The organism is Paucibacter sp. JuS9 (assembly GCF_044043925.2).
GTDB lineage: Bacteria > Pseudomonadota > Gammaproteobacteria > Burkholderiales > Burkholderiaceae_C > JAUASW01.
Window position 1 is genome coordinate 2,036,480 of sequence record NZ_CP194172.1, and the last position, 224,041, is coordinate 2,260,520.

General features: G+C 66.0%; 201 protein-coding genes, 2 tRNA genes, 1 other RNA gene and 1 pseudogene (2 of these 205 cut by a window edge). 103 read left to right on the plus strand and 102 right to left on the minus strand.

Annotation, left to right across the window (positions count from 1 at the left end):
* Positions 1 to 2,182, plus strand: partial view of a hypothetical protein gene (locus ABT392_RS09055; RefSeq protein ID WP_395385974.1) — the 3' portion only. 335 nt of this gene lie to the left of the window's left edge; only the last 2,182 of its 2,517 coding nucleotides appear in the window; its start codon lies off the left edge, out of view; its stop codon occupies positions 2,180 to 2,182.
* A gap of 461 nt (positions 2,183 to 2,643) precedes the next feature.
* Here ABT392_RS09055 and ABT392_RS09060 read toward each other — a convergent pair whose 3' ends face one another.
* Genes ABT392_RS09060 through ABT392_RS09070 form a run of 3 tightly spaced genes read right to left on the minus strand, consistent with a single transcriptional unit; the run spans position 2,644 to position 5,865 of the window.
* On the minus strand, positions 2,644 to 4,476 hold the full coding sequence (locus ABT392_RS09060) for a hypothetical protein (RefSeq protein ID WP_395385973.1): 1,833 nt from the start codon (positions 4,474 to 4,476) through the stop codon (positions 2,644 to 2,646).
* On the minus strand, positions 4,469 to 5,428 hold the full coding sequence (locus ABT392_RS09065; RefSeq protein ID WP_395385972.1) for an ABC transporter ATP-binding protein: 960 nt from the start codon (positions 5,426 to 5,428) through the stop codon (positions 4,469 to 4,471). Before ABT392_RS09065 ends, ABT392_RS09060 begins: the two co-directional genes overlap by 8 nt.
* Positions 5,429 to 5,451: 23 nt before the next feature.
* Positions 5,452 to 5,865, minus strand: a complete 414-nt coding sequence (locus ABT392_RS09070) for a GntR family transcriptional regulator (protein WP_334275533.1) — start codon at positions 5,863 to 5,865, stop codon at positions 5,452 to 5,454.
* A 140-nt stretch (positions 5,866 to 6,005) separates the two neighbouring features.
* On the opposite strand from ABT392_RS09070, the gene ABT392_RS09075 reads away from it, so the two are divergent.
* On the plus strand, positions 6,006 to 6,515 hold the full coding sequence (locus tag ABT392_RS09075; protein WP_395385971.1) for a DUF1993 domain-containing protein: 510 nt from the start codon (positions 6,006 to 6,008) through the stop codon (positions 6,513 to 6,515).
* A gap of 164 nt (positions 6,516 to 6,679) precedes the next feature.
* On the plus strand, positions 6,680 to 9,757 hold the full coding sequence (locus tag ABT392_RS09080) for an NHL repeat-containing protein (RefSeq protein ID WP_395385970.1): 3,078 nt from the start codon (positions 6,680 to 6,682) through the stop codon (positions 9,755 to 9,757).
* 4 nt (positions 9,758 to 9,761) lie between these two features.
* Here ABT392_RS09080 and parC read toward each other — a convergent pair whose 3' ends face one another.
* The 5 genes from parC to ABT392_RS09105 are packed head-to-tail and all read right to left on the minus strand — an operon-like array spanning position 9,762 to position 16,363.
* Positions 9,762 to 12,167 carry a DNA topoisomerase IV subunit A gene (gene parC, locus ABT392_RS09085; protein ID WP_395385969.1) on the minus strand — a complete coding sequence of 802 codons (2,406 nt, stop codon included), beginning with the start codon at positions 12,165 to 12,167 and terminating at the stop codon, positions 9,762 to 9,764.
* A complete protein-coding gene (locus tag ABT392_RS09090; RefSeq protein ID WP_395385968.1) occupies positions 12,164 to 12,811 on the minus strand; it encodes a lytic transglycosylase domain-containing protein in 648 nt (215 codons plus the stop codon). Before ABT392_RS09090 ends, parC begins: the two co-directional genes overlap by 4 nt.
* On the minus strand, positions 12,808 to 13,326 hold the full coding sequence (locus ABT392_RS09095) for a GNAT family N-acetyltransferase (protein ID WP_334275538.1): 519 nt from the start codon (positions 13,324 to 13,326) through the stop codon (positions 12,808 to 12,810). Before ABT392_RS09095 ends, ABT392_RS09090 begins: the two co-directional genes overlap by 4 nt.
* Positions 13,323 to 14,363, minus strand: coding sequence for a histone deacetylase family protein (locus ABT392_RS09100; protein ID WP_334275539.1), 1,041 nt, complete (start codon positions 14,361 to 14,363; stop codon positions 13,323 to 13,325). The genes ABT392_RS09095 and ABT392_RS09100 overlap by 4 nt, the downstream gene beginning before the upstream one ends.
* 2 nt (positions 14,364 to 14,365) lie before the next feature.
* Positions 14,366 to 16,363 (minus strand): DNA topoisomerase IV subunit B, encoded by a 1,998-nt coding sequence (locus ABT392_RS09105; RefSeq protein WP_395385966.1) that lies wholly within the window; start codon positions 16,361 to 16,363, stop codon positions 14,366 to 14,368.
* Positions 16,364 to 16,444: 81 nt separating this feature from the next.
* Here ABT392_RS09105 and ABT392_RS09110 point away from each other — a divergent pair, with 81 nt between their 5' ends.
* The 8 genes from ABT392_RS09110 to ABT392_RS09145 all read left to right on the plus strand — a co-directional run bounded on the left by ABT392_RS09110 (position 16,445) and on the right by ABT392_RS09145 (position 25,476).
* Positions 16,445 to 17,854 (plus strand): amidohydrolase family protein, encoded by a 1,410-nt coding sequence (locus tag ABT392_RS09110; RefSeq protein ID WP_395385965.1) that lies wholly within the window; start codon positions 16,445 to 16,447, stop codon positions 17,852 to 17,854.
* An 18-nt stretch (positions 17,855 to 17,872) separates the two neighbouring features.
* A complete protein-coding gene (locus ABT392_RS09115) occupies positions 17,873 to 19,096 on the plus strand; it encodes an MFS transporter (RefSeq protein WP_334275542.1) in 1,224 nt (407 codons plus the stop codon).
* A complete protein-coding gene (locus ABT392_RS09120; RefSeq protein ID WP_395385964.1) occupies positions 19,093 to 19,215 on the plus strand; it encodes a hypothetical protein in 123 nt (40 codons plus the stop codon). The genes ABT392_RS09115 and ABT392_RS09120 overlap by 4 nt, the downstream gene beginning before the upstream one ends.
* A 24-nt stretch (positions 19,216 to 19,239) precedes the next feature.
* On the plus strand, positions 19,240 to 19,794 hold the full coding sequence (locus tag ABT392_RS09125) for a class I SAM-dependent methyltransferase (protein ID WP_395385963.1): 555 nt from the start codon (positions 19,240 to 19,242) through the stop codon (positions 19,792 to 19,794).
* 34 nt (positions 19,795 to 19,828) lie between these two features.
* Entirely contained in the window at positions 19,829 to 20,710 is an 882-nt protein-coding gene (gene dapA / locus ABT392_RS09130) for a 4-hydroxy-tetrahydrodipicolinate synthase (RefSeq protein WP_334275545.1), read from the plus strand.
* Positions 20,711 to 20,784: 74 nt separating this feature from the next.
* On the plus strand, positions 20,785 to 21,963 hold the full coding sequence (gene bamC, locus ABT392_RS09135; RefSeq protein ID WP_334275546.1) for an outer membrane protein assembly factor BamC: 1,179 nt from the start codon (positions 20,785 to 20,787) through the stop codon (positions 21,961 to 21,963).
* Positions 21,964 to 22,087: 124 nt separating this feature from the next.
* Positions 22,088 to 24,679, plus strand: a complete 2,592-nt coding sequence (locus ABT392_RS09140; protein WP_395385962.1) for a zinc-dependent metalloprotease — start codon at positions 22,088 to 22,090, stop codon at positions 24,677 to 24,679.
* A gap of 23 nt (positions 24,680 to 24,702) precedes the next feature.
* Positions 24,703 to 25,476, plus strand: a complete 774-nt coding sequence (locus tag ABT392_RS09145) for an MBL fold metallo-hydrolase (protein ID WP_334275548.1) — start codon at positions 24,703 to 24,705, stop codon at positions 25,474 to 25,476.
* 82 nt (positions 25,477 to 25,558) lie between these two features.
* Here ABT392_RS09145 and ABT392_RS09150 read toward each other — a convergent pair whose 3' ends face one another.
* The 3 genes from ABT392_RS09150 to ABT392_RS09160 form a co-directional block, all read right to left on the minus strand.
* Positions 25,559 to 25,753, minus strand: coding sequence for a hypothetical protein (locus tag ABT392_RS09150; protein WP_334275549.1), 195 nt, complete (start codon positions 25,751 to 25,753; stop codon positions 25,559 to 25,561).
* A 156-nt stretch (positions 25,754 to 25,909) separates the two neighbouring features.
* Complete coding sequence (locus ABT392_RS09155; protein WP_464970957.1) at positions 25,910 to 26,407, minus strand: hypothetical protein; 498 nt, start codon at positions 26,405 to 26,407, stop codon at positions 25,910 to 25,912.
* 29 nt (positions 26,408 to 26,436) lie between these two features.
* Positions 26,437 to 27,552 (minus strand): JmjC domain-containing protein, encoded by a 1,116-nt coding sequence (locus ABT392_RS09160; RefSeq protein WP_395385960.1) that lies wholly within the window; start codon positions 27,550 to 27,552, stop codon positions 26,437 to 26,439.
* 57 nt (positions 27,553 to 27,609) lie between these two features.
* Here ABT392_RS09160 and ABT392_RS09165 point away from each other — a divergent pair, with 57 nt between their 5' ends.
* Positions 27,610 to 28,134, plus strand: a complete 525-nt coding sequence (locus tag ABT392_RS09165; RefSeq protein ID WP_334275552.1) for an FKBP-type peptidyl-prolyl cis-trans isomerase — start codon at positions 27,610 to 27,612, stop codon at positions 28,132 to 28,134.
* A gap of 6 nt (positions 28,135 to 28,140) precedes the next feature.
* Here ABT392_RS09165 and dut read toward each other — a convergent pair whose 3' ends face one another.
* Genes dut through ABT392_RS09220 form a run of 11 tightly spaced genes read right to left on the minus strand, consistent with a single transcriptional unit; the run spans position 28,141 to position 38,709 of the window.
* A complete protein-coding gene (gene dut, locus ABT392_RS09170; protein ID WP_395385959.1) occupies positions 28,141 to 28,599 on the minus strand; it encodes a dUTP diphosphatase in 459 nt (152 codons plus the stop codon).
* Positions 28,596 to 29,825: a bifunctional phosphopantothenoylcysteine decarboxylase/phosphopantothenate--cysteine ligase CoaBC gene (gene coaBC, locus ABT392_RS09175; protein WP_395385958.1), complete on the minus strand. Its 1,230-nt coding sequence runs from the start codon at positions 29,823 to 29,825 to the stop codon at positions 28,596 to 28,598. The genes dut and coaBC overlap by 4 nt, the downstream gene beginning before the upstream one ends.
* Before the next feature lie 33 nt (positions 29,826 to 29,858).
* The gene (trmB, locus tag ABT392_RS09180; protein ID WP_395385957.1) at positions 29,859 to 30,599 is read right to left on the minus strand and encodes a tRNA (guanosine(46)-N7)-methyltransferase TrmB; all 741 of its coding nucleotides are present in this window, start codon (positions 30,597 to 30,599) and stop codon (positions 29,859 to 29,861) included.
* Between the two features lie 32 nt (positions 30,600 to 30,631).
* Positions 30,632 to 31,942: a thymidine phosphorylase gene (gene deoA / locus ABT392_RS09185; protein WP_395385956.1), complete on the minus strand. Its 1,311-nt coding sequence runs from the start codon at positions 31,940 to 31,942 to the stop codon at positions 30,632 to 30,634.
* 22 nt (positions 31,943 to 31,964) lie between these two features.
* Complete coding sequence (gene deoC / locus ABT392_RS09190; RefSeq protein WP_395385955.1) at positions 31,965 to 32,726, minus strand: deoxyribose-phosphate aldolase; 762 nt, start codon at positions 32,724 to 32,726, stop codon at positions 31,965 to 31,967.
* Between the two features lie 2 nt (positions 32,727 to 32,728).
* Positions 32,729 to 33,574 carry a purine-nucleoside phosphorylase gene (locus ABT392_RS09195; RefSeq protein ID WP_334275558.1) on the minus strand — a complete coding sequence of 282 codons (846 nt, stop codon included), beginning with the start codon at positions 33,572 to 33,574 and terminating at the stop codon, positions 32,729 to 32,731.
* A gap of 25 nt (positions 33,575 to 33,599) precedes the next feature.
* Positions 33,600 to 34,016 (minus strand): cytidine deaminase, encoded by a 417-nt coding sequence (gene cdd / locus ABT392_RS09200; protein ID WP_395385954.1) that lies wholly within the window; start codon positions 34,014 to 34,016, stop codon positions 33,600 to 33,602.
* Positions 34,017 to 34,026: 10 nt separating this feature from the next.
* A complete protein-coding gene (locus ABT392_RS09205) occupies positions 34,027 to 35,016 on the minus strand; it encodes an ABC transporter permease (RefSeq protein WP_334275561.1) in 990 nt (329 codons plus the stop codon).
* Positions 35,009 to 36,133: an ABC transporter permease gene (locus tag ABT392_RS09210; protein WP_395385953.1), complete on the minus strand. Its 1,125-nt coding sequence runs from the start codon at positions 36,131 to 36,133 to the stop codon at positions 35,009 to 35,011. Before ABT392_RS09210 ends, ABT392_RS09205 begins: the two co-directional genes overlap by 8 nt.
* Positions 36,130 to 37,710 (minus strand): ABC transporter ATP-binding protein, encoded by a 1,581-nt coding sequence (locus tag ABT392_RS09215; protein ID WP_395385952.1) that lies wholly within the window; start codon positions 37,708 to 37,710, stop codon positions 36,130 to 36,132. The genes ABT392_RS09210 and ABT392_RS09215 overlap by 4 nt, the downstream gene beginning before the upstream one ends.
* Before the next feature lie 12 nt (positions 37,711 to 37,722).
* Positions 37,723 to 38,709 (minus strand): BMP family lipoprotein, encoded by a 987-nt coding sequence (locus ABT392_RS09220; RefSeq protein ID WP_334275564.1) that lies wholly within the window; start codon positions 38,707 to 38,709, stop codon positions 37,723 to 37,725.
* Between the two features lie 327 nt (positions 38,710 to 39,036).
* On the opposite strand from ABT392_RS09220, the gene ABT392_RS09225 reads away from it, so the two are divergent.
* From ABT392_RS09225 to ABT392_RS09235, 3 genes are read left to right on the plus strand one after another with little or no spacing between them, the layout of a single operon-like run.
* A complete protein-coding gene (locus ABT392_RS09225) occupies positions 39,037 to 39,303 on the plus strand; it encodes a FeoA family protein (protein WP_334275565.1) in 267 nt (88 codons plus the stop codon).
* Positions 39,304 to 39,309: 6 nt separating this feature from the next.
* Entirely contained in the window at positions 39,310 to 41,196 is a 1,887-nt protein-coding gene (gene feoB / locus ABT392_RS09230; protein WP_395385951.1) for a ferrous iron transporter B, read from the plus strand.
* 41 nt (positions 41,197 to 41,237) lie between these two features.
* Positions 41,238 to 43,043: a DUF885 domain-containing protein gene (locus tag ABT392_RS09235; RefSeq protein WP_395385950.1), complete on the plus strand. Its 1,806-nt coding sequence runs from the start codon at positions 41,238 to 41,240 to the stop codon at positions 43,041 to 43,043.
* A 221-nt stretch (positions 43,044 to 43,264) separates the two neighbouring features.
* Here the strand turns inward: ABT392_RS09235 and ABT392_RS09240 are convergent, their stop codons facing one another.
* On the minus strand, positions 43,265 to 44,221 hold the full coding sequence (locus ABT392_RS09240) for a hypothetical protein (RefSeq protein ID WP_395385949.1): 957 nt from the start codon (positions 44,219 to 44,221) through the stop codon (positions 43,265 to 43,267).
* Positions 44,222 to 44,369: 148 nt separating this feature from the next.
* On the opposite strand from ABT392_RS09240, the gene ABT392_RS09245 reads away from it, so the two are divergent.
* The 4 genes from ABT392_RS09245 (at position 44,370) to ABT392_RS09260 (ending at position 47,004) form a co-directional block, all read left to right on the plus strand.
* Positions 44,370 to 44,735 carry a hypothetical protein gene (locus ABT392_RS09245; RefSeq protein WP_395385948.1) on the plus strand — a complete coding sequence of 122 codons (366 nt, stop codon included), beginning with the start codon at positions 44,370 to 44,372 and terminating at the stop codon, positions 44,733 to 44,735.
* 240 nt (positions 44,736 to 44,975) lie between these two features.
* Positions 44,976 to 45,632 carry a rolling circle replication-associated protein gene (locus ABT392_RS09250; RefSeq protein WP_395385947.1) on the plus strand — a complete coding sequence of 219 codons (657 nt, stop codon included), beginning with the start codon at positions 44,976 to 44,978 and terminating at the stop codon, positions 45,630 to 45,632.
* Positions 45,629 to 45,856 (plus strand): excisionase, encoded by a 228-nt coding sequence (locus ABT392_RS09255; protein ID WP_395385946.1) that lies wholly within the window; start codon positions 45,629 to 45,631, stop codon positions 45,854 to 45,856. Before ABT392_RS09250 ends, ABT392_RS09255 begins: the two co-directional genes overlap by 4 nt.
* Positions 45,853 to 47,004, plus strand: coding sequence for an Arm DNA-binding domain-containing protein (locus tag ABT392_RS09260; RefSeq protein ID WP_395385945.1), 1,152 nt, complete (start codon positions 45,853 to 45,855; stop codon positions 47,002 to 47,004). The genes ABT392_RS09255 and ABT392_RS09260 overlap by 4 nt, the downstream gene beginning before the upstream one ends.
* A gap of 122 nt (positions 47,005 to 47,126) precedes the next feature.
* Here ABT392_RS09260 and ssrA read toward each other — a convergent pair.
* The 4 genes from ssrA to ompA all read right to left on the minus strand — a co-directional run bounded on the left by ssrA (position 47,127) and on the right by ompA (position 49,769).
* Positions 47,127 to 47,499: a transfer-messenger RNA gene (gene ssrA / locus ABT392_RS09265) on the minus strand.
* A 96-nt stretch (positions 47,500 to 47,595) separates the two neighbouring features.
* Positions 47,596 to 48,282, minus strand: a complete 687-nt coding sequence (gene gph, locus ABT392_RS09270; RefSeq protein WP_464970958.1) for a phosphoglycolate phosphatase — start codon at positions 48,280 to 48,282, stop codon at positions 47,596 to 47,598.
* Positions 48,283 to 48,290: 8 nt separating this feature from the next.
* Positions 48,291 to 48,995: a bifunctional 2-polyprenyl-6-hydroxyphenol methylase/3-demethylubiquinol 3-O-methyltransferase UbiG gene (gene ubiG, locus ABT392_RS09275; protein ID WP_395385944.1), complete on the minus strand. Its 705-nt coding sequence runs from the start codon at positions 48,993 to 48,995 to the stop codon at positions 48,291 to 48,293.
* 99 nt (positions 48,996 to 49,094) lie between these two features.
* A complete protein-coding gene (gene ompA / locus ABT392_RS09280; RefSeq protein WP_334275579.1) occupies positions 49,095 to 49,769 on the minus strand; it encodes an outer membrane protein OmpA in 675 nt (224 codons plus the stop codon).
* A gap of 270 nt (positions 49,770 to 50,039) precedes the next feature.
* On the opposite strand from ompA, the gene gyrA reads away from it, so the two are divergent.
* From gyrA to ABT392_RS09345, 13 genes are all read left to right on the plus strand, one after another.
* Positions 50,040 to 52,688, plus strand: coding sequence for a DNA gyrase subunit A (gene gyrA, locus ABT392_RS09285; protein ID WP_395385943.1), 2,649 nt, complete (start codon positions 50,040 to 50,042; stop codon positions 52,686 to 52,688).
* On the plus strand, positions 52,685 to 53,293 hold the full coding sequence (locus ABT392_RS09290; RefSeq protein WP_334275581.1) for a DUF2059 domain-containing protein: 609 nt from the start codon (positions 52,685 to 52,687) through the stop codon (positions 53,291 to 53,293). The genes gyrA and ABT392_RS09290 overlap by 4 nt, the downstream gene beginning before the upstream one ends.
* 11 nt (positions 53,294 to 53,304) lie before the next feature.
* Positions 53,305 to 54,417, plus strand: coding sequence for a 3-phosphoserine/phosphohydroxythreonine transaminase (gene serC / locus ABT392_RS09295; RefSeq protein ID WP_334275582.1), 1,113 nt, complete (start codon positions 53,305 to 53,307; stop codon positions 54,415 to 54,417).
* On the plus strand, positions 54,410 to 55,519 hold the full coding sequence (pheA, locus tag ABT392_RS09300; protein WP_395385941.1) for a prephenate dehydratase: 1,110 nt from the start codon (positions 54,410 to 54,412) through the stop codon (positions 55,517 to 55,519). The genes serC and pheA overlap by 8 nt, the downstream gene beginning before the upstream one ends.
* Before the next feature lie 21 nt (positions 55,520 to 55,540).
* A complete protein-coding gene (locus ABT392_RS09305) occupies positions 55,541 to 56,431 on the plus strand; it encodes a prephenate dehydrogenase (protein WP_334275584.1) in 891 nt (296 codons plus the stop codon).
* Between the two features lie 24 nt (positions 56,432 to 56,455).
* Positions 56,456 to 58,480 (plus strand): bifunctional 3-phosphoshikimate 1-carboxyvinyltransferase/cytidylate kinase, encoded by a 2,025-nt coding sequence (locus tag ABT392_RS09310; RefSeq protein WP_395385940.1) that lies wholly within the window; start codon positions 56,456 to 56,458, stop codon positions 58,478 to 58,480.
* Between the two features lie 148 nt (positions 58,481 to 58,628).
* A complete protein-coding gene (gene rpsA / locus ABT392_RS09315) occupies positions 58,629 to 60,344 on the plus strand; it encodes a 30S ribosomal protein S1 (protein ID WP_334275586.1) in 1,716 nt (571 codons plus the stop codon).
* A gap of 111 nt (positions 60,345 to 60,455) precedes the next feature.
* Positions 60,456 to 60,764, plus strand: coding sequence for an integration host factor subunit beta (locus tag ABT392_RS09320; RefSeq protein WP_395385939.1), 309 nt, complete (start codon positions 60,456 to 60,458; stop codon positions 60,762 to 60,764).
* Between the two features lie 31 nt (positions 60,765 to 60,795).
* Positions 60,796 to 61,092 (plus strand): LapA family protein, encoded by a 297-nt coding sequence (locus ABT392_RS09325; protein ID WP_334275588.1) that lies wholly within the window; start codon positions 60,796 to 60,798, stop codon positions 61,090 to 61,092.
* Positions 61,082 to 62,236, plus strand: a complete 1,155-nt coding sequence (lapB, locus tag ABT392_RS09330; protein ID WP_395385938.1) for a lipopolysaccharide assembly protein LapB — start codon at positions 61,082 to 61,084, stop codon at positions 62,234 to 62,236. The genes ABT392_RS09325 and lapB overlap by 11 nt, the downstream gene beginning before the upstream one ends.
* The gene (locus tag ABT392_RS09335) at positions 62,236 to 63,015 is read left to right on the plus strand and encodes a glycosyltransferase (RefSeq protein ID WP_334275590.1); all 780 of its coding nucleotides are present in this window, start codon (positions 62,236 to 62,238) and stop codon (positions 63,013 to 63,015) included. Before lapB ends, ABT392_RS09335 begins: the two co-directional genes overlap by 1 nt.
* 22 nt (positions 63,016 to 63,037) lie before the next feature.
* On the plus strand, positions 63,038 to 63,766 hold the full coding sequence (locus tag ABT392_RS09340; protein WP_334275591.1) for a glycosyltransferase family 25 protein: 729 nt from the start codon (positions 63,038 to 63,040) through the stop codon (positions 63,764 to 63,766).
* On the plus strand, positions 63,763 to 64,593 hold the full coding sequence (locus ABT392_RS09345; protein ID WP_395385937.1) for a hypothetical protein: 831 nt from the start codon (positions 63,763 to 63,765) through the stop codon (positions 64,591 to 64,593). Before ABT392_RS09340 ends, ABT392_RS09345 begins: the two co-directional genes overlap by 4 nt.
* 82 nt (positions 64,594 to 64,675) lie before the next feature.
* Here the strand turns inward: ABT392_RS09345 and ABT392_RS09350 are convergent, their stop codons facing one another.
* Entirely contained in the window at positions 64,676 to 65,788 is a 1,113-nt protein-coding gene (locus ABT392_RS09350; RefSeq protein ID WP_395385936.1) for a glycosyltransferase, read from the minus strand.
* A 132-nt stretch (positions 65,789 to 65,920) separates the two neighbouring features.
* Between ABT392_RS09350 and ABT392_RS09355 the strand changes: the two genes are divergently transcribed.
* Both ABT392_RS09355 and ABT392_RS09360 read left to right on the plus strand, forming a co-directional pair.
* Positions 65,921 to 67,663, plus strand: coding sequence for an ABC transporter transmembrane domain-containing protein (locus ABT392_RS09355; protein WP_395385935.1), 1,743 nt, complete (start codon positions 65,921 to 65,923; stop codon positions 67,661 to 67,663).
* 9 nt (positions 67,664 to 67,672) lie between these two features.
* Positions 67,673 to 67,954, plus strand: a complete 282-nt coding sequence (locus ABT392_RS09360) for a ComEA family DNA-binding protein (protein WP_334275595.1) — start codon at positions 67,673 to 67,675, stop codon at positions 67,952 to 67,954.
* Positions 67,955 to 67,958: 4 nt separating this feature from the next.
* Here the strand turns inward: ABT392_RS09360 and ABT392_RS09365 are convergent, their stop codons facing one another.
* Positions 67,959 to 69,245: a patatin-like phospholipase family protein gene (locus ABT392_RS09365; protein WP_395385934.1), complete on the minus strand. Its 1,287-nt coding sequence runs from the start codon at positions 69,243 to 69,245 to the stop codon at positions 67,959 to 67,961.
* A 94-nt stretch (positions 69,246 to 69,339) separates the two neighbouring features.
* Positions 69,340 to 72,834: a DNA polymerase III subunit alpha gene (gene dnaE / locus ABT392_RS09370; RefSeq protein ID WP_395385933.1), complete on the minus strand. Its 3,495-nt coding sequence runs from the start codon at positions 72,832 to 72,834 to the stop codon at positions 69,340 to 69,342.
* A 161-nt stretch (positions 72,835 to 72,995) separates the two neighbouring features.
* On the opposite strand from dnaE, the gene ABT392_RS09375 reads away from it, so the two are divergent.
* From ABT392_RS09375 to ABT392_RS09390, 4 genes are all read left to right on the plus strand, one after another.
* Positions 72,996 to 73,979: a peptidylprolyl isomerase gene (locus tag ABT392_RS09375; RefSeq protein ID WP_334275598.1), complete on the plus strand. Its 984-nt coding sequence runs from the start codon at positions 72,996 to 72,998 to the stop codon at positions 73,977 to 73,979.
* Positions 73,980 to 74,040: 61 nt separating this feature from the next.
* On the plus strand, positions 74,041 to 76,011 hold the full coding sequence (locus tag ABT392_RS09380; RefSeq protein ID WP_395385932.1) for a DUF1631 family protein: 1,971 nt from the start codon (positions 74,041 to 74,043) through the stop codon (positions 76,009 to 76,011).
* Positions 76,012 to 76,085: 74 nt separating this feature from the next.
* Positions 76,086 to 76,871, plus strand: coding sequence for a sulfurtransferase (locus ABT392_RS09385; protein WP_395385931.1), 786 nt, complete (start codon positions 76,086 to 76,088; stop codon positions 76,869 to 76,871).
* Between the two features lie 7 nt (positions 76,872 to 76,878).
* The gene (locus ABT392_RS09390; RefSeq protein WP_395385930.1) at positions 76,879 to 77,847 is read left to right on the plus strand and encodes an alpha/beta fold hydrolase; all 969 of its coding nucleotides are present in this window, start codon (positions 76,879 to 76,881) and stop codon (positions 77,845 to 77,847) included.
* Positions 77,848 to 77,877: 30 nt separating this feature from the next.
* On the opposite strand, the gene ABT392_RS09395 is transcribed toward ABT392_RS09390, so the two are convergent.
* On the minus strand, positions 77,878 to 78,411 hold the full coding sequence (locus tag ABT392_RS09395; RefSeq protein WP_334275602.1) for an SLOG cluster 4 domain-containing protein: 534 nt from the start codon (positions 78,409 to 78,411) through the stop codon (positions 77,878 to 77,880).
* A gap of 109 nt (positions 78,412 to 78,520) precedes the next feature.
* On the opposite strand from ABT392_RS09395, the gene ABT392_RS09400 reads away from it, so the two are divergent.
* From ABT392_RS09400 to ABT392_RS09415, 4 genes are all read left to right on the plus strand, one after another.
* Positions 78,521 to 79,714: an efflux RND transporter periplasmic adaptor subunit gene (locus ABT392_RS09400; RefSeq protein ID WP_334275603.1), complete on the plus strand. Its 1,194-nt coding sequence runs from the start codon at positions 78,521 to 78,523 to the stop codon at positions 79,712 to 79,714.
* A 9-nt stretch (positions 79,715 to 79,723) separates the two neighbouring features.
* The gene (locus tag ABT392_RS09405) at positions 79,724 to 81,739 is read left to right on the plus strand and encodes an ATP-binding cassette domain-containing protein (protein ID WP_395385929.1); all 2,016 of its coding nucleotides are present in this window, start codon (positions 79,724 to 79,726) and stop codon (positions 81,737 to 81,739) included.
* 5 nt (positions 81,740 to 81,744) lie between these two features.
* Positions 81,745 to 83,130, plus strand: a complete 1,386-nt coding sequence (locus ABT392_RS09410) for a TolC family protein (protein WP_395385928.1) — start codon at positions 81,745 to 81,747, stop codon at positions 83,128 to 83,130.
* Between the two features lie 69 nt (positions 83,131 to 83,199).
* Positions 83,200 to 84,126, plus strand: coding sequence for a TIGR01777 family oxidoreductase (locus ABT392_RS09415; protein ID WP_395385927.1), 927 nt, complete (start codon positions 83,200 to 83,202; stop codon positions 84,124 to 84,126).
* Here ABT392_RS09415 and ABT392_RS09420 read toward each other — a convergent pair.
* Together ABT392_RS09420 and ABT392_RS09425 are read right to left on the minus strand one after the other, a co-directional pair.
* Entirely contained in the window at positions 84,123 to 84,845 is a 723-nt protein-coding gene (locus tag ABT392_RS09420; RefSeq protein WP_395385926.1) for a DUF599 domain-containing protein, read from the minus strand. The genes ABT392_RS09415 and ABT392_RS09420 overlap by 4 nt on opposite strands.
* A gap of 10 nt (positions 84,846 to 84,855) precedes the next feature.
* On the minus strand, positions 84,856 to 85,578 hold the full coding sequence (locus ABT392_RS09425) for a pirin family protein (RefSeq protein ID WP_395385925.1): 723 nt from the start codon (positions 85,576 to 85,578) through the stop codon (positions 84,856 to 84,858).
* Between the two features lie 179 nt (positions 85,579 to 85,757).
* Between ABT392_RS09425 and ABT392_RS09430 the strand changes: the two genes are divergently transcribed.
* From ABT392_RS09430 to ABT392_RS09450, 5 genes and pseudogenes are all read left to right on the plus strand, one after another.
* On the plus strand, positions 85,758 to 86,729 hold the full coding sequence (locus ABT392_RS09430; RefSeq protein ID WP_395385924.1) for a LysR family transcriptional regulator: 972 nt from the start codon (positions 85,758 to 85,760) through the stop codon (positions 86,727 to 86,729).
* On the plus strand, positions 86,729 to 87,619 hold the full coding sequence (gene gluQRS / locus ABT392_RS09435; protein ID WP_395385923.1) for a tRNA glutamyl-Q(34) synthetase GluQRS: 891 nt from the start codon (positions 86,729 to 86,731) through the stop codon (positions 87,617 to 87,619). Before ABT392_RS09430 ends, gluQRS begins: the two co-directional genes overlap by 1 nt.
* A 25-nt stretch (positions 87,620 to 87,644) precedes the next feature.
* Positions 87,645 to 87,989, plus strand: a pseudogene (locus ABT392_RS09440) (FKBP-type peptidyl-prolyl cis-trans isomerase); the annotation flags it as partial.
* Between the two features lie 30 nt (positions 87,990 to 88,019).
* Positions 88,020 to 88,367 carry an FKBP-type peptidyl-prolyl cis-trans isomerase gene (locus ABT392_RS09445; RefSeq protein WP_395386837.1) on the plus strand — a complete coding sequence of 116 codons (348 nt, stop codon included), beginning with the start codon at positions 88,020 to 88,022 and terminating at the stop codon, positions 88,365 to 88,367.
* Positions 88,368 to 88,446: 79 nt separating this feature from the next.
* Positions 88,447 to 89,205, plus strand: a complete 759-nt coding sequence (locus tag ABT392_RS09450; RefSeq protein WP_395385922.1) for an MgtC/SapB family protein — start codon at positions 88,447 to 88,449, stop codon at positions 89,203 to 89,205.
* 719 nt (positions 89,206 to 89,924) lie between these two features.
* On the opposite strand, the gene ABT392_RS09455 is transcribed toward ABT392_RS09450, so the two are convergent.
* The 4 genes from ABT392_RS09455 to ABT392_RS09470 all read right to left on the minus strand — a co-directional run bounded on the left by ABT392_RS09455 (position 89,925) and on the right by ABT392_RS09470 (position 97,730).
* On the minus strand, positions 89,925 to 92,534 hold the full coding sequence (locus ABT392_RS09455; protein ID WP_395385921.1) for a zinc-dependent metalloprotease: 2,610 nt from the start codon (positions 92,532 to 92,534) through the stop codon (positions 89,925 to 89,927).
* A gap of 200 nt (positions 92,535 to 92,734) precedes the next feature.
* Positions 92,735 to 95,578, minus strand: coding sequence for an ATP-binding protein (locus ABT392_RS09460; RefSeq protein ID WP_395385920.1), 2,844 nt, complete (start codon positions 95,576 to 95,578; stop codon positions 92,735 to 92,737).
* Entirely contained in the window at positions 95,578 to 96,369 is a 792-nt protein-coding gene (locus tag ABT392_RS09465) for a DUF4194 domain-containing protein (RefSeq protein ID WP_334275614.1), read from the minus strand. The genes ABT392_RS09460 and ABT392_RS09465 overlap by 1 nt, the downstream gene beginning before the upstream one ends.
* Positions 96,366 to 97,730, minus strand: coding sequence for a hypothetical protein (locus tag ABT392_RS09470; RefSeq protein ID WP_334275615.1), 1,365 nt, complete (start codon positions 97,728 to 97,730; stop codon positions 96,366 to 96,368). The genes ABT392_RS09465 and ABT392_RS09470 overlap by 4 nt, the downstream gene beginning before the upstream one ends.
* Positions 97,731 to 97,787: 57 nt before the next feature.
* Here ABT392_RS09470 and ABT392_RS09475 point away from each other — a divergent pair, with 57 nt between their 5' ends.
* The 4 genes from ABT392_RS09475 to ABT392_RS09490 all read left to right on the plus strand — a co-directional run bounded on the left by ABT392_RS09475 (position 97,788) and on the right by ABT392_RS09490 (position 101,413).
* A complete protein-coding gene (locus tag ABT392_RS09475; RefSeq protein ID WP_395385919.1) occupies positions 97,788 to 98,468 on the plus strand; it encodes a DUF938 domain-containing protein in 681 nt (226 codons plus the stop codon).
* 103 nt (positions 98,469 to 98,571) lie between these two features.
* On the plus strand, positions 98,572 to 98,772 hold the full coding sequence (locus ABT392_RS09480) for a hypothetical protein (RefSeq protein ID WP_395385918.1): 201 nt from the start codon (positions 98,572 to 98,574) through the stop codon (positions 98,770 to 98,772).
* A gap of 38 nt (positions 98,773 to 98,810) precedes the next feature.
* Positions 98,811 to 99,146 carry a hypothetical protein gene (locus ABT392_RS09485; protein ID WP_334275618.1) on the plus strand — a complete coding sequence of 112 codons (336 nt, stop codon included), beginning with the start codon at positions 98,811 to 98,813 and terminating at the stop codon, positions 99,144 to 99,146.
* A gap of 278 nt (positions 99,147 to 99,424) precedes the next feature.
* Positions 99,425 to 101,413: a TonB C-terminal domain-containing protein gene (locus ABT392_RS09490; RefSeq protein WP_395385917.1), complete on the plus strand. Its 1,989-nt coding sequence runs from the start codon at positions 99,425 to 99,427 to the stop codon at positions 101,411 to 101,413.
* 206 nt (positions 101,414 to 101,619) lie between these two features.
* On the opposite strand, the gene ABT392_RS09495 is transcribed toward ABT392_RS09490, so the two are convergent.
* Entirely contained in the window at positions 101,620 to 102,864 is a 1,245-nt protein-coding gene (locus ABT392_RS09495; protein ID WP_334275620.1) for an HD-GYP domain-containing protein, read from the minus strand.
* A 373-nt stretch (positions 102,865 to 103,237) separates the two neighbouring features.
* On the opposite strand from ABT392_RS09495, the gene ABT392_RS09500 reads away from it, so the two are divergent.
* The 4 genes from ABT392_RS09500 to ABT392_RS09515 all read left to right on the plus strand — a co-directional run bounded on the left by ABT392_RS09500 (position 103,238) and on the right by ABT392_RS09515 (position 108,279).
* Positions 103,238 to 103,777: a hypothetical protein gene (locus ABT392_RS09500; RefSeq protein ID WP_395385916.1), complete on the plus strand. Its 540-nt coding sequence runs from the start codon at positions 103,238 to 103,240 to the stop codon at positions 103,775 to 103,777.
* A gap of 20 nt (positions 103,778 to 103,797) precedes the next feature.
* Positions 103,798 to 105,345 (plus strand): InlB B-repeat-containing protein, encoded by a 1,548-nt coding sequence (locus tag ABT392_RS09505; RefSeq protein WP_395385915.1) that lies wholly within the window; start codon positions 103,798 to 103,800, stop codon positions 105,343 to 105,345.
* Positions 105,346 to 105,412: 67 nt separating this feature from the next.
* Entirely contained in the window at positions 105,413 to 106,837 is a 1,425-nt protein-coding gene (locus ABT392_RS09510; protein WP_395385914.1) for a sensor histidine kinase, read from the plus strand.
* Positions 106,834 to 108,279 carry a sigma-54-dependent transcriptional regulator gene (locus ABT392_RS09515; protein WP_334275624.1) on the plus strand — a complete coding sequence of 482 codons (1,446 nt, stop codon included), beginning with the start codon at positions 106,834 to 106,836 and terminating at the stop codon, positions 108,277 to 108,279. The genes ABT392_RS09510 and ABT392_RS09515 overlap by 4 nt, the downstream gene beginning before the upstream one ends.
* Positions 108,280 to 108,371: 92 nt before the next feature.
* Here the strand turns inward: ABT392_RS09515 and ABT392_RS09520 are convergent, their stop codons facing one another.
* Together ABT392_RS09520 and ABT392_RS09525 are read right to left on the minus strand one after the other, a co-directional pair.
* Positions 108,372 to 108,989: a general secretion pathway protein GspB gene (locus ABT392_RS09520; protein ID WP_395385913.1), complete on the minus strand. Its 618-nt coding sequence runs from the start codon at positions 108,987 to 108,989 to the stop codon at positions 108,372 to 108,374.
* A 20-nt stretch (positions 108,990 to 109,009) separates the two neighbouring features.
* Positions 109,010 to 110,647, minus strand: a complete 1,638-nt coding sequence (locus ABT392_RS09525) for an AAA family ATPase (protein ID WP_395385912.1) — start codon at positions 110,645 to 110,647, stop codon at positions 109,010 to 109,012.
* 234 nt (positions 110,648 to 110,881) lie between these two features.
* Here ABT392_RS09525 and ABT392_RS09530 point away from each other — a divergent pair, with 234 nt between their 5' ends.
* Complete coding sequence (locus ABT392_RS09530; protein WP_395385911.1) at positions 110,882 to 111,937, plus strand: M14 family zinc carboxypeptidase; 1,056 nt, start codon at positions 110,882 to 110,884, stop codon at positions 111,935 to 111,937.
* A 9-nt stretch (positions 111,938 to 111,946) separates the two neighbouring features.
* Here the strand turns inward: ABT392_RS09530 and ABT392_RS09535 are convergent, their stop codons facing one another.
* The gene (locus ABT392_RS09535) at positions 111,947 to 112,783 is read right to left on the minus strand and encodes a UDP-2,3-diacylglucosamine diphosphatase (RefSeq protein WP_395385910.1); all 837 of its coding nucleotides are present in this window, start codon (positions 112,781 to 112,783) and stop codon (positions 111,947 to 111,949) included.
* A 246-nt stretch (positions 112,784 to 113,029) separates the two neighbouring features.
* Between ABT392_RS09535 and ABT392_RS09540 the strand changes: the two genes are divergently transcribed.
* Positions 113,030 to 113,452: a PilZ domain-containing protein gene (locus tag ABT392_RS09540; protein WP_334275628.1), complete on the plus strand. Its 423-nt coding sequence runs from the start codon at positions 113,030 to 113,032 to the stop codon at positions 113,450 to 113,452.
* A gap of 10 nt (positions 113,453 to 113,462) precedes the next feature.
* On the opposite strand, the gene ABT392_RS09545 is transcribed toward ABT392_RS09540, so the two are convergent.
* Positions 113,463 to 113,711: a DUF3297 family protein gene (locus ABT392_RS09545; protein ID WP_334275629.1), complete on the minus strand. Its 249-nt coding sequence runs from the start codon at positions 113,709 to 113,711 to the stop codon at positions 113,463 to 113,465.
* Between the two features lie 82 nt (positions 113,712 to 113,793).
* Positions 113,794 to 115,956, minus strand: a complete 2,163-nt coding sequence (locus ABT392_RS09550; RefSeq protein ID WP_464970959.1) for a TonB-dependent receptor plug domain-containing protein — start codon at positions 115,954 to 115,956, stop codon at positions 113,794 to 113,796.
* Between the two features lie 148 nt (positions 115,957 to 116,104).
* Between ABT392_RS09550 and ABT392_RS09555 the strand changes: the two genes are divergently transcribed.
* The 3 genes from ABT392_RS09555 to ABT392_RS09565 are packed head-to-tail and all read left to right on the plus strand — an operon-like array spanning position 116,105 to position 119,403.
* Entirely contained in the window at positions 116,105 to 117,892 is a 1,788-nt protein-coding gene (locus tag ABT392_RS09555) for a mechanosensitive ion channel family protein (protein ID WP_464970982.1), read from the plus strand.
* Entirely contained in the window at positions 117,889 to 118,623 is a 735-nt protein-coding gene (locus ABT392_RS09560; RefSeq protein WP_334275632.1) for a hypothetical protein, read from the plus strand. The genes ABT392_RS09555 and ABT392_RS09560 overlap by 4 nt, the downstream gene beginning before the upstream one ends.
* Before the next feature lie 6 nt (positions 118,624 to 118,629).
* Entirely contained in the window at positions 118,630 to 119,403 is a 774-nt protein-coding gene (locus tag ABT392_RS09565; RefSeq protein ID WP_334275633.1) for a fumarylacetoacetate hydrolase family protein, read from the plus strand.
* An 8-nt stretch (positions 119,404 to 119,411) separates the two neighbouring features.
* Here the strand turns inward: ABT392_RS09565 and ABT392_RS09570 are convergent, their stop codons facing one another.
* From ABT392_RS09570 to orn, 6 genes are all read right to left on the minus strand, one after another.
* Positions 119,412 to 119,924, minus strand: coding sequence for a GNAT family N-acetyltransferase (locus ABT392_RS09570; RefSeq protein WP_334275634.1), 513 nt, complete (start codon positions 119,922 to 119,924; stop codon positions 119,412 to 119,414).
* Positions 119,921 to 120,565, minus strand: a complete 645-nt coding sequence (locus ABT392_RS09575; protein WP_334275635.1) for a cold shock and DUF1294 domain-containing protein — start codon at positions 120,563 to 120,565, stop codon at positions 119,921 to 119,923. Before ABT392_RS09575 ends, ABT392_RS09570 begins: the two co-directional genes overlap by 4 nt.
* 68 nt (positions 120,566 to 120,633) lie before the next feature.
* The gene (locus ABT392_RS09580) at positions 120,634 to 122,340 is read right to left on the minus strand and encodes a DEAD/DEAH box helicase (RefSeq protein ID WP_395385907.1); all 1,707 of its coding nucleotides are present in this window, start codon (positions 122,338 to 122,340) and stop codon (positions 120,634 to 120,636) included.
* A 374-nt stretch (positions 122,341 to 122,714) separates the two neighbouring features.
* Positions 122,715 to 124,553 (minus strand): helicase-related protein, encoded by a 1,839-nt coding sequence (locus ABT392_RS09585; RefSeq protein ID WP_395385906.1) that lies wholly within the window; start codon positions 124,551 to 124,553, stop codon positions 122,715 to 122,717.
* A gap of 21 nt (positions 124,554 to 124,574) precedes the next feature.
* Positions 124,575 to 126,410 carry a chorismate-binding protein gene (locus tag ABT392_RS09590; protein ID WP_334275638.1) on the minus strand — a complete coding sequence of 612 codons (1,836 nt, stop codon included), beginning with the start codon at positions 126,408 to 126,410 and terminating at the stop codon, positions 124,575 to 124,577.
* A 22-nt stretch (positions 126,411 to 126,432) separates the two neighbouring features.
* Positions 126,433 to 127,017 (minus strand): oligoribonuclease, encoded by a 585-nt coding sequence (gene orn, locus ABT392_RS09595; protein ID WP_334275639.1) that lies wholly within the window; start codon positions 127,015 to 127,017, stop codon positions 126,433 to 126,435.
* A gap of 55 nt (positions 127,018 to 127,072) precedes the next feature.
* Between orn and ABT392_RS09600 the strand changes: the two genes are divergently transcribed.
* The 3 genes from ABT392_RS09600 (at position 127,073) to rsgA (ending at position 129,673) form a co-directional block, all read left to right on the plus strand.
* A complete protein-coding gene (locus ABT392_RS09600) occupies positions 127,073 to 128,368 on the plus strand; it encodes a M48 family metallopeptidase (RefSeq protein WP_395385905.1) in 1,296 nt (431 codons plus the stop codon).
* Positions 128,365 to 128,694: a 4a-hydroxytetrahydrobiopterin dehydratase gene (locus ABT392_RS09605; RefSeq protein WP_334275640.1), complete on the plus strand. Its 330-nt coding sequence runs from the start codon at positions 128,365 to 128,367 to the stop codon at positions 128,692 to 128,694. The genes ABT392_RS09600 and ABT392_RS09605 overlap by 4 nt, the downstream gene beginning before the upstream one ends.
* Before the next feature lie 73 nt (positions 128,695 to 128,767).
* On the plus strand, positions 128,768 to 129,673 hold the full coding sequence (gene rsgA / locus ABT392_RS09610; protein ID WP_395385904.1) for a ribosome small subunit-dependent GTPase A: 906 nt from the start codon (positions 128,768 to 128,770) through the stop codon (positions 129,671 to 129,673).
* Positions 129,674 to 129,685: 12 nt separating this feature from the next.
* Here rsgA and ABT392_RS09615 read toward each other — a convergent pair whose 3' ends face one another.
* The 4 genes from ABT392_RS09615 to ABT392_RS09630 form a co-directional block, all read right to left on the minus strand.
* Positions 129,686 to 129,958 carry a hypothetical protein gene (locus ABT392_RS09615; protein ID WP_334275642.1) on the minus strand — a complete coding sequence of 91 codons (273 nt, stop codon included), beginning with the start codon at positions 129,956 to 129,958 and terminating at the stop codon, positions 129,686 to 129,688.
* 25 nt (positions 129,959 to 129,983) lie between these two features.
* The gene (locus tag ABT392_RS09620) at positions 129,984 to 130,751 is read right to left on the minus strand and encodes an SDR family oxidoreductase (protein ID WP_334275643.1); all 768 of its coding nucleotides are present in this window, start codon (positions 130,749 to 130,751) and stop codon (positions 129,984 to 129,986) included.
* 38 nt (positions 130,752 to 130,789) lie between these two features.
* Positions 130,790 to 131,083, minus strand: a complete 294-nt coding sequence (locus ABT392_RS09625) for a hypothetical protein (protein ID WP_334275644.1) — start codon at positions 131,081 to 131,083, stop codon at positions 130,790 to 130,792.
* 280 nt (positions 131,084 to 131,363) lie between these two features.
* Positions 131,364 to 132,086, minus strand: coding sequence for a hypothetical protein (locus ABT392_RS09630; protein WP_395385902.1), 723 nt, complete (start codon positions 132,084 to 132,086; stop codon positions 131,364 to 131,366).
* Positions 132,087 to 132,209: 123 nt separating this feature from the next.
* On the opposite strand from ABT392_RS09630, the gene ABT392_RS09635 reads away from it, so the two are divergent.
* The gene (locus tag ABT392_RS09635; protein ID WP_334275646.1) at positions 132,210 to 132,773 is read left to right on the plus strand and encodes a YaeQ family protein; all 564 of its coding nucleotides are present in this window, start codon (positions 132,210 to 132,212) and stop codon (positions 132,771 to 132,773) included.
* A 12-nt stretch (positions 132,774 to 132,785) separates the two neighbouring features.
* Here the strand turns inward: ABT392_RS09635 and ABT392_RS09640 are convergent, their stop codons facing one another.
* On the minus strand, positions 132,786 to 132,917 hold the full coding sequence (locus ABT392_RS09640) for a hypothetical protein (RefSeq protein WP_334275647.1): 132 nt from the start codon (positions 132,915 to 132,917) through the stop codon (positions 132,786 to 132,788).
* Between the two features lie 192 nt (positions 132,918 to 133,109).
* Between ABT392_RS09640 and ABT392_RS09645 the strand changes: the two genes are divergently transcribed.
* Both ABT392_RS09645 and ABT392_RS09650 read left to right on the plus strand, forming a co-directional pair.
* Positions 133,110 to 135,173 (plus strand): prolyl oligopeptidase family serine peptidase, encoded by a 2,064-nt coding sequence (locus ABT392_RS09645; protein WP_395385901.1) that lies wholly within the window; start codon positions 133,110 to 133,112, stop codon positions 135,171 to 135,173.
* A 3-nt stretch (positions 135,174 to 135,176) separates the two neighbouring features.
* The gene (locus tag ABT392_RS09650) at positions 135,177 to 136,028 is read left to right on the plus strand and encodes a DUF924 family protein (protein WP_464970960.1); all 852 of its coding nucleotides are present in this window, start codon (positions 135,177 to 135,179) and stop codon (positions 136,026 to 136,028) included.
* 9 nt (positions 136,029 to 136,037) lie between these two features.
* Here ABT392_RS09650 and ABT392_RS09655 read toward each other — a convergent pair whose 3' ends face one another.
* Positions 136,038 to 137,744 (minus strand): long-chain fatty acid--CoA ligase, encoded by a 1,707-nt coding sequence (locus ABT392_RS09655; RefSeq protein WP_464970961.1) that lies wholly within the window; start codon positions 137,742 to 137,744, stop codon positions 136,038 to 136,040.
* A gap of 152 nt (positions 137,745 to 137,896) precedes the next feature.
* Between ABT392_RS09655 and argG the strand changes: the two genes are divergently transcribed.
* Both argG and ABT392_RS09665 read left to right on the plus strand, forming a co-directional pair.
* Entirely contained in the window at positions 137,897 to 139,231 is a 1,335-nt protein-coding gene (argG, locus tag ABT392_RS09660; RefSeq protein WP_334275651.1) for an argininosuccinate synthase, read from the plus strand.
* A 68-nt stretch (positions 139,232 to 139,299) separates the two neighbouring features.
* Complete coding sequence (locus tag ABT392_RS09665; RefSeq protein WP_395385897.1) at positions 139,300 to 140,853, plus strand: S10 family peptidase; 1,554 nt, start codon at positions 139,300 to 139,302, stop codon at positions 140,851 to 140,853.
* Between the two features lie 4 nt (positions 140,854 to 140,857).
* Here the strand turns inward: ABT392_RS09665 and murB are convergent, their stop codons facing one another.
* Positions 140,858 to 141,886: a UDP-N-acetylmuramate dehydrogenase gene (gene murB, locus ABT392_RS09670; protein ID WP_395385896.1), complete on the minus strand. Its 1,029-nt coding sequence runs from the start codon at positions 141,884 to 141,886 to the stop codon at positions 140,858 to 140,860.
* A gap of 86 nt (positions 141,887 to 141,972) precedes the next feature.
* Here murB and ABT392_RS09675 point away from each other — a divergent pair, with 86 nt between their 5' ends.
* The 4 genes from ABT392_RS09675 (at position 141,973) to ABT392_RS09690 (ending at position 147,067) form a co-directional block, all read left to right on the plus strand.
* Complete coding sequence (locus ABT392_RS09675) at positions 141,973 to 142,467, plus strand: YajQ family cyclic di-GMP-binding protein (RefSeq protein WP_334275654.1); 495 nt, start codon at positions 141,973 to 141,975, stop codon at positions 142,465 to 142,467.
* Positions 142,468 to 142,487: 20 nt separating this feature from the next.
* Entirely contained in the window at positions 142,488 to 143,144 is a 657-nt protein-coding gene (locus tag ABT392_RS09680; RefSeq protein WP_334275655.1) for a retropepsin-like aspartic protease family protein, read from the plus strand.
* Between the two features lie 70 nt (positions 143,145 to 143,214).
* Complete coding sequence (prsT, locus tag ABT392_RS09685) at positions 143,215 to 146,025, plus strand: XrtA/PEP-CTERM system TPR-repeat protein PrsT (protein WP_395385895.1); 2,811 nt, start codon at positions 143,215 to 143,217, stop codon at positions 146,023 to 146,025.
* A gap of 163 nt (positions 146,026 to 146,188) precedes the next feature.
* Positions 146,189 to 147,067, plus strand: a complete 879-nt coding sequence (locus ABT392_RS09690) for a PEP-CTERM sorting domain-containing protein (protein WP_334275657.1) — start codon at positions 146,189 to 146,191, stop codon at positions 147,065 to 147,067.
* 92 nt (positions 147,068 to 147,159) lie between these two features.
* Here the strand turns inward: ABT392_RS09690 and ABT392_RS09695 are convergent, their stop codons facing one another.
* Complete coding sequence (locus tag ABT392_RS09695) at positions 147,160 to 148,140, minus strand: isoaspartyl peptidase/L-asparaginase family protein (RefSeq protein ID WP_395385894.1); 981 nt, start codon at positions 148,138 to 148,140, stop codon at positions 147,160 to 147,162.
* A 143-nt stretch (positions 148,141 to 148,283) separates the two neighbouring features.
* On the opposite strand from ABT392_RS09695, the gene ABT392_RS09700 reads away from it, so the two are divergent.
* From ABT392_RS09700 to ileS, 8 genes are all read left to right on the plus strand, one after another.
* The gene (locus tag ABT392_RS09700) at positions 148,284 to 149,462 is read left to right on the plus strand and encodes an acyl-CoA dehydrogenase family protein (protein ID WP_334275659.1); all 1,179 of its coding nucleotides are present in this window, start codon (positions 148,284 to 148,286) and stop codon (positions 149,460 to 149,462) included.
* Positions 149,463 to 149,482: 20 nt separating this feature from the next.
* The gene (locus ABT392_RS09705; RefSeq protein WP_395385893.1) at positions 149,483 to 150,592 is read left to right on the plus strand and encodes an acyl-CoA dehydrogenase family protein; all 1,110 of its coding nucleotides are present in this window, start codon (positions 149,483 to 149,485) and stop codon (positions 150,590 to 150,592) included.
* 47 nt (positions 150,593 to 150,639) lie between these two features.
* A complete protein-coding gene (locus ABT392_RS09710) occupies positions 150,640 to 151,179 on the plus strand; it encodes a DUF3617 domain-containing protein (protein WP_395385892.1) in 540 nt (179 codons plus the stop codon).
* The gene (locus tag ABT392_RS09715) at positions 151,179 to 152,147 is read left to right on the plus strand and encodes a P1 family peptidase (protein ID WP_395385891.1); all 969 of its coding nucleotides are present in this window, start codon (positions 151,179 to 151,181) and stop codon (positions 152,145 to 152,147) included. Before ABT392_RS09710 ends, ABT392_RS09715 begins: the two co-directional genes overlap by 1 nt.
* Positions 152,148 to 152,154: 7 nt before the next feature.
* Entirely contained in the window at positions 152,155 to 152,871 is a 717-nt protein-coding gene (locus ABT392_RS09720) for a pseudouridine synthase (protein ID WP_395385890.1), read from the plus strand.
* A gap of 178 nt (positions 152,872 to 153,049) precedes the next feature.
* Positions 153,050 to 154,867 (plus strand): ATP-binding protein, encoded by a 1,818-nt coding sequence (locus tag ABT392_RS09725; protein ID WP_395385889.1) that lies wholly within the window; start codon positions 153,050 to 153,052, stop codon positions 154,865 to 154,867.
* Positions 154,868 to 154,898: 31 nt separating this feature from the next.
* Positions 154,899 to 155,933, plus strand: coding sequence for a bifunctional riboflavin kinase/FAD synthetase (locus ABT392_RS09730; protein ID WP_395385888.1), 1,035 nt, complete (start codon positions 154,899 to 154,901; stop codon positions 155,931 to 155,933).
* A 104-nt stretch (positions 155,934 to 156,037) separates the two neighbouring features.
* Entirely contained in the window at positions 156,038 to 158,884 is a 2,847-nt protein-coding gene (ileS, locus tag ABT392_RS09735) for an isoleucine--tRNA ligase (protein ID WP_395385887.1), read from the plus strand.
* A gap of 62 nt (positions 158,885 to 158,946) precedes the next feature.
* Here the strand turns inward: ileS and ABT392_RS09740 are convergent, their stop codons facing one another.
* Complete coding sequence (locus tag ABT392_RS09740; RefSeq protein WP_334275668.1) at positions 158,947 to 159,459, minus strand: DUF1269 domain-containing protein; 513 nt, start codon at positions 159,457 to 159,459, stop codon at positions 158,947 to 158,949.
* A gap of 166 nt (positions 159,460 to 159,625) precedes the next feature.
* Between ABT392_RS09740 and lspA the strand changes: the two genes are divergently transcribed.
* From lspA to ABT392_RS09755, 3 genes are all read left to right on the plus strand, one after another.
* Complete coding sequence (lspA, locus tag ABT392_RS09745) at positions 159,626 to 160,117, plus strand: signal peptidase II (protein WP_334275669.1); 492 nt, start codon at positions 159,626 to 159,628, stop codon at positions 160,115 to 160,117.
* A gap of 103 nt (positions 160,118 to 160,220) precedes the next feature.
* A complete protein-coding gene (locus ABT392_RS09750) occupies positions 160,221 to 161,018 on the plus strand; it encodes a DUF2189 domain-containing protein (RefSeq protein WP_334275670.1) in 798 nt (265 codons plus the stop codon).
* Positions 161,019 to 161,094: 76 nt separating this feature from the next.
* Positions 161,095 to 162,594: an ATP-binding protein gene (locus ABT392_RS09755; RefSeq protein ID WP_395385886.1), complete on the plus strand. Its 1,500-nt coding sequence runs from the start codon at positions 161,095 to 161,097 to the stop codon at positions 162,592 to 162,594.
* On the opposite strand, the gene ABT392_RS09760 is transcribed toward ABT392_RS09755, so the two are convergent.
* On the minus strand, positions 162,574 to 163,563 hold the full coding sequence (locus tag ABT392_RS09760; RefSeq protein ID WP_395385885.1) for a quinone oxidoreductase family protein: 990 nt from the start codon (positions 163,561 to 163,563) through the stop codon (positions 162,574 to 162,576). The genes ABT392_RS09755 and ABT392_RS09760 overlap by 21 nt on opposite strands.
* A 71-nt stretch (positions 163,564 to 163,634) precedes the next feature.
* Here ABT392_RS09760 and ABT392_RS09765 point away from each other — a divergent pair, with 71 nt between their 5' ends.
* Positions 163,635 to 164,567, plus strand: coding sequence for a DMT family transporter (locus tag ABT392_RS09765; protein WP_334275674.1), 933 nt, complete (start codon positions 163,635 to 163,637; stop codon positions 164,565 to 164,567).
* Here ABT392_RS09765 and ABT392_RS09770 read toward each other — a convergent pair.
* The 6 genes from ABT392_RS09770 to ABT392_RS09795 form a co-directional block, all read right to left on the minus strand.
* A complete protein-coding gene (locus ABT392_RS09770; protein ID WP_395385884.1) occupies positions 164,564 to 165,514 on the minus strand; it encodes a CsgG/HfaB family protein in 951 nt (316 codons plus the stop codon). The genes ABT392_RS09765 and ABT392_RS09770 overlap by 4 nt on opposite strands.
* A gap of 80 nt (positions 165,515 to 165,594) precedes the next feature.
* Positions 165,595 to 167,970 carry a penicillin acylase family protein gene (locus tag ABT392_RS09775; RefSeq protein ID WP_464970962.1) on the minus strand — a complete coding sequence of 792 codons (2,376 nt, stop codon included), beginning with the start codon at positions 167,968 to 167,970 and terminating at the stop codon, positions 165,595 to 165,597.
* A gap of 52 nt (positions 167,971 to 168,022) precedes the next feature.
* Positions 168,023 to 168,928 carry a DMT family transporter gene (locus ABT392_RS09780; protein ID WP_395385882.1) on the minus strand — a complete coding sequence of 302 codons (906 nt, stop codon included), beginning with the start codon at positions 168,926 to 168,928 and terminating at the stop codon, positions 168,023 to 168,025.
* Between the two features lie 49 nt (positions 168,929 to 168,977).
* Entirely contained in the window at positions 168,978 to 170,090 is a 1,113-nt protein-coding gene (locus ABT392_RS09785; protein ID WP_334275678.1) for an ABC transporter substrate-binding protein, read from the minus strand.
* Between the two features lie 623 nt (positions 170,091 to 170,713).
* Positions 170,714 to 172,282, minus strand: a complete 1,569-nt coding sequence (locus ABT392_RS09790; protein ID WP_395385881.1) for a peptide MFS transporter — start codon at positions 172,280 to 172,282, stop codon at positions 170,714 to 170,716.
* Between the two features lie 147 nt (positions 172,283 to 172,429).
* Positions 172,430 to 172,831, minus strand: a complete 402-nt coding sequence (locus ABT392_RS09795; protein WP_334275680.1) for a VOC family protein — start codon at positions 172,829 to 172,831, stop codon at positions 172,430 to 172,432.
* A 218-nt stretch (positions 172,832 to 173,049) separates the two neighbouring features.
* On the opposite strand from ABT392_RS09795, the gene ABT392_RS09800 reads away from it, so the two are divergent.
* The 4 genes from ABT392_RS09800 (at position 173,050) to ABT392_RS09815 (ending at position 177,807) form a co-directional block, all read left to right on the plus strand.
* Entirely contained in the window at positions 173,050 to 174,075 is a 1,026-nt protein-coding gene (locus ABT392_RS09800) for a GGDEF domain-containing protein (protein WP_334275681.1), read from the plus strand.
* 95 nt (positions 174,076 to 174,170) lie between these two features.
* The gene (locus ABT392_RS09805; RefSeq protein WP_334275682.1) at positions 174,171 to 175,739 is read left to right on the plus strand and encodes a sensor histidine kinase; all 1,569 of its coding nucleotides are present in this window, start codon (positions 174,171 to 174,173) and stop codon (positions 175,737 to 175,739) included.
* A 5-nt stretch (positions 175,740 to 175,744) separates the two neighbouring features.
* A complete protein-coding gene (locus ABT392_RS09810) occupies positions 175,745 to 177,070 on the plus strand; it encodes a DUF3422 family protein (RefSeq protein WP_395385880.1) in 1,326 nt (441 codons plus the stop codon).
* Positions 177,067 to 177,807 carry a Crp/Fnr family transcriptional regulator gene (locus ABT392_RS09815; protein WP_334275684.1) on the plus strand — a complete coding sequence of 247 codons (741 nt, stop codon included), beginning with the start codon at positions 177,067 to 177,069 and terminating at the stop codon, positions 177,805 to 177,807. Before ABT392_RS09810 ends, ABT392_RS09815 begins: the two co-directional genes overlap by 4 nt.
* Before the next feature lie 19 nt (positions 177,808 to 177,826).
* Here ABT392_RS09815 and ABT392_RS09820 read toward each other — a convergent pair whose 3' ends face one another.
* The 6 genes from ABT392_RS09820 to ABT392_RS09845 all read right to left on the minus strand — a co-directional run bounded on the left by ABT392_RS09820 (position 177,827) and on the right by ABT392_RS09845 (position 181,622).
* Complete coding sequence (locus ABT392_RS09820; protein ID WP_395385879.1) at positions 177,827 to 178,198, minus strand: ArsR/SmtB family transcription factor; 372 nt, start codon at positions 178,196 to 178,198, stop codon at positions 177,827 to 177,829.
* 64 nt (positions 178,199 to 178,262) lie between these two features.
* Positions 178,263 to 178,592: a hypothetical protein gene (locus ABT392_RS09825; protein WP_395385878.1), complete on the minus strand. Its 330-nt coding sequence runs from the start codon at positions 178,590 to 178,592 to the stop codon at positions 178,263 to 178,265.
* A gap of 75 nt (positions 178,593 to 178,667) precedes the next feature.
* Positions 178,668 to 178,979, minus strand: a complete 312-nt coding sequence (locus tag ABT392_RS09830; protein WP_395385877.1) for a c-type cytochrome — start codon at positions 178,977 to 178,979, stop codon at positions 178,668 to 178,670.
* 195 nt (positions 178,980 to 179,174) lie between these two features.
* A complete protein-coding gene (locus tag ABT392_RS09835) occupies positions 179,175 to 179,690 on the minus strand; it encodes a hypothetical protein (RefSeq protein WP_395385876.1) in 516 nt (171 codons plus the stop codon).
* A gap of 70 nt (positions 179,691 to 179,760) precedes the next feature.
* Positions 179,761 to 179,907: a DUF3149 domain-containing protein gene (locus ABT392_RS09840; protein ID WP_395385875.1), complete on the minus strand. Its 147-nt coding sequence runs from the start codon at positions 179,905 to 179,907 to the stop codon at positions 179,761 to 179,763.
* A gap of 146 nt (positions 179,908 to 180,053) precedes the next feature.
* A complete protein-coding gene (locus tag ABT392_RS09845; RefSeq protein WP_334275690.1) occupies positions 180,054 to 181,622 on the minus strand; it encodes a methyl-accepting chemotaxis protein in 1,569 nt (522 codons plus the stop codon).
* A 96-nt stretch (positions 181,623 to 181,718) separates the two neighbouring features.
* Here ABT392_RS09845 and ABT392_RS09850 point away from each other — a divergent pair, with 96 nt between their 5' ends.
* Positions 181,719 to 182,084, plus strand: coding sequence for a carboxymuconolactone decarboxylase family protein (locus ABT392_RS09850; RefSeq protein ID WP_395385874.1), 366 nt, complete (start codon positions 181,719 to 181,721; stop codon positions 182,082 to 182,084).
* On the opposite strand, the gene ABT392_RS09855 is transcribed toward ABT392_RS09850, so the two are convergent.
* On the minus strand, positions 182,068 to 182,541 hold the full coding sequence (locus tag ABT392_RS09855) for a TlpA disulfide reductase family protein (RefSeq protein ID WP_395385873.1): 474 nt from the start codon (positions 182,539 to 182,541) through the stop codon (positions 182,068 to 182,070). The two genes, ABT392_RS09850 and ABT392_RS09855, sit on opposite strands and share 17 nt — an antisense overlap.
* Positions 182,538 to 183,473 (minus strand): MBL fold metallo-hydrolase, encoded by a 936-nt coding sequence (locus ABT392_RS09860; RefSeq protein WP_464970963.1) that lies wholly within the window; start codon positions 183,471 to 183,473, stop codon positions 182,538 to 182,540. Before ABT392_RS09860 ends, ABT392_RS09855 begins: the two co-directional genes overlap by 4 nt.
* A gap of 163 nt (positions 183,474 to 183,636) precedes the next feature.
* On the opposite strand from ABT392_RS09860, the gene ABT392_RS09865 reads away from it, so the two are divergent.
* Both ABT392_RS09865 and ABT392_RS09870 read left to right on the plus strand, forming a co-directional pair.
* Complete coding sequence (locus tag ABT392_RS09865; protein ID WP_395385871.1) at positions 183,637 to 183,966, plus strand: c-type cytochrome; 330 nt, start codon at positions 183,637 to 183,639, stop codon at positions 183,964 to 183,966.
* A 10-nt stretch (positions 183,967 to 183,976) separates the two neighbouring features.
* Positions 183,977 to 185,266 (plus strand): FCSD flavin-binding domain-containing protein, encoded by a 1,290-nt coding sequence (locus ABT392_RS09870; protein WP_395385870.1) that lies wholly within the window; start codon positions 183,977 to 183,979, stop codon positions 185,264 to 185,266.
* A gap of 67 nt (positions 185,267 to 185,333) precedes the next feature.
* On the opposite strand, the gene ABT392_RS09875 is transcribed toward ABT392_RS09870, so the two are convergent.
* Positions 185,334 to 186,179 carry an energy transducer TonB family protein gene (locus tag ABT392_RS09875; protein WP_395385869.1) on the minus strand — a complete coding sequence of 282 codons (846 nt, stop codon included), beginning with the start codon at positions 186,177 to 186,179 and terminating at the stop codon, positions 185,334 to 185,336.
* A 74-nt stretch (positions 186,180 to 186,253) separates the two neighbouring features.
* On the opposite strand from ABT392_RS09875, the gene ABT392_RS09880 reads away from it, so the two are divergent.
* Together ABT392_RS09880 and ABT392_RS09885 are read left to right on the plus strand one after the other, a co-directional pair.
* On the plus strand, positions 186,254 to 186,913 hold the full coding sequence (locus ABT392_RS09880) for an ArsR/SmtB family transcription factor (RefSeq protein ID WP_395385868.1): 660 nt from the start codon (positions 186,254 to 186,256) through the stop codon (positions 186,911 to 186,913).
* A gap of 24 nt (positions 186,914 to 186,937) precedes the next feature.
* On the plus strand, positions 186,938 to 188,233 hold the full coding sequence (locus tag ABT392_RS09885) for an MFS transporter (RefSeq protein WP_395385867.1): 1,296 nt from the start codon (positions 186,938 to 186,940) through the stop codon (positions 188,231 to 188,233).
* Positions 188,234 to 188,260: 27 nt separating this feature from the next.
* Here ABT392_RS09885 and ABT392_RS09890 read toward each other — a convergent pair whose 3' ends face one another.
* Genes ABT392_RS09890 through ABT392_RS09920 form a run of 7 tightly spaced genes read right to left on the minus strand, consistent with a single transcriptional unit; the run spans position 188,261 to position 193,182 of the window.
* Complete coding sequence (locus ABT392_RS09890) at positions 188,261 to 188,884, minus strand: c-type cytochrome (RefSeq protein WP_334275700.1); 624 nt, start codon at positions 188,882 to 188,884, stop codon at positions 188,261 to 188,263.
* A gap of 6 nt (positions 188,885 to 188,890) precedes the next feature.
* Positions 188,891 to 189,919, minus strand: coding sequence for a sulfurtransferase (locus tag ABT392_RS09895; RefSeq protein ID WP_395385866.1), 1,029 nt, complete (start codon positions 189,917 to 189,919; stop codon positions 188,891 to 188,893).
* 1 nt (position 189,920) lies between these two features.
* A complete protein-coding gene (locus ABT392_RS09900) occupies positions 189,921 to 190,553 on the minus strand; it encodes a DUF6969 family protein (RefSeq protein ID WP_395385865.1) in 633 nt (210 codons plus the stop codon).
* A gap of 26 nt (positions 190,554 to 190,579) precedes the next feature.
* The gene (locus ABT392_RS09905; RefSeq protein ID WP_395385864.1) at positions 190,580 to 190,861 is read right to left on the minus strand and encodes a hypothetical protein; all 282 of its coding nucleotides are present in this window, start codon (positions 190,859 to 190,861) and stop codon (positions 190,580 to 190,582) included.
* Between the two features lie 34 nt (positions 190,862 to 190,895).
* Positions 190,896 to 191,510, minus strand: coding sequence for a DUF6691 family protein (locus ABT392_RS09910; protein WP_395385863.1), 615 nt, complete (start codon positions 191,508 to 191,510; stop codon positions 190,896 to 190,898).
* A complete protein-coding gene (locus ABT392_RS09915; RefSeq protein ID WP_395385862.1) occupies positions 191,511 to 192,050 on the minus strand; it encodes a YeeE/YedE thiosulfate transporter family protein in 540 nt (179 codons plus the stop codon). It abuts the gene before it with no gap.
* A gap of 4 nt (positions 192,051 to 192,054) precedes the next feature.
* Positions 192,055 to 193,182 carry a YeeE/YedE family protein gene (locus ABT392_RS09920; protein ID WP_395385861.1) on the minus strand — a complete coding sequence of 376 codons (1,128 nt, stop codon included), beginning with the start codon at positions 193,180 to 193,182 and terminating at the stop codon, positions 192,055 to 192,057.
* Between the two features lie 102 nt (positions 193,183 to 193,284).
* On the opposite strand from ABT392_RS09920, the gene ABT392_RS09925 reads away from it, so the two are divergent.
* Complete coding sequence (locus ABT392_RS09925) at positions 193,285 to 193,728, plus strand: DsrE family protein (protein WP_334275707.1); 444 nt, start codon at positions 193,285 to 193,287, stop codon at positions 193,726 to 193,728.
* Between the two features lie 39 nt (positions 193,729 to 193,767).
* Here the strand turns inward: ABT392_RS09925 and ABT392_RS09930 are convergent, their stop codons facing one another.
* From ABT392_RS09930 to ABT392_RS10005, 16 genes are all read right to left on the minus strand, one after another.
* Positions 193,768 to 194,346: a DUF302 domain-containing protein gene (locus tag ABT392_RS09930; RefSeq protein WP_334275708.1), complete on the minus strand. Its 579-nt coding sequence runs from the start codon at positions 194,344 to 194,346 to the stop codon at positions 193,768 to 193,770.
* A gap of 28 nt (positions 194,347 to 194,374) precedes the next feature.
* On the minus strand, positions 194,375 to 195,688 hold the full coding sequence (locus ABT392_RS09935) for an OmpP1/FadL family transporter (RefSeq protein ID WP_395385860.1): 1,314 nt from the start codon (positions 195,686 to 195,688) through the stop codon (positions 194,375 to 194,377).
* Between the two features lie 102 nt (positions 195,689 to 195,790).
* On the minus strand, positions 195,791 to 197,524 hold the full coding sequence (gene soxB, locus ABT392_RS09940; RefSeq protein ID WP_395385859.1) for a thiosulfohydrolase SoxB: 1,734 nt from the start codon (positions 197,522 to 197,524) through the stop codon (positions 195,791 to 195,793).
* Positions 197,525 to 197,593: 69 nt separating this feature from the next.
* The gene (soxX, locus tag ABT392_RS09945; RefSeq protein ID WP_334275711.1) at positions 197,594 to 198,235 is read right to left on the minus strand and encodes a sulfur oxidation c-type cytochrome SoxX; all 642 of its coding nucleotides are present in this window, start codon (positions 198,233 to 198,235) and stop codon (positions 197,594 to 197,596) included.
* 12 nt (positions 198,236 to 198,247) lie between these two features.
* Complete coding sequence (soxA, locus tag ABT392_RS09950; protein ID WP_334275712.1) at positions 198,248 to 199,048, minus strand: sulfur oxidation c-type cytochrome SoxA; 801 nt, start codon at positions 199,046 to 199,048, stop codon at positions 198,248 to 198,250.
* Between the two features lie 110 nt (positions 199,049 to 199,158).
* Positions 199,159 to 199,470, minus strand: coding sequence for a thiosulfate oxidation carrier complex protein SoxZ (soxZ, locus tag ABT392_RS09955; RefSeq protein WP_334275713.1), 312 nt, complete (start codon positions 199,468 to 199,470; stop codon positions 199,159 to 199,161).
* A gap of 53 nt (positions 199,471 to 199,523) precedes the next feature.
* Complete coding sequence (gene soxY / locus ABT392_RS09960; protein WP_395385858.1) at positions 199,524 to 199,994, minus strand: thiosulfate oxidation carrier protein SoxY; 471 nt, start codon at positions 199,992 to 199,994, stop codon at positions 199,524 to 199,526.
* 79 nt (positions 199,995 to 200,073) lie between these two features.
* On the minus strand, positions 200,074 to 201,159 hold the full coding sequence (locus ABT392_RS09965) for a c-type cytochrome (protein ID WP_464970964.1): 1,086 nt from the start codon (positions 201,157 to 201,159) through the stop codon (positions 200,074 to 200,076).
* Positions 201,143 to 202,522 (minus strand): sulfite dehydrogenase, encoded by a 1,380-nt coding sequence (soxC, locus tag ABT392_RS09970; RefSeq protein WP_395385856.1) that lies wholly within the window; start codon positions 202,520 to 202,522, stop codon positions 201,143 to 201,145. The genes ABT392_RS09965 and soxC overlap by 17 nt, the downstream gene beginning before the upstream one ends.
* Positions 202,519 to 202,884 (minus strand): ArsR/SmtB family transcription factor, encoded by a 366-nt coding sequence (locus ABT392_RS09975; RefSeq protein WP_395385855.1) that lies wholly within the window; start codon positions 202,882 to 202,884, stop codon positions 202,519 to 202,521. The genes soxC and ABT392_RS09975 overlap by 4 nt, the downstream gene beginning before the upstream one ends.
* Before the next feature lie 137 nt (positions 202,885 to 203,021).
* Positions 203,022 to 203,096: transfer RNA gene (locus ABT392_RS09980), tRNA-Val, on the minus strand.
* A 74-nt stretch (positions 203,097 to 203,170) separates the two neighbouring features.
* Positions 203,171 to 203,245: transfer RNA gene (locus ABT392_RS09985), tRNA-Val, on the minus strand.
* Between the two features lie 73 nt (positions 203,246 to 203,318).
* Positions 203,319 to 204,032, minus strand: a complete 714-nt coding sequence (gene dnaQ, locus ABT392_RS09990) for a DNA polymerase III subunit epsilon (protein WP_334275718.1) — start codon at positions 204,030 to 204,032, stop codon at positions 203,319 to 203,321.
* Between the two features lie 3 nt (positions 204,033 to 204,035).
* Positions 204,036 to 204,845, minus strand: coding sequence for a prolipoprotein diacylglyceryl transferase (lgt, locus tag ABT392_RS09995; RefSeq protein ID WP_334275719.1), 810 nt, complete (start codon positions 204,843 to 204,845; stop codon positions 204,036 to 204,038).
* A gap of 99 nt (positions 204,846 to 204,944) precedes the next feature.
* The gene (locus tag ABT392_RS10000) at positions 204,945 to 205,946 is read right to left on the minus strand and encodes a tetratricopeptide repeat protein (protein WP_395385854.1); all 1,002 of its coding nucleotides are present in this window, start codon (positions 205,944 to 205,946) and stop codon (positions 204,945 to 204,947) included.
* A 70-nt stretch (positions 205,947 to 206,016) separates the two neighbouring features.
* Positions 206,017 to 206,946 (minus strand): LysR family transcriptional regulator, encoded by a 930-nt coding sequence (locus tag ABT392_RS10005; protein ID WP_395385853.1) that lies wholly within the window; start codon positions 206,944 to 206,946, stop codon positions 206,017 to 206,019.
* 101 nt (positions 206,947 to 207,047) lie between these two features.
* On the opposite strand from ABT392_RS10005, the gene ilvD reads away from it, so the two are divergent.
* On the plus strand, positions 207,048 to 208,727 hold the full coding sequence (ilvD, locus tag ABT392_RS10010; RefSeq protein ID WP_395385852.1) for a dihydroxy-acid dehydratase: 1,680 nt from the start codon (positions 207,048 to 207,050) through the stop codon (positions 208,725 to 208,727).
* 30 nt (positions 208,728 to 208,757) lie between these two features.
* Here the strand turns inward: ilvD and ABT392_RS10015 are convergent, their stop codons facing one another.
* Positions 208,758 to 209,003, minus strand: coding sequence for a TIGR04438 family Trp-rich protein (locus ABT392_RS10015; RefSeq protein WP_334275723.1), 246 nt, complete (start codon positions 209,001 to 209,003; stop codon positions 208,758 to 208,760).
* Positions 209,004 to 209,121: 118 nt separating this feature from the next.
* Here ABT392_RS10015 and ABT392_RS10020 point away from each other — a divergent pair, with 118 nt between their 5' ends.
* Positions 209,122 to 209,445 carry a c-type cytochrome gene (locus tag ABT392_RS10020; protein ID WP_395385851.1) on the plus strand — a complete coding sequence of 108 codons (324 nt, stop codon included), beginning with the start codon at positions 209,122 to 209,124 and terminating at the stop codon, positions 209,443 to 209,445.
* A 169-nt stretch (positions 209,446 to 209,614) separates the two neighbouring features.
* Here the strand turns inward: ABT392_RS10020 and acs are convergent, their stop codons facing one another.
* Positions 209,615 to 211,576, minus strand: coding sequence for an acetate--CoA ligase (gene acs / locus ABT392_RS10025; RefSeq protein WP_395385850.1), 1,962 nt, complete (start codon positions 211,574 to 211,576; stop codon positions 209,615 to 209,617).
* Between the two features lie 150 nt (positions 211,577 to 211,726).
* On the opposite strand from acs, the gene ABT392_RS10030 reads away from it, so the two are divergent.
* From ABT392_RS10030 to ahr, 3 genes are all read left to right on the plus strand, one after another.
* Complete coding sequence (locus tag ABT392_RS10030) at positions 211,727 to 212,353, plus strand: TIGR00645 family protein (RefSeq protein WP_334275728.1); 627 nt, start codon at positions 211,727 to 211,729, stop codon at positions 212,351 to 212,353.
* Between the two features lie 61 nt (positions 212,354 to 212,414).
* Positions 212,415 to 213,959 (plus strand): fumarate hydratase, encoded by a 1,545-nt coding sequence (locus ABT392_RS10035; RefSeq protein ID WP_395385849.1) that lies wholly within the window; start codon positions 212,415 to 212,417, stop codon positions 213,957 to 213,959.
* A gap of 90 nt (positions 213,960 to 214,049) precedes the next feature.
* The gene (gene ahr / locus ABT392_RS10040) at positions 214,050 to 215,069 is read left to right on the plus strand and encodes an NADPH-dependent aldehyde reductase Ahr (protein ID WP_464970965.1); all 1,020 of its coding nucleotides are present in this window, start codon (positions 214,050 to 214,052) and stop codon (positions 215,067 to 215,069) included.
* A gap of 23 nt (positions 215,070 to 215,092) precedes the next feature.
* On the opposite strand, the gene ABT392_RS10045 is transcribed toward ahr, so the two are convergent.
* Both ABT392_RS10045 and ABT392_RS10050 read right to left on the minus strand, forming a co-directional pair.
* On the minus strand, positions 215,093 to 216,373 hold the full coding sequence (locus ABT392_RS10045; RefSeq protein WP_334275731.1) for a mechanosensitive ion channel family protein: 1,281 nt from the start codon (positions 216,371 to 216,373) through the stop codon (positions 215,093 to 215,095).
* A 39-nt stretch (positions 216,374 to 216,412) separates the two neighbouring features.
* Positions 216,413 to 217,348, minus strand: coding sequence for a histone deacetylase family protein (locus ABT392_RS10050; protein WP_334275732.1), 936 nt, complete (start codon positions 217,346 to 217,348; stop codon positions 216,413 to 216,415).
* 29 nt (positions 217,349 to 217,377) lie between these two features.
* Between ABT392_RS10050 and ABT392_RS10055 the strand changes: the two genes are divergently transcribed.
* Genes ABT392_RS10055 through mltB form a run of 4 tightly spaced genes read left to right on the plus strand, consistent with a single transcriptional unit; the run spans position 217,378 to position 222,493 of the window.
* Positions 217,378 to 218,322 (plus strand): AAA family ATPase, encoded by a 945-nt coding sequence (locus ABT392_RS10055; protein WP_395385847.1) that lies wholly within the window; start codon positions 217,378 to 217,380, stop codon positions 218,320 to 218,322.
* On the plus strand, positions 218,322 to 219,302 hold the full coding sequence (locus ABT392_RS10060) for a DUF58 domain-containing protein (RefSeq protein ID WP_334275734.1): 981 nt from the start codon (positions 218,322 to 218,324) through the stop codon (positions 219,300 to 219,302). The genes ABT392_RS10055 and ABT392_RS10060 overlap by 1 nt, the downstream gene beginning before the upstream one ends.
* Positions 219,299 to 221,332 carry a transglutaminase TgpA family protein gene (locus tag ABT392_RS10065; protein ID WP_334275735.1) on the plus strand — a complete coding sequence of 678 codons (2,034 nt, stop codon included), beginning with the start codon at positions 219,299 to 219,301 and terminating at the stop codon, positions 221,330 to 221,332. Before ABT392_RS10060 ends, ABT392_RS10065 begins: the two co-directional genes overlap by 4 nt.
* A 21-nt stretch (positions 221,333 to 221,353) precedes the next feature.
* A complete protein-coding gene (gene mltB, locus ABT392_RS10070; RefSeq protein ID WP_334275736.1) occupies positions 221,354 to 222,493 on the plus strand; it encodes a lytic murein transglycosylase B in 1,140 nt (379 codons plus the stop codon).
* On the opposite strand, the gene ABT392_RS10075 is transcribed toward mltB, so the two are convergent.
* Positions 222,439 to 224,041 carry the 3' portion of a DNA internalization-related competence protein ComEC/Rec2 gene (locus tag ABT392_RS10075; protein ID WP_464970966.1) on the minus strand. 206 nt of this gene lie beyond the right edge of the window, so the window shows 1,603 of its 1,809 coding nt (coding positions 207-1,809); its start codon lies beyond the right edge, outside the window; it ends in the stop codon at positions 222,439 to 222,441. The genes mltB and ABT392_RS10075 overlap by 55 nt on opposite strands.

The following is a 224,041-nucleotide window of genomic DNA, read 5'->3' on the forward strand; positions in this document are numbered from 1 at the left end:
CAATGTCGACAAGGTCTACGGCCAGTACAACGGTGGCGGCATGCACGTCATCTACGACACCGACGGCTCCATCCTCGAAAACTACTTCGGCCTGCCCAAGGACGCGGTGCTGGGCATCGCATTCCCCGAGATCGCCGAAGACAGCGATGGCGACGGCTACGAGGACACCATTGTCGAAGCCACGGCCCTGATGAACGGTTACGCGGTCAATATCAATGACCCGACGGGCCGCCAATTCACCGGCATCATGACGCACGAGTTCGGCCACGCGCTGAACCTCTCGCATGCGCAGGTGAACGGCCAGCTGGCCTTCTTCAGCATCCCGGGCTATTTCGACCTCTATCCCGGCGTGCCGGGTTGCGTGGCGCCGCTGCACCATCCGGGCTATGGCGGTACCGACATGCCGATCAAGCATGTCGAGACCATGTTCCCCTTCATCGATCCGGGCGCGGAGATCGGCTACGAGATGAGCACGGTCGACATGCCGGACGACATCGCCGCCGTCTCCAACCTGTACCCGACGGCCACCTACCGCTCCAGCACCGGCAGCATCGCCGGCACCCTGAAGCTGAAGGACGGCCGCACGCCTTACAGTGGCGTCAACATCATTGCCCGCAACGTCAACAACCCCTTGGGTGATGCGGTGTCGGCGATGACCGGTGACCAGACGCAAGGCAAGGTCGGGCCTGACGGCCGCTTCCAGATCAACAACCTGAAGCCCGGCCAGCAGTACGTGGTCTACATGGAAGAGATCGTGGCCGGTGGCTACCCGACAACGCCGCGCGCCCTGGTCTCGGAAGCCGAGTACTGGAACAGCGGCGAAAGCAGCAGCCCCTCCACCGACCGAGCCTGTACATCGACACCGATCATGGCTGGCGCCGGCACGACGGCCAAGGCAGACCTCGTCTTCAACGGCTACGACAACGGCGTTGACTACTACCCGGTCGTCGATGCCAACCTGATCAAGCTGTCCAAGAATGGCAGCAAAGCATCGGGCGTCTTCTTCGCCACCGCCTTCAGCTGGGACATCAAGAAGGGCATCGAAGTCTTCCCGCCCGAGATCATTGCCACCAACGGTGGCATGGACAAGAGTGGCGACGTCTTCCTCATCAACACCGACGTTGACGGCAACGGCATCTCGTCGGCCGCACTTTGGGAGAAGGGCAAGATCACCAACCTCGGCAGCCTGAACAAGGACAAGTGCGGTGGCTCCAGCTTCGCCGGCCCGATGTCCAGCTATGGCTTCGCGCTCTCCGACGATGGCAAGACGGCGGTGGGCCTGGGCTATGTGGATTCGGACGGCGACGGCTCCTGCGAAAGCGGCTTCCTGCCCGAGGTCCTGCCGGTCATCTGGACCGAGCGAGGCGGGCTGCGCAAGCTCGACGCCAGTGGCCACGATTTCGCCAACGAAGGCTGGCTGCGCGCCCAGGCCCTGTCCGGCGACGGCTCGGTCGTGCTCGGCGAAACCAACTACGGCAAGGCGGTCGCCTGGGTGGAAGAAGGCAAGCGCGTCGACCTGTGGGCGATGTATGGCGGCACCAGCGCCTATTCGGCAAACCGTGATGGCAGCAAGGTGCCGATGGACTCGGTCAAGAAGATCAAGCGCGTCATCGACGGCCAGGTCTATGACGACTGGATCTCCAACGGCGCCATCGTCTGGAACGGCAAGGCTGGAGCCAAGTCGGCGATCACCAAGCTGCCGGTGATGCGCTGGTGCGTGGACATGCCGATCCCGGCCTTCATCGACTGGTCCGGCAACCTGAACGACCCCTGCGCCAGCGGCGCCGATGCCGTGCGCGCCGAATACGGTGTGATCCCGATGCAGCTCAACGACCTCAGCGACGACGGCAAGGTCATCGTCGGCCGCGCCGGTTCCTGGCTCTATGGCAGCTTCGAGGGCGTGATGTACCTGGACGGTCTGGGCTGGATCAAGCTGAGCGACTTCTTCCGCAAGCAAGGCGTTGCCGAGGCCTATCGCTACGGCCTGCAGAACCCGATCTCGGTCAATGCGGCCGGTGACGAGATGATCGGCGGCCTGATGGGCGTGAACCAGACCTGGTACGTGGACATGAAGAACGTCTTCGTCTGCGACAACCGCCGCGACGAAAAGGTCAGCTTCCCCGAGACCTTCGTGAAGAAGGTCAAGGGCGGTGCCCGGATGGGCCGCTGCGCGCACCAGTAATTGCGGTACTGCGTGTGAGCTTCAAGCCCGGTCCAGTGACCGGGCTTTTTTGTGCTTCATCGCCGAACGGCGGGACGACGCCAAGCGGCACTTTGCAGCCGTTCGCGTTGAAGCTCGTTCGCGCTGCCGAGGCCATCGGGTGAGGGCTTGTGCTCCTGTCCCCCGGACCGGGCTTCGCCCGATCCTCCTCCTTTACCTCGCCCAAACCCTCACCCGACGCCCTCGGCCGAACCTGCGCATGCCATCAGGCGAAGGCCACAGTGGTGCGGATCAGGTCGGCAGTGGGTTTCCCGAAGCGAGGTAAAGGAGGAGGACCTGGCGCAGCCAGGGCCGGGGGACACGAGCGCAGGGGAACCCGCTGGCGGCCTGATCTTCGACCAACAGAGGAACAAGAAAACGAATGGCAGCAATGTGCCGTCAAGAGACATCCCTGAAATTCGGCGATGAACCATTTGCTTCGTTCATGCCGCCATGCGATGCGCGGCCTGCAAGCCCTGCCGCTGCGCGGCCGGCAACTGACCGGCACGCATCAGGCAGGCTGCCACCAGCAGCGCCGGCAAGCCGATCAGGCTGCAGACAAGGGTCCAGGCAAGACCTGCCCCCAAACCGAGCTGGCGCCGACGTGCCAGCCAGGCACCGGCAAGCGCGGACAGGAGCAGCAGCGAGTAGCCGATGCGTTGGATCTCAAGCGGCGGTATGAGCGGCAGTCCCGCCATCTCGACGCCGTTCTGACTGCGGTGCAAGGCCTCGTCGAGCGCCACAAGCAGCCCATGCTGCAAAGGTGACACCATCCAGTAGATCCAGCTGTAGGCGTCCGCAAAGCTGGGTTTCAACTCGCGCGACAGCAGCTGGCTGACCTGTCCTGCCGTATCGACACGCAGGAGCGTCTGCCAAGGCCGGCTCGGCTCCAACGGTCGACCTTCGAAGATGGAGACAAGCCAGGTGTCGCCCTGCTGGATCACTTCGACATTGCGCAGGTCGCGCACTCCATGTGCAAGTGCCAGCCGCCACCGCGGCGCACCGCCCTTGTCCACGAGCAGCAGCTCCCGGTTGCTGAGCAGCAGGCTCTCCTGCGCCGCGCCCAGCGCTTCAGGCAGGGCGACAAAGCGGTCCTGCGCATCAGGAAGCAGCAGCACGCGCTGCAGCCGCTGGCCACCAGGCTCCGGCCGCAAAAGCTCCGCGCCGTCAGCCAGCCAGCGGCCCATGGGCAAGAGCGGCTGCTCGAAGCGCTGTGCCTCGGGCACCGGTCCGACCGGCTCAAGCAAGCCCTGGCGGCCCAGGCGCGCCACCTGCCGGCCGTTGTTGTCGAAGGCCAGGTAGACCTGCTCGGCGTGGCTGTACTCCATGCGCCAGCCACGCTCGGCCCAGCCCCAGCTCAGCGATTTGCGCCGCCCGGGCTGGAAGCGCACCGGCATGCGGTCGAATTCCGGGCCCAGGCTGGCTGCAGGCCAGGCCTTCCATTGCGCCGCGTCGACAGTGCGCCCCTCGGCCTGGCCCAGTGCCTCGGCCAGCCGGGCACGCGGATTCAGGCGTTGCAAGGCCTCATAGCTACCGGCCGGCGGCTGCCGCTCGAACTGCGGATGCACGCCGGTCGCCGCCATCGCCGCCTGCGTGGCCAGCGAACTGCCGATCTGCATCAACACCGTCACGGCCAGCACCATCGGCAGGCCCAGCAGCACGGGCGTAGACCAGCCTCGGGGCATGCTGGCCAGGTCGGGCTTGAACACCCGCTGCAGCGCGGCGAGCAGCCACAGCACCAGGCCCGCCATTGGCAGCAGCAGCCAGGGCAAGGCCAGGAAGTCGGCAATCAGGAGAAAGGGGCTCATCAGCATCAGCAAGGCCCAGCGGCCAGGCGCCAGCAAGGCGATAGCCGCCGCCAGATAGCCCGCCATCGCCAGCAGCCAGGCCTGCACCGCCAAGCCGAGCTGCCATGTCTCGACCAGGCCGCCCGAGAGGCTGGCGACCGGCAATGCCAGCGCCACGGGCAGCAGCACCACGGCGACCAGCAGGAGCGCCGCAGCGCCCACCAGGCTCAGCATCAGTCGCTGCGGCGGCACCGGACGGTGCAGCAGATTCATCCAGGCGTTGGGACGGCTATGGCCCCACATCTGCCAGGCGCCCAGCAACTGCCCCACGACGACAAAGACACCACCGATCACCACCAGCAAGCCGATATTGGGCTGGGCCATGTCGGTCATGCGGCACAGATAGGACAGGCCGGCCAGGTTCAGGAACGCAAGGCCCAGCGCCCAGCCGCGGTAGCGGCGCATTTCAGCGAGCATCAACTCAGGCATGGACCGCCTCCTTGGATTCATTCGTCTTCTGGCGGCGCGGCGCCGCATGGTTCTTGGCCAGGAAGGCATTGACAGCCCGATCCAGGCCCACGTCAGCACTGACGGCGCGACGGGCGCCGAGTTCCTTGAGTGCCGCAGCCACCGTCGCCTCGTCCTGATCGAGCAGGAGCAGATGTGTGATGCCGTCGAGGACCTGGCTCTGAAGATAGCCGGGCAGGCCTCGCAGGTCTGGCGCATTGAACGGGAACTCGATCTGCCAGAGACGCACGCGCTGGCAGAAATCGTCCGGGCTGGACTGGTGGCGCAGTTCACCGCGCTCCAGCACCACGAGCTGGTCGGCGATGCGCTCGACCTCTTCCATCTGGTGCGAGCAATAGACGATGGTTGCCCCGCCCTGCTGACCGCTGAACAGCAATGCCTCCAGGAAGGCGCGCTTGGACACCACGTCCAGGCCCAGGGTCGGCTCATCCAGGATCAGCAGTTCGGGCTGCTGCGCCAGGGCCAGGGCCAGGCTCAGGCCGGCGCGCTCGCCGCGCGAGAGTTCGCTGACCCGCTGATGCAGCTCCACATTGAAATGCCCCAGCACCTCCTCAAGCATCGCCTCCTGCCAGCGCGCAATGCCCGGCGCGGCATAGAGGCGCCGCTGCATGCGGATCAATTGCTCCACGCCCATCCAGCCAGGCAGGCTGTGCTCCTCGTTCACGAAGCCGATGCGTGCGCGCTCGGCCGGGCCCAGCGCCTGGCTGTCCACACCCAGGACGCGGGCGCTGCCGCTGCTCGGTGCCATGAAGCCCAGCAGGATGCGGAACAGCGTGGACTTGCCAGCGCCATTGGCGCCGACGATGGCATGCACACCGCCGCGCGGCAGCCGCAGATTCAATTCATTCAAGGCCTTCTTGCCCTTGCCGAAGCTGCGGCACAGCGCCTCGGTTTCGATCAGCCAGTCACTCATCTGAACTCCTCTCGGCACCGCTGTCAGGCACGCTTGCGCGGCTGGCTGAGCAAGGCCAGCTCGTCGGCGAGCTGGCCCAGCATCTGCTCGGGCGTGAAGTCCAGGCCCACCACGTCGCCGACAAAGCGGTCGCAGGCCGCATCGAGCCGGCGCTGCTGCTCCTGGGAAGACAGCCGTTGCCGAGGCTCGGCCACAAACAGGCCGAGGCCGGGGCGCGCATCCAGCCAGCCTTCGGCAGTCAGCTCCTGATAGGCCTTGGCGACCGTGTTCGGATTGATCAGGAGCTGCTGGGCCAGGCCGCGCACGCTGGGCAGCATGTCGCCCACCACCAGTTCGCCGGCCGCGACCTGGCGCCGGATCGCGTCGACGATCTGCCGCGTGATCGGGCGCGAGTCGCCGGGCGCGATGTCGAGTATCAAAGGGGTCTGGCGTGGCATGGCCGTCCTTGCTGTACTAGTTCAATGAGTACAGTTTAGACAAACTTGGGCGCCTACCGTGGTGCTGGAAGTCATACGCTGCGGTGAAAGCCCTGCTGAGAGAATGTTGGCCTCTCTCCTTCTCTACAGAAACCCACGCCATGCAGCCCCAAATCCACGCCGCCTCAGTTCCCGTTTTCAAGCAGATGCTGGGCGCCCTGAGCGAAGTGCTGGCCAAGGCCGAGGCCCATGCCACGGCGCGCAACATCGAGCCGGCCGCTCTTCTGCAGGCGCGCCTCTTCCCCGACATGTTTGCCCTGGTGCGCCAGGTCCAGGTGGCCTGCGACTTTGCGGCCGGTGTCAGCGCCCGCCTGGCTGGCGCCGAGGTGCCGAGCTATGAGGCGACCGAGCAGAGCTTTGCCGACCTGCAGACCCGCATCGCCAAGACCCTGGCCTTCATCGAAGGCCTGGATGCGGCGCAGTTTGCCGAAGCCGCCACGCGCGAGATCGTGATCCGCCCCGGCACCCCGAAGGAGCGCAGCTTCGCCGGCCAGGCCTATCTACTGCACTACGGCCTGCCGCAGTTCTTCTTCCACGTGGCCACCGCCTACGGCCTGATGCGCCACAACGGCGTTGAAGTGGGCAAGAAGGACTACATGGGCACCTACTGAACCTGGCGCGATCCAGCCCGTCCGAATGGCCTGCACCTTGCAGGCCATTTTTCTTCTGAAGGACTGATTGCTCAGTACTTGTCCCCGGGGACGTGGGGAGGGAACAGCACAAAGTCACGGCAAAATGCGGCCGGCAAAAAACATAGTTTTCCAGGGAGGACTGGATGCCTGACCACGACCGGCCGTGCGCGTCGCTGCGCCGCTTTCTTTTCCTTGCGCTGCTCGCCCTCGGCCTGGCGGCATGCGGCGGGGGCGGCAGCTCCGGCTCCGGCACTACCAGCCCACCACCGGCGCTGCTCGTGGCGCCAAGCATCGCCACCGCGCCTCAGGACGCCAGCGTCGCCGATGGTGCGACAGCGAGCTTCCGTGTGGTCGCCATTGGGACCGGCCCATTTACCTACCAGTGGCAGCTGAACGGAAGCAACCTTGCCGGCGCCACGCAGGCCAGCTACACGACCGCTGCGCTCACGGCAGCGGACGTTGGCAACAAATATCAGGTGATCGTCGCCGGTCCGGGCGGCAGCATCACGAGCGCCGCCGCCAGCGTGAACATCAAGTTCGTTCCGATCACGATCGCCCAGCAGCCCGCGTCCAGCACGCTGCTCGAGGGTCGGACAGCCAGCTTCACCGTCCAGGCCACCGGCAGCGGACCTATCCGCTATCAGTGGCTGCGCAACGGCAGCAACCTGCCAGGCGCCACCGGCGCCAGCTACACGACCGCGGCCTTGACCGTTGATGAAACCGGCGCGAAGTACCAGGTGGAATTGAGCAACCCGGCCGGCGTGGTGCGCAGCGAAATCGCTGCCCTGACGGTCACGCCCGCCATCCCGGTTTTCGCGATCCAGCCGACCAACCAGACCGTCGCCGAACGCGATGGCGTCACGCTGACTGCCGCAGCGACAAGCAGTGTGCTGGTCAGCTATCAATGGAAGCGCAACGGTCAGAACATCGACGGCGCCACTTCCGCCACCTTCAGCTTCACCGCGACGATGGCGGAGAACGGGCAGCGCTTCACCCTTGTCGCAAGCAATGTCGCCGGCAGCATCGAGAGCCAGGCGGCGCTCATCTCGGTCAATCCATTGGCAGCGAGCTTCAAGCTGCAGCCACAGAACGCCAGTCTTTCGACGGGCGGCAGCGCAACCTTCACAGCGAGAGCGGAGGCCAGCGTGCCGCTGAGCTACCAGTGGCAAAGAAGCGTGGATTTCGACAGGAGCTGGCAGGCCATCGCGGGCGCCAACGAGACGACCTATCGCCTCAGCAACGTCACCCTGGCGGACAAATCTTCCTTCGTCCGGCTGGCCGCCAGCAACGGGCAGTCAACGACCTACAGCGAGCCGGCGCTCGTGGCTGTGCAGGCCAACGTTCAGGTGATCACCGGCCGGCTGGGCGGGGCGGGCAATGCGGACGGCAGCTCTTCTCAGGTCCGCTTTGCCGGCATCTCGGCACTGGCTCTGGATCCCTGGGGCAATGTCCATGTGAGCGACGGCAACACCATCAGGTTGTATTCGCAGGACGGACAGGTGTCGGTCTATGCCGGCAAGCCAGGGATTTCCAGCCGCCGCGACGGCCGGCTCGCAGACGCCACCTTCCAGGGCATCACCGCGCTGGCCTGCGCGAGCGACGGCTCGATCTACGTGGCCGAGCAGCAAACCGTTCGCAAGATTTCAGCCGACGGCTTGGTGACGACACTGGCCGGTTCCGATGTGATCGGCAGCACAGACGGCAAGGGCGCCGAAGCCAGCTTCACGCTCCTGGTCGGCATGACGCTGGATGCCGTCGGCGTTCTCTACGTGACCGACGGGCACACCGTGCGCAAGATCAGCGCCGACGGCCTTGTCACGACCATCGCAGGCAGGCCCAAGGAAGTCGTCGTGAGGGACGGTCGCGGCACCGCAGCGTCCTTTGGCAGCCCCGGCGCCATCGTCAAGGGGGCGACGGGCGAGCTGTTCGTCACTGACGGAACGGCCATCCGCCGCATCGACAGCTCTGGCAATGTCAGCCGCTACGCAGGCGAGTACGACGTGCTAAATGCAGCCGTCGACGGCGAGCGCCTGAACGCCCGTTTCGACAGGCCGAACGGCCTGGCCATTGACGCGAGCGGCAGGCTTTGGGTGCTTGAGCGTTCGCGGGTTGTGCGCATTGATCAATACGGCTACGCGCAAACCATCGCCGGCATCGGTTCTCCCTACCTCTATGGTGACACTCCCCTGGACGGAAAGGGGGACCAGGCGCGCTTTCGCAATGCCAACAAGATCATTCGTGTCGGCAGCGACAGCTTCGTGATTGCGGACAACGGCCAGGCGCTGCGCGGTCTCACCGCGGATGGCACTGTCAACACACTGGCTGGACAGGCGGTACAAGCAGGCAAGGCCGACGGCAGTCTTGCGGCGGCCACCTTCAACAACCCGCGCGGCTTGCTTCCCATGCCCGATGGGTCGGTCCTGGTGGCCGACACCGACAACAGCCGCATCCGTCGCCTTGGCAACGACGGCCTGGTGAGCACCTTTGCCGGCAGCGACAGCGGCAACAAGGATGGCACGGGCACACAGGCGCGCTTCAAGCAACCAATCGCGCTCACGCGCGACGCAAGCGGCAACGTCTATGTCGCAGACGCGCAGGCCGCCATTCGCAAGATCACGCCATCGGGTGTGGTGAGCACCCTGCCCGGCACTGACAAGGACTTCCCAGGCGCCAAGGGCATTGCCGTTGATTCAAGTGGCGCGGTCTATGCGCTCGTCGGCTGTCGGGTCATCAAGCTCACAAGCGGGGGGCAGCTCAGCACCCTGGCCGGCAGCAGCACGGCCTGCGGAAACGCTGATGGTGAAGGTGCGCAGGCCAGGTTCGGTGCGCTTGAAGGCCTGGTGCTGGACGGCCAGGGCCGCCTGTTCGTGACCGACGGCAGCAACGCCATTCGCCGCATCGAACCCGACGGCCGTGTCAGCACGGTGGCCGGCGTCAGCGACTCGCCCGGCTACATAGACAATGAAGTTCCCAAGGCCCGGTTCAACGGCCTGGGCTCTTTGGCCATCGATGCCCATGGCAACCTCTATGTCGCAGACAAGGGCAACAGTGCAATCCGGCGCATCACGCCGGCTGGCTTTGTCCACACAGTGGTGGGGCGCTACGGGGTGCAGGCCCTGCAGCCGGGCCTAGATGGCGCGATCAATATTCCCTATGGCCTGGCCGTCCGCCCCAATGGCCGCCTGATCTTCATTTCAGAACAGGCCATCGCCAGCGACTGACCGGTCAAGCCGCCAACACGCGCAAGACCTTCTTGAAGCCTTCGACCGCCTTGCCCTTGCGCGCCCGCTTGCTGGCATAGCCGGCCAGCGTCGCGCCCTTCAGCAGCTCGTCCTTGAGCTTGTCGCCCCGGCCCAGGCCCAGCACCTGCAAGGCCGTGGTGAAGGCGGCCACGCTGATGAGCGCATCCTTGGGTTCCAGGTCGATCAAGGTCAGGCCACGGCCGCCCTTGGGCTGGTGCTTGAGCTCATCCAGCGCGTAGGTCAGCAAACGGCCGTTGAGTGACAGGCAGGCAAGCTGCTGCCCCAACATATCGCCCTGCGGCACGGCGGCGGGCGGCAAGGGCTTCTCTTCGCCTTCCAGCGACAGGAAGGTCTTGCCGGCCTTCTGGCGGCCGACGAGATCACCCACTTGCGCGATCAGGCCGAAGCCGCCGGTGCCGGCCAGCACCAGTCGCTGCGTGGCACCCGCAGCGTAGTAATGCGCGATCTGCGTGCCGCTTTCCAGCTCGATCATGGTGGTGATGGGCGTGCCGTCCCCGCGGCCGCCAGGCAGCAAGGACACAGGCACTGAATAGACGCGGCCGTTCGTGCCGAACACGATCAACGGGTCCACGCTGCGGCAGGGGAAAGTGCCGTAGAGCTGGTCGCCTGACTTGAAGCTCAGGGCCGCCGAGTCCACCTCGTGGCCCTTCAAGGCCCTCACCCAGCCCTTCATCGAGACGACCACGGTCACCGGCTCGTCGACGATCTTTACTTCGGCGCTGGCACGCTTCTCTTCCTGGATCAGGGTGCGGCGGTCGTCGCCGAATTGCTTCGCATCGGCCTCGATTTCCTTGACCACGGTGCGCTTGAGCACACCCGGGTTGCCGAGAATGTCCTGCAGCTTGGCCTGCTCCTCGCGCAGCTTGGCCAGCTCCTGTTCGATCTTGATGGCTTCCAGGCGCGCCAGCTGGCGCAGGCGGATTTCGAGAATGTCCTCGGCCTGGCGGTCACTCAAGCGGAAGTGCTCGATCAGCGCCGGCTTGGGCTCATCGCTCTCGCGAATGATGCGAATGACCTCGTCGATGTTCAGCAGCACCTGCTGCCGCCCTTCGAGGATGTGGATGCGGTCGTTGACCTTCTGCAGCCGGTGCTCGGTGCGGCGCTGCACCGTGGCCAGGCGGTAGCCCAGCCATTCCGTGATGATCTGGCGCAGGTTCTTCTGCGTCGGCCGGCCGTCGCCACCGATCATGGTCAGGTTGACCGAGGCCGAGCTCTCCAGGCTGGTCTGCGCCAGCAGGGTATTGATCAGGTCCTGCTGCTCGACGGTGCGGCTCTTGGGCTCGAACACCAGGCGCACCGGCGCGTCCTTGCTGGACTCGTCGCGCACGCAGTCCAGCACCGCCAGCAACGAGGCCTTGAGCTGCATCTGCTCCTGAGTGAGCGCCTTCTTGCCGGCCTTGACCTTGGGATTGGTGAGTTCCTCGATCTCTTCCAGCACCTTCTGCGAGCTGGTGCCATGCGGCAGCTCGTTCACCACCAGTTGCCATTGGCCGCGGGCCAGGTCTTCGATCTTCCAGCGCGCACGCAGCTTGAAGCTGCCACGGCCGCTGGCATAGGCCGAGCGGATGTCGTCAGCGCTGCTGATCAGCTGCCCGCCGCCGGGGAAGTCGGGGCCGGGCAACAAGGTGTAGAGCTCGTCGTCCGACAGCTTCTCGTTCTTGAGCAAAGCCACAGCCGCAGCAGCCACTTCGCGCAGGTTGTGGCTGGGCACCTCGGTGGCCAGGCCCACGGCAATGCCGGAGGCGCCGTTGAGCAGCACGAAAGGCAAGCGCGCCGGCAACTGGCGCGGCTCTTCGGTCGAGCCGTCGTAGTTGGGCACCAGGTCCACCGTGCCTTCGTCGATCTCGTCCATCAGCAGCCGGGCGATGGGCGCCAGGCGTGCTTCGGTGTATCGCATCGCGGCGGCACCGTCGCCATCGCGGCTGCCGAAGTTGCCGTGGCCGTCGATCAGCGGATAGCGCTGGCTGAAGTCCTGCGCCATGCGCACCAGGGCGTCGTAGACCGACTGGTCGCCATGCGGATGGAAGCGGCCCAGCACATCACCCACCACGCGCGCGCCCTTCACCGGCTTGGCGCCGGTGTTGCCCGAAAAGGAGAGGCCCATGCGCTCCATCGAGTACAGGATGCGGCGCTGCACCGGCTTCTGGCCGTCGCACACGTCCGGCAGGGCGCGGCCCTTGACCACAGAGAGTGCGTATTCCAGATAGGCCTGGCGCGCGTAGTCGGCCAGGGTCAGGCTGGTGCCGTCGTCCTCAGCGGGCGGCTCGGGCGGCAGTGGCGGCGGTGGCGGGGAAGGAGGCGACGGTGGCGCCGGAGGCTGGTCCGCGTCGAAATCGAAGGAAAGGTTCTGCTCGTTGTGCTCGGTCATCGGGGACTGCCGTGAATTTTCAGGCGCTGGGCGGTGGCGGGCAGGCTGCGTTGCAGCAGCGCCCAGTACAGCTCCAGCACCAGATGGACATGGGCCTGGGTCTCGGCGATGTCGGGCATGCGGCCGCCATTGCGGCGCACCGTGCCTTCGCCGGCGTTCCAGGCCGCCAGGGCCGCGTCGATGCGGCCGAATTTCTTGATCAGGCCGGCGAGCATCTGCGCGCCGGTGTGGATGTTGTGACGCGGCTCGAGGAGCCGCTGCTGCTGGTCGGCCGGCGCCATGATCTGCATGAGTCCAACCGCACCGCGCGGCGACACCGCATCGCGCTTGAAGCCCGACTCGACGGCGATCACCGCCTTCAGGAGCTCCAAGTCGACGCCATGCTTGCCGGCCGCCTCGCGCAGCCAGGGCTGCACCGCCTTGACCTCGGGCGCGAATTCCAGCCAGGTGAGGAGTTCATGGCTGCCGTCCAGCTTGCCCGGCACGCGGCCGACTTCGCCGCGCCCCATCACCAGGCTGTAGCGGCCATCGAGCTGCTGTTGCGCGAGGTGGGCCACGCCGTTCGCGTCGACATAGCCCCACAACTGCGCCTGCGCTGATGCGGCAAACAGGCTCAGCGCCAGGGCGACGAGCGGGCGACTCAAGCGCCCTCCTCGCCCAGTGCCACGCGGGCCTGGTATTCGCGGTCCAGCATCGACATCACGATCAGGCTGTCGTAGCCGTCAGCGCCCAGCACCTTGACGCTTTCCCGCAAGCGGCCTTCCTCAACAAAGCCCTCATCGCGGTAGAGCTCTTGCGCCCGCACATTGAGGCCCTTGACGTCGAGCCAGAAGCGGTGCGCCTGCAGCTGCGTGAAGGCCAGCTTCTTCAATTGCCGCACGCACGCCCGGCCGATTCCCTGGCCCTTCGGGCCCAGCACGATGCGCTTGAGCTCCACCGAACGGTTCGGATTGCGGCAGCCCTGCAGGATCACGAAGCCGGCGCGCTCACTTCCCTCTCCCACTTCAACGATGAAGTGGCGGGAGTCAGGAAAGCGGATCGCCCCCTCATGCTGCGTGCGCTCCCAGGGCGTGATGAAGGGCAGGTTCGAGCCGTCCTGCTCAACCGAGACGACATAGTCCAGGTCCGACAGCATCGTGGGCCGCAGATGCACTCTCACGGCCGGCGCTCCTCGAAACCGCGCAGCACGGCCACCACGTTGTGCCCGATGGCTTCGGTGGCGTATCCGCCTTCCTGGAGGAACAGCGTCCTGGGCGCACCAAACGCTGCAATGCGCTGGCCGAGCTGGCCGAACTCGAGCCGGTCGAGCTTGAAATGCGAGATCGGGTCGTGCGCATAGGTGTCCACACCCAGCGACACGATCAGCAGGTCGGGCGCATAGCGGGCCAGTGGTGCCAGGGCCTCTTCGAGCGCGGCAAACCAGGCTTCGTTGCTGCTGCCGGAGGGCAACGGAACGTTCGCATTGAAGCCCAGCCCCGCGCCGGCGCCGCGCTCATCGGCATGGCCGAGGAAGAACGGGTATTCGGTGCGCGGATCGCCATGCACGCTGGCATAGAACACGTCGCTGCGCTCGTAGAAGATGGCCTGCGTGCCGTTGCCGTGGTGGTAGTCCACGTCGAGGATGGCCACGCGGGAGAGGCCCCGGTCGAGCGCCGCCTGCGCGGCCACCGCCGCGTTGTTGATGAAGCAGTAACCGCCGAAGAAATCGGCGCCCGCGTGGTGGCCGGGCGGGCGCGTCAGCACATAGGCTCTGCCTTCATCCCCCAGCGCCAGGTCGAGGCCAGTCAGCGCGGCTTGCGCGCCCCAGTACGAAGCCTCCCAGCTGCCGGCGGTCAACGGCGTGCCGCTGTCCATCGAGTACAGGCCCATGCGGGCCGCAAAGCTGGCCGGCTCCACGTCTGAGCGCAGGCTGCGCACCGGCCAGACGGCCGGGAAGGCGTCGCCCTCGCCGCCCAGCGCCAGCCACTCGGCATGCGCGCCCTGGATGAAGCGCAGATAGGCCGGCGCGTGCACCCGTTCCAGTGGCGCAAGCCCATGGTCAACGGGATTCAGGATCTCCCCGAACTGCGCGGCCTGCACCGCCTGCAGCACATAGTCCGCCCGGGCCGGCACCTCGAAGGCAGGCACCAGCCGGCCGCGGAAGAACTCGTGCGTGGCGGCATGCGCAGCGTGCCGCTGGTTGTAGACAGTCCGCATGCCTAAATATCGACTTCAACCGAGTCGCCGTGGATTTCCATCAGCTCGCGGCGCGAGGCGGCTTCGCCCTTGCCCATCAGCTTGTTCATCGCGTCCTCGGTCTGCGGCACGTCGAACAGGCCGAAGCGGATCACGGCCAGGCGGCGGGTCTCGGGGTTCAGCGTCGTGTCCCAGAGCTGCTCGGCGCTCATCTCGCCCAGGCCCTTGAAGCGGCTGATGCTCCAGGAGTTGTCGCGGGCACCCTCCTTGCGCAGCTTGTCGAGCGTGGCGGTGAGTTCGCCCTCGTCCAGAGCATAGAGCTTCGCGGCCGGCTTCTTGCCGCGCGCCGGCGCATCGACGCGGTACAGCGGCGGCCGCGCCACATACACATGGCCCAGCTCCACGAGCTTGGGGAAATGGCGGAAGAACAGCGTCAGCAAGAGCACCTGGATGTGCGAGCCGTCCACGTCGGCGTCCGAGAGGATGCAGATCTTGCCGTAGCGCAGGCCGCTCAAGTCGGGCGAATCATTCTTGCCGTGCGGGTCCACGCCGATGGCGACCGAGATGTCGTGGATCTCGTTGTTCTTGAACAAGAGGTCCCGCTCGACCTCCCAGGAATTCAAGACCTTGCCGCGCAGCGGCAGGATGGCCTGCGTTTCCTTGTCCCGGCCCATCTTGGCGCTGCCGCCGGCCGAGTCGCCTTCGACCAGGAACAGCTCGTTCAGGTTCAGGTCACGGCTCTCGCAGTCGGTCAGCTTGCCCGGCAGCACGGCCACGCCGGAGCCCTTGCGCTTCTCGACCTTCTGGCTGGCGCGCTGGCGCGTCTGCGCCTGCTTGATCACCAGCTCGGCGAGCTTCTTGCCATGCTCGACATGCTGGTTGAGCCAGAGCTCCAGCTGCGGCTTCACGAAGGCCGAGACCAGGCGCAGGGCATCGCGCGAGTTCAGGCGCTCCTTGGTCTGGCCCTGGAACTGCGGGTCCAGCACCTTGGCAGAGAGCACGAAGCTGGCGCGCGAAAACACGTCGTCGGGCATCAGCTTGACGCCCTTCGGTGTCAGGCTGTGCATCTCGATGAAGCCCTTGACCGCACCAAAGAGGCCATCCTTCAGGCCCGACTCATGCGTGCCGCCAGCCACCGTCGGAATCAAGTTCACATAGCTTTCGCGCACCGGCGCACCTTCCTCGGTGAAGGCCACGCACCAGGAGGCGCCCTCGCCCTCGGTGAAGTTCTCGCTCTCGGCCGAGGTGGCGAACTGCTCGCCCTCGAACAGCGGAATCAGCGGGTCGGCGTTGAGCGTCTGCATCAGGTAGTCGCGCAGGCCGCCCTTGTAAGCCCAAGTCTGCACTTCGCCCGACTTCTCATTCTTCAGCGTCACGGTGACGCCCGGCATCAGCACGGCCTTGCTGCGCAGCAGGTGCACCAGCTCGTTCTTGGGCAGCTCGGCGCTCTCGAAATACTTGGCCTCGGGCCAGACGCGCACGGTCGTGCCCTGCTTGCGGTCGCCCGATTTTGCAGAGGTATCGGCCGGGCGGCTCGTCACCGGCTCGACCACATCGCCATGCTCGAAGGCCAGCTGCGCCACCTGCTTCTCGCGCCAGACCTGCACCTCCAGCCGCTTGGCCAGCGCATTGGTCACCGACACGCCCACGCCGTGCAGGCCGCCCGAGAAGCTGTAGGCGCCGCCCGAGCCCTTGTCGAACTTGCCGCCGGCATGCAGCCGGGTGAACACGATCTCGACGACCGGCACGCCTTCTTCCGGGTGCAGGCCGAAGGGAATGCCGCGGCCGTCGTCGGCCACCGAGACCGAGCCGTCGGCATGCTGCGTCACGTCGATGCGCTTGCCGAAACCGGCCAGCGCCTCGTCGGCCGCGTTGTCTATCACTTCCTGGATCACATGCAGCGGGTTGTCGGTCCGGGTGTACATGCCGGGACGCTGCTTGACCGGCTCGAGGCCCTTGAGGACGCGGATCGAGCCTTCGCCGTATTCGGCGCTGGGGGTACTGCCTTTGGATGTCGCCATGGGCGGCGATTGTAGGGAGGGCGCAAGGCCGGCCCCGCCGGCCGCAGGGCTTAGGATGCGCGCTCTGATTTCTGCCCCAGCATGCGAAGCCTTCTCACCCTGATCTGCCTGGTCCTCCTGACCTTCCCGGCCAGCCCAGCCTTGGCCCAGACGGCGTCGCCCGAGCCCTTCAAGGCCAGCAGCCCCCTGACGCTGGAGCTCAAGAGCGCCCGCTGGTTCGACGGCCAGGCCTTCCAGAAGGCCACACTCTATGTGGTGGACGGCAAGTTCACGCGCAAGAAGCCCAGGAAGGTCCACCGCAGCATGGACCTGCACAGCCAATTCCTGGTGCCGCCCCTGGCCGAGGCGCACAACCACAATCTGCAGAACGCCTGGGGCCTGGAGCACTATGGCCAGCGCTACCTGCAGGACGGCGTGTTCTACAGCGCCCAGCTCTGCGCCGATCCGGCCGGCGCCGAAGCCGCCCGCAGCCAGCTGAACCGCGAAGACAGCGTCGATACGCTGTTCGCCAGCGCCTGCATCACGTCCTCGGACGGCCATCCCCTGGCCCAGTTGCCCCCGGCCGCCCGCAAGGACGACAGCGCCGTCCTGGTGATGGACAGCCCGAGCGAAGCCGAGCGCAAGTGGCCGAAGGTGGCCGAGCGCCGGCCAGACCTGATCAAGATCATCCTCAGCAACCATGAGCGACCCGAGCTGCGTGCCCGGCCCGAACTGAATGGCCGCCTGGGGCTGAACCTGGAAACCGCCACCACGGTCGTGCGGCTGGCGCACCGCGATGGCTTGCGGGTCGTCGCCCATGTCGACAGCCCGGCGGACTTCGACGCGGCCGTCAAGATCGGCGTGGACCTGATCGCCGACCTGCCCGGCTTCTTCAATTCGCTGGGCGAAGACCCCGAACGCCTGGCCCTCAGCCCGGAAGCAGCCGCGCGGGCCGCGCAGGCCAAGGTGGGCGTGATCACGGCCACGGCCGCCACGGCCCTGTTCCCGACTACGCCTGCGCAACTGGAAAAGCTGCGCAGCGTGCAGCGCCGCAACCTGGAGCGGCTCAAGGCTGCGGGTGTGCCCTTGCTGGTCGGCTCCGACGTGTTCACCGGCACGGCCCAGGCCGAGATCAGGCAACTGGCCGAATTCGGCGTCTTCAGCCCCGCCGAGCTGCTGAAGATGGCCACCATGGACACTGCCCAAGCCCTCTATCCCAGGCGCCGCCTTGGCTGCTTCGAGGAAGGCTGCGAAGCCAGCTTCATTCTGCTGGGCAGCGACCCCTTGCAGGATCCGAAGTCCATTGCCACGCCTTTGCTGCGAGTCAAGCAGGGCCGCATCCTGAGCCAGGTCGAAGGCCTGGCGGATGGCAACGACCAGCCCGGCATCAGTACTGACGCACCGGCCGCAAGGAAGAAACCTGCCGCCAAGCCTGCGCCCAAGGAGGCGACGCCCGCCAAAGCCAAGCCTGCCGCCAAGGTCGTCGCACCGGCGTCAGCAAGAAAGTCCTGATCTGGCTACATTGACCCGATGCAAGCCGCCGCAACCACCCCAGCCGCCAAACTCTCCATGACCCAGGTGCTGCTCTGCGGCGCCATGATCGTGACGCTCTCGATGGGCATACGCCACGGCTTCGGCCTGTGGCTGCAGCCGATCACGATGGAGAGGGGCTGGACGCGCGAGACCTTCGCCTTCGCGCTGGCCATCCAGAACATCGCCTGGGGTCTGGCAGGCCCCTTCGCCGGCATGCTGGCCGACCGCTTTGGCGCCTTCAAGGTACTGATCGTCGGCGGCCTGCTCTATTCGCTGGGCCTGGTGCTGATGGCGCTCTCGACCTCGGGCCTGGCCTTCACCGGCAGCGCGGGCTTGCTTGTAGGCATGGCGCAGTCGGGCACCACCTACGCGGTGATCTACGGCGTGATCGGCCGCAACGTGCCGGCCGAGAAGCGCAGCTGGGCCATGGGCGTGGCGGCAGCGGCCGGCTCCTTCGGCCAGTTCCTGATGGTGCCGGTGGAGAACTGGCTGATCTCGGGCACCGGCTGGCAGAACGCCCTTTTCTACCTGGCGCTGGCCGCTCTCCTGATCCTGCCCTTTGCCTTCGGCCTGCGCGAGCCCAAGGCGGCCGGCCCGGTCGGCCACCAGCAATCGATCATGCAGGCCCTGCGCGAAGCCTTCGGCTACCGCAGCTTCCAGCTCCTGATGGCCGGCTATTTTGTCTGCGGCTTCCAGGTCGTCTTCATCGGCGTGCACATGCCCAGCTACCTGAAGGACCACGGCCTCTCGCCGCAAGTGGCCACCTATGCGCTGGCCTTGATCGGCCTCTTCAACGTATTCGGCACCTATGCCGCCGGCTCGCTGGGCCAGCGCATTCCCAAGCGCTACCTGCTCAGCGGCATTTACGCCCTGCGCTCGGTGGCCATCGTGACCTTCCTGATGGCACCGCTGACACCGACGAGCGTCTACATCTTCTCGGCCGTGATGGGCGTGCTTTGGCTCTCCACTGTCCCGCCGACGAACGCGGTGGTGGCACAGATTTTCGGCGTCCAGCACATGTCGATGCTGGGTGGCTTCGTGTTCTTCAGCCACCAGATCGGCAGCTTCCTGGGCGTCTGGCTGGGCGGCAAGCTCTACGACATGTCGGGCAGCTATGACATCGTCTGGTGGCTGGCTGTGGCCTTCGGTGTGATGGCTGCGCTGATCAACCTGCCCGTGCGCGAAACTGCCATCGTCAGGCCCCAGGTGGCCGCTGCATGATGTTCAAGCGCGCGCTGCTCTGGATCGCTGGTGCCGCGGCGCTGGGCCTGGTTTTCATGGCCTATGCCCAGCCTTCGCTGATGCAGCAGATGGCTGACCAGCTGTGGGCCTGCTTTTGAACCTGCGCTTGAACCCGGGTCCGCATGTCTGAAATTTCTTCCTGGCTGCGGCGCTGGCCACAGGCGCAGCAAGCCGGCGCCACGGCCCTGGACCTGGCCTGCGGCTCCGGCCGCCATGTACGCCATCTGGCAGCCCTGGGCATGAAGGTCACCGGCGTGGACCGCGATGCCGCCGCCATCGCGCCACTCAGGAGCCTGGCCGAGATCATCGAGTCAGACATCGAATCCCGCCCCTGGCCGCTGGAAAACCGCTGCTTCGACCTGGTGCTGGTGACCAACTACCTCTGGCGCCCGCTCCTGCCGCGCATCATGGCTGCCGTTGCTCCTGGTGGCTGGCTGATCTACGAGACCTTTGCGGCCGGCCAGCAAACCGTGGGCCGACCATCGCGCCCCGAATTTCTCCTGCAGCCGGGAGAGCTTTTGCAGGCTTGTGAAGGGCTCAGGATCGTCGCCTATGAAAACGGCTGGGAAGAAGATGGGGGGGCCGTCAACGGCCGCTTTGTCCAGCGCGTTGCCGCCATTCGGCCCGCACCCGGCGGACCAGACCATTTGCGGTACCAGTTGCCTTGCCCGCGCTGAGTAGAATCCGCCCAAATTGACAGGAATTTCTCCCATGGAACCGATTGTTGGCAGCATCGTCGCGCTGATCACGCCGATGCGCGAGGACGGCAGCATTGACGTGCCCGCGCTGCGTGGCCTCATTGACTGGCATATCACCGAAGGCACGAACTGCATCTGCGTCGTCGGCACCACCGGCGAGTCGCCCACGGTGAGCATGGAGGAGAACCGCGAGGTGATCCGCATCGCCGTCGAGCATGCCAAGGGCCGAGTGCCCATCCTGGCCGGCACCGGCGCGAACAACACGGCCGAGGCCATCGAGCTCTCGCACTACGCCAAGCAGGTGGGCGCCGACGCCACGCTGTCGGTCGTGCCCTACTACAACAAGCCTTCGCAGGAAGGCATCTACCAGCACTACAAGGCCATCGCCGAGGCCGTCGACATCCCGATGATGTTGTACAACGTGCCTGGCCGCACCGTGGCCGATATGGCGCCCGAGACCACGCTGCGCTGCGCCGCACTGCCCGGCGTGTTCGGTGTCAAGGAAGCCACCGGCAACATCGAGCGCGCCGCCTGGCTGATCAAGAACGCACCGCAAGGCTTCTCGGTCTATTCCGGCGACGATGGCACGGCGATTGCCCTGATGCTGCTGGGCGGTCATGGCAATGTCAGCGTCACCGCCAACGTCGCGCCGCGGGCGATGAGCGAACTCTGCAAGGCGGCCCTCGCCGGCAATGTGCGCGAAGCCACCCGCATCCACTTCCAGCTGCTGTCGCTGCACAAGCAATTGTTCTGCGAACCGAGCCCCGCACCCACGAAATGGGCGCTGTCGCGCCTGGGCCGTTGCGGCCAGTCGCTGCGCCTGCCTATCACCGAGCTCACGCCGGCCGGACAGGCCAGCGTCGAGCAGGCGATGCAAGAGGCCGGCCTGCTCTGAAAAGAACGGGCTTGTTTCTCTGCTCTAATCGCACCCTCATCCTGACCCGGCACTAGGCCGCGGAGATTCCAAGCGTGATTCGTTACCACCAAGTTTCCAAGCAGGCGCTGCGTCTTTCGACGCTGGCGCTGGCCGTTGCAGCTCTGAGCGCCTGCAGTGCTTTCTCCGGCCTGGTCTCCAATGACAAGGTCGACTACCGCACCGGCGCCCGCCAGACCACCGGTCTGGACGTGCCACCGGACCTGACCCAGCTGGCCCGCGATGCGCGCAGCCAGATGGGCCCGGGCGGCACCATCAGCGCCTCGGCCATGCAACAGCGCCAGCAAAACGCCGCCGTCGCAGCCCCGAGCGCAGACAAGGTGGCCTTGAGCAGCATTGGCGAGCTCAAGGTCGAGCGAAACGGCAGCGACCGCTGGCTGTTCAGCCCGCAAACGCCCGAGCAGCTGTGGCCCCTGGTGCGCGGCTTCTGGCTGGACCAGGGCTTCGAGATCTCGGTCGAGCAGCCTGACACCGGCGTGATGGAAACCAGCTGGAACGAGAACCGTGCCAAGCTGCCGCAGGACTTCATCCGCAAGAGCCTGGGCTGGCTGATCGATGGCATGTACTCCACCGGTGAGCGCGACAAGTACCGCATCCGCCTGGAGCGCGCTGCCAAGGGCGGCACCGAGGTGCGCGTGACGCATCGCGGCATGCAGGAGGTCTACAACTCCAGCTCCGAGGACAAGAGCACTGCCTGGCAGGCACGTCCGAGCGACCCGTCGCTGGAAGCCGAAATGATTTCGCGCCTGATGCTGCGCCTGGGTGGCAAGCAGGAGCAGGCGAAGGTTGCCGCGGCAACAGTGACCGCAGCGGCATCTGCAGTGGCCACGCCGGCTGACGCACTGCTGCCGGGCGCCGCTCGCCGGCCGCTGAGCGAAGTGCCGAACCAGTTGCAGGTTGCCGAAGGTTTTGATCGCGCCTGGCGCCGTGTCGGCCAGTCGCTGGACCGCCATGGCTTCACGATCGAAGACCGCGACCGCAGCCAAGGCTTGTTCTTCCTGCGCTATGCCGACCCCAATATGGTCGGCAAGGAAGAAGCCGGCTTCTTCGCCCGCCTGTTCGGCGCCAAGGATTCGACCGCCTCGCGCTATCGCGTCTCGGTCAAGTCCGAAGGCGAGAAGAGCACGGTGATGGTGCTGGACGACAAGGGCCAGCAGCAGACCAACGAAAACGCCAAGCGCATCCTCGGCCTGCTGATGGACGATCTGCGCTGAGTATCGGACAGCGTCCTCGGTGAATGACGGCGGCCCGGTGATTGCACCGCGCCGCCGTTTTCCATTCAGGACCAGCGCTGGTCATCGCGCTGCTTCCATTTCGCTCAGGGGGAACAAAATCATCATGATGAAGCACCATCTCAAGAATGCCGCCGCCTGCCTGGGGCTGGCCAGTTCGATGGTCGCCGCGCAGGTTCTGCCGCCGACCCCGCCCGCCTCGGCGCCCACACCGACAGCGCCAGCCGGCCAGACCAACCCGGCTGTGGCCAACCTCGCAGCCATGGCAGCGATGGCCGCAGCCATGGGTGGCGCGCCGGGCGACCCACGCCCCTACGAGCGCGTGATCACGGCGGACGCCAGCACGCAGCGCGGCCTGCTGACCGTCCACATGGTCAAGGGCAAGCTGTACTTTGAAATTCCCAAGCCGCTGCTGGGCCAGCCGCTCCTGCTGGTGGCCACGGCCACCGCTGTGCCCGCCGGCGTGGAACATGTGGGCCGCACGCTGAACCAGCAGTTGCTGAGCTTCCAGCTGAAGAACAACAAGGTCTCGCTCCAGGGTGTCTCGCATGCCTTCGTGAGCCCGGCCGGCCAGGGCCTGGCCGGTGCGGTGCAGGATTCGCAGCGCGAAACAATCCTCCTGACGCTGCCCGTCGAGGCCTATGCCAAGTCGGGCGCGCCGGTGATCGACGTGAGCCGGCTCTTCATCAGCGAATGGGGCGAATTCGCCACCCGCAGCGCCCTGCGCGCTGGCGGTCTGGACAGCGGCCGCAGCCAGATCGAGCAGTTCAAGGCCTTTGCCGAGAGCGTCCGGGTCGACGCGATCCACACCTACAGCTTTGGCGCCACGCCAGCCATGCCCGGCCTGCCGATGCAGCCCACTGCAGCGCCGGCTCGCAGCGGCACTGTGAACGTCGCCTACAACCTGGTGCGCCTGCCCAAGGAGCCGATGCGACCTCGACTGGCGGACGACCGCATCGGCTTCGATGACGTGCGCCGCGTCGACTTCGTCGGCAGCGCTCATGCCGTCAAGCCGCAGCGCCTGATCACACGCTGGCGCCTCGAAAAGAAAGACCCGGCCGCCGAGCTCAGCGAACCGGTCAAGCCCCTGGTCTGGTACCTGGACAAGGCCACGCCCGAATGGCTGCTGCCGCACATCAAGCGTGGCGTTGAGGCCTGGAACATCGCCTTCGAAGCGGCAGGCTTCAAGAACGCCATCGAGGCCCGACCCTTCCCGACCAAGGAACAGGACCCGGAGTTTGATGCCGAGGACGTGCGCTACAACATCGTCCGCTGGGTGCCGTCGGCCGCGTCCAACGCCTACAGCCAGACCATCTCCGACCCCCGCAGCGGCGAAATCCTCAACGGCAATGTCGTGCTGTTCCACAACATCATGCAGCTGCAGCGCAATTGGTACGTGGTGCAGGCAGGTGCGGTCGATGCACGGGCGCACAAGCTGCCCCTGCCGGACGATCTCATGGGCGATCTGATGGCCTATGTCGTCAGCCATGAAGTGGGCCATGCACTAGGCTTTCCGCACAACATGAAGTCGAGCTCGCTGTACCCCGTGGACAAGCTGCGCGACCCGGCCTGGCTGAAGCAGATGGGCCATGTCGCCTCGATCATGGATTACAGCCGCTTCAACTACCTGGCCCAGCCGGAAGACAAGATCGAGCCCGCGCTGCTGATCCCCAAGGTCGGCCCTTATGACCTCTTCGCCGCGCGCTGGGGCTACACCCCGCTGCCCCAGGCGGCCACGCCGGAAGACGAGCGCGTCACACTGAACGCCTGGCTGCGCGAGCAGGACAGCAAGCCCTGGCTGCGCTTCACCTCACCGAACCGCAGCGGCGATGCCGGCGAAAACCTGGAGGCCGTGGGCGATGCCGATGCGGTGACCGCTTCCGGCCTTGGCATGAAGAACCTGCAACGCATCGTCAAGCGCCTGCCAGGCATGGCGTTGCAAGCAGGCGAAGACGACCAGACGCTGTCCAATCTTTACGAAGCGCTCTGGAACCAATGGACGCTGGAGCTGGTCCACGTGGTGAATATCGTCGGCGGCTATGAAACCCAGAACAAGCACGGCGAGCAGGCCGGCAGCACCTTCCAGGCCCTGGATCGCAAGCGCCAGTCGAGCGCACTGCGCTTCCTGGCCGAACAGCTGTTCACCACGCCGCAATGGCTGTTCGAGCCCGGCATCATCGAGCGCCTGCCGCCGCAGGAGCCGACTGCAAGGCTGATCGCCAACCAGCGGGGCGCTCTGCGGACCCTGCTGGACCGCACACGGCTGGCACGCTTGCAGGACCAGGAGCTGATGCTCGGTGACAAGGCCTACCGCCTGCCCTTGCTGCTGGCTGATCTGCGCCAGACCATCCTCAGCGAGCTTGCACCCACCCAGGCCGCACCGACGCCATTGCGCCGCCGCCTGCACCGGATCTATGTGGAGCAGCTGGGCAACCTGCTGAACATCGACGAAGGCCGGACCGAGGCCCGTGCCGAACTCCGCGCGCTGGAGCGCCAGTTCGCGGCCGCCGCCCAGCGAAGCGCCAAGGATCCGATGACACAAGCCCACTGGGAGCAGTTGCAGGACCTGGCGCGCAAATCACTCGAACCGCAGGTCACGGCGCCGGCAGCGGCAGGCCTTGTGCCTGTCAACGTGGTGCTTCCCGGCCGCGGTCTGACGGTTGAAGAAGCGGCGCCAGGCTGGCTCCTGCCCAACTGATGGCTGTCAGGACTGGGTGAAGCATGCGTTTTCGAAGTCTGGGCAGCGGCAGCGGTGGCAACGCCACGCTGATCGAAGCCAGCCAGGGCATCACCAGCACGCAGATCCTGGTCGATTGCGGCTTCAGCCAGCGCGAGCTGAACCGGCGCCTGGAGCGCGCCGGCAGCACGGCATCGGAGCTCACCGCCATCTTCATCACACACGAGCATGGCGACCACATCGGTTGCGCGCTGGGCTATGCGCAGCGCTGGCGCATTCCGCTGTGGATGAGCCGCGGTACCTGGCGCGCCGTGGGTCGGGAGGATTTCGACACCAGCCTGCTTCACCTCACCAAGGACGGCGAGACGCTGGCCCTGGGCGATATCGAACTGCAGCCATTCACCGTGCCGCACGATGCCGAGGAGCCGCTGCAATTGCGCTGCAGCGACGGACAGCGCCACCTGGGCGTGCTGACCGATGTGGGCTCGGCCGCACCGCAGTTGCTGTCAGCGCTGCAACGCTGCGATGCCCTGCTGCTGGAGTGCAACCATGATGAGGCGCTGCTGCGCGCCTCCAGCTATCCGGCCTCGCTGAAGCGGCGCATCCTGGGCAGCCACGGCCACCTGAGCAATGAGACGGCGGCCGAGATCTTGCGGCTCTGCCAGCATGCCGGCCTCGGTCAGGTGGTTGCAGCGCATTTGAGCGCTCAAAACAACCGCCCCGAACTGGCGCGGGCCGCGCTTCAGCCGGTGATTGGCGGCGCGCGGCTGGCAGTGGCGGATCAGGCCGAGGGCACCGAGTGGTTCGAGGTCGGTTGAGCCGGATCTGAATCAGCGGCCCCAGAATGACAAAAGCCGCCTGGCTTGCGCCAAGCGGCTTTCGCAGTGATCGGAGGACCGATTACTTGCTGGCGGCAGCCGAAGCGGCGTCAGCAGCAGGAGCCGAAGCTTCCATGGCCGGAGCCGAAGCGACTTCCGAAGCAGCAGGAGCCGGTGCAGCGGCAGGAGCCGGTGCAGGAGCGGCTTCTTCCTTCTTGCCGCAAGCGGTCAGGGCAACAGCAGCCAGCAGGGAGGCCAACAGGATCGACTTTTTCATCACTTTTCCTCAGATCTGATTGACGAAGAACTAATTACCGGTAATTTTCGAAATGCCGGCGACTCGCGCAACCGGCACTTCCAAGAGCAAGGCATGGAAACCGCGAGCGCTTCCAACACCTAGCCGGCGATTGTAGCGGTTGTTTTTGGCACGACCTTAAAGTCCCAAGGTGCTGGCGGCAAAGGAGTCGCTTGAACGTTGCTCAATTGCATCAAACCACTGCCGACTGAGCAGCTCATCGCTGCGAACTCCAGCCATCGGTGCGCTGATCGCACCGCGCCAATTCTCGGCATCGAACAGGCGCACACAAGCAGCACCAGGCGCCAGCATCAGGCCTACCAGCTCGGCCCCGCTAAGCAGCTCGGCTTCGAAAGAACCGGCTGTGATCACATGACTCCAGGTGCGGCGCCATAGGACAAAACGAGGATGGCGCTGCTGAAGGGATTCAAACTGCGGTGCGAGGATGCGCAGGCGGCGATGCGGCCTGGCCCAGGCCGTCAGCAGGTCCAGCACGGCCGGCTCGGACAGGGGCCAGTTAAGGAAGTCCGCGTCCAGCCAGCAGAGCTCGCGCGCGCCCTGTTGCTCGGCACGGGCCAGGCCCTCCCGCAGTGCGGCTACAAAGCTCTCACGGCCGGTGAAGATGCCCATTTCCATCGTCTTGTGCCCTTGCAAGTCATCCAGCTTCAGAGCGCTTGCACCCAGCCGTCGTCGCACCATTGCGCCAGCAGGTCGAGTGCGCCTTCGGACAGGCCCGCCACCTCGCGCGCGGCGAGTTCGCGGCTGTCGGCCAATTGACGCATCAACCGGAAGTCCTTGCCACTGGCGCGGTAGGACTCGCCGTTGATGAACACATGATCGGCGTCGTAGAGCATGCGGCTGCGGCGGTCCAGATGCACGCCCATGCCCTCGGACAGCGGCTCGCCAGGCTCGAAGAACACACGCGGCTTGGGCTCGGTCAAGGCCTCGCCCAGCGCGCGTTCCAGCGCCCGTGGTTCGCTCAGCGCTCGCTCGGCCGCGTCGCGTGCAAAGTTTTGCAAAGCCGTCGGGATCAGACCCGGATTGACAGTCGCCTCCTGCTTCGGATCGGCATACATGCGGTTGGCACGCGGCTCGTCCTCGTCATCCATCAGGCGCTGCAGCAGGTCCTGAGCCAGTTCGGCACGCCAGGGCGCGCGGAAGCCGACCGAGCAGGTCATGCAGTCGCCTCCCACGGCCACACCGTCATGGGCCCAGCCCGGCGGCAGGTAGAGCATGTCGCCGGCCTCCAGCACGAACTCCTGCTCGTGCTTGAAATTGGCGATGATCTTCAGCGGCACGTCCTCGCGCATCACCGCATCCTTCTGCGCGCCGATGCGCCAGCGGCGACGGCCGGCCACCTGGATCAGGAAGACGTCGTAGGAATCGAAATGCGGGCCGACGCCGCCGCCATCGCTGGCGTAGGAAATCATCAGGTCGTCCAGCCGCGCCTCGGGGCCGAAGCGGAACTGGTCCAGCAGCTGGCGCGCCGCGCCAGAGTGCTGCTCCAGGCCTTGCACCAGCAACGTCCAGCCCGGCTTGCTGAAAGGTGGAAGCTTGGGCGTGGGGCCCTGCTTCAGCACCCAGCGCCCATCGAAGGCGGTGACCAGGCGCGACTCGACGTCTTCGTCGGCGGCCAGCGCGACCAATTGCCTGCGGTCAACCGGCGGAACGACGCCGGGCAGGGCCTGTCGCACCAGCAGTGGTTGTTTTTGCCAGTGGTGACGCATGAACTGCTCGGGAGAGAGGCCGCCCAGCAGCGCGGTGTTTGCGGTGATGTCCATGTTGGCATTCTGCCGTGCAGGCAGCGGGCCGGGCGGCGTCAATGAGACAATCCGGCGATGCAAATTTCCGCCCCCTGCGTGGTCTCCCTGAGCTGGAGACTGGAAGACGCCCAAGGTCAGCTGATCGACGAGCTGGCCGAGCCGCTTGAGTTTTTCTATGGTGGCCAGGACCTGTTCACCAAGGTCGAAGAAGCCATTGATGGCCAGGAAGCCGGCTTTGAAGCCAGCGTGGCCCTGGAACCCGAAGACGCCTTTGGCGACTACGACTCGGGCCTCGTGTGCTTCGAATCACGCACGCTGATGCCCGAGAACGTGGCCATCGGCATGCAGTTCGAAGGCATGCCCGAAGGCGCCGCCACCGAGAACATGCCCCAGGAAGCCATCTACACCGTCACCGAGGTCTACCCCGAGCATGTGGTGCTGGACGGCAACCATCCGCTCGCCGGCATCGGTCTGCGCATGTACCTGAAGGTGCGCGACGTGCGGGAAGCCACCGAGGAAGAACTCGAAGCCGGCTCGATCGGCGAGCCGGTGTTCAGCCTGGTGACGAACGGCGCGCCTCCCGACGAGCCGTTGCACTAAGGATTTTCAGGCTTTGCCTGTGGAGCCGAAGCCGCCTTCACCACGTTCTGACGCGTCGAAATCATCGACGCGGCGGAACGTGGCCTGCACCACAGGCACCAGCACGAGCTGCGCAATCCGCTCCATCGGGTTGATCACGAAGGGGGTCTGGCCCCGGTTCCAGCAACTGACCATCAGTTGCCCCTGGTAGTCGCTGTCGATCAACCCCACGAGGTTACCGAGCACGATGCCATGCTTGTGGCCCAGGCCCGAGCGCGGCAGGATGAGGGCGGCCAGGCCCGGGTCGCCGATGTGAATCGCGAGGCCCGTCGGGATCAGCGTGGTCTGCCCTGACTCCAGGGTAATCGCCTCGTCCAGGCAGGCGCGCAGGTCCAGGCCGGCGCTGCCGGGGGTTGCGTAGGCGGGCAAATTGGAAATCGGCTCGGCCATGCGGGCGTCGAGCACTTTCAGGTCGATGGTCGTCATTGGGTTGAAACTTGCGTGGAGAGTCGAGCGGCGATCTCGCGAACCAGTTCGCGGGCCAGGCTCAGCTTGTCATTGTGGGGAATTTCGCGGGCACCGCTGGCATCGATCAGCAGCAAGGCGTTGTCGTCGCGGCCGAAGGTGGCCGGGCCGAGATTGCCGACGATCAGCGGTATGTTCTTGCGCAGCCGCTTGTCGCTGGCGTGCTTGAGAAGATCCTGACTCTCGGCCGCAAAGCCGACGCAATAGGGGCGATCTTTCAAGGCCGCCACCGAGGCCAGGATGTCGGCGTTCTCGGTCATCGCAATGCTGGGCGCTGCGCCGGAGCCATCCTTCTTGATCTTGTGTTCGGCGCTCATCGCCGGCCGCCAGTCGGCAACGGCGGCAGTCGCAACAAACACGTCATGACGCGGTGCGCTGGGCAGCACCGCATCAAACATCTGTTGCGCTGATTGCACATCGATGCGGCGCACGCCACGCGGCGTCGGCAAGGGCACCGGGCCCGCCACCAGCGTGACTTCGGCGCCGGCTTCGCGCGCCGCTCGCGCGATGGCAAAGCCCATCTTTCCGCTGGAGAGATTCGTGATGCCGCGCACCGGATCGATGGCCTCGAAGGTCGGACCCGCCGTGATCAAGAGCTTTTTGCCGATCAGCAGCTTGGGCTGGAAAAAGGCAATCACCTCGTCCAGCAGCTCCGTCGCTTCCAGCATGCGGCCGTCGCCGATTTCGCCGCAGGCCTGGTCGCCATTGCCTGGGCCGAGGATGGTGGCACCATCGGCAACGATCTGCGCCAGATTGCGCTGCGTGGCCGGGTGCGACCACATCTCGCGGTTCATCGCAGGAGCCACCAGCAAGGGGCAGCGTTCAATCGGCCGCGCCAGCGCGGTCAGGCTCAGCAGCTCGTCCGCCCTGCCCTGCGCCAGCTTGGCGATGAAGTCGGCACTTGCCGGCGCGATCAACATCACGTCCGCTTCGCGGCTGGCATTGATGTGCGCCATGTTGTTGGGCTCGCGCGCATCCCACTGGCTGGTCAGCACCGGGCGGTTGGAGAGCGCCTGCAGCGTCACCGCAGTGATGAACTGCTCGGCCGCCTCGGTCATCACAACCTGCACGCTGGCGCCGGCCTTGGTGAGGAGTCGGACAAGCTCGGCCGACTTGTAGCAGGCAATGCCGCCGGAGAGGCCCAGCAGGACATGCCTGCCGGCGAGTGGGAGCGTGGGTTCAGCCATGAGGCCGGACTCTATCAGCGGCAACGGCCTGATTCAGCGGCGCTTGAACACCAGGTCCCAGACCCCGTGGCCCAGCTTGATGCCGCGGTTCTCGAACTTGGTCAGCGGGCGGTAGGCCGGCTTTTCGGCGAAGCCTGCACTTCCAGCCTCGGCTGTATTCTGCAAGGCCGGTTCGGCGCTCAATACGTCGAGCATCTGCTGGGCATAGGGCTCCCAGTCGGTGGCGCAATGCAGGTAGCCGCCGGGCGCCAGGTAGTTGACCAGCTTGGCCACAAAAGGCGCCTGGATCAGCCGGCGCTTGTTGTGACGCTTCTTGTGCCACGGGTCGGGGAAGAAGATGTGCATGCCGGCCAGCGAGCCGGGCTGGATCATGCGCTCCAGCACCTCGACGGCGTCGTGCTGGAAGATTCGGATGTTCTCGAGCTTCTGCTCGCCAATCAGCTTCAGGAGCGCGCCCACGCCGGGCTCGTGCACCTCGCAGCCGATGAAATCGACATCGGGCAAGGTCGTGGCGATCTGCGCCGTGGCGGCGCCCATGCCGAAGCCGATCTCGAACACCACCGGCGCGCTGCGGCCGAACAGTTCGGCCGGCTTCACCAGCTCCTGCTTGAAGGGCAAGACGAAGCGCGGGCCCAGCTCGGCCAGCGCACGCGTCTGGCCCGTGCCCATGCGGCCAGGGCGCACGACAAAGCTCTTGATCGGACGATGCTTGGACTTGTCGGTCTCCTCAGGCGGGACGGTAGGGACGGGCTGATCGGACGGGTCGGCAGGCATGGGAACTCGAAAACGGAAACAGGGCCGGCAGTTTAGCCAACCACACCCATGACGATGGGCGTGGCAGCCACGGCCTCGTCAGACAGCAGGCAGGCCTTCTGCACCACAGCCACGGCGCGCTCGGCCGCGGCCTGGTCTGCCGCATGCACCATGGCAATGGGCTCGCCGGCAGCCAGCTGGTCACCGAGATGACGGAAGTTGCTGAAGCCGACACTCATGTCGATGCTGTCGCTGGCCTGGCGACGGCCACCGCCAAGCTCGACGACCGCCAGGCCGATGTCGCGGGTGCTGACCGACTGCAGGAAACCGGCACGCGATGCGGGCACCGGCAGGATCACCGAGGCCTTGGCCAGATAGTTGTCCGGCTTGTCCATCAGATCAACCGGGCCGCCAAGTGCGGCCACCATCTTCGCGAACTTCTCGGCCGCCGCACCGCTGTCCAATGCAGCCTGCAGCTTGATGCGCGCGGCAGCCGTGTCGGTGGCCAGGCCGCCGAGCACCAGCATCTCGGCGCACAGCGCCAGCGTCACCTCATGCAGGCGCGGCTCGCGCGCCTCGCCGCGCAGATAGGCGATCGTCTCGCGGATCTCGATCGCGTTGCCGGCGTCGAAGCCGAGCACCTCGTTCATGTCGGTGATCAGGGCGCGGACCTTCAGGCCAGCGCCGCTGCCGACGGCAACGATGCTCTCCGCCAGCTCCTGCGCCATCTCGCGGGTGTCGCAGAAGGCGCCGTTGCCGCACTTGATGTCCATGGCCAGCCCCTCGAGGCCGGCGGCCAGCTTCTTGGAGAGGATGCTGGCGGTGATCAGCGGCACGCTCTCAACCGTGGCGGTCACGTCGCGCGTGGCGTAAAAGCGCTTGTCAGCCGGGGCCAGGTCGCCCGTCTGGCCAATGATGGCGCAGCCCAGCGTGCGGACGATGCGGTCGAAATCTTCTGGCGGCGGCGTGACACGATAGCCGGGTATGGCTTCGAGCTTGTCCACCGTGCCGCCGGTGTGGCCAAGGCCGCGGCCGGCAATCATCGGCACATAGCCACCGCAGGCTGCAACCATGGGCGCCAGCATCAGGCTGACCTTGTCGCCGACGCCGCCGCTGGAATGTTTGTCCAGCACCGGGCCGGGCATGTCGGGCCAGCGCATCACGCGGCCGGAATTCATCATCGCGCGGGTCAAGACGACCGCTTCATCGCGACCCATGCCACGCAGGAACACGGCCATGCCCAGTGCCGCCACCTGGCCTTCGCTCCAACTGCCATCGACCAGGCCGCGCACGAAGTTCTGGATCTGCGCCTCGTTCAGCGCATGACCGTCGCGCTTGGCGCGGATGATTTCTTGGGCCAGCATGGGCAACCTGCTTTTCTCTTCTTCAATAACTGCCAGTGGACGCAGCAGCGGACTGACCCGACAACTGCGCCTCGATGTCGTTCAGCAGGCCGCTGGCGCCGAAGCGGAAACGCCCCGGCTGCACGGCGTCTGCACCCAGCTTGGCGGCGGCGAGCTCGATATAGGCCGCTGCATCGGCCACCGTCCGGATGCCGCCACTGGCCTTGAAGCCGGCGTTGGCGAGGCCACTGGCCTGGATCTCGTGCAGCATCACGGCCGCCGCTTCAAGCGTGGCCGAGACCGGTGTCTTGCCGGTGCTGGTCTTCACAAAATCGGCACCGGCCATCAGTGCCAGGCGCGTGGCCTCGGCGATCAGCTCGGGCGTCTTCAGCTCGCCGCTTTCGATGATCACCTTCAAGGTGAGCGGGCGGCTGGCGTGGCGAACCTCGGAGAGGAACTCAGCCACTTCGCTGCCCTCGCCAGCGATCAAGGCCTTGTAGGGCAGCACCACGTCGACCTCATCGCCACCGGCTTGCGCGATGGCTTCGATATCGGCCAACGCGCGGGCGACGTTCAACTCGCCATCGGGGAAGTCGGCCACGGCCGCGACCTTGATGGTCTGGGGCAGCAGCGAGCGGGCCTGCGCCACGAAGCGCGGCCAGACGCAGACGGCTGCCACCGAGCCATGCGCCGTTTGCGCGCGGCGGCACAAGGCCTCGATATCGGATCTGGTGTCGCCGTCGTTCAGGCTGGTCAGGTCCAGGCATTGCAGCGCCAGGCGCGCTGCTTGCTCAAGCGTTGTCACGATCAGGCCTTCAGCGATTCCAGCTTGGCGAGGCTGCTGATCACAGCGGCCAGGAAGGACGAGGCGCGCTCGCCCGAGGCTTGCGCCTGCTGCAGCGTCAGCGCATGCGTCAACGCCTCGGCAGACAGGCCGGCGGCCATATTGGTCATCAGGGCGAGGCCCATCACGCGCAGGCCGGCATGGCGGGCCAGAATGGTTTCAGGCACGGTGCTCATGCCCACGGCGTCGGCACCCCAGGCGGCAAACATGCGGATCTCGGCCGGCGTCTCGAACTGCGGGCCGACAGCCCAGCAATACGTGCCCTCGCCCAGCATCAGGTTCTGCGCTTGCGCGATCTTCTTGGCGTGCTGGCGCAGCTCGAGGTCGTAGGCCGTGCTCATGTCCACGAAACGCTCGCTGCCGGCTTCGCCGATCAGGGGCGAGCGCTGCGGTGCATTGATGTGATCGGCAATCAGCATCAGGCTGCCCGGCGGCGTGTGCGCGCGCAGCGAGCCCGAGGCATTGGTCTGGATCACGACCTGCACGCCCCAGCGCTTCAGGCTGCGCAAGGCGCCGGCCATGCCGGTGCAGTCGCCGCTCTCATACGTGTGGGCGCGGCCGCGCAGCATCACCACGGCCTGCTCGCCAATCTTGCCGACGACGATCTCGTTCACATGGCCTTCGACCTTGGGCTGCGGGAAAGCCGACAGCTCGGTGTACGCCAGATGCTTGGCTTCCTGCACATGGCTGACGGCCCCGGCCCAGCCGGAGCCCAGCACCACGGCGACGGCCGGTGCAGCACCGAACAGCGAGTTCAGCTTGGCCACGGTCTCGGCGATCTTGGGTTCGAGGGTCTTGTTGTCGATCATTCTTGTTCTCCTGATGAAGGTGGGCTCAGAGCTTCAGATGCTCGGGGCCGAAACTGAAGGGCAGCAGGTCGTCCAGCGTCCATTGCTGCTGGATGCCGCGCGGGTCGCCGGCGATGATGAGCAGGTCCGGCCCGCCGAACTCGCGCAGCTTTTGCCGGCAACCGCCGCAGGGCGTGATGATGTCGGGGCCCGGGCCGGTGACCAGCACCGCCTTGACGCTGCGACCGCCCGCCATCAGCATCGCGCCCAGGGCCGTGGTCTCGGCGCACCAACCTTGAGGATAGGCGGCGTTTTCAATATTGGCACCCACGTGGATGCGACCCTGCTCGTCCAGCACGGCAGCGCCGACGGCGTACTTCGAGTACGGCGAATGCGAATGCTGGCGTGCGCCCAGCGAGGCGGCCAGCAGTTGCTGCCGCAGCGCGTCAGAGATTTCGAACATCAGCTTTCTTTCAGCGCTCTTTGACGTAGGGGCGGCCCAGCGCCTTGGGCGCGAGTGCCTGCCCGATGAAGCCGGCGAGCAGAATCACCGTCAGCAGATAGGGCAGCGCCTGGATTAGTTGCACCGGCACTTCGCCTCCACCCAATCCAGCGGGCAGCGATACGCCTTGCAAGCGGATGGCCACGGCATCCAGGAAGCCGAACAGCAGGCAGGCAAACATCGTCGGCAGCGGCTTCCACTTGCCGAAGATCATGGCGGCTAGGGCGATGAAGCCGCGACCGGCGGTCATGTTCGGCGAGAACGAAGCGTTCTGCGCCAGCACCAGATAGCTGCCGGCCAGGCCGCACAGCAGGCCATTGATCATCAGCGCCGCATAGCGCAACTTGGGCACCGAGACGCCGGCGGCATCGACCATGGCCGGGTTCTCGCCCACCGCGCGCAGGCGCAGGCCCGGCTTGGTGCGCTGCAGGAAGAACCAGACGCCCGCCACGCCTGCAAAAGCCAGGTAGACGAGGATGTTGTGGCTCAGAAGACCATGGCCGATGATGGCGCCGAGCCAGGGGCCCAGTGCATCTGCGGCACCTGCAGGCTCGCTCCAGGCTGGGATCAGACCGGTGAGGCGCACCGAGCTGTCGACCGGCGGCGTTTGCCCGCCCTGCTGGAACCAGGCGATGCCCAGCACCACGGTCAGGCCGGCGGCCACCATGTTCAGTGCCACGCCCGACACCACCTGATCACCGCGATGGGTGACGCAGGCGAAACCGTGGATCAGCGAGAAGACGCAGGCCACGGCAATCGCGGCCATCAGGCCGAAGCCGGTGGAATGGGTGACGCTACCGACGGCCGCTGCTGCAAAGGCCGCCGCAAGCATCTTGCCTTCCAGGCCGATATCGATCACGCCGGAGCGCTCCGACACCAGGCCGGCCAAGGCGCACAAGAGCAGCGGCGTGGTCACGCGCAGCGTGGAACCCAGCACCGAGCCGATCAGGATTTCATCCATGGGCGGCTCCGTTCTTCCTGTTCTTGAACGCCGTGTAGAGCTTGGCAAACATGGGCGCGCTCACCGCGGCCATCGCGCCGGCGAACAGCACGATCAGGCCTTGCGCCGTCACCACCATTTCGCGGCTGAAGCCGGGCATCTCGAAAGCGACTTCAACACCGCCTTGGTACAGCACGCCGAACAGCAGCGAGGCCAGGATGATGCCGACCGGATGGTTGCGGCCCATCAATGCCACGGCGATGCCGGTGAAGCCGGCGCCGGCAACAAAGTCCAGCGTCAGCTTGCCCTGCACGCCCGAGATCTCGTTCACGCCGACCATGCCCGCCAAGGCGCCCGACAGGCCCATCGCCAGCAGCACCTGCATGCGCGGCTTGATGCCGGCGTAATGGGCGGCGCGCGGCGCGCTGCCGACGGCACGCAAGGCATAGCCGGCACGGCTGCGCCACAGGAACCAGTAGACAAAGGCACTGGCCAGGAGCGCGAGGATCAGGCTCAGGTTCAAGGGCGATGAAGGCAGCTCCACACCGAAGTTCGCAGCCAGCTCGTGCAGGGCCGGCATGCGCGCGGCATCGACGAATTCGGCGCTCTCCACCGCCATGCTGCCGCTCGGCCGCATGTGGTTGACCAGCAGATAGACGTTCAGGCTGCTGGCCAGGAAATTGAACATGATGGTCGTGATGACGATGTGGCTGCCGCGCCAGGCCTGCAGATAGGCCGGAATCGCCGCCCACACCATGCCGAACACCGCAGCGCCCAGCACCAGCAGCGGTAGAAGCAGCGGCGCCGGCAAGAGCGGGCCCAGGGCCAGCGCCATCAGCGCAACGCCGAGGCCGCCAAAGGTGGCCTGGCCTTCACCACCGATATTGAACAAGCCGCCATGAAAAGCAACCGACACCGCGAGGCCGGTGAAGATGAAGGTGGTGGCGTAGTACAGCGTGTAGCCGATACCGCGCACGCTGCCGAGCGAACCTTGCAGGAGCATGCTCAGCGCCTGCAGCGGGCTCTGGCCGATCAGGACCACGACAGCCCCGGTGACGAGCAGCGCCACGAACAGGTTCCACATCGGCAGGAGGCCGATGTCGATCCAGCGCGGCAAGGAGATGGCTTGATGGCTCATGCAGCGGCCTCCGCGGCTTCGCTCGCCTGGGCCGCCATCAAGAGGCCCAGCGATTTTTCGTCACACTGATCGATGCCCAGCTCGCCGGTGATGCGGCCGCCGTTCATCACGATCACGCGGTCGGCCAGGGCCAGGATTTCGTCCAGCTCCGAGCTGACCAGCAGCACAGCGCAGCCGGCATCGCGCAAGGCGCGCAACTGGTTGTGGATGAACTCGATGGCGCCGATGTCCACGCCGCGCGTGGGTTGGCCCACCAGCAGGACGATGGGCGCCTGGCCGATCTCGCGGGCCAGGATCAGCTTCTGCTGGTTGCCGCCAGAGAACTTGCTGGAGCCCAGGTTCTCGTCGCGCGGGCGCACGTCGAAGCGCTCCTGCATCTCGCGGGTCAGCGAACGCATGCGTTGCTGGTCCATGCCCCAGGCCAGCGGCTTGGACGCGTACTGTTGCTGGTAGCCCAGCGCCGCCGTCTCCCAGGCGGGGAAGCTCATCACCATGCCGCAGAGGTGGCGGTCTTCCGGCACATGCGCGACTTTCAGCTCACGGGCGCGGCTGGGGTTGAGCCAGTTCGCGGCTGTGAACTTCTGGCCGGCCAGTTGCAGCTCGCCGGCGTCCGGCGCATGCATGCCCGACAACACTTCCAGCAGCTCGCTCTGGCCATTGCCCGAGACGCCAGCCACGCCGACGATCTCGCCTGCCTGAAGTCGCAGCTTGATATCGGAGAGCACGGCCACGCCCTGCTCGTTGCGCAGCGAAATTCCATCGGCCGACAAGCGCAGATCAGCGCCCGGCTTGGCCGCGCCGGCGGTGCGGCCAAGATTGACCTTGCGGCCCACCATGGCTTCGGCAAGGTCTTCGGGGTTCGTGGAGGCTATGGCGCAGGTCTTGATGACCTGACCCGCGCGCATCACCGTCACTGCATCGCACAAGGCCATCACTTCCTTGAGCTTGTGCGTGATGATGATGATGGTCGTACCCAGGCTGCGCAGCTTGCGCAGCGTGTCGAACAGCTGCAGCGTTTCCTGCGGCGTCAGCACGGCCGTGGGTTCATCCAGGATCAGGATCCTGGCGCCGCGGTACAAGGCCTTCAGGATTTCCAGGCGCTGCAGCTCGCCCACCGGCAGCTCGCCCACCAGCGCATCGAGCCGCACTTGCAGGCCGGTATCAATCATCAGCTTCTGCAGGCCGGCACGCACTGTCTTGGCGCCAGGTTTCAGCCAGAAGCTGGGCTCGGCGCCGAGCATCACGTTGTCGAGGCAGGAGAGCGTATCGACCAGCATGAAATGCTGATGGACCATGCCGATGCCCAGCGCAATGGCCTGGTGCGAATTGCTGATGGACACGCGATCGCCACGCACCTCGATATGCCCGCCATCCGCCTGGTAGTAGCCATAGAGGATGGCCATCAACGTGCTCTTGCCGGCGCCGTTCTCGCCCACGATGCCATGCACCGTACCCTCGGCCACTGCCAGGCTCACGCCGCGGTTGGCCTGCACGGCGCCAAAGCGCTTGTCGATCTCGCAGAGACGGACCGCAGGATGCAAGGATGGCGCCGAAGCGCCACGAAGGGGTTCAGACATGCCGCGAACGGATCAGTACTTGCAGGCGTTGTCGGCCATGTAGTCGGCCACCTTGATCTTGCCGGCAATGATGTCGGCCTTGTAGGCATCGACCTTGGCCTTGACCGCCGCACTCACCAGCTTGGCGTTGTGCTGGTCCATCGCGTAGTCCACGCCGCCTTCTTTCAAGCCCAGGTTCTGAACGCCGGGCTGGAAGCCCTTCAGGACGTTGTAGACCGCGACGTCCACGCGCTTGACCATGGAGGTCAGCATCGTGCCGGGTTGAATGTGGTTCTGGTTGCTGTCAACGCCGATGGCCAGCTTGCCCGCATCCTTGGCGGCTTGATAGACGCCCGAGCCCGTGCCGCCAGCGGCAGCGAAGACGATGTCCGAGCCCTTGGCGAACTGCGCCTTGGCCAGCTCGCCGCCGCGCGTCGGGTCGTTCCATGCGGTGGACGTGGTACCGGTCATGTTGGAGAAGACCTCGGCCTTGGGATTGGCCGTCTTGACGCCTTGCTCGTAGCCGCACTGGAACTTGCGGATCAGCGGAATGTCCATACCGCCAACGAAGCCGACCTTGCCGGTCTTGCTGCTCAGCACGGCCATGGCGCCGACCAGGAAGCTGCCTTCATGCTCCTTGAACAGTACCGACTGCACATTGGGCGCGACGACAGCTGCATCGATGATGGCGAACTGCGTCTTCGGGAATGCCTTGGCCACCTGCTGCAAGGCCGAAGCCTGTGCGAAGCCAATGGAGATGATGGGGTTGGCGCCACGCTCGGCCATGCGGCGGATCGCCTGCACGCGCTGGGTGTCATTGCTGATCTCGAACTCGAGGTAGTTCTTGCCGGTTTCCTGCTTCCAGCGTTCGACACCGCGGTAGGCCGATTCGTTGAAAGACTTGTCGAACTTGCCACCCATGTCGAAGATCACCGCCGGATCGGCCACCGCGGGCACGCTGGCAATTGCAGACAGGGCCGCCGCGACAACGCCGAGGCTGAACGAGGAAACAAGCTTCATGGGAGTACCGATCAGGCTGTTGTGAAGGTGGGCGCCATTCCCGGCACCCTGCCGCTTTATATCGCGCCCCTGGCCCTTGCCCGAGACTGCTTTGCCGGCATTTTAAGGAGCCGCAGTGTACAAGCAGCCTGCGGGAACTACTAAACGTTTGCGCCCCAGCATTGGCGGGTTTGCGCAAATTTTCTGGGCGCTCATTCCGGGGCGCATTTCGGGGCTCAATGCAAGCACTGTTTCGGGGCACCACCGAAAGCCGGTCCGGGCTTGATTTACATCAGTCAATGAGAATCAGTCTCGTTTAAGATGCCAGAACCGCTGCGGCACAGAACAATGACTCCGACACCCACCCCCACCACCCTCGCTGAAGCACCCGTTGGCGCCGACATGCAGATCGACGCGGTGCAGGCGCCGGCGGAAGCCCCGGAATGGGGGCCCTGGCTGGAGCAGATCGGCTTCGTGCCCGGCGAGCCAGTCCGCCTGATGACGCGTGCCGCCCTGGGTGGCGACCCGCTGGTGGTGCGCATCGGGCATTCGACCTTTGCCCTGCGCAAGGCGGAGGCGGCCTGCATCAGGGTCTCGGCAACTGCCGCCACCTGAAGCGGCATGCAGCAGCACAGCGCCACCATCCATGTCCATCCTGCCGGCCTGCTGCTGGCGCTCGTGGGCAATCCAAACTGCGGCAAGACAGCACTCTTCAATCGCCTGACCGGCAGCCGCCAGAAGGTGGCCAACTACGCCGGCGTGACCGTCGAGCGCAAGGAAGGCCGGATCAAAACCGCCAGCGGCAAGACGCTGCGCCTGCTCGACCTGCCCGGCACCTACAGCCTGTACCCGCGCTCGCCCGACGAGCGCGTGACCTGCGACGTGCTGGCCGGCCGTGCCAAGGGCGAGCGCAAACCCGACCTCGTGGTCTGCGTGCTCGATGCCACCAACCTGCGGCGCAATCTGCGCCTTCTGATGGGCATCCAGCGCCTGGGCCTGCCCTGCGTGGTCGCCCTGAACATGGCTGACCTGGCGGCTCGGCGCGGCATCCATATCGACGCCGAGGCGCTTTCGCGCAGCCTCGGTGTGCCGGTGATCAAGACCGTCGCCACCCACGGCGATGGCATTGCCGAGCTTACCGGCGTGCTGGAGCAGCGCGATCACTGGCGCCCTCTGCAGATCTCGGGGCTCAGCGCCCAGGGCCATGCCGATCAGTCGGACCAGGCCCGCGTCAACAGCATCCTCGGTGAACTGGGCCTGGCCGCACAGAGCAGCGAGCTGCCGAGTGACCGCGTGGACCGCTGGGTTTTGCATCCGGTTTTCGGCCCGGCCCTGCTGGCCGTGCTGCTGTTCCTGCTGTTCCAGGCCGTGTTCAGCTGGGCCGAGCCGCCCAAGGACCTGATCGAGGCAGGCGTTTCCTGGCTGGGCCAGCAAGCCATCACCTTGATGCCCGACAACTGGCTGCGCAGCCTGCTGGTGGACGGCGTCATTGCCGGCGCCGGCGGCGTGCTGGCCTTCCTGCCGCAGATCCTGATCCTGTTCTTCTTCATCCTGGTGCTGGAGGAGTCGGGCTACCTGCCGCGCGCGGCCTACCTGCTGGACCGCATGATGGGCTCGGTGGGCCTGTCGGGCCGCAGCTTCATTCCGCTGCTCTCAAGCTTTGCCTGCGCCATTCCCGGCGTCATGGCCACGCGCTCGATTGCCAACCCGCGCGACCGCCTGGTCACCATCATGATCGCGCCGATGATGACCTGCTCGGCGCGGCTGCCTGTGTATGCCTTGCTCATAGGCGCCTTCGTCCCGCAGCGCGAGCTGCGGGGCGGCATCGAACTGCAAGGCCTGGTGCTGTTCGCGCTCTATTTCGCCGGCATCGTCGGTGCGATGGCAGTGGCCTGGATACTCAAGCGCTTCACCAACGGGTCGCAGACCCGGCCGCTGATGATGGAACTGCCGGCCTACCATTGGCCACTGCCACGCAATATTGCCATCGGCCTGTGGCAGCGGGCCGAGATCTTCCTGCGCCGCGTGGGCGGCATCATCCTGGTGCTGACCGTAGCGCTTTGGGCCTTGTCGAGCTTCCCCGGCGCGCCCGAAGGTGCCACCGGGGCGCCGATCCAGTACAGCATTGCCGGCTGGCTGGGCCGCGGCCTGACGGTGATCTTCGAGCCCATCGGATTCAACTGGCAGATCAGCCTCGCGCTGGTGCCCGGTCTTGCTGCCCGGGAAGTGGCGATCAGTGCACTCGGGACGGTCTATGCACTCTCGGCTGCCTCCGGCGATGCAGCGCAGGCCCTTGGCCCCTTGATCGCGCAGAGCTGGAGCCTGCCCACCGCTTTCTCGCTGCTGGCCTGGTACGTGTTTGCACCGCAATGCCTGGCCACGCTGGCCGCGGTGAAGCGCGAGACCGGCGGCTACCGCATGCCGCTGATCATGGCGGCCTATCTGTTCGGCCTGGCCTACCTGGGGTCCTTCATCACCTACCGTGTGAGCACCTGGCTCCTGGGCTGAAGCGGCTATGCTGCCCGCCTTCGAGGAGACGAGAGGCCATCATGCCCAAGAAAAATTTCACCCGCACAGCCCTGACCGGCGCCGCCCTGCTGGCCGCGCTGACACTGGGCGCCACACCTGCCATTCAGGCAGCCACGCCTGTCAACACAGCCGCCAACAAGGCATCAGCCCAGGGCAAGGCCTTCAATCAGCTGAGCCATCAGTTCATCGAAGCGCTGTGGCTGCTTGACCCGGATGCCGCGCTGTATGCCGGCCGCTACGAGCAGGTCGCCAAGCTGCCCCTGCCAGACGCAGCGACGCGAGCACGGCAACTGGCCTTCGCAGAAGACTGGCTCCAGCGATTTGCCAACGTTGACGAAGCGAAGTTGACCGTCAACCAGCGCACCGACCTGGCCCAGCTGCGCAACAAGCTCGAGTCCGACCGCTTCTACCTCGGCAGCTTCCGCGAATTCGAATGGAACCCGGCCGCCTACGGCGTGGCCAGCGCCCTGGACCTGATGCTCAGCACCGACTACGCGCACCTGCCCACGCGGCTGCGCGCGCTGTCCGAGCGCATCGCCGCAATTCCAGCCTACTACCGCGCCGCCCAGGCCAGCATCAAGAATCCGACCCTGGAGCACACGCAACTGGCCATCCGCCAGGCCCCCGGCAATGTGAGCGTGCTGGACGACGTGGCCAAGGCCGGGCAGTCCGCCAAGGCTTTGAAGCCGGCCGAAAAGGCCCTGCTGGCCGAGCGCATCGCGGCCGCCAAGGGAGCCATCCAGGGCCAGATCGACTTCCTCAAGGGCCTGGAGAAGGAGCTCCTCGCCAACCCGGCCAGCGCCCGCTCCTTCCGCATCGGGGCGGCCTTGTACGAACCCAAGTTCAAGCTCGACATCCAGTCCGGCCGCTCGGCAGAACAGACCTACGAAAAGGCCCTGGCCGCGCGCGAGCAACTGCTGGCGCAGATGGACCAGCTCGCCGACCAGCTCTGGGCCAAGACCCTCGGTGATGCGCCCAAGCCCGCCGACCGCACCGCGAAAATCGGCCAGGTCATCGCCAAGCTCAGCGAGCGCCACGTGGCCCGCGCCGACTTCTTCAAGGAAATCCGCCGCCAGATCCCGGTGCTGCAGGACTGGGTGGTCAAGCACGACCTGCTGACCATGGATGCGAAGAAGCCGCTGGTGGTGCGCGAAACGCCGGTCTACGCACGCGGCGTGGCCGGTGCCGGCATCGAGGCGCCCGGCCCCTACCGCCCGCAGGACCGCACCTACTACAGCGTCACGCCAATGGACGACATCAGCGACGCTGAGGCCGAGAGCAATCTGCGCGAGTACAACCACTGGATGCTTCAGATCCTCAACATCCACGAAGCCATCCCGGGTCACTACACGCAGCTCGTCTACGCCAACAAGTCACCCTCCCTCGTGAAGGCCTTGTTCGGCAACGGCGCCATGGTGGAAGGCTGGGCCGTCTTCAGTGAACGCCTGATGCTGGAGAGCGGGTACGGCGGCAACGAGCCCGAGATGTGGATGATGTGGTGCAAGTGGAACCTGCGCAGCGTCACCAACACCATCCTCGACTACAGCGTGCACGTGAAGGGCATCAGCGAGGCCGAGGCCCTGGACATGCTGATCCGCCAGGCCTTCCAGACCGAACAGGAAGCCCGCGAAAAGTGGCGCCGCGTGCAACTCAGCTCCGTGCAACTGACCAGCTACTTCTCAGGCTACAGCGAGATCATGGCGCTGCGCGAAGCCCGCAAGGCCCAGCTCGGCGACAAGTTCAAGGTCAAGGCCTTCAACGAGCAGTTCCTGAGCTATGGGAGTGCGCCGGTGCACGTGATTCGCGAACTGATGATGCAGCGCTGATTGCACTGATCGCAAACAGGCAGGAAAAAGGCCTCGATGAATGAATCATCGAGGCCTTTGAATTTGGTGGAGCCGGGGGAATTGAACCCCCATTGCAACATTTAGCCATGCCACTCAGATCGATTCGCGTGCGAATCACGTGCGAACTGTTCGGCTATCGATAGCCGCTCGACTGCCAATATTCGTGCCAAGCACCGACTCCGACACCTTTCACCAGCACCTTACCTTAGCGCCAGCCCCAAACTTTCCAGCGCTGCGATGAGCACTTCCTTACCCGCCGCAGTAAGCGTAAATCCTGCCCTGTCATCTCGCATCAATTGCCCTTCAACGAGTTCCAGACGCTGCAGCGAATTGAACGCTGTGTCAATCAAGTACGGAAAGCTTTCTAGTTGCTTACTCAAGGATTCGCCCGTTCGAGGCCCTTGACGCAACCCGTAGAGAAGAGCCACCTCCAAACCCTGCAAGCCATTCGTGGCCAGCGACTTACGAGTCGCGGGACCAGCGAGCCGAAGTCGATCCGTGCTGATCGTCACCGGCGGAAAATCAACCAGTGATTTCAGCGCCTCGTGCTCAGTCAATTCACGCCACTGCGCTCTGGCTACTGCAACTGCAGAACTGCTTTCAGCAGCAGGTGGCAAGCTGGTACCCGGCGCTTCGTCGCCGTCTGCTGGACCATCCTGAGGCTCGTGCGTGGCTTTTAGTTGACTGCTTGCGGCCCTAAGTGCCGCCTCGAGATCACCGTTCTCGGCTTGCAACCGCGTGATAGTCGCTTGCAAGTCCTCTTCTCTGGCCTTGTAGCGTTGAACCAATCGGTCCCGTTGCTCCTGCGTGAGCACAGCAGTCTGATCAATTGCCGTCAACTGATTGAGCGTCAATGTTTGTTGCGCCCGATGGAACGTCATGATTCTCCGGTTGACGTATGGATAGACGAACACGAATGCCACAGCACTAACCAGCGGAAGCAGCACTCCGTAGGCGGCCTTTGCGAACGCAAAGGAATAGAGCACCTGATCGATGTACTTGATCTTGTCGGCGACAGTTCCATCGCCCAAAGCAACCATGACCAACCTTGAATTCCAGGCCAACCAAGCTAGCGCGAATGCGCCGAGCAGCGGGTTGGAGAGTCGCTCGCGAATCTGATCGGTAATCGCGCTAGCAAAATCCTTCAGAAAATCCATCTTTCCTCCCGCTAGATTTGTTGTCCGTTCATGCAGGCATGCCGCCATTCCATTCGCAGCAAACCAAGCGCCCGACTGAGCTACACCGAATGCACACAAAACAGACATGCGAGGGTAACCCAAACTCCCTTGCTGGTATCCTGTTGCCATGAAGCGCAAGCGCAACACGCAATTGGTTCCGCCCGACAAGGCCAAGGAGCGCCACGATTTTCTAGACTCGGCGATCTTCCGTTTTGAAGGGCAACTTGACGAGTTGGAGGCAGCGATCGGCATGTACATGATCGGGCGCCATTTCGGCTGGAAGGTGCTTCACCTGATCCATACGAAGAAGACCATCCGGAAGTACGAACAGATCCTCGGGATAGAAGTTCGCGAGGAATTTGACGAGGTCGGGGCTGACGCTGATCGGTCTAACGCCTGGAAACTTGCTCAGGGCATTGCGAACTTCTGGAAGGTCGTTTCTGGCGATGAAAAGCTTCCTCTTGAACGAGAGGAACGCCGCACCGTGACGTAAGGGATCCCCAAACTCCTTTACAAGGCTTTCAAAATCCCTTCCAATGAAGGGACTATGGAAAGCCCTTCAAACAGCATCCAACCCCAAGCCGCCCCGTTTCGCGCGGCAGCGCCGCCAGGCGCGCCCCGCGAAACGGGAGCGGAAGCTGGGCTTGTCACTTCTAAAACAAGTGGAACGCCAGCAGACCTCATAGAGATAGATCCTTTTCTAACTCGTCTTCGGCGCATGAGCCGGTCCGTGATGACCGCAGCCCGAATGCACGAGTTCGAGTTGCGCCACAGGCGCTTCAAGCCCGCCATGCTGACCCTGACCTATCGAGAGGTCGGCGCATGGAACAAGCGGCACATCAGCGACCTTCTCCAACGCATCCGCCAATGGCTCAAACGACGCGGCCACACGCTGCGCTACGTCTGGGTCGCTGAACTCCAACAGCGCGGCGCCCTGCACTATCACGTGGTCCTCTGGCTACCGCGTGGCTTGACCCTTCCCAAGCCGGACAAGCAAGGATGGTGGACCCATGGTTCAACTCGAATTGAATGGGCTAGAAAGCCAGCCGGCTACCTCGCCAAGTACGCAACCAAGCTCGACTCCAAAGTCGGAATTGGCTTCCCTCCAGGAGCGCGCTTGCACGGGAAGGGAGGGCTCGAAGACTTTGGACGTTCGGTGGCGCAATGGTTCAGCCTGCCCCAGTGGGCCCGAGAGATCTGCGACTTGGCTGGTCGCGCAGTGCGTGCCAAGGGTATCGGACTGGTTGACCGGGAAAGTGGGGTTTGCCTGCCGTCGCCCTGGCGGGTGTCCTGCGGTCCGGCAGGTACTTTCTTTGCTCAGCGCACATTCAGCTATCTCGATTCAGTCCGAGGAGTAGCCGGCCCGTTCTCATGGATTCCAGCCCAATGAGCGCCTACCTTTTGCCCTTGCAGTGGGTTCGCCTTGCGAAGTACTGCGAATTGAGCGGCGACACCTCAGACGCAGTGCATGCGCGTCGTCGCAAGCGCCAATGGACCGATGGCGTGCATTGCCGGATCGGCCCTGACGGCAATGTCTGGATCAACCTATCAGAGGTGAACAAATGGGTGGAAAGCCGACAACAAAACGCGAGTTGGCCTGCCCTCGGGGCGTGAGCATCCGCGAGTTCAAGACCGAGCGGCGCATACAGGTCGCCTTCAGCTTCAGAGGCACTGAATGCCGCGAGTTGCTACCGCCAGCGCCAATCACGCAGAGCGCCCTCACTTACGCCGGTGGCCTGCGCGCCGAGATCCTGCGAAAGATCGCAGACGACACCTTCCACTATCCGGACTACTTCCCCAAGAGCAGCCGCGCCAAGCAACTCGACAGCGGTCGCCGCACCTCCATGCGAACGCTGCTAGACCGTCAGCTAGATCTGTACGAGCGCCAGCACGAGAACGGTGCCCTCAGCCCCAGCACCCTCGACGGCTACCGCAAGGCCATCAACAGCGAGCGGATGAAGTTCTGGGATGAGATGGCTCTGGGCGAAGTCACTCCGAGCAAACTGCGCGACTGGATCGGCGCACTCGGTGTCACGCCCAAGCGGGCGCGCAATCTCCTCACGCCCTTGCGCAGCGTCTTTGAGGATGCGCTCAATGACGAGCTGATCGACTACAACCCGTTCGACCGCATCGCGCTTGGCAAGCTGCTACGGCAGACCACTAAGGCCAGTGACTACGAGGTCGACCCATTCACCGCAGCAGAACGAGCAACCTTGCTCGATCACGCACGCGCCGATGAACGGCCCATGCTTCAGTTCTGGATGAACACCGGCCTGCGGCCAGGCGAGTTGATGGCCCTGCGCTGGGGCAAGGTCGATTGGGTGGCCAACAAAGCCCGCATTGACCGCAACCTGGTCGCGAAGACTGAGAAAGGCCCGAAGACCGCGGCAGGCATTCGCGACGTTGACCTCAACGCCGATGCCATTGCCGGCCTGACAGCTCAGAAAGGCGCGAGCTTCCTGGCCGGAGAACACATTTGGCTGAATCCCAGAAACGGTATGGCCTGGGAAACGGACGCGCAGATCCGGAGAACGCTCTGGGAGCCGCTATGCAAGCGCTCGGGCGTTCGCTACCGGAACCCCTACCAAGTGCGCCACAGCTACGCCAGCGCCCTTCTGACGGCCGGCGCGAACCCTTGGTACGTCGCTCAGCAACTCGGCCACGTCGACGTGCAGATGGTTTTCCGTGTCTACGGCAAATTCATCAGCCAGGACTACCAGCGACCGCAAGCAACGGCGCAGCCGCTCGCCAGCGAGGCTTAGACGCCTTCACGTGCGAATTCGCGTGCGAATCAGGTGCGAATTGGCGGCCAATCAGCGCCAATTTAAGGAGACTTGATAACCCCTTCACCTAGGAGCTTTCATAGGTGAAGGGGCATCGGATTTGGTGGAGCCGGGGGGAATTGAACCCCCGTCCGTCAGCCATCACCGGGCAGATCTACATGCTTAGCCTTCTGATTTGAATCTCGCGGTCAACTCGCGCATGGGCACGCTAGCTTTCCCGCCAGTCACTAAATCTCGTCCCTCGCCGAGTGACCCGGCAAGGAACCAGCCAATGTGAGTGACTTCTCAGCTTTCCGTCTTGCGACTTGAGCCCGGCCCATTGGCCAACCGTTGAGAAGCTCAACTGCAATTAAGCAGCGAGTGCGAACGTAGAGTCGTTTGCAGTTACTTTGTTTCCAGATGGATTTACGAGGTGACTGGTCCTCGGCATGCCCCACTCCGGATCCGCACCCACGTCGAAACCTGGTCGGCCCCAGAAGACTTAGATTATGCCAGCCAGGCGAAGTTCAAGACCCGGCGCAAGAAATTGATCATCTCGAGGGGAATAACACCCTGGAAGCGCACCTCATCTCACTGCGCCTGCAGCCATGCCAGCAGCTGCGCCGGCGTATCGACGATCAGGTCTGCACCCCAGTCTTCAATGGCTTCACCCTGCCCCAGGTAGCCCCAGGACACGGCGACCGTGAACATGCCGGCGGCGCGGCCGGCCAGGATGTCCCGATGGTCATCGCCGACGTAGACGCAATGCTCAGGCGCCACGCCGGCGCGGCGAGCCGCCTCCAGCAGCGGCGCAGGATGCGGCTTGGTGTGCGGCGTGCTATCGCCGCCGACGACGGCCGCTGCTCGCACAGCCAGCCCAAGGCCCGCTGTCAGCGGCAGCGCGAAGCGCTCGGATTTGTTGGTCACGATGCCCCAGGCGAGTCCGGCATGGCTCAGCGCGTCCAGCAATTCAGGGACACCAGCAAAAACCTGGGTCTCCTGTAACAAACGCAATTCGTAGCGATCAAAGAACTCCGCCCTGAGTGCCCCGAAGCGGGGATCCTGAGGCGCGACCTGGAAGGCCAGGCCCATCATGCCGCGCGCGCCAGCCCCCACCATGGGCCGCAGAAACTCGAGCGGCAAGGCCGGCAAGCCGCGAGCGACCAGCATTTCGTTGGTGGCACCGGCAAGATCGGGGGCACTGTCGACCAGCGTTCCGTCGAGGTCGAACAGCACAGTGCGAATCTCGGCGGCCTGGGCGGGCCGAGAGCTCTCCATCACCGCGCTCATGCCGGCTTGCGCAGGGCGATCAGGTAGTTGACGTCCGTATCCGTGCCCAGCGCGTAGTGCTGGGTCAGCGGATTGAAGGTCAGCCCCTTGCTGCTGTGCAGGTCCAGCCCGGCATCGCGGCAGTACTGTGCCAACTCCGAGGGCTTGATGAAGCGGGCGTATTCATGCGTGCCTGCAGGCAGCATCTTCAAGACGTATTCCGCGCCGACGATGGCCAGCATGAAGGACTTCAGGTTGCGGTTCAGCGTGGACATGAACACCCAACCGCCCGGCTTGACCAAAGTGGCGCAGGCCTGCACCACCGAGGCCGGGTCGGGCACATGCTCCAGCATCTCCATGCAGGTGACCACATCGAAACTGGCGGGTTGCTCGGCGGCGAGTGCCTCAATCGCCACTTCGCGGTAGTCCACGCCTTCAGTGCCGGCTTCCATGGCATGCAGCTGGGCCACCTTCAGCGGCTTCGTCGAGAGGTCAATGCCCAGCACCTGGGCGCCCTTGCGCGCCATGGAGTCGGCCAGGATGCCGCCGCCGCAGCCCACGTCCAGCGCGCGCAGGCCGGCGAGCGGGCACAGGCCGTCTATCCAGGCAAGGCGCAAGGGGTTGATCTGATGGAGCGGCTTGAACTCGCTCTCGGTATCCCACCAGCGGTGGGCCAGCTCGCCGAATTTGGCCAGCTCTTGGGGGTCGGCATTGATCGTCATGGCGGGCGCAATCGTATAGCGAATGGGCAATAAAAAACCCCGCCGGAGCGGGGTTCTTGGGAGATCGATGCACCACCTTGAGGTGATGCAGTCTCTTGCTTAGCGGTTGCGCGTGCCAACCACTTCGATTTCGACGCGGCGGTTCTTGGCGCGGCCTTCGGTGGTCTTGTTGTCGGCCACAGGCTGCTTCTCGCCCTTGCCTTCGGTGTAGACGCGGTTCTTCTCGACGCCCAGGCCCGTCAGGAATGCCTTGACGGCTTCCGAACGACGCACCGACAGCTTCTGGTTGTACTCGTCGCTGCCAACGCTGTCGGTGTGGCCGACGGCGATGATCACTTCGAGGTTGATGCCCTTGGTCTTGCTGACCAGGTCTTCCAGCTTGGCCTTGGCTTCGGGCTTCAGGACAGCCTTGTCGAAGTCGAAGAAAGCGTCAGCCGCGAAGGTGACCTTTTCGCTGACCGGTGCTGGCGGGGCAACAGGAGCGGCCTTCGGAGCGGGGGCAGGAGCGGGAGCCGGTGCGGGGGCAGGAGCCGGTGCAGGTGCCGGTGCGGCCACTGGCTTGGGCTTCACAGCGCCGTCGCAATCCTTGGCGGCGGTGGCAGGCGTCCAGAAACCATTGCGCCAGCAGTGTTCGTTGGTGCCGTTCTTCCAGACGGAGCCGTCGGTGGCGCGCCAGTTATCGATCACCTGCGGTGCCGAGGCTTGAGCGAATGCACCGGAGCTGGCGACAAGAGCGACTGCGAACAGCGACGCCACGCGATTCAATTTCTTCATGATTCTCCTCTCAAGGAATGCCGCAGTTGCCCTGCGAGAACGCCCATACACGGGGATTGAAACCTAAGGAGAAAACCGAACATGCGGGTTTCTCCCAGGGATCAAACGATTGTGCCATAGGGCACTTGACCGTCCGCATTGTGGCGCCCTGCTGCAGGGCGGTACTGCACCAATGTTGCGCAGGTACTACAGCGTCACGCGAATAGAATAAACGCTTCCGAATCCATAGCATCTCGGCCCACCTGCGAAGGTGCGAGCCGCGCCCAGCGCATGACCCAGTTCGCCAAGGAAACACTGCCCATCAGCCTCGAAGAGGAGATGCGCCGCTCGTACCTCGACTACGCCATGAGCGTGATCGTGGGACGGGCACTGCCCGATGCCCGTGACGGCCTGAAGCCCGTTCACAGGCGCGTGCTGTTCGCAATGAACGAGATGGGCAACACCTACAACGCCAAGTACCGCAAGTCGGCGCAGGCGGTCGGTGAGACCATGGGTAAATACCACCCGCACGGCGACTCGGCGATCTACGACACCATCGTGCGCATGGCCCAGCCATTCAGCCTGCGCCACATGCTGATCGACGGCCAGGGCAATTTCGGTTCCATCGACGGCGATAACGCCGCGGCGATGCGATACACCGAAATCCGCCTCGACAAGATTGCCCACGAATTGCTGGCCGATATCGACAAGGAAACCGTCGACTTCGGCCCCAACTACGACGGCAGCCACAAGGAACCGCTGGTCCTGCCGACGCGACTGCCGAATCTGCTGGTCAATGGCTCATCGGGTATTGCCGTGGGCATGGCCACCAATATCCCGCCGCACAACCTGAACGAGGTTGTCGATGCCTGCCTGCACTCGCTGAAGAACCCGGATTGCTCGATCGACGAGCTGATGGAAATCATCCCGGCACCCGACTTCCCGACTGCCGGCATCATCTACGGCATCAATGGCGTGCGCGATGGTTACCGCACCGGCCGCGGCAAGGTAGTGATGCGCGCCAAGGTGCACTTCGAGGACATCGACAAGGGCGCGCGACAGGCCATCATCGTTGACGAGATCCCGTATCAGGTCAACAAGAAGACGCTGCTGGAGCGCATTGCCGAGCTGGTTCACGAGAAGAAGATCGAGGGTATCAGCCACATCCAGGACGAGTCGGACAAGTCCGGCATGCGCGTCGTCATCGAGTTGAAGCGCGGCGAAGTGCCCGAGGTTGTCTTGAACAACCTCTACAAGCAGACCCAGCTGCAAGACAGCTTCGGCATGAACATGGTGGCGCTGATCGACGGTCAGCCCAAGCTGTGCAACCTGAAGGACCTGATCACGGTCTTCCTGGAACACCGCCGCGAAGTGGTCACGCGCCGCACGATTTTCGAGCTGCGCAAGGCCCGCGAGCGCGGCCATGTGCTGGAAGGCCTGGCCGTCGCGCTGGCCAATATCGACGAGTTCATCGAGACGATCAAGACTTCGCCGACGCCGCCCGTGGCCAAGGCCGCCCTGATGAGCAAGAGCTGGGATTCGTCGCTGGTGCGCGAAATGCTCAGCCGCGCCGAAGGTGGCAGCTCGGCCTACCGCCCGGAGGGCTTGCCCGCCGCCTATGGCATGCAGGACGACGGCCTCTACCGCCTGTCGGACGACCAGGCCAGCGAAATCCTGCAGATGCGCCTGCAGCGCCTGACCGGCCTGGAGCAGGACAAGATCGTCGCCGAGTACAAGGAAGTGATGTCGCAGATCGCCGATCTGCTGGACATCCTGGCCACGCCGGCCCGCGTCACCACCATCATCAGCGAAGAGCTGGTGCAGGTGAAGCTCGAGTTCGGCCAGACCAAGCTCGGCGCCCGCCGCAGCGTGATCGAGCACAACGCGCAGGAGCTTGGCACCGAAGACCTGATCACGCCGACCGACATGGTCGTCACGCTCTCGCACACCGGCTACATCAAGAGCCAGGCACTGAGCGAGTACCGCGCCCAGAAGCGCGGCGGCCGCGGCAAGCAGGCCACGCAGACCAAGGAAGACGACTGGGTCGATCAGCTCTTCATCGCCAACACGCACGACTGGATCCTGTGCTTCTCCAACCGCGGCCGCGTCTACTGGCTGAAGGTCTGGGAAGTGCCGCAGGGTTCGCGCAATTCGCGCGGCAAGCCCATCGTCAACATGTTCCCGCTGCAGCAGGAAGAAAAGATCACCGTCGTGCTGCCGCTCACCGGCGAGTTCCGCAGCTTCCCTGAAGATCACTTCATCTTCATGGCCACCGCCATGGGTACGGTCAAGAAGACCTCCTTGAAGGACTTCAGCAACCCGCGCAAGGCCGGCATCATTTCGGTGGACCTGGATGAAGGCGACCACCTGATCGGCGCGGCGCTGACCGACGGCAAGCATGACGTGATGCTGTTCAGCGACGGCGGCAAGGCCGTGCGCTTTGACGAAGACGATGTGCGCCCGATGGGCCGCACCGCCCGCGGCGTGCGCGGCATGATGCTGGAACCCGATCAGCGCCTGATCGCGATGCTGGTGGCCGAGGATGAAAACCAGAGCGTGCTGACCGCCACTGAAAACGGCTTCGGCAAGCGCACCGCCATCACCGAGTACACGCGCCACGGCCGTGGCACCAAGGGCATGATCGCGATCCAGCAGAGCGAGCGCAATGGCCGCGTGGTGGCCGCCACGCTGGTGCACCCTGATGACGAAATCATGCTGATCACCGACAAGGGCGTGCTGGTGCGCACCCGCGTCTCCGAGATCCGCGAGCTGGGCCGTGCCACGCAAGGCGTGACCCTGATCGCGCTGGACGATGGCGCGAAGCTGTCGGGCCTGCAGCGCATCGTCGAGAACGACGCGAACGAGCAGAGCAATGAGGCCGAAGGCGGCGACCTTGAGCAAGGCGACCAGGCCGGCGACGACAACTCCACCAAGGAATGAACGTGATCACCAAGAACAAGCTGGCCGCGCTGGCCCTCGCCTCCTGTGCCGTCTTGGCGCAGGCGCAGACGGCCGCTTCGGCGCCGCAGATCTCGCCGGCCAAGAAGGAGCTGATCACCCGACTGTTGACCATTCAGACCGCCAACGCCGAAGGCATGGCCCGCAACCTGGCTGGCGCACCCCTCGGCCCGATGGCGCAGGAAGTGCGCATCGCGATGCAGCAGGTACCAGCCGAGAAGCGGGAAGCCGCGGCCAAGGCCATTGAAAACGACGTCAACAAGTTCGGCGAGGAAGCGACTCGCATGATCAAGGAGCGCATCTTGAAGCTGGCGCCCGAGGTGGTCAGTCCGATCCTGGATGCCCGCTTCAGCGAAGACGAGCTGCGCCAGATCTTGGCCTGGCTGGAGTCTCCGGTGGCCAAGAAGTTCGACTCCGTCAGTCCAGAAATGGGCCGAGCCCTGCAAGGCAAGGTGATGCAGGACCTGGGCCCGGCGCTGGACGCCCGACTCAACACGCTGCGCGGGGGCATCGTCAAGCACCTGGGCCTGACGCCACCATCCAGCTCGGGCACGCCCGCCGCCAGCAAGCCCCCAGCCAAGAAGTAATTCAGCCAACGATGAGCCAGCCCCGCCCGTTCAATTTCTCCGCCGGCCCTGCCACCCTGCCCGAAGAAGTGCTGCAGCAGGCGGCCGACGAGATGCTGGACTGGCAAGGCTCGGGCATGGGCGTGATGGAGATGAGCCACCGCGGGCGCGAGTTCATTTCGATCTACGAGCAAGCGGTCGGCGACCTGCGCGAACTGCTGCAGGTGCCGGCCAATTTCCGCATCCTCTTCATGCAGGGCGGTGGCCTGGGCGAAAACGCCATCGTGCCGCTGAACCTGAGCCGAGGGGGCAAGGTCGACGCGGTCATCACCGGCTCCTGGTCCACCAAGAGCACGAATGAGGCCAAGCGCTATGCCGACGTGCACGTGGCCGCCAGCAACCTGGCCGACAGGCACCGCAGCCTGCCGCCAGCTTCGAGCTGGCAGTTGCGCGATGGCGCGAGCTATGTGCACGTCTGCAGCAATGAAACGATCGACGGCGTCGAATTCCATGAGCTGCCCGACCTGAAGGCGCTGGGCAGCGCAGCGCCGCTGGTGATCGACTTCTCTTCGCATGTGCTGTCGCGCCCGGTCGACTGGTCGCGCGTCGGTCTCGCATTTGGCGGCGCGCAGAAGAACATCGGCCCGGCCGGCCTGACCATCGTGGTCGTGCGCGAAGACCTCCTGGGTCATGCGCTGCCAAGCTGCCCCTCGGCCTTCGACTACAAGATCGTGGCCGACGCGGATTCGATGTTCAACACGCCGCCCACCTACTCGATCTATATCGCGGGCCTGGTCTTCCAGTGGCTGAAGAAGTTCGAGTACGCCGGCAAGAGCGGCCTGGCCGCCATCGAGCAACGCAACATCGACAAGGCCGCCCTGCTCTATGCAGCGCTGGACTCGTCCCAGTTCTATGAAAACCGCGTCGCGGCGAACTGCCGCTCGCGCATGAATGTTCCGTTCTATCTTCGCGACGAGCGATTGAACGACGCCTTCCTCACCGGAGCGAAGGCGCGCGGATTGCTGCAACTCAAAGGCCACAAGTCGGTGGGAGGCATGCGTGCATCGATCTACAACGCCCTGCCGCTGGAAGGCGTGCAGGCGCTTTGCACCTACCTGAAAGACTTTGAGGCTCAAAATGGCTGAGGGCGCACCCGCCACACCCGACCCGGCGCTGCTGGCGCTGCGGCACAAGATCGACGCGGTCGACCGCGAACTGCTGGACCTCGTCAACAAGCGTGCCGCGCTGGCGCAGGAAGTCGGCGAGTTGAAGAAGAAAGAAGGCTCGGTGGTGTTCCGGCCCGAGCGCGAAGCGCAGGTGATCGACGGGCTCAAGGCCCACAACCCCGGTCCGCTGCGCGGCGAGTCGGTGGCTCCGATCTGGCGCGAAATCATGTCGGCCTGCCGGTCGCTCGAAACGCCCACGCGCGTGGCCTATCTCGGCCCGGCCGGGACCTTCTCGGAGCAGGCGGCGCTCGGTTTCTTCGGCACCTCCATCGTGCAAGTGCCTTGCACCAGCATCGACGAAGTGTTCCGCACCACCACGGCCGGTGCGGCTGACTTTGGCGTCGTGCCGGTCGAGAACTCGACCGAAGGCGTCGTCGCCCGTTCGCTGGACCTGTTCCTGACCACGCCGCTGTTCATCATCGGAGAAACCAGTCTGTTCGTGCGCCACAACCTGCTGCGCCGCGAGAACTCGCTGGAAGACATCCAGGCGGTCTGCGCTCATCCTCAGGCCTTGGCGCAATGTCATGGCTGGTTGTCCACGCACCTGCCGCACGCAGAGCGCCGGCCGGTCTCCAGCAATGCAGAAGGCGCACGCCTGGCAGCGCTGGACAAGCGCCTGGCCGCCGTGGCGAGCGAACGCGCCGGCAGCGAATACGGCCTTCACATCGTGGCGCCCGCCATCCAGGACGACGCGCACAACCGAACCCGTTTCGCCATCGTCACGCACCCGGACCGCCACCCGGCACCTCAGGCCTCGGGCCACGATTGCACCAGCCTCGTCGTCTCGGTGACGAACAAGCCCGGCGCGGTGCACGACATGCTGGTCCCCTTGAAGGCGCATGGCGTCTCGATGTCGCGCTTCGAATCGCGCCCGGCTCGCTCGGGCCAGTGGGAGTACTACTTCTACATCGACCTGCAAGGTCACCCCGAGCAGCCAAACATGGCCCAGGCCTTACGTGAGTTACGTGCCGTCTGTGCCTATTTCAAGCTCCTGGGCACGTATCCTCTAGACGTGCACTGAGTTCAGCGAGGCAGCAAAGCAATGTTCACCCAGCTCGGCGTCATCGGTTGCGGTTTGATGGGCGGCTCCTTCGCACTGGCGCTGAAGAAAGCCGGCCTGGTCAAGCGCGTCGTTGGCTACAGCAAGTCGCCCTCCACCACCGAAACCGCCAAGAAGATGGGCGTGATCGACGTGGCGGCGGAGTCAGCACTGCTCGCTGTTTCGGGCTCGGACATCGTCCTGATCTCGGTGCCCGTCTCGGCCACCGAGCCGACACTGAAGGCAATCCGCCATCTGGTCACGCCGAACACGCTTTTCATGGATGTGGGCTCGACCAAGTCCGATGTCGTGGAGGCCGCACGCCGCGTGCTGGGCGAAAAGATCAATTGCTTCGTGCCCGCGCATCCGATTGCGGGCAAGGAATCCGGTGGCATCCAGAATGCCGACGCGACCCTTTACCAGGGCCGGCAGGTCATCCTGACGCCGCTGCCGGAGACGCTGCCAGCACTGGTTCAGCGCGCAACGGATGCCTGGTCGGCCATGGGCACTCAGGTGCTCAAGATGACGCCGGAGAACCACGACGCGGCCTTTGCCGCCGTCAGCCATCTGCCGCATCTGCTGGCCTTTGCCTACTATCTTTCGGTCGCCAGGCAACCCGCCGGTCGCGACTTCCTGAGCCTCGCCGGGCCCGGCTTTCGCGACTTCACCCGCATCGCCGCCAGCGAGCCCGCCGTATGGCGCGACATCCTCATGGCCAACAGGGCCGAGGTGCTGAAGCAGTCGCGCGCCTTCCGCAAGGCCCTCGATCGGCTCGAGATGCTCATGGTCAGCGGCAATGCCAGCAGCCTGGAAGAGCAGATCCGCCTGGTCTCGGAAGACCGCAGCCAATGGCAGATGGGTCAGCTGACCGTGCCTCGCTCGCAGCAGAAATAGCCCCCTCTTTCCTGTTTCCCGTTCATGTTCAAGATTCCTTTCCTCGACCTGCCGCCGCTGCGCGCCGCAGCAGGCACGGTGCGCCTGCCGGGCTCCAAGAGCATTTCCAACCGCGTGCTGCTGCTGGCCGGCCTCTCCGAAGGCCAGACCCTGGTGCACGACCTGCTCGATTCCGACGACACCGCCGTGATGCTGGCTTCCTTGAAGCAGCTTGGCTGCGTGCTGGAGCAAGTCGAAGGCGGCCCCCTGAAGGTCACCGGCATCGGCGCGAAGCTGCAGACGAATGCCGCCAAGCTCTTTCTCGGCAATGCCGGCACGGCAATGCGCCCGCTTACGGCGGCGCTGGCCTTGCTGGCGGCAACACAGGGCGGCGAATTTGAACTCTCTGGCGTGGCACGCATGCACGAGCGTCCCATCGGCGATCTGGTCGATGCCTTGCGCGGCCTGGGTTGCGAAGTGGCCTGCCTGGGCAGTGAAGGCTATCCGCCGCTGCGGCTGAGCGGCCCGTCAGAGCTGAAGCTCAGCGAGCCGGTGCGCGTGCGCGGCGATGTGTCGAGCCAGTTCCTCACGGCCTTGCTGCTGGCGTTGCCGTTGGTGGCGGAGCAAGACATCCATATCGACGTGGTTGGCGAGCTGATCTCCAAGCCCTATATCCACATCACGCTGGAGCTGCTCAAGCGCTTCGGCATCGAGGTCAAGCGCGAGGGCTGGCAGCGCTTCACGATTCCGGCTGGCAGCCGCTACCGTTCGCCGGGCGAGATCCATGTCGAGGGTGATGCCTCGTCTGCGTCCTACTTCGTGGCCTTGGGTGCCATCGCTGCAACAGGTCAGCCGATCCGCATCGAGGGCGTGGGCAGCGCGTCCTTGCAGGGCGACGTGCGCTTCGTTGAAGCCGCCGAAGCCATGGGTGCCGTGGTGCGTGCCGAGGCCAATGCCGTCGAGGTCAAGCGCGGCGCCTGGCCACTCAGGGCACTGGACCTGGATTGCAACCACATACCGGACGCAGCCATGACGCTTGCCGTGATGGCGCTCTATGCCGACGGCCCGTCCACGTTGCGCAATATCGCCAGCTGGCGCGTCAAGGAGACCGACCGCATCGTCGCCATGGCCACCGAGCTGCGCAAACTCGGCGCGCAGGTCGAGGAAGGCCCCGACTGGCTGCGCGTGCACCCGCTGCGCGACTGGCAGCCGGCAGCCATCCACACCTATGACGACCACCGGGTCGCCATGTGCTTCTCTCTGGCTGCCTTCAATGGCCTGGTGACGGCAAGCCCGGTGCCGGTGCGCATCCTCGAGCCCCAGTGCGTGGCCAAGACCTTTCCGGACTATTTCGAGACCCTGTTCGAAGTCGTCTCGGCCCGGCCGGAAGACATCCCGGTGATCACGATTGACGGCCCCACGGCCTCCGGCAAGGGCACGCTGGCTGACGTGGTGGCCCACGAGCTGGGCTACATCGTGCTGGATTCCGGTGCGCTGTACCGCGCCACTGGCCTGGCGGCCCGCCGCGCCGGCGTCGAACTGGACGAAGCCGAGGCCGTGGCTGCCATCGCCGCAAAACTGGACCTGCACTTCGCCAAGGGCCGGGTCTGGCTGGGCGATGAAGACATCACCGACGCCCTGCGCGAAGAAGCCTCGGGCCTGGCCGCCTCCCAGGTGGCAGCCCACGCACCGGTGCGGGCTGCGCTCAACCAGCTGCAACTCGACTTCCGCTGCCTGCCGGGCCTGGTGGCCGATGGGCGGGACATGGGATCGATGGTCTTTCCGGATGCTCCCCTGAAGGTCTTTCTCACCGCCAGCGCTGCCACGCGGGCCGAGAGAAGGCATAAGCAATTGATTTCCAAGGGAATTCCGGCTAATATCGCGGGCTTGCGTGAAGACCTGGAAGCCAGGGATGCTCGCGACAAAGGTCGCACAGCATCACCGCTCCAGGCCGCCGCAGACGCGCGGAGGCTCGACAACTCGGCCCAGACCATTGAGGAATCAAGGGATCTGGTGCTCAGCTGGTGGGCTGAAGCAAGGCCGTTCAAGGGTTCAGCGTTGAGCCATTGAACGACCCGGCCGCAAGGCCAGACCGGGCCCGCCGCCCTTCCTCTCGAACGTCAGTTCACCGAGGGCGGCGAACTCATCAACCTAACCCCGCAAGCTCGTCTTGCAACGCCGTCCGTCAAACGCCTTGTCAGCCGGCACAGGAAACACAATGTCCCAAACCCAAACCGCCCAAGCCTCCGGCATGGAATCGTTCGCAGCCCTCTTCGAGGAATCGCTGCAAAAGTCTGACATGCGTTCCGGCGAGGTCATCTCGGCCGAAGTCGTCCGTGTCGAGCACAACTTCGTCGTGGTCAACGCCGGCCTGAAGTCCGAAGCGTATGTGCCTATCGAAGAGTTCAAGAACGATCAGGGCGAGCTCGAAGTCAACGTCGGCGACTTCGTGTCGGTGGCCATTGACGCCATCGAAAACGGCTACGGCGACACCATCCTGTCGCGCGACAAGGCCAAGCGTCTGGCCTCGTGGCTGTCGCTGGAAACCGCACTGGAGTCGGGCGACTTCGTGACCGGTACCGTGTCGGGCAAGGTCAAGGGCGGTCTGACCGTCCTCGTGAACGGCATCCGCGCCTTCCTGCCGGGTTCCCTGCTGGACACACGTCCAGTCAAGGACATGAGCCCGTACGAAGGCAAGACCATGGAATTCAAGGTCATCAAGCTGGACCGCAAGCGCAACAACGTCGTGTTGTCGCGCCGCGCTGTGGTCGAAGCTTCGATGGGCGAAGAACGCGCCAAGCTGCTCGAGACGCTGTCCGAAGGCGCCATCGTCAACGGCGTGGTCAAGAACATCACCGAATACGGTGCCTTCGTTGACCTGGGCGGCATCGACGGCCTGCTGCACATCACCGACATGGCCTGGCGCCGTGTCCGCCACCCGTCGGAAGTCGTGACGGTTGGTCAGGAACTGACCGCCAAGGTCCTGAAGTTCGACGCTGAGAAGAATCGCGTCTCGCTGGGCCTGAAGCAGCTGGGCGACGACCCGTGGTTCGGCGTTGCTCGCCGCTACCCGACCAGCACCCGCCTGTTCGGCAAGGTCACGAACATCGCCGACTACGGCGCGTTCGTTGAAATCGAGCCGGGCATCGAAGGTCTGGTGCACGTGTCCGAAATGGACTGGACCAACAAGAACATCGCACCTTCGAAGATCGTCTCCCTGGGCGACGAAGTCGAAGTCATGGTCCTGGAAATCGACGAAGACAAGCGTCGCATCTCCCTGGGCATGAAGCAGTGCAAGGCCAACCCGTGGGAAGAGTTCGCCGAGAACGTCAAGCGCGGCGACAAGGTCAAGGGCCCGGTCAAGTCGATCACCGACTTCGGCGTGTTCGTTGGCCTGGCTCAAGGCATTGACGGCTTGGTGCACCTGTCCGACCTGTCGTGGGAAGAGACTGGCGAAGCTGCAGTGCGCAACTTCAAGAAGGGCCAGGAAGTCGAAGCCATCGTGCTGGCCGTTGACGTCGAGCGCGAGCGCATCTCGCTGGGCATCAAGCAGCTGGACAGCGACCCGTTCACCGCCTACACCACGATCAATGATCGCGGCGCTTCGGTGACCGGCAAGGTCAAGACGGTTGACGCGCGTGGCGCCGAAATCGAACTGGCTGAAGGCGTGATCGGCTACCTGCGTGCTTCGGAAATCTCGCGCGACCGCGTCGAAGATGCCCGCAACGTGCTGAAGGAAGGCGACGAAGTCACCTCCATCGTCATCAACGTGGACCGCAAGACCCGCAACATCCAGTTGTCGATCAAGGCCAAGGACAACGCCGACAACCAGGAAGCCATGCAGCGCCTGTCGGCCACGTCCGAGCGTGAAAACGCCGGCACCACCAGCCTGGGCGCCCTGCTGCGCGCCAAGCTGGACAACAACAACGGCTAAACTGTCGCCCAACCGGCAACCCTCCGGGGTTGCCTGCTGGTGACCGCCGCAGGCTCGCCACTCGATAAGGGTGCGAGCCTGTTTTTTTGCCAACACCACAAGAACATATTCATGACCCGATCCGACCTCGCCGCTCTCCTGGCTGACCGCTTTCCCCAGCTGACGCAGCGCGACACCGAGTTCGCCGTGAAGACCATCCTGGACGCGATGTCCGACGCGCTGGCCCGGGGCCATCGCATCGAGATCCGCGGCTTCGGAAGTTTCCAGGTCAACCGCCGCCCGCCCCGCATGGGCCGCAATCCGCGCAGCGGCGAGCAGGTGCTGATCCCCGAGAAGCTGGTGCCTCATTTCAAGCCGGGCAAGGCCCTGCGCGAAGCGGTGGACGCCCAGCCGCCCAAGGCCGAATTGGCCGACGACTGAAGCCCCCGGCCGCGCCTAGAATCGCCGCCTGATGCGACTCATCGTCTGGCTCCTCAGAGCCTTCCTCTTCTTCGCGCTCTTTGCGTTCGCGCTGAACAACCAGCAGGACGTTGCCGTGCGCTGGTTCTTCGGCCACGAATGGCATGCGCCGCTGGTCATCGTGGTGCTGCTGGTGTTCGGCATCGGTTGCGCGCTCGGCGTGCTGGCCATGGTGCCGGCCTGGTGGCGGCATCGCCGGCTGGCGCGCCGTCGGCAAGACCTGCCCCCGGAGACCCAAGCCCCTGGCGACCCATTGAACAACTCGCCCCTGCCTCGCGATGGACTTTGACCTGCGCTGGCTGCTGATCGCCATGCCCATCGCCTTCGCGCTGGGCTGGCTGGGTTCGCGCCTTGATGCGCGCCAGTTGAAGCGCGAACAGCGCGATGCACCCAAGGCCTATTTCAAGGGCCTGAACCTGCTGCTGAACGAACAGCAGGACAAGGCCATCGATGCCTTCATTGAAGCGGTGCAGCTGGACCCCGACACGTCGGAGCTGCATTTCGCGCTCGGCAATCTGTTCCGCCGCCGTGGTGAATACGAGCGCGCGGTGCGCGTGCATCAGCATCTGCTGCAGCGCGGCGACCTGCCCGCCCACGAGCGAGACCGCGCCCAGCATGCGCTGGCACAAGACTTCCTGAAGGCCGGCCTGTTTGATCGCGCCGAAGAAGCCTTCCGGGCGCTCGCCGGCAGCCGCTTCGAAGCCGAGGCGGAACTGGCCCTCTTGTCGCTCTACGAGCGTTCACGGGAGTGGCGCAAGGCGGCCGACGTGGCGCGCCATCTGGAGCAGATGGGCACCGGCTCCTTTGCCACGCGCATCGCGCACTTCCTCTGCGAGCTGGCTCTTGAAGCCCAGGCCCGCCATCAGGACGAAGAGGCACAGAAGCTCCTGGCCGAGGCACGCAAGCTCGCGCCGCAAGCGGCCCGCGCCCATGTGCTCGCCGGCCAGATGCTGGCCCGCCGCGAACAGCCCGAGCAGGCCATGGCCGCCTACGCGGAGCTGCTGGCCTCGAACGCCGAGGCCTTCAATCTGGTGGCCAAGGATTACGCCGAAGCGGCCCGCGCCAGCGCGCAGCCCGAACTGGCGGCCCGCGCGCTCGACACCTTGAGCGCACGCTACCAGCGCGCGCCAAGCCTGCAGTTGCTGCAAGCCATCGCCCTGCTCGACACCGACCCGGCCCGCCAGCGTGAGCGCCTCTTGCGCCATCTGCGCGACCAGCCCATGCTCTCGGCCGCCAGGCTCCTGCTGGAGCGCGGCCCGCTGCAAGGCGATGCCGAACAGGCACTGGTTGGCAGCGCGCTAGAGCGCGCCAGCCGGCCCTTGCAGCGCTACCGCTGCGCCGCTTGCGGCTTCGAAGCGCAGCACTATTTCTGGCAGTGCCCGGGTTGCCTGACCTGGGATTCCTACCCGCCTCGCCATGTCGAGGAACTTTGATGACGACTCCAATCACTCAGCAAGAAGCGCCAGCCGTCGTGGCCCCCGAGCGCGTCATCCTGTGCATGAAATGGGGCACGAAGTACGGCCCCGAGTACGTGAACCGGCTCTATGCCATGGTGCGCCGCCACCTGCGCGGCGAGTTCCGTTTCGTCTGCCTGACCGACCGCACCGAAGGCATCCGCCCGGAGGTCGAATGCTTCCCCATTCCGAGCCTGGAGCTGCCCGCCGGCAGCCCGGAGCGCGGCTGGACCAAGCTGACCACCTTCAGCACCGAGCTGGTCGAGGGCTATGGCCTCAAGGGCACGGCCCTGTTCCTGGACCTTGACGTGGTGATCGTCGGCGACATCACGCAGTTCTTCTACGTGCCGGGCGAATTCCTGATCATTCACGACTGGAAGCGCCCCTGGCGCATCACCGGCAACTCCTCGGTCTATCGCTTCGAGCTGGGCCGCCATCCGGAGGTGCTGGTCAAGTTTCGTGCCGAGTTCGACGCCATCCGCCAGAAGTTCCGCAACGAGCAGGCCTACCTGTCCGACGAGATGCAGGCCAAGGGCATGCTGCGGTACTGGGACGACGCCTGGTGCGCCAGCTACAAGTACCACTGCATACCGCGCTGGCCGACGAACTACTGGCGTGCGCCCTTCATTCCCAAGGACGCCCGAATCCTGATCTTCCACGGCGTGATGAACCCACCCGACGCCCTGGCTGGCCGCAGCAACGGCAACTGGCGCCATGCCAAGCCGGCGCCCTGGATTGCTGATCACTGGCACGAGTGATGGCTTCGAGTCGCCGCACTGAATGATCCCGGTCCTGTTCATCAATCTGGATCGCGACGCCGAGCGCCGCGCGCGGCTGGAGGCCGAGTTGCAGCAGCATGGCGTGGCAGGCGAGCGATTTCCAGCCACCTTGTGGACGGCGCTTTCGGCAGCCGAACAGGCTCGCTACTACTCCCCCGAGCTCAACGCCCGCCTGTTCCACAAGCCCCTGGTCAATGGTGAGAAGGGTTGCTACGCCAGCCATCTGCGCGCCTGGCAATGGCTGCTTGATTCGCCCCATGCCGCCCTGGTGGTGCTGGAGGACGACGTCAAGCTCAAGCCCGGATTCGCCGCCGTGGTTGACGCCATCACCGCCTTGCCGGCGGGCTGGGACATGATCAAGCTGCTCGGCCGACCCGCCACCGGCAAGCAGGAAAAGCTGCGCGGCCAGGCGCCACTGATCGCTGGCACCGAACTGGTCGACTACGCCCGCATTCCCAGTCTCACCGCCGGCTACGTCATCAGCCGCTCCGGTGCCAGCAAGCTCCTGAACACCCGCCTGCCCTTCGGCCGCCCCATCGACGTGGACCTGCGGCATTTCTGGGAGAACGGCTTGAAGGTTCAGGGCGTGGAGCCATCGGCCATCGAGCTGGACGAAACCAGCTTCGAGAGCAGCATCGGCGACAAGCCCAAGGGCGGTCTCGCTGCACGCTGGACCAAGTTCCGCCACAAGATGGCGTACACGATCCTCAATCATTGGTATACAAGATGAGCTGGGTCCGCACGCGCAGCCTGGTGCTGGTGTCCTGGGACGGCCAGAGCGAGCCCTGGCAGATGATTCATCTGGATGCAGCGCCCGATTTCGACTGGGTCCTGTTCGACTTCTCCGGCCGCCAGGCCCCAGGTCCGCGCACGCTGCGCGGCCAGCAATGCCTGGTGCTGTCCGGCGCCACCGAATGCAAGGGCGAGATCTACCAGGCGCTCGCCGACCACCTGGCCGCCAACAGCGAAGTGCCGGACTATGTGTCGCTGATCGACGATGACATCCTGATTTCGGTCAGCGACATCAACCGCGTCCTGCATCTGGCTGCATGCGAAGGCCTGGACATCTGCTCACCGGTGCTCAGCCATGACAGCGTCTACACCCATCGCTGGACGCTGCGCCAGCCGAGCAGGATGTTCCGTGAGGTGGACTGGATCGAGGTGATGATGCCCTTCTACCGCGGCAGCCTCTTCATGGCCGGCCGCGAGCAGTACCGGGGCAATGTTTCTTCCTGGGGCATAGACAAGTACCTGATGCCCACGCTGCAGCAGCTCACCGGCCTCAAGCGCTGCGCGCTCATCGACGCGGTGATGGCCAGCCATCGGCGCCCGGTCACGAGCGGCCAGAAGGTCTACCGCAACGGTCGCACCGCAGCGCAGGAAGCGGCGGCCATGAAAGCCAGTTGCATCGCCCTGATCCAGTCACGCCAGCCCGAGCTCTTGCAGACTGAGTGGTTCCAACGCATCTTCGAGCAGCGTCATGCGCGCACGCGCTGGCAACAGCTCAAGTACGGCCTGGGTCGGCCGCTGCGGCGCTGGCTCGAAACCTCGACCTGAACACTCCGGGACAGCCGCCGGCACAAAAAGGCGCGATGGCATCGGGCATCATGCAAGCGGCCCCCGCGGCCGCAACACAAGGCTAGAGCGACAGCAGCAGTTGCTCGTAGCGCCGCATCATCAGCTTGCGGTCGTGATGGCGCATGGCATGCAGGCGGGCCTCAGATGCCAATCCGGCCGCATGGCCCGGCTCGAGCAGAAGGCGCTCCAGCACATCGGCCAGCGCCTGCGGGTCTCTCTCCGGCACCAGCAGGCCGCTCTTGCCATCCACGAAAACACCCTCCACACCAGGCACGTCGGACGCCACGCAGGCGCAACCGGCGGCCATGCCTTCGACCAGCGCCAGGGGCATGCCTTCCCAGTGGGTGGACAACACGAAGATCTGCTGGCTCATCAGGAGCTCCGGCAGGTCAGCGTGGTGGCCCATGAACCAGACCTGGGAACCCAGGCCCAGGTCGCGCACCAGTGCCTCGGCACGGGTGCGCAGACTGGCCTTGCCCGCGCCGGCGAGGTGCAGCTTGGGCACCAGCCCACGCTTCTTCTTCAACAGGGCCAGGGCATGGATCAGGGTGATCTGGTCTTTCTGGCGCGCAAAGCGGGCCGACATCACAATGCCCGGCGAGCGGCTTTCATAGGGCCGCGCTTCGGCACCGGCAAAGCGGTTGAGGTCGATGCCATTGGGAATGGCCAGCGTGCGTTCGGCCGGCATGCCCAGCTCGACGAGGGTCTCCCGCACCCCTTCGGACACGCCCACCAGCCGTGCCGTGCGCCGTGCCAGCCAGCGGGCCTGCCAGAGCTTGAAGGCGCTGTAGCGCTCGCGCGAGTTGTGCTCCACGTGCACCATGGCAGGCACCCATGCCGCGCGAGCCGCCCAGCGGCCGATCAGGTGCTCCGGAAAGCCATGAGCCATCACCACATCGGGCCGCCAGCGACGACACAGCCGCGCCAATGCCCAGATCGAGAGCCAGTGAAACCAGCCGGGCACCACCTCCACATGGAGCCCCTGGTCGCGCAGTGCCTGCACACGCGCGTCATCGGTGGTGCGCTTGCGACGCAGCACGAGCAGGGCTTCAAAATCCCGGCTCTCCTGAGCAGCAGCCACCAGGTCTATGGCCACCTGGGTGGCACCGGAGAAGCCGCCGGTGACGAAATGCAGCACCTTGCGGCGCGGATGGGCTGAGGATGGAAACTTCATGGGGGATAGACACCCTGCACTGCGACCGGGCCGCCCGCAGTATCTCAATGAATTGCCGGCGGCCAAGCCCGCAAGCACCCCTGGACGGGGGACGCGGCCCGGTCTGTCGGACTGCAGCGACAATCCGGCCCCATGACTGTTGAAGCCGCCACCGCGCCCGACCTGAAGTCCACCGCCCGCCGGGTGCTTCGCTACGTGCTGCCGCATCGCCTGGGGCTGTTCTGGACGGTGCTGGCCTACTTAGGCGCAGCCTGCACCGAACCGCTGATCCCCGAGCTCTTGCGCACTGTTTTCGGCAAGGGTTTCCAGGCTTCGTCGTTCTCGGTCTGGTGGGTGCCTGTCGTGCTGATCGGCCTGTTCGCGCTGCGTGGCCTGTTCGGCTTCCTTGGTCAGTACATGCTCAACCAGACGCTGACGCGCTCCGTCATGGACATGCGCCGCTCGCTGCTGGACGCATTGCTGCGCGCCGATGCCAGCGCCTACACGAGCCTGCAGCCCGGTGCGGCCGTGACCAAGGTGGTGAACGACCCGAATCAAGTCCTGACCCTCTTGAGCGGCACCGTGGTCTCGGTGCTGCGCGACGGCCTGCCCGCCATCGCCATGCTGGGCTACCTGCTCTACCTGAACTGGCAGCTGACCCTGCTGTCGATGATCACCACGCCGGCCATGGCGTTCGTGGTCAAGAGGGTGAACCGGCGCGTGCAGCAGATCGGTGCGCGCAACTATGACGCGCAGCTGGAGCTGGTGAACAAGGTGGACGACATCACCCGCGCCTGGCGCGTGGTGCGCAGCTTCGATGCCGGCGACTATGAGCGCGGCCGATTCGCCGACATCGCCCGCAAGGTGCAGCGCAGCGCGCTCAAGGTCTCGGCCACAAATGCGCTGACGCAACCGCTGTCGCAGTTGATGGCCAGCGTGGGCTTGTCCCTCATCGTCAGCCTGGCGCTCTTGCAGGCGCGCCAGACCAACACCGGCGTCGAGGAGTTCGCCGCCTTCGTCACCGCCCTGCTCCTGATGACCTCGCGGCTGCGCCACCTGAGCGACCTGGCCCAGCCCATCACCAATGCCCTGGTGATTGCCCGCGGCTGCTTCAGCCTGCTGGACACGCCGGCCGAGCCCGACCGCGGCACGCAAGACCTGGCCCTGGCACGCGGCGAGCTGTCGCTGCGCGAAGTGAAGCTGCAATATCCCGGCGCCGAGCGCCCGGCGCTGGATGGCCTCAGCATGCTGATCAAGCCCGGCCAGACCACCGCCCTGGTCGGCGCCTCGGGCGCCGGCAAGAGCTCGGTGATCCACCTGCTGCTGGGTTTCGCGCAACCGGACAGCGGCCAGATCCTGCTGGACGGCCACGACATCCAGGACCTCAGGCGCGCCGCCCTGCGCCGCCAGTTCGCCGTGGTCTCGCAGGACATCGTGCTCTTCGATGCCTCGGTGGCCGACAACGTGGCCTACGCACAGCCACGCGATGCAGCACGCCTGGAGCAAGCCTTGCGCGCCGCCCACTTGTGGGACTTTGTCCAAACGCTGCCGCAAGGCATCGAGACGCCGGTCGGCGCCAACGGCAGCAAGCTCAGCGGTGGCCAGCGCCAGCGCCTGGCCATTGCCCGTGCGCTGTACAAGGAGGCGCCAATCTGGGTGTTTGACGAAGCCACTTCGGCGCTGGACACCGAAAGCGAGCGCGCGGTGCAGCAGGCTTTGGAGCAATGGCAAGGCAAGAAGACGCTGATCCTGATCGCGCACCGCCTGTCCACCGTGCGCGCCGCAGATTGCATCCACGTGATGAGCAACGGCCGCTTGCTGGAATCGGGCTCGCATGCCGAGTTGCTGGCCACTGACGGCGCCTATGCCGCCATGGTGCGGGCCCAGCACGACTAGGGCCGAATGATGCGGCGGCGCCTGCTCTGGTCGGTCGTGATGGCCATGCTGTCACCGGCCACGCTTGCAAAGGACAGGCTGCTGGAGCTCAACCAGGCCACGCAGGCGCAACTGGAATCGCTGTCCGGCGTCGGGCCGGAACTGGCCGAGCGCCTCTTGAAGGTGCGCTCTGTCAAAGCATTCGAGAGCTGGGCCGACCTGCGCCGCCGGGTCAGCGGCATCGGTGCCAAGCAGGCAAAAAAGCTCTCAGACCAGGGCTTGCGGATCCAGGGTCAGGCCTTGCCTGGATGAGGCTTCAGCGCGCTCGCTCGACCTCGGCCACCCTCGCCTGCGCGAAGCCGGCGCTGCGCCTTTGCTGGCGCGGGTCGAACGGTGGCGGCTCGCCGGTCCAGCCGAAGAAGGCCTGCACCTCGCTGCGGCGCGCCAGCGTGTCGGTGAAACCGAGCGTGATCAGCTCCTCGGTGAAATCGGGCTCGAACAGCAGATAGCTGGTCAGCGCCGAGCCGTGCGCCGCCTTGCCTTCACCCGACACACCCACACTGCGCAGCAAGCCGCGCATGGTGGCCGGCAAGGCCGCCTGATGCTTGGCGGCCAGGTCGTCGATGCGGCGGCTCGGCGCAATCACCATCACCTCGACCGGCCGCAAGGCCGTGGAGCGGCGCGCCTCCGGCGGCAGAAGCGACAGCGTGTTGTTGATGCGTTGCATGCGTTCGATATCGACCGCCAGCGCATCCAGAAAGATGTTGGACAAGGCATGGCCGGCGATCTGAGCCATGCTTGGATGGGCCTCGACAGCTTGCACGCGCCGGCCAGGCGGCTCATGCATGCGGCCGGCACCGATCACCAGGATGCGCTCGGCACCAAGGTGGATGGCCGGCGAAATCGGCGCACTCTGGCGCATCGAACCATCGCCAAACCACTCGGGCTGGCCTTCCAGGTCGAGCTGCTCCGCCGGGAAGATGAAGGGAATGGCCGAGGACGCCATCAGGTGCTCGATCGTCAGCCGGGCCCGCACGGCCAGGCGCTGCGAGCGCAGCCAGGGCTGGATCTCCTTGGCCGTCTGATAGAAGGTCACATGCTGGCCTGAGCTGTAGCTGGAGCCGCTGATGGCCAGCGCATCCATGTGGCCGGTTTCCAGCATCTCGTCCAGCCGCTCCAGACGCACCCAGCGGCGCAGCAGCTCGCCGAGCGGCTCGTTGTCCAGCAGGCTCTTGGGCCGGCTGCGCTTCCAGCGCGCCAGCGCCCAGCCCAGGCTCATCATCGTCATCCAGCGCGCGCCGGTGCGTATCACGCCGAAGGAGTCGGCCCGGTAGACCTGGTCGACATGGATGTTCTGCCAGATGTAGACGAGGCCGTCGACCGCCGCGTCGAAGTCGTCTGCCTGGCAGGCCAGCGTGGCCGCGTTGATCGCGCCCGCCGAGGTGCCGGTGATGATGGGAAAGGGGTTGCCTCCGATCACGCCTGCATCGCGCCGCAACTGCGCCAGTGCCTGCAGCACGCCCACCTGGTAGGCCGCACGCGCGCCGCCGCCGGTCAGCACGAGGCCAGTGCTGGTTCGATCGGTGCTGTTCAGGTCGGACATGAGGCGGGCGGCAGCATTCTCTTGCTGGCCATCATCGCCCAGAAAATGCGCGCAAGGGAGCGGGACTCACCCCCTTGCATCGGCGCCGCAACGCTCACTCGTAGACGATCTGCGCGTCGCCGAGCTTTTCCAGAGCCTCATCACAAGGCCAGAACCTGGCCGCATCGCCCAGGTCCAGCTCGGCCACCGCGCCAGGGCGGCGGATCGACAGGCGCAGCGGCAGGCCTTGCAGCAAGCGGCCCTGCTCGGTTTCGGTGGCGCGCGCCGGCCAGGTCTTCAAGACCTCGTCCAGTGCCGGCACGGTGGCATCCGGCGGCACGCGCAGGAACTTGCCGAAGCGCGCGCGAGCGCCGGCCAGGTCCCAGATCGCGGTGACATTCATGCGCAGCCCGCCCGAGAAGCGGTCGTTCTGCACCTTGCCCTGCACGATCAGGAGCTCGTCGTCCGCCAGCAGTTCCTTGTGGGCATTGAGCAGCTCTTCGTTGGCCACCGCCTCGATGGCATCACTCTTGTCGTCGAGCTTGAAGATGCCGACGCGACCGCGATTGCCGTTGATGATGCGCAGGTCAGCCACGATGCCGGCCACCAGCACCGGCTCGCGGCTGTCCTGCAGGTCGGCCACCTGGCGCCTCACCATGCGGCGCACTTCGGCGCCACTCTGGTCGAACAGATGGCCGCTCAGGTAGAAGCCGATGGCGGTCTTCTCCAGGCTCAGGCGCTCCTTGATGCTCCAGGGCGCGGCCTCGACCAGCGGCGGCTCGGCCACCGAGGACCCATGGGTGTCATCGAAGTCGAACAGGCCGCCCTGGTCGGCATTGGCCGTCAGGTTGTCGGCATAGGTGTAGCCCAGGGCCACACTGGCCAGGAGGCGTGAGCGCTCCGGCTCGATGGAATCAAAGGCTCCGGCCTTGATCAGGGCCTCGACCACGCGCTTGTTGACCGCCTTGCGGTCGACCCGGGCGCAGAAGTCGAAGAAGGTCTTGAAAGGGCCACCCTCGGTGCGGGCCGCGACGATGGCGTGGATGGCACCGACGCCGGTGCCCTTGATGGCGCCCAGGCTGTAGTTGATCCGCTTCGGGCCCAGCGGCTCGAAGCGGTGCACGCCCAGATTGACATTGGGCGGTTCGAACTCGATGCCAAACAGCTTGGCATCGTTCAGCAGCACCTTGAGCTTGTCGGTGTCGTCCGACTCGATAGTCATGTTGGCCGCGTAGAACTCGGCCGCATAGTGCGTCTTCAGCCAGGCCGTGTGATACGAGAGCAGCGCATAGGCAGCCGCGTGCGACTTGTTGAAGCCATAGCCCGCGAACTTCTCCATCAGGTCGAAGACTTCGTCGGCCTTGGCCTGGTCAAGCCCCTTCTCGGCCGCGCCCTTGCGGAACAGCTCGCGGTGGGCCGCCATCTCCTCGGCCTTCTTCTTGCCCATGGCGCGGCGCAGCATGTCGGCGCCGCCGAGGCTGTAGCCGCCCAGCACCTGGGCCGCCTGCATCACCTGCTCCTGGTAGACAAAGACGCCGTAGGTCTCCTCGAGCACCTGGCCCAGCAGCGGATGCGGGTACTCGATCACTTCCTTGCCGTGCTTGCGCGCCACGAAGGACGGAATCAGGTCCATCGGCCCTGGCCGGTACAGCGACACCAGCGCGATCAGGTCCTCGAAGCGCGAGGGCTTGGCGTCCTTGAGCAGGCGCTGCATGCCAGGCGATTCAAACTGGAACACGCTCTCCGAGTAGCCCTTGCCAAACAGGTCGAACACCTTCTTGTCGGCCAGCGGCACCTTGGCCCAGTCGAAGTCCTTCTGCTCCGGATAGCGCGCCTGAATGAAGTTCTTGGCCAGCTCCAGGATGGTCAAGGTGGCCAGGCCCAGAAAGTCGAACTTCACCAGGCCGATGGCCTCGACGTCGTCCTTGTCATACTGGCTCACGGCGGACGTGGAACCCGGCTGCTGGTACTGCGGACAGAAGTCGGTGATCTTGCCTGGCGCGATCAGCACACCACCGGCATGCATGCCGATGGAGCGCACCGTGCCCTCCACGCGTGCCGCCAGCTCGAGCAGGCCGGCCACCTCTTCGTCGGTCTTTTCGCGCTCTTCGATCTCGGGCGACTCGTGCCGTGCATAAACCATCTTGGCCTTGGCCGGGTCGAAGTCGGGCGGCAGCTTGGCCAGGGTCACGGTCTTGCCGGGCGGCGCCGGGACCAGCTTGGCGATGGAGTCCACATGGCCAAAGCCCATGCCCAGCACGCGGCCGATGTCGCGCAACGCGCCCTTGGCCGCCATGGTGCCGAAGGTGGCGATCTGGCTGACGGCAGAGCGGCCGTACTTGTCCTTCACATAGTCGATGACGCGGTCGCGATTGCCCTGGCAGAAGTCGATGTCGAAGTCGGGCATGGACACCCGCTCCGGATTCAGGAAGCGCTCGAACAGCAACTTGTACTGCAGCGGGTCCAGGTCGGTGATCAGCAGCACATAGGCCACCAGCGAGCCGGCGCCCGAGCCCCGGCCGGGGCCGACCGGGCAGCCATTTTCCTTGGCCCACTTGATGAAGTCGCCCACGATCAGGAAGTAGCCGGGGAAGCCCATCTTGATGATGGTGGCCAGCTCGAACTCCAGCCTCTCCACATAGCGTGGCCGCTCGGCCTCGCGCTTGGCCTCATCGGGGTACAGCTGCTTCAGGCGGAAGTCCAGGCCTTCGAAGGAGAGCTGGCGGAAATACGCGTCCATCGGCATGCGCGAACCGTCGGCCAGGATGGGCGTCGGGAAGTCGGGCAACTGCGGCTTGCCCAGCACCAGCGAGAGGCTGCAGCGGCGCGCAATCTCCACCGTGTTGGCCAGGGCCGAAGGAATGTCGGCAAACAGCTTCTCCATGTCCGACTGCGGACGGAAGAACTGGCCGTTGTTGAATCTCTTGATGCGCTTGGGGTTGGCCAGGGTTTCGCCCTCGGCCACGCAGACGCGTGCTTCATGCGCACCGAAGTCGTCTTCTTCGAGGAACTGCACCGGATGCGTGGCCACCACCGGCAAGCCCAGCTCGGCGGCCAGCGGCACCGAAGCAGCGACCAGGCTTTCCTGGCCCGGCAGCCCGGCGCGCTGCAACTCGATATAGAAGCGGTTCGGGAAGATGCCTGCCAGGCGTTTGGCGGTCTCTCGGGCCTTGGCCTTGTCGCCATTGATCAGCGCGACGCCGACCGCGCCATGCTGGGCGCCGGAGAGGCAGATCAGGCCCTCGCCCAGCTCCTCCAGCCATTCCAGCTTCAGGCAGGCCTGGTTGCGGATCACGTTCTGAATCCAGGCGCGCGACAGCAGCTCGCTGATGTTCAGATAGCCTTTGCTGTTCTGCACGAGGAGCAGCAGCCGCGTGGGCGACTTGTCTGTGCCTTCGGGCTCCAGCCAGCAATCGGCGCCGAGGATGGGCTTGACGCCCTTCTTGCGGCAGGCGTTGTAGAACTTGATGCCACCAAAGAGGTTGGCCAGGTCGGTGATCGCCAGCGCCACCTGGCCGTCCTTGGCCGCCGCCGCAGCGGCATCGTCGACTCTCAGGGTGCCGTCGACGACGGAAAACTCGGTATGGGTACGCAGGTGAACAAAAGCCATGCGCGATTGTATTGAGCCAGCGCATGGCCATCTTCCGACCCCGGGCTCTCCCGGTCCGCATCAACCCGAATTGGCATCTCCGGGACGCATGGCGCACGCTATGCTGGCCGCCACAAGAATCTTTAGATTCATTCTGTCAGCCGCCTCTTGCCCAAAGCCTGATGACCAAGCCATTCAAGCCCAGCCTCCTGACCCTTTGCGCCGCCGCCGTGCTGGCCATTTCTTCGCTTTCCGCTGAGGCGGCCAAGCCCACAAAGAAGCCGGCCGCCAAGACGGCTGCCAAGGCCGCCGCTGCAGCACCGGCCGCCAGTGCGGCCAAGCTGCCAAGCAGCGCCGACATCCTGGCCGCAGCCGGCCCGGGCGACTGGCGCGATGTCTCGCCCGAGCAGTCGCTCCTGATGGAGCTGGCTTCGGGCCCCGTAGTGATCGAACTGGCTGCCGATTTCGCGCCCAAGCATGCCGCCAATATCGCGGCTCTGGTGCGTGCTGGTTATTTCGACAACCTGGCCATCATCCGCGTGCAGGACAACTACGTCACCCAATGGGGCGATGCCGAGGAAGATGAAAGCAAGGTCAAGGCGAAGCCGGCAAACCTGGTCAAGGCTCCCGTGGAATTCGATCGCGCCTTGAAGGGCCTGGCCTTCAACAAGCTGCCCGAACACGATGGCTGGGCGCCGCAGGCGGGCTTCGTCAATGGCTGGCCGGTGGCGGCCGACCCCAAGACCGGCCGCGCCTGGCTGACCCATTGCTACAGCATGGTCGGCGCTGCACGTGGCAACGAGCCCGACTCCAGCGACGGCAGCGGCCTCTACACGGTGATCGGCCACGCGCCGCGTGCGCTGGACCTCAACATCACCAACGTCGGCCGCGTCGTCATGGGCATGGAGCGTCTCTCGGCGCTGCCGCGCGGCACCGGCACGCTGGGCTTCTACGTCAAGCCCGAAGAGCGAACCACCATCCAGCGCGTGCGCATGCTGACTGACGTGCCCGAGGCCGAGCGCCCCAAGCTGCAGATCCTGCGCACCGACACCGACACCTTCCGCCGCTGGCTCGATTCGCGGCGTTTCCGCGGCGGCTGGTTCGTACACAGCCCTGATCGTGTGGATTTGTGCAGCGCCTTGCCACCCACCCGACGCCTGCCCTGACAAACAAGTCGCTCCGGCCTCCGATCTGAGCAGTCCCCCACAAGCAGTACGGATCACACACATGCTGGAACGCCATCTGCAAGCGCTTGAAGCCAAGCTGCCGGAACTGTGCCGGCAACTGCTCGAGGCCACCGAGCAGCGATTGCGGGAAGGCGTGCAACGCCACGCCGACGACACGGCGCAGGCGGCACTGAAGAGCTGGCGCAGCCAGCAGTACGCGATCGAGCCGGGCCTGCTCGACGGCCTGCGCAGCGCACTGCGGCCGACGCCGGCACCGGTGCTGAAAGAGCGGCCGGTGCTGCAGGACATCGACGAGCTGACCCTGGTCGATGAAGACCAGGCCGATCAGGCCATCGAGATCTCGCGCATCATTCAGCAGATCGAGGCCCGGGCCGAATGGGAGTTGCGCGAGTTGACCCAGCTGACCAGCAAGCTGCCAGGCGAAGGCGCGCTGCAGCCGGCCGCCTTTGCGCGCGCACTCAGCGAAGCCACGGCCGGCCTGGCCGACAAGCCGGCCCGCGCGCTTTGCATTTCCGCCGCGGCCTCGGCGCTGGCGGAGCAGATGCGCGAGCTGGCGCAGCAGGCCACCCAGCGCCTGCGCGGCTGGGGCCTGGAGCCGGCGGGCTTTGCCGCCATCCTGCCCGAGGAGCGGGTGGTCGAGGACATCGATGTCAGCCGCCACGGCGCCCTGCTCGATCTGCGCGATCGCGTGCATGCCGCCGACCCCGAGCACCAGCACGACAGCGCGCATGAGCAGACGGCCGAAATGCTCAGCCAGCTGTTCAAGCAGATCATGGCCGACCCCGACCTGGAGCCCCAGGTCAAGGAGACGATCTGCCGACTGCAGGCCAGCATCTTCCGGCTCGCGGTCGACGAGCCCGAACTGCTGGGTTCGGAGCAGCACCCGACCTGGGCGCTGATCAACCAGATCGCCGCCCATGCTGGCGACCATCCGCTGGCCAGCGATCCGCGGGGCGGCCAATTCCTTGCCTTCGTCGAGCAGTTGGTCGAGCGCCTGAGCGCGCCCGAAGAGGCCAGCGTGGCCGCGTTCAGTCGCGCCTTGAACGATGTGCGCGGCTTCATCGACCACGAGCAGGAAGAAGAGCTGCAGGCCTCGGTCTTCGCGCGGCTGGCGCTCACCAAGAAGGAGCGGCATGACGAACTGTTGCCGCTCTTGCGCCAACAGGTGCTGGAGCAGGCGCAGGCCTCGCACCACCTGAGCCCCTTGCTGTTCGAGTTCCTGCTCGGCCCCTGGAGCGAGGCGCTGACCGAATCGGTGCTGGAACATGGCGAGGAGTCGGAGCTCACGCTGGCGCTGACGACCTGCATCGAGTCCTTGCTGGCTTCGCTTGAGCCCACCCGCAACGACGCCGAGCGCTCCGCGCTGCGCCAGCGCCTGCCCCAGCTGATCGCGCAGCTGCAGCGCGGCATGGACCTGATCAAGCTGCCGCAGGCCGACCGCGATGCGGTGCTCGACGAACTGATGCAGATCCATCGTGAACGCACCCGGATGGCGGCGCCCGCAGCGGCTCCTGCAGCCGCGCCTGCTCGTGAGCCAGTGCCGATTGCACCAGCGCAAGCTGAAGCACGGCCACCGGCGCCTGCCAAGCCGGCGCTGAAGCCGGTGGACGAGCTCAGCGAAGACCAACTGCTGCATGAATTGCTGCCGCCCGAAACCGATGCCGACCAATGGGGCAACCAGGAAACCAGCATCGCCGCCCTGCCCACGGTCCACATGGGGCTGGACGACGACACCGGCCCGCTGGTCGCCGCAGCGCGCTGGACCGAGCAATTGCAGCCGGGCACCCGCTGCAAGCTTTTCCTGCAAGGCCAATGGGTCAGCGCCAACCTGCTCTGGCGCAGCGACAACGGCAGCTTCTTCATGTTCACCAGCCAGCTCGCCGGTGGTCAGCATTCGATGACGCGCCGGGCGCTGGAACGGCTGCGCGCGGAGGGCCTGGCCACCGACGTGACCGGCGCCAGCCTCATGCAGCGGGCAGTGACAAGCATGCTGCACAAGATGGCAAGGTGACTTGGGATGGGCCGGCTTGGGAGCGGCCCGGCGCTCGGCCCGGAAGGCCCGCTGCCCGCATCTAAAATCGCGGAATGTCCGCCGCCCTGCCCATCCTCAATATCTCCTCCTACAAATTCGTCGGCCTGAATGACTGCGCCGCCCTGCGCGAGACGCTGTACCAGCGCGCGCTCGCCCTCGGCCTCAAGGGCACGGTGCTGCTGGCCGAGGAAGGCATCAACCTCTTCCTGGCAGGCACGGCCGAAGCCGTGCGCGGCTGGGTGGCGCAATTGAAGGCCGACCAGCGCTTCGCCGACCTCGATCCCAAGGAGAGCTGGAGCGAGGCCGTGCCCTTCAAGAAGCTGCTGGTCAAGGTCAAGCGCGAGATCATCCGCATGGACATGCCCACCGTGCGCCCCGACCAGGCCGCTCGCCCGCCAGCCGTGACGCCCGAGACACTCTCGCGCTGGCTGGACCAGGGCGTGGACGATGCCGGCCGCCCCGTGGTGATGCTGGACACGCGCAACGACTTCGAGGTCGACTACGGCACTTTCGACAATGCCATCGACTGGCGCATCAAGAAGTTCACCGAGTTCCCCGGCGCCTTGGCCGATCACCTGGACGAGCTGCGCGGCAAGACCGTCGTGAGCTTCTGCACCGGCGGCATCCGCTGCGAGAAGGCCACCATCGTGCTTGAGCAGCAAGCGCTGGACGGCCCCGTCTACCAGCTCGAAGGCGGCATCCTCAGGTACTTCGAGCTGGCCGGCGGCAAGCACTATCACGGCAGCTGTTTCGTGTTCGACCAGCGCGAGGCCCTGGACGCCGGCCTGCACACGCCGGCCGACCTGCAGCGCCCGGCCAGCGAGGCCCACAGAGGATGAAGAGGGGATGAATATCCTCCAGGGCGTGCTGCTCCGTGCCCTCGGCCTGCTGCTGCTGGCCTTGTGCATGCTGGCAGCGGCCTTCTACGCGCCGGAGCGCTCGCTCCAGAGCCTGATAGCCAACTGGGCGCCCGCGCCATCGGACTTCATCGAGCTGCAGCGGCCCGCCGGCCCTCAGCTGATCCATCTGCGCGACCAGGGCCCGCGCGAGGACCCCATGCCCATCGTGCTGATCCATGGCACCTCGGCCAGCCTCCATGCCTGGGAAGGCTGGGTGGCCGGCCTGGCCGCCACGCGCCGCGTGATCAGCTTCGACCTGCCGGGCTTCGGCCTGACCGGCCCCAGCATCGACGGCGACTACAGCGACGAGGCCTATGTCGGCACCATCGTTGCCCTGCTCGACCACCTGCAGCTGGACAAGGTGGTCATGGGCGGCAATTCACTGGGCGGCCAGCTGGCCTGGGAAACGGCGCTCTTGCATCCGCAACGGGTGGCTGCGCTGGTGCTGGTGGATGCCGGCGGCCTGGCTTTCAGGTCCGAATCGGTGCCAGCAGGCTTTCGCGTGGCACGCCTGCCCGGCGTGCGGCACCTGGCGCGCAATCTGTTGCCGCGCCGCCTGGTCGAGAGCAGCGTGCGCAATGTCTACGGCGACCCGAGCCTGGTCACACCCGCTCTGGTCGACCGCTATTTCGAGCTGACGCTGCGCGAAGGCAACCGCGAGGCGCTGGCTCGCCGCATCGATCAGTTGAAGCCCGGCTTCTACGCGGATCGCCTGCGCGAGCTGACCCAGCCAACGCTGATTCTCTGGGGCGGCAAGGACCGCCTGATTCCGCCCGACAACGCGGCTGTCTTCCAGCGCAGCATTGCGGGCAGCCAGCTGGTGATGTTTCCGGCGCTGGGCCACGTGCCCCATGAGGAAGCGCCCGCAGCCACGCTGAAACCGGTGCAGGAGTTCCTGAACCGCCTGCCGCACTGAATGCCGCAAGCGGCGACCCGCTGTGTGGTATCAGCCGCCGCCAGGTCTGAGCAGCCCCAGTGCGCGGCACTGGACCTGCAGCTCATCCACCGAAGACCAGGGCAGGATGGGTGAGTTCTGCCGCTCATCCGGCGGGTTTTGCAAAAGCCCATCCGACCAGCCGCCGCAGCCCACCAGCGGCAGGAGCGGCCGCCTGTGCAGCCAGGCCAGGCAAACCTCGGAGATCGTGCCGGCGCGGCCGCCGATGACGATGCAGGCGTCGCCCGCCAGCGCCATCAGGAGGTTGCGCGCATCGCCCATGCCGCAGGGGATGACGGTGGTGGCCGGCCAATCGGCAGCCGGCATCTCGTCGGCGGGAATGATGCTCAGTACCAGGCCGCCCGCCGCATGGGCACGCTCGGCAGCCACGCGCGTGGCCGGGCTGCCGCAGCCGCTGACCACCGTGATGCCCAACTGGGCGAGCCGCTCGCCGGCAGCGCCGGCCAGTTCATAGGCCGTCGAGCCCGGCTCGGCGCTGCCGAGCACACAGACTTGCGGCCGGCGGATGCGGGATCTCTCGTTCAATGCCAGCACTCCTCATTCCAAGGGTTAGCCAGAAACCAGGCCTTCCGGCCACGCGCCTCGAAGCGGTTATATTGCGCCGCCATCGTGACGGTGGCCGAGGGAGTCTGGATTGAACAACAAGACAAGCAAGAACGGCAGTAGCAAAAGCAAGTCCCGCCTGCGCCGCTGGCGCGGCCGGATCATCGTGGGCTTGCTGGTGCTGGCCGGCGTCGGCTACTGGGCCTGGAAGAAGCGCCCGGTGGAGCTGCCGCCGCCACCGACCGGCGCCGTTGAACTGGGCGACGTGACCCAGGTCGTGCAGGCTGCCGGCGTGCTGCAGGCACAGAGCAAGGTCGACGTGGGCGCCCAGGTCAGCGGCCAGATCCGCAAGATCCATGTCCAGCTGGGCCAGAACATGAAGAAGGGCGAGCTGCTGGTCAGCCTCGACCCCGAGCTCGCCCGCAGCGACGTGGCGCAGGCCGAAGCCACGCTGGACCAGCAACGCGCACAGTTGGAGAGCAACAAGATCGGCCTGGCCATGGCCAGGCGTGAAGCCGAACGCCAGCACCGGCTGCTGGCCGGCAATGCCTCGACGCCGATCGAGGTCGAGCAGGCAGACAACAACCTGATCCGCCTCGAAGCCGACCTGCGCGGCCAGACCGCCAACCTCGCCCGCCTGCAGGCCGACCTGGAGAAGAAGAAGCTGTCGCTCGGCTATGCCAGCATCAGCGCGCCCATGGACGGCATGGTCGTGAACCTGCCGATCCAGGAAGGCCAGACCGTCATCGCGGTGCAGACCACGCCGGTCATGATGACGCTGGCGCAGCTGGACCAGATGACGGTGCGCACCCGCGTGCCGGAGGCCGACATCCAGCTGGTGCAGCCTGGCCAGACCGCCCGCTTCACGACGCTGGCCGGCGATGCCCAGCGCTATGAAGGCAAGGTCCGCGTGGTGCAGCCGATTCCGGAGCGGGTCGGCAATGCCGTCTTCTACAACGTCTTGTTCGAGGTGGACAACAAGGCCCGCAAGCTGTTCTCCGACATGACCGTGCAGGTCGAGATCGTGACGGGCTCGGCCAGGCAGGTGCCCACGCTGCAGATCGCGGCGCTGGGCGAACGCGACGCCGAAGGCCGCTACTCGGTCCAGGTGGTCGATGCAGCGGGCAAGAACGCCAAGCCGCGCAAGATCAAGCTGGGCCTGCAGGACGGCAGCAAGGCCGAGGTCCGCGAGGGCCTCAAAGTTGGCGAAAAGCTGCTGTTGGCGCCGGCCAGCGGTGCCGGTGCTTCCGGCAGTGCCGGGGCCGTGGTCGTCTACAGCGACTGAGCGGGCACCGTGAGCGCCCTGATCGAGCTGGACCAGGTCCAGCGCCACTACAGCATTGGTGACATCGATGTGCCAGCCCTGGACGGCCTGTCGCTGTCCATCGAGGCCGGCGAGTTCGTGGCCATCGTCGGCGCCTCGGGATCGGGCAAGAGCACGCTGATGAACCTGCTGGGCTGCCTGGACCAGCCCACGGCCGGCCATTTCAGGCTGGACGGCATCGATGTCGGCGAGCTGGAGCCCGACGAGCTGGCGCGGCTCCGGCGCGAGCATTTCGGCTTTGTCTTCCAGCGCTACCACCTGCTGCCCCACCTGGATGCGGTGGGCAATGTGAGCCTGCCGGCCGTCTATGCCGGCGCGCCGCTGGCCAGCCGGCACGCGCGTGCCGAGGCCTTGCTGGAGCGGCTTGGTCTGGCTGATCGCAGCCACCACCGGCCCAATGAACTCTCGGGCGGCCAGCAGCAGCGCGTGTCCATCGCACGCTCGCTGATGAATGGCGGCCAGATCATCCTCGCGGACGAGCCCACCGGCGCACTCGATTCACACAGCGGCGCCGAGCTGCTGGCCCTGCTCTCCGAGCTGCATGGCCGTGGCCACACCATCATCCTGGTGACGCACGATCCCAAGGTGGCGGCGCACGCCCGCCGCGTGATCGAGATGCAGGACGGCAAGCTGCTCAGCGACAGTGGCACGCCGGCCGGCCACCAGCCCAGCGCCAAGCCCGATGCAGAAGGACCCAGCCTCGGCAGCAGCGGCTGGCTGCGCCAGAAGCTGGGCCAATGGAGCGAGGCCCTGAACACCGCCTGGCTTTCGCTGAAAGGCAACCGCCTGCGCAGTGCGCTGAGCATGCTGGGCATCTGCATCGGAATCGCCTCGGTCGTCACCATCGTGGCGCTGTCGGCAGCGGCGCGCGAGAAGGTCGAGTCCAGCTTGCGCGGCTTCATGTCGGGCCGCATCCCGGTCTATCAGGGCAATGACAAGCTGCCGCCGGGCGTGCAGCCGCGCCCGTTCCGCCAGTCGGAGCTGGACACCCTGGCCACCCTGCCCGGCGTGAAGAGCATCGCGGTCAAGCGCGAATCGCAGGTCAGCCTGCGGCACAAGTCCAAGGACGTGCGCGGCAATGCCATCGCCGCTGAAGCCGGTGACCTGGCCGACCGCCGGCTCAAGCTGGTCGAGGGCCGCGCGCTCAACGCGCTCGACATCGAGACCATGGCACCCGTGGTGCTGATCGACATGGCCACGCGCAAGAACCTGTTCAAGCCCGGCCAGCGGGTGCTCGGCGCCACGGTGATGATCGAAAGCATGGCCAGCATGTCGGCCGGCCGCGGCATGAGCGATCCCAACAAGCCGCTCGGCGTGGCACCACTGCCGATGACCGTGGTCGGCGTCGTGGACAAGACCAATGGCAGCGAGTTCGGCGGCTGGGGCAACAAGATCCTGATGCCACGCAGCACCTACACCCGCAAGCTGGACAGCAGCACCGACGTGCCCTCCTTCGATGTGCTGCTGGACAACACGCTGCCGCCGGCCGACGTCAGTGCGCAGGTCAAGCACCGCCTGCGGGCCCTGCATGGCCAGGAGGACTTCGGCATCTCCAATCTCGATGCCGAGTTCCGCGAGTTCCAGTCGGTCACCGGCGCGATCTCGCTGGTGTTCGCAGGCATCGGCGCCATCGCCCTGCTGGTGGGCGGTGTAGGCGTGATGAACATCATGCTGGTCTCGGTGTCGGAGCGCACCCGCGAGATCGGCATCCGCATGGCGGTGGGTGCACGCCAGTCCGATGTGCGCCTGCAGTTCCTGATCGAGGCCGTGCTGCTGTGCTGCATTGGCGGCCTTGCCGGCCTGGCCTTGAGCTGGCTCGGCGCCCAGGCGATCAACGCAGCGCAGAAGCAGCTGGTGGTCACGGTGTCCTGGCAGGCGCTGGGCCTGGCCTTCGGCATCTCCAGCCTGGTGGGTCTGGTGTTCGGCACCCTGCCGGCCCGCCGCGCCGCCGCCCTCAGCCCCGTGGACGCGCTGGCACGCGAATAAAAGAAATGACGAGCTTCCTCATCAAGCCTTCTTCACTCGCCCTCGCCGCTCTGTGCCTCTTGGCAGGCTGCAGCAACCTGTCGATCAAGCCGGGTCCAGCGCCTCAAGACAACGAGCCCTTGCCAACGCAATGGAGCAGCATGCCGGCCCATGCGGCGCCGATGGCCGTCGTCAAGGACGCGCAACTGGCGGCGCTGCAAGAACGCGCCCTGGCCAGCAATCGCGACCAGCGGCTGACGGCGATGCGGCTGCGCGATGCGCTCGCCCAGGCCCAGGTCGATGCTCAGCGGCTCTCGGTCCAGGCCAGTATCAGCGCCTCGCGCAGCGAGAGCCGACAGCTTGGTGGCGCGGGCCTGGCCGATGGTCTGGCGCGCAGCCATGGCTTCAGCGCCATGGCCGGCTACGAGCTCGACCTCTGGGGCCGCCTGGCCATGACGGATCGCCTGCGCGAGCAGCAGCTGGAGGCGATGCAGGCCGATCAGCGGGCGGCGCGCGCCCTGCTGCTCGCGCAGATCGCCTCGCGCCATTGGCAGCTCGGCAGCCTGGCTTCGCAGAAGCCTTTGCAGGACCAGATCCTGGCCCAGGCCGAGGAGGCGCTCGCCATCACGCGGCTGCGAGTCAAGGAGGGCAAGCTGCTGCCCATCGAGGTGGACCGCGCGGCGGCCACCGTGCAGTCGGCCCGGCTGCGCCGCTCCGACCTGGACCACGAGCTGACGCAGCAGCATCAGCAACTGGCCTTGCTGCTGGACCAGATGCCCGTTGGCGTGGCCGAGCAGGCCCATGCGGGTCCGCCGCTGGCTGCGCCTGCGCCACTCGCACTGGGCACGCCGGCCGAGGTGCTGGAGCAGCGAGTCGACGTGCGCAGGGCCCGGCTGGCGGTCGATGCCGCCCTCGTCCGTCTGCGCCTCAGCGAGGCCACGCGCTACCCCTCACTGCAGCTGAGCGGCGGCATCTCGAGCGGCAGCGCTGACTGGCGGCGCTGGCTGGACCAGCCCCTGGCATCGCTGGCCGCCAGCCTGGTCGTCCCCCTCGTGGACTGGCCGCGCCTGGACCTGCAGCGCCAGCTGGCCCGCAGCGAGCTCGATCAGGCCGCCCTCGCCCTGCGCGACACGGTGCACAAGGCCCTGGTCGAGATCGAAGGCCGGCTGATAGAAACCCGCCGCACCGAGGAGCAGGAAGCCGCCGTGCGCCAGCGCCTTGACGAAGCCCGGCAGGCCGAACAGATCGCCGCGCTGAAGCTGGAGCTGGGCCTGATCAACCGCCTGGACTGGCTGCAGGCGCGCAATGCGCGCCTCTCGAGCGAGCAGGAACTGCAACAGCTGCGGCTGCGGCAGTGGCAATTGCATGCCGAACTCTGCGCGAGCCTCGGGATGGAGCTGCGCGCACAGTAGGGCGCTCCATCGATCCGTTGTCTCGCATGACCCGTATAAGGGTCATTCTCCCTGCCTGAGCCCAACACCATGCCCACCGTCCTCATCACCGGGGCGACCGGATTCATCGGCCGCCAACTGCTGGCGGAATTGCGCGCCGAGGGCCGCCCGGTGATTGCCTTGTCCCGCAACGCCAGGCGGGCGCACGCCCTGCTGGGCCCTGGCGTGCGGGTGGTTGAAAACCTGGATGCTATTGCTTCCGAGACCCGCATTGATGCCGTGATCCATCTGGCGGGCGCGCGCGTGCTCGGACAGCCCTGGACGGCCGCACGCCGGCGCGAGCTGATGCTCAGCCGCACCGGTACCACGGCCCGATTGCTGGCTCTGATGCAGCGCCTGCAGCAGCTGCCTCGGGTGCTCGTCAGCGCCTCGGCGGTCGGCTTCTACGGCGCCTCACCTGAGGCCTCGTTCGAACCGCGCGACGAGGCAAGCCCGCCCCGACCCGGCGAGTTCCAGTCCGACCTGTGCGCCGCCATCGAGCAGGAAGCGCAGCGTGCAGAAGCGCTGGGCGTGCGGGTGGTGCGGATGCGCTTTGGCGTGGTGCTCGGGACTGGGGACGGTGCCTATCCAATGTTGGCGAGGGCAGCGCGCTTCGGGCTGGGCGCCGTGCTGGGTGATGGCCGCCAGGCGGCGCCCTGGCTGCATGTGGACGACGCGGTCGGTCTGGTCCGCTTTGCCATGGACCGCAACGACATCCAGGGCGCCGTCAATGCCGTCGCGCCAGACGGGGCGACGCAGGCTCGGTTCGTACAGGCCCTGGCAGCCTCCTTCGGCCGTCGGGCGCGCCTGCGCGTTCCGGCCGCGCCGATGCGCCTGCTGATGGGCGAGATGGCCAGTCTGCTTTTCGATGGGCAGAACGCCGTACCGCGTGCGGCGCTGGCGGCGGGCTACCAATTCCGCCATCCGAAGCTGGATGCTGCCCTGATGGACCTTGCAGTCCGCGCCGCCAAGGCCTAGCCGCCCGACTCGTCCTTCAACACCGCCAGCACATCCGAGCGGAACTCACGCGAGTAGAGGATGCTGATCACCGCCAGCGTGCCGGCCATGAAGGCCCAGGGCGAGAAGAACCAGCTCACTGCGGCGAAGGCGAAGTAGTAGGCGCGCAGGCCGTCGTTGAAGGTTTCGGCGGCCATGCCCATCAGGCGGCCGGCACGGTCGGCAAAGGCTTCGCGCGCTGCATCGCCCTGTTCTGCAAAGCGTTCGAAGTCGGGCGCCGCCGCCACCAGCAATGCGCCGAAGGTGTACTGGCGCATGCTCCAGGTGAAGCGGAAGAATGCGTAGACGAAGATGGCGGCCAGCAACGCCAGCTTGAGGTCGAACACCAGGGCCGAGGTGCGCGCCGCAAACGGCAGCTCGCGCACCAGCTCCGTGGCCTTCTCGCTCGCGCCCATGGCGGCCAGCAAGCCACCGATGATGAGGATGGTGGTCGAGGCGAAGAAGGACGGGCTGGTCGACAGGTTCTGCACCACCACGCCGTCGATCACACGCACCTCGCGGTAGGTGACCTGCAGCATCCAGCGTCGACGCTCGCGGTTCGTCGCCACCAGCAGCGAGCCCTTGGACACCGACCAGCGTTTGGCCAGCGTGGCATAGCCGATCCAGCCACCAAAGAACAGCAGCAGGGCCCCCCAGTCGGTGGCGGGCAGGGAGGTGAGGAGGGTGCGCAGGCTGTCCATGCCCGCCAGTTTAGGGCGCGAGGTCGAACACCAGCAGCTCCGCCTGCTCGCCTTGCTCGATCTTCACCGATGCTTGCTCGCTCATCTGCAAAGCGTCGCCCGCCTTCAGCTGCTGCCCATTGACTGTGGCGCTGCCGCGCACAAGGTGCACATAGGCCAGGCGGCCCGCAGCGAGCGGCAGGTCGGCCGACTCCGCGCCATCGAACAGGCCGGCATAGAGCTGCGCGTCGGCATGGATGGCCACGGCGCCTTCGGCTGCATCACCCGAGGCCACGAGAGCCAGGCGGCCGCGCTTGTCGGCCTCGCTGTAGTGGCGCTGCTCGTAGCCGGGCTTCACACCCAGCTGGTTCGGCTGAATCCAGATTTGCAGGAAATGCGTGTTCTGCCCCTTGGCATTGTTGAATTCGCTGTGCATCACCCCGGTGCCGGCACTCATGCGCTGCACATCACCGGGCTTGATGACCCCGGCATGGGCGCCGCCGGCCTGGCCGTTGCCCATCGAGTCCTTGTGGGCCAGTTCGCCATCCAGCACATAGCTGATGATTTCCATGTCGCGGTGGCCGTGCGTGCCGAAGCCCGTGCCCGGGGCGATGCGGTCTTCATTGATCACGCGCAGCGGACCGAAGCCCATGCGGCGCGGGTTGTAGTACTCGGCGAACGAGAAGCTGTGGAAGGACTTGAGCCAGCCATGGTCGGCATGGCCGCGGTCGCAGGACTTGATCAGTTCCATCATGGTGTTGCTCTCCTTGTGTCGATGAAGGCAACTGTAGGACTGGGGCGAAGTCTTGAGGCCTGGTGCAGCTTGAAGCCATCGTTCAAATAAGATGAAGGTCATGAGACCCCCACGCTCCCTTCGTTCGCTGCCCCCCAAGGGGGCGCCTCAGCGCCTACGGGCGGCCGGGCGGCGCTGAGATGGCCCAAACCGACAAACGCAATGTCCTGACGCCCGAAGCGCTGGCGATGATGGACAGCATTGCCCGCACCGGCAGCTTTGCAGCGGCCGCGCGCGAGATGGGCAAGGTGCCGTCAGCCCTGACCTACAGCGTGCGCCAGCTGGAAGACGCGCTGGACGTGCTGCTTTTCGACCGCCGCTCCCGCCAGGCCCAGCTCACCGCCGCCGGCCAGGAGCTGCTCAACGAGGGCCGGCGCCTCTTGCAGGAGATCGATGCCGTGGCCAACCGCGTGCGCCGCGTGGCCACCGGCTGGGAAACCGAGCTGACGATTGCCATCGACGACGCGCTGGCGCGGCGCGCGCTTTTCGACCTTTTCGAGGCCTTCTATCAGCTGGACGCCGGCGACGGCAGCAAGGGCCCGCCCACGCGGCTCAAGCTGCGCACCGAGGTGCTTTCGGGCACCTGGGAAGCCCTGGTCTCGGGCCAGGCCGATCTCTCCATCGGCACCCCTCCGCAGTTGCCAGGCAGTGCGGTCCATTGCGAAGCGCTGGGTGAGCTGGAGCTGCTGTTCTGCGTGGCGCCCCATCATCCGCTCGCGCCGCTTGAAGAGCCGCTCAGCGCCACCACGCTGGCCGGGCACCGCGTGATTGCGGTGGCCGACACGGCGCGGCAACTGACACCGATCACTGCCGGCATCGTGCCCGGTCAGGACGTGCTGACCGTGCCCTCGATGGCCGTCAAGCTCGAATGCCTCTTGCGCGGCCTCGGTTGCGGCGGCATTCCGGCCAGCATGGCGCGCCGACACATCGAGGCCGGCCGCCTGATCCAGAAGAACACCTACCAGGGCCGGCGCATGGCCGTGCTGCACTACGCCTGGCGAGACAGCGGCGGCCAGCAACCCGGCAAGGCACTGGCCTGGTGGCTGGACAAGCTCAAGAGCCCGGCCACGCGCCATGCCCTGCTGGAGCAGCACGAGGGCCTGATTCTTTGATGGGCGGCGACACCCGTCCCTACCTTGGCCGCTTCGCGCCCTCTCCCACCGGGCCGCTGCATGCCGGCTCGCTGGTGGCGGCGCTGGCCAGCTGGCTCGACGCGCGAGCCCACGGCGGCCGCTGGCTGGTCCGCATCGAGGACGTGGACGGCCCGCGTTGCGTGGCCGGCGCTGACCGGACGATTCTTCAACAGCTTGCTGTCTGCGGCCTGCTGAGCGACGAGGAGCCGGTCTGGCAATCGCAGCGCGGCGAGATCTATCAGCAGGCGCTGAATCGCCTGCAGGACATGGGCCTGGCCTATGGCTGCGCCTGCACCCGCGCCGACATCGCCCGCGCCTGGGAAGCCGCCGGCCGGAGCCAGCAGCGGCATGGCGAGCTGGTCTATCCCGGCACCTGCCGCGCCGGCCTGCAGGGCCGGCAGCCACGCGCCTGGCGTTTGCTGACGCAAGGCAGCGGCATCATCGAATGGACGGATCGCCGCCTGGGCCGGCAACGGCAGGATCTGGAGCGCGAGGTCGGCGATTTTGTTCTCAAGCGCGCCGACGGCCTCTGGGCCTACCAGCTGGCCGTGGTGGTGGATGACGCCATGCAAGGCATCACGGACATCGTCCGCGGTGAAGACCTCGCCGACAACACGCCGCGCCAGATCTGGCTGCAGCGCCAGCTGGGCCTGCCGCTGCCGCGCTACCTGCACACGCCACTGGTGCAGGGCGAAAACGGCGAGAAGCTGTCCAAGCAGAATGGTGCAAAGGCGCTGGATCTTTCCGACCCGCTGGCTGCCCTGCGCCAGGCCGCTTGCGCACTCGGCCTGCACGCGGACGCCAGGCACTTGCCGGACTGGCTGGCAGCAGCGGTGCAAGCCTGGCGTGGCATGATGCCGGCCAGCTGAATTTTCCTGAAGAGAAAGACCCACCATGAACACCACCCCAAGCGGCCTGCAGTTTGAAGACACGACCGAAGGCACGGGCGCCGTCGCCAAGTCCGGCCAGGACGTCACTGTCCACTACACCGGCTGGCTCTACAAGGACGGCGAAAAGGGTGCCAAGTTCGACTCCAGCAAGGACCGCAACGACCCCTTCCAGTTCGAGCTCGATGGCGGCATGGTCATCGCCGGCTGGGACGAAGGCGTGCAGGGCATGAAGATCGGCGGCAAGCGCACGCTGATCATCCCGCCGCAACTGGGCTATGGCGCCCGAGGTGCCGGCGGCGTGATCCCGCCGAACGCGACGCTGCTGTTCGAAGTGGAGCTGCTGGGCCTGGCCGGCGGCGATGAAGAAATCTCGCTGGACCTGAAGACCACCGAGAGCGGCCTGCAGTATCAGGACACCGTGGAAGGATCGGGCGACGAAGCCCGCGCCGGCCAGCGCGTCACGGTGCACTACACCGGCTGGCTCTACAAGAACGGTACCCGCGGCAAGAAGTTCGACTCCAGCAAGGACCGTCGCGACCCCTTCCGCTTCCGCCTGGCCGGCGGTGAAGTGATCAAGGGCTGGGACGAAGGCGTGCAGGGCATGAAGATCGGCGGCACGCGCATGCTGGTGATTCCCTCGGAGCTGGGCTACGGCGCCCGCGGCGCCGGCGGCGTGATCCCACCGAACGCCACGCTGCTGTTCGAAGTGGAACTGCTGGCGGTTTGATAGCCGGGCAACAACATCAAGGGGCCGCGAGGCCCCTTTTTTGTGCGCCACGGCCGGCCGCCAGCATTAGCATCGACGCATGACCATGCTCGATCTCGACCACCTGCTGCACTACTGGAACGCCACGCAATGGGCCGCCAATGTGCTGATGCTGATGCATCTGATGGGCGCCATGCTGCTGGGCTTGATCCTCGGCTACGAGCGGGCGTACCACGGTCGAGCGGCGGGCATGCGCACCTATGCGCTGGTGTGCATGGCCTCCTGCGCTGTGACCATCCTCGTGGGCTATCCCGATCAGTGGTTCGGTGGCCATGTGGCCGGCGGCGGCGCGCCGCCGATGCTGGACCCGACGCGCGTGATCCAGGGCGTTGTCACCGGCATCGGCTTCCTCTGTGCCGGCGTGATCATGCGCGAGGGCATGAACATCTCGGGCCTCACCACCGCCGCCTCGATGTGGGCCGCCTCGGCCATCGGCATCGTGCTGGGCATGGGCTTCTATTTCGCGGCCATCGCACTGACCTTGCTGTGCGCCAGCCTGATGATGTGGGGCGCCAAGCTCGAAGCCAAGCTGCCTTCGCACCCGGCCATCTCGGTGCTGATACGCGGCGCTCCGGGGCGAAAGTTCGAGCAGCGCGAGCTGTCATCCTTCAGCGATGGCATCGGCTACCGCTTCGCGCCAGGTTCGCTGTCCATTGAGAAGAAAGGCGACTGCGAGGAATGGCGCTTTGTCTGCACCGCCAAACGCAACTTCCGCGGCGAGACACTGATCCGCTTTTCCAGTCGCCTGAACGACCTGCCTGGTGTTGCCGAGTACCGGGTGACCCACGCCCGAAATTGATGCTGTACAGCGGCGTAGGCGGGCTGCTACCGCACGTAGCAGCCGTTCGCTTCGCGCTTGCAGAGGTCGGGCGGCAGGCACAGGCTGGCCCCGCCACCGGGCTCATGGTGCGCGGGTTGGCCTCTCGGCCAACTCCCCTCGGTGCTCGCATCACGGGCCGGCGGCGCGCAACTCGCTGCGCTCACCGTCGGCTCGCTCCGCTCAGACAGGGCGCGCCAAGTCAGTTGTTGAAGCGTGCTGCGCACGCCCGGCCCGTGCTGCTGCGCTCTCGGCCGCGCACAAATCGCCCGGCAGCGGGGCCAGCCTGTGCCGGCGAGCGGTCGTGGCCTGCGAGCAAACACCCCCACGCGGCGCTGCGTTGCACGGTGACCCGGGCAGCTGCGCGGTGAATGCAAGGGGCCGAGCAGCACAGCGGCTCGGGGCAGCACGCGCAGCGTGCCTCAACGACTGACTTGGCACGCCCTGTCTGAGCGCAACGAACGAAGTGAATGGAGCGAGTTGCGTGCCGCCCCGAGTTGCGAGCAGCGCAGGGAAGTCGGCCTGCAAGGCCGGCCCCCTTGCCTGAGCCGTGCGGCTGCCCGGGTTGCCGTGCAACGCTCTCCCGAAGTGGCTTCGCGAGTGGCTGCAACGTGCCGTCAAGAGACCTCCACCCTTGAGCAAGTACAAAGAAAAAGGCCGACCTCGAAAGGCCGGCCTCGTCATCTGGTGCAGGTGCAGCTTCAGTCGCCCGTTGGCCAGCAGGTTTGCTCGTCCATGCCCGTCCTGATGATCACCGGGCTCGCACCCGCAGAACTGTTGTCGGCCATCTTCGGGTCGAGCACCTTGCCGGCATAGTCGGCCAGCGCCGCCAGGTGGGCGCGCTGCACGCGGTCGCCCGCGGCACCGGCCTTGGCGGCCAGCAGGCCGCGCAGTTCGCCCAGCTCGGAGCGAACCAGGGCCTTGCTGTCGTCGCCTGCCGAAGAACCAGCCGCATTGACGCGCTCGCCCAGGAGCTCCAGATAGACGCGCTGCAGATTGCGGCGCGCCGGCTGGATCTTGGCGCCGCTGCTCAGCTCGGTGAACACGCCGGCACGCAGGTCGGCCAGCAGCTCATCGGTGCGGTAGGCCTTGTCGCCGCCAGCGGCTTCCTGGTTCTGCATGCGAGCCATGCGCGAACGGTCCAGCAGGCCGCGCAAGACATTGCGCTGGCTGTTCAGCAGCATGGTGCCCGGGGCAGACGGACGCAGGCGCTCGGTGATCGCAGGGTCCAGGATCCAGGTCGGCGTGGCGAGCAATTGCTCGGACAGGAACTTCACGGCGCGGACCTGCTTGTCCTTGGGGGTGGGCGTGAAGATGGCACCTGGCTGGTCGCCATGCTTGTTCTGCGTGCTGTAGCTGCCGACCACGGCCACCACATGGCCCAGCTCACGGTTCCACTGGCCCCAGGTGGCGCCGTACAGCTCTTCCAGCGCCTTGTCTTCGCGGGCGTCCTTCAGCGTCATGCCGGGCAGCATCTTGACGATGCGCTTGAGGTTCTTGGTGCCCAGCGTGGTGGCCGTCACCGCGTCGGCGTCACCCACCGCCTCGGTGTTCTCGCCCAGGTCGCCTTCGCCCTTGGGCGTGCTGAAACGCAGCCAGGGCTTGCTGTCCTGTTCACGCACCATGGCGTTGAGCACAGTGCGCTCCGCCTCAGGCGTCTTGGCGCCCGGCACCGGCATATAGCCCCACTTGGTGGCGAAGATGTCGTAGGGGCCGATCTTGGGGATCAGCAGCGCCGGATCGACCTTGTCTTCCGGCTGCACCAGGTAGTTGAAGCGGCTGTAGTCCATCAGCGTGGCGACATGGCTCATCTCCTTCAGCCACTTCGGATCGCGCAGCTTCTCGACCGGGTACAGCGAGCTCGACTTCATGTTGTGCGGGAAGCCCAGCGAATGGCCCACTTCGTGCGTCACCACATAGGCCACCAGGTCGCCCATCAGGTCGTCGGGCAGCGGCAGCTTCTGGGCGCGCGGATCGACGGCGCCGACCTGGGTCACGTACCAATCACGCTGCAGCTGCATGATGTTGTGATACATGACGATGTTGGCGTTCAGGATCTCGCCGGTGCGCGGATCGCTGAGGTGCGGACCATAGGCATTGGCCACCGGCGACGGCACCCAGCGAATGATGCTGTAGCGAACGTCGGCCGGATCGAACTCGGGGTCCTCTTCCTTGGTCGGGAAGGGGCGCGCCTGGATCGCGTTCTTGAAGCCGGCGGCCTCGAACGCGACGTTCCATTGCTCGACGCCCTTCTTCACGTAGGGCACGATGTTGGCCGGCGTGGCGCTGTCGATGTACCAGACCACGGGTTTGACCGGCTCGCTGACCGCGGCCGTCGGGTCCTTCTTTTCGAGGCGCCAGCGGGTGATCAGGCGCTCGCGCTTGCTTTCATGCTCGTCACTGCCGTAGTCGACGCGCGAGATGTTGAAGAAGCCGACGCGGTCGTCCATCAGGCGCGGCATCATCGGCTGCTCGGGCAGCTTGACGATGTTGTAGGCCACGTTGACGCTGCCGCTGCGGGCTGGCGGCGCAGGCTGCGGCGGCATGCCCGGGATCGTGGGCATGTTGAATGCAGGCATCAAGCCATAGGTCTGCACGGCATCCACGCGCAGGCTGCCGGGGAAGGCCTTGGAGCTGTCGACGAAGCTGCGCGAGCTGTCCAGGCCGGTGCCGCGCACAACCTGCCGGGCCGAGAAGTCGCCCACTTCGGTGGTGAACAGCTTGCTCACCTCGATCACCGGCGAGCCGTCCTTGGCGAAGGCTTCGACGGGATAGCTGGCCAGGATGGTGTCACGCTGTGAGCCCTGCACGGCCGGCGCGATGGCGCGGCCGGGGTCGCTCACGTAGGCGTGCGACACCGTCTGGAACAGGACCTTGTTGCCCTTCAGGACGAAGCGCACCACGTCTTCATTGATCTCGCGGCCGATGTGGTCCGTGCCGGTGGGCACGGCCATGGCCGTGGCCACCATCAGCAACTGCTGATCCAGCATGGCCTTCGGGATCTCGAAATACAGCTTGCTCTTGATCGTGTGGATCTTGAACAGGCCGTCCTGCGTCTTGGCGTCCGCGGTGATGACCTTGTCGTAAGGCTTGGGTTCATCGGCACCGGGCGGTGGCGTCATCGCAGCAGCAGGGCCGGACGCGGCAGCACCGGTCGGACGCGCGGCCGGCGCATCCTGGCCGGGCTTGCCCGGCGTTGACGGCGTCGTCGGCGCCGGTGTCTTGGGAGCGGGCGCCTCGGCGGCAGTGGCCGCAACGGCGATCAGGGCCAGCGACAGGAGGCTGGCCAGAGGGGTCATACGAAGGTGCATGGCAATCCCGCGTCTTTCTCGTGGAAGGATGGATGGGTGAAGCGGCTGGCCGCGCCACCTGGGCGGCATTGCGGCGGCGGCAAATGATAGGCGGGGCAAGCCGGCGGCGATCTCGGGATGTGCCCCGGTGTGCCGACCTGACCTCTGGCACTGGATGCCGAGGGTAAAGCCTGACAGCTCAAGCCCTTGCAGCTTGACACTCAGTCGTACACACCCTTCTCCGGCCTTCTCGCCAGCACCGCGATCGGCGGTGCCCAGCGGTCGCCGCGGGTCTTCTTCGAGGTGATGAGCGTGATCTCGCTCGGCTCGAAGACCTCGACGTTGTGCGTGATCGGCGTGGTCAGCAGGTACTGCGCGCGGGTCGAGCGCAGGAAGTGGCCGACCAGCTGTATGTTGCGCACGTCCAGGTGGGCAAACGGTTCGTCGATGAAGACGAAGCCGCCCGGCGTCTCGTCGTCCTTCATCAGGCCCACCAGGAGAATCAGGCTCTTCAGCACCTGCTGGCCGCCCGAGGCTTCGCCGTCGTTCAGGCCGACTTCGCCCTTGCCGTCGAAGTTGAACTTCACATGCAGGCCGGCCTGGGCCAGCACGGTGTCGTCGTTGTCCAGGTGCGGCAATTCGGCTTGAGCATTGACGCCAGCCAGTTCACCGAGCTCCTGCACATTCTTCTTGTAGCGGCGCACTGTGGCACGCAGCACGTCGATGTAGCGCTCGCGAGCGTTGAACGCGGCAATGCGCGCCATCTCGTTGCTGGCGCGGCGATCTTCCAGCTGCGTGGTCTGCTCCAGCACCGAGACGCTCATGCGCGCATGGCGTTCCTGGACCTGCGGGTCGACTTCCCAGGTGCCGTTGTTGAGGCCTGTGTCCAGCTCCTGCTGCACATGGCGCATCGCGATCTCGGCCTGCTTGGCGTTCTCGAATTCATCGCGCAGCGATGCAATGCGGGAGGGCTGCACCCAGCTCGATGGGAAAGCCGCCCTCGCCTCGCGCGATGCCTTGGCTGCAGCGCGCAGCTCATCGCGCCGGCCTTCATGCTCGCGCTGCACGCGCAGCACATTGGCCTCGCTGGCCTTCAGGCCGCCCTGCGCGGCTTCGTAGTCGCGCTCGCTGCGGGTCGATTGCGTCAGCGCACGGTCATGTTCCTGGTCGAGCTGGCCCATGCGGGTCGACGCCTCGACGCGGGCCTGACGCAAGGCCGGCAGGCGGGCGCGGGCTTCAGCGAAATCAGCACCCCGCTCGGCCAGCTCCTGCGCCGCCTTGTGGCCTTGCGCCGCACGCTGAACGTCCTTCAGCTGACGCTCGACCTCGGCCTGCTCCTTGGCAATGCGGGTCAGCTCGGCGTCATAGCGCGTGAGCTCGCGCTCCAGCGCGCCGCGTTGCGAGTCCAGCGCCGAGACGCCGAACTGGTAGTCGCGCGGCTCAACCCAGAGGCTGCGGCCGCCACGGCCGTCGCGGTAATAGGCGTCGGGCGTGATCCATTCGCCGCCCGATTTTGTGGATTGCTGGGCGCCGGCTTCCGTGTCCTTCACGCAGCGGATGCTGGCAAGCTGGCGCAACAACCAGCCCGGCAATTTGGCATTGACCTTCAAGGCGGCCAGCAAGGAATCCTTGGGAACCTGCGCCGGCACCGTCTCGCCATCGGCCACCACGTAATGGCGGTAGCGCTCCTTGGCTGCCAGCGAGAAGGCGCGAGATTCGTCGCTTGAATGCGCGAGCACGACAACCCAGCGCGAGGGCCGCAGCATGCCTTCCGCTGCGGCACGCCAGGCTTCGTCGGCGATGTCGATGCAGTCGGCCAGCACGTGGTGCACGATGCCAGCCTCATCGAGCGCCTTGCGAAAGCGCGTCACTTCCACCGGTGGCGGCGGCAGGCGCTGGCCGGTCAGCGCTTCCATCGCGGCCTGCGCCTTGCGGCTCTGGTCGTTGGCGCGGGTGTAGGCCTCGCGCAGCTGATGCTGCTGACCGCTCAGACTGGCCAGTCGTTCGCCCAGTTCCTTCGCGTCGGTCTCGACGGCGGCCAGCGCCTTCAGTTCCTCCTCGCGCTTGCTCAGCAACTCCAGCGGCCGCTCGGCCTCGCGAGCGGCGTCGAAGTCTGCGCGCGCCTGCTTGCGCTGTGCCTCCAGTTCGACGAGCTTGTGCTTGGCCGCTTCATGCGCGACGAAGAGCGAATGCAGCTCGGCGCGCTTGGCACTCATCTGGCGCTGGTCCTGCGCCGCGAAGAGGCGCTGGCGATGCAGCTCGCGCAGATGGTTGGCGGTGCGCTGGCGGCCTTCGGACCATTGCAGGACCGGCAGCACCTCGGTGGCCAGGCGCTCGCGTTCCTTCAGGCGCAGCTGGTACTGCTGATAGCTGTTGACGCGATTGGCCAGGTCCGACACCTGGGCCTGGGTGTGTGAAAGCTCATGCGCGGCCTGCTCCACTTCCTTCAGCAATTGCTGCTGATGGTTGCGGGCCTGTTCGTAGCGGTCCAGCACTTCCTGGTCGCCGAAAACCTCGAACACCAGGCGCAGGAGTTCCTTGGGGCTCAGCTCGCAGAGCCGGTCGGTCTGGCCCTGCTCAAGCGCCAGCACGCGGCCGATGGCGCGCGTGAGGCCCGCGGCTTCGAGGCGGCGCTTCCAGGCTTCGATGCCCAGCCATTCCTTGTCGGGGCGCTTGGCGAGCTCCTCGATCTCGTGGACGCCTTCGACCAGGATGTATTTGCGCTGCCAGTCGCCGCCGTGGCGCTCGATGCGGCAGGCCAGCGTCACCTGGTCGGCATAGAGCAGCGAGCTGGCAAACGGGCGGCTGGAGTTCTGGCGGCCGCGCGGGCGGTTGTCCACCAGGGCGCGCAGCCAGGCGGTGTCGGCATTGGCATGGCGCGCATAGGTGCGGAAGGTGCGGCCGCCCGAGCACTCAAGGCCCAGCAGGGTGCGCATTGCGTCCAGGAGCGTCGTCTTGCCCGAGCCATTGGGCCCGGCGATGGTGATGATGGCGCCGTCCAGCGGCATCGAGACGCGCTGGCAGTAGTCCCAGTGCAGCAGTTCCAGCGATTGCAGGTGAAACATCAGGCCTGGCCCTCGTCTTGTCGTTCTTCTTGTGCGATCACATCTGGCTTGACCACGGCTGCTTCGATCACTTCTTCTTCAATCTCGGGCTCAAGCTCTGGTTCCCTGCGCTTCTCGATCACGGCCTTGGTCTCGGCGCCCGCCACCGCATCGGTGGAGCGACCCAGCACGTCGGCAAGCGCGCCATCGAGGATGCGCGGCGCCAGCGTGTCGTAGTCCATCATCAGGTCCAGCAGCGGGCCTTCGGCGATGTCTTCACCGCGGCGCACGATGAAGCCGTGGCGCTCCAGGAGCTTCAGGTTGGAGTCGATACGCAGCTTCTTGCCCATCTGGTTGCCGAAGTCGGCCAGGAGGCTGCGATAGGAAACACTGGGCGCCACGCTGCTGGCCAGCGGCATCGGCTTGTCGGTGGCGAACATCTCGCCCTGGCCCGCCTCGATGGCGTCGGCCCGCGCAACCTGGCGCTGGCGCTTGGGCAGGATGATCAGTGACCACAGCACCACCAGGAGCGCCACGCCATCGCGCGGCAGGTCGAGGTTGTTGTTGGCCGCAAGGCCGGTCTCGCCGAACACGGCGGACTCGGCGGAGCGCAGCATGGCCACGCTGATGTGGTCGGCATAGAGGTTGTCCACCACGCGCAGGCCCACGGCGGCGAGGCGTTCACCGAGCGCCGCCCAGAGCTCGTCGTCGATCAGCGCGCGCTTGACCAGCGCATGGCTGCGCGGCAGCCAGCGGCGCGCCAGCAGTTGTGCCGCGAGGAGCGCGGCATCGTCTTGCAGTTTTTGGCTCATGGATTCGGAGAGGAAGATTCTTCTTGTTCGGTGGCGGCAGCGGCGGGCGCTGCGGCATCGGTGCTGCGCAGGAGGCCGCGGCTCATCCAGCGCACATAGTCATCGTCGATCTCGCCCTGCTCGACCGACCACAGCACGCGCCACGGCTGGCGCGCCATGTCGCCGGTCGCGCCGGCCAGATGCTGGGCTTGAGGGTCACCCAGCAGCGGCAGAAGTTGCGCGCGGTAGGCGGCGCGCGCATAGCTGCCGCCCAGCACGGCCGGGGCCAGGTCTTGCTCGGCATGGCCTTCGCCGCTCCAGCGGTTCAGCAGCTGCTGCATCAAGGCCATTTCGGGTGGCAGGCTCAAGACGGCCAACTGGCCTTCCGGCGCTGCCTGGCCTTGCGGCAGGGCTTCAGGCAGCCTGCCGTCCTGCGGGCGGTCGCGCTCGAATTCGCCTTCGGCCATATCCAGCAATTCATGCTGCGAAACCAGCACCGGCTGCACCGGCCGCGAGAGCGCACCCAGGGCGACGTTCTCGAGGAAATGAACGCTTTGCAGCCAGCGACGCACGTCCGTCGTCGTGATGCCGGTGGAGCCCAGGGTCACGCGCTGGCGGTCGGCCTGCTGCAAGGCCCGGTTGAACTGGCTGGCCATGGCCAGCAGGCGCGCCTGCGCCAGGCCCAGCTCGCGAGCCAGGCGCTCCAGCCGCGCATTGCCGTCTTCCTGGGCCTGCTCGATGATGGCTTTCAGGGCATCGCCGGCCTTGTCCACCAGCTTGAGCGCACGCTCGAAGCGCTGGCGCGCCCGACGCAGGTGAAACTCCGAGCCGCTGGCGATGGCGTCGGCAAATTCGTCGTACAACCGCGAGAGCTGGGCTTGCAGATGCTGCAGCTGGGCCGGGTCCAGCGTGCCGAGCTGATGGGCGCCGGTGACGCCAGCCAGCAGCGCTGCCAGGTCGCCGTCCTGCTGCGGCGCCCGGGCCAGCGGCGCCAGCAGGCCGACGATGCTCTGCGCCAGCGGCGTGACGCCGTAATGCTGGTTGGAGCCGTCCCAGGCCAGCAGCTCGGCCTCGCGCAGGCGCTTCAAGACCAGCTCGAGCGCCTCGTCGCGCAGCAAATGGAAGTGGCGGTTGAGGGTTTCGCGCGACATGCGCGACTCGGGCAGCGCCATCAGCTCCAGGAACACCCAGACACGCAGGCGCACCAGGGCCGCCGGGCCATGGAACAGGGCCCGCAGCGCGTTCAGCTGGGCTTCGTTGCGCTCCAGCTGCCACCACAGCAGCGCCTCGGTCGGCGCGGATCCCTCACGGAAATAGTCTTCGAAGCGCAGCTCCGTCTCGTCCTGGACAGCGCCCGCCGCACTTGCGGTCTCTTCATGCATGGCAGCGATTATCCCAGGGCGCCACGGTGGGGCCGGCTAGGCGCTTACCATGCCTGCATGGATACCCGTGAGACCGCCCGAGAGACCGCCCTTGCCGCCGAACGCAACAAGCAGCCCATCCTCGAGGTGCTGGCGGGCGCATTGCGCCCATTGCCGCCGGGAGGCCTCGTGCTCGAGATCGGCAGCGGCACCGGGCAGCATGTGGCGCACTTCGCCCAGGCCCTGCCCGCCCTCAGGTTCCAGCCCAGCGAGATGGATCTCTCCCGTCATGCTTCCATCGAGGCCTGGACGGCCGCCGGCCAGCTCACGAACGTGTTGCCGCCCCTTGCCATCGACCTCACCCAGCGCCCCTGGCCCCTGTCGGCGGCTGACGCGGTGCTGTGCATCAACGTGATCCACATCTCCCCCTGGGAGGCGACGCTGGCCTTGATGGCGGGCGCCGGCAGCCTCCTGCCCGACGGTGGTGTGCTGGTGACCTACGGCCCCTACCTGCGCGGCGGCGCCCACACCTCGCAAAGCAATGTGGCGTTCGACGCCAGCCTGCGCGCAAGAAGCCCGCGCTGGGGCGTGCGCGACATCGATGAGTTGGCCAAGGGCGCCCGCCCTGAAGGCTTTACGCTGGAAGAGATCGTGCCGATGCCGGCCAACAACTTCACGCTGATCTGGCGGAAGTCAGGCGGCGCAGCGCACCAAGCGCCTTGTGGCGCAGCGGCAGGCGTTTCAAGCACAGGCATGTAACTGTCCGATACGCATCGACCGCGGCGTCAACTGCGGCTGCGCAGTGGCGTTCAGGAAGGACCCGGCAGCACTCCCATGCCGGGCTTCCTTCGGAAAGCAGACCATGCAAACGCTGATCATGACCTTCAACGGCCCGGCAAGCCAGGCTCGCCCCGCACTTGGCAGTCTTCTGCAGCGCTTCCGGCGCGCCTACTTCGTCGAGCGCAGCAGCCAGGAGTACACGGTGACCACGGACGAGATCACGGCCGCAGAACTCGCGTGCCAACCGCACTGGTCGGCCAGGCTTCTGCACGCACAGCACTGAGCGGGCGCGTGACGCGGCGCCATTGAAAATAGGCTGCAATGCCGCGCCGCAAACGCCCCGACCACCACCATGTCTACGTCGTGCTCCTGTCCGAGCGCGTCTGGAACGAGCCGGCCTACCGCAAGGCCAATCCCGGGCACGACGTGCTCAAGCCCTGCCTCTATGTCGGCATGACCGGCCTGGACCCGGACCTGCGCTTTGACAAGCACATGGCCGGCGTGCAGGCCAACCGCTTCGTCCTGAAGTACGGCGTGCGGCTGATGCCCGAGCTGTACGAGGTCTACAACCCGATGCCCTACGAGGCGGCCCGCGAGATGGAGGTCGAGCTCGCCATCGGCCTGCGAGAGGCTGGCTACGGCGTGTGGCAGGCCTAGTCCAGCAATGACCTGGGCCGAAGTGCCCTGCCTGTCCACGATGGAAGGGTTTTCCCGTGTGGGTCTGACCAGACCACGTGAAGCGGCGCCGCAAAACCGGTGAATTTGGATAGGACAATGCGGCCGATGTGGCGCCTGCATGTCTCTGCCCTGCTTTTGCAAGCCCGTGACCGACCCAGCGGTCCGGTCGGCTTGCGCATTGCAACCGTGGGGCGCTTTTGAGCTCCAGGAAGACCTCCGGCTACGACACGACTCAGCCCCCTGCCCTTGATGAGCAAATGGCTGAGTCCCGGCAAGCGGCCGTGCCCGTGTATGAGTGGCCGAGCCACCTCACCAGCAATGCCGAGCGACGCCGCCCTGCTTTTGCACTGACGATTTCTCTGGTCTTCCACGCCCTGCTCCTGAGCCTGGCTTTTGGCAGCGCCGAGCTCGGGCTGCCGGGCCTGAGCTTCCCCTGGGAGCACCGAAGGGTCGAAGTGCCGGAGCTGCGCGTGGTGCTCGTGCCGGCGGCCGCATCGGCGCCGACAGCCGAAACACCGGCAGAGCCGCCAGCCGCCGCGAGCGAACCCGCGCCGGGCACGCCTGCCTCCGCGCCTTCATTGGCTTCGCAATGGACGGCACAGGTCGTTGCCTTGGAGGCCCAGCCGGCCATCGCGCCGGCCTTGCCCAAAACAGCAGACACGGCAGGCGCCAACAGCCCGGCCGACCCGGCCAAGCAAAGGGCACGCGTCGAGCCCAGGGCAGTGCCACCCGCACCGCCGCCGCCCTTGCCCGAGCCTACGGTACTGGCGGTGGAAAGGCCGCAGGCGGCCAAGTGGAACGTCGCTGCCGCCTCTGCCCCTTTGCCCTCGCCTGCGATCAAGGCGGCAGCCAGTGCACCCAGCCCGCAGTCTGATGATTCGTCCACGCGCGACCCGGCGGAAGAAGCGCGCATTCGCAGCGAGCAGGAAGCGCGGGAGCGTGCAGCCGAACTGGCCGAGCGCGAGCGCCTGAGGCAGGAGGCCGCGCTGAAGCAGGCCGAAGCCGCCGCCGCGGAAGCAGCCGCTGCCAAGCGCGAGGCCGCCCGGCAGGAAGCGGCCCGCATCGAAGCCGCACGCGCCGAGGCGGCGCGCCAGGAGGCCGCCCGCCAGTTGGCAGCGAAACAGGAGGCGGCGAAACAGGAACTCGCCAAGCAGGAGGCCGCCAGGCAGGAAGCCGCACGCATCGAAGCCGCGGCCGCCGAGGCGGCTCGCCAGGCTGCATCCAGGCAGGAGCTGGCGAAGCTGGAAGCCGCTCGCGTTGAATCTGCAAGGCAGGAGGCTGAGCGCCAGGAAGCCGCTCGCGTTGCGGCCGCGAAGCTGGAGGCAGCAAGGATTGAAGCCGCAAGGCAGGAGGCCGCGCGCCTGGAAGCCATCGCGCGCGCTGAAGCCGAACGCCGTGAAGCAGCGCGCCTGGCTGCCGCCCGTGTGGAAGCGGCGAAGCAGGAAGCCGCTCGCGTCGAGGCCGCCAGGGTTGAAGCCGAACGGCAGGAAGCCGTGCGTCAGGCCGCAGCCAGGCAGGAGGCGGCGCGCCAGGAAGCGGCGCGCATTGAGGCTGCACGTGTTGAGGGCGAACGCCAGGCCGCCGCGCGACAGGAGGCCGCCAGGCAGGAAGCGGCGCGGCAGGACGCCGCCCGTGCCGACGCCGCGCGCCAGGCCGCCGCTCAGCAAGAGGCGGCCCGCCAGGAAGCGGCTGCCCGAGCCACCGCCAAGATCGAGGCCGCGAGGCTGGAAGCCGCGCAAGCCGCCGAACTGCGCGAAGCCAGGCTGCGGGCCATTGGTCGCCAGTTGAACGAGGAGGCAGATCGCCGCGAGGCCGCGGCCAAGGCAGCGGCCGCTGCGGAGCGGCAGGCGGCGAGCTCGCCGGCGCAAAACAATCTGCCGTATTCGCTCAGCACCGCACGCCGCGCCCGGCTCTTCGGCCGCATCGACCCGAACGCCGAACTGGTGCTCTACGGCGAGGCCTGGGCTCGCAAGATCCAGCTCAACATGACGCTGGACGTGGTGCGCGAAGCTGCCAGGCAGCCGCACTCCGACCCGGTGGTGACGGTGGCGGTGCGCCGCGACGGCTCGGTCGAGTCCATCACCTTCGTGCGCTCAAGCGGCGTGCCTGCCATCGATGAAGCGGTGCGCCAGATCATCCAGGGCCAGGCCAACTACCCCGCCTTCCAGCCGGCACTGGCCCGCGAATACGACGTGATCGAGATCCGCCGCACCTGGCACTTCGATACGGCAGTGCGGCTGTACTGAACCGTGTCCTTCAGATCACGCCACCTGACCCGAACAGCGAAGGCGAGAAGGCCGCCGCGACCCAGGGTTCGTCACCGGAAGACAGGTACTGCGGCGTCATTGCCAGCTTCTTGCCTCAGCTGGGCCGTCAGCGTCGAGCCGGCCTTGACCAGTTGGGCCGGCGTGCCCTCGCGGGCCGCCCAGGGAACACACCAGGCCGCGGCCGCTCAGCGCCCGTCCTGCTGCGACCAGAAATCGTCGATGTTCTTGAAGCCCCAGTCGGCCGGCTGCTCGCGTCCGACGATGCGGTCGCTGCCGCGTGACAGGTCCAGCAGCTCCACCGGAATGGGCAGCTGTGACTTGGTCGAGAAGAAGACCTTGACCGTGGGCGCCACCAGATTGGTCGGATGCTGGTCCACCACCACGGCCAGGCGGCCCGAGTGCAGCTTCACCAGCGTGCCCAGCGGATAGATGCCCACGCACCTGACGAAAGCCTGGAACACGGCCGGGTCGAAATGGCCCTGCCACTGCGCCATGCGCTGCACCGAGCCGGCGGGATCCCATGCGGCCTTGTAGGGCCGGGTCGAGGTGATGGCGTCGTAGACATCGCAGACCGCGCCCATGCGCGCCAGCAGGCTGATCTGCTCCCCGGCGAGCTTGTGCGGATAGCCGGTGCCATCCATCTTCTCGTGGTGGTGCAGACAGACGTCCAGCGCCGACTCGGGCACGGCCCCGCCCTTCTTCAGCGCCTCATGGCCGCGCACCGGGTGCGAGCGCATCAGCGTGAACTCGTCGTCGGTCAGCTGGCCCGGCTTGTTCAGTACGCCGAGCGGCATCATCATCTTGCCCACATCGTGCAGCAGACCGGCAAGGCCGGCCTCGCGGGTTTTCGCCTCGTCCATGCCGAGCTGGCGGGCCAGCGCCACCATCAGGGCGCACACGGCCACCGAGTGCATGTAGGTGTAGTCGTCCTTGGTCTTGAGCCGGGCCAGGCTGATCAGCGCGGACGGATTGCGCGCCACCGAACTGGCCACATCTTCGACCAGGGGCAGGCATTGCTCGGCATCGACGGCCTTGCCAAGGCGCGCCTCGCCGAACAGCGTCATCACCTGCTGGCGCGAACGGTTCACCAGGGCAGCGGCACGCGCCATTTCGGCCGCGCTGGAGACCCGCCCCGTGCTCAGGGTCGATGCCTCGCGACTCGGCGCGAGCGCCTGTGCAGCAGGCGCATCCGGCGCAATAGCGGCGGCAGGTTCTGGGGGCGCAACCGCTTCGGCCTCGGCCTGCATGTCGTGGCCTTTGCTCACGTCGATCCAGACAGCGGGCACCTTGCTCCCTTGCAAGGCGGCGAGGTCGGCGGGCTCCTGCAGCACGAACTTGGTTTTCCAGAACGGGTGCGCCAGCCACGGGCCATCCAGCGCGTGTATGAACATGCCGGTGCGGACCTGGGCGGTCGGGATCTTCTTCAGCATTCATCGACTCCGTCTGACACGCGCTAGCCCTGCAATAGGTCCTCGTCACACATTCTGTGATGCATTTCTGATTGGCCGCCACAGCGGCGCATGACCATGATCAAGAACCTCAAGAAATCATGACTTCTCCCATGGCCCGGTCTGCCTGCACGATATCCAAGCTTTGAGTCGGGCAGTGTTTGGACCTCGTCAAATGGTCGGACATCGTGATGGATTGGGGGAAATGCCCCAGCCCCTTTGCGCGATTTGCCCCGCACCCGCCAGGAGGAGGCTCGCCAAGTCATTGATTCACATCGGCGCCTGGGCAGATACCGGGCAGGCATGGGACTTGCGCCAACAAGGGCATCGCAACTGCCCACCCCGACGAGACACCATGACCTCCGCACTGCACCGCCTCTCCCTCCTTGCCACCGGCCTGATGCTGGCCACTGCGGCACAGGCGCAGAGCTACAGCTCACAACTGCTGGCCTTCGACGAACTGCCCAAACCTGCCTTGGCCGCCAACCTGCCGGACGGCTACGGCGGCTTCGACTGGTCGTCGAGCTACTACTACATGACCAATGAGGTCACCGGCAACAAGTACCTGGCCATGGGCTCGAGCAATGGCACCTACTGGCGCCACAGCGACGGCACGCCCTTCTATTTCGATGGCATCGATCTCTGGAGCCGCCGCGGCCTGGACGCCACGGGCGACGTCTATTTCGTGCTCTACCTCAAGGGCAAGACCGTCTACAACGGCCTGACAGACAAGAAGCGTGGCCGCATCCGTTTCACCGGCGCGCCCGCGATGGCCCGTCCCAACTACACCGGGCTGGTCGACTACGTCGCCCTCGCCTTCGACAGCAACGGCAAAGACTGGAACCACCTCGCGCTGGACAACCTGCGCATCCGCGTCACCAGCCCCGCGAAATAAGCCCAGGGACAGGAGACACCATGACAAGCACGCACTCGCCCCAGCCCGGCCACCTGCAGCGGCTCAAACCCCTGGCCCTCGCCCTGCTGCTGCTGGCCCCGACCTTCCAGGCTCGCGCCCAGGCGGTGGTCATGGCGGGCTCCTACCAGAACTTCGATGTGCTGAACAACACCGGCGGCGAAGCCTGCGGCTTCGAGATGGAGGTCTGGGGCGTGAACGCAGCCCAGCTGAGCCGCATCTTCCCGTCGAACTTCGATGCCAGCGTGATTCGCTACGGCTTCGGCAAGGCCACGGACTTCCCCGGCGGCACCCATGTGCGCTGGATGTCGCCCTATGACGCCGCCTCCGGCCGCTTCACGTCCTGCACGCCCAGGCCGGTGAACCGCAGCACCGTGCCCGGCGAGTCGTGCTGGACCCTGGGTATGCCCGGCACCTACGCAACGGCAGGCTGCGAGCATTTCGGCATCAGCACCAGCTATGTGAACCCGACCCGCATCTTGTATCGCTGGCTGCTGCCGGACCCAGCCAACCCGGGTCAGCTGATCAGGGCAGGCACAGACGTGTCGCTGCCGGCCCCGATCTGGACAGCGCAGCCACCGGCCGATCCGGCCCAGCCACCCCTCGTGGTGGCCGAGGTCCAGGTGCCAGCAGCGCCGCCCGCGCCGGTGCCGAAGTACGGCGAGGCACAGTGGGTCAAGGTCTACAAGAACGAACTCGACCGCAAGGTCGACCTGCATGAGCTGATGGGTGACAACCGCGCCGTCGTCGCCGCCGATGCCGAACATCAGGAAGTCAGCTGGACGCTGTTGCAGCAGGAGCCCCCCTCGGGCGGCAATCAGCGCCGGCGCGGCAAGCTGGTGAACCAGGGCAACCTGGGCAACGGCAAGCATGCCGTGGTGCGCCGCTACGAGCACTACAAGTACGCCGGGGCACTCGACCCGATCACCAACGAGGCCTTGTGCGCGGATGGCACCTGCACCGCACCCAGCGCGGGAGAACTCGGCGATGCCATAGGCGCGCAAAACGCAGCAGCGAACCTGGACCTGAACACGCTGCGCGTCACGGTCACCGGAGGCGGCAGCGTCTCGTCCTCGGACAAGGTCTTCAGCTGCGGCAACAAGTGCTACGGCGTCTACCCGCCGGGCACCACAGTAACGTTGACGGCCAAGCCTGATTCCGGCAATGCACTGGCCCTGTGGTCCGGTGCCTGCGCAGGCAATGCCCTGAGCTGCACCGTGCGACTCGATGCCGAGAAGTCGGTCTCGGCCCAGTTCAGCGCTGTGGCCGGCGGTGGCGGTGGCGGTGGCGGCGGCGGTGGTGCGGCTTCCAGCGTCACGCTGACGGTCACCAAATCCAAGACGGGCAATGTTGTGAGCAGTCCTGCAGGCATCAGCTGTGGCGGCACCTGCACAGCGAAGTACAAGCTGGGCACTTCGGTCACGCTGACAGCGGTACCGCTTGCCGGCGCCAGCTTCCTCGGTTGGAGCGGTGCTTGCAGCGGCAGCGCGCCGAGCTGCACGGTAGTGCTGGGAGCCGACGCCAAGGTGCAGCCGACTTTCAGCAGGTAAGGAACCACAGCCGTAAGGCTTGTGAGGGGACAGCGCGGCTACATTTCGGGCGACAAGGAGCCCGTACATGCCCCCTGCCTCATCCAGTTCCATCGGCCGTTGGCCGCAACGCCTGATCGATCCCACCACCGGGCTGGGCCTGACACGCTGGTTCGCACTGGTGGGCGCCCTCTCCATCGGGCTGTTCAGCCTCGGCATGGCCTGGCTGCTCAGCAACTACCTCGCGACCCGGATGCTCGAACGCGATGCGGCGCTCAGCCGCGACTTCGTGCAGAGCATCGCCAACATCCAGCAGGTCGGCAGCTTCTTCAAGGACCCGGATGGCCCGGAGAGCAAGGAAACCACCGAGTTCTTCGCCCATGTCGCGGCCATGCCCGACGTGCTGCGCGCCAATGTCTATGCAACCAACCGCCGGGTGCTGTGGTCCAGCCGGTCCGAGCTCATCGGCAATACTTTCCCCTCCAACGACGAGCTGGACGCAGCCCTGCGGGGGCGCGTGGTCGTCCACCGCGAGGAAGAAGATGAGGAAGCGGCCAACAAGGCGCACAAGGCCGAACATCAGGGCTTGCGCGCCGACGTCATGTTCGTCGAAGACTACCTTCCGGTCTTCGACCAGAGTGGAAAGGAACAGATCGGCGTGATCGAGCTCTATCGACAGCCGGATGCCCTGTTTGCCGCGATCCGCGCAGGCCAGCACCTCATACAGCTCGGCGCCGTGGCAGGTGGTGCCATGCTCTTTCTGATACTGGTCGGCTTCGTGCGGCATACCGAGCGTGCCTTGCAGGACCAACGACGTCGCCTGATCGAGGCCGAGGCGCTGGCCATCGTCGGGGAGCTCTCGGCCGCCGTGGCACACAGCATCCGCAACCCGCTGGTCTCGATTCGCACCTCGGCCGAGCTGCACCATGAACTGGGTGGCGAGCAGGCAGAGGTGCATGCGGAAACCATGCGCAACGTCGATCGCATCGAACATCTGGTGCGCACCCTGCTCACCTACGCCAGCGATCCCTCGGAACACCAGACCAGCGCCGACCTCGCGGCGGTGCTGCGCGATGCCGTGGCCCGTTTTGCCCCTGAGCTGAAGAGACAGGGCAAGCAATTCTTGATCGAGATGCCGCAGGAGCTGGGCAAGGTGGCCGCCGATCCCATGGTGCTGGCCCAGGTGTTCAATTCCCTGCTCGCCAATGCGGCCGAGGCCACCCAGGCGGGTGACCGCATCAGCCTGCAAGCCTCGCGTCGCGGGCAGCTGGCGCTCATCACACTGATCGACAGCGGCACTGGAATCGGCACTGCGCAGATGCAGAACCTGTTCAAGCCCTTCTACACCACCAAGCCCCGCGGCCTGGGCCTCGGCCTGGCCCTGTCGCAGCGCATCCTGAAGCGGCTGGGCGGCGATGTCGAACTGCAGAGTCCTGCAGGCCAGGGAACGCGAGTGAACCTGCATCTGCCCGTGACAGACCTGCCGGCCGACACGACGGGGGCCGCAGCTTGAACACCGCCTCGCGCTCCACCTTGCCGGAGAAGCCCGCTGCATTCGGGCAGGCCATTCTCATCATCGATGACGAGGCCGTGCTGACCCGCAACATCGCGACCTACCTGCAGCGCCTGGGCTGGACCACGCAGGTGGCCGGCTCCGCCGAGGAGGGCCTCGAGCTCTACCCCAGCTTCCGGCCGGACATCGTGCTGCTGGACCACAACCTCCCGGGCCAGACCGGACTGGAGGCCTTGGTCAAGCTGCGCGCCATGGATGCCGAAGCGCGCGTTGTCCTGATGACGGGCAATGGCGGCATCGAACTCGCCGTCTCGGCCATCAAGCAGGGTGCAGCCGACTATCTGGCCAAGCCGCTCGCGCTGAGTGAACTGCGCCTGCTGCTCGAACGGCTGCTGGCACAAGGTCGGTTGCAAAGCCGTGTCGAGTACTACCGCCAGCGCGAGGCGAATCACAGCGGCCTGGACAAGATCATCGGTGAGTCCTCCCAGGTCACGGCGCTGCGAGAACGCGTATGCCTGCTCGTGAGCGCGGAGCGGCAGCTGTCGGACGACAACCCACCCAGCGTGCTGATCCAGGGCGAGACAGGAACCGGCAAGGAACTCGTGGCTCGGGCCCTGCATTTCGGCGGTGCTCGCGCGAGCCAACCGTTCGTGGAACTGAACTGCGGCGCCCTGCCCCCGCAGCTGATCGAGGCCGAGCTGTTCGGCTATGAGAAAGGTGCCTTCACGGATGCCCGCCAGCGCAAGATCGGCCTGGTGGAGGCCGCCAGCGGCGGCACGCTCTTCCTCGACGAAATCGGCGAGGCGGACCCAGCCACCCAGGTCAAGCTGCTGAAGCTGCTGGAGGACCGCAGCTTCCGTCGCCTGGGAGGCATTCGCGAGCAGCGGGCCAATGTGCGCGTGATTGCGGCCACGCACCGCCCGCTGGAGCAAATGGTGCGCGAGGGGCGCTTCCGGGCCGATCTGTACTTCCGGCTGCGCATCATCGAAGTGCCGGTGCCCGCGCTGCGCGAGCGCGGCACCGACGTGTTGCTGCTGGCCCGGCATTTCCTGCAATGGCATGCCCAGCGCTACCGGCGAGAGCTGCCCGAACTCGGCGAGGAGTTGCTGCTGCCGCTGCAGCGCTACCCCTGGCCGGGCAATGTACGGGAACTGCGCAATGCCATCGAACAGGCCCTGCTGCTGGCGCCAGGCCCCCGCATCGGGCTCCGCGAGTTCGGGTTTCTGTCGACAGCGGGTAGCCAACAGCCGCCGCAAGGCAGCGGCGACGACGACGACGCAGACGATCTCAATCTCGAGCGCGCCGAGCGCCGCCTGGTGCAACGCGCGCTGCAACGAAGCGGCAGCAATGTCACGCAGGCCGCCAAGCTGTTGGGCATCTCGCGCGACACCTTGCGCTACCGCATGGAGCGGCTGAACCTGCGCGACGAAGACGCGGCCTGACGAGGCTGGCCTGCATTCGCGGGTGCATCGGACCCGGCAAACGGATCGAGCGCGTGATCGATTCGCACGAACATTGAGCGCGCCGGCTCAGCTCAGAAGCTGATGCGGAACTTCTGACCCTTGATCGACAGCACGGCGCCGTTGAGCTTGATCTCTTCAAGCAGCAAGACTCCGCCAACCAGGTCGCCTTCATGCAGGAGCTGTCCGTTCAGGATCAGCATGCGGCTGGCCGGCGTCTCTGAATACATCGAGCCGCCCGAGGTCAGGGCCGGCACCTGCCGACGCAACTCTTCGGGCAACTGGCTCAAGAGCGGCAGCGCCTGCTCTTTCGGCAGCACTGAAGCTGCGGGCTGAACAGGTGGCAGCGCCGCGGCAAGCGGCGGTGCCTGCAACTCGACGAGACCTGGCGTACTGCGGGGAGGCGGCGCGGACAGGGGCGCCGGCTGAACAGGAGACACGGCCACGACTGGCGGATGCACCGGTTCCGGCGCGGAGAGCCATGTCGAGGCCCAGGCCCCGAGCAAGACCAGCGCCAGCGCTGCTGCGCCGCCGACAAGCCATTGCATGGCACCGAAGCGGCCACCGGCTGGGCCATGGTCATCGGCCGCATGGTCTGCAGACATGGCATGGGCTTGCGCATGCAGGCCCGGCACGCGGCCGCGCTCCCGTTCGGAATCGGCGCGGCGGAGGGCATCGAGGATGAAGGACATGGCTCGCGGATTCTTCTCTGCTATTTCGGTGGCAGCTCGGACGGCAGGCGCGGCTCGTCAAAGGCCCGGGCGGCCCGGCTCAGGTGCATCAGGGTGACCGGCCCGGCCACGCCGTCACTGCGCAGGCCTTGCGAGCGCTGGAAGGTGGCGACACGGGCCTGCAAGGCCGCAGCATCGGGCGCCTGTGTGCCGGCCGGTTTCTCCTTGAAGACAGCGAGCAGCTGCTGATCCAGCCAGCCGGACAGCTCGGCACTCACCGCTGCCCTGCCCTGTTGATAGCCAGGGGGCGAGCGCCACAAGGTGACGAACTCGCCGCGCCAGAGCTTGCTGAGCGCAAGCAGGCTGACGGTCTGGGTCTGCTCGCCGGCGCGCAAGCTCGCATGGCCATCGCCCAGGCCGACCAGGGTCACATAGCTGAGCTGGCCGGCTTCATCATGCAGCGTCAACACCGCGGGCCGCCCCAGCTGGCGCAAGAGGGCGAGGCCACCCTCGCTGCTCTTGAAGCAGAGCACGGGCTGATCCAGCGCCCGCCAGGCCTGGCATGGTTGATCGTTCGCAGGCCAGTCCAGATGCCAGGCTGCGCCCAGTGCACGCCAGGCTTCAGCCTCGCTGCGCAGTGCGACGACAGGGCCGTCGCTGACAGCCACGGGAGCCGATGCGCCAACAGCAGGCGCCGACGCTGCGACCGGTGCGCTGGCGGCTGCGGTGATGGCCGGCGGCATGGGCCCGGCCTCATGCGTCCCCCGCGTGGCCGTGACGGCCGCCACGCCCGCCGCGCCCAGCAGACCGGCCGCCGCCAGCGGCCAGATCCAGCGCCGCTGCGCCGCCGAGTGAATGCCACCCTCAAACACTTCCGCAGCTGCGCGGTCCAGCGTCTTGCGCTCGACATCGTGGCGACCGAGTGCATAGGCCGCCAGCAAGGCGCGATCACATAGCAGGTTGATGCGCCGCGGCACGCCGCGCGTGAGCTGGTGGATGCGCCGGCTGGCCTTGCGGTCGAAAGGCATGGGCCCGGAGAAGCCTGCCACGCCGAGGCGGTGCTCGATGTACTGCGCTGTCTCCGCTTCCGACAGCGCCTCGAGATGGAAGCGCGCAATCACCCGCTGCGCGAGCTGCTCCAGCTCGGGTCGGGCCAGCATGGCGCGCAGCTCGGGCTGGCCGATCAGGACGATCTGCAGCAACTTGCGTTCATTGGTCTCGAGGTTGGTCAGGAGGCGCAATTGCTCCAGCACTTCGGCCGAAAGGTTCTGCGCCTCGTCGATGATCAGGACATTGCTCTGGCCCTGCGCATGCGTGCGCAAGAGGAACTCGTTGAGCGGATCGATGTACTGCTTGACTGTCTGTGCCTCGCCCGCCGGATGCTCATGCTTGACATGGAACTCTTCGCAGATCGTCTTCAGCAGCTCGTGCACCGTGAGCTTGGGGTTGAAGATGTAGGCGACGTTGCAGCCCTGCGGGATCTGCTCCAGGAAGCAGCGGCAGACGGTGGTCTTGCCGGCGCCGATCTCACCCGTCAGCAGCACGAAGCCGCCGCCACCATGCAGGCCATAGAGCAGGTGCGCCAAGGCATCGCGATGCCGCTCGCTCATGAAGAGGTAGCGAGGGTCAGGCGCGATAGAGAACGGCTCCTGTTGCAGGCCAAAGAATTTCGCGTACATGAGCGGGCGGTATTGGAACTGCCCGCATGGTAGCGGCTGCAGGGCCGCGCCAGCTCAGGCGCGGCGGCGGTGGCGCTGCGCCCAGGCCAGGGCCAGGCATTCGCGCAGGCCGCCGATCAAGGCGGCTGCAACAGCGATCTGCTGGACCAGGCGATGAGTTGATGAAGGCTTCACGGCGGCGCCTCGATGCGTGGATGCGACGCCGTCATGCTCGCGTCATCAGATGACAACTTGATGGCGGCACGATGGCAACCCAAGGTGAGCATCGATCTGAAACCCCTGCCCGAGCTGGAGCAACTGCTGCAATTGCATTCGCAGGCCGGCGGGCTTCTGCAAATGCACGACTTGGGTCGGGTCAGCCTGGGCGAGCGCGAGCTGCCGCTGCTGGCGTTCACGCTGGGCAATGCCGACCCATCGCTGCCGGCTGTCGGCTACTTCGGCGGCGTGCACGGGCTGGAGCGCATCGGCAGCGAAGTGGTGCTGGCCTTTCTGCGCAGCCTGGTGCCGCGCCTGCGCTGGGATGAAAGCCTGCATCGCATGTTGAGCGCGATGCGGCTTGTCTTCATGCCCCTGGTCAACCCCGGCGGCCTCCTGATGGGCACGCGCGCCAATCCGAACGGCGTCGACCTGATGCGCAATGCGCCGATCTCGGCGGAGGCTGGCGCGCCGGCCCTGGTGGGCGGCCAGCGTATCAGTGCGCGCCTGCCCTGGTACCGCGGGCCGCAGGGCGCTGCGATGGAGCTGGAAAGTGCGGCGCTGTGCAAGCTTGTGCAGGAGCAACTGCTGCCGCATCGATTCAGCATCGCGGTCGACTGCCATTCAGGCTTCGGCTTTGTTGACCGCATCTGGTTCCCGTTTGCTCATACCGCGAGGCCCATCGAGCATCTTGCCGAGCTGCACGCGCTGGCACGGATCCAGGACAGCACGCTACTGCACCACCGCTACATGATGGAGCCGCAGAGCCGCCACTACCTATGCCATGGCGACCTCTGGGATCACCTGTATCTCGCCAGTCGTCGCGACCACGGAGAACATGCCTTCCTGCCGCTCACGCTGGAGATGGGCTCCTGGCTGTGGATCAAGAAGAATCCGCGCCAGCTGTTCTCGCGCTACGGCATCTTCAACCCCTTGATCGAGCACCGCCAGCAGCGCGTGCTGCGACGCCACCTGGTGTGGCTCGACTTCATTGCCCGCGCCGCCATGAGCCATGAGCGCTGGCGGCCGCAGGGCCTGGCGCGCGAGCTGGCACGCGAAGCGGCACTGGACCGCTGGTACCGCCGGCAGCGCTGACGGTACCAGCTAGCTCAGCGCGTCTTCCACCGGCGCCAGCACGCGGCCGCTCTTCACCCTGTCGATCAGGCGATGCACATCGGAGCGGGCGCTGTAGTCGAGGATCTCCAGCCGTCCTTCCGCATGCTCGACCAGGGCGGTGAGGCTCTCCACCCAATCACCATCATTGCAATAGAGCACGCCGTCGATCTCGCGGATCTCGGCATGGTGGATATGACCGCAGACAACGCCGTGCACGCCGCGCTTGCGCGCCTCGCGGGCCACGGCTTCCTCGAAATCCGAGACATAGCTCACCGCGCGCTTGACCTTCAGCTTCAGATAGCGCGAAAGGCTCCAGTACGGCAGGCCGAGGCGCCCGCGCAATCGGTTCAGGTGCCGGTTCACCTTGAGCGTGAACTCATAAGCCGCGTCGCCAACATACGCCAGCCATTTGGCGCACTGGATCACACCGTCGAACAGGTCGCCATGCGTGACCCAGAGCTTGCGGCCATCGGCGGTTTCATGGATGCAGTCTTCCACCACATCGACGCCGCCGAAGTTGTGCGCCACGTAGCGGCGTGCAAACTCGTCGTGGTTGCCGGGCACGAAGACCACCCGCGTGCCCTTGCGGGCCTTGCGCAGGATTTTCTGCACCACGTCATTGTGACTTTGTGGCCAGTACCAGCTGCGGCGCAACTGCCAGCCGTCGATGATGTCGCCCACCAGATAGAGCGTCTCGCATTCGACTTCGCGCAGGAAGTCGAGCAAGGCATCGGCCTGACAGCCGGGCGTGCCCAGGTGCAGATCTGAAATCCAGACCGTGCGGACTCGAAGGCTGGCGCGGAGGTCTTGGGGCATGCTGCTCATGGCGACTCCTGCAGTGGATTCGCCCTGCATGGTGGCCGGCGCTGATGACGCCGGCGTGAACGCTGTTGCCAGCGCCCCTCACCTTGCACCACCGCAGGATCAGGGTCGAGCGGATTTCCAGTGAGAACTTGTGCAGCGCAAGCGGGAACCACGCTGGGACTTACCCGATATGAGCGCTGCCAAGGCCACCGCCTGGGCGATGATGGAGCATTCGCTCAACGACGCGACCCAAGAGGAGCCCGACCGATGTCCGATGAATTTGCCGAACACCGCCAGCATCCGCGCGTGAGCTTTTTCTCGCCGTCCAACGAGCGCGGCCTCTTGCCGGATTGGGCCTTCCGCAAGGTGGAGTTCAACAAGGCGCCGGCCGGCTTGGTGATGAACATCAGCGACGGCGGCCTGCAGGTGCTGATCAGCGCGGCCGACGACTTCAGTGCCGAGCGCCATGATGTGGTGCTCCTGCTGGGCGAGGAAGGCGAAGACTCGGTGACCTGGTTCAACGGCATCGTCGAAACGGCCTGGAAGCGGCCGCTGGGCGACTTTGGCAACCTGCTCGGGCTGCGCTTCGTCAAGCGCAACTCGACAGCCGAAAAGTTCCTGCTGAACTACAAGGTCGAACCGGGCACCAATGTCTGGCTGCGCTGCGTACTGATGCCCGTGAAGGCCTGAGGCCTCTGGCCTATTTGTAGAAGGACTCGACCTTGCCCTTGAGCTTGATCGTCAGCGGACGGCCCTGACGGTCGACCTTGCGGCCCACGGGCACCTTGATCCAGCCTTCGCTGATGCAGTATTCCTCGACATCGAAGCGCTCCTTGTCATTGAAGCGGATACCGATATCGAACTCGACGATGGCGGCGTTGTAGTGCGGGCTGCGCGGGTCCACGGACAGGTGGTCAGGCAGTTCGGGCTTGGCGGCGGTATCGCTCATGGGGCTGAAATCAAAAAAGCAGTGATGGGCGGATTGTCCGGGATTCCCGGCACGAATTCCGCCCGTCTCGTTCGGCGCGGAATCAGAAGCGCAGCACCCAACTCGCGTTGATGGCTCGCAAGGTGTTGCGCCGCGTGCTGCTGCCGGCCGAGAAGCCGTCGAGATCGGTCACGCTGCTGGCGTTCACATTGTCGGCCGCAAGGATATTGGAAACCCCCAGGCGCACTTGCGTCATCCGGTCCATGCGCCAGGAGATGAAGGCATCCATATTGCGCACGGCACTGCGTCGGGCGATCTGGCGGTCCGTCTGGATCGTGCGGTAACCCGGCTGCATCACCAGGCTGGCACCGACGGTCCAGGCTGCATGGCTGGGAATGCGCCAGTCGAAGCCCATGTTCGCGAGCCAGGGGGGCTGCGCTTCGAGCCGGTTGTCCGGGCCCTCGACCTGCTCGACGCGCGAGCGATACAAGTTGAATGCGGCGCGCAGCTGCAAACCGCTTTCGCGCCCGCGCGCGAAGAACATCGGCAGCCAGTCTTCGCCGCGGCCCTTGACTTCCAGCTCCAGCCCCACGCTGGTGGCGCGCGCCAGATTGACCGGCCGCGACACCCAGCGCGGCACATCGACCACGCCCGGCGCCGGGTTGTCCTCCAGGCTGATGCGCTGGCGGGTCAGGCCGTCGATGCGCCGGTAGAACATGCCCACGCTGAACACGCCGCCAGCGCTCGGGTAATGCTCATAGGCCAGGTCCAGACCGGTAGAAAGCTCGGGCTTCAGCAGCGGATTGCCGGCGCGGTCGGCCGCGATCGGCGTGTTGGTCTCATTGCGTTCGTAGTTGCCGTTGAGCACATAGCGGGCCACCAGCGAGTTGAGATCGGGCAGCTTGAAGCTGCGCGTCAATGCCGCGCGGATCTGGTCGCGCCCCTTGGGGTCGAAGCGGTAGTTCAGGTGAAGCACCGGCGAAGTGGTGCGGGCCACGTTGTTGATCGGCCCGCTGCCATCGCCGCTGCGCGTGCGCACTTCCTGCACGCGCACGCCGGGCAACATGGACAGCCGCTCGGTGAGCGTCCATTCGTCCTGCATGAAGACCGCTGTCTGCTGAATGTCGGCAGCGAATGGAATGCCGGTGGCGCTGTCCAGGCGCTCGATGCCATAGTCCCAGACCCGGCGCAATTCATCGCGCTGGCGGCTTTCGACATCAATACCGGCCACCAGCGTGTGCGCTTCACCCACAGGTTGGTTCCAGCGTGCACCGACCAGGGTGCGCGACTCCTCGAACTCGGTGCGCGAGTCGCGCACGACCGGCCGGCTGCCGTCGGAACGACGAGATTCGTAGTGACCCAGCGTGGTGCGCTCGGTGTCTTGCCAGGAGGCCTTCAGCTCGAATTTGCCACCTTCCTTGAACTTGCGCTGCCATTGGGCATTGACGCGGCTGATATCGCTCTCGCCTTCGGATTGCGAGCCATCACCAGCGGTCAGCCAGGGCGTGCCCTGCAAGGTGGTGAACTCGCGCTGGCTGTGGCTGCGCGACTCGTTGTGCTGAAGGAAAGCGCCGGCGGTCAGTGTGTCCAGCTCGGAGAACTTCCACTGCATGCGCGGCGCGATCTGGCCGTTGCCGCTGCGGCCCACATCCTTGCCGCTGATCTCCTGCTCCTGCACCTCGCCGGCCGGCGTGCGCGAGATCCGGTCGCTCAGGTATTCGGTACCCTGGGCCGAACGAGCCACGCTGACCGGCACGACATAGGAGAAGCCGCCAATGCGATCGCCCCACTGAAACGCCTGGCTGCCGCCGGGCTGTACCGCACGGAAGTTCAAGCCGCCGCGCCATTCGCGCGAGCGCGACTTCGGCGGCTCGCGCAGCACGATATTGATGGTGCCAGCCACGCCCGGAAACTCGGCCGTGGCGCCCTTGACCACCTCGATGCGTTCCACATCGCCGGGCGCCAGTGTGTCCAGCGAGAAGCCGGGCGGCGCATCCTCACCATTGATCAGCACCTTGGTGTAGCCGCCGCCCAGGCCGCGCAGACGCGGCGCACCACCGTCCATCGAGACGCCGGGCAGTCGCTTGAGCACGTCGGTCACGTCGATGTCGCCCTGCCGGTCCAGCTCCTCGCGGCCATAGATCGACATGGCGGCGTTCTGGCGGCGCCGGTTGCTCTCGTCGGTCTCGGGTGTGCCGCTGATCTCGACGCGCGGCATCGATTGCGGCGCGCTGGCCGGCGCCGAGGCTGGCACTGCGGCGGCCAAGGCACTGGCCGGCTGAGCCGGCTTGCCTGGCGGGACAAGGTCTGCATTCTGTGCTCGCACACCTTGGCTCGCACCGAGCATCAGCAAGGCGCAGATGAGATGGGGCCAGGTCTTGAGGGTAAGCGCCGCGGGCGCATGGCGATTGAATATGGAGATCACGCCAAAATTACAGCACGCCGATGTAAAGGCTTTGTGGCCGGGCGGCGCGCTGATCGCACCGATGCAGTGCCTGCTTCAGGGACAGGGCCTGGCGCTGCCCTGGCCACTGCGATGCTACGCTGTCAAGCAGCGCCCCCGGCGACATGCTCAGGACCTTCACATGCCGACACTCGCTCGCCTTTTGCTGACCCTGCTAATCACCGCCTGTGCAATGGCGCAGGCAGAGCAAGCAGCCACGCCCGAAGCCACCATGCGCTGGCTGAATCGAGACATCGTCGTACTGCGCGCGAGCCTGGCCGGTGCGGCACCGCAGGCCCGCGTCGAGCGTGCGCTCGTGCGCATCGCCAATCTACCCGCCGCCGAGCTCGATGCACCATTGCGCGCCCTGCCGTTCAAGCTCGGCGATGCCAGTGGGCAGCAAATACTGCTGGGCGACCACTTGCTGTTCTCGTTGCTCGAAGGCGACCTGGAAGCAGAAGCGCACACCGACAACCTGGAGGCGCTGACGCGCCGCACGCTGGGACGGCTCGAGGAAGCGCGCGAAGCCTGGCACCGCACGCGTGACCGACCGCTGCTCTGGCAGGGCCTGGCGCGCGCCGGCCTTGTCAGCCTTGGAGCTAGTCTGTTGCTGTGGGGCTTGGCCTTCGGGATGGGCCGCATGGCCCGCGCCATCGAACTGCGGCGCCGCCGCCTCTCCCTCAACCAGCAAATGCTGGACTGGCGCGAACTGGCGGCACGGCTTGTGCAACGGCTGTTGCAGATCGTGCACTGGCTGATGGTGGCCGGGCTGCTCTATGCCTGGCTGCGCCTTGTGCTCGGCGCTTTTGCGCTGACCGAACCGTTGGCTCACGAGCTGCAGCGCTGGTGGGCCGAGCGGCTTGACTGGTTGCTGCAAGGTGTTGCCGGCAGCGTGCCGGGCCTGGTCACCATTGCCATGGTGCTGCTGCTGACGCGCGCCGTCTCCGACGCGATGGGCTATTTCTTCGATGCCGTGCAGCGGGGCCGCATCTCGGTACCGCTGCTGCATCCCGAGACCACGCCGGCCACTAGACGCATCGTTGGTGCCGGCGTCTGGGTGCTGGGCATCGCCATTGCCTATCCCTACCTACCCGGCGCCAACACCGATGCCTTCAAGGGGCTGTCGGTCCTGATCGGCCTGATGGTGACCCTGGGCGCCACCGGCATCGTCACGCAGGCCATGAGCGGGCTGCTGGTGATCTATGCCCGTGCGCTGCGCAAGGGCGACTACGTTGCAGTGGGCAGTGTCGAAGGCGTGGTGATCGAGGTCGCGCCGCTCGCCACCAAACTGCTCAATCTGCGCAACGAGGAAATCACCATCCCGAATGCGGTGCTGATAGCCAGCCCCATCCACAACTATTCCAAGCTGGCTGAATCGCAAGGCACCTTGCTCTCCACACAGGTCACTATCGGCTATGACGCGCCCTGGCGCCAAGTGCACCAACTGCTCGAATCTGCCGCGCGCGCTACCGAAGGCCTGCGAGCCGAGCCAGCTCCGCGCGTGTTTCAGCGTGCCTTGTCGGATTTTTATGTCGAGTACGAGCTGATCGTCAGCATCGACCGGCCGATCGAGCGCGTGGCCGTGCTCTCCCGGCTGCATGCAGCCATCCAGGATGCCTTCAACGCTGCCGGTGTGCAGATCATGTCGCCGCATTTCAGGAGTCAACCCGAGCAGCCAGTGCTCGCACCTCCGTTGCATTCAGCGCCCGCTCCGGCTGGCGCATCGAACCCGATATCGCCTCAAAAGGAAACCCCATGAAACGAAGCTACCAAGCACTCCTTGCCGCCACCGTGTGGCTCGCAACCCTCGGTTCGGCCCAGGCACAGAGCGACTGGACCCCCTGCGCCGAGGAAGGCCAGACCTGTCGCATCAAGGGTGAAGCCTTGGTGCGTTTCGGGGCCGCCGGCAGCTATGCCTTCAAGGTGGTGCGCGACGCACAGGCCTGCACGGTCGATGCTTTCGGATCAGACCCGAAAGAAGGTGTACGCAAGCGCTGCGAACTGTCGATGGGCTGGCGACAGCACGCCAGCTACCGCGGCTGGTGGGGTGGCGACAGGGACCGCGACTGGGTGGTCTGCGCCAACGAGGGCGACTACTGCCGGGTCCCGGGAGGCAGCGGCACTGTCAAGGTCCGCTATGGCGCTGATGGCCGCTATGCCGACAGACAAGCCGGCAGCGGCGGCATCCCTTGCAACAACGGCGTATTTGGCGACCCGAGCCCCGGCCTGGCCAAGCAATGCGCGTATCGCAAGAGCGACGCATCGCCTGGTGGCAATGGCGGCAACAACGCCTCAGGCCTGCCCTGGAGCCAGTGCGCTCGCGAGGGCGGCTATTGCAGCTTCAAGGGCCCCGGCATGCTGCGCTACGGCGCGCAAGGCCGCTACGTCTATCGCGAAGCCAGGAATGGCAGCGCCTGCAGCAACGATGCCTTCGGCGCCGACCCGAACCCCGGCGACAGCAAGCGCTGCGAAATACTGCAACTGCGCTGAGCTGAGATGACGCAACAAGCAATGCCGGCACTTGCCAACGCTCTGCTCCAGGCGCATCACAATCGCGAGGCCTTGGATGCTGCGGCCTGGCCCTTGCCCGACGCAAGCGAGATCGTGGCGGTTCAGCATGCTGTCGCCGAAACCCTCGATGCTCACCCCGCGCGCACCTGGAAGTCCGGCGGCCCGGCGCGTGACCCACAGCGCCTGGGGCATTCGCCCTTGCCCAGCTCGCGAATGCAGCAGGCCCGGGCGGCGGAGTCCCTGGAGGTTTGCGGCCTCTGGCTTGCGAACGGCGGGGCCGAGGCGGAAATTGCTTTCCGGATCGGCCGCCAGGTGGATGATGAACTGGCAGCCGGCCTGGACCAGGCCGCGGCGCTGGCCCTCTGCGACGCGATGGCCATCTCCATCGAGCTCACAGCCTCGCGCTGGCGGGAGGGCAGCGCGGCGCCGGACTCATTGCGCCAGGCTGATCTGCAATCGCATGCCGCCCTGCTGCTCGGCCCCTGGCTGCCGCTGCAGCCCAAGCGCGACTGGTCGACGCAGGCCTGCCAGATTTGCATCGGCGACGCAGAGCCCGTGCGCCGCGTGGGCTCGCATTCATTGATCGACCCCGCCTGGCTGCTGCCCCACTGGCTGCGCTTCGCCTGCCGCGAGGGGCGCACGGTGCCCGCAGGCACGGTGGTCACCACCGGCTCCTGGACCGGCAACTTGCCACTGCGCCCGGGCCAGCTCGTGGCGATCAGCTTCGCGGGACTGGGTGAGTTGTCGGCCCGGGCCTGAATCGGCGTTCAATTCAGCCGACGCTCCATCCAACGGGCGTCCAAGCCAAAGCTGGCGAGCTTGGCCGCCAGCACTGCAGGCAGTGGCTCGATGGCGACGAAGCCCTGCCGCTGCCAGTAGGCCTGCGAACCTTGCACGGCGATGAGGCCAATGCGCTCGAGGCCCAGCGCTCGGGCGCTTTGCTCGACCTGCTCGGCCAAGCGACGACCGAGCCCCAGTGCGCGACCCTCAGGTGCCACGGCCAGGTCGTGCAGATAGAGCAGCTCAGGCTGCGCGGGCGGCGTGATGCTCGGCGCGTCGAGCGCGGGCAGCGTTTGCATGCACACCGGCAGCGCCACCACATAGGCGAGCGCCTCTTCCCCACGGGCTGCGATCCAGCTGCTTTGATGCGGCTCGGCCGCAGCCAGCTTGGCTTCAAAGGCCAGCGAGCTTTCCAGGTACTGCGCTTCATAGCATTGCGCCTGCAGCCTCAAGACCGCCGGCACGTCGATGGCGCAGAGCGGTCGCAATGCCACCGTCATGCCATCAGCCTTTGCCAAGGGCCGATGCCCAGCGGCGTGAACAGCCAGACGAAGCCACCAACATTGAGCAACACGGTCAGCCAGAACATGCGCCGGAAACTGGCCTTGATGCTCTTGTGTCGCAAGATCGACTGGGCCAGCATGGCACCAGGCCAGCCACATGCCAGTGCCAGGCCGTGCAAGGTCGCCTCCTTCACGCGCCAGCCACCAAGACGAGCGGCACGCTTGTCCAGCGCATAGACGATGAAGGTCGCCATGCTCATCGACATGTAGATACCCAGCACTGCCTGGGGCAAAGGCCACATCAGATGGCACAAGAGCAAGAGCGAAGCAAAGGCCGGCACCAGGCCGATGCTGATGTCGCCCTTGTCGGCGGACGCGGCCTTGCGCTTTGGCGCCGCCGCGGGCGCGACCGGCTTGGGCTCAAGGCTGTGCACCTTCAAGGCGCGCGCCTTGCCCTGCGCATCCTGCCCGGGCAGATAGCTCAGCTTCTCGCCGACAAACGGGCGGCGCGCACGCAAGCCAAAAGACTTGATGTGGACGAAAAGCTTGGGGCCGCCGGCATCAGGCGTGATGAAGCCATAGCCTTTGGTGTCGTCCCACTGGCTCAGTTTCCCGGTATCTCTGGTCGCTTCTGGCATGGCTGCTGATTGGAATGCAAAAAGCCCACCGAGGTGGGCTTCATGGGTTCAATCGCTAGAGCAATTGATCAGCGACCGAAGCCACCGCGACGCGGGGCGCCGCCTTGCGGGCCGGGACGCTTGCCAGGGCCGCCGGGGCCGCGACGATCACCGCCGAAGGACGGGCGATCGCCACCTTCACGCTGGAACGAAGGCTTGGCACCGAAGCTGGGCTTGCCACCGAACGCAGGCTTGTCGCCACGCGGAGCAAATGCAGGCTTCTCACCACGCGGAGCAAAGCCACGGTCTTGCTGGCCGCCGTTGTCGAAGCCACGGTCATGGCCGCGGTCGAAGCTGCGCGCCTCGAAGGGCTTGCGGTCGCCGCTGAAGCTGCGCGGTTCGGTCGAGCGGAAACCCATGTCTTCGCCACGGTTGGCTTGATAGCCGCCGCCGTCACGATTGAAAGCCGGCGCGCCACCGTCACGATTGAAGGACGGGCGGCCGCCATCGCGATGGAAAGGCTTGCTGCCGAACTTGTTGTTGAAGCCGCTCTTGTTGGCATAACCCTGGCGCGGGCCACGGTCTTCGAATCCACGCTCGCCACCAGGACGCGGCGGGAAGATGCGCGGCTCTTGCGTCTTGGGCTCAAGGCCTTCGATGTGAGCAACCGGGATCTGCTGGGTGGTGAACTGCTGGATGCGGCGGATCATCGACACGTCGTCACGGCAGGCGATGGTCACGGCCAGGCCTTCGCGACCGGCACGGCCGGTACGGCCGATGCGGTGCACGTAGTCCTCGGCCTTCATGGGCAGGCCGTAGTTGATCACGTGGGTGATTGTCGGCACGTCGATACCGCGGGCGGCCACGTCGGTGGCAACCAGCACGCGCACTTCGCGACGGCGCAGAGCCATCAGCACGCGATTGCGACGACCTTGCGGCATGCCGCCATGCAGCGGAGCGACAGCGTGGCCGATCTCGTGCAGGCGCTCGGCCAGCCAGTCGGCATCGCGCTGGGTGGACGTGAACACCACGGCCTGGTCCAGCGTCGACTCGCCCAGGATGGATTCGAGCAGCTGGTCGCGGTGGTGGTTGTTGTCAGCCCAGTGCAGGCGCTGGGTGATGTTCTCGTGGGTGTCGGTGTGCGACGCAACGTCGACACGGATCGGGTCGTTCAGCAGGTCTTGAGCCAGACGGCCGACATGGCCGGCGAAAGTGGCGCTGAACATCACGGTCTGGCGCTCGGCCGGCGTGCGCTCGGCGATCATCTTGATGTCGTCGATGAAGCCCATGTCCAGCATGCGGTCGGCTTCGTCGAGCACGAGCATCTGCACGTTCTCGAGCACGGCCTTGCCGGATTGCAGGTGGTCGATCAGACGGCCCGGGGTGGCGATCAGGATGTCAAGCGAGCTGGTCAGCTGCTTGATCTGCAGCGGGTAGGGCATGCCGCCCAGGACGGTGCAGATGCGCAGGCCCGGCACGTAGCGGCCGTAGGTCTGTGCGGCCTTGGCCACTTGTTGTGCCAGTTCGCGGGTGGGAGCCAGCACGAGCACGCGCGGGCCAAAGTTCTTGCCACGCGGACGGGCGGTGTCGGTGGCGCGGTGGTCCAGCACCTTTTGCAGGGCCGGGAGGATGAAGGCGGCGGTCTTGCCCGAACCGGTGCGCGAGGAACCCATCAGGTCCTTGCCAGCCAGGCCGTGCGGGATCGCCTGGGCTTGCACTTCGGTGGCGGTCTCGTAACCGGATTCCTTGACGGCGCGCAGGAGAGCTTCGTGCAGGCCGAGTGTTTCGAATGACATCGATTTTCTTTCAACAAAACCATGCCTTGCCTGGCGAGAGCCGAGCAAGACAATTCCGGCCTCAGCTGTTTTTGGCGCTGCAGGCAGGAACAGTGAAGTCGCTGGGAGACAAGCTCGCGTCGCACACCTGGTCATCGTCAAGGACGATGGCCTGATTCATTGAATTGGAATCAAGGGGCCGGTGCGGCGCCGGGGGAACAGTCAAAGCGACGGCATCGCCGCCGACCGAACCCGAGGGTGTTCAGTGCTGCGCTTGTGAACCTCTCGGAGATGGAGAGAAGCGGCCTGAACGAGGTCAGAGGAGACGTACGAACCCGCTGCATTCACCCCGTGGTGTCCTGCAGCGAAGCCGCGACTATAGCACGCTAGGGTTTTTACCAGCAAGCCCTGCTTTGTGAATTCTGACCGGCGAGCGCATCCATCAGCGTGACCAGGTCGGCTGCGGCCAGGAATGGCCGTGCGCCGAGTTCGAAGTCCAGCGTGGCCGCGGGCAATTGTTCTTTCCCGGCTTGGGCGGCGCGCTGCAGCGCATCGAAACTGCCCTTGATCAGGAGATTCCAGGCCGGCAGCCCGCGACCGGTGTCACCATTCAGACGTCGCGCACGCAGGACCCGCTGAGCCGGATTCCAGGGCTGGTCGGCGTGAATCAGCGCGGCAAGCTCATGTTGCAGGTCGATGCCAGTGCAAGCAGCATCGCAGGCGGCCAGGACCAGCCGTGCATCGCCACGCCAGGCATCCACCTGAGTCTGGCGCTGCTCGGGCGTCTGCGCCAGCAGCAGCTCGGCAACGGCCAGGCCTTGTTCACGCAATCTCGCAGCAAGCGCCTGCACGGTCGCGTCCGCTTGAGCGAACATCGCAACGCGCTGGGCTGCGGCAGGAATGAGCTGCGGCAGCAGATCGAGCACTTGCCGGCCTTTGATGCTCAGTGCCGAAGGCGATTGAGCCACTTGTCGCAGGGTTTGCAGCGCGCTCATCAGACGCAGTTGCTCACCAGCGCTCAGGTAGCGCTGCGACTGCCAGCGCTCCTGCAAATGCTGCAGCTGCGCCATCGCTTGCGCATCAAGCTCGACAGCATCGCCAGACCACCAGGCCTGCTCCAACACCACAGGCAGGCGCGGCAGCAGGTCGCGCTTGCGGCGGCTCAGCATCACCGTCTGCAGCAGCTCGCGTTGCTGCCGCTTGCCGGCCGCAGCGGCCTCGTCGCACCACACGCGCAAGGGGCCGCGGCGATTGCTGTCGATCCAGTCGACCAGTTCGCCCAGCAGCGGTTCACCGAGCAGCTCGCGATCCGCCAGCAAGAGCAGGTGCGGTGTCGCTACCAGCGGCAGGCCCTCCAGCAATTGAACGCCATCGACGATCAAGAGTTCTGCATCGGCCAGAGGTGCTTCGCCCGGCTCCAGGAGCTGCAGGCCAGTCGGCCAGCCGCCCAGCCAGGCCTCAGCATCGCCGACCCAAGCCGCATGGCGCTCCAGCGGCGCCAGCAGCACGACGCTACCAAGGCCAAACAAGCGACGCCACAGCTGCAGCGCAGCCAGGGCAGTAGCGCGATGACCAAGGCCCAGATCGTCCGCAATCAGCGAGCGTCCGGCGCACAGCGCAAACAGGGCGGCCTCCCATTGGAACTCGGGCAAAGGCTGGCGCAAGGCAGCCAGCGCATGCAGGTCGGCGCCTTCAGCCAGCGTGGTTTCCAGTCGGCGAACGCGCTCGCGTGCATCTGCCGCGAAGCTGAGTTGCTCCCACACCGCTGGAGCGACGCGGAGTTCATGGCCCAGCTCCGCAGACAGGGCCAGCAAGCCATCCAGCGTCTGCGCTTGCTCTGCGTCCAACGCGCCGTCTTCTCCGAACAGGGCTGCGGCAGCTTCGCAGAGCGCCAGCGGCGCCGCCGTGCCGGCGCGCCAGCAGAGCTCGCGGGAAAGGCCATCGTTCAGCCAGATTTCGCTGTGGCTTGCTGGAAGCGTCTGTGCAGGCAGTTCAGCCGGCAGGTCAGCCTGAGGCTCAGCCAGCAGCTCGGCAAAAGGAATGCTCGGCTTGGTCGCTGCGGCCTTGGGCTTGCGTGCGGTCCTCTTGGCAGCTGGCTTGCGGGCCGGATGCTCCGCCGCCTGCCTGTCAGGCTCGGCAGCTGGCGTCGCGGCGTCGCTTGATGTCACGGGCGTGGTCAGCGCTTCGGAAAGCGCAGCGTCCGCCTTGCGGCGGCTCTTGGTCGTTGTAGCCATGGAGGAAGGAAAGAATTCAGGTCAGGCGCCGCGCGAGAAACGCGCAGCGGGAGGGTCGGAGGGCAGCAGCTCGGCCGGGCACCAGCCCCGCAAGCTGTTGAAGAAGGCCAGGCCGGTGGCCCGCTGAAGATCGTCCACGGTCAGGCGCGCTTCGCTGATGCGGCCCTGGGCCAGCAGCTCTTCTCGCAACACGCCGGGCAGCAGGCCGCTGGCCAGCGTTGGCGTCAGCCACTTGCCATCGAGCAGCAAGGCAATATTGCCAAACGTGCCTTCGGTCAGTTCGCCGCGAGCATTCCAAAGCAGGAGATCGAAGGCCTCGGCCGGCTTGTGCGCAGCGAAGGCTTCGTAGAGTTCGCGGCGCGTGGTCTTGTGTTGAATGAACTCGGCCGCGGCGCCATCGGTGTCGATGGCATGCGGCGCGAGGGCGAGAAGCACTGGCGACGGTGTGTCAGCCAAGGCCTGCAAATCAGTGCTGAGGCGGCCATCCGCGGCGACGGTCAAACGCAGGCGCCAGGCTCCGGTGGGATGAGCAGCGGCGAGTTCGGCCAGGGCGCTGCGCAGCTTGGCCGGCTGCAGCTTGATGCCGAAGTGATGGGCGGTGCGCTGCAGGCGTGCCAGATGGGCGGCGAGCCGCACGAACTCGCCCTCCTCCAGGCGCAGGGTTTCCAGCGCCGCAATCGGCCCTTCGGCGCGACGCAAGAACCGCATCTTGGCGCGCCATTCGGCAATCTCGGCGTCGGCCGACGAATCGAGCGTGATCGCGCTGCCGATGCCACAGCGCAAGGCGCCGTCTGCGCCCTGCTCCACCGTCCGGATGGGCACATTGAAAGTGGCCACGCCGCCAGGCTGGATCAGGCCCAGCGCGCCGCAGTACCAGCCGCGCCGCTCGGGCTCCAGTTCCGCAATGATTTCCATCGCCCGGATCTTTGGCGCCCCAGTGACCGAGCCACAAGGAAACAAGGCGCCAAACACCTCGGCCAGCGTGGTGCCGGGGCGGCTGACGGCCGTGACCGTGGAGGTCATCTGCCAGACTGTCGGCAAGGCATGCAGCTCGAACAAGCGCGGCACGCGGACCGAACCCAGCGAGGCGATGCGACCCATGTCGTTGCGCAGGAGGTCCACGATCATCAGGTTCTCGGCACGCTCTTTCTCGCTGGTGCGCAAGTAGGCTTGAGCCGCCTCATCCTCGACCACGTCGCGGCCGCGCGGCGCCGTGCCCTTCATCGGCTGGGCTGCGAGCAGCCAGGTGCGCGGGCCCTCAGGCAAGGCACGCCAATCGAAGAAGAGCTCCGGCGACACACTCGCCACGCCCGCTTCGCGCAGGAAGATCGAGAAGCCACCCGGCTGGCTGGCATGCAAGGCCAGGAAAGCCCGGCCCAGATCGGGCGCGGCAGCCTTGGCATGAATACGCGTGGTCAGGTTGACCTGGTAGCAATCACCCGAGCGGATGTATTCGCGGATGCGCTCGATCTGCGCCGCCTCATCGGCATCGCCCTGGCTGTCATGCCAGCCCAGCACGCCGGTGCCTTCAGCATTGGCTTGGGGCCAGGCTTGCGGCTCATCGAGATAGACGGCGAACTCGGCCAAAGCCTGGTCGCTGGATCGAACTTGCAGCGCCGCATCGAAAGCCGGCGCAGCCTCATAGCGAAGGCCTCCCAGCACCCAGGCACCGGCGCGCGCTGCCGCATGAGCCTCTGCCAGCACGCCAGCCACCTGGTCCAGCCGCTCGGCACGCAGCCGGCGCGCAGGCGGCGCATAGAAAGCGCCGCGCATGCGCTCGCCGTCCTCGCGGGCCAGCGGATGGCGTGGGAAATCGAATGCCGCCCAGAGATCCTCCGGACGGTGCAGCTCGCTCATGGCTTGATGGACCGCAGCGTCTTCAGAGGCTCAGGAGATGCTCGCGGTAGTACGCCAGCTCTTCGATGGACTCGTGAATGTCAGCCATCGCGGTGTGCGCCTGCGCCTTCTTGAAGCCGTCCAGGATCGCCGGCTTCCAGCGCTTGGCCAGTTCTTTCAAAGTGGTGACGTCGAGATTGCGGTAGTGGAAGAACTCTTCCAGCTTGGGCATGTAATTGGCCAGGAACCGGCGGTCCTGGCAGATGCTGTTGCCGCACATCGGCGACTTGTTGGCCGGCACGTACTGCTTCAGGAAGGCGATGGTCTGGGCCACGGCCTCATCCTCAGTGATGGTCGAGGCCTTGACGCGGTCGATCAGGCCGCTGCGGCCGTGCGTGCCCTTGTTCCAGGCGTCCATCTTGTCCAGGGTTTCATCGCTCTGGTGGATGGCGAACACCGGGCCTTCGATGCGCACGTTCAGGTTCGCATCGGTGACCACGACGGCGATCTCGATGATGCGGTCGGTGTCCGGATAGAGGCCGGTCATCTCCAGATCGATCCAGATCAGGTTGGTATCGCTGATGGCCAGCGTGGGGGCTGCGCTCGGCATGTCCGGGCTGCTGCTCATGGGGCTTCCTTCGGTTCTTGAACGGTCTCTATTGTGGCAGCCCTACACTTCGCCCATGTCGACCAGCGCATTTCTACCTCCCCTGTCCGCACCACTGCTGAGCGTCTTGTTCGCGTTGGCGCTCATCGTGAGCCTCGCCACGAAGTTCTGGCTGAGCAGTCGTCAGATGCGCCATGTGATGGCGCATCGTGGGCAAGTGCCAGCTGCTTTCGCGGCCAGCGTGCCCTTGGCTGCGCATGAGAAGGCGGCTGACTACACGGTGGCAAAGGGCCGATTCGGACTGCTGGCGTTGGCGTTCGAAAGCGCCCTGCTGCTGGGCTGGACGCTGCTGGGCGGGCTCGACGCCTTGAACGGCTGGATCTACGGCCTCACCGCCGAGCCGCTCGGCATGATGGGCTATCAATTGAGCCTGCTGGCCGCCTTTGCACTGATCGGCATGCTGCTGGACCTGCCCTTCGAGCTGTGGAACACCTTCCGGATCGAGCAACAGTTCGGCTTCAACCGCATGACCTTGAGGCTCTACGTCATCGACGCGATCAAGGGCATCTTCATCGGCGCGCTGATAGGCCTGCCGATTGCGGCCCTGATCCTGTGGCTGATGGGCGCCGCTGGCGCCTGGTGGTGGCTCTGGGCGTGGGGCGCCTGGATGGGCTTCAACCTCCTGATCATGGTGCTCTACCCAACCGTTATCGCACCGATGTTCAACAAGTTCGAGCCCCTCGCCGATGAAGGCGTCAAGAACCGCGTCGAAGCCTTGATGAAGCGCTGCGGCTTCGCGGCCAAGGGCCTGTTCGTGATGGACGGGAGCCGCCGCTCGGGCCACGGCAATGCCTATTTCACCGGCCTCGGCGCCGCCAAGCGCGTGGTCTTCTTCGACACCTTGCTGGAGCGCCTGGCGCCCGGCGAGATCGAGGCAGTGCTCGCTCACGAACTGGGCCATTTCAAGCATCGCCATGTGCAGAAGCGCATGGTGAGCATGTTCGCCCTGAGCCTCCTGGGTTTCGCTCTTCTGGGCTGGCTGTCCAGCCAGTTGGGCTTCTACGTGGGCCTCGGCGTCAAGCCCAGCATGGGCGCGCCAAACGATGCACTCGCGCTGCTGCTCTTCATGCTGGCACTGCCGGTGTTCGCCTTCTTTTTCACGCCGATCGGCAGCCACCTGTCGCGCAGGCATGAGTTCGAGGCCGATGCCTATGCCCGCGCTCAAAGCAGTGGTGAGGACCTGGCGGCGGCGCTCCTGAAGCTGCACGAGGACAATGCCGGCACATTGACACCGGATCCGGTCTACGCCCGCTTCTACTATTCCCACCCGCCGGCCAGCGAACGCCTGGCCGCGCTGCAACAAGCCTCATGAATCTCCTGCTCGCCCAATGCACGCCTCAGCGTGAAACCCTGCCGCTGGAACAACTGGCCGAGTGGCTGGCGCAAGTGCCGGCCTGGCGCGCCGACCCCGAGCACAAGCTGATCGCGCGGCGCTTTGCCTTCGAGAACTTCTACCAGGTGATGGCCTTCGTCAATGCCGTTGCCGAGATTGCGCATGCCCAGGACCATCACCCGGAGATGCACGTTGGCTATTCGGCCTGCACGCTGAGCTACACCACGCATGCAGCCGGCGGCCTGACGGCAAACGACTTCATCTGTGCTGCGCAAGCCGACGCGCTGCCTGAGGCATTCCCATGAGCCCCCACGGTCGTTTCACTCCCCGCCCCCCGATGGGGCGCGATGCCCTTCGGGCGGACGTGCGGGCATCCGCATGAGCCGATTTGGCAATCTTGATCTGGGACTCGTGGTGCGCGGCCATGGCCGCCACTACATCGTGGAAGACAGCGAAGGCAAGCGGCGGGTCTGCCATCCGCGTGGCAAGAAGAGCGACTGCGTGGTCGGCGACATGGTCCGCTGGGCCGAGACCGGCGACGAAGGCGTGATCGAGGCCGTGGAGCCACGGCGCAACTTGCTGTTCCGCCAGGATGAATGGAAGACCAAGAGCTTTGCCGCCAATGTCGACCAGCTCCTTGTGCTGGTGGCCGTGGAGCCTGTGTTCAGCGAGAGCCAGTTGGCCCGCGCACTGATAGCCGCTGAAAGCGCCGGTATCAGCACCCGCATTGCAATGAACAAGACCGACCTGCCTGGCGTGGCCTCGGCGCGCGCCCGCTTGCAGCCCTATCGTGACATGGGCCTGGAGGTGATGGATGTCGCCTTCGTGGCCGACCGCGAAGGCTCGTCCGCACTTCTCAATCCCTGGCTGCGAGGCAAACGCACCTTCGTGATGGGCCCCAGCGGCACCGGCAAGAGCACGCTGATCAATCTCTTGATACCGAACGCTCAGGCACAGATCGGCGATATCTCGGTGGCACTGAACTCGGGCCGCCACACGACGACCACGACGCAGTGGTACTGGGTCGATTCGGAACGCCAAACAGCGCTGATCGATTCACCAGGCTTTCAGGAATTTGGCTTGCAGCAGATCGAGCCCATGCAGTTGCCCTTGCTGATGCCCGACCTGCGCGCGCATGCGGACCACTGCCGCTTCTACAACTGCACGCACCAGCACGAGCCCGGCTGCGGTGTTCGCGAGGCGGTGGACGCAGGCCAGATCAATGCCTCGCGGTACCGCATCTACGGCGAGATCCTGCAGGAGCTGGGCAGCAAGCGCTACTGAGCGCGGCGCGGATCAGGTGTCCAGCCGTGGCAGCGGGCTCTTGACCTCGCGCGCCTCGACGTCCACGACCTCGCCGGCCGGCTCTGCGCGACGCGACTGGCCCGGCCGAAACTTGCCCGCACGGCGGAAGCGCGCCATGTCGACCACAGGCTTGCGGCCGCGCAGGAGGCTCCAGATCATCAGGCCGATCATCGTGACGATGGCCACGCCCACGAGCGCCAGTACCAACACCAGCGTGAACAGGCCCAGCAGCACACGAATCACGACGGTCAAGAGTCCGGACATCAAAGCTTCCTTGCGAAGAGTGGGTTCAACCGCGCCCGACAAAGGGCATGGCCGAAGCCATCACGGTCATGAATTGCACATTGGCCGACAGCGGAAGCTGGGCCATGTATAGAACGGCGCTGGCCACATGGGCCACGTCCATCGTGGGTTCGATGGCTATGTCGCCATTGGCCTGGCGAACGCCTTCGGTCATGGGCTGGGCCATCTCGGTCAGGGCATTGCCGATGTCGAGCTGGCCGCAGGCGATGTCGAATGCACGGCCGTCGAGCGAGAGCGACTTTGTCAGTCCTGTGATGGCGTGCTTGGTGGCGGTGTAAGGGGCGGAATTGGGTCGCGGCGCATGGGCCGAGATCGAGCCATTGTTGATGATGCGTCCGCCACGCGGCGACTGCTTCTTCATCAGGCGGAAGGCGCCCTGGGCGCAGAGAAAGGCACCGGTGAGGTTCACATCGACCGACTGCCGCCAATGTTCGACCGGCAGTTCATCGATAGGTACCGACGGAACAAACACGCCAGCATTGTTGAACAGCAGGTCCAGTCTGCCGAACTCGGTTTCGATCATGGTGAACACCTGGTTCACGTCATCGGGCTGGCTGATGTCGGCCCGGACCGGCAGCGCCTTGGCAGGTTCACGCGCCATCGCGGCCGTTTCCTGCAATGCCGGCAAACGCCGCCCTGCCAGCACCACCGTCCACCCCTCCTCCAGCAGGGCCAGGGCCGCGGCCCGGCCGATGCCGCTGCCGGCACCGGTCACGAGGGCAATCCTTGCTGAATTGTTGCTGGGGTTTGTCATGCATCCGCCTGTGGACAGGCGTGATGATAGTCAGGCTCTTACTGAGCCGTGGACGAGGGGGTTTGCTGGGCGACGCGCTGGCCATCGACGCTGCGCTGGCCTTCGACCACCACACGCGGCAACTGGGCAACGGTGTTGTTCTCGCGAGCCACGGCGATCTGGGTCGGAATGCTTTGGCCGGTGATCTCGACGCGCGGCAGCTGGCTCATCGCCACGTGACGCTCGTCCTGGGCGCTCATCGCGCCAGCACCGACGGCGGCGATCATGATGGCGACCACGACGCCAAGGCGCTTGATCTGGGCATTGCGGTCATAGCAGTAAACGGTGTTCATCTCGGGCCTCCTACAGCCAAGCAGCGGTTCTTGTTGTGCTGCGATGGGCCGAACTATGCCCAGGGATAACCATGAGGAAAAACCGAATGCGATCAAGGGCGGGATCGGGCGACGAACTGCAGCCGGCGGCGACGAGTGTCACGAGTCGGTCAGGGTCAACTCAGACAAACCCCTAGTTCAAGGGGCTCAACAGGTCGTTCCTGACCGGGCACCTGCCAGATCACGTGCGCCATGAAAAACGGCGCCTCCAAGGCGCCGTTTCCGTGAGGAGCGGGTGTGCTTACTTGGCGGCCGAGGCTGCTGCTGCTGCGGCCGAGGCGGCGTCAGCAGCCGCCTTGGCCCTGGTGCGCTCGGCCTTGACTGCGTTCCAGTCGGCTTCTTCATAGGTGCGGTCGGCGCACTTGGACTTGAAGTCAACGCGGTCGTCCGCCAGCGCTTCGATGCGCTCGTTCAGCGGAATCTTGGCCGCATCGTGCGGCTTGATCCGCTGGTCCAGCTTCGCCTTGTTCTGGCCGTAGGCCTCGCGCTGGGTGTTGAAGTCATCGATGCGCTTCTGCACAGCGGCCCGGCTTTCCTCGAAATCCTTGATCTTCTTGATCTGCTCGTCCTTCTTGAGCTTGCCGCCCTTGATCTCGGCATTCAGGGCTTCCTGCAACTTGCCCAGGGCCTCGGCGTCGTTCTTCAAGTCGGCGCCGGCCTTGTTGAGACCATCCGCCGTCTTGTTGCTCTCGGCCAGTGCGGCCAGCAGCTCGGCATGTTCGGCCTCCCAGGCCTTGACCACCGGCGGCAGCACCTGGTCTTCCGCCTGGATGCGCTCCTCGATCTCCTGGCATTCGCGGATCTGGTTGCGCGACATCAGGATGGGTTTGGGCTTGTCCACCACGGGCTTGCTGACCTTATTGTTCTTGGGGTCGACCTTGGCCTTGGGGTTGACGGTGCTCTGGGCCTGCGCCAGCGTGGACACGAGGGCGACAACAGCGACGGAGATCAGGAGACGTTTCATGTCTGGCGGCTCGGTTAGCGCCCGACCGGCAGTCGGGCTGTAAAACAAGGGACGAATCATGCCATGAGCCGCGGCTGCGGATAATGCGCGCCTTCACGCACAAGCAAGTCCTTGAAAGAGCCCATGGCACTGAAAGCCACCATCCACAAAGCGCATCTGCAGATCTCGGACATGGACCGCCATGTCTATGGCGAGCACAACCTGGTGATCGCCCGCCATCCGTCGGAGACGGATGAGCGCATGATGATCCGCGTGCTGGCCTATGCCCTGTACGTGCCGGCAGACGACATGCGCGGCCGGCTGGAGTTCAGCAAAGGGCTGTCCGACGTGGACGAGCCCGAACTCTGGCAGCTCGACCTGACCGGCGACGTGGTGCACTGGATCGACCTCGGCCAGCCCGACGAGCGCCGCATCATGAAGGCCCATGGCCGTGCCGAACGCGTCACCGTGATCAGCTATGCCTCCAGCACGCCGGTCTGGTGGAGCAATCTGGAAGGCAAGCTCATCCGCGCGCCCAAGCTGGACGTGTGGCAGATTCCGGCCGAACAGTCGCAGGCCCTGGCCGCGCTGGCCGAGCGCAGCATGCAGCTGCAGATCAGCATCCAGGATGGCAGCATCTATGTCTCCACCGCCAACGCCTCGGTGGAGATCCATCCGCAGGCGCTGCGCCGGGCCGAGGCCCGCTGAGACCTCTGGGCTTCATCCGCCCTTGTCCTTGGCAAGCAGCAGCTTGTAGCCCAGGAAGCGCCCTTGCGGGTCGAGCACCACGAAGCTCGGATAGCTCTTGATGCCCAGGCGCTGGTTTTCCTGATCGCCGCATGCCAACTGCAAGCATCAGCGCTGCCACGGGTCTGGGGCCAGGGTTTCCGCGCCCACCGTTTGGGTGATCCGGCCTCGTTGCGCCGGCGCACTAGACTCCAGCGATCCGACCTATCCACATCATGGTGATCCTTGCCCCAACTCCATTCACGGCCACTGGCCGCCCTGCTGCTGTGCTGCTTGGCAGGCATCGCCTCCCCCGCCATGGCTGATTCCGCAAAGGCGCCGGCCGATCCCCACCAATGGCTCGAAGAGGTCCAGGGTGAGCGAGCGCTCGGCTGGGTGCGCGAGCGCAATGCCGTCACGACCAGGCAGCTGCAGGCTCGCGCCGACTACGCGCCGATCCGTGCCGAGATGCTGGAGCTGCTGAACGCCAAGGACCGCATTCCCAACGTCATGCGTCTGGGCCCCTGGCTCTACAACCTCTGGACCGACGACAAGCAGCCTCGCGGCTTGTGGCGCCGCACCACGCTGGCCGAATACCGCAAGGCCGAGCCGCAATGGGAAACCGTGCTGGACATCGACGCGCTCGGCAAGGCCGAGGGCGAGAACTGGGTGTTCGGCGGCGCGCAATGCCTGGCGCCCGACTATCGCCGCTGCCTCTTGATGCTCTCGCGAGGCGGCGCCGACGCGGTCGTGGTGCGCGAGTTCGACACGGTGGCCAAGCGCTTTGTCGCGCCGGCCGACGGCGGCTTCTTTGTGCCCGAAGCCAAGACCGACCTGGCCTGGCTGAACGAGAACACGCTCTTCATCGGCAGCGACTTCGGCCCCGGCTCACAGACAGACTCCGGCTATCCGCGCCAGATCAAGCGCTGGCAACGCGGAGAGAAACTGGCCGAGGCCAAGATCGTGTTTGAAGGTGAGGCCAAGGACGTGTCGGTCTCGGCCCAGGTTGACCACACACCAGGCCATGAACGGATCCAGTTCAGCCGCGCGCTGGACTTCTACAACCAGGTCAGCTTCCTCCTGAGGGACAACAAGCTGCAAAAGCTGGACGTGCCCACCGACGTCAGCGCAGCCTTCTGGGGCCCGCGCCTGCTGCTGAGCCCGCGCAAGCCCTGGACTGTCGGGGGGCGAACCTTCGCTGCCGGCAGCCTCTTGCTGGCAGACAGCGCCGCCTACCTGCGCAGCGAACGCAAGCTCCAGGCCTTGTTCACCCCAACGGCCACGCGCTCCCTGGCTGGCTACACGGTGACGCGCCAGCACCTGATCCTGAACATCAGCGACAAGGTCGCCAGCCGCCTCGAGGAATGGAGCTTTGCGGGCAAGGAGCCAAAGCATCGCGAAATCAAGGCACCCTTCCCCGGCACCTTGAGCACGGTCAGCTTGTACGACAGCGAATTGCCCAAGGATGAGCTGGGCGATCGCTACCTGGTCAGCTACACCGATTTCCTGACACCTGGCAATCTGTCATTGGCCCGGGCCGGCAGCGACGAGCGCGAAACACTGAAGACACGCGCGCCCCGCTTCAAGACCGAAGGCATGCGGGCTGAGCAACTGGAGGCCGTCAGCAAGGACGGCACCAAGGTGCCCTACTTCGTCGTCTGGCCCGCGAATGCCAAGCCGGACGGCAAGAACCCCACGCTGCTCTATGGCTATGGCGGCTTTGAGGTCTCGCTGCAACCCAGCTACTCCGGCGGCGTTGGCCGGGCCTGGTCGGAGCGTGGCGGGGTCTATGTGCTGGCCAATATCCGGGGCGGCGGCGAGTTCGGCCCCAGCTGGCACCAGGCCGCCACCAAGGCCAACAAGCAGCGCAGCTATGACGACTTCGCCGCAGTGGCCGAAGACCTGATCAAGCGCAAGATCACCAGCCCACGCCACCTCGGCATCATGGGCGGCAGCAACGGCGGGCTGCTGGTGGGCGCCACCTTTGTGCAGCGGCCGGAGCTGTTCAACGCCGTGGTCTGCCAGGTGCCGCTGCTGGACATGCGTCGCTACCACCAACTGCTGGCCGGTGCGTCCTGGATGGCGGAATACGGCAACCCGGACGATGCGGCCGAATGGGAGTTCATTGCCAAGTACAGCCCGTACCAGAACGTCAAGGCCGGCGTGAAGTACCCCAAGGTCTTCTTCGCCACCTCAACGCGAGACGACCGCGTTCATCCCGGCCATGCCCGCAAGATGGCCGCGCTGATGCTGGCGCAAGGCCATGATCTGCTGTACTACGAGAACATCGAAGGCGGCCATGGCGGCGCCGCAGACAACGAGCAGTCCGCCACCCTGCTCGCGCTGGAATACAGCTACCTCTGGCAGCAACTGGGGCGTTGAGCAATGGGCGAGCAGGTGGACATCGTGCAAAGAATGGGCGGCTTCTCGGCCGAGGTTGAAGGCGAGCCGCTGGAACTGGACTACATGGTCAGCGGCGATCAGATCATCTTCCACCACACGCTTACCGCCGAGGCGCTGCGGGGCCGGGGCTTCGCCAGCCAGATGGTGGAGCATGGCCTGGTCTGGGCATCAGGCCAGGAACGGCAAGTCGTGGCAGCCTGCAGCTATGTGCAGGCCTGGTTGCGCCGCCACCCGGCCTGGCAGCGCGTCACTGAGCCGGCGGATGTTCAGAAGGTCTTGAACTTCTGGTTCGGATTCCTGGGTGGCGACGAAGATGGGCAGGTTCGCGGCGAATGGTTCCGCAAGAGCGATGCCTTCGACGATGAAATCAAGTCCCGTTTCGGCGCACTGCTGGAGCAGGCACTGGCTGGCGGCCTGAAGGAATGGGAACGCAGCGCCTTTGGCAGCCTGGCCCGCATCATCTTGCTCGACCAGTTCACCCGCAACGCTTTCCGCAACACGGCGAAAGCCTTTGCCGGCGACGCCGAGGCGCTGCGAATGAGCCTGGCCTTGCTTGAGAGCGGCAAGGCGGGTGAGTTGACGACGCTGCAGCGCTGGTTTGCCTTGATCCCGCTGGAGCACTCAGAAGCGCTGGCGATGCAAGACCGATCGATCGCCGAATTCGCACGGCTCGCAGCAGAAGACGAGCGCATGAAAGGCGCACTGGACTACGCGATCAAGCACCGCGAGGTGGTGGCACAGTACGGCCGCTTCCCGCATCGCAACGCGATCCTCGGGCGCGCAAGCACGGCGGCGGAACTGGCCTATCTGGCCCAGCCCGGCGCCGGCTTCTGATTCAAGGCCTCAGCGCAGTTCGCGCTCCTGCAGCACCCGCCACATCACCTTGCCTGCGCCTGACTTGGGCAGGCTGTCGGCAAATTCGACGATGCGCGGCACCTTGTAGGCCGCCATGTGTTCGCGTGACCAGGCAATGATCTCTTCCGCCGAGGTCTTGCCCCTGGCTTCGGCGCGCAGCACGACAACCGCCTTCACCGTCTCGCCGCGGTATTCATCCTTGGCCGAGATGATGCAGGCCTCCTGCACGGCCGGGTTCTTGTAGAGCAAGAGCTCCACCTCGCTCGGCCAGACCTTGTAGCCGCTGGCGTTGATCATCCGCTTGAGCCGGTCGGTGATGAAGAAATAGCCTTCCTCGTCCATGCGGCCCAGGTCGCCGGTGCGGAAGAACTTCTTGCCCTCGATCTCGATGAAGGCCGCCTCCGTTGCCGCCGGCTGGCGCCAGTAGCCCTTGAACACCATGGGACCACAGCTGACGATCTCGCCCACCTCGCCGATGGGCATCTCTTCCAGTGTGACCGGATCGATGATGCGCGAATCCACGCCATAGATGGCTATACCCAGGCATTGCAACTTCGCGCGCTCGGGCGGGTTGCCGTGCGTGGGCGCTGCGGTCTCGGTCAAGCCATAGCCTTCGGCAAAGGTCAGGCCGAACTCCGCCAGCAACCTCTCCGCCACTGCGGCCGGCATGGCCGCGCCACCGCCACTCAGATACGTAAGGCTGGAAAGATCGAAGCTCTTGTAGTTCGGGCTGCCGAACAGGTCAATGATCATGGTCGGTATGCAGGTCCAGTGCGTGACCTTCTTCGCCGAGATCAAGCGCCCCGCCAGCTCGCGGTCCCAGCGCGGGATGATGACCACGGTGGCGCCGAGGAACACCGGCCCAAGCACGCCGTAAAGCAAGCCGGTGATATGGAAGAAGGGCACGACCGCCAGGCTCACCGACTCGGCAGAGGCATGGCCCCAGAGCCCGCCACCCACCGAGTTGCTCATCAGCGTGCGGTTGGTGTGCATGCAACCCTTGGGCAGGCCGGTCGTGCCTGAGGTGTAGGGCAGGTGCGCCATGTCGTCCGGGCCATTGGTCGCGGCACTCGGCTTGAGGCCGGCGGCCAGTGCGTCGACCCAGCGGGCGGCGCCAGCGGGCAGCGTGCCTTCGTTCATCAACCAGGCTGCCATCGCCTCTGACAAACCCAAGTCGGGCGCAATGCCCTCTGCCGGCAAGGCATCGGTGTACCGGGTCACCAAGACTTTCGCCCGTTTCTCGACCGGCAACTGCGAATTCGCCTGCTCAACGATGCCTGCCAGATCGGCGCTGCAGATCACCAACTTGGTGTCAGGGTCCGTCAGGTAGTGGCCGAATTCCTCCGCCCGGTTCATCGGGTTGACCGGCACCACGACCGCATCGGCGCGGTTGATTGCATAGAAGCTGATCAGGAACTGCGGACAGTTCTGCATGTAGAGCGCCACCCGGTCGCCCTTGGCGACGCCCTGCGATTGCAGCCAGCCGGCCAGGGCCAATGCTTTGTCGCGCAGCTCCGAATAGCTGATCGTCTGGCCACAGAAAAAGGTGGCCGCCTTGTGCGGATAGCGCGCCGCCGCGACTTCCAGGTTGAACCACAGCGTGGTCTCCGGAATGGCCAGTTCGCGCGGCAATCGACGCGGCCAATGGCTGCGTTGCGCCATGCGTTGAGGGCATGTTGAAGGGCTGCTGCTCATCGGCTTGTCTCCGCTGCTTCTTTGCTTGAAGCCATTCTTGCCGCTGCGCCCGCTGTGCGCCTGTCGCTGAGCTGACAGGAACTCGACAGAAGGCCCCCAGGGTTTCACCCGGTTTTTGACAGAAAATGCCGGATCTCTTCCCCTAGCCAGCCATGTCCACCATTCTTCAGCACCTCCCCGTCGGCCAGAAGGTCGGCATCGCCTTCTCAGGCGGCCTCGACACCAGCGCCGCCCTGCACTGGATGCGCCTGAAGGGCGCCCTGCCCTATGCCTACACGGCCAACCTGGGCCAGCCGGACGAGCCGGACTACGAAGAGATACCGCGCAAGGCCATGCAATACGGTGCCGAGAAGGCCGTGCTCGTGGACTGCCGCAGCCAGCTGGCGCACGAGGGAATTGCCGCGCTGCAGGCCGGCGCGTTCCACATCAGTACCGGCGGCATCACCTACTTCAACACCACGCCTCTGGGCCGTGCCGTCACCGGCACGATGCTGGTTGCGGCAATGAAGGAAGACGACGTCAACATCTGGGGCGACGGCTCGACCTTCAAGGGCAACGACATCGAGCGCTTCTACCGCTACGGCCTGCTGACCAACCCGGCGCTGAAGATCTACAAGCCTTGGCTGGACCAGCTCTTCATCGACGAGCTGGGCGGCCGCGCCGAGATGTCGGCCTTCATGACCAAGGCCGGCTTCGGCTACAAGATGTCGGCCGAGAAGGCTTACTCGACCGACTCCAACATGCTCGGCGCCACGCACGAAGCCAAGGACCTGGAGCACCTGAACTCGGGCATCAAGATCGTCAACCCCATCATGGGCGTGGCTTTCTGGAAGGACGACGTGGTCGTCAAGGCCGAAGAGGTGACGGTGCGCTTTGAAGAAGGCGTGCCGGTCGCGCTGAATGGCGTCGAATACCGCGACCCGGTCGCCCTGATCCTGGAAGCCAACCGCATCGGCGGCCGCCACGGCCTGGGCATGAGCGACCAGATCGAGAACCGCATCATCGAAGCCAAGAGCCGCGGCATCTATGAAGCGCCCGGCCTGGCCCTGCTGCACATCGCCTACGAGCGCCTGGTCACCGGCATCCACAACGAAGACACGATCGAGCAGTACCGCATGAACGGCCTGAAGCTCGGCCGCCTGCTCTACCAGGGCCGCTGGTTCGACCCGCAAGCCATCATGCTGCGCGAGACCGCCCAGCGCTGGGTGGCACGCGCCGTCACCGGCGAAGTGGCGCTGGAGCTGCGTCGTGGCAACGACTACTCGCTGCTGGACACGCGCAGCCCCAACCTCACCTACAAGCCCGAGCGCCTGTCCATGGAAAAGGTCGAGGACGCGCCCTTCTCGCCGCTGGACCGCATCGGCCAGCTGACGATGCGCAACCTGGACATCGTCGACACCCGCGACAAGCTGCGCACCTACACCCAGGCCGGCCTGCTGACCGCGGGCGGCGCCAACAGCCTGCCGCAGCTCAAGGGCAAAGACTGATCGCGCGCCGGTTCGCCGGCGCAGAGAATCTCCTCCGCCCGGCCACGAAGGCCGACGAGGGAGAGGCGATGAAGAAAATCCAGTTGTCCGCGGTCCTGCTGGCCAGCCTGTGGCTGGTCGGCGCCCAAGCACAAGAGGCCGCTCGGCCTGCTGAGGCGGCCGCTTCGCCGCCCGCCGAACGCGCCAAGGCAGCGAGCGCGCCGGCCGAGCGCCAGGTGGCGGCCGAGTCGGCTGTCCATTCGACCGGCCAGGTCACCATCAAGGGCAAGTCCGTGCCCTACAAGGTGACCGCCGGCACCCAGCCGGTCTGGGACAAGGATGGCAAGGTCGTGGCCTCGCTGTTCTATACCTACTACCAGCGCAGCGATGTGGCCAACAAGGACACGCGTCCGCTGGTCATGTCGTTCAATGGCGGCCCGGGCTCGGCCTCGGTGTGGATGCACATCGCCTACACCGGCCCCAAGATGCTCAACATCGATGCCGAGGGCTATCCGCTACAGCCCTATGGCGTGCGCGACAACCCGCACTCCATCCTGGACGTGGCCGACATCGTCTTCATCGACCCGGTCAATACCGGCTTCTCTCGCATCCTGGACCCGAAGACCGACCGCAAGTTCTTCTTCGGCGTGAACGCCGACATCTCCTACCTGGCCGAATGGCTGGGCGCCTTCGTCTCTCGCAACGGCCGCTGGCAGTCGCCCAAGTACCTGATCGGTGAAAGCTACGGCACGAACCGGGTGTCAGGTCTTGCCAAGGAGCTGCAGAACAACCACTGGATGTATCTGAACGGCGTGATCCTGGTCTCGCCAACCGGCCTCGGCATCAAGCGCGAAGGCCCGGTGCGCGACGCCTTGAGCCTGCCCTACTACGCGGCAACAGCCTGGCACCACAAGGTGCTGCCCGTCGACCTGCAGCAGCGCGACCTCGCGCCGGTACTGGCAGAAGTGGAGGCTTTCACCCTCAATGAATTCATCCCGGTGCTGGCCAAGGGCGGCTTCATCGAGCCGGACCAACGCAAGGCCATGGCCGCCAAGATTGCGCGCTACTCGGGCCTGTCCGAGACGACGGTACTGCAGCACAACCTGGCCGTGCCGCCGTCCTACTTCTGGAAAGACCTGCTGCGCACGCGCGGCCAGACCGTGGGCCGGCTGGACTCGCGCTACCTGGGCATCGACCGCATGGAAGCCGGCAGTTCGCCCGACTACAACGCCGAGCTCACCTCCTGGCTGCACTCGTTCACGCCGGCGATCAACCACTACCTGCGCGAAACGCTGAAGTACAAGACCGACCTGAAGTACAACCTCTTCGGCCCGGTCCACCCCTGGGACAACAGCGACGACCAGACCGGCGAGAACCTGCGTCTGGCCATGGCGCAGAACCCCTATCTGCGCCTGCTCGTCCAGTCCGGCTACTACGACGGTGCCACCACCTATTTCGACGCCAAGTACACGATGTGGCAGCTCGACCCAAGCGGACGCATGAAGGACCGGATGGACTTCAAGGGCTACCGCAGCGGCCACATGATGTATCTGCGCTCGGAGGACCTGGCCACCTCGAATGAACACCTGCGGGAGTTCATCAAGAAGGCCACTCCGGCGCCCGGACAGGCAGCAAAGTATTGAAGGGTCAAATGACCACCGGCTCCGGCTCCAGCCGGATGCCGAAGCGGCCGTAGACGCTTTCCTGGATGGCCCGGGCCAGCGTCACCACCTCGGCGCCGCGGGCCTCGCCCTTGTTCACCAGGACCAGGGCCTGCTTTTCGTAGACAGCCGCACCGCCCACCGTCTTGCCCTTCCAGCCACAGGCATCGATCAGCCAGCCGGCGGCCAGCTTCACCGTGCCGTCCGGCATCGGGTAATGAACAATGTGCGGATCGCGGCCGATGATGTCGCGGCACTGCTCTTCCGTGACCACCGGGTTCTTGAAGAAGCTGCCGGCATTGCCGATGACTGCCGGGTCGGGCAGCTTGGCACGGCGGATGGCACAGACCCAGTCGAAGATCTGCTTCGCGTCCGGCGCCGTGATGCCGGTCTCGGCCATCTTGCGCTCCAGGTCCAGGTAGCCCAGCGAGGGCTGCCAGGGCTTGGGCAGGCGCAAGCGCACCTTGGTGATCACGCTCTTGCCGGCCAGGCCGCCAAAACCTGTCTGCTTGAACACCGAATCCCGGTAGCCGAAGGCGCACACCTCGGCCGGCAACACCGCCTTGCGGCCGGTGATCAGGTCGACCACTTCCACACTGTCCAGGCGGTCTTTCAGCTCGATGCCATAGGCGCCGATGTTCTGCACCGGTGCGGCGCCGGTGGTGCCGGGAATCAGCGCCAGGTTCTCCAGACCGGGATAACCCTGGGCAATGCTCCACGCCACGGCCTCATGCCAGGGCACGCCGGCGCCAACTTCCAGAATCCAGGCGTCCCGGCGCTCTTCAAGGAGACGGATGCCAGGGATCTCGATTTTCAGCACCACCGCCTCGACGTCTTTTGTCAGCACCAGATTGCTGCCACCGCCCAGCACGAACTTCGGCGCCAGGCCAAGCTCCGGGTGGTCCACGACCCGCCTCACATCGGCTTCCGAGCGAATGCGCACCAGACGCCGGGCCGTCGCCGGCAGGCCAAAAGTGTTGTAGGGCTTGAGGTTGACGTCGGATTCGATATCCAAAGCCAGTCCATTCGGGGGGTTCACAGGGGGGAGGGACATGGCAGAATTTTCCCCTGTTTCCCAATGCATTCAGCAGAAATCACCCAATGCCCAGTTTTGATACCGTTCTTGAGCCCGACATGGTCGAAATCCGCAATGGCGTCGACAACAGCGCCAAGGAGGTCGGCACGCGCTTCGATTTCAAGGGCACTGGCGCCCGCATCGAACTGAAGGACAAGGAAAAAGAGATCGTGCTGTACGGCGACAGCGATTTCCAGCTGGAGCAGCTCACCGCCGTGTTGATCGACAAGCTGACCAAGCGCAAGGTCGCGATCACCTATCTCGACATGGACGCCAAGGTCGAGAAGCTCGGCGGCGACAAGGTCAAGCAGGTCTACAAAGTCAAGGCCGGCATCGAATCCGACCTGGCCAAGAAGATCACCACTGCCGTCAAGAACAGCAAGCTCAAGGTGCAAGCCTCGATCCAGGGCGACACGGTCCGCATCACCGGCAAGAACCGGGACGACCTGCAGCAGGCCATCGCCCTGCTCAAGAAGGAGTTCGCCGAGACGCCGCTGTCCTACGACAACTTCCGCGACTGAGTCCTGCACACACCCGCCCCATGCGCTCCAGCCTGCCGCGCCTGATCCTGCTGCTGGGCGCCCTGCTCGGCCTGCAGGCGTCAGCCATGGCTGGCGTCAGTTTCAATGGCAGCCTGGGCAGCAAGGCCGCACTCCTCCTGATCGATGGCGAGGCCCGCACGGTGCAGCTCGGGCAGGTGGTCGATGGCGTCAAGCTGATCGCCATCCAGGACGACCGGGCCACGGTCGAGATCGACGGCCGCCGCCAGGTACTGGTGCTCGGCGCCTCGCCCGGCCGCTTGAACAACGCGGGGCCCGACAGTGCGCTCCCCAAGCAGATCATCCTCACGTCGGGCGCTGGTGGGCATTTCACGCCCCTGGGCAGCATCAACAACCATGCGGTCCAGTTCCTCGTCGATACAGGCGCCACTTCGGTTTCGATCACCCAGGCTGAAGCCGAGCGGATCGGCCTGCGCTATCGCAGTGGCCGCCGCGTGCTGACGCAGACCGCCAACGGCGTCGTGCCCGCCCACCTCACGGTGCTGGACTCCATCCGGGTCGGCGATGTGCTGGTGCGCAATGTCGAGGCCATCGTCATCCCCGGCGAGATGAGCCATGTGCTGCTGGGCAACAGCTTCCTGACGCGCTTTCTGATGAAGCGCGAGAACGATGTCATGACGCTGGAGCTGCGCTACTGAGGCGCCGCCCCTGGGCCGCTTGCTGCCCATGCAAGAATCTCAAGCCACCACCTTCAATTGATCGGACCGCATGACGCGCCTGAAGCCACTCGCCTCGCTGCTCACTGCTGCCTTGCTGGCCGGCGCGTCGCCGCTGCTGCACGCGGCGGATACCAACGACAAGGCAGCCCGCTACTACGAGGACGCGCTGGCCCGCTACGAGAAAAAGGACATTGCTGGCGCGATCATCCAGTTGAAGAATGCGCTGCAGGTCAACAAGGCCATGCTGCCGGTCCAGGTGCTGCTGGGCAAGGCGCTGCTGGCGAACTCGGACCCTGTGGGTGCAGAGGTCGCCTTCAACGAGGCCTTGCGGCTCGGCGTCAGCAAGGTCGAGGTGATCGTGCCGCTGGCTGAGGCCTTGCTGGCCCAGGGCAAACACAATCAACTGGTCGAATCCCAGCAGTTCGAGGCAAGCAGCCTGCCCCGCGAGATTCAGCAGAGCCTGTTGCTGATCAAGGCACAGGCCTGGGGCGACCTCGGCCAAAGCGCGCGCGCGCTGCAGGCCCTGGATGAGGCCCGTCGCCTGACGCCCCAGGCTGCCGAGGTGTGGCTGGCCGAGGTGCCACAACGCATCCGGACACGCCAATTCAAGGAGGCCAACGCAGCCTTGGAGCAGGCGGCCAAGCTGGGCGACCAAGGTAGCCTGTTCTTCTTTCAGCGAGCCTCGCTGCTCCACGTTCAAGCCAAGCTGACCGATGCACTGGCGGCCTACGACAAGGTCCTGCAGCTGACGCCCGATCACACGGAAGCTGCCGTTGCAAGGCTGGGCATCCTGCTGGACCTGAACCGGGACAAGGATGCCCAACGCGACCTTCAGATGCTGCTGACCCGGGTGCCGGATGAACCGCGCGCCATCTACGTACAGGCCTTGCTTGCCGAACGGGCCAACGACATGGTGGCAGCCCGGAAGGCCCTGACCCAGATCACGGCACTGATGGATCCGGTGCCCCTCGAGTTCATTCGCTACCGACCGCAATTCCTGCTGCTGAGCGGCATGTCGCATTTTGGCCTGGGCAACATGATCAAGGCCAAGCCCTATCTCGAAGCAGCGCTTCGCGTTCAGGGCCCAAGCCCGATCGCCAAGGTACTGGCTCGCGTCTATCTGGAAGACAAGGCGCCTGACAAGGCGGTCGAGGTGCTGGAGTCCTATCTGCGCACGGCCCCTGGGGACGGTGGCGCCTTGACTCTGCTGGCGTCGATCCAGACCGCTCAGGGTCGTCATGCCAAGGCCACGAATCTGATGCGCGAAGCCCTGGCCAGCAAGGACAACCCGGCCTTTCGTACGGTGCTCGGCCTGAGCCTGCTGCGTGGCGGAAAGACAGACGAGGCGGTTCAGTCACTGGAACAGGCCTACAAGAAGGACCCTGGGCAGGCCTATGCCGGCTCCGCGCTGGTCACGCTCTATCTGCGCGGAGGCCAGGTAGCCAAGGCCGTCACAGCAGCCGACTCACTGGCACGGCGATTCCCGAAGAACGCCAGCGTGCTGGTGTTGCAGGGCACGGCTCTCACCCAGGCAGGAGACCGCAAGCAGGCCCGCCGCGCCTATGAAGCGGCATTGAAAAATGCACCCGGACTGGTCCAGGCCGAACTGGGCCTGGCTCGACTGGACATTGCCGACCGCGCCTTCCAGGCAGCCGGTACCCGACTGGAAGCATTGAACAGGGCCAACGACCGCGACGTCAACGTATTGATGGAGCTGGCAAACCTGGCCGAAGCGCAGAACAAGCGCAGCGAGCTTGAACGCTGGTTGACCAAGGCGGACGACGCAAGCGAGCTGTCTGAACTCCGCCCCCGCCTGGCCATGGTCCACAACCAGATTCAGAAGAGAGACTACCCGCAGGCCCTTGAAGCCTCCAAGAAGCTGCTGAGCAAGGCCCCCGAAGATGCGCAGGTTCTGACCCTTCATGGTCGAGTTCAACTGCTCAACGGCGACCTGGTGGGCGCTCGCAACACATTGTCGGCAGCCTCACGGCGAGCGGCAGTCGTTGTACCTACGCTGCTGGCAATCGCCGAATTGCAACTCGAGGCCAAGGATGTAGCCGGTGCCAACTATTCGGTCGAGAAGATCTTGAGCGTGGAGCCCAACCTGGTGCGCGCCCAGTCCCTGATGACCGGCGTGGAAATCATGCAGGGTGAACTTGGCAAGGCAGAGCGCCGCGCCCTGCAACTGACCCAGACACAGCCCAAACTGGCAGCCGGCCACCACCTGTTGGCTGATATCGCCCTGGCCAACCGCAAACCGGCCGCTGCGCTGGACTCGCTGCGGCGCGCCCACCAGCTGGAACCTACCAATCTCAGCCTGTTGCGCCTCTTCAGCCTGCAGCAGAGCCTGGAGGGCCTGCGTCCGGCGTCACAGCCGGTGGAGGCCTGGCTCAAGCAGCACCCTCGCGACAGCCTCGTGCTGAAGGCCCTTGGCGATGCGCAGGCACGCAACAAGGCCTTCGACGCTGCCAGCAAGACTTATGAGCGCGCCTTGCAAGTCAACGCCAACGATGCCGAGGCCCTGAACAGCCAGGCTTCCGTGCTGCTCGCCCAGCGCAACACACGCTCGATAGCCTTGGCACAGCGAGCGGTGCAGCTGGAGCCCGGCAATTCTCTCTACCTGGATACGCTGGGCTGGTCGGAGTTTCAGTTGGGCCAGGCCGAGCGCGCCTTGCCCCTGCTGCGCGACGCGCGCCTGCGCAACCCCGGCAATGCCGAAATTCGCACCCACCTGGCCGAGGTCCTGATCAAGCTCGGCCGCAAGGCTGAAGCGCGCGCGGAACTCGAGCCTGCCGCCGACAACAAGATCGACAAGGAATCGGCGGCCCGGGCCAGCGCCCTGCTCCAGACCCTCAAGTAGGGGGAGCTATTTCCGTCGGAACAATTTACAGTCGCCTCAAAGCAAGCCCCAGATCCACCAGTAAGTCGTTGATTTTCATAGACTCCCAAACACTGGCCCACAAATTGCTTCTTGCAAGATCATCAAGCCGCGCAGCGATTGCAGGGCCCAGCTGGAGAATTTAATGAACAAACAAACCATGCGTCTCATCCTGGCAACCGTAACCAGCCTGCTCGGACTGGTGAGCACCCAGAGCGCGCAAGCCGCTACAACCTGGAACGGTTCCTGGAACTACAGCAATTGCTCGACTGCCTCGGTTTCCTACGGAAACAGCTACTCCTGCACCGATTCGATGGCCCCGGCCGATGCCAAGATGGGCATCACGGCATGGTCGTCCGATCTGAGCCCCTCAGTACAGAACTTCGTCGCAGCGGCCGTCGCCCCCTGGGGTAGCAGCGCCGGCTTCGGCATCGTCAACACCGAAGAATGCGCTGGCAAGTCCAATGCGTCGGGTTGGAACATCTGCGACCCGGGCACCGGCCCTCATGCAGCCGACAACGTCGGTCAGCTGGAAGGCTTCCTGCTCAACTTCACCAACCCTGGTGAGACCGTGTCTGTGGCCCTGAACAGTGTCACCATGGGCTGGAACGGTACCGACAATCCCTCCGGTTCCTATACCGACTCCGACATCTCGGTGTTCTACTGGGTTGGCGGCTCCGGTGGCCCGACCATGGGCTCGATCAGTTCCAGCGGCCTGCCGGCCACGGCTGGTTCGACGGCCAATGGCTGGAAGTTGCTCAACCACTACAGCAATGTGGGCTCGGCCGAACCCGACACCATGAGCTTCGGCAACACTGGCGCAGGTGCAGTCAGCTCCAGCTGGTGGTTCGTGAGTGCCTCCAACTCGGCTTCCGCCATCGGCAACGATGCCTTCAAGCTGCTGACGGTCGCCGGTACCGGCACCAGCACCGGCAAGACGCCGGAGCCGGGCTCCCTGGCCCTGGCTGGCCTGGCACTGTTCGGCATGGTCGGTCTGCGCCGCAAGGCCAAGCAGCAAGCCTGAGCGTCGCACCTCTGCGCTTCGCATGAATCGGCCCTTCGGGGCCGATTTGCTTTGGCGCTCCACAAAAATCGGCCCTGAAGGGCCGATTGCCATTAATGCGCCAGGTTTGCTGCTTCCTCGGCCTCGCCATAGATGCCAACAACGGGCGGCCGGCCTTGCTGCACGCTGCCGCGGTACATGCCCTCGGTATTGAAGGGCAGGCTGACGGCGCCGTCCTTGCTGACCGCTATCAAGCCGCCCTGCCCGGCCACACGGCCGAGTTTCTCGAAAACGACCCGGCGTGCTGCCTCGTCGAGGCTCAGCCCCGCATACTCCATCAGCGCACCCACCTCGCGCGCCGCAGCCACGCGAATGAAGGCCTCGCCGGTGCCCGTGCAAGACACGGCGCAGCTGTCGTCACTGGCATAGCAGCCCGCGCCTATCAGCGGTGAGTCACCCACGCGGCCCGGCAGCTTGTTGGTCATGCCACCGGTTGAGGTGGCCGCGGCCAGGTGGCCGGCCGCATCAAGCGCCACCGCGCCGACAGTGCCGAACTTCTTGCTCTCCATGATGGGCGTCGACGCCTGACCGTCATGATCCAGCAGCGCACCCGCCGCCTCGGCTCTGGCTCGGCGCAACTGTTCCAGCCGCTGCGGCGTGCCGAACCAGCCGGGATCGACCATCTCCATCCCGAGCTTCTCTACATAGGCTTCGGCGGCAGCGCCAATGAAGAGCAGATGCTCGCCGCGCTCCATCACCGCCCGAGCCGCCAGCACCGGATTGCGCACGCGGCTGACGCCGGCCACTGCACCTGCTGCGAGCGTGTGGCCGTTCATCACGCTGGCGTCGAGCTCATGTCGCTCGTCGGCCGTGTACACCGCGCCTTTTCCGGCATTGAACAGCGGGCATTCTTCCAGCCGTCGCACGGCTTCGCAGACCACATCCATGGCGTCTCTGCCATTCGCCAGCATCTGCTCGCCGGCTTGCAGGATGCTGCGCAATTCGGCGCGGTACTGCTGCTCCATCTCGGGTGACATCTTGCTGCGCAGCAAGGTGCCGGCGCCGCCGTGGATGGCAAGAACAGGTAGGGGCATGGCGTCGTGTCTCGAGCTTGTTGATGGCTGGGCAGTGTAGGCAAGCCCGCCCTGTCTCGACAGAGACAAGGAAAATGCGAACGCTCGTGCTAAAAATCGGCATCGCCCGCAGCATGCGGGTCGCAATGGATGGAGACGCCGTCATGGACCTGAACTTCACAGCCGAGGAACTGGCCTTCCGTGCCGAGATCCGGCAATGGGTGGCCGCCAATCTGCCGGCCGACATCAGCCACAAGGTGCACAACGCGCTGCGCCTCAACAAGGACGATCTGCAGCGCTGGGCCAAGCTCCTGGGCAAGCAGGGCTGGCATGGCTGGGCCTGGCCCAAGCAGTTCGGCGGCCCGGGCTGGAACGCGGTGCAGCGCCATCTGTTCGAAGAAGAATGCGCCCTGGCCGGCGCGCCCCGCATCGTGCCCTTCGGCCCGGTGATGGTGGCGCCGGTGATCATGGCCTTCGGCACGCCCGAGCAGCAGCAACGTCACCTGCCCGGCATCATGAGCGGCGAGGTCTGGTGGAGCCAGGGCTACAGTGAGCCAGGCTCGGGCTCGGACCTGGCCTCGGTCAAGTGCCGAGCAGAGCGCAAGGGCGACAAATACATCGTCAACGGTCAGAAGACCTGGACTACGCTGGGCCAGTTCGGCGACTGGATCTTCTGCCTGGTACGCACCGACAGCTCGGTCAAGCCGCAGGCCGGCATCAGCTTCCTCTTGATCGACATGAAGTCGCCCGGCGTCACCGTGCGCCCCATCATCATGCTGGACGGCGAGCATGAGGTGAACGAGGTGTTCTTCGACAACGTCGAGGTGCCGGCCGAGAACCTGGTCGGCGAGGAGAACAAGGGCTGGACCTATGCCAAGTACCTCTTGGCCCATGAGCGCACCAATATCGCCGACGTGAACCGCGCCAAGCGCGAGCTGGAGCGCCTGAAGCGCATCGCCAAGGCCGAGGGCGTCTATGAGGACTCGCGCTTCCGCGATCAGATCGCACTGCTCGAGGTCGACATCGTGGCGCTGGAAATGATGGTGCTGCGCGTACTCTCGGCCGAGAAGAGTGGCAAACAGTCCCTGGACGTGGCCGGCCTCCTGAAGATTCGCGGCAGCGAGATCCAGCAGCGCTATTCCGAGCTCCTGATGCTGGCTGGCGGGCCCTTCTCCCTACCCTTCATCCACGAGGCGATGGAAGCCGGATGGCAAGGCGATTACGTGGGCGCAGCGCATTGCGCGCCTCTCGCCAGCCACTACTTCAACTACCGCAAGACCACCATCTACGGCGGCTCCAACGAAGTGCAGCGCAACATCGTTGCCCAGACCGTTCTCGGTTGAAAGTACAAGGAGACAAGCACATGGACTTCGATTTCACCGACGACCAGGAATCGCTGCGCGACGCGGTGCGCCGCTGGGTGGACAAGGACTACGGCTTCGAGCACCGTCGCGGCATTGTGAAAGCCGGCGGCTTCTCGCGCGAAGCCTGGGATGGCCTCGTGGGCCTGGGCCTCACCGCATTGGCCGTCTCCGAGGAACACGGCGGCATGGGCTTCGGCCCCGTCGATGCCATGGTGGTGATGGAGGAGCTGGGCCGCGGCATCGTGATGGAGCCCTACGCCCAGGCCGGCCTGATTGCACCGTCCGTCCTTCGTCAAGCGCCGGCAGAGGTGCAAGCCGAATGGCTGCCCAAGATTGCTGGCGGCGAAGCCTTGATCGTCCTCGCTCACCAGGAGCGCGGCGCACGTTACAAGCTGGACAAGGTCACGGCGCGCGCCGACGGTCAAACAGTGACGGGCACCAAGAGCCTCGTCCCCTGCGGAGATCAGGCCGATGCCTTCATCGTGCCGGCCGACACCGGCGCTGGCATCGCGCTCTACCTGGTCCAGCGCTCGGCGAGCGGCGTGAGCACGCGTGGCTACAGCCTGCAAGATGGTTCGCGTGCGGCCGACGTCAGGTTCGACAAGTCGCCGGCCACGCTGCTGGTGGGCCCGTCGCAAGGTCTTGCCGTTCTTGAGCTGGCGGTTGACGTCGGCATCGCCGCGCTGTGCGCCGAAGGCGTGGGAGCCATGGAGGCGCTGCTCGCCATCACGGTCGAATACATGAACACGCGCAAGCAGTTCGGTGTGGCCATTGCGAGCTTCCAGGCACTTCGCCATCGCATTGCCGACGTGAAGATGCAGCTGGAGCTGGCGCGCTCGATGAGCTACTTTGCCAGCTTGAAGCTCGGCGAAGAACCCGCCGTGCGGCGCCGCGCGCTCGCGCAGGCCAAGCTGCAGCTGTGCAATTCGGCCCGCTACGTTGGCCAGCAGTGCACGCAATTGCATGGCGGCATCGGCGTGACCGACGAATACATCTCCAGCCACTATTTCAAGCGCCTGACCGCGATGGAAATGCAGTTCGGCGACAGCCTGCACCAGCTCGCCGAGGTCAGTGCCCGCATGCAGGATCAGGCTGGCGTGTTTGCCTGAGGCACCCTAGACTCCTTCGGACCACATCGGCCCCGAAGGAGTCTGGGATGAAGCATCTTGTCCGCCTCACTGTGTTCGGCCTGTTGAGCCTGCCCTTGCTTGTCCAGGCCCAAGGCATGAAGCCCGGCCTCTGGGAAATGACGCAGAAGCCCCAGCTCGACCCCGCGCAGCAAGCCAAGATGGAGCAGGCCCAGAAGCAGATGGCTGCCATGCCGGCCGAGCAGCGCAAGATGATGGAGCAGATGATGAGCCAGCGCGGCATGTCGATGAGCGCGATGGCTGGCGGCGTCATCAGCATCAAGACCTGCATCAGCAAGGAACAGGCCGAGCGGCACGAAATGCCGGTCAGCGAAAACGGCCGCTGCAAGCATGACGTGCAGCGCAGCGGCAAGACGGTGAAAACGCACTTCGTCTGCACCGACCCCGCAACGGAAGGCGATGGCGAGTTCACCTTCGACAGCCCCGAGCACTACACCAACAAGCTGAGCATCAAGCGCGGCGACAAGCTCATGACCATCACAGGCGAAGCGCGCTGGCTGGGCGGCGATTGCGGCGATATCAAGCCTCACGGGGCGCACAAGCATTGATGGCGGCGCTGCTGAATTCGCTGGGCCCCATTGCCGGCCTGCGGGTCGGACATTTCACGGAAACGCGCCGCCCCACCGGCTGCACGGTGCTGCTTTGCGAGCAGGGCGCCGTTGCCGGCGTCGATGTACGCGGCGCAGCGCCGGGCACGCGAGAAACCGATCTCCTGCGCCCCGAGAACACCGTTCAGCAAGTGCACGCCATCCTGCTCAGCGGCGGCAGCGCCTTTGGTCTGGATGCCGCCAGCGGCGTGATGCGCTGGCTGCGTGAGCGCGGCCATGGCCTTCAGGTCGGGTCGGCCTGCGTGCCCATCGTGCCGGGCGCCGTGCTGTTCGATCTCTGGCTGGGCGATCCGAACATCACGCCCGATGCCGCCGCCGGCTATGCAGCCTGCGAGGCCGCCACGGTCGACGCGATGATGGGTTCCATCGGTGCCGGCGCTGGCGCGACGGTCGGCAAGCTCTTCGGCCCACAGCAGGCGATGAAGGGGGGCATCGGCTGCGCCTCGTTGACACTGAACGGCATCACGGTCGCAGCGCTGGTAGCCGTCAATGCAGTTGGCGATGTGATCGACCCGGCATCGGGCCAGGTGCTTGCAGGTGCACGCGGCAGCAACGGCCAGCCGATCAACACCATGGCAGCCCTGAAAGCGGGCCAGTCCCCGGCGCAGATGCTCAAAGGCGCGAACACCACCATAGGCGTCGTTGTCACGAACGCAGAGCTGGACAAGGCCCAAGCCACCAAGCTGGCCCAGATGTCGCACGACGGCCTGGCTCGCACGATCAACCCGGTGCACACGCCCAGCGATGGCGACGTGATGTTTGCGCTGGCAACCGGTGGTGCCGGCTGCAGCGCCGATCTGACCTGGTTGGGGGCACTGGCAGCTGAAGTCACGGGCCAAGCCGTCTTGAGCGCGATTCGCAGCGCCACCGGCCTGCCTGGCCTGCCCGCAGCGGGCGAGCTTGGATAATGGCGCCATGCGCTTGTCACAGATTCTCTATTCCCAGGGCTTCGGCACCCGCCGTCTTTGCAACGGCCTGATCTACAACGACGAGGTCAAGGTCAATGGCGAGGTGGTCGATGATCCCGATGCTGAATTCGATCCCAAGGGCTTCGTGTTCGAGGTCAGCGGCAAGACCTGGCCCTTTTACGAGAAGGCACTCATCCTCCTGAACAAGCCGAGCGGCTATGAGTGTTCGCAAAAGCCCAAGCACCATCCGAGCGTGATGAGCCTCCTGCCCGGCCCCTTGCGCGAGCGCAATGTGCAGCCGGTGGGTCGCCTCGATGAAGACACGACCGGCCTGCTCCTGCTGACCGATGACGGCAGCCTGATCCACAAGCTCACCAGCCCCAAGCACCATGTGCCCAAGGTCTACGAGGCCCGCTGCAAGCACCCGCTGACCGATGAGCAGGTGCAACGCCTCCTGGACGGCGTCGAGCTGCGGGAGCCCGATGCGCCGGCGCACTACAAGCCCGAACCGGCACGCGCAGAAGGTGCGGAAAGGGTCGACGAGCATCTGCTGCGCCTGACCCTGATCGAGGGCAAATACCACCAGGTCAAGCGCATGGTCGCGGCCGTGGGCAATCGGGTCGAGGCTCTGCATCGTCCCCAGTTCGGCGCCTTGACGATTCCGGCCGACCTGCCACCCGGCGGCTGGATCTGGATCGCCGACCCAGCACAGATTTCCCCCTGATCCGGTGACGCCGCAGCGGCTGCGGCGCCCGCACCACGTTTCGGGGTTGTTCCTAGGCCGGGACTTCCAAGCGCTGTGCCGAAATGGCGCCCAGTGAGTTTGGGAGCTTGAGCCACCCGTCAGCACGCTGAGACCCGCCCCAAAACCTGGGCCGGCAGCAGACGGGCAAGAGATGCCGATGAGTGAAGCCCCCACGATGGGCCGAGGGACGCCGGGCCGCCTGGCCCAGATTGCCGAGCAGGTGCAGGCAGAGCGCATTGCCACGCTGTATGCCCTGAGCATGCCGCCGCTGCTGTTGGGCCTGTTGTTCAGCGGCTTTGCTGCGCTGATGCTGTGGCCACACCTGGCCGCCACCATTCTTGTGCCCTGGCTCGCGGTGCGCGCGGCGCTGGTGGCCGTGCGCTCCATCGATGTCTGGCGCTATCAGCGCCTGCGCCCCTCCGGCAGTGCCGCCCTGCCTTGGGAACGCCGCTACCTCGTCCTGATGGCGCTGGACGCGCTGTCCTGGGGCGCCATGGGCTGGTTCTTCCACACGCCGGCCGTGCCCGAATTGAACGGCATCGTGCTGGCCGCTGTGGTCGGCCTGGGTGCCATCGGTCTGATTTCGCTGGGCAGCCACTGGCGCGCCAACCTGCTGTTCTGCAGCCTGGCCTTTGCGCCCTCGGCAGCCTATCAATTGAACCTGGGCACTTCGACCGGCGTTTTCGTGGCCGGCGGCTTCGTGCTCTTTCTTGCCACGCTGACGCTCGAATCACGCCGGCTGGAAGCCCGCCACGACGAGCTCTTGCGCCTGCGCTTCGAGAACGCGCTGATCGCCGACGAGCGGCAGCAGGGGCTGCAATCGGCCGAGCATTCCAGCACCAGCAAGAGCCGCTTTGTGGCCATGCTGAGCCATGAGATCCGCACGCCGCTGAACGGCATCCTCGGCATGACCCAGTTGCTGGCCCGTGGCGACCTCGCTGCGCAGCAGCGCGAGCAGGTCGAGATCGTGCGCCGCTCGGGCCGCCATCTGCTGGCCCTGGTCAACGACATGCTAGACCTTGCGCGCATCGAATCAGGCAAGCTGGCGGTGGACGCCGGGCCGCTGGACGTGCGCGAAGTGGCGGGCGACGTGTGCGCCCTGCTGGGCCAGTCGGCGCATGAAAAAGGCCTGTCCTTCGAACTGCAGATGAGCCCCGGCCTGCCCGCCCTGGTGCTGGGCGATGCCTCGCGCATCAAGCAGGTGCTGCACAACCTGATAGGCAATGCGATCAAGTTCACCGAGCGCGGCCAGGTGCTGGTCAAGCTGGGCACCGTTCTGGACATGCGCGCCGGCACGCTCCTGCGCTTTGTCGTGCAGGACAGCGGCGAAGGCATTGCCGCCGACCAGCTGGAACACATCTTCGCGCCCTTCGAGCAAGCGGCCGCCGGCCTGCGCCGCCAGGAGGGTGCAGGCCTCGGGCTGACTATCTCGCGCGAGCTGGCACGCGCCATGGGCGGTGATCTGTGCTGCAGCTCCACGCCGGGCGAAGGCTCGCAGTTCGAGTTCACCCTGCCCTTGCGCGCTGTCGTGCCCACCGCGGCCGAGCAAGCGGCCAATGACGAAGGTGACGGCGCCAAGCTCAGCGGCCACGTGCTCGTGGTCGACGACAGCGCGGTCAACCTGCTCGTGGCCTCGGCCATGCTGGAGGCGGGCGGCTTGCGTGTCGAACAGGCCGAGACCGGCATGCAGGCCTTGAGCCGGCTGCAATCGCAGCGCTTCGACCTGGTGCTGATGGACTGCCAGATGCATGGCATGGACGGTTTCCAGACCACCAGCCGCTGGCGAGAACTGGAGCTGGAGCAAGGGCTGGCGCGCCTGCCCATCGTGGCCCTGACCGCCAGCGCAGTGAATGGCGACCGCGACCGCTGCATCGCCGCCGGCATGGACGACTACCTGCTCAAGCCCTTCGAGCAGGGCGACCTGATGGCGGTGCTGGCACGCCATCTGCGCGCCGGCGAGCGGCTGGCCGCCTGAAGTGCCGCCGCGGCCGACGATAATCGGCCGCATGCATGTCTTCCGAGGCTTTCACCACCCGGGCATCGCGTCCGAGTGCGCGCTGACCATAGGCAATTTCGACGGCGTCCACCGCGGCCACCAGGCCATGCTGGCACTGCTGCGCTCGGAGGCCAGGCACCGCGGCCTGCCATCCTGCGTGATGAGCTTCGAGCCGCATCCGCGCGACTATTTCGCCGCCCGCCTGGGCAAGCCCGAAATGGCGCCGGCCCGCATCGCCACCTTGCGCGACAAGCTCGGCGAACTGGAGCGATGCGGCATCGACCAGGTGATCGTGCTGCGCTTCGACGAGCGGCTCTCGAGCCTGCCGGCGCCGGACTTCATCGACAAGGTGCTGGTGCAAGGCCTGGGCGCACGCTATGTGCTCGTGGGCGATGACTTCCGCTTCGGTGCCAAGCGCCAGGGCGACTACGCGACGCTGGACGCCGCTGGCCGCGCCAAGGGCTTCGACGTGGCGCGGATGATGAGCTACGAGGTGCATGGCCTGCGTGTCTCCAGCTCGGCGGTACGCGAGGCGCTCGCGGCTGGCCGCATGGAAGCGGCCGCCGCCTTGTTGGGCCGCCCCTATTCGATCTCCGGCCATGTGGTCCACGGCCAGAAGCTCGGCCGCCAGTTGGCCGAATCGGCACCGGGCGCATCCGATGGCTTTCGCACCCTGAACCTGCGCTTCAACCACGACAAACCGGCCGCGCAAGGCATCTTTGCCGTGCGTGTTCATGGCCTTGCCGACGGGCCGGTGGATGGCGTGGCATCGCTCGGCGTTCGGCCCACCGTGGAAGATGCCGGACGGGTGCTGCTGGAGGTCCATTGCCTGGACTGGCCGGCCGAACTGGGGCCGGATGGGGCCTACGGTAAACTCGTGCGCGTGGAACTCTTGCACAAACTGCGCGATGAGGCCCGATTCGACGGCCTCCCGGCCCTGACCGAAGCGATTCGCCAGGACGTGGAGCAGGCACGCGCCTACCTGGCCCAAGAGGCCGCCTCCTACGTCAAGGTCAGTCGCCAGACCACGCGCGACCGAATTTGAAGCGGCCCTGTGCCGCTCCCGCTGCTTGCTGCCGGCGCGCCGACTCTTCGCGCGCCCTCCTCCTTACCGCGGGTCGTCCGGCCCGCCGCCTCTGATCGCACGCCATGACCGACGCCGCCAAGCCCGACTACCGCTCGACCCTGAACCTGCCCGACACCCCCTTCCCGATGCGCGGCGACCTGCCCAAGCGCGAGCCGGGCTGGGTCAAGCAGTGGGAAGAGCAAGGCACCTACCAACGCCTGCGTGACGCCCGCGTCGGTCGGCCCAAGTTCGTCTTGCATGATGGCCCGCCCTACGCCAATGGGCAGATCCACATCGGCCATGCCGCCAACAAGATCCTGAAGGACATGATCGTCAAGGCCCGCCAGCTGGAAGGCTTTGACGCGGCCTACATCCCCGGCTGGGATTGCCATGGCCTGCCGATCGAGAACCAGATCGAGAAGACCTTCGGCCGCGGCCTGCCGCGCGATGAAGTGCAGGCCAAGAGCCGCGCCTATGCCGGCGAACAGATCAACGCACAGCGCGAAGACTTCAAGCGCCTGGGTGTGCTCGGTGAATGGAGCAACCCATACCGCACGATGGACTTCAAGAACGAGGCCGGCGAGATCCGCGTCCTGAAGCGCCTGTTCGAGCGCGGCTTCGTCTACCGCGGCCTGAAACCCGTCTACTGGTGCTTCGACTGCGGCTCCTCGCTGGCCGAGTTCGAGATCGAGTATGCCGACAAGCAGTCGCCCGCGGTCGATGTGGCCTTCCTGAGCGCAGAGCCAGAAAAGCTCGCTGCGGCGTTCGGCTTGAGTTCGCTCTCGAAAGAGGCATTCACGGTCATCTGGACCACGACCCCCTGGACCATCCCGGCCAACCAGGCGCTCAACCTCAACCCCGAGCTGAGCTACGCGCTGGTGGACACGCCACGCGGCATCTTCATGGTGGCCGAGGCCCTTGTCGAGAAATGCCTGGCCCGCTGGAAGCTGGAAGGCTCGGTGCTGGCCACGACGGTCGGCAAGAACCTCTCGATGCTGAAGTTCAAGCATCCGCTGGCGCATGTCGACGCGGGCTACGACCGCGAAAGCCCTGTCTACCTGGCCGACTACGCCACGGCCGAAGACGGCACCGGCGTCGTGCACTCGGCACCCGCCTACGGCCTGGACGACTTCCAGAGCTGCGTCTCGCATGGCATGGCCTTCAAGGACATCCTGAACCCGGTGCAAGGCAATGGCGCCTACGAGGCCGAGCTACCGCTGTTCGGCGGTCTGCACATCTGGAAAGCGAACCCGGTGATCGCCGAGGCGCTGGAGAACGCGGGCCGACTGCTTTCGCACGTCAATATCACCCACAGCTATCCGCATTGCTGGCGCCACAAGACGCCGGTGATCTACCGCGCTGCCGCCCAGTGGTTTGTGCGCATGGATGACGGCGATGGCCTGTTCACGCAGGACAAGGCGCCGAAGAGCCTGCGCCAGACAGCGCTGGAAGCGATCGACGCGACGAGCTTCTACCCGGAGAACGGCCGCGCGCGTCTGCGCGACATGATCGCCGGCCGGCCCGACTGGTGCATCTCGCGTCAGCGCTCCTGGGGCGTGCCATTGCCCATCTTCCTGCACAAGGACAGCGGCCTGCCGCATCCGCAGACCCTGGAATTCATCGAGCGTGCCGCGCAGCTGGTGGAAGCCGGCGGCGTGGAAGCCTGGGCCAAGCTGAACCCTACTGACTGGCTCGGCGCTGAAGCTGAGCAGTACAGCAAGGGCAGCGACATCCTGGACGTCTGGTTCGACTCCGGCTCGACCTTCCAGCATGTCCTGAAGGGCAGCCACGCCGGCGCCGCTCATGCTGAAGGCCCGGAGGCTGACCTCTACCTCGAAGGCCATGACCAGCATCGCGGCTGGTTCCATTCCTCCTTGCTGATCGCCTGCGCCCTGTATGGCCGCGCGCCGTACAAGGGCCTCTTGACGCACGGCTTCGTCGTGGACGGCCAGGGCCGCAAGATGAGCAAGTCGGTGGGCAACGTGGTGGCGCCGCAGGCAGTGAGCGACAAGATGGGCGCGGAGATCCTGCGCCTGTGGACGGCCGCGACCGACTACTCTGGCGACCTGGGCATCGACGACAAGATCCTGGCTCGCGTGGTGGACGGCTACCGCCGCATCCGCAACACCTTGCGCTTCCTGCTCGCCAATGTGGCGGACTTCGACGCCAGGAGCGATGCCGTGCCGCTGGAGCAGATGCTCGAAGTGGACCGCTATGCGCTGGCGCGCGCTGCCGAGTTCCAGGCCGAGGTCCTTTCGCACTACCAGCGCTACGAGTTCCATCCGGTGGTGGCCAAGCTCCAGGTCTATTGCTCGGAAGACCTGGGCGCCTTCTACCTGGATGTGCTGAAGGACCGGCTCTACACGACGGCACCAAAGAGCCTGGCGCGCCGCTCCGCGCAAACCGCGCTGTGGCAGATCACGCATGCAATGCTGCGCTGGATGGCACCCTTCCTGAGCTTCACGGCCGAGGAAGCCTGGCAGACCTTCGATGGCGACCATGCGGGCAAGAGCATCTTCGTCGAGACTTACTGGCAGTTCGACAGCGGTGCTGACAACGCAGCGCAGTTGGCCAAGTGGAGCCGCATCCGCGAGATCCGCGAGGCGGTCAACAAGGCCATCGAGGCGGTGCGCACGACCGGCGCTGTCGGCTCATCGCTGCAGGCCGAAGTTGCCCTGGGCCTGCCAGCCGACGAATTGGCCTTGCTGCAGAGCCTCGGCGAAGACCTGCGCTTCGTGCTGATCACGTCGGCCGCGACGATTGCCGCAGCGCAAGAGCTGAGCATCAATGTCACGCCTTCTGCGAACCAGAAGTGCGAGCGCTGCTGGCACTACCGCGCCGACGTGGGCGCCAACGTGGCGCACGCGACGCTTTGCGGCCGCTGCGACAGCAATCTGTACGGCGACGGCGAGGCCCGCAGCATCGCCTGAACTCGTGTTCTGACGACACTGCAAAGAGCAAGGGCGCCCTCGTGGCGCCCTTCTTCATGCCCTCACGGGAAGGCCGGTACGTTGGGCTCCAGGCCCTCGAAATGCGCTTCCGGATGGGTGCGCTCCAGCAGCTCCTCGATGTCGGTGACGCGGGTGCGCGGCACGTCGACCATCAGGAGGTACTGGCCTTCGGCAATCTGTTTCTCGAAGCGCTTCAGACGGCGGCTTGGCGTGGAGCTGCCGATCATGCTGGACGACCAGGTGCCGAGCACAGCACCCAGGCCGGCCAGGGCGATCACGACGGCCTGCGGAGCCGCGCCCGTGCCGGTGAGCACATAGGCAGCCACCACACCGCCGGCGGCGCCGAGACCGGCACCGACCAGCAGACCGGTCTGCGCGGCTTCGACGAGGTCGGAGGTTTGCAGGATGTTGGCCGCATGCAGGCCGGTCATGTCCGAACCGTCCTCGGCGACGAAGTGGATATGACGATCCGAGACCCGGGCCAGCAGCAGCTCGTTCATCGTCTTGCGGGCTGCGTCAAGGTCGGGCAGCAACCAGTAGATGCGTTTGCGCATTGAACTCTCCTAGCCCCGGAGGTTGGGCGGCACGCGCCGCGTGACCGGGTGCGACCGTTTTACTCCTCGCCTTGACACTGCGCAAGACCGGGGGCGCGGGGGAAAACGCTACAGTAGCGGCCACTTACGCAGCTGCGCCAACCGAATCCCTTCCGTTCACCTGCCCATGGCCTTCAAACCGAGTAGTTCGCCCCGCCTGATCCAGTGGCTGATGATTGCCCTGCTCGTGATCATCACCGATCAGCTGACCAAGGTGCTGATCGTTTCCCAGTTCCAGTACGGCGACAGCCGCTTCGTCACCAGCTTCTTCAACCTGGTGCGCGCCCATAACACCGGCGCCGCCTTCAGCTTCCTGGCCCATCACGACGGCTGGCAGCGCTGGTTCTTCGTCGGCCTGGGTTTCGTGGCCACAGGCTTCATCCTCTGGCTCCTGCGTCGCCACGGCCACCAGACGCTGTTCGCCTGGGCACTCTCGCTGATTCTCGGTGGCGCGCTGGGCAATGTGATCGACCGGCTCTGGCACGGCTATGTCGTGGACTTCCTGCAGGTCCATGCGGGCGGCTGGTACTTCCCGGCCTTCAATGTGGCGGACAGCGCGATCACGCTGGGTGCCATCCTCTTGATCCTGGACGAATTGCGCCGCGTCAAGCGTGGCTGAGCGCACGCAGCGGGTTGTGCAACAAGAGCCAGGGCTGCTGGAAACTACGCTGGTGCAGGCACCAGTCCCGACCTAGGCTGCCACGCAAGGAGGCGCATGCGCGATGGCAGAACCTGGCAATGACAGCGGTGGTGGCGACGACAAGGCAGTCCCGATTTCGGCTTTCGATCTGCCCTTGAACCGGCTCGGTCTGAGCGCGCCATTGCACTGGCTGGCGCTCGGCTGGCGGGACTTCCGTCTTCAGCCGACCATCGGCCTGTTCTTCGGCTTCTGCTTCGTGGCCATGGGCTGGGCACTCCTCGAAACCTACCAGCGCTCGCCCGCCTGGATTCTCTGGCTCTCGGCCGGTTTCCTCCTGCTGGGGCCGCTGCTGTGCATGGGCCTCTACCAGGTCAGCTTGCGGCTTGAACGTGGCGAGAAACCCTCGCTGGTCGACGCACTGACCGCCTGGCGCACCCGCACCGCGCAACTTGCCATCTTCGGCTTCGCGCTGCTGATTCTTGAAATGCTCTGGGGCCGATCCGCCCTCGTCGTATTCGCGGTGAGTTTCGAGGGCATGCCCGAGCTGGGCGGCTCGCTCGGCAAGTTGCTGGACCCCGAGAATCTCGGCTTCCTCGTCAGCTACCTCTGCGTCGGTGCTGTGTTTGCCGGGCTGATCTTCGCCATCAGCGTGATCTCGATACCGATGATTCTTGATGAACAGGTTGATGCCATCACCGCCGCCCTCACGAGCCTGCGCCTGTGCCTGACGCAGCCGGGCGTGATGCTGGTCTGGGGCGCCCTGATCACCGTGCTCGTGTTGCTGGCCATGCTGCCAGGCTTTGCAGGCCTGCTGGTGCTCGGACCCGTGATCGGCCATGCCAGCTGGCATGCCTACCGTGCGGCCGTCGGCACGCGATGAAGCCTCCCACTCACAAGCTGTCTCAGTTGGAGGCCTCAAATACGCGCCACAATGCGCGCTGCCGCACCGACCACCCATGCTTGATTTCTCCAGCCTGACGCACTATGACTGGCTCGACACCCCGATGTGGGTGTTCGACCCCAAGGCCGAGCGCAATCTCTGGGCCAATGCGGCTGCGCTGAGCTTCTGGCAGGTGGAAAGCGCCGAGATGTTCCTCTCGCGCAACTTCCAGGATCCGACCGAAGCAGTGCGCGAGCGCCTGGCCGTCACCGCGGCCGACCATGCCCAGGGCAAGATCGTGCGCGAGCAATGGACGCTCTACCCCAAGGGCAAGCCGACCACGGTGATGCTGGCCTCGCGAGGCATCCAGACACCGGACCGCCGCGTGGTGATGCTGATGGCGGCCCAGTCCCTGCCCCACGGCACCGACAAGAGCATGCTGCGCGGCGTCGAAGCCTTGCAGCACACCACTGCCCGTATCGCCATGTTCAGCCTGCGCGATGGCCAGGCTCTTTTTCTCAACCCGACGGCTGCCCAGGCCTTCGGCGTGCAGGCTGAGGCCGGCGCTCTGGGTTTTGCCGACGTGTTTGCCAGCCCCGACCTGGCCTCGCTGATTCGCCGCCATGTGCAAGGCGGCAAGAGTTTTCAGGCCGAGCTGGAACTCAATACCGTCGACGGCATTCGCTGGCACAGCATCGACGCACGGCCGATGCGAGACCCTGTCAGTGGCGACCCAGTGCTGCAGTTCAACGCGCGAGACATCAACGACTTCCGTCTGGCGCAACAGGCGCTGACGGTCGCACGCGAAACAGCGGTGGCCGCCAGCCAGGCCAAGAGCACTTTCCTGGCCAACATGAGCCACGAGATCCGCACGCCCATGAACGGCGTGCTGGGCCTGACCGAGCTGGTGCTGCAGACCGAGCTGGATGATCGTCAGCGCAGGTTCGTGCAGATGGCGCATGACTCGGCCAAGTCGCTGATGGGCCTGATCAACGACCTCCTGGACGTGGCCAGGATCGAAGCGGGCAAGGTGGCCATCGAGCACCAGCCCTTCACGCTCTACGACTGTCTGCGCGATACGACCCAGCCGCTGCAACTGCAGGCACAGGAAAAAGGCTTGATCCTCGGCTCGCGCATCCAGCCGGGCGTGCCACCCTATCTGGTGGGTGATGCGCTTCGGCTGCGCCAGGTCTTGACCAATCTGGTCGGCAATGCGGTCAAGTTCACCGAGCGCGGCGAGATCCGCATCGAGGTGCGCCGCCTGGACGAAGGCCGCGCTGGCAGCGGGCCGGAGCCGGTGCACCTGAGCTTCTCGGTCAGCGATACCGGCATCGGCATGAGCCGAGACCAGATCGCGCGCATCTTCGACCCGTTCACGCAGGGAGACGCCAGCATCACGCGGCGCTTCGGTGGCACGGGCCTGGGCTTGACCATCGTGCAGCGCCTGGTCGCGCTGATGGGCGGGCGCGTGCACGTGGAAAGCCAGCCGGGCACCGGCAGCAGCTTCAGCTTCGAGATCACGCTGATGCGCGGCCTCGATCCGACGCTGGCCGCTTCAGACGAGAAGAACGCCTGAGCCCACCGTCGTTCGAGCTTCCAGCTCGCGATGCGCCTGCGCCACCTCGGCGAGCGCATAGCGCTGCGACACGTGGATCTTGACCTTGCCGCTCACCACCATTGCGAACAGATCGTCCGCCATGGCCTGGCTCGCTTCGCGCGAGGCCAGGTGGGTGAACAGCGTTGGCCGCGTCAGATAGAGCGAGCCCTTGGCTGCCAGCAGGCCGGTATTGACCGGCGGCACCACGCCCGAGGCATTGCCGAAGCTGACCATCAGGCCGAAGGGGCTCAGGCAATCGAGCGAGCCCTCGAAGGTGTCGGCGCCCACCGAGTCGTAGACCACCTTCACGCCGCGGCCTTGCGTGATCTCTCGCACCCGCTCGGGGAACTTCTCCTTGCGGTAATTGATCGCAACCGCCGCGCCGTTCTCGACAGCCAGCGCACATTTCTCGTCTGAGCCCGCCGTGGCAATCATCTGCAGGCCCAGAGCGCGTGCCCATTGGCAGGCAATCAGACCCACGCCACCCGCGGCGGCATGGAAGAGCACCTGATCGCCCGCTTGAAGCCCGCCTTGCGGCAGGGTGCGGCGCAAGAGGTATTGAGCCGTGAGGCCCTTGAGCATCATGGCGGCGCCGGTCTCGAACGAGATTTCGTCCGGCAGGCGCACCACCGAACGTGCCGGCATCACGCGCGCGGTGCAATAGGCGCCGATGGGCTGGCTGGCATAGGCCGCACGGTCGCCCACGCGCAGATGCGTGACGCCCTCGCCCACCGCCTCGATCACACCGGCGCCTTCCATGCCCAGGGTCTGCGGCAATTGCAGCGGGTAGACACCGCTGCGGTGGTAGATGTCGATGTAGTTGAGCCCACAGGCGTGGTGACGGATGCGGATCTCGCCGGCCCCCGGCTCGCCCACTTCGACCTGCTCCAGCTTCATCTGCTCGACGCCACCGGCCTGGTGGATCCGTACTGCGGTCTCTGTTGCCATCGCGGCTGCTCCGTCATTGGAATTCCGCTATCGTGCCAGCCTTTGCCAGCCTTTGCTGAAGCGCGCCGCCGATGAAGCTGTCCCCTCGCCTGGCCCTCTTGCTGACCATGCCACCGCTGCTGTGGGCCGGCAACGCCGTGGTCGGCCGCCACATGGCCAGCCAGATACCGCCGCTGCTGCTCAACGGCCTGCGCTGGGCGCTGGCGGGCTTGCTGCTGCTGGCCATTGCACCGAACGCCCGCGCCCTCCTGCGCAGCCCTGCGCCGATGTGGCAGCGTTGGCAGCACCTGGCGCTGCTGGGCTTCCTGGGCATGGGCTGCTACAACGCGCTGCAGTACCAGGCGCTGCGCAGTTCCAGCGCGCTCAACGTGACCTTGATCGCCGCGAGCATGCCCTTGTGGATGCTTTCGGTCGGCGCGCTTTTCTATCGCGTGCAGCCCACGCGCCGGCAGCTGGCAGGCGCCCTGCTCTCGCTGGTCGGCGTGGCGCTGGTGCTGGCGCGCGGCTCATGGGCGGCGCTGATGCAGGTGCATTTCGTGACCGGCGACCTCTTGATGCTGCTGGCGGTGTTCAGCTGGTCAATCTACAGCTGGCTGCTCGCCAAGCCGCCCGCCGGCATGCGCGACGAGCAGGCGCCCGGCTGGGACTGGGCCGCCATGCTGATGGCGCAGATCGCCTTTGGCGCCCCCATCGCGCTGGCCATGGCCGGCCTCGAACAGGGCTATACCGAGCAGGCCGTGCACTGGGGGCCAGGTCTTGCCCTGGTGCTGGCCTATGTGGCCATCGGCCCTTCCCTGATCGCCTACCGCTGCTGGGGTCTGGGCGTGGCTCAGGCCGGTCCGGCGCTGGCAGCCTTCTTCGTCAACCTGACGCCGCTGTTCGCGGCGCTGATGTCGGCGGCCCTCCTGGGCGAATGGCCGGCCTGGTACCACGGCGCGGCCTTCGCGCTGATTGCCGGGGGCATCTGGATCTCCTCCGGCAAACCAAGCCGATCCTCGGATTAAGGCCCGACCAGCGTGCGCTGCACCCAGCCGCTGAAGTTGGCGGCATCGACGCGCACAAAGCCGTTCTTGACCTCGCCGCTGGCCACCAGGTCGTCGTTCTTCGTCAGCGTGGCGACCACCTTGGAGTCGCGCGAAGCATCGGCAAAGACCTTGACGTTGGCGATCTTGGCATGCAGCACCTGACCGGCCTGTTGCGGCGCCTCGGCCTTGGTGGAGCCGGCTGCATTGATATCGCTGGAGGCGCTGCTCGTCTTGATCAGGCTCTCCTTGTCGCGGATCTCGATCACGATCTTGTTGAAGTTGTCGAGGAAGCTGGCTGCCACGACCTTGCCTTCGGGCGTGCTGGTGTAGCCGCCGAGGCCACCGACCACACCGCCGCCATAGCCCCAGCTGCCGACCGAGAAATCGGTCTTGCTGGCCTTGCCTTCGGCAGCCGCCACCTGGATGCTGGAGCGCACGTCGGCAATCATCAGGCTCGTGGAGGCTTCCTTGAACTTCAAGCCGCCGGCAATGGCGCCGAGCACACCCAGCTTGCCGCCGAGAAAGCCGCCGATGCCACCCGTGGTCTTGGCGCCCACCTGCACATTCGGGGTCATCACGAAGTCGGCCGTCTGCATCTGGCCCTTGCCGACATTCGATTCCTGGCGAAGCTCACCGCCTGCGGCCAGGGCACGCTCCTGCTGGATATTGGCCATGGCCTGGCCACGCTCGACCACATCGAAGCAGCCCGACTTCTGGATCATCAGGCGCAGCAGCGCCGACGGTGAGCCCAGGCCGTAGGAAGAGATATGGTGCCAACCCTGCTGCGGCTCGACCACGGCGATGGCACCCAGCTTCTTGGGGCAAGTCTCGATCTTGGAGTCGTCTTCGGCCCGCACCGCAGTCGACAGCAAGGCCAGTGGAAGGACGCAGGCCGCAGCCAGCAATGTGGAAGCATTCTTGTTCATGGGGACCATCTCGCAGCTGAAAAAAAATCGATCTTGCTCCGCCGACGAGACGGTGCCAATCCCTTGGAGACTAGGGTATCTCAGGTTTGCGGCCTGAGAAGCAGGCGGTGGCGCGTCTCACCGGGCAGGAAGGGCAAGGGCGTGCCCTGCAGCCAGGCTTCGTGATCGGCCCGATAGAAAGGCGACAGCGGATGCCCGGACTGTCCGCCCGGCACGCTCAGGATGCCTTGTTCCTCGCGCCCTGGCGACACCACCATGCGCTCGGACTGGCCATGGCCGCCGACCTGCACCCGCGGCATGTGGCGGTCGCCGCCCATCGGCGTGTCGGGCATGTCCAGCCAGCGTGAGAGCCAGGGCAAGGCCGGGCTCAGCGGATGCCGGATGCCGGCCCGGTTGTGATGGCCCCACGAGGCCTGAGCCAGCGGTTCCGTCTTGCTCAGGACAGTGGCGCGGCTGTCCAGCAGGGCTTGCTGCAGGAAAGCACCCCAGCTGCTGAAGCCCTTGGGCAGCGCATCGGCGCGACGCGCCTGCAGCAAGGCCCAGCCCGGTGTCTCGGGCACCCATTTGAGATCGCGCAGGCGCAACTGCCGGGCTTCCAACTGGGCGGCCAGCGGCGCGAACAGCTGCTCCAGCACGCGGTCGCGGAAGGCTCGCACCAGCGTGTAGCCGATGGCATCAGGGGCCGCTTCGGCGGCTGCGGATTCGACGAATCCTCGGTAGTCCGCCAGGCCTTGCTGTGCCACGAATTCGGGCTTGAGCACCTGTTCCAGCAGGAGCTTGCGCCAGCGCTGCAGGAAGATGGCGCGCTGGTCGAGCTGGATGGCGTGCAAGGACGCTTCGTCATGCTTGGCGAGCCTGGCCAGGCCGTCGCGGATCTGCTGGCCACGGGCGCCGAGGTCGTAGCCGCCATTGCCTATCATGGCCAGCGTCGCGCCGCCGACGACGCGGGCATTCGCCGTCCACAGCAGGCCGTCCGCCGGGTCGAGCAGGCGCGGATGCTGGTCAAAGCCTGCATAGCCCTGCCAGCCCTGGCCCGCAACGCTCCAGTCCTGGGGAGTGTCGAAGTCAGCCAGCTGGCGCAGCGGCACGGCGCCGGCCAGCGTCCAGCCGATCCTGCCGCTGGCATCAGCCACCAGCATGTTCTGCGCTGGCAGGCCGGCACCGACGGCGATCTTCATCGCCTCGTCAAGCGATGCGGCACGCGCCAGGTCCTGCACGCGGAAGTTCAGGGCCTGCGGGTCATGCGCCACCCAGCGCAGCGCATGGCCCTCGTGGGGGGCGTTCAGGAGCGGCCCCCATTCGCTGTCCTTGAACTCCACATCGACCGTCTCGCCACCCGCCACGGCAATCCGCTCGATGCGTCGCTTGAGGGGCTTCTCGCCATCAGGCGTCTGGTAGTGCGTGCCCGCGGCATTGAGCTTGAGGGCCACCACATCGGCCCAGTCGGCCGTGGCGTTGGTGAAGCCCCAGGCGACGTGCCCATTGCTGCCTGCCACGATGGCCGGCGTACCGGGCAGGCTCACGCCGGAAACACGCCAGGGGCGGCCGGCCTCCTGCCACTGCAAGCTGGCCTTGAACCAGGTGCCGGGCACGCGCAGGCCCAGGTGCATGTCATCGGCGAGGATGGCCCCACCATGGCGGCTGCGCGAGGCGGCGACAGCAAAGTTGTTACTGCCGATGTCGCGGCTGTCGCGCAGCTCGCAGTTATTGCAGGCGCTGCTCTTGCTCGCCCAGGGCCAGGCGCTTGCGGGCACCGGCACCGGCTGCACCAGGCTGCCGTCAAGCGGTGCCTGCCAGTCGGCGCTGTGCTGGGTCATGAACGCGTACCAGTCGCCCGTGACGGAGGACTTCAGCAGCGCCATGGCGAGGTCGTCGCGGCCCTGCGCGCTCTGCAGGTCCAGATACATACCCAGCACCACCAGCAGCGAATCCGGTGCCGTCCAGGGCAATGGCGGCTGGCGAAAGAGGCCGTATTCGAAAGGCCGCACCTTGAGCTGGCCGAAGCCTTCATTGACGCCCTGCGCATAGGACTGCAGGAGATGCCGCTGGCTTTCGGGCAGGCCGGCAAACATGCGCTCGGCGCGCTGACGGAAGCCATGCAGGCGCCGCCCCTTGTCCAGTGGCAATGCCTTGGCACCGACCAGCGCCGACAGCTCGCCCGCCGCATTGCGGCGCATCAGGTCCATCTGGAAGAAGCGTTCCTGGCCGTGCACAAAGCCCAGGCCGCGCACGGCGTCGAGCTGGCTTTGCGCCTTGACCGTCAGGTAGCCCCGCTCGTCTCGCAGGAGTTCCACCGGCGCTGCCACCGGCCCGACTGCTTCACCCTCCAGCTGTGCCAGGCTGCCGCGCCAGCCGAGGTAGAGCATGGCGAGCAGCATCAAGACCAGGAACAGAAGACTCCAGAGAACACGGCGTATCCACAGCATCGGCTCTTCCCAACGACGAGGTGCCGGCATTCTCGGCCCAGGCGTCGCGTCAGCGGCCCTGGCAAATCCACAGACTGTTGGATCAGCGCCAACGGCTCAGCAGCCAGACGCCGCCCATCACCAGCAGCGTGCCGGCCGCGACCCAGGGCGTGAACGGCTCACCGAGGATCAGCACACCCATGAGGATGGTGGACATGGGGCCGATCATGCCGGTCTGCGCGGCCAGCGGCGCGCCGATGCGTTCGATCGCCATCATCACCATCAGCACCGGCGCGAAGGTGCAGGCTGTCGCATTGAGCAGGGACAGCCAAAGCACCGGCTGTGCCAGCTCGGCCAGACCGGAGATCGGCCGCAGGACCAGGAACTGGGCAATGCACAGGACGCAGGCGACCGAGGTGGCCAGCCCGGTCAGGCGCAAGGCGCCGAGGCGCCGCACCTCTTCGCCGCTGTACATCAGGTAGAGCGCATAGCTGAGCGCGCTGCCGAACACCAGCACCGCGCCCAGCATCACGTCGCTGCCCTGCAGGTGCAGCTCCTGGCCGAACACCACGAACACGCCGGCATAGCTGATGAGCAAGGCCCAGAGCTGGCGCGCCTGCACCTTCCTGCCCAGCAGCGCCCAGCTGAGGAAAAGCACCAGCGTCGGATTGAGGTAAAGGATCAGCCGCTCGAAACTGGCGCTGATATAGGCCAGGCCGGCAAAGTCCAGAAAGCTGGCGAGGTAGTAGCCGCTGAAGCCCAGACCAAGCAAGGCCAGCCAGTCGCGCCGGGTCAGGGGCGGCTTGCCGCGGCCGGCGAACCAGGCCAGCAGCAGGAACAGCGGCAGCGCAAAGAGCATGCGCAGCATGATCAAGGTGACCGCATCGACGCCATGCCGGTAGGCCAGCTTGACGATGATGGCCTTGCCCGAGAAGGCAATGGAGCCCGCGCCGGCCAGCAGCAGGCCAGGCGCTATCGAACGGGAACCTGCAGTGGGCGAGCCGGGCATCGGCTCATTCTGTCAGAGCCCCTGCAGGCTCGAAGGCCCGCAGCCTTAGTTATCGCCAGAACTTGCCATCGGGTCCGATGATGGCGATATCGGCGAAATCCAGGCCGCTGTGCTTCTTTGAATTGAAGCTCAGCTCGAGGCCACCGAGGTCGAAGCGCTGCATGCTGTCCAGCGCCTTCACCAGGCTGCCACGGTTCAGGTCCTTGCCCGCACGGCGCAGACCCTCGACCAGCACCTTGGCCGAGGCATAGCCTTCCAGATGGGCCGGGCTCAGCTCGACCAGGCCTCGCAGCTTGGCCTGCTCCTGGGCCTGACGCACCAGCTCGGTCGAGGCCGAGCGCTCGTTCGGGAACAGCTGGGTGACGATGACGCCCCGGCCCTGCTCCTTCAATTGCTTGACGAATACGGGGCTGGCGTTGTTGGACAGGGTCACGACCTGGGCCATCGACCCTGCGGTGCGCAGCGCGGCGACGAAGCCAGCGGCGGCATCGGCTTCGCAGATCAGGAGCACCGCCGGGATGTCGGCCTTGGCGAGTTGCTGTGCGAGGGCCTGGTAGGCCGGGGCCTTCGGCGCGAATTTCAGGTGCGCGCGCGGCCGCATGCCGGCCGCACTCAGGCCCCGCAACGCCGCCTGGGCGGCGTCGTTGCCGAACTTGTCTTCGGACTGCAGCACCGTCAGGCTCTGCACACCCATATTGCGCAAATGGCTCACGGCCCGTTCGGCCTCGCGGTGGTAGCCGGCGCGGACATTGAAGACAAACGGGTTGACCGGGTCGTGAAGCAGGAGCGCGCCGCTGGTGGGCGCCACCAGCGCGAGCCGGTGCTGCGAGAGCAGCGGCAGGATGGCTTCGTTCTGCGAGGTGCCGCCGGTCATGAACAGCGCCAGCACGCCCTGGTCGATCAGGGCCTTGGCGTTGGCTGCACTGGTCTTGGGGTCGAACTTGTCGTCCAGCGTCACCAGCTCGATCTTCTGGCCGCCGACACCGCCGGTGGCATTGATCTGGTCGAAGTACAGCTTGGCGCCGTCGCGGTTCTGCTGTGCCATCAGGCCCGCCGGGCCGCTGAAATCTGCGGTCTGACCGATCTTGATCTGGGCCTGCGCCGCCGTGCCCAGCAAGGCACAGCAAGTCAATGCAGAAAGCATCACGGCCAGCTTCTTCATCGCCCACCCCCACTTGTTGAAGTGCGCGGATTGTGGCGGGCGTGCCTCGCACAAACACCGGTGAAATCCCGGTGCCTGGCGTGAAGGAGCGTGAAGATTTGGCAGTGCCGAAAGAAACCCCGCCACGGGGTTCAATAGACCCGCGGAAGAACAGCGAGAAGCAAATAGGTTTATCGCCGCTGGCGTCTCCTGCCGGCACTTTGCAGCCGTTCGCGTTGAAGCTCGTTCGCGCTGCCGAGGCCATCGGGTGAGGGCTTGTGCTCCTGTCCCCCGGACCGGGCTTCGCCCGATCCTCCTCCTTTACCTCGCCCAAACCCTCACCCGACACCCTCGGCCGAACCTGCGCATGCCACCAGGCGAAGGCCACAGTGGTGCGGATCAGGTCGGCAGTGGGTTTCCCGAAGCGAGGTAAAGGAGGAGGACCTGGCGCAGCCAGGGCCGGGGGACACGAGCGCAGGGGAACCCGCTGGCGGCCTGATCTTCGACCAACAGAGGAACAAGAAAACGAATGGCAGCAATGTGCCGTTTGGCGTCTTTCCTGGAGTTGGTTGGAGAACCAAAAGAAACACCGCCGGCCGCGGCATGAGCCACGGGGCGGCGGTGTCAGGCCGGAGCCTTTGGTCTTACTGGATGCCGTGCATATTGCGATGCATCCACTTGTTCAGCAGCATCATGATCAGACCGGCGCCGATCGGGATGATGGTGAAGATCAGGAAGAAGGTAGACATCGAATAGGTGTGGGCAATCTGCTCGATGTAGGAGCCGGTCATGCCGGCCAGGAAGTTGCCGATGAAGGTGTTCAGGAACCAGACGCCGAACATCAGGCCCAAGAGGCGCGGTGGCGCCAGCTTGGAGATGTAGGACAGACCCACCGGCGACAGGCACAGCTCGCCCATGGTGTGCAGCAGGTAGGCCAGGGTCAGCCAGATCATGCTGACCTGGGCAGTCTTGGCTCCGTTGGGGATGCCAGCTGCGCCGTACGACAGGGCCGCAAAGCCGAGGCCCAAGAGCACCAGGCCGATGCCGAACTTGATCGGGCCGCTCGGATTCCAGTACTTGCCCCACAGGCGCGAGAACATCGGTGCCAGCACCACCAGGAACAGGCTGTTCAGGATGCCGAACCAACTGGCCGGAACGCTGGAATCCTGGTTGACGAACTCGCGCATCAGCATCCACACCGTCAGGTACCAGATGCCGGCAATGCAGCTGACCAGCAGCAGGTTGGAGAGCAGGTAGCGCTTGGCCGTGCCGAAGAACAGCTTGATCAGCAGCCAGGTCAGGATCAGCAGCGGAATGACCGTGATCAGCGTATTGACGATCTTGAAGGTCGTGCCGGTCGAGCCGGTGAGGCTTCGGTCGGTGAAGTCACGCGCGAAGATCGTCATCGAGCCACCGGCCTGCTCGAAGGCGAACCAGAAGAAGATGGTGAAGAACGAGAAAGTGAAGATGGCCTTCAGGCGGTCTTTCACAACATTGGCGGGCGGCTCCTCGGCCACCGGCACATGCTCGGCCTTGGCTTGGGAGAGGCTCAAGCCGATCTTGCCGAAGATGCCCTGGCCGAAATAGAACTGCAGCGCGCCGAGGATCATGAAGACCGCGGCCAGGCCGAAGCCATAGGACCAGGAGATCTTCTCGCCGATGTAGCCGCACAAGAGGATGCCGAAGAAGGCACCGGAGTTCACGCCCATGTAGAACAGCGTGTAGCCGCTGTCGCGGCCGCCCTCGTTGTCCTTGCCGTAGAGCTGGCCGACGATGGCCGAGATGTTCGGCTTGAACAGGCCGGTACCCAGCACCACCAGGCTCAGGCCCAGGTAGAAGGTCGGCTTGGTCTCCATGAACATCGAGACGTGGCCAGCGGCAATCATCAGGCCGCCGATAACGATGGCGCGGCGCAGGCCCAGCACCTTGTCAGCCAGGTAGCCGCCAAAGATGGGGGTGAGGTAGACCAGGCCGGTGTACCAGGCGTACAGCTTGCCGGCGTCCTTGATGTCCCAGCCCCAGCCGCCGTTGAGCGTGGTGGCGGTCAGGAACAGCACAAGCAGCGCGCGCATGCCGTAGTAGGAGAAGCGCTCCCACATTTCTGTGAAGAAGAGGACGAACAGCGCGTCTGGATGTCCGAGGATGGTGTGCGGCGCTGCCGCTGCGCCGGGCGCGGCTGCGCCCGGTTTCAGTGTCGTGGTGGTCGAGCTCAAATCTGAACCTCAGTAGAGGAAGACAATCTTTCAAGGGCCGGGTGCGGGTAGCACCACCGCCTTGGCGGGGACAAAAATCAAAGCCGACGGATTGTCGCCTCAGGCCCCTCAGGGTTACCCCGGGGCATTCCCCAACAGCCGAACCCCTCAAGCCGGGGGCGGCTCCCACAGCTCGATGCGGTTGCCCTCGGGGTCCATCACCCACGCGAACTTGCCGTACTCGCTCTCGTCGACCTTGTCGTCCACCTGGCAGCCTTCGGCGCGCAGCGCCGCCACCAGCCCATGCAGGTCGGCGACCCGGAAATTGATCATGTAGGGCGCCGGGCTTGGGTCGAAGTACTTGGTGTCACCGTCGAACACCGTGAACAGGGTCATGCCGCCATCCGGCTCGGTGCGGCCCTCGTTCTTCCATTGGAAGACGGCGCCACCCCAGTCCGCGATGGCTATGCCCAGATGGGTGCGGTACCAGGCTCGCAGCGCGGGTGCGTCACGGCCCTTGATGAAGATGCCGCCGATGCCGGTAACGCGGGCCATGACCTTCTCGCTCATCGCTGTCTCCTGTTGTGCTCTGTGGACTGCGGCAATTCTGCAACCAGATGCGCGGCAGGATGTGAAGTCCGCACGCGTATCGCCATCGCGTGCGCTTCTCGCCCCAAATCTCATCCCACGTCCATCGCCAGATCGCCCATGCTTGCGCCGGTAATAGATGGCACCTCAGGCCTCCAGGCCGCGTGATTGGTGCTGCGAAGTCGTTTGGAGTAGCACCGATGAGATACACAGACAGCATGGAGCGCAGTGCCGAGCACTTGCGCGCGGCACTGGCGCAGATGACGCGCCAAAGATCCGCATTGCATCCCACCAGCTATGCCATCTGGTACGAATACGTCAGTGGCCGCAACCCGGACTTGCGACACGCGATGAACCAGATGCTGGCAGACGGTGCCACGCTGGACGAGGCCCAGACCTGGAGCCTCTACACCACCCATGTGGGCGAATGGGATTCCCCCGGCGCGAAACGCATCAGCGATGGTTTCCAGCGCGTGCTCAATGGCATCGCCGCCTCGGCAGCGCATGCAGGCGACCACACGGCCCGCTTCGGCAATGAGCTGAGCGAGCTGTCCCTCAAGCTGGAGAGCGACGCTGCGCCCGCCGAGACCGTGCGCGAGATCCTCAGCGGCGTGCGCGAGCTCAGCGGCGTGATGTCCTCCTTGCAACACAAGTTGGATGCCAGCCGCAACGAAATTGCCGAGCTGCGCCGTGAGGTCGAGCTGGCGCGCAATGAAGCGCTGGTGGATGCCCTCACCGGCCTGGCCAACCGACGCGCCTTCGATCAGGAGCTGGCTCAGGCCATCCAGAGCGGCGAGAGCCTGCAGGCGCCCTGCCTGATGCTGGGAGACATCGACTTCTTCAAGCGCCTGAACGACAGCTATGGCCATGCCTTTGGCGACCAGGTGCTGCGCGGCGTCGCCCAGACCATGAAGGGCATCGCCGCGGCGCCGGCGCTTGCCGCCCGAGTCGGCGGCGAGGAGTTCGCGGTGTTGTTGCCCGGCAGCACGCTGCAGCAGGCGCAAGCCTTGGCCGAGCAGATGCGCCAGAGCATCGCCGCCGGCCGCATCCGCCGAGGCACAAGCACGCAGGACGACGAAAGAGTCACCCTCTCCTTCGGCGTCACCCAGCTTGCGGTGGGCGAGAGCGCCAACGAGTTCTTTGAGCGTGCCGACCGCGCGCTCTACGCATCCAAACGCAGCGGGCGCAACTGCGTCACGGTGCTGGCCGCGCGCGCAGCAGCCTGAACGCGCAAAGCAGTCCGTCACAGCCCTCACGATCTGCTAATCTCCGACGGCACAGCCGCAACCATTAGCGGCGAACTTGTCGGGAGTGACTCGCCTTGCTGCTGAAACAGTCTTCGCTGCGCTATGCCGTCGTGGCGGCTTTGGGGCTGGGCCTGCTGGTGCCCACCATTGTTGCCCTGGTGGTCGAGGCCAACTACGCCGAGAGCGTGGCCAAGGAAGACCTTCAGCGCGACCTGAGCCGCAGCACCGAGGTGCTGGCACTGTCACTGGCCGAACCGGTCTGGCAGGTCTCGCCCGATCTCGCCGAGCCCATGATCAAGGCGCAGGTCAACGACCCGCGCTTTGTCTCGGTGCTGGTGGTCGAGCCTTCCAACCCCAAGCCCTTCTACGAAACACCCCAACGCGCTGACGTTGATCCCAAGCTCACGCTCAGCGAAACCCGCCCGGTGCTGCGCGACTCCCGCGAGATCGCCAAGTTGACGGTGGTCATGAGCGCCGAACCCTTCCTGGCGCGCAAGCGGGCCGACCTCTGGAACCAGGTGGTGCGCAGCGTGGGCACGCTGATCATCTGCGCCGGTTTCACACTGCTGGCCCTGCGCACCCGCGTGCTGCAGCCAATGAGCCGGCTCAGCGCCGCGGCCGAAGAGCTGGCGGCCGGCCACCTGGAAAAACCGCTTGAGATCGGCGCCGGCGACGACGAGATCGCCCGCGTGGGCACCGCGATGGAGCGCATGCGCCAGGCCCTGCTGGCCGCGTTCGAATCGCTGCGCATGCACAACAACACGCTGGAAGACCAGGTTTCCCAGCGCACCAACGAACTGACCCGCGCCAACGCCGAGCTGACCACCACGCTGCGCAACCTGCAGACGGCGCAGCGCGAGCTGGTCGAGGCCGAGAAGCTGGCCTCGCTGGGCCGCCTCGTGGCCGGCGTGGCCCACGAGCTAAACACACCGCTGGGCAACGCCCTGACCGTGGTCTCGGCCCTGGAAGACCGCTACAACCAGCTCGACCAGATGATGAGCTCGCAGACGCCGATACGGCGCAGCCTGCTCGAAGAATTGGTGAAAGACACGCGGCGCGGGCAGGACATCCTGCAGCGCAATGTGCAGAAGGCCGCCGACCTGGTGCGCGACTTCAAGCAGGTGGCCATCAACCAGACCAACGACGCACGCGGTGAGTTCGACCTGACCCGCGTGGTGGAAAGCCAGCTGGTGATGGTGGAGCCCAGCTTCAAGCGCACCCGCTACGAGATCATCACCGAACTGCAGCCCGGCCTCACGCTGGACAGCTACCCCGGCGCCCTGGGCCAGGTGCTGACCAACCTGCTGATGAACGCGCTGCTGCACGGCTTTGACGGCCTGGAGAGCGGCACCGTGCGCATCAGCAGCCGCAATGTGGGCGAAGACGAAGTCGAGCTGAGCGTTGAAGACGATGGCCGCGGCATGGACGAATCGGTGCGGCGCCAGATCTTCGACCCCTTCTTCACGACCAAGCTGGGCACCGGCGGCTCGGGCCTGGGCATGCACATCGTGCACAACATCGTCACCAATGTGCTGGGCGGCTCCATCGAGGTGATCAGCGCGCCGGCCAAGGGTTGCCACATGCTGGTGCGCATTCCGCGCGTCGCGCCCGAGCGGGCGGCCGCAGAAGAAACGGGCGGCTGAGCCCGGTGGAGCAAATACAAAGGCTGCCGGCCGAAGAAGCCTTGCGGCGTGCGCTCCATGACGAGATCCATGCACGTCCGCCAGCCCAGATTCCGGTGCCTGCCCGGGTTCGCCTGGTCGCCGTACTGAACAACGGCCTCAGCCCATCGCAGGAACTGGCCCACCTGAGAACCTTGCCGGGTCAGGCCGACCTGCCCGATCTGGCTGTGGTCAGCAACTTCTTGAGCATAGACCTTGGCTCGAGCACCCTGCTTTGGGAGCGGCACAGCGAGTTCAGCCGCTACAGCGTGATCTCGCCAATGTTCAGCGGCGGCACGACGACCGCTGCGGAGGATGCCGGGGTGATTGGCGATGACTGGATCAGGGCCATCCCCGGACCGATGTTCGCCGCCATCGAACTCCAGCTGATGGAGGGGCCGCTTGAACCCTGGGCCGACGCCCTTGCCACCGCACAGGCCTGCTTTGGCGCTTCGCAGACGACGGCCTCGTTGCTCGGACAGGGCCATTCGCTGGCCATGACCGATTTCCAGATCCGGGAAGATGGCTATGAGCACTTCGTGGTCATACTGCCGCCAGGCGCAAGCAGCGGCCGCGCCGGACGGGTGAGCCAACGACTGCTCGAGCTGGAGGTCTACCGCCTGATGGCCCTGCGAGGGCTTCCAGTGGCCAAGCTAATTTCGCCGCTGCTGAACGAATGCGAGCGTCAGCTGGCTGAACTTACAGCGGCCCTCGAAGCGCGCAGCGTGGGCGAAGCCGCGCTGCTGGACCAGTTGATCCACCTGGCCGCACAGGTCGAGCGAGCCACTGCTGAACACAGCTTCCGTTTTGGTGCAACACGGGCCTACGCCGGACTGGTGGATCAGCGTCTGCGCGAGCTGCGAGAACGCCCGATTGCCGGCACGCGCATGTTGGGTGACTACCTGATGCGGCGGCTCACGCCGGCGTTTGCCACCGTCTATGCCGCAGAGCGACGCCTCGCCGAGTTGTCGGAGCGCATCGCCCGCGCCAGCGCCCTGTTGAGGACGCGGGTCGACATTGCCACCGAGGCCCAGAATCAGCGGCTGCTGGAAGGCCTCCACCAGGGCCAGGCGCTGCAACTGCAACTGCAAAGCACAGTGGAGGGCCTGTCCATCGCCGCCATTTCGTACTACGTTGTCAGCCTTCTGCTGTACGGTGGCAAGGCTCTCAAGGCGAGCGGCTGGGGCTTGTTCAACCCGGAACTGTTCGCCGGCATCGTGATGCCACTTGTGCTTTTCCTTGTCTGGCGGGCCACGCGCCGCGTCCACGCGCGACTGTCATCCACCACCGAACATCAGGCCCGATCACGATGACCGGACGCATCATTCCGTTGTACCGCCAAGACTTCACGCACCCGCAGGCCCAGGCCTGTGCCCGCTGCGGCGTGCGAGAGGTGGCGCTGTTCGGCGCCCTGCCCGACGAGGCACTTGATCAGATACACCAACACATCGCCGAAGAACGACTCGCACCGCGCCAAGCGCTTTTTGAACTGGGGCACAGAGCCGACGCGCTTTACACCGTGCGATCAGGCGTTCTGCAGTTGGAGCGGGTCAACGAAAGGGGGGACCGCCGTGTGGTCCGGCTTGCCGGGAGGGGTGATCTGCTGGGGCTCGAGGCCATGCTACTTCAGCCCTACGGCGCTACCGCGGTGGCCTGCACGCAGGTCGAGGTCTGCAGGATTCCCCGCAGTTTGCTGCAGGAGCTCAGCACAAGCCAACCGAGCCTTTCCGCAGGACTGATGCAGCGCTGGCAACAGGCACTGTCGGGCTCCGAGGAATGGTTGGTGGAACTCTCAATGGGTCCATCAAGACGCCGGGTGCTGCAGTTGCTGCGAAAGCTGTCGGAATACGCAGAGCCGGCACCCTTGAGCAACATCTGGCTGCCAAGTCGGGAAGACATGGGGGCCATGCTGAACATGACCATCGAAACCGCCAGCCGCATGGTGAGCAGCCTCAAGCGCGAGGGTGTGCTGCTGGAGGTGCAGAGCCGTCAAGCTTGTCTGAACACTGCCGCCCTCGCCGAAGCGCTCCAGGCGGCCGACGGCGATTGAATCGCTGACCTTGGGCCCCTCAGCGCGCCGCCGCAGGCATCAGGCGTTCCTTGACTTCCAACTCGGCCTGAGGGTCAAGTTCGATGGCAACCTGGGTGCACACGGCGCGACACAGAGCGGCCACTCGCTCGCTCTGCAACTTGTAATAGATCTGCGTGCCCTCGCGGCGCTTGGACAGCACGCCGCTGCGGTAAAGCGTGGAGAGGTGCTGCGACATGTTTGGCTGCGTGGTGTCGATCTCCTCGAGGAGCTCGGACACATTCTTCTCGCCGTGGCAGACGGCACTGATGATCTTCAGCCGGATCGGCGTGGACAGCAACGAAAACAGCTCGGCAACCGATTCAAAAACCTTGTCCTGGACGGGATTGGATTCCATGGCGAGCGAGTGCATGCAGAGGGCATCAAGTGCGATGCCCTCATTGTATTCGCATCCACCGATATGTCGCCCGCCGCCACTACTTGAACTTGTAGTGGTCCTTGTTCAGCACCGCTGCCACGGCCGTGACCTCTTCGGGGAACATGCCGAAATTGAGCTCGGTGTTGCAGGCCTCCACCATGCCACGCAGTTGCCCGGCGGTCTTGACCTTCTCCATCGGCCGGTAGACATCGGACCCATTGCCGCCGAACTTCTTGGCATGGCATTCGGCACAGCGATGCTCCTTGAGCAGCTTGCGCCCGAGGTCGATGTCCGCTCCCTTGAAGATCGTGGCATCGTCGGCGGGCCGGGCCGGGCCGGCACAGGCGAGCATTGCGGCGGCCAGCAGCATGGCAGTCCTGGTCATCATGGCGTACCCCCTTTTCTGGACTGACCCGATCGTAGGCCGGGCAGCCCTGGCGTCAATCGGGTTCGCACGCGGGCCCTATTTCGCTCCGCCCAGCACCCAGGCCGCCAGCGCCTTGGCATCGGCATCGCTCAGTGCCGCCTGGGGCGGCATTGGCGCGGGTCCCCACTTGCCGCTGCCGCCCTTCTTGATGTTGTCGGTCACGACCGCCAGCGCATCCTTCTGGTCCTTGTACTTCTTCGCCACGTCCTGATAGGCCGGACCGACCATCTTCTTGTCGACCGCATGGCAGGCCATGCAGGCGTTCTTCTTGGCCAGCTCGAGGTTGGCCAAGGCCGGGGCGGCCATCGTAGACAGGGCCAGGGCGGCCCAGATCAGGCGGTGTTGCATCTCGCGTCTCCGTTGAATTGGTTTATTCGCAGTCAATGATATTTGATTCGGGAAGGCCGCAGGTTCAGGGCAAGCCCTGGTGCTCCTGCCCTGCTTCTCGCCCGCCTGCTCCACGCCGCCGAACTTGGATCAGGCAATGCGAGCCGCACCGGTCTGGAACCGGAGCGAGAGCCAACTCGAGCCAGGAGGAACAGCTCAGCGCAGGCGGAACGCCGCGTGGCAGGCCACGCAGGTCTGGGTCAGGCGGCCGAGCGCGGCAAGTGCCGGCTTCAGGTCGCCAGTTGCCGAGGCATCCTTGACCACGACGGCGAACTGGCTGGCACTGCGGTGCATGGCCGTACCCGACTCCCGCATCGCGGGCGGCATGAAGCGGCTGACCTCGTGAGAACCATGCAGACTCAGCGAGGACATGCCCAGCTGCTTCTCGGCCAGGTCGACCGCGAGGTCCAGGTCGCTCTGTGACAAGGCCAGCTGAATGCGGCCCAGCACCGCCAGGTGCGCACGCATGTTGGCGAGCGTGTGCGCACGCAGGACTGGCGGGAAGATGACTTCGATGCGCCCATCGTCCGCCGCCGGCATGCTCGCATGGCGGGCGGGGTCATGAGTCTGGCCGCAGGCCGTGCCGAGGCTCAGGCCGAGCGCGGCCAGCAGGCTGGCAGCCGCTCGGCGTGACGGGTGAACGATTTGTCGAGCGAGGGGCGACGGTGGCACGGTGGCATCTCCTTTGCACCGCATCATCGCCGACCCGTGTGCCAACGCGCAATTGCCAAGCCTGGCCAGACTAGGGCCGCCGGGCCTTTGCCTCGTCCTGATGCATGTGCGAGAGGAAGTAGCGAACGTAGAACGCGCCCATCGCAAGAATGATGAACAAGGTGGCCGCGCTGAGCAGGCCCACATCGCTGCTGAAGAGATCGATGAACAGTCTCATGTCAGGGTCCTTGAAAGCATCCGAAGTCCTGGCTTCGTGATTCCATTGGATGCCTGCCCATAGGCTGGGCCCCTGATCTGGCGCAAATGACTTGCGTTGACTCAAGCGCTGACAGCCTGGGCGCGCAAGTGCCGCGCCCAGAGCATTCAGGGCAGCTTGAACCCAGCCACCGCCTGCACCAGTTGGTCCGCCTGGTCGCGCAGGCTCGCCGCGGCCGCCGCGCTCTGTTCGACCAGGGCCGCGTTCTGCTGCGTGGCCTGGTCCATCTGGGTGATGGAATTCCCCACCATCGCCACGCCCTCGCTCTGCTCCTTGCTGGCGACGGTGATCTCGCCCACGATGTCGCTGACGCGCTGGATCGAGGCCACCACCTCCTGCATGGTGCTGCCGGCTCGGTCGACCAGCTGGGTGCCCTGCTCCACATGCTCGACGCTGGCACCGATCAGGCCCTTGATCTCGCGCGCCGCCTCGGCGCTGCGCTGGGCCAGGCTGCGCACCTCGCTGGCCACCACCGCGAAGCCGCGGCCCTGCTCGCCGGCCCGCGCTGCCTCGACCGCGGCGTTCAGAGCCAGGATGTTGGTCTGGAAGGCGATCGAGTCGATCACGCCGATGATGTCGGAGATGCGCCGGCTGCTGTCGTTGATGCCCTTCATCGTCTCGACCACCTCGCCCACCACCTGACCGCCGCGACCGGCCACCTCGCTGGCGGTCTTGGCCAACTGGTTGGCCTGCCCGGCGTTGTCCGCGTTCTGGCGCACCGTGGCGCTGAGCTCGTCCGTTGTGCTGGCGGTCTGCTGCAGGTTGCCTGCAGTCTGCTCGGTCCGGCTCGACAGGTCCATATTGCCCGAGGCCACCTCGCTGGCTGCGACCTGCACGCCTTCAGCGGCGCTGCGAACGTCGCGAATCAGGTCCAGCAGCCGTTCGCGCATCAGGTGCATCTGGCCCAGCAGATGGGCAATCTCGTCCCGGCCCTCGACCCGAGCGTCCACGCGCAGGTCGCCGGCAGCAATCGCGGTCGAAACCTCGTCGGCCGTGGCGAAGCCGGATCGGATGCGTGCCAGCAGCGTGACGAACATCCACGTGGCCGGCACACCGATCAGTGCGGCCATGCCGGCAAATATCCACAGCAGGCTCTGGGCTCTCGCCTGTGCGGCTGCCGCCGCTGCCGTCGCGCGCTGCTGCTGGAAGGCCACCAACCCCTCCATCGCCTCAAACAGTGCAGCGCCTTCGCTACGGCCCGCCGCCAGGAAGGCGGCCATCACCTCGTTGGAAAAGTCATTGCGCCGAACCGCCTCAATCGCCGCGTCCGCCTTGGCCGTCCAGGCGCGGCGCTTGACGTCGGCAGCGTCCAGCAGGCGTTTGCCCTCGTCGGACGTGAAAGCGGCGTTCATTCGGGGCCAGGCTTCATCGTTGGCCTTGCGCCGCTTGTCGATGTTCTGCAGATGCACCGCCAGCTCGTGGTCATGGACCGAGGCGAGCGGGCTGCCGGGCGCATGCTGGAACGCCAGCAGGACTTCGGTGCGATTGGCCTGGTTGTTCTTGATCAGCTGGTTCAGGCTGGAGACGGCCTGCAGGCGCCGCTCCGCGATGTCGGACATCTGGTCGGCGCCGGAGAACAGGCCCCACAGCGCCAGCACCGCCAGGGCCAGAAAGGTGGCCCAGTACATGGCCATGATCGCGATGAATCGCTGCGAGATCCGGAGGTTGTTCAGCATGCTCGTCCTCAGTGCACGAAACACCCGCGCATTGCCCTGTATCAAGGCGCGCGTGGGCAGACGAGATCACTATATTCGTATCCAAGGAATTGAAGGATGCCAATGAGCAAGGACTACAAGGGAATCACGGCAGAAGTCTCGAATGCACTGGCCCGGCTGCGCGCCGACATCCCGGAAACCACTCGCGGTTTCTCGGCGCTGGCGCAGGCGGCAACCCGCGACGGCGCGCTGGACAAGAAGACCAAGGAGCTGCTCGCCATGGCCCTGTCGGTCGCGGCCCGCTGCGACCCCTGCCTGGGCTTTCATGCCGAGGCCCTGGTGAAACTCGGCTGCACCCGTCAGGAATTCGAAGAGATGCTGGGCATGTGTGTCTACATGGGCGGTGGGCCGGCCCTGATGTATGCCGCGCACGCGCTGGATGCCTACGAGCAGTATGGCGGCGAGCTCAAGACGCCAGCTTGAGCAGGTCCAGCACGTCGGCCTCGAACATCTCGCCAGGGATCTGCTCGCGCAAGCGGCCCTGCCGGTCCACGGTCACCGTCATGGGTACGCTGCGGCGGGCCGTCAGCGCCTCCGACAATGGACCTGCCGCCAGCGTCGCGGGAAAGGTCCAACCGCGCGCGCGCATGCGCCGCTGCACGGAAGCCTCATCACCGCCCCTCACCACGCCGAGCACCTGCAGCGGCTTGCCTGCAGCGGCTCGATGCAGCTTTTCGACATGCGCGTTGTGGCGCTCGCAATAGCTGCAATCCAGCGACCAGAACACGACGACAGCCGCGTGTCCCGCTGGAACCAGCCAGGCACTGCCATCGACCAGGCGGATACCCTCGGGCCAAGCGACGGCCGCACCGCGCAGCGCCGGCTTCGCCAGGAGAGGAGCGGCCCAAGGCAGGGTCAGCAGCATCGCGCGGCGCTTCATTGGCTGCCCTCCCGCTCCATCAGCAGGTAGGTGTTGTAGGCATTGATTCGGTTGGCCGCGCCGAACAGCGGAAGCGTCTCGAAGCGCGACCAGTCGGTTCGCTTGTAGGCCTCTTCGAAGGGCTCCATGTCACGCGCGGCCGCGCCCATGGTCTTGCGAAGGTAGGCCAGGTAGTCGCGTGTCATTTGAAGGTCCTCGCGCGCGGTGTTCGAAACCGGACCGTGCCCAGGAACGATGACCTGGGCGTCGAAGGCGAGCAGCCTGTCCAGCCCGGCAATCCAGCGGCCACTGTCGGCCTGGCCGACGAAGGGCACGCGCCCCCGGAACACCAGGTCGCCCGCGAACAGCAGCTTGAGTTGCGGCACATAGACCACCAGATCCTCTGGCGTATGGGCCGGGCCGACTGGCTGAACGACGAATTCCAGGCCTCCCATGCGCAGCGTCAGTGGCTCACGGATCCAGCGGTCGGCCGCCACCAGCTGCGTCTTCTCGTCGATCCACGGAAACAGCTCTTCGCGGCTCGCCTTCAAGCGCAGCGCTGCCGTGTCCGAATGCAGATACACCTGCCCCTCTGCCTCTGCCAGCACCTGCGCGCCGGCTGCCTTGAAAGACTGCAGGCCATAGATGTGGTCCGCGTGATAGTGGGTGACCACAATATGGCGGACCGGCTTGTCGGTGATGCGGCGGATTGCCGCGAGCAGTTCCTCGGCCAGGGCCGGTGAGCCCAGCGCGTCGACCACGAGCACGCCATCGTCTGTCACGACGAACCCGGCGTTGGAGATGAAGTTTCGATTGGCCGCTGAGCCAAGGGCCGACTCGCCCTGCACCATCCAGGCCCCCGGGGCGACCTGCACCGGCATGAGCACCTGCGCCAACGTGGCCGCCGATGTCGCAAGCAGATAACAGAAGATTAATATGCGTTTTATCAGCATAGACCAATATTACATCCGCACGACGTTTCCTGAGCCCTCATGGTTAGTCCGGATGCCCGCGCCTGCCGAATGTAATGATCCTGACAGCAGCAGTTCCGATGCTGCGGGTGAGACCCACGCCTTGGGGCTCCGAATGCGCCCCCCAAAAAACAGGAGACAAGCTATGACACCAGTTCGAGTGCGCAGCAGCGCCTTGCTGTTGGCCGTGATGGCCGGCAGCGCCCTGGCTCAGGACAAGCCACCCGGCGAGGCCGTGATCGCGAGAAACCTTGCCGCCACCTGCGCCAACTGCCACGGCACCGCGGGCGTGGCCAAGGGCGAGATGAAATCGCTCGCCGGCCGCAAGGAGGACGAGCTGCTGAAGCTGCTGGCCGACTACCGCAGCGGGGCGCAGCCGGCGACGATCATGCACCAGATCGTCAAGGGCTATACCGAGGACCAGCTAAAGCTGGTGGTCAAGCATTTCGCCGCGCTGCCGGCGGCCAAGCCCTGAGGAGCGCGCCATGACGAACACACAACAGGATTTCAAGCGCCGCCAGCTGCTGCTGGGCGGCCTCGCGCTCTCGGGCCTCGGCCTCGCCGGTTGCGCCGGCATGGCCGGCAGCGGGCCGAGCCTCGGCCGGGTGGTCGTGATCGGCGGCGGCTTCGGTGGCAGCACGGCCGCGCGCTACCTGCGCCTGTGGGGCGGCAATATCGACGTGACCCTGGTCGAGCGCAATGCCGGCTTCATCTCCTGCCCGATCTCCAATCTGGTGATCGGCGGCCACAAGCAGATGGCCGACATCAGCCGCGGCTACGAGGGCCTGAAGGCGCTGGGCGTGAAGCTGGTGCAGGGCGAGGTGGTGGCAATCGACGCTGCGGCCAAGTCCGTGCGCCTGGCCGACGGCACGAGCCTCTCGTACGACCGCCTGATCCTTTCGCCAGGCATCGACTTCATGCTCGAGGGCATTGGCGGCCTCAAGGCCGCGCTGGACAGCGGCCAGGTGCTGCACAGCTGGAAGGCCGGCCCGCAGACCGTAGTGCTGCGAAAGCAACTGCTCGACATGCCCGACGGCGGCGTGGTGGCCATGAGCATCCCGAAGGCGCCCTACCGCTGCCCGCCCGGCCCCTACGAGCGCGCCTGCATGATTGCCAGCTACCTGAAGGCGGCCAAGCCCAAGTCCAAGCTGCTGGTGCTCGATGCCAACCCCGAGATCACCTCCAAGAAGGGCCTGTTCGAGAAGGCCTTCAAGCAGCACTACGACGGCATTCTCGAATACCGCGCCAATGCCGAGCTGAAGGAGGTGAGCAATGGCGGCAAGCTCGCCAAGCTGGAGTTCGAGGACGTCAAGGCCGACGTGCTGAACGTGATTCCGCCGCAGCGCGCCGCCGACCTGGCGGTGAAGGCCGGCGTGGTCAACATCAACCAGCGCTGGAGCGGCGTCAACTGGCTGACGATGGAGTCCACCGCCGCGCCCGGCGTCCATGTGCTGGGTGACGCCACCTTCCCCGGCCCCGGCATGCCCAAGTCCGGCCACATGGCCAACCAGCAGGCCAAGGTGGCGGCCGCGGCCATCATCCAGCTGCTCAAGGGCGAGGCGGTCAATGCCACGCCGGTGGTGATGAACACCTGCTACAGCTTCGTCACCGCGCGCGACGTGATCCACGTGGCCTCGGTGCACCAGTACGACGCAACCGAGAAGACCTTCAAGCCGGTGCCGGGCTCCGGCGGCGTGTCGGCCGCGGCCAACCAGGTCGAAGGCCGCTACGCGCTGTCCTGGGCGCAGAACATCTGGGACGACATGCTGGGCTGAGCGACCAGCGCCGCATCAAGGGACAAGGCCGGCGTCAGCGACGCCGGCCTCTTCACATGCGGCACCCTCATCGCCCGAGCCTGCTCGAGCGGCCGCGCTCGATGTGCCGCTGGTCGTTGGCGCTTTCCGCTTCGAGGCTGTCGGTAGGCAATTGCCTCAGGCATTCGGCCAGGGCCTGCGGGTCGAGCGGCTCGGCGACCCTCTGTTCGGCGCGGACCTGCGGCGCCCGGCCATCCCAGGCAAACGGATTGCGAAACACCGGCGGGTCCGGGCGGCAGTCGTTCCGGTAGACCGGCGCGTCGTCGGTGGCGAAGGGCGAGAACGAGATCGTCCGCTCGAAGATCAGAGGCTGGCCGGTCGGCGTGGGCGGGAGCGGGGGCATGGCCTCGATCGCCTGGCGCGCCAGGCGCTCGGCCAGCAGCGAGGTGCTCCACAGCGTTTCCAGCTGTGTCAGGCGGCCGTCCGGCGCGATCTCGACACGGAAGCGGACCAGTCCCTGATCAGGCCCCTCCACCGCCGTGCCCATCAAGCTGCGCACCTGCCGGCCCCAGCTGTGGCGATAGCCCTTGCTGTTCTTCAGCGCGTAGCCAGCGGCGAACGCCCACTCGGCCGCGGTGGGCGCGGGTGGCGCGGCCTGAGTCGCGGGTGGGCGGTCCAGCACCGGTGGCGGCTCGAGCGGCAGCGCGCGAGCCTCGATGGATGGCTCAGGCAAGGTAGGCGCCAGCAGCACCTCTGGCGCTGCGGGCGCCGCGGGCGGCTCGGGCGGCACGAGGACAAGCTGAATGACCGACTGCGGCGCGCGGGCGCCCTTCGAGGCGCGCTGCAGCAGCCCGCCGGCGAGCACGAGCGCCAGCCCGTGCACGCACAGCACGACCAGGGCGGCCAGCGAATGCCTGAGTCTGTCGGGGTCCATCGAACGTCCCTGCCGCGTGCTGCCAACCAGCCGCGGCTTCGCCAATCATTCTAACCATCGTTAGAATGATTGGCATGAACAAGCGACACACCAAGGACCTGCTCTACGAGCAGGTGGCGCGCATCGGCAAGGCCCTGTCCAGCCCCAAGCGGCTGGAGCTGCTGGGGCTGCTGGCGCAGGGCGAGAAATCGGTCGAGCAGATGGCAGGCGAACTCGGCATCGACATCAAGCTGGCCAGCGCCCACCTGCGGGCCTTGCGTGAGGCGCAGCTGGTGGGCTCGCGCAAGGACGGCAAGTACGTCGTGTACCGGCTTGCCGGCGACGACGTGGCCGGCCTGTGGGTCAGGCTGCGCGAGGTGGCCGAGGCGCACCTGGACGAGTTGCGCGTCGCACTCGACCGCATGGTGGCCGAGCCCTCGAAGCTGCTGAGCCTGGATCGCAACACCCTGCTCAGGCGCGCCAGGCGTGGCGAGCTGCTGATCATCGACGTGCGACCGCAGGAGGAATATCAGCAGGCCCACCTGCCGTTCGCCCGCTCCATGCCGCTGCAAGAACTGGCCAGCCGCATGACCGAGCTGCCGCGCGACAAGGACATCGTGGCCTATTGCCGCGGCCCGTTCTGCCTGTTCTCGGAAGAGGCGCATCGGCTGCTCAGCCGCCAGGGCTACCGGGTGCACAAGCTGCTGGACGGCGTAAGCGAATGGCAGGCTGCCGGCATGCCGCTGGCGAGCTGAGCCCGCGCGACCGATCGCCCGCACATGCAGCATCAGCAAGGCATCCATTCCAATCTGCCGCAGTTCCTGCACCAGCTGCTGCAGGTGCTGCTGGTGGGCCTGACCCTGGGCATGATGCGCACCGTGGTGCCCGCCCTGGCTGAGCGCGAGTTCGGCGTGCCGCGGACCTCGTTCCTGCTGCTGACGACCTTCGTGATCGCCTTCGGTGTCGTCAAGGCGGTGATGAATTTCGTGGCCGGACGCCTGTCCGAGCGGGTCGGACGCCGACGCGTGCTGCTGCTGGGCTGGCTGGCGGCCCTGCCGGTGCCGGTCATGGTCGCCCTTGCGCCGAGCTGGGGCTGGGTGGTCGCGTCAACAGTGCTGCTGGGCATGAACCAGGGACTGACCTGGTCGATGACGCAGACCGCCCAGCTCGACCTCACCAGCCCGCGCGAGCGCGGCCTCACGCTGGGGCTGAACGAGTTCGCCGGCTACGCGGGCGTGGCCCTGGCAGGGATCGCCACCGCCGCCCTGGCGAGCTGGCTGGGGCCCCGCCAGGGGCTGCTGCTGTTCGGGCTCGCGGTCGTCCTCGTCGCGATCGTGCTGACGCTGCGCTGGGTGCGCGAGACCCTGCCCTGGGCACGCGCCGATGCGGCGCGACAGGCCGCCGCGGGCCATTCGGCCGGCTTGCCACCCGCGCGCTATCCCCACCTGGTCTCGAGCGAGCCCGGCAGCTGGGAGCTGTTCGCGCTGCTGAGCTGGCGCGACCGGCGGTTCTTCGCCCTGAGCCAGGCCGGCCTGGTGGAGAAGTTCGTCGACGCGCTGGTCTGGGTGTTCTATCCGATCTACCTGCAGCAGCACGGCCTGAGCCTCACCCAGAGCAGCGCGGTCATCGGCGTCTACGGCCTCAGCTGGGGAGCCTCACAGCTGTTCACCGGTCGCCTGTCCGACCACATCGGCCGGCATCGACCCACCGTCGCGGGCATGTGGCTGTGCGGCGCCGGCGTGGCCCTGATGCTGCAGGGCCAGGGCATGACCTGGTGGTCGCTGTCAGCGGCGCTGTCGGGGATGGGCATGGCCCTGCTCTACCCCAACCTGTCCGCCGCCGTGGCTGACATCTCTCACCCGACTTGGCGCGGCTCGGCCATCGGCATCTATCGTTTCTGGCGCGATCTGGGCTACGGCATCGGCGCGCTGGGCCTCGGGCTGATGGCGCAGTGGAGCGGCGATGTGGAGGCCGCCTTCCGCTTCGTCTCGCTGTCGATGGGCGCCTCTGGCGTCCTGCTGTGGTGGCTGGGCGAAGAAACGCACCCGCGGCTCAACCCGGCGCAAATGACCTGACCCTGGGGTCCAGGCCCGTCGCTGCGCTCAGTTCAGCCCGCTCAGGTAGGCCGACACCGCCTTCAGCTCCAGCTCGCTCAGCTTGCTGGCGATCGCGTGCATCACCGCGTTGTCGTTGGTGCGCTCGCGCTTGTTGAAGGCCTTCAGCTGGTTCTCGGTGTACTGCGCATGCTGGCCGGCGATGCGCGGCAGCTGCGGCGTGCCGTGGCCCTTCTCGCCGTGGCAGCTGGCGCAGGCCGCCACGCCGGTGTACGGATTGCCACGCATGAAGATGAAGCGGCCGACCTGGGCCAGGTCCGAATCCTCGACCGCGTGCTTGAGCGGCGTGCGGCTCTCGAAGTATCGGCCGAGCGCCGCAAAGTCTTCGGCGCTGAGGTCCTCCACCATCGGCTGCATGGTGCTGCTCTTGCGCTTGCCGCTGCGGTAGTCGGCCAGTTGTCGGGCCATGTAGGCACCGTGCTGGCCGGCCAGGCGCGGGAACACGGGGCTCGAGCTTTCGCCGTCGACCCCATGGCAGATGAAGCACTTGCCCTGCACGATCTCCTCGGCGCGCGCCTGGTCCTTGGCACTCTGCTGCGCCTGCGCAAGCAGCGGCAGCATGCACAGGCCCGCAAACAGCAGGCTGCGATGGAACGGTGTCGATGTGTTCATGGCCGCCTACTGTAGAGGAATCGCGCCTTCGACCGGACGCTTCTCCAGCGTCCACTGGTGCATCGAGCCGTCGTACAAACGGGCATTGCGCATGCCGAGCAGCTCCGACATCACGAACCAGGGACCTGAGGCCAGGTGACCGCTGTTGCAGTAGGCGATGGCGGGCTTGTCGGCGTCGATTCCCAGAGCCGCCACCAGGGCGCGGTAGGTCGCCGTGCTCTGCAGCTTCACGGCACCACCGGCGACCGGCCTGTTCAGCAACTCGGGAGGCAGAACCTTGGCGCCGGGGATGTGGCCGGCCGCATGGACGTAGTCGCGCTTGGCCAAGCCGTGGAACGACCGCAGGTCGCGCCCGTCAACCACACTGCCCGACTTGGCGGCCACGGCATCGGCCACGGCCTGCGAGTCGGCCATGTACTGGGCGCTGCGATCGGCCTTGACCTTCCAGCTGCCCTGCCGCGCCGTCGCGGCCTCGCTGCTGTGCGCGCGGCCCTCAAGCAGCCAGTTGGCCATGCCGCCGTCCAGCACGGCCATGTTGTCCTCGCCATAGACCTTCAGCTGCCAGTAAGCGCGCAGCGCATCGTCCAGGTCGGTCATGTCCAGCCCCAAGGGCACGAGCACGATGGGCTTGTCGGCGTCAACGCCCATGGCCTGCATCACTTTCTCGAAGGCCGGCCCCTCGGGAATCATGTACTTCACGGTCAGCTCGCCGATCTTGCGGTCCACACGCAGCGGCTTGGTGTCCATCAGCCGCGAGCCCGGGATGTGGCCGCCAACCTCGACCAGAGTCTTCTTGCCCGACTTGGCATCGGTCTCGAACTCGGGCGCGCCAGTGAAGCTCTTGACGTTGGCGCGCACCTCGAACACCTGCACCTTGTCGAGGTTGGCCGCCAGCCAGGCGCTGTCGACCACGGGACCGGGCAGGGTCATGCCGGCCCAGGACAGGCCGGCGCCGCAGAGCACGCCGACCGACACGGCCAGCTTGAACAGGCCACGGCGCATTACCGAGGCAGGGAGGGTCTTTGATAGGGTCATGTCAGTCGTCTCCAGGGTCGTTGTCGAGAGAGGCCTGCAGCTGCTGCAGGCGCTGGCCGAGGTCCACGGCGGATTCGGCCAGCAGGTCGAGGTCGCGGTCGGCCAGGATCCGCTCCAGCGGTTCCAGCGTGGCGGCCTGCCGGGCGCCGAGCATGGCATCTCGGCGCTCCAGCAGGTCGGCAAGCGCATCCTGGTGCAGGCGCACCAGTGCTTCAAGCCAGCGCCCCACCGGCGCGGCCGGGCCGCGCATCTGCAGCGCGAACTGCGGCAGTGCATCGCGCATGCGCAGCGCCGGTTGCCACTGCTCGCCGGTCACCCAGGCGTTGGTGGCGAACCAGCGCAGCGGCCGGCCGAGGTTGTCGATGCTGAGCGCCGCCAGATGCTGGAAGCCGCCAGCCTGCGGCAACCGCATGAACAGGTGGAAGTGGCCGTGCTCTTCGGTACTGCGCGCCTCGTTGTGGGCATGGAAGTAGAACGAGCAGCCGCTCGCGGTGTCGCGCGCGTCGGATCGCGGGTAGTGCCGCCATGCGGTCAGGCTTTGCGCGCCACACAGCGCCAGTTCGGCCATGCTACGGCCACGCTGCGCCGCGCGCAGCGGGATCTGCACCGCCTGCCAGGCTGCCTGTGCCTGCATGCTCTGCCCGCCTCAGCCGCCGCGGCTCACTTCTTGGCCGGGCCGCAAGGGTTGGCCGGCCCGCAGGGGTTGTCGCCGGACTTCTTGCGCTTCTTCTTGGCCGGACCACAGGGGTTGGCCGGGCCGCAGGGATTGGCAGGTTTGCTTGCCGATGAGGGCAGCGCGCTGGCAGGTGCCGAAGCCTTGGGTGCGGGCTTGGCCGGCTCGGCGGCAGCGGCCGGCTGCAGCAGGGCCAGCGCCATGGCCAGCGCCGGCAGCGCCTGGGCCGCCTGGGTGGCGCATCGACGTCGGGAGAGGCTTGCTTTCATGAAGAACTCCTGGATGGACAAAGGTAGGAATGGATCAGCGCTCGGCGCCAGCGCCCCGCACCGCCTCCGCCGCGCTGACCGGCCCGCGACTGCGGCGCTCCATGCGGCCGCCGAGCCAGTAGACGAGGACCAGGGCCGCGGCCATTGCACCCACGGCAACGGCGTCGGGCACGCCGAAGGCATCGAGCAGGGTGTCGCCGCTCTCAAGCTCGCCGGCCGTGGTCCAGGCGTCCAGCGCCGAGCCCCAGGCGCCTGCGAACAGACCGGTACCGACCAGCAGCCCCACCAGGAAGACCAGTGCATCCAGCCGGCCGGACATCAGGCCGACCACCGAGGTGCCCGGACAGTAGCCGCCGATAGCGAAGCCGGCGCCGACCAGAGCGCCGCCGATGGCAGCGGCACCAAGGTAGGCGGTGGGCACGAACACGGCGTCCGCAGGCAGCCAGCCGAGCCCGCGCAGCAGCGCCAGCCCGGCTGCGGCGACCACGATGGCCGTGAACATGACCTTGAGCACCGACCAGTCGGTGAAGCGGAACTGGGCCGTCAGCTTGCAGGGGCTGCCGAAGCCGGCACGCTCAAGCACGAAGCCGAACAGGCCGCCGCAGACCAGGGCCGACCACAGGCCGGCATCATTCAGAGGCAGCTGCATTCAGATCCCCTTGACCAGGCGGCTGGCCAGGATGCCGACCGCGAAGAACACACCCAGGAACACGAAGGCCGAAAGGCCCAGCGTGGCCGCGCCCGACAAGCCCAGGCCGCTGGTGCAACCGGCCGCCACGCGCGCGCCGAAGCCCGCCATCAGACCTCCGCCGAAAGCTGCTGCCAGGCGCCGGCCCGAGCCCACGCTGCGCTGGCCGTCGAGCTGCACGCGCAGTCGTCCGGCCTGCCAGGCACTCGCCAGCGCGCCCAGAGCCACGCCCAGCACCTGCCAGCTGATCCAGCCGGGCAGCGGGTTGACACCGCCTTCGACCATGGGGCCCAGGTAGCCATTGGCTTGCGTGGCCACCGGCGCCACGGTCTGGCCGATGGCTGCAGTGAGCCGCGTCGTGGCACCGGTAGCCCCGAGGCCATGACCGGTCCAGACAAAGGTCAGCAGCAACACAGCGCCCAGCGCCAGGCCGGCCAGCCAGGCCGGCCAGAACGGGCGTGGCGGACGGGTGCAGAAGTCGGAAGTTTCTATGTCATTCATGTCTTCAACGCGTGAAGGAGCGAGACAACTGAGGCACCGGCTGGTCCAGCGGCACGGCCGGCGCAGCCGATGCCTTCTCGGTGCGCCAGTCCAGCACGTGGTCGGTGGCAGCTGCGGCGGCCCACATGGCAGCGAGCGCGACCCAGGAGGTGATCGTGAATACGGCCGCGCCCGACAGCCCGGCCCCGACCGCGCAGCCGCCGGCCAGCATGCCGCCAAAGCCCATCAGCAGTGCACCGAACAGGTAGCGGCGCATGCTCGCACCGCCCGAGAAGCCTTCCAGCTTGAGCTCGCGGAACAGCGCCGCCGCACAGAACGAGCCGAGGAACACGCCGGGGACCAGACCCAGGTCGAAGCTGGGCGGCTTGTCGTGCGCGAACAGCACGCGGGTCAGCACCTCGGCCGAGGGGCCGGTAAAGCTGAGTGCCTGGATCGGTGCCAGATCCGCTTCCAGACCCAGTTGGGCCACATGCGCGGTGTACCACCAGGCCGCCGCAATGCTCAGCCCTACCATGACAGCTCCGAGCCCGCCCCAGGTGGGGACGCGCTGATGCCAACCCCAGCGGATCGCCGCCAGCAGCCAGATTCCGCCGAACAGCAGCGCCCCGCCACGCCCCATGCCCGTGAGCATGACGAGGTCGCGCGCCGCGCCGCCTTCGACCGTCCACAGCGCCGACAGCGCCTCGCGCGCCGGGGCCAGCACGCCAGTCCAGGCGGCCTGCGCCGCCACCGCGAACACGAGGCCCGACAAGAGCGAGCGCAGATTGCCCTGGGCCGCCAGCACCAGCAGGCGGCTGGAGCAGCCGCGGGCCAGGATCATGCCGATGCCGAACAATGCGCCGCCAATCGCCGCGCCGGACAGGCTGCCGCGCGAGGCCAGCTGGCGCGCGCTGCTGACATCGGCCCAGCCCAATGCCACCAGGCCCTGCGTGACCAGCAGCGCCGACGCGAACGCAAACAGCCAGACGGTCAGCTTGCCGCCGCGCAGGCCACGCGAGAATTCGATGGTGGCCGAGCGCAGGCAGAAGCGCGAGCGCTGGGCGAAGAAGCCGAAGACAAAGCCGATGGCCACGCCGCCAAAGGCCAGCGCCCGGGCCTGACCCACCGATTCAATCCAGCCGTCGATGAACATATGGCTCCGCGTTTGCCCCGTGGTGAGGGACGTCAAAGTCGCGCTTAATCCTAATATGCGCAGCTTCTAATGTAATGCCGCGCAAACCCCAAGGAGTGATCCATGTCAACACGCAGACACAGCCTGCTGGCGGCCCTGGCCCTGGGCCTCGGCAGCCTGCTGACCAGCACCGCCAGCCTGGCCGCCGATGGACCGGTGAAGATCGTCTATCACATGAGCGAGGGCCTCGCGCAAGCCGCCCGGGGCCTGGGCAACATCCGCAACCATCTGGCCGCCGACCCAACGGCCAGGATCGTGGTCGTGGCGCATGGCGCCGGCATCGATTTTCTGATCGACGGCGCAGAAGCGGCGCCCGGCAAGCCCTTCGCCGGCAACATCAGCGAGCTGGCCAACCGCGGTGTGGAGTTCCGCGTCTGCAACAACACGCTGGTGGCCCGCAACATACCGGCCGACAAGCTGGTGATGGAGTCCAAGATCGTGCCGTCGGGCGTGGCCGAAATCGGTCGGCTGCAGGCGCGCGAAGGCTTCGTCTACCTGAAGCCCTGATGGATCGATGGGTCGGCGCAAGGCCGACCCCAAGGTCTCTCAGAACTCCCCGCGCGAGCCCTTCTCCATCATCTGCCAGATCGCCTCGCGCACCTTCAGCGCATCGGACTTCAGGTCAGGTGGCAGCTTGCGGCCCATGCGGATCATCATGTCCATGTTCAGCGTGTACATCCACAGGCCATCCGCCTGCTCGACCACACTGATGCGGCACGGCAGGTAGGCCGCCATGTGCGGCGAGAAGTCCACCATCTTGCGCGCCGTCTGCGGGTTGCAGTAGCTGTAGACCTTGAGCAGTTTCTGCGGCTTGCCGCTGCGGGCCTCCAGTTCCTTGGACAGAGGCAGCTCGCCGACCGGACGGATGTTGTGTTCGGTGGCCACGCTGGCCAGCGCCTGTTCGACCTGATCCAGGGTCACACCCGGCTTGACCTTGCGTTCCCAGGTCGTGGCCACGGCGATGTCGCCGCCGCTGTCCACCCAGCGATCCCACATCTTGCCGGCTTCGGCGCCGGCACCGTCCTCGAGCTTGCCCAGGGTCGAGAGAGTCCCGCAGCCACCCAGCATGCCTGCCACGCCCAGCAGCAGGGCCACGCGCAACAGCCGTCCTTTGATTCCGTTCATGATTGTTTCCTTATATTGTGAATAAAAATCAGAAACCGATGCTGATCATCAGCTGCCCATTCAGCTGCGCATGGCTGATGCCGACACCGCTGCCGCTGACCACGCGGGCCGCGGGAGACTTGCTCAGCGCGGCGCTGACCTCAGAGCTTTCGCCGAACTTGAGCGACAAGCCCGCCGTGTAGTCCTTCTCGACCGTGGCCGGGAACAGCGGGTTCACGAAGAGGTCGGGGATCGGGTTGGACGCATGGTTGTAGCCGGCACGCAGCGTCAGCGCGGGTGTGGCTGACCAGGCCAGGCCAATCGCGGTGACCGTCTGGTCCTTCCATTGCTGCGGCAGGCCGAAGCTGACCGAGCCGCCCATGCCGGCGCTGTCGTAGCGCATGCGCAGCATGTCCATCACGCCCTTCCATGCGATGCGCTTCACGTCGGCGGCCACCATCAGGCTGGGCGTGGCCTGCCAGGCCACGCCGAGGGCTGTCTGCGCGGGCATCTGGAAGTCGAGCACGCGCAGGCTGCCCGAGTCGGCGAAGCCGCCCATGGCGCTCATCGAGGCGCCGCCGGGGCTGGTCTTCATGTCCGACAGGTGGGTGCGGCTGTGCCAGGCGCCGCCAACGGACAGCTCGTCGCTGAGCTTGTAGTGGAAGCCCAGCTTGGCGGCCCAGCCGCGCGACCAGGCCTCGCCCGAATACTCGGTGCCGTCGCCGAAGTCGATGCGGGCCCAGGGTGCGCCGCCCAAAGCCGGCAAGGCCTGGGCCAGGTTGCCGGTGGCCCCGGTCACCATCTGGCCCAGCTGGGCACCGCTGGCCGCCATGCGCAGGTCCAGCGTCGACCAGACCAGGTCGACCGAGCCGCCCAGCGTCAGCTGCTGCGATGCCTTGTAGGCCAGGGGCAGGATGGCCCGGCCGACACCGAGTTCCGAACGGACAGGTTTGCCCGAGCCCATGGCCATGAAGCTGTCGGCACCAAACTCGGTGCCCATGCCGCCCTGCGCGAACACGCCGACGCCGTAGACCCAATCGCCGCTGCGCCGCGCATAGCCGAAGGCAGGCATCGTGTAAGAGGTGCCGCCCGACTTGCTGGCCATGGGACCGGCACTAAGCTGCACGTCGGGGCCCAGATGGCCGATGGCCAGGTCGAGGCGCGCGGACGTCGCCATCAGCCTCAGCGTCGCCGGGTTGTTGGCCGATGCGGCCACACCGTTGTTCAGGGCCATCGAGACACCACCCATGCCGGCGGCAATAGGGCCGTAGCCTTCGAGCTGCATGCCGTTGGTGGCCTGCGCGGCCATCGGAATCGTGAGGGCGAGCACCGCCGCCGCCACGCTGTTCAAGCGTTTCGTCATCTTGTCTCCTGCTTTGTTTGTCGGTGGCCGGCGCACCGCGCGCCGCACCGCTTGCTGCGCCCTACCCGCTTGTCATGCCCGCCTGCCTCATGAGCAGCGGATTCATACCACCAGGCCCGGGTTGCCCTGAACGCCGATCAGTCTCGGCGTGTTGATGCTGCGTGCCTTCACGTGGCCTTGCGACTTGAGCCATTGCTCGACCACGTCCCACACCATGCGCGTGCCGGGCATGGTGCGCGCCTCTTCGGCCACTGGCGCCCAACCTGCCACCTTGTAGTTCTTGCCGGCCTCGATCGGCTTGCCATGCAGGCGCATGTCCTGGATGCGCGATCCCATGGCCGCACCTGGCTCGCAGGCATAGCTCAGGCCGCCGACACGCACCATGTCACCGCCTTGCTGGTAATACGGATCGGGATTGAACAGGTTGTCGCATACGTCTTCCAGCACCGTCTTGATCATGGCGCCGCTCATCTCGGTGACCGTGGCGTAGGAGTAGGTGGTGGCCAGCTGGTCCATCAGCAGCTCGCGCGTGATCGCCTCGCCCGACAACAGGCTGGTGCCCCAGCGGAAGCCCGGTGAGAAAGCGATGTCGGCGCCCTGCACCTCCATCAGCGCGTCGACGATCAGCTGGTCCCAGCTGCCGTTGAAATTGCCACGCCGGTACAGCAGGCCGTCGGTCACGGCCAGCTTCTCATTGAGCTTCGCCTCGTAGGGCTTGCGGACCTTCTCGATCAGCGCCTGCATCTCGGGGTCGGCCTTGAGCATGTTGGCGAAGACCGGCAGCAGCTTGTAGCGGAAGTCGCTGACCTTGCCGTCCTTGACCTCGAAGTCCAGCACGCCGAGGAACTTGCCGTTGCTGCCGGCATTGGTCACCAGGGTCGTGCCGCCGGCATTCTTCACCTGCACCGGCACAGGCACGCCGTCGTGCGTGTGGCCGCCCAGGATGGCGTCGATGCCGCGCACCCGCGAGGCCATCTTCAGGTCCACGTCCATGCCGTTGTGCGAGATCACGACGACGACCTGGGCACCCTTGCCGCGCGCCTCGTCGACCATGGCCTGCATGTTCTCGTCCTGGATGCCGAAGGCCCAGTCGGCCACCATGTAGCGCGGGTTGGCGATCGGGGTGTAGGGGAAGGCCTGGCCGATGATGGCGCAGGGCACGCCGTTGATCTCGCGGATCACATAGGGCTTGAACACCGGGTCGCCAAAGTCATTGGTCTTGACGTTCTGCGCCACGAAATCGAGCTTGCCCTTGAAGTCGCCGTCGATGATCTCCTTGACCCGCTCCATGCCGTAGGTGAACTCCCAATGGCCGGTCATCACGTCCACACCGAGCAGCTTGCAGGCGTCGACCATGTCCTGCGCATTGGTCCACAGCGAGGTGGCCGAGCCCTGCCAGGTGTCACCGCCGTCCAGCAGCAGCGCGCCGGGGCGGCTGGCCTTCATGCGCTTGACCAGGGTGGCAAGGTGGGCGAAGCCGCCGACCTTGCCGTAGCGGCGCGAGGCCTTCTCGAAGTCGAGGTAGGTATAGGCATGCGACAAGGGCGTACCCGGCCGCACGCCCGCGGCCTTGAGCAGTTGCTCGCCGACCAGGTGCGGCGTGCGGCCCAGCATGGAGCCCAGGCCCAGGTTCACATTGGGCTCGCGGAAGCGGATCGGCAGCAGCTGCGCATGGCAGTCGGTCATGTGCAGGAAGGAGACCTTGCCGAAGCGCGGCAGTTCGTACAGGCCCCGCTCGGCGGTGGCCGCGTCGGCGTCGGCGTGCTGGGCCAGGCCCATGCCGGCCACCGAGGCAGCCGACAGCACCTGGAGGAATTCGCGCTTGCTGAGGTTCATGATAAGTAAACGCTTATGTATTGGGTCCAAAAAAGCCCGCCGGTCGCGAGACGGGCGGGCTCGGTTGCGCTACTGGTTGACCGGCGAGCGCGGATCGAGCAGCAGGGCCATCACGTGGCGCAGTTGCTGCTCGTTCAACAGCCCCGCGTGCCCGAAGCGGGGCATGTTGGAGCAGGCGTTGTAGGCCTTGGAGTTCCACAGCTTGGCCCAGGTGTACTGGACGATGGCCGCGGAGGCCGGGTCGGCCACATCCTTGACGCCGCGGATCTTGCCGTAGTTGTAGAGGCTCGGGCCGATGGTGCCGAACGACACCTCTGCCTTGCTGACCTGGTGGCAGTTGTAGCAGCTGCCGCCGTTGGCCTCGGGGGCCGCGGACTTGTCGGTCCAGGTCATGCCGCGGCCGTTCTGGGCGAGTTTTTCGCCCTCCTTCCAGTCGCCGAGGTACTGTCCCCCGGCAGGCCACTTGACCGTTGCGAGTGCCTCGGTTTCGATCTGCTTGGCTACTGGCTCGGCCGGCGCCTGGTCAGACGAGCATGCCTTCTGGCCCAGGTCCTGGTCCAGGCGCTTGGCTGTCGCGATGCCCTCGTCGCGGAACGAGGCCTTGAGCATCGCGAGCGCCTGGGCGTCAAGTTCGGCAGGGCTCGGCAGCGTGGCGCAACCGACCGCGGCCATCGCTACACCCAGGCCGATCAGCAGAATTTTCTTGTTCATGATCAGTCTCCCTCAGCGCTTGATCGCGGGCGCGATGGATTCGGCGCCCTTGGCGTTGACACCCATGTAGACCCCCAACGCAATCGTCACATCGGAGGCATAGCCTGGGTACGGGAAGCGCTGCTGGCGGAAGCAGTCGTTGAGCCGTCGCTGCATGCTCCAAAGTTCACCGCTGGACACGCGGTACGCTGGCCAGGCGGCAAAGCCGACGCCGTCGCCGGGGTTCTTGGTCAGGTTGGGCAGGTCCTGCAGGCGGATGCGCTTGCCGTCCTCACCGTGGCAGGACGCACAGGAGAAGTCCATCGGACCACCACGGAAGAAGAAGGCCCGCTTGCCGAGTTCGTACATGCGCCGCTCCTCGGCATGCCCCTGAGGCAGGTTCATGCGGGTTCCGCGCGATTCGGCCGAGATCCAGGCCGCCAGGGCCTCCATATTGGCCTGCTCGCCCTTGCCGAACGGCGTCTTGGCGATGGCGGCCGCATCCAGGCCCTGCAAGCTGCTCATGCAGGTCAGCAGACGCGACTCCAGGTCCTGCACCTTGCCGGTGTCGGCAAAGAAACGCGGCAACTCTACGAATGCACCCTTCACGACGCCTGGCCCCTTGCCCAGGTCGCAGGACTGGAGCGAGGCGTTCTTGGGACCGCGCTTGCGTTTCCAGAGGTCCTCGCCCTTGGCTTCGAACAGCTCGGCCGGATTGCCATCCGCCAGCAGGGCCCGGTACTCGGCAATGCCGTCGGCCGCCGTCTTCTGCGCTGCACCCGGCAGCGGCATCAGCATCGGCGCGCACAGCAGGAGCGCGGTGAGTCGCTTCATCGATTTGTCTCCTTGACTGCAGGGTGCGGACTTCGGGTACGGTCACGTCATGCCACTGCAGTTCCAACTCTAGTGCCCCGCCGCCTGATGGGCAGCGGGGATGACCCTCATCAAGAGACGGCGGCCTCGTCGGTGCGCTTGTCACCCTTGTTGTCGGTCCAGGAGATGCTGATCTTGTCGCCGGCCTTGGCGCCCTTGACGGCGAATTCCAGGAACGGGTTCTTGGACACCGAGGGGCCCCATTCGGCGGTCATCACGACCTTGCCGTTGAGCGAGGCGCTGACCTCGTTGATATACCAGGCCGGGATCAGCTTGCCAGCGCTGTCCTTGCGTTGGCCGCTTTCCATCTCGTGAGCCATCAGGACGCGAACGGTGGCCTTGTCGCCACTGGCCTGGGCACGGATGCGCATCGGATCTGCCATGGGAATCTCCTAAAAATCTGTATCGGAATGAATGACGTCAGGCAGTGCGGGCATCAGCCGCCACAACCGCCCAGCGTGACCTTGACTTCCTTCTGTGCGAACAGGACCTTGTTGTCGCCGGTGACGACAACGGCAATCACGTTCGACGACTGGCCCATCTTGACGCGCGCCTTGAATGCCGGCTCGATTTCGGGCGAGACATTGAACAGCGCAGCGAGCACGGACGGGTTCTTCTCGACCAGCAGCATCACCTGCTTGACGCCGGCCACCGTGGTAGCGGCGCCGAGGGGCACCACGGCACCGTTCTCGGCAATATCAGGCGCGGTGATAGTGACATCCTTGCTCTCGGTCGGGGCCCCGAGGCCCAGGGCCTTGGTCAGGTCGGCCAGGGTCTTGGCGTCGAAAGCGCCTTTGCCTGCAGCCGGGCCCGAAGCCAGGGCGTGCGACCCGAACAGGCCGGTGGCCAGCATCAGCGATGCGACCTTGGCGCTGGTGGCCAGCACTTGTCGGCGGTTTGCGATCATCTCTGTCTCCTTGATCGGTACATGCTAATAAAAGGATGGCGGCCGCCCATCGGTGCCATCCCCTAAGGAACCTCAGGTCTCAGCGGGCCGCGCCCGCCTTGAGCCATTGCGCAATCGTCGCAGCTTCCGCGTCGCTCAGTGTCTGCGGGGGCATGGGGATGCCGCCCCAGACGCCTGAGCCACCAGCACGGATCTTGCCAGCCAGATAGGTGTCGGCATCGGCGCGGCCAGCATACTTCTTCGCCACATCCTTGAACGACGGCCCCACCAGTTTGCTGTCGATGCCATGGCAGGCGGTGCAACTGTATTTGTTCAGCAGCGCCATCGGCGCCCCGGCCTTGGCCGGCGCCGGTGCTGCAGGCGCGGCGACAGCCACAGACCGCGGCGTCGGCGTGCCACCGGCTCGCGTGGTATCAACACCGTGCTGCGCGCCCACCGCCCGGTTCTGCTCGGCCAGGTTGCCGTGCGCATTGCGTGCATGGTCGGGCAGCGCCAACGCCACCTGGGCCTCGGAGGGGCAATCCTTCATGCAGGTCTGGGCCTGCACGTCGGGCTTGAACTTGCCCGTGGTCAGGCTCTTGCCCGGCCAAAGCGAATGCTCCAGCGACATGCCGTTGCGGTTGGGCATGCGGGCCTGCACCTGGGCAATATTGCGGTCACTCAGCACATAGTCGTCAGGCACCACACCACCGAGGTTCAGCAGGAAGGCCGTCACGGCGTAGACCTCGTCGGTCGACAGCGACTTGGGCGCCGTCCAGGGCATCGCTCGGTTGATGTAGTCCCACAGGGTCGAGACCGTGGCGACCTTCATCAGCGTCGTGCGGCCCGGAAAGCCGCGGTCGTTCAGGCGCGCCGCATGGCCGGTCTTGATGTCGTCGGCCGTGGTGCCGCCCACCAGCGGCGAGAACACCTCGCCGCTCTCGCCGAAGATGCCATGGCAATGCGCGCACTTGCCCTCCCAGACATCCTGGCCCTTGGCCACGCTGCCCGAACCCCTGGGCAGGCCCTTGAAGTCCGGACGCACGTCGATGTCCCAGGCCGCGATCTCCTTCGGCGTAGCGGCACGGCCGATGCCGGGCATCTGCTGGGGCGCCTGTGCGAAGCTGGCGCCGGCCAGGCCCAGGCCCAGCAGGCCCGCGATGAGCAATTTACGAGAGCTGGACATTCTTCACCTCGCCGTCTTCCTGAACCAGCCAGGTCTGGATCGCGTTGTTGTGATAGATCGAGCGCGTGCCGCGAACTTCGCGCAGCTGGCGGTAGTTCGGCTGCACATAGCCGGTTTCGTCCATGGCGCGGCTCTGGATCAGGGCGGGCTTGCCGTCCCAGACCCAGTCGATGTTGAAGCGGGTCAGGCACTTGCTCATGACAGGCCCCTCGAGGCGCGCGGTACGCCAGTTGCGTCCTCCGTCCACCGAAACGTCGACACGCTTGACCTTGCCTCGCCCCGACCAAGCCAGGCCGGAGATGTTGTAGAACCCCTTGTCGAGCAGCACCTGGCCACCTGAAGGCGTGGTGACCACGCTCTTGCATTCCTGGGTGCTGCTGTACTGGCGATGCTGGCCGCTCGGCATCAGGTCGATGTAGTGCACCGCTTCGTCCTTGGCGGCATAGGGCTTGTCGCCCACCTCGATGCGCCGCAGGTACTTCACCCAGCTGACGCCCTGCACGCCCGGCACCACGAGTCGGAGCGGGTAGCCCTGCTCGGGGCGCAGCATCTCGCCATTCTGGCCGTAGGCGACGAACACTTCGCCGCTCTCGACCAGCTCCATCGGGATGGTGCGCGTCATCGAGGAGCCGTCAGCTCCTTCGGCGAGCACGTAGCGCGCCTTCTTGTAGTCCACCCCAGCCAGGTCGAGCAGCACCCGCAACGGCACACCGGTGAACTCACTGCAACTGAGCATGCCGTGCGAGTACTGCACGGTCGGCACGGCCACATTGCCCCATTCCATGCCGGTGTTGGCACCGCACTCGATGAAGTGGAAGCGCGACACCGAGGGCAGGCGCATCAACTCGTCCATGGTGAAGACCATGGACTTCTTCAGCAGGGCCGGCTCGGAGCCATTGATCATCAGGCGGTGCTTGCTCGGGTCGATGTCCCACCAGCCCTGGTGATGGCGCTCGAAATGCAGGCCGCTCGGAGTCACGATGCCGAACAGCGACTGCAGCGGTGCGAAAGACACCGAGGCTTGGGCCGTCTGCGTGAGGCCCGGGCTCTGGCGCCGCTGCACGTTGGCCTCGTACTTGGAGGGCTTGCCGTAGCCGTCGGTCACGACCGGCTGACCCAGACCCTTGCTGTGCTCGGGCAGTTGGAGAATGTTGGGGTCACCCTCGCCCACCGGGCCTTGCGCCAGCGCCAACGGCGCCGCCGCAGCCGCGCCCGCGGCGGCAAAGGCGCTGCGGATGAATCCGCGCCGCCCGGCCTTGGCCTCGGCAAAGACCTGACGGATACCGTCCCGGTCGAGGAAGTTTTCCGGCGCCTTGATCAGCCGCCCCGGCGTCGCCGCGCCGGATTTGTCGTCTGTGCTCACTGACTGTCTCCTTCCATGCCGAGGGCCGCCAGACCGCGAGTCGCCCTCAAACCATCACCACAAGGGCCAATGCCCCCTGTCAACGCGCCGCAGAGCAGGTCCATCTTGCCCGGCACCAACGAATAGAACGAACGGGCGCCGTCACGTCGCCTGCCCAGCACACCCGCCCGGTACAGGGCCCCGAGGTGGTGACTGAGGTTCGGCTGGCTGCCCCCGACCCGTCCCAGCAGGTCACCGACGTTGAGCTCGCTGTGGCAGAGCTCGTACACGATGCGCACCCGGCAGGGGTTGGACAGCAAGCCGAACAGGTCCGCCGCCGCCAGGAAGACGGCTTCACTCGGAATGGCCTGCTTGTTCGTCATGCAAATATCACTATGCCCGAATATTTGCTTTTAGTGAAGTTCCTGACGACTAGGGTTTACTCGCGCAAACTGGGAAAAGGGAAATGCGCAATGAAAAACGCCCCGGCGGTCGAGACCGTCGGGGCGTTTCAAAGGCTTGGTGGGCGGTGCAGGGTTCGAACCTGCGACCCCTGCCGTGTGAAGGCAGTGCTCTACCGCTGAGCTAACCGCCCGGTATTGGGTACCGGGACCGTGCGACAAAATTCAGAACTGGTGAGGCCGATACGATTGCCGGCCTCTTGAATTCTGGTGGGCGGTGCAGGGTTCGAACCTGCGACCCCTGCCGTGTGAAGGCAGTGCTCTACCGCTGAGCTAACCGCCCGGTCTTGTCGCTAGCGGCAACCAACTTGCGTCGGCTACCAACCGGGAAGCCCGCGATTATGCCATGGAAATTTTCAAGTACCAGCGGCCTGCCAGATTCTTTTGCCGCCCGAGGCCTTGTCGAGGTCGGCGAGCACCGCTTCATGCGCCGCCAACTCGTCTGCCGAGGCTTGCAGCACCGGCAGCTGGAAGCGGCTGAAATCGATGGCGACGCTGCCGACTTCCTTGCTGGCCGAACCAACCTCGCCCGATTCGTCCATCAGCAGCGCATCCTGGCCGCGGGTCAGGCGGATGTAGACATCGGCCAGCAGCTCCGCGTCCAGCAAGGCGCCGTGCAGCTCGCGCTTGCTGTTGTCCACTTCCAGGCGGCGACACAGCGCGTCGAGCGAGTTGGCCTTGCCCGGGTACATGTCGCGCGCCATCAAGAGCGTGTCGCGCACGCCGCCCACGATGTCGGTGATCGGCGGCTTCTTCAACCGCTTCAGCTCCGCATTGATGAAGCCGATGTCGAAGGGCGCGTTGTGGATCACCAGCTCGGCGCCGGCCAGGAAGGCCAGCAGCTGCTCGGCGATCTCGGCGAACTTGGGCTTGTCCGACAAGAACTCTTCGGTCAGGCCGTGGACCTTCAAGGCCTCTTCATGGCTGGCCCGCTCGGGGTTGATGTAGAGGTGAAGGTTGTTGCCGGTGAGCTGGCGATTGACCATCTCCACGCAACCGACTTCGATGACGCGGTCACCACCCTCGGCATAGAGGCCGGTGGTTTCGGTGTCGAAAAAGATCTGGCGCATGGCTCAATCCACCTTCTTGCGTGAGGCCCAGAGCCAGATCGCGATGCCGGCCAGAACCATGGGCAACGACAACCACTGGCCCTGGCTCAGGTTCAGGGCGCGGTAGCCGAGGAAGGAATCGGGCTCGCGGAAGAATTCGGTGACCAGGCGCACCAGGCCGTAGCCGATCAGGAACAGCCCGGACACCTGGCCGGTGCGCCGCGGCGCGCGGGCATAGAACCACAGGAGCAGGAACAGCAGCACACCCTCGCCGATGAACTGGTAGAGCTGCGAAGGGTGACGTGGCACCGGCACCGCCTCATGCGCTTGCGGGAACACCATGGCCCAGGGCAGGTCCGCACTCGCCGGACGACCCCAGAGTTCGCCGTTGATGAAATTGCCGATGCGGCCGGCTCCCAGACCCGTGGGCACGCAGGGCGCGATCAGGTCGGTCACCTCGAAGAATTTCCTGCCGCGCAGGCGGGCAAACAGGGCCATGGCCAGGATCACGCCCAGCAGGCCGCCGTGGAACGACATGCCGCCCTCCCAGACCTTGAGCGCGTCCAGCGGATGCACCAGATAGAAGTCCGGCTTGTAGAACAGCACATAGCCCAGGCGGCCGCCCAGCACAACGCCCAGCACGCCGAAGAACAGCAGGTCATCCACATCGCGGCGCGACCAGCCGGCTGCGGCGTTCCAGGGCTTGGCCACCTGGCGGTTGGCCAGCCAGAGAAACAGGCCGAAGGCAGCCAGATAGGTCAGGCCATACCAGTGGATGGCCAAGGGCCCCAGCTGCAGGGCGATCGGGTTGAACTGCGGATGAACCAGCGGCATGGGGAATCAGGGTCGGGTCAAGGCGCGCATCATAGCCAGCGCGCCCCGACGGCTGCGCCCCGGCCGTCAAGACCCGACCATGCCGGCCCGACCAACGCGTCAGCCCAGCTCGGCCAGGCGCTTGCGGGCGTCTTCGAGGTTGCGCAGGTTGGCGCCCTTGTCTCCCACATAGCGCTGCAGCGCGGCCTTGGCCTGCGCCTTGTCGCCCTTGGCCAGCCATGCCAAGCCCAGGCGGTAGTCGATCGGATAGCCCGCGCTGCCTTCCAGGCTGCGGGCGCGCTCCAGCAGCGCCACCGCCTCGTCGGGCTTGTTCAACTCGGTCAGCACCCGGGCCAGTCCGTAGCTGCCGGCTGCGTGCTCCGGAAAGTCGCGCTGCACGCGCTCGAACACGCCCTTGGCCGCATCGTGCTGCTTGGCCGCCATCTGCGAAGCGCCCAGCTGGCTCCAGGACTTGCGCAGGGTTGCGCGCAGTTCCTTGTTCTCGCCCGGCTTGACCGCAGCCAGCTCGCGCTCGGCCACGGCCCATTGCTTCTCGGCAGACGCCATCTTGGCGCGCAGCAGCTTGCCATGCTCGGCATTGATCTTTTCAGACTCGGCGATCAGCGCCTGCGCCTTGTCCGCACCGCCGCCGACGATGCCCGGCGCCATCACGTAGTACTGCAAGAGCGATTCGCGCGCCTCATAGAGCTGCGGATCGAGCTCCACGGCCCGCCTCAGGTTGTCGCGCGACTTGCCGGCAAGCGAAGGCATGCGAAAGACGCTGGCATTCATCGCCTGCATGCCCGAAAGCGAGCCCAGCACATAGTGGCACAGCGCCGTCGGCGACTGCTTGCCGGTGCAATGCTCCAGGCGGGAGGCGGCGGCGTCGATCTTCTTTTCCTCGCCCGAGCCCATGGCAATGATGCCCAGAGCGGCCGCCGCCTCGGCATCATCGGCCTTGGCAGACAGCCGTGCCTGCGCCACCCGCTCCAGCTCGATGGTCTTGCCCGAGTCGACCAGTGCCTGCAATTGCGCGTCCTTGAACTGCGCATGGGCAGTCCCCATGGCCAGGCCCAGCAGCGCTGCCAGCGCGGTGATCCGATGCGTTTTTTTGGTGGTCAATTGTTTCTCCTCCAGAGATGATTTCCTGCCGTCTCTCAACGGCCCTCGCCCATTGCCGTTACCCGGGAATTCACCGAGCCCCTCGACTGACTTTGGACACTTGTCGGTGCTGCTTCAACTGCGCTTTTGCATGCGCAACGAAGCGCTGCACCGCCGGCGCCGCATCGGGCCGCCAGATCAAGCTGGTCTCGCACACCGGTGCCGCGTCGCGGACGCGTTTGTACACGACGCCGCTGCGCTGCAGCTCCATCAGCCCTTCCGGGACCCAGGCCACGCCGATGTCGGCCGACACCAGGTTGACGATGGTCTGCATCTGGATCGCCTCCTGCACGATGCGCGGCGTGGCGCCATGGTCGCGGTAGAAAGCGAGCACCGCGTCAAACAGAGACGGCGCGATTTCGCGCGGGAAGATCACGAGCGGCAGGGCCAGCACCTCCTTGGCCGAGAGGCGGGCTCGGCCGGCCAGGGCCTCCTCGGCGCTCATCGCCAGCACCAGCGGCTCGCGCGCCACGGTCAGCGCCTCGAAGCCTGCTGGCAGAGCGCCTGGCGCGTGGATGATGAAGCCGGCATCGAGGTCGCCGGAAGCGAACTCCCGCAGTTGCACGTCCAGCGTGGCCTCGCGCAGGCTCAATTCGATGTCAGGATGCTGTTCGCGAAAGGCGCGCAGCCACCGCGGCAGGTCGCCGTAGCCCACCGTCGAGACAAACCCCAGGCGCACCCGGCCACGCTGGCCCTGCGCCGCAGCCTGCACCAGCGGCGCGAGCGCCTGCGCCTCGGCGAGCAGGCGCTGGGCTGGCTGCAGGAGCGCAGCGCCCGCCGGCGTCAGCTGCACGGAACGGCTGCTGCGCTCGAACAGCGTGGCGCCAAGCTCCGCCTCCAACTTGCGGATCGCCATCGTCAGCGGCGGCTGCGTCATGTGCAGCCGGGTGGCGGCACGGCCGAAATGCAGCTCCTCCGCCACGGCGATGAACTGGCGCAGGCTTCGCAGCTCGATGCTCATTGATTCTCCAAACGTATCAATCAAGTCGAAAGAATATATTTGATCAGCAAACTCCACCGCTTCATACTGCGCCGATCCCAGCCAGCCATCCAGCCTGCACCATGAGCTTCAACCGCCGTTCCAAGAACATCACCGAAGGCGTTGCCCGCGCCCCGAACCGCTCCATGTACTACGGCATGGGCTATGAGGAAGGCGACTTCGGCAAGCCGATGATCGGCATCGCCAATGGCCACTCCACGATCACGCCCTGCAACTCCGGCCTGCAAAAGCTCGCAGATGCGGCCGTCATCGGCCTGAAGGCCGCCGGCGCCAATGCCCAGCTGTTCGGCACGCCGACCATTTCCGACGGCATGGCCATGGGCACGGAGGGCATGAAGTACAGCCTGGTGTCGCGCGAGGTGATTTCAGATTGCGTGGAAACCTGCGTCGGCGGCCAGTGGCTGGACGGCGTGATGGTGATCGGCGGCTGCGACAAGAACATGCCCGGCGGCATGATGGGCATGCTGCGCGCCAACGTGCCGGCCATCTACATCTATGGCGGCACGATCAAGCCCGGCCACTACAAGGGCCAGGACCTTAACATCGTCAGCGTGTTCGAGGCCGTGGGCCAGTTCTCGGCCGGCAAGATGAGCGAAGAGGACTTCTGCCAGATCGAGAAGCGCGCCATTCCCGGCAGCGGTTCCTGCGGCGGCATGTATACGGCCAACACCATGAGCTCGGCCTTCGAGGCCCTGGGCATGAGCCTGCCCTACTCCTCCTCGATGTCCAACGTCGAGAACGAGGTGGTCGATAACACCAAGCGGGCGGCCGAGGTCCTGGTCGCGGCGGTCAAGGCCGACCTGAAGCCACGCGACATCGTCACCAAGAAGGCCATCGAGAACGCCGTGGCGGTCATCATGGCCACCGGCGGCTCTACCAACGCCGTGCTGCATTTCCTGGCCATTGCGCACGCGGCCGAAGTCGACTGGACCATCGACGACTTCGAGCGCATGCGCAAGAAGATTCCGGTGCTGTGCGACCTGAAGCCCAGCGGCAAGTACCTGGCCGTGGACCTGCACAAGGCCGGCGGCGTGCCGGCAGTGATGAAGGAACTGCTCAAGCACGGCCTCTTGCATGGCGACTGCATCACCATCACCGGCAAGACCGTGGCCGAGAACCTGGCCAGCGTGCCCGACCTGAGCGCCGAGCAGGACGTGATCCGTGCCGTCGAGAAGGCCATCTATGCGCAGGGCCATCTGGCCATCCTGCGCGGCAATCTCTCACCGGAAGGCTGCGTGGCCAAGATCACCGGCCTGAAGAGTCCGGTGATGACCGGCCCGGCCCGCGTGTTCGAAGACGAGCAATCGGCCCTGGCCGCCATCATGGCCAAGCAGATCAAAGCCGGCGACATCATGGTGCTGCGCTATCTCGGCCCCAAGGGTGGACCGGGCATGCCCGAGATGCTGGCGCCCACCGGCGCACTGATAGGCCAGGGCCTGGGCGAGAGCGTGGGCCTGATCACCGACGGCCGCTTCTCGGGCGGCACCTGGGGCATGGTGGTCGGCCATGTCGCGCCCGAAGCTTATGAGGGCGGCACCATTGCCCTGGTGCAGGAAGGCGACTCGATCACCATCGATGCGCATCAATTGCTGCTGCAGCTGAATGTCAGCGACGAGGAGATTGCCAAACGGCGCAGCGCCTGGGTCAAGCCGGCGCCGCGTTACACGCGCGGCGTCTTGGCCAAGTTCGCCAAGAATGCTTCCAGCGCCAGTTCTGGCGCGGTGCTGGACCGTTTCGAGTAAGTCAGCAAGCAAGAGGGCAAGGCGCCCTGGCTACCGGCGCCGCGAGTTGTCATCGCGGCCCAGTGCCGCCATCTGCTTCTGGCGGCGGGCTTCCTTGCGCTGGTCCAGCCTGTCCATGGCCAGCCGCGTGGTGCGGCCGCTGCTGTCGGACCAGGCCCACCAGACAACTGCCATGCCAAAGGGCGACAAGACCCAGAGCCAGCTCAGGTTTTCGACCGGCCCGAAGCCGATCAGCTTGAGCGCGAGGCCCAGCACACCGATGATGATAAAAAACATGGCTTCCGTCCTGTGTTGCCATGCTCGGCAAGGGGGCCGGGCATGCATACAATCATCCGCAGAAACTGCGCTGGCCTGACTGTAGTCCAGAACGATCTCCCTCCTTCGAAAGGAAATCATGAAGTCCCTGCCCACCCTGATTGCCCTGAGCGCCGCCCTGCTGGCCGCTCCTGCCGCCTTCGCCAATGCCGAACTGGCGCAGAAGAAGAATTGCATGAGCTGCCACCAGGTCGACAAGAAGGTGGTCGGCCCTGCCTACAAGGAAGTGGCCGCCAAGTACAAGGGGCAGAAAGATGCTGTGACCTACCTGGCCGAGCGCATCGTCAAGGGCAGCGTGCCCGGCAAGATCGTCTTCGGCGGCCCCATGGGCATGCCTCCGAACGCACAAGTCACCGAGGCCGAAGCCAAGCAGTTGGCCACCTGGGTGCTGTCGATCAAGTGATCGCGAGGCCTTGAGCCTCAAATTGAAACAGGCCCTGCGGGGCCTGTTTTTGATCGTGGTACGCGAGCGGGATTTTGGTGTTCACCCACATCGCAAGCGATATGAGTGAACCCCGAACCCGTCCAGCGGCAAAGCCGCCCGCGCGAGGCGCGGCCCTGGAGCAGCTGGGTCAGTAAGCCTGACCCAGCTGTTCCAGGATGGCCGGATTCTCCAGCGTACTCGTATCCTGCGTCACAGCCTCGCCCTTGGCCACCGACCTCAACAGCCGACGCATGATCTTGCCGGAACGGGTCTTGGGCAGGTTGTCGCCGAAGCGGATGTCCTTGGGCTTGGCAATGGGGCCGATTTCCTTGGCCACCCAGTCGCGCAATTGCTTGGCAATCGCCTTGGCCTCGTCGCCACTCGGGCGTGGGCGCTTCAAGACCACGAAGGCGCAGATCGCCTCGCCGGTGGTGTCGTCCGGGCGCCCCACGACCGCAGCCTCTGCCACCAGATCGGTGCAGCTGACCAGGGCGGATTCGATTTCCATGGTGCCCATGCGATGGCCTGACACGTTCAGCACATCGTCGATGCGGCCAGTGATCGTGAAATAGCCGGTCTCGGCATCGCGGATCGCGCCATCGCCCGCCAGGTAGTAGCCCTTGAGTTCGCTCGGGTAGTAGCTCTTCTTGAAGCGCTCCGGGTCGCCATAGATCGTGCGGATCATCGACGGCCAGGGCTTCTTGACCACGAGGATGCCGCCCTGCCCGTTCGGCACGTCGTTGCCGGTTTCGTCCACGATGGCCGCGGTGATGCCCGGGAAGGGCAAGGTGCAGGAGCCCGGCACCAGCGTGGTGACGCCCGGCAGCGGCGTGATCATGTGGCCGCCAGTCTCGGTCTGCCAGAAGGTGTCGACGATGGGGCAGTTGCCGCCACCGATGTGCTGGTAGTACCACTCCCAGGCGGCCGGGTTGATCGGCTCGCCGACCGAGCCCAGGAGGCGCAGGCTCGTCAGGTCATAGTTCTTCGGATGCACGGCTTCATTGCTCTCGGCCGCCTTGATCAGCGAACGGATGGCGGTGGGCGCCGTGTAGAAGATCGAGACCTTGTGCTTCTGGATCATCTGCCAGAAGCGGCCGGCGTCCGGGAAGGTCGGGATGCCTTCGAACACGACCTCGGTGCCGCCCAGCGCCAGAGGGCCGTAGCTGATGTACGTGTGGCCGGTGACCCAGCCGATGTCGGCCGTGCACCAGAACACATCGTCGGGCTTCAGGTCGAAGGTCCACTTGGTCGTCAGCGCGGCATGCAGCAGGTAGCCGCCGGTGCTGTGCTGCACGCCCTTGGGCTTGCCGGTCGAGCCCGAGGTGTAGAGCAGGAACAGCGGATGTTCGGCCTCCACCCATTCCGGCTCGCAGACATTCGACTCGCTGGCGGTGAGCTCGTGCAGCCACAGGTCGCGACCAGCCACCCAGGCGATATTGCCGCCGGTGCGCTTGTAGACGATGACGTCCTTCAGCGTGGGGCAGCTGCCACCTTCCAGCGCTTCGTCAACGATGGCCTTCAGGGGCAGTGACTTGCCGCCGCGCTGCTGCTCGTCGGCCGTGATCACCATCACCGCGCCGGCGTCCTGCACGCGGTCGCGCAGAGACTGAGCGGAGAAGCCACCAAACACCACCGAATGCGTGGCGCCAATGCGCGCGCAGGCCTGCATGGCGGCCACGCCTTCGACCGACATCGGCATGTAGATGACGACGCGGTCGCCCTTCTTCACGCCACGCTTCTTCAGGGCATTGGCCAGTTGCGCCACCTTGGCCAGCAGCTGGCTGTAGGAGACCTTGTTCACCGAGCCGTCATCGGCTTCAAAGATGATGGCTGTCTTGTCGCCAAGGCCCGCTTCAATATTGCGGTCCAGGCAGTTGTAGGAGACGTTGAGCAGGCCGTCCTCGAACCACTTGAAGAACGGCGCCTCGCTGTCGTTCAGCACCTTGGTGAAGGGCTGCTTCCAGCTCAGGAGCTCGCGTGCCAGGCGGCCCCAATAGGCCTCGTGGTCGGCCTCGGCCTCGGCCACCAGGGCCTGGTAGGCGGCTGGGCCTTTCACATGGGCATTGGCCATCCAGGCAGCGCTGGGCGGGTATTTCTTGAGCTCACTCATGGTCTTGTCTCCGGGGCGGATTTGAATGCGAACTGCTGCGCACTTTGCTTGCTGTCTCTGACGAACCGCTTACTCTAACCGTGAAGAATGACCAACCGGGCCTCCACCTAGAATCACGGTCAATCCAGAAACCAAGTGGTAACCCACCCCATGACCAAACCGCTGCGCCCCCTGCCCCGCCTGATTTTCGCCAGCCGCTGGCTGCAGCTGCCGCTCTACCTCGGCTTGATATTGGCCCAGGCGGTCTATGTGTTCCAGTTCTGGACCGAGCTGGTGCACCTGGTTGAGGCTGCCTTCGGCAACCAGGAAGCGCTCGCGACTCTGGTGAAGAGCATCGGCTACAAGGCTGCGCCGATCAAGGACGCGCTAGGCCACGTCACCGGCTACGAGCCCTTGGTCAAGCTCAACGAGACGGTGCTGATGCTGGTGGTGCTGGGCCTGATCGACGTCGTCATGATCTCCAACCTCCTGATCATGGTGATCGTCGGCGGCTACGAAACCTTTGTCTCGCGAATGGACCTCGACGGCCACCCCGACCAGCCGGAATGGCTGAGCCATGTGAACGCCTCGGTGCTCAAGGTCAAGCTGGCCACGGCCATCATCGGCATCTCGTCGATCCACCTCTTGAAGACCTTCATCAACGCCGACAACTACAGCGAGAAGGTGCTGCTGTGGCAGACGCTCATCCACGTCGCTTTCCTGTTCTCGGCCATGGCCATCGCCTATACCGACCGGCTGCTGAGCGCCAGCCATGGGCCGAGCGAGGGCAAGCACTGAGCATCAGGCTCGCGCAAGCTCGCCTCACTAGAATTTCGCATCGATTCCAAGGGTTCATGCCATGAGCACCACCACGATCAAGTACGCCGACCTCGTCGACAGCGTCGCCGCCGCCCTTCAGTACATCTCGTACTTCCACCCGACCGACTACATCGCCCACCTGGCGCGCGCCTATGAGCGCGAACAGAGCGCGGCGGCCAAGGATGCGATTGCGCAGATCCTGACCAACTCGCGCATGTGCGCCGAGGGCCGGCGCCCGATCTGCCAGGACACCGGCATCGTCAACGTGTTCCTGAAGATCGGCATGGATGTGCGCTGGGAAGGTTTCCCGGGCTCGATCCAGGACGCGGTGGACGAAGGCGTGCGCCGCGGCTACCTCGACCCCGACAACAAGCTGCGCGCCTCGGTGCTGTCGGACCCGATCTTCGAGCGCAAGAACACCAAGGACAACACGCCGGCCGTGGTCTTCATGGAGGTCGTGCCCGGCAACACACTGGACGTGACGGTCGCGGCCAAGGGCGGCGGCTCGGAGAACAAGAGCAAGGTCTACATGCTCAATCCGGGCGACAACATCGTCGACTGGGTGCTCAAGACCGTGCCGACCATGGGCGCCGGCTGGTGCCCGCCGGGCATGCTGGGCATTGGTGTGGGCGGCACGGCCGAGAAGGCGGCGCTGCTGGCCAAGGAATCGTTGATGGAAGACATCGACATGTACGAGCTGCTGGAGCGCGGCCCGCAGAACAAGCTCGAGGAAATGCGCATCGAGCTCTACGAGAAGGTCAATGCGCTGGGCATCGGCGCGCAGGGCCTCGGTGGCCTGACGACCGTGCTGGACGTCAAGATCAAGACCTACCCGACGCATGCGGCCAGCAAGCCCATCGCCATGATTCCGAACTGCGCCGCCACGCGGCACGCGCACTTCGTGCTCGACGGCAGCGGCCCGAGCTACCTGACACCACCGAGCCTGGACCTCTGGCCCGACGTGCACTGGGCGCCCGACTACAACAAGAGCAAGCGCGTCGATCTCAATGCGCTCACGCCGGCCGAGGTGGCCAGCTGGACCCCGGGCCAGACCCTGCTGTTGAACGGCAAGATGCTGACCGGCCGCGATGCCGCGCACAAGCGCATCGCCGACATGCTGGCCAAGGGCGAACAGCTGCCGGTGGACTTCACGAATCGCATCATCTATTACGTCGGCCCGGTCGACCCGGTGCGCGATGAAGTGGTGGGCCCCGCCGGCCCGACCACGGCCACCCGCATGGACGGCTTCACCGAGATGATGCTGGCCAAGACCGGCCTGATCGCCATGGTGGGCAAGGCCGAGCGCGGCCCGGTCGCCATCGAGGCCATCAAGAAGCACAAGAGCGCCTACCTGATGGCCGTGGGCGGCTCGGCCTACCTGGTCTCCAAGGCGATCAAGGCCGCCAAGGTCGTGGGCTTTGCCGACCTCGGGATGGAAGCGATCTACGAGTTCGACGTGGTCGATATGCCGGTGACGGTGGCGGTGGACGCGGGCGGCACCAGCGCCCACATCACCGGCCCGGCCGAGTGGCAGCAAAAGATCGCTGCCGGTCGGGCGGTGGGTATACCCGTCGTGCAGGGCTGAGCCCCCCGGCCGTCAGCTGACGCCAAGGCGACCGAAACCTCCCGAGATGCCGGCCACAATGGCCGGCATTGTTCTTTCCGGGAGCCGCGCATGAGCAACACCAAGATCCAGGCCTGGGCCGCACACGCCAAGGACCAGCCGCTGCAGCGTTTCGACTACGAGGCAGGCCCGCTCGGCGACGAGGAGGTAGAGATCCGCATCGAGCATTGCGGCATCTGCCATTCCGACCTCGCGATGATCGAGAGCGAATGGTTCCCGACGAACTATCCGGTCGTGCCCGGCCATGAGGTGGTCGGCATCGTCACGGCCGTCGGTCCGCATGCCAAGGGCCGCAAGATCGGCCAGCGCGTGGGCATAGGCTGGCACACCGGCAGCTGCAGCCATTGCAACTTCTGCCTGGGCGGTGAGCAGAACCTCTGCACCCAGCGCCAGCCCACCATCATCGGCCGCCATGGCGGTTTTGCCGACCGGCTGCGCGCGCACTGGAGCTGGGCGGTGCCGATTCCCGAAGGCCTGGACCCGGCCGCGGCCGGGCCCTTGATGTGCGGCGGCGGCACGGTCTTCCTGCCGTTCGTCATCAACTCGATCAAGCCGACCGACCGCGTGGGCGTGGTCGGCATCGGTGGCCTGGGCCATCTGGCGGTCAAGTTCGCGCGGGCATGGGGCTGCGAGGTCACGGCCTTCACCTCGTCGCCGAGCAAGCGCGAGGAGGCGCTCTCACTCGGCGCGCACAAGACGGTTTCCAGCGTCGACAAGGCCGAGCTCAAAGCTGCCGCAGGCTCGCTGGACTTCCTCCTGGTCACCGTTGGTGCCAGTCTCGACTGGGATGCGCTGATCGGCACCCTGGCCCCCAAGGGACGCATCCACCTCGTGGGCGTGGTGACCGACAAGCTGCAGCTCAAGAGCGGCGCCCTGCTCTCCTGGCAGCGCGGCCTCTCGGCTTCGCCCACGCCTTCGCCGCGCCTGCTGGCCACGATGCTGGACTTCGCGGCTCGCCATCAAATCCTGCCGCAGGTGGAGCGCTTCCCGATGAGCCAGGTGAACGAGGCGCTGGACCATCTGCGTGCCGGCAAGGCGCGGTACCGCATCGTGCTCGACGCGGATTTCTGAGTGGCGCGCTTGAGCGCAGGCTGTTATTGAGCGGGCTGTGTTGGCGCTGGCGCCGACAAGCCGTGCAGCACCCGCTGCGGATAGGGAATCTCCACACCCATCTCGCGCAAGGCCTTCAGCACCGCCAGATTGGCATCCGAGCGCACGCCGCCCTGGCCGTTCTGCGGGTCGGAGATCCAGAAGCTCACGGTCAGCTCCAGGCCGTCGGCCGCGAAGTTGCTCAGTTGCACCACAGGTTCGGGCGTGGCCAGCACGCGGGCCACGCCCGCCACGGCCTGCGCCAACCGCTTCATCACCTGTTCGACGTCGCAGTCGTACGCCACCTGCACAACGGTGTTCAGGAGCACCTGCGGGTCGGCGAGCGAGCTGTTCTCGACGCGGGTGGTGATCAAGGTCTCGTTGGGCACGATGGCCTCGCGGCCGTTCAAGGCGCGGATCACCGTATAGCGGGTCTTGATGTCGCTGATGCGGCCCTCGAAGCCGTCGACCTTGACCATGTCGCCGATGCGCAAGCTCCGCTCGGCCAGGATGACGAATCCGCTCACATAGTTGGCTGCCAGCTTCTGCAGGCCGAAGCCGATGCCCACGCCCAGGGCGCCGCCCAGCACACCCAGGGCCGTGAGGTCGATGCCGGCTGCCGACAAGGCCACCAGCATGCCGATGAAAAGCAGCGCCGCGCGTGTGAGACTCACCGCGATCTTGCGCATCGACAGGTCGATGCTGTCGCTGCGCATCATCCGCGCCTCGATGGCCGCCGAGATCCACAGCGCCAGCACCAGCACCACGGTTGCGGCCAGGCCGCCCTGCAGGATGTCCAGCAGCGAGACCGGCTTGCCGCCGATCTTCCAGGCGTTGCCTTCCAGCTCCTTCAGGAGATCGGGCCACAGCCCGGTGATCCAGACGATGGAACCCAGCCACGCGACCCAGGACACAAAGCGTTCGACCAGGCGCACCCAGGCCGAGTTCGGCATCGCCACCGTCAGCACCCGCACCGTGAAGCGGATCGCCATCAACGAGACGAGCACCGGAATCGCCAGCTTGAAAAGCGCGAGGTGCACGCCCCAGTGGATCAGGAGCTTGCGCGCGCCCATGGCCAGCAGCAGTGCCAGCACCGGGAACAGCACGCCGTCCACCACATGGCGACCGAACAACACGGACAGCGGCCTTTGCTGGTTGCTGGCCTGCGCACGGGCCAGTTGCCAGGTGATCAGCCAGGCCAGGGCCAGGCTGGCCAGCAGCAGGGCCAGCTCGGTCAAGGCGGCGGGTTTGAGCAGGGCTGCAAGAAGCTCTTGCAGCTCATTCATGCTGAGCGCTTGATTCATCGAAAAGGAAGAGAAGGGAAATCAGACACCGGCCAGCGTGCGCAGATGCACGCCGACGCTGCGGGCCAGCGCGCCGAGCGCGTAGCCACCTTCGAGGCAGGACACGATGCGACCCTTCGAATGGCGCTGGGCCACGCTCATCACCCGTTGCGTGATCCATTCGTAGTCGGCCTCCACCAGGCCCAGCTGGCCCAGATCGTCCTCTCGGTGGGCATCGAAACCGGCCGAGATGAAGATCATCTCGGGCTTGAACGCCTCCAGCGCGGGCATCCACTGCGCCTCGATCATTTCGCGCACCTCGCCGCCGCGCGTGTAAGCAGGCACCGGCAGGTTGACCATGTTCTCGCCCTTGGGCACGGCGCCGCAATAGGGATAGAGCGGGTCCTGGAAGATGCTGACCATCAGGATGCGCTCGTCGCCAGCGACGATGTCTTCGGTGCCATTGCCGTGATGGACGTCGAAATCCACGATGGCCACGCGCTTCAAGCCGCGCACGTCCAGCGCATGGCGCGCCGCCACGGCAAGGTTGTTGAAGAAGCAGAAACCCATGGTCTGGTCACGCGTGGCGTGATGGCCCGGCGGGCGCACGGCGCAGAAGGCGTTCTCGGCTTCGCCATCGATCACCAGGTCGGTGGCCTGCACCGCTGCGCCGGCCGCGCGCAGGGCAGCGGCCCAGGTGTGCGGGCCGGCCACGGTGTCCGGGTCCATCGCACGGGATTCACCGGTGGCGGCCAGGCCTTGCAGCGTTTCACTGAGCTCCGCCACATAGCGGTGCGTGTGGGCGAGCTCCAGATCAGCCGGCCTCACTTCCACGGCCTCATGGCGTTGCAAGGCCACGTCAATGCCGCTGGTCAGGAGCCAGTCTTCGATCGCGTCCAGGCGCTGGGGGCATTCCGGGTGGCCGGCGCCCATGTCGTGGCGGCGGCAGGCGGGGTGACTGATATAGGCTGTCGGCATGCAGGGCTGGATTCGGTTAAGGTCGCCGCATGACGCAAACGAAAGAGTCTCAAGCCCTTGTGGCCCGGCAACTCGGCGACTTGCAGCGCCAGATTAGCACGATCATCAAGGGCAAACCGGCCCAGATCCGCGACGCCGTGGCCTGCCTGATCGCCGGTGGCCACCTGCTGATCGAAGACCTGCCCGGCGTGGGCAAGACAACCCTGGCGCATGCGCTGGCGGTGTCCATGGGCCTGAAGTTCTCGCGCCTGCAGTTCACGGCCGACCTGATGCCCTCCGACCTGCTCGGCGTGAGCATCTACGAGCGGGAGAAAGCCGGCTTCGTCTTTCACCCCGGCCCGGTCTTCGCCCAGGTGCTGCTCGCTGACGAGATCAACCGCGCCGGCCCGAAGACGCAGAGCGCGCTGCTGGAAGCGATGGAAGAGAACCAGGTCAGCATCGATGGCACCAGCCACGCCCTGCCCCAGCCCTTCTTCGTCATCGCCACCCAGAACCCGAGCGAGCAACTGGGCACCTACCCGCTGCCGGAATCTCAGCTGGACCGCTTCCTGATGTGCATTTCGCTCGGCTACCCTGACGCGGCTTCCGAGCGCGAGCTCCTGATGGGCCAGGACAGCCGCGAAGCGATCCGTGCCTTGCAGCCCATCATGACGCCGGCTGACGTGCAGGCGGCGCAGGCGGCCGTGAAATCCATCCATGCCTCGCCAGCGCTGCTGGACTATCTGCAGGCGCTGATCGCCGCCACGCGCTCCGGCCAATGGTTCACCGAAGGCCTGAGCCCGCGCGCGGGCCTGGGCGTGCTGCGCGCCGCGCGTGCCAGGGCGCTGCTGGACCAGCGCGACTTCGTGGCGCCCGATGATGTGCAGGCCATCCTGCCGCAGACCATCGCCCACCGGCTGCGCCCGCGGGCCGGCGCCGGGCGCGGCGCGGCCGAGCAGGTGCGCGCCATGATCGAGGCCCTGCCGATTCCCTGATGCTGGCCCCCCTGCGCAAACGCATCGACGCCTGGTGGGCCGGCCGCCACCAGCGGCGCGACACCCATGTCATGGGCCAGAACAACATCTACATCGTGCCGAGCCGGCCGGGGCTGTTCTTCTGCGCCACGCTGGGCTTGCTGCTCATCGCCTCGATCAACGATCAGCTGAGCCTGGGCTATATGCTGACCTTTCTGCTGACCGGCGCGGGCTTTGCATCGATGCACACGACGCACGGCAACCTGCGCGGCCTGCAAATGGACCTGCGCGAGCCCACGCCCGGTTTTGCCGGCGGCGACCTGCAATTGGAGCTGCGCGTGCACAACAGCGGCCGCGCACGCTTTGGTGTCGGCATCCGCGTGCAGGACGGCGGCGAGACGGCCTGGTGCGATGTGCCGGCACAAGGCCATGCGCTGGTCCATGTGCGCTTCAAGGCGCCGAGGCGCGGACTGAGTGAATTGCCCACGCTGGTGATCGAGACGCGCTTCCCACTGGGCCTGTTCCGCGCCTGGAGCATCTGGCGGCCGGCAGCCCAGGTCTGGGTCTATCCGCAGCCGGAAAGCCCGGCCGCGCCCTTCGCACCCAGCGCCCAGGCGGCAGACGCCGGCGAGACCAGCGGCGCTGTGCTGCTGCCCGGCCAGGATTTCGAGGGCGTGCGCGCCTACCGCCGCGGCGACAGCCTGCGTCAAGTCGTCTGGAAGAAGGCCGCGCTGGCGATGGAGCAAGGCGGTCCCTTGTGGGTGCGCGAGACCCGCGCACCCGCCAGCCAGCGCCTCTGGCTCGACATTGCCGATACGGCGGGCCGAGACTGGGAAGCGAGGCTTTCGCGCCTCTGCGCCTGGGTGCTCGCCGCTGAAAGCCAGGGCCATCCCTATGGCCTGAAGCTGTTTGGGCAAGACCTGGCCCCGGCCCAGGGCGCCGAGCATCGCCGCACCTGCCTGGAGCTGCTGGCGCTGGCTGAACCGGGGCGTGGCTCATGAGCCTGCTTGGAGACAGGCTTGCCCGCCTGCCGCGCGATACGCGCGACACCCTGTTCCTGCTCGCCACCATCGCGGCCACGGTGTTGCCGCATGCCAGCCATCTGCCCTGGTGGTGCAGCGCGATGACGGCCCTGGTCCTGCTCTGGCGCGGCCAACTGGCCTGGCGTGGTGCTCCGCTGCCGGGGCGCTGGACGCTCGTCGCCCTGCTCGTCGTCACCGCCGGCCTGACCTGGCTGAACTACCGCAGCATCCTCGGCCGCGAGCCCGGCATCACGATGCTGACGCTCCTGATGGCCCTGAAGACGCTGGAGCTGCGCGCCCGCCGCGATGCCTTCGTCGTGTTCTTCCTCGGCTTCTTCCTGGTGCTGACCGGCTTTCTCTATTCGCAGTCCCTGCTCACGGCGCTGTGGATGGTCTTGACCGTCTGGGCGCTCTTGAGCGCGCTGGTGCTCGCGCAGATGCCGATAGGCCAGCCCTCGCTCGCGCTCGCGGCGCGCCAGGCGGCGCGCACCACGCTCCTGGGCCTGCCGCTGATGCTGGCCCTGTTCTTCCTGTTCCCGCGGATCGCGCCGCTGTGGGGCGTGCCGGCCGATGCGGTGGGCAAGACCGGGCTCTCGGACCGCATGGACTTCGGCGCAATGAGCGAGATCGCCAACGACGAAAGCGTGGCGATGCGGCTGCGCTTCGATGGCCCCCTGCCACCCAGCTCGGCGCTGTACTTCCGCGGGCCCGTGCTGTCCAGCTTCGATGGCCGCAGCTGGCGGCCGAGCCCGCGCCCCTTCGCCATGCGCGATGCCGCACCGCGGGTCAGCGGCGCGCCGCTGCAGCTCGAGGTGACGTTGGAGCCGCTGCGCATTCCGGTCTTGCCTGTGCTCGAACTTGGCCGTGAAGGGCCTGGCGCCATCTGGGCCATCGACCAGCTGCAGTTGACACGCGGCGCTGACCTGCAATGGCTGGCCAGCCGGCCGGTGACCGAGCGGCTGCGCTTCAGCCAGCGTGTCTGGCTTCAGCATGAGCACGGGCCGCTCTTGCGCACACCCACGCTGCGCGAGTACCTCGCGCTGCCTGTGGGCCTCAACCCGCGAACGCTGGCCTGGGCCAGCAGCGTGCGCGCGCAGCAAGGCGATGCGGCCGACACGCCAGCCCTGGTCGAGGCGGTGATGCAGCACATCCGCCAGGCCGACTTCACCTACACGCTGGAGCCGGGCCGCTATGGCGAGCAGAGCCCGCACCTGATCGACGAATTCTGGTTCGACCGGCGCCTGGGTTTTTGCGAGCATTTCGCCGCAGCTTTTGTGGTGGTCATGCGCGCCATGGACGTGCCGGCCCGCGTGGTCACCGGCTTTCAGGGCGTGGACCCCGTGCAGCAGGACGACTACTGGATCGTGCGCAACAGCAACGCCCATGCCTGGGCCGAGTACTGGGTGGCCGGGCGCGGCTGGGTGCGCGCCGACCCGACGGCGGCCGTGGCGCCCGAGCGCATCAATGCCGGCCGCTCCCTGCAGCCCACGCCTGGCGCGCTGGCCGGCGTGCTGGGCCAGATGAGCCCGCAGCTCTGGCGCAGCCTGCGCAATGGCTGGGAGACCCTCAACAACCGCTGGCAGCAGGTGGTCCTGAACTACTCGCGCGGCCAGCAGTTCGATCTCTTGAAGAGCCTGGGCTGGGAACAGCCGGACTGGAACGCGCTAGGCCAGCTGATTTCCGGGCTCATCCTCGCCGCCACGCTGGCTGGCTGGGTCTGGATGCGCTGGCAGATGCGGCCCCACGATGCATGGAGCCGCCAGCGCGCTCGCGTGCTCGCCCTGCTGCGCCGGCTCGATGTGCCTGCCGAATCGCACCACGCGCCGCGACAATGGGCGCAGCTTGTGCACGCCCGCCATGGCGAAGCCGCACAACCGCTGGTCGACCTGCTGCTGGCTCTGGAGGCTTCGCGCTACGGGCCGCAGGCTCATGCACAGGACTGGCGCACAAGGCAGCGCTGGTGGGCCGGCGTGCGCGCGGCAGGACGTATGCTGCGAAGCAATCGCTGAAATGCTGTCGTTGCCGAATCCATGCTCCTGAGAATCCTTGCGCTGAGTGCCACCCTGATGTTTGCTGCGCCGCTGGCCGAAGCCGCGCAGCCCAAGACCAAGCACAAGCTCAGCCAGAAGAAGGTGCAGAAGGCACGCGATGCGGCGCCCAGGCCCCTGGGCGAGCGCGAAGACATGCGCCGGTTCGCCGCCGAGCTGGCTGCCAGGGAAGGATTTGACGAAGCCCTGCTGCGCCGGCAGTTGGCTGCAGCCAAAGTCGTGCCTTCGGTGCAGCGACTCATCATGCCGGCGCCCGCCGGTGCGGCCAAGGATTGGGGTGCCTACCGCGCCCGCTTCATCGAAGCGCAAAGACTGCAGGCCGGCCTGGCTTTCTGGAATGAGCATCAAGCGGCCCTGGCCCGCGCCGAAGAGCGCTTTGGCGTGCCGGCCAGCGTCATCATGGGCATCCTCGGCGTGGAAACCTTCTATGGCCGCATCATGGGCGGCTATTCGGCGCTCGATGCATTGGTCACGCTCACTTTCGAATTTCCCAAGGGCCGCAGCGACCGCAGCGCCTTCTTCCGCCAGCAGCTGGTGGAACTCCTGCTGCTGGCCCGCCATGAAGGCCTGGATCCGTCTGGGTTCAAAGGCTCGTATGCCGGCGCCATGGGCTTTGGCCAGTTCATGCCGGGCAGCTGGAACCGCTATGCGCTGGACTTTGATGGCGACGGCCAGATCGACCTGATCGGCAGCCCGGTGGACGCCATCGGCAGCGTCGCCAATTTCCTGGCCGAGCATGGCTGGCTGCGCGGCCAGGCGAGCGACTACACGCTGGTGATGCCAGCCGACACCACGGCGCGCGCGCAGATGCTAGTGCCGGACATCCGGCCCACGTTCAGCGCCGCACAGCTGGTCGAGATGGGCGCGCAGATTTCCGACGCGGCGCGCATGCACGAAGGCCCGCTGGCAGTGATCGAGCTGCAGATGGGCGAGCGGGCTGCGCCGGTCTATCGCCTGGGCACGCAAAACTTCTACGCGCTGACCCGCTACAACCAGTCGTCCTACTACGCCCTCGCGGTGATCGAACTGGGGCGCGAGCTGCAGGCCATGCGAATGATCGGCACGGCTCAGCCGCCGGCACCGGCAGCATCCGGCAGCTCCGGCCCCAGCGCTTCGCCTTGAAGCGGGCGGCTGTGCCAGTAGCGCTGGTCTGTCGCTCGCTGGCAGCGCGCTGAAAGCTCCGCACTGCGCCAGGACCAGGCGCCGCAATCGGGCGAGGTCCAGACCTTGATGCCCTGCGCCTGGTAGCGCGCCAGCACCTCGATCGCCGGATGGCCGAAACGGTTGCGGTAGCCGGCCTGCACGAGGGCCATCGAGGGCGCGACAGCGGCGAGAAACTCGGGCGTCGAGGAGGTCTTGCTGCCGTGATGTGGCACCAGCAGCAGGTCGCTTCGCAGCAATGACGTCGAAGCCATCAGCGAGCGCTCCTGCGCCGCTTCGATGTCGCCAGTCAGCAGGGCCGAACGGCCCTCTGCATCGCTGATCCGCAAGACGCAGGACAGCGCATTGCTCTTCGCGGATTCGCGATAGTCGGCCGCCGCTGGCTGCAAGACCTCGAAGCGCACGCCATCCCATGTCCACCGTTGCCCGGCTTCACAACGCGCTGCGCTGCGCCCCGTCAGCAAGGGGTGGTCCGAAGCCAGCGAGCTGCTCAAGGCGGCCACCTCCAGCCCGCTCATGAGCGCCTCCGCGCCGCCCACATGGTCGGCATCGCGATGGCTGAGCATCATGAGGTCCAGCCGCCGCTGCCCCATTGCCCGCAAGAGCGGCAGCAGCACGCGCTGCCCTGCATCGCTGCCCGGCCCCCATTGCGGGCCGGCATCGAAGAGCAAGGCATGGTGTTCGGTGCGCACCAGCACCGCCGTGCCCTGGCCGACGTCGGGCGCGAGGATCTCGAAGCGCCCCGCAGCCAGGCGCATGGGCGCCGGCCAAAGCAAGGCCAGCGCCATCAGCGGGCCCAGCAGGCGCAAACGCCAGGGCAGCGGCATCACCAGCAAGGCACCGGCCAGCAAGCCCAGGGCCTGCGCCCAGACAGGAGCGACCGGCAACCACCAGACGGCGCCAGGCAGGCCTTGCAGGAGCCGCAGGTACCAGCGCAGCCCCTCCACGCACCAGGCCGCCCAATGCCAGAGCCCGGGCAGGACGGCGCCGGCCAAGGCCAGCGGCGTGATCACCAGGCTGACCACCGGAATCGCGACCAGATTGGCCAGCAGGCCGACCACCGAGATCTGCTGGAAGAACAGCAGGCTCAAGGGCGCCAGCCCCAAGGTGGCCACCCATTGCGCGCGAAAGCCGGCGAGCAGATGCGCGCGCCAGCCCTGCGGTGCCGATTGCCCGCCGGCCATCAGCAAGCCCACGGCCGCGAACGACAGCCAGAAGCCGGCCTGCGCCACCGCCCAGGGGTCGATTGCCGTGACCAGCGCAGCCGCCCCGAGCAGCTGCAAGGGCCAGGGCCAGCGCAGGCCCGCGCTGCGCAAGAGCGCCACGCCGGCGAGCATCCAGACCGTGCGCTGTGCGGGCACGCCCCAGCCCGCGAACAGCGCATAGGCAAAGGCCGTGGCCACGCCAATCCAGCGAGCTGCAGTGGGCGCAGGCAAGCACAGGCAGGCGCGGCCGCTGCGCCTCCAGAGCGCAAACGCCAGGGCCTGAGCGGCCCATGCGAGCATTGTG

What these genes read in the sequence shown, in the direction of transcription:
- ABT392_RS09140 (WP_395385962.1), top strand. Translation starts at nt 22,088, where the DNA reads ATGATGAAGCACCATCTCAAGAATGCCGCCGCCTGCCTGGGGCTGGCC.
- prsT (WP_395385895.1), top strand. Translation starts at nt 143,215, where the DNA reads ATGACGCGCCTGAAGCCACTCGCCTCGCTGCTCACTGCTGCCTTGCTG.
- ABT392_RS09905 (WP_395385864.1), bottom strand. Translation starts at nt 190,861, where the DNA reads ATGAAAGCAAGCCTCTCCCGACGTCGATGCGCCACCCAGGCGGCCCAG.
- ABT392_RS09485 (WP_334275618.1), top strand. Translation starts at nt 98,811, where the DNA reads ATGCCGCGCCGCAAACGCCCCGACCACCACCATGTCTACGTCGTGCTC.
- ABT392_RS09360 (WP_334275595.1), top strand. Translation starts at nt 67,673, where the DNA reads ATGCGGCGGCGCCTGCTCTGGTCGGTCGTGATGGCCATGCTGTCACCG.
- ABT392_RS09540 (WP_334275628.1), top strand. Translation starts at nt 113,030, where the DNA reads ATGTCCGATGAATTTGCCGAACACCGCCAGCATCCGCGCGTGAGCTTT.
- ABT392_RS09410 (WP_395385928.1), top strand. Translation starts at nt 81,745, where the DNA reads ATGACGAGCTTCCTCATCAAGCCTTCTTCACTCGCCCTCGCCGCTCTG.
- ABT392_RS09910 (WP_395385863.1), bottom strand. Translation starts at nt 191,510, where the DNA reads ATGCAGCTGCCTCTGAATGATGCCGGCCTGTGGTCGGCCCTGGTCTGC.
- ABT392_RS09455 (WP_395385921.1), bottom strand. Translation starts at nt 92,534, where the DNA reads ATGCACCTTCGTATGACCCCTCTGGCCAGCCTCCTGTCGCTGGCCCTG.
- ahr (WP_464970965.1), top strand. Translation starts at nt 214,050, where the DNA reads ATGAGCAACACCAAGATCCAGGCCTGGGCCGCACACGCCAAGGACCAG.
- lapB (WP_395385938.1), top strand. Translation starts at nt 61,082, where the DNA reads ATGGACTTTGACCTGCGCTGGCTGCTGATCGCCATGCCCATCGCCTTC.
- ABT392_RS09730 (WP_395385888.1), top strand. Translation starts at nt 154,899, where the DNA reads ATGCATGTCTTCCGAGGCTTTCACCACCCGGGCATCGCGTCCGAGTGC.
- gluQRS (WP_395385923.1), top strand. Translation starts at nt 86,729, where the DNA reads ATGGGCGGCGACACCCGTCCCTACCTTGGCCGCTTCGCGCCCTCTCCC.
- ABT392_RS09645 (WP_395385901.1), top strand. Translation starts at nt 133,110, where the DNA reads ATGGCTGATTCCGCAAAGGCGCCGGCCGATCCCCACCAATGGCTCGAA.
- soxB (WP_395385859.1), bottom strand. Translation starts at nt 197,524, where the DNA reads ATGAACCTCAGCAAGCGCGAATTCCTCCAGGTGCTGTCGGCTGCCTCG.
- ABT392_RS09160 (WP_395385960.1), bottom strand. Translation starts at nt 27,552, where the DNA reads ATGGACATCACCGCAAACACCGCGCTGCTGGGCGGCCTCTCTCCCGAG.
- ABT392_RS10035 (WP_395385849.1), top strand. Translation starts at nt 212,415, where the DNA reads ATGAGCACCACCACGATCAAGTACGCCGACCTCGTCGACAGCGTCGCC.
- ABT392_RS09545 (WP_334275629.1), bottom strand. Translation starts at nt 113,711, where the DNA reads ATGAGCGATACCGCCGCCAAGCCCGAACTGCCTGACCACCTGTCCGTG.
- ABT392_RS09420 (WP_395385926.1), bottom strand. Translation starts at nt 84,845, where the DNA reads ATGGACAGCCTGCGCACCCTCCTCACCTCCCTGCCCGCCACCGACTGG.
- ABT392_RS09430 (WP_395385924.1), top strand. Translation starts at nt 85,758, where the DNA reads ATGGCCCAAACCGACAAACGCAATGTCCTGACGCCCGAAGCGCTGGCG.
- ABT392_RS09920 (WP_395385861.1), bottom strand. Translation starts at nt 193,182, where the DNA reads ATGTTCATCGACGGCTGGATTGAATCGGTGGGTCAGGCCCGGGCGCTG.
- ABT392_RS09305 (WP_334275584.1), top strand. Translation starts at nt 55,541, where the DNA reads ATGTTCACCCAGCTCGGCGTCATCGGTTGCGGTTTGATGGGCGGCTCC.
- soxZ (WP_334275713.1), bottom strand. Translation starts at nt 199,470, where the DNA reads ATGGCAGATCCGATGCGCATCCGTGCCCAGGCCAGTGGCGACAAGGCC.
- ABT392_RS10065 (WP_334275735.1), top strand. Translation starts at nt 219,299, where the DNA reads ATGAGCCTGCTTGGAGACAGGCTTGCCCGCCTGCCGCGCGATACGCGC.
- ABT392_RS09380 (WP_395385932.1), top strand. Translation starts at nt 74,041, where the DNA reads ATGCTGGAACGCCATCTGCAAGCGCTTGAAGCCAAGCTGCCGGAACTG.
- dapA (WP_334275545.1), top strand. Translation starts at nt 19,829, where the DNA reads ATGGAACCGATTGTTGGCAGCATCGTCGCGCTGATCACGCCGATGCGC.
- ABT392_RS09415 (WP_395385927.1), top strand. Translation starts at nt 83,200, where the DNA reads ATGCCCACCGTCCTCATCACCGGGGCGACCGGATTCATCGGCCGCCAA.
- ABT392_RS09150 (WP_334275549.1), bottom strand. Translation starts at nt 25,753, where the DNA reads ATGAAAAAGTCGATCCTGTTGGCCTCCCTGCTGGCTGCTGTTGCCCTG.
- ABT392_RS09115 (WP_334275542.1), top strand. Translation starts at nt 17,873, where the DNA reads ATGCAAGCCGCCGCAACCACCCCAGCCGCCAAACTCTCCATGACCCAG.
- ABT392_RS09460 (WP_395385920.1), bottom strand. Translation starts at nt 95,578, where the DNA reads ATGTTTCACCTGCAATCGCTGGAACTGCTGCACTGGGACTACTGCCAG.
- ABT392_RS09490 (WP_395385917.1), top strand. Translation starts at nt 99,425, where the DNA reads ATGGCTGAGTCCCGGCAAGCGGCCGTGCCCGTGTATGAGTGGCCGAGC.
- ABT392_RS09800 (WP_334275681.1), top strand. Translation starts at nt 173,050, where the DNA reads ATGAGATACACAGACAGCATGGAGCGCAGTGCCGAGCACTTGCGCGCG.
- argG (WP_334275651.1), top strand. Translation starts at nt 137,897, where the DNA reads ATGTCCACCATTCTTCAGCACCTCCCCGTCGGCCAGAAGGTCGGCATC.
- ABT392_RS09235 (WP_395385950.1), top strand. Translation starts at nt 41,238, where the DNA reads ATGCCCAAGAAAAATTTCACCCGCACAGCCCTGACCGGCGCCGCCCTG.
- ABT392_RS09145 (WP_334275548.1), top strand. Translation starts at nt 24,703, where the DNA reads ATGCGTTTTCGAAGTCTGGGCAGCGGCAGCGGTGGCAACGCCACGCTG.
- ABT392_RS09820 (WP_395385879.1), bottom strand. Translation starts at nt 178,198, where the DNA reads ATGCACTCGCTCGCCATGGAATCCAATCCCGTCCAGGACAAGGTTTTT.
- gph (WP_464970958.1), bottom strand. Translation starts at nt 48,282, where the DNA reads ATGGAGAGCTCTCGGCCCGCCCAGGCCGCCGAGATTCGCACTGTGCTG.
- ABT392_RS09210 (WP_395385953.1), bottom strand. Translation starts at nt 36,133, where the DNA reads ATGAGCCATCAAGCCATCTCCTTGCCGCGCTGGATCGACATCGGCCTC.
- ABT392_RS09900 (WP_395385865.1), bottom strand. Translation starts at nt 190,553, where the DNA reads ATGCAGGCACAGGCAGCCTGGCAGGCGGTGCAGATCCCGCTGCGCGCG.
- ABT392_RS09770 (WP_395385884.1), bottom strand. Translation starts at nt 165,514, where the DNA reads ATGAACAAGAATGCTTCCACATTGCTGGCTGCGGCCTGCGTCCTTCCA.
- ABT392_RS09765 (WP_334275674.1), top strand. Translation starts at nt 163,635, where the DNA reads ATGAAGCTGTCCCCTCGCCTGGCCCTCTTGCTGACCATGCCACCGCTG.
- ABT392_RS09875 (WP_395385869.1), bottom strand. Translation starts at nt 186,179, where the DNA reads ATGGACCCCGACAGACTCAGGCATTCGCTGGCCGCCCTGGTCGTGCTG.
- ABT392_RS09690 (WP_334275657.1), top strand. Translation starts at nt 146,189, where the DNA reads ATGAACAAACAAACCATGCGTCTCATCCTGGCAACCGTAACCAGCCTG.
- ABT392_RS09725 (WP_395385889.1), top strand. Translation starts at nt 153,050, where the DNA reads ATGAGTGAAGCCCCCACGATGGGCCGAGGGACGCCGGGCCGCCTGGCC.
- ABT392_RS09705 (WP_395385893.1), top strand. Translation starts at nt 149,483, where the DNA reads ATGGACTTCGATTTCACCGACGACCAGGAATCGCTGCGCGACGCGGTG.
- ABT392_RS09215 (WP_395385952.1), bottom strand. Translation starts at nt 37,710, where the DNA reads ATGTCTGAACCCCTTCGTGGCGCTTCGGCGCCATCCTTGCATCCTGCG.
- ABT392_RS09915 (WP_395385862.1), bottom strand. Translation starts at nt 192,050, where the DNA reads ATGAATGACATAGAAACTTCCGACTTCTGCACCCGTCCGCCACGCCCG.
- ABT392_RS09615 (WP_334275642.1), bottom strand. Translation starts at nt 129,958, where the DNA reads ATGTCCGGACTCTTGACCGTCGTGATTCGTGTGCTGCTGGGCCTGTTC.
- ABT392_RS09570 (WP_334275634.1), bottom strand. Translation starts at nt 119,924, where the DNA reads ATGACGGTGGCATTGCGACCGCTCTGCGCCATCGACGTGCCGGCGGTC.
- pheA (WP_395385941.1), top strand. Translation starts at nt 54,410, where the DNA reads ATGGCTGAGGGCGCACCCGCCACACCCGACCCGGCGCTGCTGGCGCTG.
- ABT392_RS09195 (WP_334275558.1), bottom strand. Translation starts at nt 33,574, where the DNA reads ATGATCGACAACAAGACCCTCGAACCCAAGATCGCCGAGACCGTGGCC.
- cdd (WP_395385954.1), bottom strand. Translation starts at nt 34,016, where the DNA reads ATGTTCGAAATCTCTGACGCGCTGCGGCAGCAACTGCTGGCCGCCTCG.
- ABT392_RS09840 (WP_395385875.1), bottom strand. Translation starts at nt 179,907, where the DNA reads ATGAGACTGTTCATCGATCTCTTCAGCAGCGATGTGGGCCTGCTCAGC.
- ABT392_RS09665 (WP_395385897.1), top strand. Translation starts at nt 139,300, where the DNA reads ATGAAGAAAATCCAGTTGTCCGCGGTCCTGCTGGCCAGCCTGTGGCTG.
- ABT392_RS09635 (WP_334275646.1), top strand. Translation starts at nt 132,210, where the DNA reads ATGGCACTGAAAGCCACCATCCACAAAGCGCATCTGCAGATCTCGGAC.
- ABT392_RS09755 (WP_395385886.1), top strand. Translation starts at nt 161,095, where the DNA reads ATGCTTGATTTCTCCAGCCTGACGCACTATGACTGGCTCGACACCCCG.
- ABT392_RS09555 (WP_464970982.1), top strand. Translation starts at nt 116,105, where the DNA reads ATGGAGATCACGCCAAAATTACAGCACGCCGATGTAAAGGCTTTGTGG.
- ABT392_RS09240 (WP_395385949.1), bottom strand. Translation starts at nt 44,221, where the DNA reads ATGGATTTTCTGAAGGATTTTGCTAGCGCGATTACCGATCAGATTCGC.
- ABT392_RS09865 (WP_395385871.1), top strand. Translation starts at nt 183,637, where the DNA reads ATGACACCAGTTCGAGTGCGCAGCAGCGCCTTGCTGTTGGCCGTGATG.
- ABT392_RS10050 (WP_334275732.1), bottom strand. Translation starts at nt 217,348, where the DNA reads ATGCCGACAGCCTATATCAGTCACCCCGCCTGCCGCCGCCACGACATG.
- ABT392_RS09650 (WP_464970960.1), top strand. Translation starts at nt 135,177, where the DNA reads ATGGGCGAGCAGGTGGACATCGTGCAAAGAATGGGCGGCTTCTCGGCC.
- ABT392_RS09255 (WP_395385946.1), top strand. Translation starts at nt 45,629, where the DNA reads ATGAGCGCCTACCTTTTGCCCTTGCAGTGGGTTCGCCTTGCGAAGTAC.
- ABT392_RS09845 (WP_334275690.1), bottom strand. Translation starts at nt 181,622, where the DNA reads ATGCTGAACAACCTCCGGATCTCGCAGCGATTCATCGCGATCATGGCC.
- dnaQ (WP_334275718.1), bottom strand. Translation starts at nt 204,032, where the DNA reads ATGCGCCAGATCTTTTTCGACACCGAAACCACCGGCCTCTATGCCGAG.
- ABT392_RS09890 (WP_334275700.1), bottom strand. Translation starts at nt 188,884, where the DNA reads ATGAACACATCGACACCGTTCCATCGCAGCCTGCTGTTTGCGGGCCTG.
- ABT392_RS09450 (WP_395385922.1), top strand. Translation starts at nt 88,447, where the DNA reads ATGACCATGCTCGATCTCGACCACCTGCTGCACTACTGGAACGCCACG.
- ABT392_RS09525 (WP_395385912.1), bottom strand. Translation starts at nt 110,647, where the DNA reads ATGTACGCGAAATTCTTTGGCCTGCAACAGGAGCCGTTCTCTATCGCG.
- ABT392_RS09630 (WP_395385902.1), bottom strand. Translation starts at nt 132,086, where the DNA reads ATGAAACGTCTCCTGATCTCCGTCGCTGTTGTCGCCCTCGTGTCCACG.
- rsgA (WP_395385904.1), top strand. Translation starts at nt 128,768, where the DNA reads ATGAGCCGATTTGGCAATCTTGATCTGGGACTCGTGGTGCGCGGCCAT.
- ABT392_RS09580 (WP_395385907.1), bottom strand. Translation starts at nt 122,340, where the DNA reads ATGTCATTCGAAACACTCGGCCTGCACGAAGCTCTCCTGCGCGCCGTC.
- ABT392_RS09590 (WP_334275638.1), bottom strand. Translation starts at nt 126,410, where the DNA reads ATGAGCGAGCTGCACCGTCCGGAGGATCTCTGGGCGGCATTCGATTTC.
- acs (WP_395385850.1), bottom strand. Translation starts at nt 211,576, where the DNA reads ATGAGTGAGCTCAAGAAATACCCGCCCAGCGCTGCCTGGATGGCCAAT.
- ABT392_RS10055 (WP_395385847.1), top strand. Translation starts at nt 217,378, where the DNA reads ATGACGCAAACGAAAGAGTCTCAAGCCCTTGTGGCCCGGCAACTCGGC.
- dut (WP_395385959.1), bottom strand. Translation starts at nt 28,599, where the DNA reads ATGACGACCATCGACCTGAAAGTGCTCGACGCCCGCATGGCCGAGCCG.
- ABT392_RS10030 (WP_334275728.1), top strand. Translation starts at nt 211,727, where the DNA reads ATGACCAAACCGCTGCGCCCCCTGCCCCGCCTGATTTTCGCCAGCCGC.
- ABT392_RS09860 (WP_464970963.1), bottom strand. Translation starts at nt 183,473, where the DNA reads ATGCTGATAAAACGCATATTAATCTTCTGTTATCTGCTTGCGACATCG.
- soxA (WP_334275712.1), bottom strand. Translation starts at nt 199,048, where the DNA reads ATGAAGCGACTCACCGCGCTCCTGCTGTGCGCGCCGATGCTGATGCCG.
- feoB (WP_395385951.1), top strand. Translation starts at nt 39,310, where the DNA reads ATGCAGCAGCACAGCGCCACCATCCATGTCCATCCTGCCGGCCTGCTG.
- ABT392_RS09065 (WP_395385972.1), bottom strand. Translation starts at nt 5,428, where the DNA reads ATGAGTGACTGGCTGATCGAAACCGAGGCGCTGTGCCGCAGCTTCGGC.
- ABT392_RS09340 (WP_334275591.1), top strand. Translation starts at nt 63,038, where the DNA reads ATGATCCCGGTCCTGTTCATCAATCTGGATCGCGACGCCGAGCGCCGC.
- ABT392_RS09495 (WP_334275620.1), bottom strand. Translation starts at nt 102,864, where the DNA reads ATGCTGAAGAAGATCCCGACCGCCCAGGTCCGCACCGGCATGTTCATA.
- ABT392_RS09795 (WP_334275680.1), bottom strand. Translation starts at nt 172,831, where the DNA reads ATGAGCGAGAAGGTCATGGCCCGCGTTACCGGCATCGGCGGCATCTTC.
- ABT392_RS09600 (WP_395385905.1), top strand. Translation starts at nt 127,073, where the DNA reads ATGTCGACCAGCGCATTTCTACCTCCCCTGTCCGCACCACTGCTGAGC.
- lgt (WP_334275719.1), bottom strand. Translation starts at nt 204,845, where the DNA reads ATGCCGCTGGTTCATCCGCAGTTCAACCCGATCGCCCTGCAGCTGGGG.
- soxX (WP_334275711.1), bottom strand. Translation starts at nt 198,235, where the DNA reads ATGAACAAGAAAATTCTGCTGATCGGCCTGGGTGTAGCGATGGCCGCG.
- ABT392_RS09110 (WP_395385965.1), top strand. Translation starts at nt 16,445, where the DNA reads ATGCGAAGCCTTCTCACCCTGATCTGCCTGGTCCTCCTGACCTTCCCG.
- ABT392_RS09105 (WP_395385966.1), bottom strand. Translation starts at nt 16,363, where the DNA reads ATGGCGACATCCAAAGGCAGTACCCCCAGCGCCGAATACGGCGAAGGC.
- ompA (WP_334275579.1), bottom strand. Translation starts at nt 49,769, where the DNA reads ATGAAGAAATTGAATCGCGTGGCGTCGCTGTTCGCAGTCGCTCTTGTC.
- ABT392_RS09895 (WP_395385866.1), bottom strand. Translation starts at nt 189,919, where the DNA reads ATGACCCTATCAAAGACCCTCCCTGCCTCGGTAATGCGCCGTGGCCTG.
- ABT392_RS09080 (WP_395385970.1), top strand. Translation starts at nt 6,680, where the DNA reads ATGCCTGACCACGACCGGCCGTGCGCGTCGCTGCGCCGCTTTCTTTTC.
- trmB (WP_395385957.1), bottom strand. Translation starts at nt 30,599, where the DNA reads ATGCCTGCCGACCCGTCCGATCAGCCCGTCCCTACCGTCCCGCCTGAG.
- ABT392_RS09155 (WP_464970957.1), bottom strand. Translation starts at nt 26,407, where the DNA reads ATGGAAATGGGCATCTTCACCGGCCGTGAGAGCTTTGTAGCCGCACTG.
- ABT392_RS09675 (WP_334275654.1), top strand. Translation starts at nt 141,973, where the DNA reads ATGCCCAGTTTTGATACCGTTCTTGAGCCCGACATGGTCGAAATCCGC.
- ABT392_RS09060 (WP_395385973.1), bottom strand. Translation starts at nt 4,476, where the DNA reads ATGCCTGAGTTGATGCTCGCTGAAATGCGCCGCTACCGCGGCTGGGCG.
- ABT392_RS09565 (WP_334275633.1), top strand. Translation starts at nt 118,630, where the DNA reads ATGACGCAACAAGCAATGCCGGCACTTGCCAACGCTCTGCTCCAGGCG.
- parC (WP_395385969.1), bottom strand. Translation starts at nt 12,167, where the DNA reads ATGACCGAGCACAACGAGCAGAACCTTTCCTTCGATTTCGACGCGGAC.
- ABT392_RS09245 (WP_395385948.1), top strand. Translation starts at nt 44,370, where the DNA reads ATGAAGCGCAAGCGCAACACGCAATTGGTTCCGCCCGACAAGGCCAAG.
- ABT392_RS09355 (WP_395385935.1), top strand. Translation starts at nt 65,921, where the DNA reads ATGACTGTTGAAGCCGCCACCGCGCCCGACCTGAAGTCCACCGCCCGC.
- ABT392_RS09830 (WP_395385877.1), bottom strand. Translation starts at nt 178,979, where the DNA reads ATGCAACACCGCCTGATCTGGGCCGCCCTGGCCCTGTCTACGATGGCC.
- ABT392_RS09310 (WP_395385940.1), top strand. Translation starts at nt 56,456, where the DNA reads ATGTTCAAGATTCCTTTCCTCGACCTGCCGCCGCTGCGCGCCGCAGCA.
- ABT392_RS09740 (WP_334275668.1), bottom strand. Translation starts at nt 159,459, where the DNA reads ATGCGCAAACGCATCTACTGGTTGCTGCCCGACCTTGACGCAGCCCGC.
- ABT392_RS10005 (WP_395385853.1), bottom strand. Translation starts at nt 206,946, where the DNA reads ATGAGCATCGAGCTGCGAAGCCTGCGCCAGTTCATCGCCGTGGCGGAG.
- ABT392_RS09325 (WP_334275588.1), top strand. Translation starts at nt 60,796, where the DNA reads ATGCGACTCATCGTCTGGCTCCTCAGAGCCTTCCTCTTCTTCGCGCTC.
- ABT392_RS09575 (WP_334275635.1), bottom strand. Translation starts at nt 120,565, where the DNA reads ATGCCAGAAGCGACCAGAGATACCGGGAAACTGAGCCAGTGGGACGAC.
- deoA (WP_395385956.1), bottom strand. Translation starts at nt 31,942, where the DNA reads ATGCTGGCCCAAGAAATCATCCGCGCCAAGCGCGACGGTCATGCGCTG.
- ABT392_RS09070 (WP_334275533.1), bottom strand. Translation starts at nt 5,865, where the DNA reads ATGCCACGCCAGACCCCTTTGATACTCGACATCGCGCCCGGCGACTCG.
- ABT392_RS09320 (WP_395385939.1), top strand. Translation starts at nt 60,456, where the DNA reads ATGACCCGATCCGACCTCGCCGCTCTCCTGGCTGACCGCTTTCCCCAG.
- ABT392_RS09390 (WP_395385930.1), top strand. Translation starts at nt 76,879, where the DNA reads ATGAATATCCTCCAGGGCGTGCTGCTCCGTGCCCTCGGCCTGCTGCTG.
- ABT392_RS09225 (WP_334275565.1), top strand. Translation starts at nt 39,037, where the DNA reads ATGACTCCGACACCCACCCCCACCACCCTCGCTGAAGCACCCGTTGGC.
- ABT392_RS09075 (WP_395385971.1), top strand. Translation starts at nt 6,006, where the DNA reads ATGCAGCCCCAAATCCACGCCGCCTCAGTTCCCGTTTTCAAGCAGATG.
- ABT392_RS09680 (WP_334275655.1), top strand. Translation starts at nt 142,488, where the DNA reads ATGCGCTCCAGCCTGCCGCGCCTGATCCTGCTGCTGGGCGCCCTGCTC.
- ABT392_RS09930 (WP_334275708.1), bottom strand. Translation starts at nt 194,346, where the DNA reads ATGAACGGAATCAAAGGACGGCTGTTGCGCGTGGCCCTGCTGCTGGGC.
- ABT392_RS09700 (WP_334275659.1), top strand. Translation starts at nt 148,284, where the DNA reads ATGGACCTGAACTTCACAGCCGAGGAACTGGCCTTCCGTGCCGAGATC.
- ABT392_RS09880 (WP_395385868.1), top strand. Translation starts at nt 186,254, where the DNA reads ATGAACAAGCGACACACCAAGGACCTGCTCTACGAGCAGGTGGCGCGC.
- ABT392_RS09120 (WP_395385964.1), top strand. Translation starts at nt 19,093, where the DNA reads ATGATGTTCAAGCGCGCGCTGCTCTGGATCGCTGGTGCCGCGGCGCTG.
- ileS (WP_395385887.1), top strand. Translation starts at nt 156,038, where the DNA reads ATGACCGACGCCGCCAAGCCCGACTACCGCTCGACCCTGAACCTGCCC.
- ABT392_RS09425 (WP_395385925.1), bottom strand. Translation starts at nt 85,578, where the DNA reads ATGATGGAACTGATCAAGTCCTGCGACCGCGGCCATGCCGACCATGGC.
- ABT392_RS09350 (WP_395385936.1), bottom strand. Translation starts at nt 65,788, where the DNA reads ATGAAGTTTCCATCCTCAGCCCATCCGCGCCGCAAGGTGCTGCATTTC.
- ABT392_RS09475 (WP_395385919.1), top strand. Translation starts at nt 97,788, where the DNA reads ATGGATACCCGTGAGACCGCCCGAGAGACCGCCCTTGCCGCCGAACGC.
- ABT392_RS09625 (WP_334275644.1), bottom strand. Translation starts at nt 131,083, where the DNA reads ATGAACACCGTTTACTGCTATGACCGCAATGCCCAGATCAAGCGCCTT.
- ABT392_RS09710 (WP_395385892.1), top strand. Translation starts at nt 150,640, where the DNA reads ATGAAGCATCTTGTCCGCCTCACTGTGTTCGGCCTGTTGAGCCTGCCC.
- ABT392_RS09250 (WP_395385947.1), top strand. Translation starts at nt 44,976, where the DNA reads ATGACCGCAGCCCGAATGCACGAGTTCGAGTTGCGCCACAGGCGCTTC.
- ABT392_RS09935 (WP_395385860.1), bottom strand. Translation starts at nt 195,688, where the DNA reads ATGACGAAACGCTTGAACAGCGTGGCGGCGGCGGTGCTCGCCCTCACG.
- ABT392_RS09470 (WP_334275615.1), bottom strand. Translation starts at nt 97,730, where the DNA reads ATGCATGAAGAGACCGCAAGTGCGGCGGGCGCTGTCCAGGACGAGACG.
- ABT392_RS09605 (WP_334275640.1), top strand. Translation starts at nt 128,365, where the DNA reads ATGAATCTCCTGCTCGCCCAATGCACGCCTCAGCGTGAAACCCTGCCG.
- ABT392_RS09385 (WP_395385931.1), top strand. Translation starts at nt 76,086, where the DNA reads ATGTCCGCCGCCCTGCCCATCCTCAATATCTCCTCCTACAAATTCGTC.
- lspA (WP_334275669.1), top strand. Translation starts at nt 159,626, where the DNA reads ATGGCCTTCAAACCGAGTAGTTCGCCCCGCCTGATCCAGTGGCTGATG.
- ABT392_RS09510 (WP_395385914.1), top strand. Translation starts at nt 105,413, where the DNA reads ATGCCCCCTGCCTCATCCAGTTCCATCGGCCGTTGGCCGCAACGCCTG.
- ABT392_RS09500 (WP_395385916.1), top strand. Translation starts at nt 103,238, where the DNA reads ATGACCTCCGCACTGCACCGCCTCTCCCTCCTTGCCACCGGCCTGATG.
- coaBC (WP_395385958.1), bottom strand. Translation starts at nt 29,825, where the DNA reads ATGGCTGAACCCACGCTCCCACTCGCCGGCAGGCATGTCCTGCTGGGC.
- ABT392_RS09165 (WP_334275552.1), top strand. Translation starts at nt 27,610, where the DNA reads ATGCAAATTTCCGCCCCCTGCGTGGTCTCCCTGAGCTGGAGACTGGAA.
- rpsA (WP_334275586.1), top strand. Translation starts at nt 58,629, where the DNA reads ATGTCCCAAACCCAAACCGCCCAAGCCTCCGGCATGGAATCGTTCGCA.
- ABT392_RS09125 (WP_395385963.1), top strand. Translation starts at nt 19,240, where the DNA reads ATGTCTGAAATTTCTTCCTGGCTGCGGCGCTGGCCACAGGCGCAGCAA.
- ABT392_RS09520 (WP_395385913.1), bottom strand. Translation starts at nt 108,989, where the DNA reads ATGTCCTTCATCCTCGATGCCCTCCGCCGCGCCGATTCCGAACGGGAG.
- ABT392_RS09560 (WP_334275632.1), top strand. Translation starts at nt 117,889, where the DNA reads ATGAAACGAAGCTACCAAGCACTCCTTGCCGCCACCGTGTGGCTCGCA.
- ABT392_RS09965 (WP_464970964.1), bottom strand. Translation starts at nt 201,159, where the DNA reads ATGTCCAGCTCTCGTAAATTGCTCATCGCGGGCCTGCTGGGCCTGGGC.
- ABT392_RS09825 (WP_395385878.1), bottom strand. Translation starts at nt 178,592, where the DNA reads ATGATGACCAGGACTGCCATGCTGCTGGCCGCCGCAATGCTCGCCTGT.
- serC (WP_334275582.1), top strand. Translation starts at nt 53,305, where the DNA reads ATGAGCCAGCCCCGCCCGTTCAATTTCTCCGCCGGCCCTGCCACCCTG.
- ABT392_RS09205 (WP_334275561.1), bottom strand. Translation starts at nt 35,016, where the DNA reads ATGGATGAAATCCTGATCGGCTCGGTGCTGGGTTCCACGCTGCGCGTG.
- ubiG (WP_395385944.1), bottom strand. Translation starts at nt 48,995, where the DNA reads ATGACGATCAATGCCGACCCCCAAGAGCTGGCCAAATTCGGCGAGCTG.
- ABT392_RS10060 (WP_334275734.1), top strand. Translation starts at nt 218,322, where the DNA reads ATGCTGGCCCCCCTGCGCAAACGCATCGACGCCTGGTGGGCCGGCCGC.
- ABT392_RS09975 (WP_395385855.1), bottom strand. Translation starts at nt 202,884, where the DNA reads ATGACGAACAAGCAGGCCATTCCGAGTGAAGCCGTCTTCCTGGCGGCG.
- ABT392_RS09100 (WP_334275539.1), bottom strand. Translation starts at nt 14,363, where the DNA reads ATGCGGACTGTCTACAACCAGCGGCACGCTGCGCATGCCGCCACGCAC.
- ABT392_RS09220 (WP_334275564.1), bottom strand. Translation starts at nt 38,709, where the DNA reads ATGAAGCTTGTTTCCTCGTTCAGCCTCGGCGTTGTCGCGGCGGCCCTG.
- ABT392_RS09760 (WP_395385885.1), bottom strand. Translation starts at nt 163,563, where the DNA reads ATGGCAACAGAGACCGCAGTACGGATCCACCAGGCCGGTGGCGTCGAG.
- ABT392_RS09620 (WP_334275643.1), bottom strand. Translation starts at nt 130,751, where the DNA reads ATGACAAACCCCAGCAACAATTCAGCAAGGATTGCCCTCGTGACCGGT.
- ABT392_RS09850 (WP_395385874.1), top strand. Translation starts at nt 181,719, where the DNA reads ATGCCAATGAGCAAGGACTACAAGGGAATCACGGCAGAAGTCTCGAAT.
- mltB (WP_334275736.1), top strand. Translation starts at nt 221,354, where the DNA reads ATGCTCCTGAGAATCCTTGCGCTGAGTGCCACCCTGATGTTTGCTGCG.
- ABT392_RS09925 (WP_334275707.1), top strand. Translation starts at nt 193,285, where the DNA reads ATGTCAACACGCAGACACAGCCTGCTGGCGGCCCTGGCCCTGGGCCTC.
- ABT392_RS09480 (WP_395385918.1), top strand. Translation starts at nt 98,572, where the DNA reads ATGCAAACGCTGATCATGACCTTCAACGGCCCGGCAAGCCAGGCTCGC.
- ABT392_RS09505 (WP_395385915.1), top strand. Translation starts at nt 103,798, where the DNA reads ATGACAAGCACGCACTCGCCCCAGCCCGGCCACCTGCAGCGGCTCAAA.
- ABT392_RS09465 (WP_334275614.1), bottom strand. Translation starts at nt 96,369, where the DNA reads ATGAGCCAAAAACTGCAAGACGATGCCGCGCTCCTCGCGGCACAACTG.
- ABT392_RS09855 (WP_395385873.1), bottom strand. Translation starts at nt 182,541, where the DNA reads ATGAAGCGCCGCGCGATGCTGCTGACCCTGCCTTGGGCCGCTCCTCTC.
- ABT392_RS09885 (WP_395385867.1), top strand. Translation starts at nt 186,938, where the DNA reads ATGCAGCATCAGCAAGGCATCCATTCCAATCTGCCGCAGTTCCTGCAC.
- ABT392_RS09655 (WP_464970961.1), bottom strand. Translation starts at nt 137,744, where the DNA reads ATGAGCAGCAGCCCTTCAACATGCCCTCAACGCATGGCGCAACGCAGC.
- ABT392_RS09585 (WP_395385906.1), bottom strand. Translation starts at nt 124,553, where the DNA reads ATGGCTACAACGACCAAGAGCCGCCGCAAGGCGGACGCTGCGCTTTCC.
- gyrA (WP_395385943.1), top strand. Translation starts at nt 50,040, where the DNA reads ATGACCCAGTTCGCCAAGGAAACACTGCCCATCAGCCTCGAAGAGGAG.
- ABT392_RS09720 (WP_395385890.1), top strand. Translation starts at nt 152,155, where the DNA reads ATGCGCTTGTCACAGATTCTCTATTCCCAGGGCTTCGGCACCCGCCGT.
- dnaE (WP_395385933.1), bottom strand. Translation starts at nt 72,834, where the DNA reads ATGGCTTTTGTTCACCTGCGTACCCATACCGAGTTTTCCGTCGTCGAC.
- ABT392_RS09335 (WP_334275590.1), top strand. Translation starts at nt 62,236, where the DNA reads ATGACGACTCCAATCACTCAGCAAGAAGCGCCAGCCGTCGTGGCCCCC.
- ABT392_RS09815 (WP_334275684.1), top strand. Translation starts at nt 177,067, where the DNA reads ATGACCGGACGCATCATTCCGTTGTACCGCCAAGACTTCACGCACCCG.
- ABT392_RS09530 (WP_395385911.1), top strand. Translation starts at nt 110,882, where the DNA reads ATGGCGGCACGATGGCAACCCAAGGTGAGCATCGATCTGAAACCCCTG.
- soxY (WP_395385858.1), bottom strand. Translation starts at nt 199,994, where the DNA reads ATGATCGCAAACCGCCGACAAGTGCTGGCCACCAGCGCCAAGGTCGCA.
- ABT392_RS09365 (WP_395385934.1), bottom strand. Translation starts at nt 69,245, where the DNA reads ATGTCCGACCTGAACAGCACCGATCGAACCAGCACTGGCCTCGTGCTG.
- ABT392_RS09695 (WP_395385894.1), bottom strand. Translation starts at nt 148,140, where the DNA reads ATGCCCCTACCTGTTCTTGCCATCCACGGCGGCGCCGGCACCTTGCTG.
- ilvD (WP_395385852.1), top strand. Translation starts at nt 207,048, where the DNA reads ATGAGCTTCAACCGCCGTTCCAAGAACATCACCGAAGGCGTTGCCCGC.
- ABT392_RS09375 (WP_334275598.1), top strand. Translation starts at nt 72,996, where the DNA reads ATGACCAAGCCATTCAAGCCCAGCCTCCTGACCCTTTGCGCCGCCGCC.
- ABT392_RS09750 (WP_334275670.1), top strand. Translation starts at nt 160,221, where the DNA reads ATGGCAGAACCTGGCAATGACAGCGGTGGTGGCGACGACAAGGCAGTC.
- ABT392_RS09535 (WP_395385910.1), bottom strand. Translation starts at nt 112,783, where the DNA reads ATGAGCAGCATGCCCCAAGACCTCCGCGCCAGCCTTCGAGTCCGCACG.
- ABT392_RS10020 (WP_395385851.1), top strand. Translation starts at nt 209,122, where the DNA reads ATGAAGTCCCTGCCCACCCTGATTGCCCTGAGCGCCGCCCTGCTGGCC.
- ABT392_RS10015 (WP_334275723.1), bottom strand. Translation starts at nt 209,003, where the DNA reads ATGTTTTTTATCATCATCGGTGTGCTGGGCCTCGCGCTCAAGCTGATC.
- ABT392_RS09345 (WP_395385937.1), top strand. Translation starts at nt 63,763, where the DNA reads ATGAGCTGGGTCCGCACGCGCAGCCTGGTGCTGGTGTCCTGGGACGGC.
- ABT392_RS09775 (WP_464970962.1), bottom strand. Translation starts at nt 167,970, where the DNA reads ATGCCGGCACCTCGTCGTTGGGAAGAGCCGATGCTGTGGATACGCCGT.
- ABT392_RS09290 (WP_334275581.1), top strand. Translation starts at nt 52,685, where the DNA reads ATGAACGTGATCACCAAGAACAAGCTGGCCGCGCTGGCCCTCGCCTCC.
- ABT392_RS09785 (WP_334275678.1), bottom strand. Translation starts at nt 170,090, where the DNA reads ATGAAGAAGCTGGCCGTGATGCTTTCTGCATTGACTTGCTGTGCCTTG.
- ABT392_RS09870 (WP_395385870.1), top strand. Translation starts at nt 183,977, where the DNA reads ATGACGAACACACAACAGGATTTCAAGCGCCGCCAGCTGCTGCTGGGC.
- orn (WP_334275639.1), bottom strand. Translation starts at nt 127,017, where the DNA reads ATGAGCAGCAGCCCGGACATGCCGAGCGCAGCCCCCACGCTGGCCATC.
- ABT392_RS09715 (WP_395385891.1), top strand. Translation starts at nt 151,179, where the DNA reads ATGGCGGCGCTGCTGAATTCGCTGGGCCCCATTGCCGGCCTGCGGGTC.
- ABT392_RS10045 (WP_334275731.1), bottom strand. Translation starts at nt 216,373, where the DNA reads ATGAATGAGCTGCAAGAGCTTCTTGCAGCCCTGCTCAAACCCGCCGCC.
- ABT392_RS09780 (WP_395385882.1), bottom strand. Translation starts at nt 168,928, where the DNA reads ATGCCCGGCTCGCCCACTGCAGGTTCCCGTTCGATAGCGCCTGGCCTG.